194 protein-coding genes, 7 tRNA genes, 1 rRNA gene, 3 pseudogenes and 1 riboswitch (2 of these 206 only partly in view) are annotated in these 228544 nt (G+C 72.7%); of the genes and pseudogenes, 55 read left to right on the forward strand and 150 right to left on the reverse strand.

Features of this window, described 5'->3' with window-relative positions; genetic code table 11:
- Window positions 1-196, reverse strand: a 16S ribosomal RNA gene (locus HB370_RS08140) (it extends 1331 nt beyond the left edge of the window).
- Window positions 197-751: 555 nt separating this feature from the next.
- Between HB370_RS08140 and HB370_RS08145 the strand changes: the two genes are divergently transcribed.
- Window positions 752-1201: a PTS glucose transporter subunit IIA gene (locus HB370_RS08145; RefSeq protein ID WP_030793408.1), complete on the forward strand. Its 450-nt coding sequence runs from the start codon at window positions 752-754 to the stop codon at window positions 1199-1201.
- A 78-nt stretch (window positions 1202-1279) separates the two neighbouring features.
- Complete coding sequence (gene ptsP / locus HB370_RS08150) at window positions 1280-2950, forward strand: phosphoenolpyruvate--protein phosphotransferase (protein ID WP_030793406.1); 1671 nt, start codon at window positions 1280-1282, stop codon at window positions 2948-2950.
- A gap of 90 nt (window positions 2951-3040) precedes the next feature.
- Here ptsP and HB370_RS08155 read toward each other — a convergent pair whose 3' ends face one another.
- The gene (locus HB370_RS08155; protein WP_030793393.1) at window positions 3041-3934 is read right to left on the reverse strand and encodes a hypothetical protein; all 894 of its coding nucleotides are present in this window, start codon (window positions 3932-3934) and stop codon (window positions 3041-3043) included.
- A 190-nt stretch (window positions 3935-4124) separates the two neighbouring features.
- Window positions 4125-6092, reverse strand: coding sequence for an acetoacetate--CoA ligase (locus tag HB370_RS08160; protein WP_030793387.1), 1968 nt, complete (start codon window positions 6090-6092; stop codon window positions 4125-4127).
- 213 nt (window positions 6093-6305) lie between these two features.
- Between HB370_RS08160 and HB370_RS08165 the strand changes: the two genes are divergently transcribed.
- Window positions 6306-8666: a glycoside hydrolase family 31 protein gene (locus HB370_RS08165; RefSeq protein WP_030793384.1), complete on the forward strand. Its 2361-nt coding sequence runs from the start codon at window positions 6306-6308 to the stop codon at window positions 8664-8666.
- Between the two features lie 10 nt (window positions 8667-8676).
- Here HB370_RS08165 and HB370_RS08170 read toward each other — a convergent pair whose 3' ends face one another.
- Entirely contained in the window at window positions 8677-9213 is a 537-nt protein-coding gene (locus tag HB370_RS08170) for an NUDIX domain-containing protein (RefSeq protein WP_030793381.1), read from the reverse strand.
- Window positions 9214-9422: 209 nt separating this feature from the next.
- On the opposite strand from HB370_RS08170, the pseudogene HB370_RS41820 reads away from it, so the two are divergent.
- Window positions 9423-9567: pseudogene (locus HB370_RS41820) on the forward strand (benzoylsuccinyl-CoA thiolase); the annotation flags it as partial.
- Between the two features lie 220 nt (window positions 9568-9787).
- The gene (locus tag HB370_RS08185; protein WP_030793378.1) at window positions 9788-11437 is read left to right on the forward strand and encodes a GGDEF domain-containing protein; all 1650 of its coding nucleotides are present in this window, start codon (window positions 9788-9790) and stop codon (window positions 11435-11437) included.
- Between the two features lie 235 nt (window positions 11438-11672).
- Here the strand turns inward: HB370_RS08185 and HB370_RS08190 are convergent, their stop codons facing one another.
- The 5 genes from HB370_RS08190 to HB370_RS08210 are packed head-to-tail and all read right to left on the reverse strand — an operon-like array spanning window position 11673 to window position 19541.
- Window positions 11673-12278: an ATP/GTP-binding protein gene (locus HB370_RS08190; RefSeq protein WP_030793375.1), complete on the reverse strand. Its 606-nt coding sequence runs from the start codon at window positions 12276-12278 to the stop codon at window positions 11673-11675.
- Window positions 12259-15897 (reverse strand): hydantoinase B/oxoprolinase family protein, encoded by a 3639-nt coding sequence (locus HB370_RS08195; RefSeq protein WP_030793371.1) that lies wholly within the window; start codon window positions 15895-15897, stop codon window positions 12259-12261. The genes HB370_RS08190 and HB370_RS08195 overlap by 20 nt, the downstream gene beginning before the upstream one ends.
- Window positions 15898-15921: 24 nt before the next feature.
- Window positions 15922-16317 carry a DUF742 domain-containing protein gene (locus HB370_RS08200; protein WP_030793369.1) on the reverse strand — a complete coding sequence of 132 codons (396 nt, stop codon included), beginning with the start codon at window positions 16315-16317 and terminating at the stop codon, window positions 15922-15924.
- A gap of 9 nt (window positions 16318-16326) precedes the next feature.
- Window positions 16327-16761, reverse strand: a complete 435-nt coding sequence (locus HB370_RS08205) for a roadblock/LC7 domain-containing protein (RefSeq protein WP_030793366.1) — start codon at window positions 16759-16761, stop codon at window positions 16327-16329.
- Window positions 16758-19541, reverse strand: coding sequence for a nitrate- and nitrite sensing domain-containing protein (locus HB370_RS08210; protein WP_030793363.1), 2784 nt, complete (start codon window positions 19539-19541; stop codon window positions 16758-16760). Before HB370_RS08210 ends, HB370_RS08205 begins: the two co-directional genes overlap by 4 nt.
- Window positions 19542-19959: 418 nt before the next feature.
- On the opposite strand from HB370_RS08210, the gene HB370_RS08215 reads away from it, so the two are divergent.
- Window positions 19960-20475, forward strand: coding sequence for a hypothetical protein (locus HB370_RS08215; RefSeq protein ID WP_030793356.1), 516 nt, complete (start codon window positions 19960-19962; stop codon window positions 20473-20475).
- Between the two features lie 249 nt (window positions 20476-20724).
- Window positions 20725-21468, forward strand: coding sequence for an IclR family transcriptional regulator (locus HB370_RS08220; RefSeq protein WP_030793353.1), 744 nt, complete (start codon window positions 20725-20727; stop codon window positions 21466-21468).
- A gap of 114 nt (window positions 21469-21582) precedes the next feature.
- Here the strand turns inward: HB370_RS08220 and HB370_RS08225 are convergent.
- The 4 genes and pseudogenes from HB370_RS08225 to HB370_RS08240 form a co-directional block, all read right to left on the reverse strand.
- Window positions 21583-26221, reverse strand: a pseudogene (locus HB370_RS08225) (hypothetical protein).
- Between the two features lie 86 nt (window positions 26222-26307).
- Window positions 26308-27186 (reverse strand): hypothetical protein, encoded by an 879-nt coding sequence (locus HB370_RS08230; protein ID WP_030793345.1) that lies wholly within the window; start codon window positions 27184-27186, stop codon window positions 26308-26310.
- Window positions 27187-27217: 31 nt separating this feature from the next.
- Window positions 27218-28747 carry a hypothetical protein gene (locus tag HB370_RS08235; protein WP_030793342.1) on the reverse strand — a complete coding sequence of 510 codons (1530 nt, stop codon included), beginning with the start codon at window positions 28745-28747 and terminating at the stop codon, window positions 27218-27220.
- 115 nt (window positions 28748-28862) lie between these two features.
- Complete coding sequence (locus HB370_RS08240; protein WP_030793334.1) at window positions 28863-29570, reverse strand: GntR family transcriptional regulator; 708 nt, start codon at window positions 29568-29570, stop codon at window positions 28863-28865.
- A 126-nt stretch (window positions 29571-29696) separates the two neighbouring features.
- Between HB370_RS08240 and HB370_RS08245 the strand changes: the two genes are divergently transcribed.
- The 4 genes from HB370_RS08245 (at window position 29697) to HB370_RS08260 (ending at window position 33579) form a co-directional block, all read left to right on the forward strand.
- The gene (locus HB370_RS08245; RefSeq protein ID WP_030793332.1) at window positions 29697-31019 is read left to right on the forward strand and encodes an MFS transporter; all 1323 of its coding nucleotides are present in this window, start codon (window positions 29697-29699) and stop codon (window positions 31017-31019) included.
- A 115-nt stretch (window positions 31020-31134) separates the two neighbouring features.
- Complete coding sequence (locus HB370_RS08250; protein WP_030793330.1) at window positions 31135-31893, forward strand: 5-oxoprolinase subunit PxpA; 759 nt, start codon at window positions 31135-31137, stop codon at window positions 31891-31893.
- Window positions 31890-32507 (forward strand): allophanate hydrolase subunit 1, encoded by a 618-nt coding sequence (locus HB370_RS08255; protein ID WP_030793329.1) that lies wholly within the window; start codon window positions 31890-31892, stop codon window positions 32505-32507. The genes HB370_RS08250 and HB370_RS08255 overlap by 4 nt, the downstream gene beginning before the upstream one ends.
- Window positions 32508-32709: 202 nt before the next feature.
- Entirely contained in the window at window positions 32710-33579 is an 870-nt protein-coding gene (locus tag HB370_RS08260; protein ID WP_030793326.1) for a biotin-dependent carboxyltransferase family protein, read from the forward strand.
- Between the two features lie 189 nt (window positions 33580-33768).
- On the opposite strand, the gene HB370_RS08265 is transcribed toward HB370_RS08260, so the two are convergent.
- The 4 genes from HB370_RS08265 to HB370_RS08280 form a co-directional block, all read right to left on the reverse strand.
- Window positions 33769-34947, reverse strand: a complete 1179-nt coding sequence (locus HB370_RS08265) for a glycosyltransferase (RefSeq protein WP_030793323.1) — start codon at window positions 34945-34947, stop codon at window positions 33769-33771.
- Window positions 34944-36071, reverse strand: a complete 1128-nt coding sequence (locus HB370_RS08270; protein WP_030793320.1) for a glycosyltransferase family 1 protein — start codon at window positions 36069-36071, stop codon at window positions 34944-34946. Before HB370_RS08270 ends, HB370_RS08265 begins: the two co-directional genes overlap by 4 nt.
- A 242-nt stretch (window positions 36072-36313) precedes the next feature.
- A complete protein-coding gene (locus tag HB370_RS08275; protein WP_030793317.1) occupies window positions 36314-37732 on the reverse strand; it encodes a hypothetical protein in 1419 nt (472 codons plus the stop codon).
- 299 nt (window positions 37733-38031) lie between these two features.
- The gene (locus tag HB370_RS08280; RefSeq protein WP_030793314.1) at window positions 38032-38424 is read right to left on the reverse strand and encodes an ankyrin repeat domain-containing protein; all 393 of its coding nucleotides are present in this window, start codon (window positions 38422-38424) and stop codon (window positions 38032-38034) included.
- Between the two features lie 302 nt (window positions 38425-38726).
- Here HB370_RS08280 and HB370_RS08285 point away from each other — a divergent pair, with 302 nt between their 5' ends.
- Both HB370_RS08285 and HB370_RS08290 read left to right on the forward strand, forming a co-directional pair.
- On the forward strand, window positions 38727-38921 hold the full coding sequence (locus HB370_RS08285) for a hypothetical protein (protein ID WP_030620070.1): 195 nt from the start codon (window positions 38727-38729) through the stop codon (window positions 38919-38921).
- A gap of 40 nt (window positions 38922-38961) precedes the next feature.
- Window positions 38962-40572: a membrane protein gene (locus HB370_RS08290; protein WP_030793311.1), complete on the forward strand. Its 1611-nt coding sequence runs from the start codon at window positions 38962-38964 to the stop codon at window positions 40570-40572.
- A 96-nt stretch (window positions 40573-40668) separates the two neighbouring features.
- On the opposite strand, the gene HB370_RS08295 is transcribed toward HB370_RS08290, so the two are convergent.
- Window positions 40669-42174: a PLP-dependent aminotransferase family protein gene (locus HB370_RS08295; protein WP_030793308.1), complete on the reverse strand. Its 1506-nt coding sequence runs from the start codon at window positions 42172-42174 to the stop codon at window positions 40669-40671.
- Window positions 42175-42238: 64 nt separating this feature from the next.
- Between HB370_RS08295 and HB370_RS08300 the strand changes: the two genes are divergently transcribed.
- The 3 genes from HB370_RS08300 to HB370_RS08310 all read left to right on the forward strand — a co-directional run bounded on the left by HB370_RS08300 (window position 42239) and on the right by HB370_RS08310 (window position 44512).
- A complete protein-coding gene (locus HB370_RS08300; RefSeq protein ID WP_244405474.1) occupies window positions 42239-43039 on the forward strand; it encodes a hypothetical protein in 801 nt (266 codons plus the stop codon).
- 2 nt (window positions 43040-43041) lie between these two features.
- Window positions 43042-43812: a glycerophosphodiester phosphodiesterase gene (locus HB370_RS08305; protein WP_030793303.1), complete on the forward strand. Its 771-nt coding sequence runs from the start codon at window positions 43042-43044 to the stop codon at window positions 43810-43812.
- Between the two features lie 325 nt (window positions 43813-44137).
- Window positions 44138-44512 carry an RNA polymerase-binding protein RbpA gene (locus HB370_RS08310; protein WP_003977404.1) on the forward strand — a complete coding sequence of 125 codons (375 nt, stop codon included), beginning with the start codon at window positions 44138-44140 and terminating at the stop codon, window positions 44510-44512.
- A gap of 108 nt (window positions 44513-44620) precedes the next feature.
- Here the strand turns inward: HB370_RS08310 and fxsA are convergent, their stop codons facing one another.
- The 4 genes from fxsA to HB370_RS08330 all read right to left on the reverse strand — a co-directional run bounded on the left by fxsA (window position 44621) and on the right by HB370_RS08330 (window position 48738).
- Window positions 44621-45178 (reverse strand): FxsA family membrane protein, encoded by a 558-nt coding sequence (gene fxsA, locus HB370_RS08315; protein WP_030793300.1) that lies wholly within the window; start codon window positions 45176-45178, stop codon window positions 44621-44623.
- Between the two features lie 70 nt (window positions 45179-45248).
- The gene (locus HB370_RS08320; protein ID WP_030793296.1) at window positions 45249-46043 is read right to left on the reverse strand and encodes a polyprenol monophosphomannose synthase; all 795 of its coding nucleotides are present in this window, start codon (window positions 46041-46043) and stop codon (window positions 45249-45251) included.
- Between the two features lie 557 nt (window positions 46044-46600).
- Window positions 46601-48208: an amidohydrolase gene (locus tag HB370_RS08325; RefSeq protein ID WP_030793294.1), complete on the reverse strand. Its 1608-nt coding sequence runs from the start codon at window positions 48206-48208 to the stop codon at window positions 46601-46603.
- Between the two features lie 89 nt (window positions 48209-48297).
- Window positions 48298-48738, reverse strand: coding sequence for an Lrp/AsnC family transcriptional regulator (locus HB370_RS08330; RefSeq protein ID WP_030793291.1), 441 nt, complete (start codon window positions 48736-48738; stop codon window positions 48298-48300).
- A 235-nt stretch (window positions 48739-48973) separates the two neighbouring features.
- On the opposite strand from HB370_RS08330, the gene HB370_RS08335 reads away from it, so the two are divergent.
- Window positions 48974-49408, forward strand: coding sequence for a hypothetical protein (locus HB370_RS08335; RefSeq protein WP_030793288.1), 435 nt, complete (start codon window positions 48974-48976; stop codon window positions 49406-49408).
- A 499-nt stretch (window positions 49409-49907) separates the two neighbouring features.
- Here the strand turns inward: HB370_RS08335 and HB370_RS08345 are convergent, their stop codons facing one another.
- Window positions 49908-51080 (reverse strand): acyl-CoA dehydrogenase family protein, encoded by a 1173-nt coding sequence (locus HB370_RS08345; RefSeq protein WP_030793285.1) that lies wholly within the window; start codon window positions 51078-51080, stop codon window positions 49908-49910.
- A gap of 324 nt (window positions 51081-51404) precedes the next feature.
- Between HB370_RS08345 and HB370_RS08350 the strand changes: the two genes are divergently transcribed.
- Window positions 51405-52637 carry a glycoside hydrolase family 18 protein gene (locus tag HB370_RS08350; protein ID WP_030793282.1) on the forward strand — a complete coding sequence of 411 codons (1233 nt, stop codon included), beginning with the start codon at window positions 51405-51407 and terminating at the stop codon, window positions 52635-52637.
- A 102-nt stretch (window positions 52638-52739) separates the two neighbouring features.
- On the opposite strand, the gene HB370_RS08355 is transcribed toward HB370_RS08350, so the two are convergent.
- The 4 genes from HB370_RS08355 to HB370_RS08370 all read right to left on the reverse strand — a co-directional run bounded on the left by HB370_RS08355 (window position 52740) and on the right by HB370_RS08370 (window position 57112).
- The gene (locus HB370_RS08355; protein ID WP_106980805.1) at window positions 52740-52880 is read right to left on the reverse strand and encodes an SCO1431 family membrane protein; all 141 of its coding nucleotides are present in this window, start codon (window positions 52878-52880) and stop codon (window positions 52740-52742) included.
- A 111-nt stretch (window positions 52881-52991) separates the two neighbouring features.
- Window positions 52992-54362 carry a peptidase C39 family protein gene (locus HB370_RS08360; RefSeq protein WP_030793280.1) on the reverse strand — a complete coding sequence of 457 codons (1371 nt, stop codon included), beginning with the start codon at window positions 54360-54362 and terminating at the stop codon, window positions 52992-52994.
- 191 nt (window positions 54363-54553) lie between these two features.
- Window positions 54554-56092 (reverse strand): amino acid permease, encoded by a 1539-nt coding sequence (locus HB370_RS08365; protein WP_030793276.1) that lies wholly within the window; start codon window positions 56090-56092, stop codon window positions 54554-54556.
- Window positions 56093-56155: 63 nt separating this feature from the next.
- Entirely contained in the window at window positions 56156-57112 is a 957-nt protein-coding gene (locus HB370_RS08370; RefSeq protein ID WP_208974380.1) for a hypothetical protein, read from the reverse strand.
- Window positions 57113-57451: 339 nt separating this feature from the next.
- Between HB370_RS08370 and HB370_RS08375 the strand changes: the two genes are divergently transcribed.
- Both HB370_RS08375 and HB370_RS08380 read left to right on the forward strand, forming a co-directional pair.
- Window positions 57452-58042, forward strand: coding sequence for a hypothetical protein (locus HB370_RS08375; RefSeq protein ID WP_037703196.1), 591 nt, complete (start codon window positions 57452-57454; stop codon window positions 58040-58042).
- A gap of 467 nt (window positions 58043-58509) precedes the next feature.
- Window positions 58510-60378, forward strand: a complete 1869-nt coding sequence (locus HB370_RS08380; protein ID WP_030793267.1) for an AAA family ATPase — start codon at window positions 58510-58512, stop codon at window positions 60376-60378.
- 7 nt (window positions 60379-60385) lie between these two features.
- On the opposite strand, the gene HB370_RS08385 is transcribed toward HB370_RS08380, so the two are convergent.
- The 10 genes from HB370_RS08385 to HB370_RS08430 form a co-directional block, all read right to left on the reverse strand.
- Window positions 60386-61459: a hemolysin family protein gene (locus tag HB370_RS08385; RefSeq protein WP_030793264.1), complete on the reverse strand. Its 1074-nt coding sequence runs from the start codon at window positions 61457-61459 to the stop codon at window positions 60386-60388.
- Window positions 61456-62790: a hemolysin family protein gene (locus HB370_RS08390; protein ID WP_030793261.1), complete on the reverse strand. Its 1335-nt coding sequence runs from the start codon at window positions 62788-62790 to the stop codon at window positions 61456-61458. The genes HB370_RS08385 and HB370_RS08390 overlap by 4 nt, the downstream gene beginning before the upstream one ends.
- A gap of 163 nt (window positions 62791-62953) precedes the next feature.
- On the reverse strand, window positions 62954-63415 hold the full coding sequence (locus HB370_RS08395; RefSeq protein ID WP_030793258.1) for a PH domain-containing protein: 462 nt from the start codon (window positions 63413-63415) through the stop codon (window positions 62954-62956).
- 14 nt (window positions 63416-63429) lie between these two features.
- Window positions 63430-64278, reverse strand: a complete 849-nt coding sequence (gene hisG, locus HB370_RS08400; RefSeq protein ID WP_030793255.1) for an ATP phosphoribosyltransferase — start codon at window positions 64276-64278, stop codon at window positions 63430-63432.
- Window positions 64279-64330: 52 nt separating this feature from the next.
- Entirely contained in the window at window positions 64331-64603 is a 273-nt protein-coding gene (locus HB370_RS08405; RefSeq protein ID WP_023552153.1) for a phosphoribosyl-ATP diphosphatase, read from the reverse strand.
- Window positions 64604-64637: 34 nt separating this feature from the next.
- Window positions 64638-65123 carry a 6,7-dimethyl-8-ribityllumazine synthase gene (ribH, locus tag HB370_RS08410; RefSeq protein WP_030793251.1) on the reverse strand — a complete coding sequence of 162 codons (486 nt, stop codon included), beginning with the start codon at window positions 65121-65123 and terminating at the stop codon, window positions 64638-64640.
- A 23-nt stretch (window positions 65124-65146) separates the two neighbouring features.
- On the reverse strand, window positions 65147-66436 hold the full coding sequence (locus HB370_RS08415; protein WP_030793248.1) for a bifunctional 3,4-dihydroxy-2-butanone-4-phosphate synthase/GTP cyclohydrolase II: 1290 nt from the start codon (window positions 66434-66436) through the stop codon (window positions 65147-65149).
- Window positions 66433-67074, reverse strand: a complete 642-nt coding sequence (locus tag HB370_RS08420; protein ID WP_030793245.1) for a nicotinamide mononucleotide transporter family protein — start codon at window positions 67072-67074, stop codon at window positions 66433-66435. Before HB370_RS08420 ends, HB370_RS08415 begins: the two co-directional genes overlap by 4 nt.
- Window positions 67071-67676: a riboflavin synthase gene (locus HB370_RS08425; protein ID WP_030793241.1), complete on the reverse strand. Its 606-nt coding sequence runs from the start codon at window positions 67674-67676 to the stop codon at window positions 67071-67073. The genes HB370_RS08420 and HB370_RS08425 overlap by 4 nt, the downstream gene beginning before the upstream one ends.
- 160 nt (window positions 67677-67836) lie before the next feature.
- Window positions 67837-67967: riboswitch (FMN riboswitch) on the reverse strand.
- Window positions 67968-68241: 274 nt separating this feature from the next.
- Window positions 68242-69564: an ROK family transcriptional regulator gene (locus tag HB370_RS08430; protein ID WP_030793233.1), complete on the reverse strand. Its 1323-nt coding sequence runs from the start codon at window positions 69562-69564 to the stop codon at window positions 68242-68244.
- Between the two features lie 135 nt (window positions 69565-69699).
- On the opposite strand from HB370_RS08430, the gene HB370_RS08435 reads away from it, so the two are divergent.
- The 3 genes from HB370_RS08435 (at window position 69700) to HB370_RS08445 (ending at window position 73247) form a co-directional block, all read left to right on the forward strand.
- Entirely contained in the window at window positions 69700-70914 is a 1215-nt protein-coding gene (locus tag HB370_RS08435) for an MFS transporter (RefSeq protein WP_030793231.1), read from the forward strand.
- A 115-nt stretch (window positions 70915-71029) separates the two neighbouring features.
- Window positions 71030-72457, forward strand: coding sequence for a solute carrier family 23 protein (locus tag HB370_RS08440; RefSeq protein ID WP_030793229.1), 1428 nt, complete (start codon window positions 71030-71032; stop codon window positions 72455-72457).
- Between the two features lie 91 nt (window positions 72458-72548).
- Window positions 72549-73247 (forward strand): DUF5995 family protein, encoded by a 699-nt coding sequence (locus HB370_RS08445; protein ID WP_051816164.1) that lies wholly within the window; start codon window positions 72549-72551, stop codon window positions 73245-73247.
- 85 nt (window positions 73248-73332) lie between these two features.
- On the opposite strand, the gene HB370_RS08450 is transcribed toward HB370_RS08445, so the two are convergent.
- The 11 genes from HB370_RS08450 to fmt form a co-directional block, all read right to left on the reverse strand.
- On the reverse strand, window positions 73333-75030 hold the full coding sequence (locus tag HB370_RS08450; RefSeq protein WP_030793226.1) for an NAD(P)/FAD-dependent oxidoreductase: 1698 nt from the start codon (window positions 75028-75030) through the stop codon (window positions 73333-73335).
- A gap of 86 nt (window positions 75031-75116) precedes the next feature.
- Window positions 75117-75905 (reverse strand): carbon-nitrogen hydrolase family protein, encoded by a 789-nt coding sequence (locus HB370_RS08455; RefSeq protein WP_030793224.1) that lies wholly within the window; start codon window positions 75903-75905, stop codon window positions 75117-75119.
- 292 nt (window positions 75906-76197) lie between these two features.
- On the reverse strand, window positions 76198-76650 hold the full coding sequence (locus HB370_RS08460) for an Lrp/AsnC family transcriptional regulator (RefSeq protein ID WP_030620185.1): 453 nt from the start codon (window positions 76648-76650) through the stop codon (window positions 76198-76200).
- 27 nt (window positions 76651-76677) lie between these two features.
- Complete coding sequence (locus HB370_RS08465; protein ID WP_030793222.1) at window positions 76678-78165, reverse strand: amino acid permease; 1488 nt, start codon at window positions 78163-78165, stop codon at window positions 76678-76680.
- 361 nt (window positions 78166-78526) lie between these two features.
- Window positions 78527-79969 carry a GuaB1 family IMP dehydrogenase-related protein gene (locus HB370_RS08475; protein WP_030793219.1) on the reverse strand — a complete coding sequence of 481 codons (1443 nt, stop codon included), beginning with the start codon at window positions 79967-79969 and terminating at the stop codon, window positions 78527-78529.
- A 132-nt stretch (window positions 79970-80101) separates the two neighbouring features.
- Window positions 80102-80431, reverse strand: a complete 330-nt coding sequence (locus tag HB370_RS08480; protein ID WP_030793216.1) for a barstar family protein — start codon at window positions 80429-80431, stop codon at window positions 80102-80104.
- Window positions 80428-80832 (reverse strand): ribonuclease domain-containing protein, encoded by a 405-nt coding sequence (locus HB370_RS08485; protein WP_030793213.1) that lies wholly within the window; start codon window positions 80830-80832, stop codon window positions 80428-80430. The genes HB370_RS08480 and HB370_RS08485 overlap by 4 nt, the downstream gene beginning before the upstream one ends.
- 274 nt (window positions 80833-81106) lie before the next feature.
- On the reverse strand, window positions 81107-82150 hold the full coding sequence (locus tag HB370_RS08490) for a sugar-binding domain-containing protein (protein ID WP_030793210.1): 1044 nt from the start codon (window positions 82148-82150) through the stop codon (window positions 81107-81109).
- Window positions 82151-82240: 90 nt separating this feature from the next.
- Entirely contained in the window at window positions 82241-82927 is a 687-nt protein-coding gene (gene rpe, locus HB370_RS08495; protein ID WP_030793207.1) for a ribulose-phosphate 3-epimerase, read from the reverse strand.
- Window positions 82928-82982: 55 nt separating this feature from the next.
- A complete protein-coding gene (locus HB370_RS08500; RefSeq protein ID WP_030793204.1) occupies window positions 82983-84401 on the reverse strand; it encodes a transcription antitermination factor NusB in 1419 nt (472 codons plus the stop codon).
- A gap of 78 nt (window positions 84402-84479) precedes the next feature.
- Window positions 84480-85412, reverse strand: coding sequence for a methionyl-tRNA formyltransferase (fmt, locus tag HB370_RS08505; RefSeq protein ID WP_030793201.1), 933 nt, complete (start codon window positions 85410-85412; stop codon window positions 84480-84482).
- A gap of 214 nt (window positions 85413-85626) precedes the next feature.
- Between fmt and HB370_RS08510 the strand changes: the two genes are divergently transcribed.
- On the forward strand, window positions 85627-86169 hold the full coding sequence (locus HB370_RS08510) for a hypothetical protein (protein ID WP_030793198.1): 543 nt from the start codon (window positions 85627-85629) through the stop codon (window positions 86167-86169).
- A 209-nt stretch (window positions 86170-86378) separates the two neighbouring features.
- On the opposite strand, the gene HB370_RS08515 is transcribed toward HB370_RS08510, so the two are convergent.
- The 14 genes from HB370_RS08515 to pyrR form a co-directional block, all read right to left on the reverse strand.
- Complete coding sequence (locus HB370_RS08515) at window positions 86379-88538, reverse strand: primosomal protein N' (protein ID WP_030793195.1); 2160 nt, start codon at window positions 88536-88538, stop codon at window positions 86379-86381.
- A gap of 129 nt (window positions 88539-88667) precedes the next feature.
- Complete coding sequence (gene metK, locus HB370_RS08520; protein ID WP_167512953.1) at window positions 88668-89876, reverse strand: methionine adenosyltransferase; 1209 nt, start codon at window positions 89874-89876, stop codon at window positions 88668-88670.
- A 249-nt stretch (window positions 89877-90125) separates the two neighbouring features.
- A complete protein-coding gene (gene coaBC / locus HB370_RS08525) occupies window positions 90126-91343 on the reverse strand; it encodes a bifunctional phosphopantothenoylcysteine decarboxylase/phosphopantothenate--cysteine ligase CoaBC (RefSeq protein ID WP_078637864.1) in 1218 nt (405 codons plus the stop codon).
- Window positions 91344-91430: 87 nt separating this feature from the next.
- Entirely contained in the window at window positions 91431-91703 is a 273-nt protein-coding gene (gene rpoZ / locus HB370_RS08530; RefSeq protein WP_030620214.1) for a DNA-directed RNA polymerase subunit omega, read from the reverse strand.
- A 53-nt stretch (window positions 91704-91756) separates the two neighbouring features.
- Window positions 91757-92314 (reverse strand): guanylate kinase, encoded by a 558-nt coding sequence (gene gmk, locus HB370_RS08535; RefSeq protein ID WP_030794990.1) that lies wholly within the window; start codon window positions 92312-92314, stop codon window positions 91757-91759.
- A gap of 61 nt (window positions 92315-92375) precedes the next feature.
- The gene (locus HB370_RS08540; protein ID WP_003977346.1) at window positions 92376-92699 is read right to left on the reverse strand and encodes an integration host factor; all 324 of its coding nucleotides are present in this window, start codon (window positions 92697-92699) and stop codon (window positions 92376-92378) included.
- 297 nt (window positions 92700-92996) lie between these two features.
- Window positions 92997-93899, reverse strand: a complete 903-nt coding sequence (gene pyrF / locus HB370_RS08545; RefSeq protein WP_078637865.1) for an orotidine-5'-phosphate decarboxylase — start codon at window positions 93897-93899, stop codon at window positions 92997-92999.
- Window positions 93896-95002: a quinone-dependent dihydroorotate dehydrogenase gene (locus HB370_RS08550; protein WP_030794997.1), complete on the reverse strand. Its 1107-nt coding sequence runs from the start codon at window positions 95000-95002 to the stop codon at window positions 93896-93898. Before HB370_RS08550 ends, pyrF begins: the two co-directional genes overlap by 4 nt.
- Window positions 95003-95053: 51 nt before the next feature.
- Window positions 95054-98362 carry a carbamoyl-phosphate synthase large subunit gene (carB, locus tag HB370_RS08555; RefSeq protein WP_030794999.1) on the reverse strand — a complete coding sequence of 1103 codons (3309 nt, stop codon included), beginning with the start codon at window positions 98360-98362 and terminating at the stop codon, window positions 95054-95056.
- Complete coding sequence (gene carA, locus HB370_RS08560; protein ID WP_030795002.1) at window positions 98355-99497, reverse strand: glutamine-hydrolyzing carbamoyl-phosphate synthase small subunit; 1143 nt, start codon at window positions 99495-99497, stop codon at window positions 98355-98357. The genes carB and carA overlap by 8 nt, the downstream gene beginning before the upstream one ends.
- Window positions 99494-100054, reverse strand: coding sequence for a hypothetical protein (locus HB370_RS08565; protein ID WP_030795005.1), 561 nt, complete (start codon window positions 100052-100054; stop codon window positions 99494-99496). The genes carA and HB370_RS08565 overlap by 4 nt, the downstream gene beginning before the upstream one ends.
- Window positions 100051-101337 (reverse strand): dihydroorotase, encoded by a 1287-nt coding sequence (locus HB370_RS08570; RefSeq protein ID WP_030795008.1) that lies wholly within the window; start codon window positions 101335-101337, stop codon window positions 100051-100053. Before HB370_RS08570 ends, HB370_RS08565 begins: the two co-directional genes overlap by 4 nt.
- Before the next feature lie 4 nt (window positions 101338-101341).
- Window positions 101342-102319 (reverse strand): aspartate carbamoyltransferase catalytic subunit, encoded by a 978-nt coding sequence (locus tag HB370_RS08575; protein ID WP_030795011.1) that lies wholly within the window; start codon window positions 102317-102319, stop codon window positions 101342-101344.
- 94 nt (window positions 102320-102413) lie between these two features.
- Entirely contained in the window at window positions 102414-102995 is a 582-nt protein-coding gene (gene pyrR, locus HB370_RS08580; protein ID WP_030795014.1) for a bifunctional pyr operon transcriptional regulator/uracil phosphoribosyltransferase PyrR, read from the reverse strand.
- 253 nt (window positions 102996-103248) lie between these two features.
- Here pyrR and bldD point away from each other — a divergent pair, with 253 nt between their 5' ends.
- Complete coding sequence (gene bldD / locus HB370_RS08585) at window positions 103249-103752, forward strand: transcriptional regulator BldD (RefSeq protein ID WP_014671524.1); 504 nt, start codon at window positions 103249-103251, stop codon at window positions 103750-103752.
- A gap of 180 nt (window positions 103753-103932) precedes the next feature.
- Here bldD and nusB read toward each other — a convergent pair whose 3' ends face one another.
- From nusB to HB370_RS08650, 13 genes are all read right to left on the reverse strand, one after another.
- On the reverse strand, window positions 103933-104367 hold the full coding sequence (gene nusB, locus HB370_RS08590; RefSeq protein ID WP_030795017.1) for a transcription antitermination factor NusB: 435 nt from the start codon (window positions 104365-104367) through the stop codon (window positions 103933-103935).
- A 2-nt stretch (window positions 104368-104369) separates the two neighbouring features.
- A complete protein-coding gene (efp, locus tag HB370_RS08595) occupies window positions 104370-104936 on the reverse strand; it encodes an elongation factor P (protein WP_030795020.1) in 567 nt (188 codons plus the stop codon).
- 44 nt (window positions 104937-104980) lie between these two features.
- Window positions 104981-106087, reverse strand: coding sequence for an aminopeptidase P family protein (locus tag HB370_RS08600; protein ID WP_030795023.1), 1107 nt, complete (start codon window positions 106085-106087; stop codon window positions 104981-104983).
- Between the two features lie 70 nt (window positions 106088-106157).
- Entirely contained in the window at window positions 106158-107162 is a 1005-nt protein-coding gene (locus HB370_RS08605; RefSeq protein WP_167512954.1) for an AAA family ATPase, read from the reverse strand.
- 166 nt (window positions 107163-107328) lie between these two features.
- A complete protein-coding gene (aroB, locus tag HB370_RS08610) occupies window positions 107329-108420 on the reverse strand; it encodes a 3-dehydroquinate synthase (RefSeq protein WP_030795029.1) in 1092 nt (363 codons plus the stop codon).
- Window positions 108417-108899 (reverse strand): shikimate kinase, encoded by a 483-nt coding sequence (locus tag HB370_RS08615; RefSeq protein WP_244406017.1) that lies wholly within the window; start codon window positions 108897-108899, stop codon window positions 108417-108419. The genes aroB and HB370_RS08615 overlap by 4 nt, the downstream gene beginning before the upstream one ends.
- Before the next feature lie 32 nt (window positions 108900-108931).
- The gene (gene aroC, locus HB370_RS08620; RefSeq protein WP_167512955.1) at window positions 108932-110116 is read right to left on the reverse strand and encodes a chorismate synthase; all 1185 of its coding nucleotides are present in this window, start codon (window positions 110114-110116) and stop codon (window positions 108932-108934) included.
- Between the two features lie 162 nt (window positions 110117-110278).
- On the reverse strand, window positions 110279-111118 hold the full coding sequence (locus HB370_RS08625; RefSeq protein WP_030780938.1) for a shikimate dehydrogenase: 840 nt from the start codon (window positions 111116-111118) through the stop codon (window positions 110279-110281).
- Window positions 111099-112766 (reverse strand): endolytic transglycosylase MltG, encoded by a 1668-nt coding sequence (gene mltG / locus HB370_RS08630; protein WP_078637486.1) that lies wholly within the window; start codon window positions 112764-112766, stop codon window positions 111099-111101. Before mltG ends, HB370_RS08625 begins: the two co-directional genes overlap by 20 nt.
- Window positions 112767-112888: 122 nt before the next feature.
- A complete protein-coding gene (gene ruvX, locus HB370_RS08635; protein WP_030780943.1) occupies window positions 112889-113353 on the reverse strand; it encodes a Holliday junction resolvase RuvX in 465 nt (154 codons plus the stop codon).
- A gap of 15 nt (window positions 113354-113368) precedes the next feature.
- Entirely contained in the window at window positions 113369-116041 is a 2673-nt protein-coding gene (gene alaS, locus HB370_RS08640; RefSeq protein ID WP_030780946.1) for an alanine--tRNA ligase, read from the reverse strand.
- Complete coding sequence (locus HB370_RS08645) at window positions 116041-116400, reverse strand: hypothetical protein (RefSeq protein ID WP_030780949.1); 360 nt, start codon at window positions 116398-116400, stop codon at window positions 116041-116043. Before HB370_RS08645 ends, alaS begins: the two co-directional genes overlap by 1 nt.
- 16 nt (window positions 116401-116416) lie before the next feature.
- Complete coding sequence (locus HB370_RS08650) at window positions 116417-116854, reverse strand: DUF948 domain-containing protein (RefSeq protein WP_106980632.1); 438 nt, start codon at window positions 116852-116854, stop codon at window positions 116417-116419.
- A gap of 153 nt (window positions 116855-117007) precedes the next feature.
- Here HB370_RS08650 and HB370_RS08655 point away from each other — a divergent pair, with 153 nt between their 5' ends.
- Window positions 117008-119179 carry a hypothetical protein gene (locus HB370_RS08655; RefSeq protein ID WP_030780956.1) on the forward strand — a complete coding sequence of 724 codons (2172 nt, stop codon included), beginning with the start codon at window positions 117008-117010 and terminating at the stop codon, window positions 119177-119179.
- A gap of 20 nt (window positions 119180-119199) precedes the next feature.
- Here the strand turns inward: HB370_RS08655 and rpsD are convergent, their stop codons facing one another.
- The 5 genes from rpsD to HB370_RS08680 form a co-directional block, all read right to left on the reverse strand.
- Entirely contained in the window at window positions 119200-119814 is a 615-nt protein-coding gene (rpsD, locus tag HB370_RS08660) for a 30S ribosomal protein S4 (protein WP_030780959.1), read from the reverse strand.
- A 304-nt stretch (window positions 119815-120118) separates the two neighbouring features.
- A complete protein-coding gene (locus HB370_RS08665; protein ID WP_030613857.1) occupies window positions 120119-121474 on the reverse strand; it encodes a replication-associated recombination protein A in 1356 nt (451 codons plus the stop codon).
- Between the two features lie 43 nt (window positions 121475-121517).
- On the reverse strand, window positions 121518-122174 hold the full coding sequence (locus HB370_RS08670) for a vitamin K epoxide reductase family protein (protein ID WP_030780962.1): 657 nt from the start codon (window positions 122172-122174) through the stop codon (window positions 121518-121520).
- 206 nt (window positions 122175-122380) lie between these two features.
- Window positions 122381-123643 (reverse strand): histidine--tRNA ligase, encoded by a 1263-nt coding sequence (gene hisS / locus HB370_RS08675; RefSeq protein WP_030780965.1) that lies wholly within the window; start codon window positions 123641-123643, stop codon window positions 122381-122383.
- A gap of 13 nt (window positions 123644-123656) precedes the next feature.
- On the reverse strand, window positions 123657-124364 hold the full coding sequence (locus tag HB370_RS08680) for an MBL fold metallo-hydrolase (protein ID WP_030780968.1): 708 nt from the start codon (window positions 124362-124364) through the stop codon (window positions 123657-123659).
- A gap of 170 nt (window positions 124365-124534) precedes the next feature.
- On the opposite strand from HB370_RS08680, the gene HB370_RS08685 reads away from it, so the two are divergent.
- Both HB370_RS08685 and HB370_RS08690 read left to right on the forward strand, forming a co-directional pair.
- Window positions 124535-125359 (forward strand): peptidylprolyl isomerase, encoded by an 825-nt coding sequence (locus HB370_RS08685; RefSeq protein ID WP_030780972.1) that lies wholly within the window; start codon window positions 124535-124537, stop codon window positions 125357-125359.
- Window positions 125360-125549: 190 nt separating this feature from the next.
- Window positions 125550-126779 (forward strand): DUF349 domain-containing protein, encoded by a 1230-nt coding sequence (locus tag HB370_RS08690; protein WP_030780975.1) that lies wholly within the window; start codon window positions 125550-125552, stop codon window positions 126777-126779.
- An 89-nt stretch (window positions 126780-126868) separates the two neighbouring features.
- Here the strand turns inward: HB370_RS08690 and relA are convergent, their stop codons facing one another.
- From relA to pgsA, 15 genes are all read right to left on the reverse strand, one after another.
- The gene (gene relA / locus HB370_RS08695) at window positions 126869-129406 is read right to left on the reverse strand and encodes a GTP pyrophosphokinase (protein WP_030780978.1); all 2538 of its coding nucleotides are present in this window, start codon (window positions 129404-129406) and stop codon (window positions 126869-126871) included.
- 309 nt (window positions 129407-129715) lie between these two features.
- Complete coding sequence (locus HB370_RS08705) at window positions 129716-130255, reverse strand: adenine phosphoribosyltransferase (protein WP_030780981.1); 540 nt, start codon at window positions 130253-130255, stop codon at window positions 129716-129718.
- Window positions 130252-131361, reverse strand: coding sequence for a protein translocase subunit SecF (secF, locus tag HB370_RS08710; protein WP_030780984.1), 1110 nt, complete (start codon window positions 131359-131361; stop codon window positions 130252-130254). The genes HB370_RS08705 and secF overlap by 4 nt, the downstream gene beginning before the upstream one ends.
- 3 nt (window positions 131362-131364) lie before the next feature.
- Complete coding sequence (secD, locus tag HB370_RS08715; RefSeq protein WP_030780987.1) at window positions 131365-133185, reverse strand: protein translocase subunit SecD; 1821 nt, start codon at window positions 133183-133185, stop codon at window positions 131365-131367.
- Between the two features lie 144 nt (window positions 133186-133329).
- Complete coding sequence (gene yajC, locus HB370_RS08720) at window positions 133330-133806, reverse strand: preprotein translocase subunit YajC (protein WP_030780990.1); 477 nt, start codon at window positions 133804-133806, stop codon at window positions 133330-133332.
- Between the two features lie 177 nt (window positions 133807-133983).
- The gene (gene ruvB / locus HB370_RS08725; RefSeq protein ID WP_030780993.1) at window positions 133984-135054 is read right to left on the reverse strand and encodes a Holliday junction branch migration DNA helicase RuvB; all 1071 of its coding nucleotides are present in this window, start codon (window positions 135052-135054) and stop codon (window positions 133984-133986) included.
- A gap of 27 nt (window positions 135055-135081) precedes the next feature.
- On the reverse strand, window positions 135082-135687 hold the full coding sequence (gene ruvA, locus HB370_RS08730; protein ID WP_030780995.1) for a Holliday junction branch migration protein RuvA: 606 nt from the start codon (window positions 135685-135687) through the stop codon (window positions 135082-135084).
- Window positions 135684-136223 (reverse strand): crossover junction endodeoxyribonuclease RuvC, encoded by a 540-nt coding sequence (ruvC, locus tag HB370_RS08735; protein ID WP_030780997.1) that lies wholly within the window; start codon window positions 136221-136223, stop codon window positions 135684-135686. The genes ruvA and ruvC overlap by 4 nt, the downstream gene beginning before the upstream one ends.
- 124 nt (window positions 136224-136347) lie before the next feature.
- Window positions 136348-137100, reverse strand: a complete 753-nt coding sequence (locus tag HB370_RS08740; protein WP_030780999.1) for a YebC/PmpR family DNA-binding transcriptional regulator — start codon at window positions 137098-137100, stop codon at window positions 136348-136350.
- 75 nt (window positions 137101-137175) lie between these two features.
- The gene (gene pdxT / locus HB370_RS08745; protein ID WP_030781002.1) at window positions 137176-137781 is read right to left on the reverse strand and encodes a pyridoxal 5'-phosphate synthase glutaminase subunit PdxT; all 606 of its coding nucleotides are present in this window, start codon (window positions 137779-137781) and stop codon (window positions 137176-137178) included.
- 22 nt (window positions 137782-137803) lie between these two features.
- Window positions 137804-138709, reverse strand: coding sequence for a pyridoxal 5'-phosphate synthase lyase subunit PdxS (gene pdxS / locus HB370_RS08750; RefSeq protein WP_030781005.1), 906 nt, complete (start codon window positions 138707-138709; stop codon window positions 137804-137806).
- A gap of 113 nt (window positions 138710-138822) precedes the next feature.
- Complete coding sequence (locus HB370_RS08755) at window positions 138823-139365, reverse strand: hypothetical protein (RefSeq protein ID WP_030781008.1); 543 nt, start codon at window positions 139363-139365, stop codon at window positions 138823-138825.
- Between the two features lie 1192 nt (window positions 139366-140557).
- Window positions 140558-141721: a glycosyltransferase family 4 protein gene (locus HB370_RS08760; RefSeq protein WP_030781011.1), complete on the reverse strand. Its 1164-nt coding sequence runs from the start codon at window positions 141719-141721 to the stop codon at window positions 140558-140560.
- Window positions 141718-142626 (reverse strand): phosphatidylinositol mannoside acyltransferase, encoded by a 909-nt coding sequence (locus tag HB370_RS08765; protein WP_030781014.1) that lies wholly within the window; start codon window positions 142624-142626, stop codon window positions 141718-141720. Before HB370_RS08765 ends, HB370_RS08760 begins: the two co-directional genes overlap by 4 nt.
- Complete coding sequence (pgsA, locus tag HB370_RS08770) at window positions 142623-143288, reverse strand: phosphatidylinositol phosphate synthase (RefSeq protein WP_030781016.1); 666 nt, start codon at window positions 143286-143288, stop codon at window positions 142623-142625. The genes HB370_RS08765 and pgsA overlap by 4 nt, the downstream gene beginning before the upstream one ends.
- A gap of 308 nt (window positions 143289-143596) precedes the next feature.
- Between pgsA and HB370_RS08775 the strand changes: the two genes are divergently transcribed.
- Window positions 143597-145798, forward strand: a complete 2202-nt coding sequence (locus tag HB370_RS08775) for an elongation factor G-like protein EF-G2 (protein WP_030781019.1) — start codon at window positions 143597-143599, stop codon at window positions 145796-145798.
- Window positions 145799-145998: 200 nt separating this feature from the next.
- Window positions 145999-147645 carry a hypothetical protein gene (locus tag HB370_RS08780; RefSeq protein WP_030781021.1) on the forward strand — a complete coding sequence of 549 codons (1647 nt, stop codon included), beginning with the start codon at window positions 145999-146001 and terminating at the stop codon, window positions 147643-147645.
- A gap of 36 nt (window positions 147646-147681) precedes the next feature.
- On the opposite strand, the gene HB370_RS08785 is transcribed toward HB370_RS08780, so the two are convergent.
- Both HB370_RS08785 and thrS read right to left on the reverse strand, forming a co-directional pair.
- Entirely contained in the window at window positions 147682-148242 is a 561-nt protein-coding gene (locus HB370_RS08785; RefSeq protein WP_078637488.1) for an HIT domain-containing protein, read from the reverse strand.
- A 105-nt stretch (window positions 148243-148347) separates the two neighbouring features.
- Window positions 148348-150324 (reverse strand): threonine--tRNA ligase, encoded by a 1977-nt coding sequence (gene thrS, locus HB370_RS08790; RefSeq protein ID WP_030781027.1) that lies wholly within the window; start codon window positions 150322-150324, stop codon window positions 148348-148350.
- Window positions 150325-150727: 403 nt separating this feature from the next.
- Between thrS and HB370_RS08795 the strand changes: the two genes are divergently transcribed.
- Complete coding sequence (locus HB370_RS08795; RefSeq protein WP_030781030.1) at window positions 150728-151453, forward strand: 3'-5' exonuclease; 726 nt, start codon at window positions 150728-150730, stop codon at window positions 151451-151453.
- 78 nt (window positions 151454-151531) lie between these two features.
- On the opposite strand, the gene HB370_RS08800 is transcribed toward HB370_RS08795, so the two are convergent.
- The 10 genes from HB370_RS08800 to HB370_RS08845 all read right to left on the reverse strand — a co-directional run bounded on the left by HB370_RS08800 (window position 151532) and on the right by HB370_RS08845 (window position 161786).
- Window positions 151532-151603, reverse strand: a tRNA-Val gene (locus tag HB370_RS08800).
- Window positions 151604-151642: 39 nt separating this feature from the next.
- Window positions 151643-152089, reverse strand: coding sequence for an SRPBCC family protein (locus HB370_RS08805; RefSeq protein WP_030781033.1), 447 nt, complete (start codon window positions 152087-152089; stop codon window positions 151643-151645).
- Between the two features lie 129 nt (window positions 152090-152218).
- The gene (locus tag HB370_RS08810) at window positions 152219-154957 is read right to left on the reverse strand and encodes a hypothetical protein (protein WP_030781036.1); all 2739 of its coding nucleotides are present in this window, start codon (window positions 154955-154957) and stop codon (window positions 152219-152221) included.
- Between the two features lie 368 nt (window positions 154958-155325).
- The gene (locus HB370_RS08815; RefSeq protein WP_030781039.1) at window positions 155326-155916 is read right to left on the reverse strand and encodes a hypothetical protein; all 591 of its coding nucleotides are present in this window, start codon (window positions 155914-155916) and stop codon (window positions 155326-155328) included.
- A gap of 3 nt (window positions 155917-155919) precedes the next feature.
- The gene (locus tag HB370_RS08820; RefSeq protein WP_030781042.1) at window positions 155920-156819 is read right to left on the reverse strand and encodes a carbohydrate ABC transporter permease; all 900 of its coding nucleotides are present in this window, start codon (window positions 156817-156819) and stop codon (window positions 155920-155922) included.
- On the reverse strand, window positions 156816-157775 hold the full coding sequence (locus HB370_RS08825; protein WP_037655462.1) for a sugar ABC transporter permease: 960 nt from the start codon (window positions 157773-157775) through the stop codon (window positions 156816-156818). The genes HB370_RS08820 and HB370_RS08825 overlap by 4 nt, the downstream gene beginning before the upstream one ends.
- Before the next feature lie 11 nt (window positions 157776-157786).
- Window positions 157787-159070 (reverse strand): extracellular solute-binding protein, encoded by a 1284-nt coding sequence (locus HB370_RS08830; protein WP_030781045.1) that lies wholly within the window; start codon window positions 159068-159070, stop codon window positions 157787-157789.
- Window positions 159071-159311: 241 nt separating this feature from the next.
- Window positions 159312-160379 carry an alpha/beta hydrolase gene (locus tag HB370_RS08835; protein WP_030781048.1) on the reverse strand — a complete coding sequence of 356 codons (1068 nt, stop codon included), beginning with the start codon at window positions 160377-160379 and terminating at the stop codon, window positions 159312-159314.
- A gap of 782 nt (window positions 160380-161161) precedes the next feature.
- A tRNA-Val gene (locus HB370_RS08840) sits at window positions 161162-161233 on the reverse strand.
- An 88-nt stretch (window positions 161234-161321) separates the two neighbouring features.
- Complete coding sequence (locus HB370_RS08845) at window positions 161322-161786, reverse strand: TIGR02611 family protein (protein ID WP_030781050.1); 465 nt, start codon at window positions 161784-161786, stop codon at window positions 161322-161324.
- 191 nt (window positions 161787-161977) lie between these two features.
- Here HB370_RS08845 and HB370_RS08850 point away from each other — a divergent pair, with 191 nt between their 5' ends.
- Both HB370_RS08850 and HB370_RS08855 read left to right on the forward strand, forming a co-directional pair.
- Window positions 161978-162391, forward strand: coding sequence for an SsgA family sporulation/cell division regulator (locus HB370_RS08850; RefSeq protein WP_010351314.1), 414 nt, complete (start codon window positions 161978-161980; stop codon window positions 162389-162391).
- 392 nt (window positions 162392-162783) lie between these two features.
- Window positions 162784-163344, forward strand: coding sequence for a CGNR zinc finger domain-containing protein (locus HB370_RS08855; RefSeq protein ID WP_030781054.1), 561 nt, complete (start codon window positions 162784-162786; stop codon window positions 163342-163344).
- A 100-nt stretch (window positions 163345-163444) separates the two neighbouring features.
- Here the strand turns inward: HB370_RS08855 and HB370_RS08860 are convergent, their stop codons facing one another.
- Together HB370_RS08860 and HB370_RS08865 are read right to left on the reverse strand one after the other, a co-directional pair.
- Window positions 163445-163597 carry a hypothetical protein gene (locus tag HB370_RS08860; protein WP_167345734.1) on the reverse strand — a complete coding sequence of 51 codons (153 nt, stop codon included), beginning with the start codon at window positions 163595-163597 and terminating at the stop codon, window positions 163445-163447.
- A 154-nt stretch (window positions 163598-163751) separates the two neighbouring features.
- Window positions 163752-164207: a hypothetical protein gene (locus tag HB370_RS08865; protein WP_030781056.1), complete on the reverse strand. Its 456-nt coding sequence runs from the start codon at window positions 164205-164207 to the stop codon at window positions 163752-163754.
- Window positions 164208-164392: 185 nt separating this feature from the next.
- Between HB370_RS08865 and HB370_RS08870 the strand changes: the two genes are divergently transcribed.
- A complete protein-coding gene (locus HB370_RS08870) occupies window positions 164393-164926 on the forward strand; it encodes a DsbA family protein (protein ID WP_030781059.1) in 534 nt (177 codons plus the stop codon).
- A 41-nt stretch (window positions 164927-164967) separates the two neighbouring features.
- Here HB370_RS08870 and HB370_RS08875 read toward each other — a convergent pair whose 3' ends face one another.
- The 3 genes from HB370_RS08875 to HB370_RS08885 form a co-directional block, all read right to left on the reverse strand.
- Window positions 164968-165792 (reverse strand): GNAT family N-acetyltransferase, encoded by an 825-nt coding sequence (locus HB370_RS08875; protein WP_030781062.1) that lies wholly within the window; start codon window positions 165790-165792, stop codon window positions 164968-164970.
- A gap of 109 nt (window positions 165793-165901) precedes the next feature.
- Window positions 165902-166723, reverse strand: a complete 822-nt coding sequence (locus HB370_RS08880; protein WP_030781065.1) for an aminodeoxychorismate lyase — start codon at window positions 166721-166723, stop codon at window positions 165902-165904.
- On the reverse strand, window positions 166720-167775 hold the full coding sequence (locus HB370_RS08885; RefSeq protein ID WP_030781068.1) for a chorismate-binding protein: 1056 nt from the start codon (window positions 167773-167775) through the stop codon (window positions 166720-166722). The genes HB370_RS08880 and HB370_RS08885 overlap by 4 nt, the downstream gene beginning before the upstream one ends.
- A gap of 178 nt (window positions 167776-167953) precedes the next feature.
- Between HB370_RS08885 and HB370_RS08890 the strand changes: the two genes are divergently transcribed.
- The 5 genes from HB370_RS08890 to HB370_RS08910 all read left to right on the forward strand — a co-directional run bounded on the left by HB370_RS08890 (window position 167954) and on the right by HB370_RS08910 (window position 168422).
- A tRNA-Gly gene (locus HB370_RS08890) sits at window positions 167954-168026 on the forward strand.
- A 38-nt stretch (window positions 168027-168064) separates the two neighbouring features.
- Window positions 168065-168138: transfer RNA gene (locus HB370_RS08895), tRNA-Cys, on the forward strand.
- 1 nt (window position 168139) lies between these two features.
- Window positions 168140-168211: transfer RNA gene (locus HB370_RS08900), tRNA-Val, on the forward strand.
- Window positions 168212-168249: 38 nt separating this feature from the next.
- Window positions 168250-168321: transfer RNA gene (locus tag HB370_RS08905), tRNA-Val, on the forward strand.
- A 29-nt stretch (window positions 168322-168350) separates the two neighbouring features.
- Window positions 168351-168422, forward strand: a tRNA-Val gene (locus HB370_RS08910).
- A 52-nt stretch (window positions 168423-168474) separates the two neighbouring features.
- Here HB370_RS08910 and HB370_RS08915 read toward each other — a convergent pair.
- The 3 genes from HB370_RS08915 to HB370_RS08925 form a co-directional block, all read right to left on the reverse strand.
- Complete coding sequence (locus HB370_RS08915; RefSeq protein WP_078637490.1) at window positions 168475-168774, reverse strand: zf-TFIIB domain-containing protein; 300 nt, start codon at window positions 168772-168774, stop codon at window positions 168475-168477.
- 80 nt (window positions 168775-168854) lie between these two features.
- The gene (locus tag HB370_RS08920) at window positions 168855-169877 is read right to left on the reverse strand and encodes an aminoglycoside phosphotransferase family protein (RefSeq protein WP_030781073.1); all 1023 of its coding nucleotides are present in this window, start codon (window positions 169875-169877) and stop codon (window positions 168855-168857) included.
- A gap of 253 nt (window positions 169878-170130) precedes the next feature.
- Complete coding sequence (locus tag HB370_RS08925; RefSeq protein WP_030613749.1) at window positions 170131-170307, reverse strand: hypothetical protein; 177 nt, start codon at window positions 170305-170307, stop codon at window positions 170131-170133.
- 602 nt (window positions 170308-170909) lie between these two features.
- Between HB370_RS08925 and HB370_RS08930 the strand changes: the two genes are divergently transcribed.
- Window positions 170910-172343 (forward strand): serine/threonine-protein kinase, encoded by a 1434-nt coding sequence (locus HB370_RS08930; protein ID WP_244405476.1) that lies wholly within the window; start codon window positions 170910-170912, stop codon window positions 172341-172343.
- Window positions 172344-172496: 153 nt separating this feature from the next.
- On the opposite strand, the gene HB370_RS08935 is transcribed toward HB370_RS08930, so the two are convergent.
- The 10 genes from HB370_RS08935 to HB370_RS08980 all read right to left on the reverse strand — a co-directional run bounded on the left by HB370_RS08935 (window position 172497) and on the right by HB370_RS08980 (window position 186411).
- Window positions 172497-173315: an RNA methyltransferase gene (locus HB370_RS08935; RefSeq protein WP_030781079.1), complete on the reverse strand. Its 819-nt coding sequence runs from the start codon at window positions 173313-173315 to the stop codon at window positions 172497-172499.
- A gap of 112 nt (window positions 173316-173427) precedes the next feature.
- Window positions 173428-174660, reverse strand: a complete 1233-nt coding sequence (gene cobA / locus HB370_RS08940; protein ID WP_030781082.1) for a uroporphyrinogen-III C-methyltransferase — start codon at window positions 174658-174660, stop codon at window positions 173428-173430.
- A gap of 439 nt (window positions 174661-175099) precedes the next feature.
- The gene (cobT, locus tag HB370_RS08945; protein WP_030781085.1) at window positions 175100-179428 is read right to left on the reverse strand and encodes a nicotinate-nucleotide--dimethylbenzimidazole phosphoribosyltransferase; all 4329 of its coding nucleotides are present in this window, start codon (window positions 179426-179428) and stop codon (window positions 175100-175102) included.
- Between the two features lie 343 nt (window positions 179429-179771).
- Complete coding sequence (gene cbiE / locus HB370_RS08950) at window positions 179772-180983, reverse strand: precorrin-6y C5,15-methyltransferase (decarboxylating) subunit CbiE (protein ID WP_030781088.1); 1212 nt, start codon at window positions 180981-180983, stop codon at window positions 179772-179774.
- A 92-nt stretch (window positions 180984-181075) separates the two neighbouring features.
- Window positions 181076-181714 (reverse strand): GNAT family N-acetyltransferase, encoded by a 639-nt coding sequence (locus HB370_RS08955; protein WP_030781091.1) that lies wholly within the window; start codon window positions 181712-181714, stop codon window positions 181076-181078.
- A 162-nt stretch (window positions 181715-181876) separates the two neighbouring features.
- A complete protein-coding gene (locus HB370_RS08960) occupies window positions 181877-182704 on the reverse strand; it encodes a MetQ/NlpA family ABC transporter substrate-binding protein (RefSeq protein WP_030781093.1) in 828 nt (275 codons plus the stop codon).
- Between the two features lie 22 nt (window positions 182705-182726).
- Window positions 182727-183557, reverse strand: a complete 831-nt coding sequence (locus HB370_RS08965) for a MetQ/NlpA family ABC transporter substrate-binding protein (protein ID WP_030781096.1) — start codon at window positions 183555-183557, stop codon at window positions 182727-182729.
- Window positions 183558-183647: 90 nt separating this feature from the next.
- Window positions 183648-184385 carry a methionine ABC transporter permease gene (locus HB370_RS08970; RefSeq protein ID WP_030781099.1) on the reverse strand — a complete coding sequence of 246 codons (738 nt, stop codon included), beginning with the start codon at window positions 184383-184385 and terminating at the stop codon, window positions 183648-183650.
- Entirely contained in the window at window positions 184382-185473 is a 1092-nt protein-coding gene (locus HB370_RS08975; RefSeq protein ID WP_078637491.1) for an ATP-binding cassette domain-containing protein, read from the reverse strand. The genes HB370_RS08970 and HB370_RS08975 overlap by 4 nt, the downstream gene beginning before the upstream one ends.
- Before the next feature lie 287 nt (window positions 185474-185760).
- Window positions 185761-186411 carry an HAD family hydrolase gene (locus tag HB370_RS08980; protein ID WP_030781105.1) on the reverse strand — a complete coding sequence of 217 codons (651 nt, stop codon included), beginning with the start codon at window positions 186409-186411 and terminating at the stop codon, window positions 185761-185763.
- A gap of 69 nt (window positions 186412-186480) precedes the next feature.
- Between HB370_RS08980 and HB370_RS08985 the strand changes: the two genes are divergently transcribed.
- On the forward strand, window positions 186481-186840 hold the full coding sequence (locus HB370_RS08985) for a hypothetical protein (protein ID WP_030781108.1): 360 nt from the start codon (window positions 186481-186483) through the stop codon (window positions 186838-186840).
- Between the two features lies 1 nt (window position 186841).
- The gene (locus tag HB370_RS08990) at window positions 186842-187261 is read left to right on the forward strand and encodes a hypothetical protein (protein WP_030781111.1); all 420 of its coding nucleotides are present in this window, start codon (window positions 186842-186844) and stop codon (window positions 187259-187261) included.
- A gap of 72 nt (window positions 187262-187333) precedes the next feature.
- Here the strand turns inward: HB370_RS08990 and HB370_RS08995 are convergent, their stop codons facing one another.
- The 3 genes from HB370_RS08995 to HB370_RS09005 all read right to left on the reverse strand — a co-directional run bounded on the left by HB370_RS08995 (window position 187334) and on the right by HB370_RS09005 (window position 189651).
- Window positions 187334-187831: a GNAT family N-acetyltransferase gene (locus HB370_RS08995; protein WP_030781116.1), complete on the reverse strand. Its 498-nt coding sequence runs from the start codon at window positions 187829-187831 to the stop codon at window positions 187334-187336.
- Between the two features lie 45 nt (window positions 187832-187876).
- Window positions 187877-188383 carry a sigma-70 family RNA polymerase sigma factor gene (locus HB370_RS09000; protein ID WP_030781119.1) on the reverse strand — a complete coding sequence of 169 codons (507 nt, stop codon included), beginning with the start codon at window positions 188381-188383 and terminating at the stop codon, window positions 187877-187879.
- Between the two features lie 92 nt (window positions 188384-188475).
- Entirely contained in the window at window positions 188476-189651 is a 1176-nt protein-coding gene (locus HB370_RS09005; RefSeq protein ID WP_030781122.1) for a glycerophosphodiester phosphodiesterase, read from the reverse strand.
- A gap of 329 nt (window positions 189652-189980) precedes the next feature.
- Here HB370_RS09005 and HB370_RS09010 point away from each other — a divergent pair, with 329 nt between their 5' ends.
- Both HB370_RS09010 and HB370_RS09015 read left to right on the forward strand, forming a co-directional pair.
- Window positions 189981-190670, forward strand: coding sequence for a lysophospholipid acyltransferase family protein (locus HB370_RS09010; RefSeq protein WP_078637492.1), 690 nt, complete (start codon window positions 189981-189983; stop codon window positions 190668-190670).
- Between the two features lie 122 nt (window positions 190671-190792).
- Window positions 190793-192403, forward strand: coding sequence for a multicopper oxidase family protein (locus HB370_RS09015; protein ID WP_030781128.1), 1611 nt, complete (start codon window positions 190793-190795; stop codon window positions 192401-192403).
- A gap of 16 nt (window positions 192404-192419) precedes the next feature.
- Here HB370_RS09015 and HB370_RS09020 read toward each other — a convergent pair whose 3' ends face one another.
- The 5 genes from HB370_RS09020 to HB370_RS09040 form a co-directional block, all read right to left on the reverse strand.
- Window positions 192420-193943: an MFS transporter gene (locus tag HB370_RS09020; RefSeq protein WP_030781131.1), complete on the reverse strand. Its 1524-nt coding sequence runs from the start codon at window positions 193941-193943 to the stop codon at window positions 192420-192422.
- Complete coding sequence (locus HB370_RS09025) at window positions 193940-194491, reverse strand: TetR/AcrR family transcriptional regulator (RefSeq protein WP_030781134.1); 552 nt, start codon at window positions 194489-194491, stop codon at window positions 193940-193942. The genes HB370_RS09020 and HB370_RS09025 overlap by 4 nt, the downstream gene beginning before the upstream one ends.
- Window positions 194492-194574: 83 nt before the next feature.
- Window positions 194575-195546, reverse strand: coding sequence for an aldo/keto reductase (locus HB370_RS09030; protein WP_030781137.1), 972 nt, complete (start codon window positions 195544-195546; stop codon window positions 194575-194577).
- Window positions 195547-195627: 81 nt separating this feature from the next.
- Window positions 195628-197061 (reverse strand): argininosuccinate lyase, encoded by a 1434-nt coding sequence (argH, locus tag HB370_RS09035; RefSeq protein WP_030781139.1) that lies wholly within the window; start codon window positions 197059-197061, stop codon window positions 195628-195630.
- A 97-nt stretch (window positions 197062-197158) separates the two neighbouring features.
- On the reverse strand, window positions 197159-198352 hold the full coding sequence (locus HB370_RS09040) for an argininosuccinate synthase (RefSeq protein WP_030781141.1): 1194 nt from the start codon (window positions 198350-198352) through the stop codon (window positions 197159-197161).
- Window positions 198353-198478: 126 nt separating this feature from the next.
- On the opposite strand from HB370_RS09040, the gene HB370_RS09045 reads away from it, so the two are divergent.
- The 5 genes and pseudogenes from HB370_RS09045 to HB370_RS09065 all read left to right on the forward strand — a co-directional run bounded on the left by HB370_RS09045 (window position 198479) and on the right by HB370_RS09065 (window position 202470).
- Window positions 198479-199066: a pyridoxamine 5'-phosphate oxidase family protein gene (locus tag HB370_RS09045; protein WP_030781143.1), complete on the forward strand. Its 588-nt coding sequence runs from the start codon at window positions 198479-198481 to the stop codon at window positions 199064-199066.
- A gap of 3 nt (window positions 199067-199069) precedes the next feature.
- On the forward strand, window positions 199070-199774 hold the full coding sequence (locus HB370_RS09050) for a L,D-transpeptidase family protein (protein WP_030781146.1): 705 nt from the start codon (window positions 199070-199072) through the stop codon (window positions 199772-199774).
- An 80-nt stretch (window positions 199775-199854) separates the two neighbouring features.
- Window positions 199855-201237 carry a ferredoxin reductase family protein gene (locus HB370_RS09055; protein WP_030781148.1) on the forward strand — a complete coding sequence of 461 codons (1383 nt, stop codon included), beginning with the start codon at window positions 199855-199857 and terminating at the stop codon, window positions 201235-201237.
- A 17-nt stretch (window positions 201238-201254) separates the two neighbouring features.
- Window positions 201255-201683: pseudogene (locus HB370_RS09060) on the forward strand (FMN-binding protein); the annotation flags it as partial.
- Window positions 201684-201729: 46 nt separating this feature from the next.
- Window positions 201730-202470 (forward strand): FAD:protein FMN transferase, encoded by a 741-nt coding sequence (locus tag HB370_RS09065; protein ID WP_208974508.1) that lies wholly within the window; start codon window positions 201730-201732, stop codon window positions 202468-202470.
- Between the two features lie 333 nt (window positions 202471-202803).
- On the opposite strand, the gene HB370_RS09070 is transcribed toward HB370_RS09065, so the two are convergent.
- From HB370_RS09070 to HB370_RS09110, 9 genes are all read right to left on the reverse strand, one after another.
- Window positions 202804-203349: an arginine repressor gene (locus tag HB370_RS09070; RefSeq protein WP_030781162.1), complete on the reverse strand. Its 546-nt coding sequence runs from the start codon at window positions 203347-203349 to the stop codon at window positions 202804-202806.
- Window positions 203350-203356: 7 nt separating this feature from the next.
- Entirely contained in the window at window positions 203357-204562 is a 1206-nt protein-coding gene (locus tag HB370_RS09075) for an acetylornithine transaminase (RefSeq protein ID WP_030781166.1), read from the reverse strand.
- Window positions 204559-205458 (reverse strand): acetylglutamate kinase, encoded by a 900-nt coding sequence (argB, locus tag HB370_RS09080; protein WP_030781169.1) that lies wholly within the window; start codon window positions 205456-205458, stop codon window positions 204559-204561. Before argB ends, HB370_RS09075 begins: the two co-directional genes overlap by 4 nt.
- Complete coding sequence (gene argJ, locus HB370_RS09085) at window positions 205455-206606, reverse strand: bifunctional glutamate N-acetyltransferase/amino-acid acetyltransferase ArgJ (protein ID WP_030781173.1); 1152 nt, start codon at window positions 206604-206606, stop codon at window positions 205455-205457. Before argJ ends, argB begins: the two co-directional genes overlap by 4 nt.
- A gap of 115 nt (window positions 206607-206721) precedes the next feature.
- Window positions 206722-207750 (reverse strand): N-acetyl-gamma-glutamyl-phosphate reductase, encoded by a 1029-nt coding sequence (argC, locus tag HB370_RS09090; RefSeq protein WP_030781176.1) that lies wholly within the window; start codon window positions 207748-207750, stop codon window positions 206722-206724.
- 45 nt (window positions 207751-207795) lie between these two features.
- A complete protein-coding gene (locus HB370_RS09095) occupies window positions 207796-208164 on the reverse strand; it encodes a GtrA family protein (RefSeq protein ID WP_030781184.1) in 369 nt (122 codons plus the stop codon).
- A complete protein-coding gene (locus HB370_RS09100) occupies window positions 208164-209114 on the reverse strand; it encodes a glycosyltransferase family 2 protein (protein ID WP_030781185.1) in 951 nt (316 codons plus the stop codon). Before HB370_RS09100 ends, HB370_RS09095 begins: the two co-directional genes overlap by 1 nt.
- Window positions 209115-209136: 22 nt before the next feature.
- Window positions 209137-211677 carry a YfhO family protein gene (locus HB370_RS09105; RefSeq protein WP_208974509.1) on the reverse strand — a complete coding sequence of 847 codons (2541 nt, stop codon included), beginning with the start codon at window positions 211675-211677 and terminating at the stop codon, window positions 209137-209139.
- A gap of 255 nt (window positions 211678-211932) precedes the next feature.
- Window positions 211933-212526: an ABATE domain-containing protein gene (locus HB370_RS09110; RefSeq protein WP_030781187.1), complete on the reverse strand. Its 594-nt coding sequence runs from the start codon at window positions 212524-212526 to the stop codon at window positions 211933-211935.
- Between the two features lie 105 nt (window positions 212527-212631).
- Between HB370_RS09110 and HB370_RS09115 the strand changes: the two genes are divergently transcribed.
- A complete protein-coding gene (locus HB370_RS09115) occupies window positions 212632-213864 on the forward strand; it encodes a cysteine desulfurase (protein WP_030781192.1) in 1233 nt (410 codons plus the stop codon).
- Between the two features lie 15 nt (window positions 213865-213879).
- Here HB370_RS09115 and HB370_RS09120 read toward each other — a convergent pair whose 3' ends face one another.
- Window positions 213880-216366: an alpha-L-arabinofuranosidase C-terminal domain-containing protein gene (locus HB370_RS09120; RefSeq protein WP_030781195.1), complete on the reverse strand. Its 2487-nt coding sequence runs from the start codon at window positions 216364-216366 to the stop codon at window positions 213880-213882.
- A gap of 158 nt (window positions 216367-216524) precedes the next feature.
- On the opposite strand from HB370_RS09120, the gene HB370_RS09125 reads away from it, so the two are divergent.
- Window positions 216525-217007, forward strand: coding sequence for a DUF6314 family protein (locus HB370_RS09125; RefSeq protein ID WP_030781197.1), 483 nt, complete (start codon window positions 216525-216527; stop codon window positions 217005-217007).
- Between the two features lie 9 nt (window positions 217008-217016).
- Here the strand turns inward: HB370_RS09125 and HB370_RS09130 are convergent, their stop codons facing one another.
- On the reverse strand, window positions 217017-217472 hold the full coding sequence (locus HB370_RS09130) for a GNAT family N-acetyltransferase (RefSeq protein WP_030781199.1): 456 nt from the start codon (window positions 217470-217472) through the stop codon (window positions 217017-217019).
- A 43-nt stretch (window positions 217473-217515) separates the two neighbouring features.
- Window positions 217516-218949: a PLP-dependent aminotransferase family protein gene (locus HB370_RS09135; protein ID WP_030781202.1), complete on the reverse strand. Its 1434-nt coding sequence runs from the start codon at window positions 218947-218949 to the stop codon at window positions 217516-217518.
- On the opposite strand from HB370_RS09135, the gene HB370_RS09140 reads away from it, so the two are divergent.
- Together HB370_RS09140 and HB370_RS09145 are read left to right on the forward strand one after the other, a co-directional pair.
- The gene (locus tag HB370_RS09140) at window positions 218948-219859 is read left to right on the forward strand and encodes a DMT family transporter (RefSeq protein WP_030781204.1); all 912 of its coding nucleotides are present in this window, start codon (window positions 218948-218950) and stop codon (window positions 219857-219859) included. The two genes, HB370_RS09135 and HB370_RS09140, sit on opposite strands and share 2 nt — an antisense overlap.
- A 17-nt stretch (window positions 219860-219876) precedes the next feature.
- Window positions 219877-220077 carry a DUF1918 domain-containing protein gene (locus HB370_RS09145; RefSeq protein ID WP_030781205.1) on the forward strand — a complete coding sequence of 67 codons (201 nt, stop codon included), beginning with the start codon at window positions 219877-219879 and terminating at the stop codon, window positions 220075-220077.
- On the opposite strand, the gene HB370_RS09150 is transcribed toward HB370_RS09145, so the two are convergent.
- A complete protein-coding gene (locus HB370_RS09150) occupies window positions 220078-221373 on the reverse strand; it encodes a family 10 glycosylhydrolase (protein ID WP_030781206.1) in 1296 nt (431 codons plus the stop codon). It abuts the gene before it with no gap.
- 179 nt (window positions 221374-221552) lie between these two features.
- On the opposite strand from HB370_RS09150, the gene HB370_RS09155 reads away from it, so the two are divergent.
- On the forward strand, window positions 221553-222413 hold the full coding sequence (locus HB370_RS09155) for a 3-hydroxybutyryl-CoA dehydrogenase (RefSeq protein WP_030781209.1): 861 nt from the start codon (window positions 221553-221555) through the stop codon (window positions 222411-222413).
- 207 nt (window positions 222414-222620) lie between these two features.
- Complete coding sequence (locus HB370_RS09160; protein ID WP_030781212.1) at window positions 222621-222881, forward strand: hypothetical protein; 261 nt, start codon at window positions 222621-222623, stop codon at window positions 222879-222881.
- Here the strand turns inward: HB370_RS09160 and HB370_RS09165 are convergent.
- The 4 genes from HB370_RS09165 to pheT all read right to left on the reverse strand — a co-directional run.
- Window positions 222878-223414 (reverse strand): NUDIX hydrolase, encoded by a 537-nt coding sequence (locus HB370_RS09165; RefSeq protein ID WP_189754935.1) that lies wholly within the window; start codon window positions 223412-223414, stop codon window positions 222878-222880. The two genes, HB370_RS09160 and HB370_RS09165, sit on opposite strands and share 4 nt — an antisense overlap.
- Window positions 223415-223479: 65 nt before the next feature.
- Window positions 223480-224820 (reverse strand): hypothetical protein, encoded by a 1341-nt coding sequence (locus HB370_RS09170; protein WP_030781216.1) that lies wholly within the window; start codon window positions 224818-224820, stop codon window positions 223480-223482.
- A gap of 28 nt (window positions 224821-224848) precedes the next feature.
- Complete coding sequence (locus HB370_RS09175; RefSeq protein WP_030781221.1) at window positions 224849-225916, reverse strand: PP2C family protein-serine/threonine phosphatase; 1068 nt, start codon at window positions 225914-225916, stop codon at window positions 224849-224851.
- A gap of 177 nt (window positions 225917-226093) precedes the next feature.
- Window positions 226094-228544 carry the 3' portion of a phenylalanine--tRNA ligase subunit beta gene (gene pheT, locus HB370_RS09180; RefSeq protein ID WP_030781223.1) on the reverse strand. The gene runs 63 nt beyond the window's last position, so 2451 of the gene's 2514 nt are visible here — the last part of the coding sequence; the start codon falls outside the window, past its right edge; it ends in the stop codon at window positions 226094-226096.

Genomic DNA, 228544 nt, shown 5'->3' on the forward strand with positions numbered 1-228544 from the left:
TCCAAGATGCCTTGGAGGTTCGTATCCGGTATTAGACCCCGTTTCCAGGGCTTGTCCCAGAGTGAAGGGCAGATTGCCCACGTGTTACTCACCCGTTCGCCACTAATCCCCTCCCGAAGGAGGTTCATCGTTCGACTTGCATGTGTTAAGCACGCCGCCAGCGTTCGTCCTGAGCCAGGATCAAACTCTCCGTGAATGTTTACCGGTAATCCGGTGACACATCACGAGAGCGGTGCGAGAGGAGGAATAGTCCCCTCGCACACAGCGTCCTCGCTGTGTTTTTTCAAAGGAACCTCGTCCCAGCTGATGCTGGAGACGGGGTATCAACATATCTGGCGTTGACTTTTGGCACGCTGTTGAGTTCTCAAGGAACGGTCGCTTCCTTTGTACTCACCCTCTCGGGCTTTCCTCCGGGCGCTTCCCTTCGGTGTTTCAAACTCTACCAGGCTTTTTCCGTCTCTCTGACCACCCTCCTGCGAGCACGCAGAAGAAGATCCAGAGATCAGGATCTGATGAGTTTGGTTGCCGCCAGGAGCTGGGCACTGTTTCGTGCCTCTCTGCCCCGAGCAGGGTTATGACTGTACACGCGGCCTTGAAGGCCATGCAAATCGCCTTGGTTGGTGGTCTAGACCACTAGCTGGTAGCTTCTATCCGGAACCGCCAGTTCATTTGACATACGCTGCTGCTCAGTGCGCCGTCCGGGACAGGCGGTGACGGTCCGCGAGCAGCTCCACTCCCTGGGAGGCTTCCCATGACCACCGTGACGTCCCCTCTTGCTGGACGGGCCATCGGACTGGCCGCAGTGCCGGACCCGGTCTTCTCCGGGGCCATGGTCGGCCCGGGTACCGCGATCGATCCCGTGCGCGAGGCCTCCGAGGCGGTGGCGCCCGTGGACGGCGTCATCGTCTCCCTGCACCCGCACGCGTTCGTCGTGGTCGACGAGAGCGGCCACGGGGTGCTCACCCACCTCGGCATCGACACGGTGCAGCTCAACGGCGAGGGGTTCGAGCTGCTCGTCGCCAAGGGGGACAGGGTCACCCGCGGCCAGGCCGTCGTCCGCTGGAACCCGGCCGCCGTCGAGGCCGCCGGCAAGTCCCCGGTGTGCCCGGTCGTCGCCCTGGAAGCCACTGCCGAGTCCCTCTCCGAGCTGCGTGACAGTGGTGACGTGAAGACCGGCGACAGCCTCTTCTCCTGGAACTGACGGCCGGGCCGTTCCAGAACGGCGCACAGGACAACCACCACCGCGGCGGGACCCGCCGCACTATCGGAGACGGGTGAGATGGAGACAACGCTGCGAGGCGTCGGCGTGAGCCATGGTGTGGCGATCGGCGAGGTTCGGCACATGGGCACGGCGGTGCTGGAGCCGCCGGCCAAGCAGATCCCCGCCGAGGACGCCGAGCGGGAGCAGGGGCGCGCCCGGCAGGCCGTGGACGCCGTGGCCGCCGATCTGATGGCGCGCGGCAATCTGGCGGGCGGCGAGGCCCAGGCCGTGCTCGAAGCGCAGGCCATGATGGCCCAGGACCCCGAGCTGATGGCGGACGTGGACCGGCGGATCGCCGTCGGCAGCACCGCGGAGCGCGCGGTCTACGACGCGTTCGCGGCGTACCGGGAGCTGCTGGCCGGTGCCGGTGAGTACCTCGCGGGGCGCGTGGCCGACCTGGACGACGTGCGGAACCGTATCGTCGCGCGGCTGCTGGGCGTGCCGATGCCGGGTGTCCCGGACAGCGACCAGCCGTATGTACTCGTGGCCCGGGACCTGGCTCCGGCCGACACGGCGCTGCTGGACCCCTCCCTGGTGCTCGGTTTCGTGACCGAGGAGGGCGGTCCGACCAGCCACAGCGCGATTCTGGCGCGGGCGCTGGGGGTGCCGGCCGTGGTGGCGCTGCCGGGCGCCGGTGAGCTGGCCGAGGGCACGGTGGTCGCCGTGGACGGCAGCACGGGCGATGTCTTCGTCAGCCCCAGCGAGGAGAAGAAGGCGCAGCTTTCGGCCGCGGCCGCCGAGCGCAAGGCGGCGCTGGCCGCCTCGACGGGCCCCGGTGTGACCGCGGACGGGCACAAGGTGCCGCTGCTGGCCAACGTGGGCGGGCCGGCGGATGTGGCGGCCGCGGTCGAGGCGGGTGCCGAGGGCGTCGGTCTGTTCCGTACCGAGTTCCTGTTCCTGGACGACAGCAAGAAGGCTCCTTCCGAGGAGAAGCAGGTGGAGGCCTACCGGCAGGTGCTGGAGGCGTTCCCCGAGGGTCGTGTGGTCGTACGGGTGCTGGACGCGGGCGCGGACAAGCCGCTGGACTTCCTGACGCCGGCGGACGAGCCGAACCCGGCGCTGGGTGTGCGGGGCCTGCGGACGCTGCTGGACCACCCGGAGGTGCTGCGCACCCAGCTGACGGCGCTGGCGAAGGCCGCCGAGGGGCTGCCCGTCCACCTCGAGGTGATGGCGCCCATGGTGGCGGACCGCCAGGACGCCAAGGCGTTCGCGGACGCCTGCCGGGAGGCGGGTCTCCAGGCCAAGTTCGGTGCGATGGTCGAGATCCCGTCGGCCGCGCTGCGGGCGCGGTCGATCCTGCGGGAGGTCGAGTTCCTGTCGCTGGGCACCAACGACCTCGCGCAGTACACGTTCGCGGCGGACCGGCAGGTGGGCGCGGTGTCGCGGCTGCAGGACCCGTGGCAGCCGGCGCTGCTCGACCTGGTGGCGCTGTCGGCCGAGGCGGCGAGGGCCGAGGGCAAGAGCTGCGGGGTGTGCGGTGAGGCCGCGTCCGATCCGCTGCTGGCCTGTGTGCTGACCGGTCTGGGTGTCACCTCCCTGTCCATGGGGTCGGCGTCGATTCCGTATGTCCGCGCCACGCTGGCGAAGCACACGCTGGCGCAGTGCGAGCGGGCCGCGGCGGCGGCGCGTGCGGCGGACAGCGCCGAGGAGGCGCGCGCCGCGGCCCAGGCGGTGCTGTCCGGCGAGTAGCCGGCCGGTGCCTTCGGGTGCCGTTCGGTCAGGGGCGTCCCGCCTTCGGGCGGGGCGCCCCTGTCGTGTTTGCCGGCGGTGGCCGGTGTGTCAGTGGCGGTGGGCCGCTGCCGTGCCGTCGTCTCCGAGGTCGGGGGGTGCGTCGTAGTCGACGCCGGACTCGGGTGGGATGAGGTCGCCGGTTTCGACGTCGGTGCAGTAGGCGTCGAAGACTTCCGAGGCGGTCAGGGGCTCGAGGGTGCCGCCGCGCAGTCGCCAGCCGTAGACGCGGTCGGGGGTGCCGGCGGCGCTGGTGCGGATGACGAGTCCACCAGGGCTGCGGGTGGCCAGTCCGAGGGCGAGGACGCTGGTGAACTCCAGGGCCTCCGCCTCGTCCAGGCGGGTGGCGCCGTTGCCGTCCTGGTCGCCGTGCAGGACGGAGACGAGGGTGTCCGGTGGTCCGGAGACGGTGCAGACGAGGTGCCTCTCGCCGGGTGGGGCGGTGTCGAGGATGCGGACCAGGAGTTCGGAGGCACGGGTGAAGGCGGCCCTGCCGATGTCCTCGCCGCAGGTCGGGCAGGGTCCGAGGCGGGTGAGGAGGGTGGTGGCGTACTCCCAGGTGGCCTGGCGTACGGCTTCGTCCACGAGCTGGGGCAGGAGGTCGGTGAGCGGGCGGCCGTCGTAGGGGACGGTGGGGCCGGTGGTCGCGAGGTGTGCGGTGAACCGGCTGCGGCTGGCCGGGGCGTCCGGGTCGAGTCCGGTGTCCGCGCAGTACGCGGCGTAGTCCTCCGGGTCGAACAGGGCGAGTGTGGTGTGGCTGCCCTGTGCGGCGCGGGTCCTCAGGACCGTTTCCAGGTGCCGGAGGTAGGTCGTGTGGTCGTCGAAGGTGAAGCTGCGGTAGCGCCGCATGGCGCGGAAGTCGTGGTCGTCGGTGAGGACGCCGATGGTGCCGGCGATCTCGCGGCGCAGGACGCGTCGCAGGGTGTGGTGGTCGGTGTGCGCCATGATTCCCCCAATGCGCGGTCGATCAATGCTCACTCACCGTAACGGTCGGCACTGACAACGGCTGTCCGACGAGGCTCGCGGACCGGGGCATGGGGGGCGTTTTTCCAGGTCATGACTGGTGTTTGGTGCGACGGGTCCCGGACGCCGCAGCGGGGTCCGGGACCTGTGCGGAGGGTGATGTTCCGGTGGGTCAGCCGCGCTTGCGGGCCAGTTCCTCGTAGAAGGCGAGGAGGGCGAGGTTGTCGATGGAGCCGGGGTTGACCGCCTTTTCCAGGGGGGTGCCCTGCAGGAGGCGCTTGACCGGTACCTCGATGCGCTTGCCGGTGAGGGTGTGCGGGATGCCGGGGACCTCGATGATCTCGTCGGGGACGTGCCGGGGTGAGAGCTGTTCGCGGATGGTCTGCTTGACGCGGTTCAGGAGCGTCTCGTCCAGGACGGCGCCCGGTGCGAGGTGCACGAACAGCGGCATCCAGTAGCCGCCGTCGGGTTGTTCGACGCCGATGACGAGCGATTCCCTGATCTCCGGCAGGCGTTCGACGACCTCGTAGATGTCGGCCGAGCCCATGCGTACGCCCTGCCGGTTGAGGGTGGAGTCGGAGCGGCCGTGGATGATCACGGAGCCCCGGGAGGTGACGGTGATCCAGTCGCCGTGGCGCCAGACGCCGGGGTAGGTGTCGAAGTAGCTGTGGTGGTAGCGGCTGCCGTCGGGGTCGTTCCAGAAGTGGATCGGCATGGACGGCATGGGCTGGGTGACGACCAGTTCGCCGACCTCGTCCACGAGGGGTCGGCCGCTCGGGTCCCAGGAGCGCAGGTCGGTGCCGAGGCCGGGGGCCTGGAGTTCGCCGGTGTACACGGGCAGGGTGGGTACGGCGCCGGCGAAGCAGGAGCAGACGTCCGTGCCGCCGCTGACGGAGGCGATCCACAGGTCGTCGCGCACCTCGTCGTGCAGCCAGCGGAAGCCGTCGGGCGGCAGCGGGGAGCCGGTGGTGGCGACGCACTCGACCCTGGACAGGTCGTAGTCGCGGGCGGGGTGGACGCCGGCCTTGCGGCAGGCCATGACGTAGGCGGCGGAGGTGCCGTAGAGGGTGGCCCCGGTGCGTTCGGCGATCCGCCACTGGGCGCCGGTGTCCGGGTGGCCGGGGCTGCCGTCGTACAGGACGATCGTGGTGCCCGTCAGGAGGCCGGAGACGAGGAAGTTCCACATCATCCAGCCGGTCGAGGTGTACCAGAAGAAGCGGTCCTCGGGACCGAGGTCGCAGTGCAGGCCGAGCTGTTTGAGGTGTTCGACCAGGATGCCGCCCTGCGACTGGACGATGGCCTTGGGCAGGCCGGTCGTGCCGGAGGAGTACAGCACCCACAGCGGGTGGTCGAAGGGGACCTGTTCGTAGACCGGCTCGGTGTCCCCGGCGGTCAGCGCCGACCATTCGAGGGCGCCCTCGGGGGTGTCGGTGCCGAGCAGCGGGATGTGGACGACGGCGCGCAGGGTGGGCAGTTCGCGGCGCAGTTCGGCGACGATCTCGCGGCGGTCGTGCTCCTTGCCGCCGTAGCGGTAGCCGTCGACGGTGAACAGGACGACGGGTTCGACCTGCTGGAAGCGGTCGAGGACGCTGCGGGCGCCGAAGTCGGGGGCGCAGGAGGTCCATACGGCGCCGACGGCGGCGGTGGCGAGGAGGGCGACGACGGCCTGCGGGATGTTGGGGAGGTAGCCGCTGACGCGGTCGCCGGGGCGTACGCCGAGGGCGCGGAGTCCGGCGGCGAGCGAGCCGACCTGGCGGCGCAGCTCGGACCAGGTCACCGGGCGGGGTTCGTGGGTCTCGTCCACGCACAGGAGGGCGGGTTCGCCGGCGCGGTCGGCCGCGGCGCGCAGGGCGTGTTCGGCGTAGTTGAGGGTGGCGCCGGGGAACCATCGGGCGCCGGGCATGGCGCGGTCGTCGAGCACGCGCGCGTAGGGGGTGGAGAAGCGTACGTCGAACCACTCCGTGACGGCTTTCCAGAAGGTGTCGAGCTGGTCGACGGACCACCGGTGCAGGGCCGGGTAGCCGCCTTCGGCCGGGGCGCCGTGGTGTTCGGCGGCCCATGCCTGGAACCGGGTGATGCGGGCCTTGGCGATCCGCTCGGGGTCGGGCTGCCAGAGCGGCTGGGGGTTCGCGGTCGACATGGGAGGCTCCCGGGCTGTGCGCGTCGTGTGCGTCGGTCCGCGCACGGGCTGGGGTGTGCGCGTGACGCGGCTGACACGGACGATGCCATGTGATCGACTTCTGCACCAGGGTTCGCCCCACATAGTCGATGTCGTGAAGATGTGGCCCGGCCACGGGTGAACGGCAGTTGAACGGCACGCGCGCGTGGGGCGCTCAGTGGCAGGGTGAGCAGCATGGACGGTCGTGACCTGGTGCGTTCGGTGAGTGTGGTCGGTTCGGGGAGGGCGGCTCGGGGGTTGCGCACCGTGCGGGCCGCGTGGCGCAGGAGGCGTATCGACGCGGCGGGGCTGCCGCGGCGGGGGCCCGAGCGGGCCCGGGTGCCGGGGCTGGTGCGGGACGTGGAGCCGGGTCCGGGCGGCGGTCTGATCCGGTTCAGCCGTTCCGAGCTGCGGATCGTGGTGGCGGCGAACGGAGCGGTGTTCTGGGGGTGGGACGGGGCGGGCGCGCTGCCGTCGTACGCGCTCGCCGGGAGCGGTCCGGAGCCGGATCCGCGGGCGGTGCTGGAGCCGGACAAGGACGGCGGCTGGCGGGTGGTGGCCGAGCGGGTGACGGTGGTCGTGTCGCGGCACGGCGCGGTGCAGGTGTGCACGCCGGGCGGGGTGGTGCTGCGGCGGGAGCTTCCGCCGCGCTGGTGGGAGCCGGTGGGCGGGGGCGCGGCGCGGTGGATGCAGCGGTCGGAGGTGGCGGCGGACGCCCGGTTCTTCGGGCTGGGCGGGCGGGCGTCCGGTCCGCGGCTGCGGGACGGCAGGTACCGGCTGTGGAACACCGATCCGGGCCGGGCGTTCGGGCCCGGTGACGATCCGCTGCACCTGACCATGCCGGTGCAGCTGGTGGTGGCGGACGCGGGCACGCACCTGGTGTTCCACGACACCACCTGGGACGGGTCGGTGGTGCTGCGGGAGGGCGAGGAGGGTGCCGGGTCCGGGCACGACCGGGCGGGGCGCTGCGAGGTGCACATGGACGGCGGCCCGCTGCGCTGCTGGGTGATGGTGGGCACCCCCGCGCGCGTGCTGTACACGTGGGCGTCGCTGACCGGGGCGCCCGCGCTGCCGCCCGCGTGGGCCCTGGGGTACCAGCACGCGCGGTGGGGATCCGGCAGCGAGCAGGAGGTGCGCCGGGTCGTCGCCGGCCACCACGAGCGGGGGCTGCCGCTGGACGCCGTGCACCTCGGTGCCGGCCACTACGACGGCCACCGGGTGTTCACCGTCGACCAGGAACGTTTCCCCAAGCTGCCGGTGCTGGCGGAGGAGCTGCGCCGGGACGGGATCCGGCTCGTGTCGGCCGTGGATCCGTCGGTGCGGGCGGAACCGGGCGATGCCGTGTACGACGGCGGCGAGGCCGTGGACGCGTTCGTGCGGGACGCGCGGGGCCGCACGGTGGAGGGTCTGGCGTGGGCCGGCGAGTCGGTCTTCCCGGACTTCACGCACGCGCGCGTGCGCGCGTGGTGGGGCGGGCTCTACCGGGAGCGGCTGGAGCAGGGCTTCGCGGGTTTCTGGCACGACATGAACGAGCCGACGTCGTTCGGCGCCTTCGGTGAGCCGACGCTGCCGCGCTCGGCCCGGCACGCCCTGGAGGGGCGCGGCGGTGACCATCAGGAGGCGCACAACGTGTACGCGCTGTGCATGGCCCGGGCGGCCTACGAGGGGCTGCGCGAGCTGGCGCCCGAGGAGCGGCCCTTCGTGCTCTCCCGTTCGGGCTGGGCGGGGCTGCAGCGGTACGGCGGCACGTGGTCGGGGGATGTGGCGACGGGCTGGCCGGGGCTGCGGGCGTCGCTGTCACTGGTGCTGGGGCTGGGACTGTGCGGAGTGCCGTATTCGGGCCCGGACGTGGGCGGTGCCCACGGCAGTGCGTCGCCGGAGCTGTATCTGCGCTGGTTCCAGCTGGGCGCGTATCTGCCGTTGTTCCGGACCTACGCGGGTCCGCGGGCGGGGCGCCGGGAGCCGTGGGAGTTCGGTGCCGAGGTGCTGGAGCACGCGCGCTTGGCGCTGCTCGAACGCCGGCGGCTGCTGCCGTACTTCGTGACGCTGGCGCATCTGGCCCGGCGGACCGGGGCGCCCTATGCGCGGCCGCTGTGGTGGGGGTCGCCGGAGGACCGGGCGCTGCGCGACTGCGAGGACGCGTTCCTGCTGGGCGACGGCCTTCTGGTGGCACCGGTGCTGGAGCCCGGTGCCGGCCGGCGTGCGGTGCGGCTGCCGCGGGGCCGCTGGTACGACACGGCGACGGAGGAGGTCTACGAGGGGCCGGGGCGGGTCGTGGTCGACGCGCCGCTGTCCCGGGTGCCGGTCTTCGCGCGCGCGGGGGCGGTGCTGCCGGTGCGGGGCGCCGACGGGGGGCTGGAGCTGGAGGTGTGGGCGCCCGCGCGCGGGCGGACCGGGGGCGGTCTGGTGGTGCCGGACGCGGGCGACGGGTGGGACGAGCCGGAGATCGAGCGGTATGCCGCCCGCGAGCGGGACGGACGGGTGGTGGTGACCCGGGAGCGCGAGGACGGCGCGGCCGAGCCGGCGCGTCCGGTGCGCGTGCGCGGGCGGGGCTGAACCGCCCGGCTCAGACGTAGCGGCCCTCGAACCAGGCTTTGACGGCCACGGTGTGCAGGGGGAAGGCGAGTTCCTCGGGCCTGCGCAGGAGGTGCCAGCCCTCGGTCTCGTCGGTGGGGCCGGAGGCGGGCAGTCCCTCGGCCGGGCGTTCCGGGAGCAGCCCGAACAGCAGCAGGTGCCCGTCGGGCGCGCTCATGGCGTCCACGAGCCGTACGTCGCGGGCGGCCGCGTCGATGCCGGTCTCTTCCCCGAGTTCGCGGACGACGGCCTGCTTCCAGTCCTCGCGGTCGTCGATGTAGCCGCCGGGCAGGGCCGTGCCTCCGCGCGCGGGGGCGACGGTGCGGGTGATGACGACCAGGGCCGTGCCCTTGGTGTCGTACACGGGCTGGAGCGCGATCGCGACCGGCAGGGGGTTGCGGTAGGCGACGGTGCCGCAGGACGGGCAGGTGCGCGGCCAGCCGGAGATGCCCTCTCCAAAGGGCGCTCCGCAGCTCGAACAGTGGGAGTCCGGCACGGAGTTGGCAGTGGGTTGTTGAGTTTCGGACACGCGCGGACTGTATCCGATCACAGGAGGGACGCGTTCCGGCAGCGAGCCGTCAGGAACGGGCGGATCGGAATGAGGCGGCCGGAATCACCCCCGTCGGTCCCGGCCGCCCCCGCTGTAACACGACGCCGTCGGTGACCTTTCGGTTCACCGCTGCGGCCTGCCCATTTCCGGCGACCCGTGGCATAGTTCCGACGAGTCGTCAGGTGCCCGCCTGTGCCTCGGTCTTCTTCCCGCGCGAGGACGTCCACTGCCGCAATCCGCACTGCGCGGGCGGCTCCCCTGGAGGAGGTTGTGCTGTCGCGAAAGGGGCGTATCCGGTCGTACACCGACAGCCGTTACCGGCCTCCGTCACCCCAGAGGTACGACGGACGTCCGCCAGGTCGCCGGGCCACGGATGGGCATCACCGCCAGCCAGGGGCTGTTCGGGCACGGGTCCTCGGTGATCGCCGTGCGGTGAGCGAGGCCGGACCGGCGCGGGTCGGAATTGGCCACCCTCTGTGACCGCCGCGGAATCCTGCGTGAACGTCTCATGAACTGAGCGCGGGCGTGCGCGGGCGGCGCCCATCATGCTCCCGTGCACTCCTGGACGGATACTCTCCGCTTCGCCTTCCAGCCGGTGGTCAACCTGAGGACGGGCGCGGTCGCCGCACTGGAGACACTCGCCCGCCCGGAAACCGGCGACATCCTGGCCGAGGCCCGCCGGGACCCGGAACTGGACGGCAGGCTGGCCGTGCTGGCGTTCCGCGCGGCGGCGCGCAAGGAGACACTGCTGCCGCTGCACCTGAACGTGTTCGCGGCCACGCTCGCCGACCTCGGCGGCCTCACCCCGCTGCACGACGCCGTGCGCGGCGCGGGGCGCATGCCCTGGGAGGTGACGCTCGACATCGTCCCGCCCTATACGCACGTACCGCACCGGGCCCTGCTGGAGGCGGTGGCCGCGCTGCGCGAGCAGGGGTTCCGGATCAGCGCGGACGGCATCGGGGACGGCGACGTACCGCTCAGACTGCTCACCGACCTCTCCCCCGGCCTGGTCAAGCTCGACGCCTCGCTGCTGGCGCGGCCGGCCGCGGTGCGGGCGATGCGGACGCTGTGCGAGGAACTGGGCGCCCTGGTGGCGGTGGAGGGCGTGGAGACCGAGCACCAGTGCGCGGCGGCCCTGGCGGCCGGTGCGCAGCTGGCGCAGGGCGAGCTGTTCGCGCCGCCGGCCCGGATCCCCGCCGTGGACGTATACGTTCCGTCCCTCGCGCCCGGTGCCCCGGCCACGCCCCGTCACGGGCCGTCGGTGCGCGAGTTCGTGCGGCCCGCCGCCGTACTGCCGCTGTCCGCCTCGGCGGAGCGGGTGCGGGCCCTGCTGACCGGTTCCCCGGAGGTCTCCGGGGTGCTGCTGGTGGACCCGTCCGGGCGGCCCGTCCGGTCGGTGCACCGCTCGCGGTTCCTGCTGTCGATGTCCACCCGCTACGGACACGCCCTGTACGCCGGCCGGCCGGCGTACAAGCTGGGCGACACGCCCCGCACGGTCGGGGTGGACGCGACGGCCTGGGAGGTGCTGGACGTGGTGGCGGTCGGCGGCCGGGACCGGACCTCGGACGATGTGGCGGTGGTGGACGAACAGGGCCGGTGCGTGGGGGTCGTACGGCTGGCGGACCTGGTGCGGGCGCTGGCCGAGAGCCGGGTGGAGGAGGCGGCCGGGCTCAACCCGCTGACCAGGCTGCCCGGTTCGGACGCGATCGTGAGCGAGGTGGACCGGCGGATCGCCGAGGGGCGGGCGTTCGCGCTCAGCTGGCTGGACATCGACCACTTCAAGCAGGTCAACGACGGCGCCGGGTTCGCCGCGGGCGACGAGCTGATCCGGGCGGTCGGCGGCGCGCTCCAGCGGGCGGCGGGGCAGGCGCGGGTGGGGCACATCGGCGGGGACGACTTCCTGGTGCTGGCCGACGAGGAGGCGCTCGGTCCGCTGGCGGCGGCCGTGCTGGACGCGTCCTGGACGGCGGGCGGGCGGCCGGTCACGCTGTCCCTGGCCACCGTCGTGTGCGCTCCGGGCAGCGTGGGCGACCACCACCAGGCCGCCGCCCGGCTCGCTCCGCTGAAGAAGGCGGCGAAGGCGCTGCACGGCGGAAGCTGGGTGCTCGGCCGGGCCGGGCTGCCCGGGCACGAGGTCCGGCGCGGCTTCTCCGGGCCGGCCCCCGCGCAGGCCGGGTTCGCGGCCGCCGAGCCACAGCGGTGAACGGCCGTCGCGGCGCGCCTGTGACCGGAAGGTGGCCGGCGGGCCGGTGTGACCGACACCGTTCACAGCCTTGACGCCCCTGCGACGCCGGTGAAAACTTCCCGGTGCCAGACGACATCGCCGTACATTTTCGGTGTTATCCGGCACCAGGGCACGGGTCTGTCCTGTCGCACGGCCCGTACCCCGGTCGGCGGGGGTACGGGCCGTGTCCGCGGGCGGGTGGCGAAGGAGGCGGTCAGCCGATGGCGGCCCGGCGGCGTTCGGCCGTGTACGCCATCGCGTGCCGGACTAGGCCGATGAGCACCTCCTTGACCGACTCCCGGTTCCGGGCGTCGCACAGCAGCAGGGGCACGCCGTCGTCCAGGTCCAGCGCCTGGCGGACGGCCTCGGCGGGGTACCGCGCGGCGCCCTCGAAGCAGTTGACGCCGACCACGAAGGGTATGGAACGCCGCTCGAAGTAGTCGACGGCGGCGAAGCAGTCCTCCAGGCGGCGGGTGTCGGCGAGGACGACGGCCCCGAGGGCGCCCTCGGACAGCTCGTCCCACATGAACCAGAACCGTTCCTGCCCGGGTGTGCCGAAGAGGTAGAGCACCAGGTTCTCGCGCAGGGTGATGCGGCCGAAGTCCATGGCCACCGTGGTGGTGTGCTTGCCCTCCACACCGCTGATGTCGTCGACCGGGCGTCCGGCCTCGGTGAGCAGCTCCTCGGTGCGCAACGGTCTGATCTCGCTGACCGCGCCGACGAGGGTCGTCTTGCCCACGCCGAAGCCGCCGGCCACCAGGATCTTGAGCGTGACGGGCTCGACCGGGGGCTTGCCGCGCTCAGAACGCCCGAAGATCATCGATCTCTTCTCCTGCTTGATGGGGTTCGGGCGACGGTCGGCCGTAGCCGCCGCCACCGGGGGTTTCGATGACGAGTACGTCTCCGGGGCCGACGTCGGCCGAGCCGCTCCCGCCGAGGTCGGTGACCGTGCCGTCGGCCCGCTCCACCCGGTTGGCGCCGAGCGCTCCGGGTGCGCCGCCCGCCATGCCGTACGGGGGCACCCGGCGGTGCTGGGAGAGCGTCGAGACGGTCATCGGCTCCAGGAAGCGGATGCGGCGCACGGCACCGTCACCGCCGCGCCAGCGCCCGGCGCCGCCGCTCCCCCGCCGGACGGCGAACTCCTCCAGCCGCACCGGCAGCCGCCACTCCAGGACCTCCGGGTCGGTGAGCCGGGAGTTGGTCATATGGGTCTGGACCACGTCGGCGCCCGGGAAACCGTCGCCGGCGCCGGAACCGGAGGCGACGGTTTCGTAGTACTGGTGGCGCTCGTTGCCGAAGGTGACGTTGTTCATGGTGCCGGAGCCCTCCGCCTGCACCCCGAGCGCGGCGTACAGGGCGCCGGTGATGGCCTGGGAGGTCTCGACGTTGCCGGCGACGACGGCGGCCGGCGGCTCGGGAGCGAGCAGGGAGCCGGGCGGCACGATGATGTCCAAGGGGCGCAGACAGCCGTCGTTGAGCGGGATGTCGTCGGCGACCAGAGTGCGGAAGACGTACAGGACGGCCGCGTTGACGACCGCGCGGGGCGCGTTGAAGTTGGTGGCCAGCTGCGCGGAGGTGCCGGTGAAGTCGATGGTCGCCCGGCGTTCGGCGCGGTCGACGCGGACCGTGACCCGGATGACGGCACCGGAGTCGGTCTCGTAGGCGTACGCGCCGTCGTCCAGGGCGTCGATGACGCGGCGGACGGCCTCCTCGGCGTTGTCCTGGACGTGCCGCATGTAGGCCTGGACGACGTCGAGGCCGAACTCGTCGATCATGCGGCGGACCTCGTCGACGCCCTTGCGGTTGGCGGCGATCTGCGCCCGCAGGTCGGCGAGGTTGGTCCGCGGGTCGCGCGAGGGGTACGGCGCCCCGGTGAGCAGGCGCAGCGTCTCCTCCTCGCGGAAGCGCCCGTCCTCGGCGAGCAGCCAGTTGTCGAAGAGGACGCCCTCCTCCTCGATGGTGCGGCTGTGGGCCGGCATGGAGCCGGGGGCGATGCCGCCGATCTCGGCGTGGTGGCCGCGTGAGGCGACGTGGAACAGGAGCCGCGGCTCGCTGCCCGTGTCCGTCGCCCGGTCGGTGTCGAAGACGGGCGTGATCACGGTGACGTCGGGCAGGTGCGTGCCGCCGTGGTAGGGGTCGTTGACGGCGTAGGTGTCGCCCGGCCGCATGGCGGAGCCGCGGCGGCGGATGACCTCTTTGACACTGGTGCCCATGGAGCCCAGGTGGACGGGGATGTGGGGGGCGTTGGCCACCAGGTTGCCGTCCGGGTCGAACAGGGCACAGGAGAAGTCCAGCCGTTCCTTGATGTTGACGGACTGGGCGGTGGACTCCAGCCGGGCGCCCATCTGCTCGGCGATCGACATGAAGAGGTTGTTGAAGACCTCGAGCAGCACCGGGTCGATTTCCGTGCTCGCGTCGGAACTCTGCGTGATCGCCGCGCGTTCCATGACCAGATGCCCGTCATCGGTCGCGGCGGCCCGCCAGCCGTCGTCCACGACGGTCGTCGCGCCGGCCTCGGTGATGAGCGCGGGGCCGGTGACGGTCTCGCCGGGCGGAAGGGCCTCCCGGCGGTGCAGGGGTACGTCGCGCCAGTGGCCGCCGGTGCACAGACGGGCGGTGCCGGGCGCCTGGGCGCGGCCCTCGTACGGGGCGAGGGCGGAGAGATCGGGGGGTGCGGTGAGGCCGGTGGCTTCGACGGAGAGGGCTTCGATCACCACGGGGCGGTCGAGGGTGAAGGAGTACACGGCGCGATGACGTTCCTCGAAGTCGCGCCGCATGGCCTCGGGGGCGGTCAGGGCGACGGTGAGGGTGGTGTCGGTGCCGTCGTAGCGCAGCTGGGCGCGGCGGGTGACCCGGATCCGGTCCTCCGGGACGTCCTCGGCGACCAGTTCGGCGCGCGCCGCCGTCTCCAGGTCGTCGGCCGTCTCGCGGACGCGGGGCATGGCGGCGGCCTCCAGCGGCGCCTCCACGGACCGCTCCCGCATGGCCGTGGTGTCGGCGAGGCCGATGCCGAGCGCGGAGAGCACACCCGCCATGGGGGGTACGAGGACGGTGCGGATGCCGAGCGAGTCGGCGACCCGGCAGGCGTGCTGGCCGCCCGCTCCGCCGAAGGTGGTCAGGGCGTAGCGGGTGACGTCGTGGCCCTTCTGGACGGAGATCCGCTTCACGGCGCCCGCGATGTTCGCGACGGCGATCCGCAGGTACCCCTCGGCCACCTGTTCGGGGGTGCGGTCGTCGCCGGTGCGGTCGTGGATCTCGCGCGCGAGGGCGGTGAACCGGTCACGGACGAGGGCGGCGTCCAGGGGCTGGTCACCCCCGGGCCCGAAGACCGCGGGGAAGTGGCCGGCCTGGATGCGGCCGAGCATCAGGTTGGCGTCGGTGACGGTGAGCGGGCCGCCGGCGCGGTAGCAGGCGGGGCCCGGGGCGGCGCCGGCCGAGTCGGGGCCGACCCGGTAGCGGGAGCCGTCGAAGTGCAGGACGGAGCCGCCGCCCGCGGCGACCGTGTGGATGGCCAGCATGGGGGCGCGCAGCCGGACTCCCGCGATCCGGGTGGTGAACACCCGCTCGTAGGCGCCGGCGAAGTGCGAGACGTCGGTGGAGGTGCCGCCCATGTCGAAACCGATGACGCGCTCGTAGCCGGCGCGCTGCGACATACGGGCCATGCCGACGATGCCGCCGGCCGGTCCGGACAGGACGGCGTCCTTGCCGCGGAACTGCCCGGCCTCCGTCAGCCCGCCGTTGGACTGCATGAACATCAGCCGCACGCCGTGCAGTTCCTCGGCGATGTGCCGCACGTAGCGGCGCAGCACGGGCGAGAGGTAGGCGTCCACGACGGCGGTGTCCCCGCGTGGGACGAGCTTCATCAGCGGGCTGACCTCGCTGGACAGCGAGATCTGCGGGAAGCCGATGCGGGCGGCGAGTTCGCCGATGGCGCGTTCGTGGGCGGGGTCGAGGTGGCTGTGCAGGCAGACGACGGCGAGCGCGCGGATCCCGTCGTCGTACGCCTGCCGGAGCGGGCCGGCCAGGGCGTCCAGGTCGGGGGCGCGCAGGACGGTGCCGTCGGCGGCGAGGCGTTCGTCCACCTCCACGACCCGTTCGTGGAGCAGTGCGGGCAGCTCGATGCGGCGGGCGAAGATGCGGGGCCGGTTCTGGTAGGCGATGCGCAGGGCGTCCCCGAAGCCCCGGGTGACGACCAGGAGGGTGCGCTCGCCCTTGCGTTCCAGCAGGGCGTTGGTGGCGACCGTGGTGCCCATGCGGACGGCCTCGACGGGCTCCCGGGAGTCGCCGAGCAGCTCGCGCACCCCGGCCACGGCGGCGTCGGCGTACCGGACCGGGTTGTCGGACAGCAGCTTGTGCGTGAGCAGCCGGCCGTCCGGGCGCCGCGCGACGATGTCCGTGAAGGTGCCGCCTCGGTCGACCCAGAACTGCCAGCCAGTCACGTCACTACCCCGCTCTCGCGCCGGTCACAGCGCCCGGAGGCCGTTGATCACGTCGCGCAGAATACTCTCGTCCGGCAGCTCGGCCGGCGGCACCGGGCGCGTCACATGGACGTACCCGGTGTGCACCAGATCGCCGATGAGCACGCGGACCACGCCGATGGGCAGGTCGAGTTCCGCGGCCAGTTCGGCGACCGACTGGGGCTCGTCCCGGCAGAGCCCGACGATGTCCACGTGCTCGGGGGACAGCGTCGGGTCCGTTTCCGGGTCGTCGGCGTCGAGCTCGGTGACGACCACCGCGATCAGGTCGAGGCGGTGCTGGCCCTCACTCGTGGTGCGGCCACGTGTCATCGCGTACGGCCGGACGACCGGCCCGGCCTCGTCGTCGAACCAGTGGTTTCTTCCCTGACCGTCTCCGCTCATGCCATCCCACTACCCGCCTGCGGGCAGATCGGTGCGCGGAGCGGTGCCCAGATGCACACCGACCCGCTTGACCAGCAGCGTCATCTCGTAGGCGACCTGTCCGACGTCGGAGTCGGCGTCCGAGAGGACGGCGAGGCAGCTGCCGTCGCCGGCGGCAGTGACGAAGAGGAAGGCGCCGTCCAGCTCCACGATGGTCTGCCGGACGCCGCCCGCGTCGAAGTGGCGGCCCACGCCCTTGGCGAGGCTGTGGAAGCCGGACGCGACGGCGGCCAGGTGCTCGCTGTCCTCCCTGGTCAGGTCCTTGGATACCCCGGTCGGCAGTCCGTCGCCGGACAGGATGACGGCCTTGCGGATGCTGGCGACCCGGTCCACCAGGTCGTCCAGGAGCCAGTTCAGCTCCCCCTTGTTCGTCGTCGTGTGGCCGGTGGCCTTCGGTGCGGTCATCGACCGTCTCCCTTGGTCGTTCCTTGTGCTGTGCCGTTGTGGGCCCCGTCGCCCGCGGCGTTCTCCTCCCGGCCGCGCTGCCAGCCGCGCTGGAGCGAGGCCATCCGGCTGCGGACCTCGTCGGCGTCACGGTCGGCGGGCTGCGCCGGGCGTCCGGCGCGCCGTTCGGTGTCCTGCTTGAGCTGGGGGGCCAGGTTCGCCTGGCGTACGCGCCGGGGCAGCGGGCTGACGCCCGGCGCCGGGGCGGGGTCGCCGGCGGGCGCGGTGGGGGTGCCGGGGGGCGGGGCCGGGTCCGCCGGAGTGCCGGGGCCGGAGGTCCGGGGCCGGGTGCGCCTCGGCAGCGCCGGGGCGTCGGGCGTCTCGCCGCCGCTCTCGCCCCGGGTCCCGGCCCGCTCGCCCGCGGGATCGGCCGGGGGACGCCGGGCGGCCGTGCCGCGGCGGCGGGAGGGCAGCGGGGCCAGTCCGCCTAGGTCGGAGGCGCCCGGGCCGCTGGTGGGTTCCGGGGCCGGTTCACCGCGGCGGGGCCGCTGGTCGGTGACGGGCTTGCCGTGCGAGCTGACCAGCTTGGGCGTCTGCCGCCGGGGCAGCGGTACGGCTCCGTGGTCGCCGGTGTCGTGGTGCGCCGGCTGCTCGTCGCCGCCCGGGCGGGACCGGCGGGGGCGGAACAGGCCGCCGCGCTCGCTGTCCTCGTCCGGGAGGGCGCCGGGGAAGTCCTCCAGCGCGTCGAGATCGACGGGCGCCTCCAGCTCGACCGGGCCGTCCAGCACGGAGGTCTGCGGACCGGGCAGCCGCAGCGGTTCCGGAGACCGCCCGCGGCCGAGCGCCTGCTCGCCGCCGTTGCCGGCGCGGTCCCGGTCGAGCCGGAAACCGACGCCGTTGGTGTCCGGGACGTCCTCGGTGAGCAGCGCGTCGGGGATGAACACCACGGCGGTGGTTCCGCCGTACGGCGACGGCTGGAGGGAGACCCGGACGTTCTGGCGCTGGGCGAGCCGGCTGACGACGAACAGGCCCAGCCGGTCGGTGTCGGACAGTTCGAACTCGGGCGTCTCGGCGAGGCGGAGATTGGCGTCGAGGAGTGCCTCGGCCGTCATACCGAGCCCCCGGTCGTGGATCTCCAGGGTGAAGCCGTTGGCGACCCGCTCGCCGACGACCTGGACGGCGGTGTGCGGGGGCGAGAAGACCGTGGCGTTCTCCAGGAGCTCGGCCACGAGGTGGGTGAGGTCGGCGACGGCGGGCCCGGTGACGGCGACCCGCGGCAGGCGCCGGACCTCGATGCGCTCGTAGTCCTCGACCTCGGCGACGGCGGCGCGGACCACGTCCATCAGCTGCACCGGGCGGCGCCACTGCCGGGAGGGCGCGGCACCGGAGAGGATCACCAGGCCCTCGGCGTGCCGGCGCATGCGGGTGGTGAGGTGGTCCAGCCGGAACAGGTCGGCGAGTTCGTCGGTGTCCTCGGTACGGCGCTCCATGCTGTCGAGCAGGGTGAGCTGCTTGTGCAGCAGCACCTGGCTGCGGCGGGCGAGGTTGACGAAGACCTCGGAGACGCCGGCGCGCAGTTCGGCCTGCTTGACGGCGGCCTCCACGGCGGCCCGCTGGAGGGTGTTGAGGGCCTGTCCGACCTCGCCGATCTCGTTCTTGTCGTACTCCAGGCGCGGCACCTCGGTCTCGACGTCGACCTGCTCACCGGCGGACAGCCGGCGCATCACGCTGGGCAGCCGGACGCCGGACGCCTCGTGGGCCTCCAGCCGCAGCTGGCGCAGGTCGCGGATGAGGGCGCGGCCGATCCGGATGGACAGGACGATGGAGACGAGGAGGGCGATCAGGCCGAGGAGGCCGACGACGGCCGCCTGCGCGATGACACCGAAGGCCACCGGGCGCATGCGGTCCTGGTAGCGGTCGCTCGCCTGGTCGTCCAGGGTGCCCAGTTCGTCCAGGACGGTGGCCGCGGCGGAGTCCCAGCTCTTGGCGGTGACCCCGCGGGGCGTGCCCGAGTCCATGGCGGCGACGGTCCGTTCGGCTCCGCGCAGGGGTGCCGTGGTGGGGTTCTTCCAGAAGCGTTCGTAGCGTGCGCGTTCGGCGGCGGGCAGCAGCGGCAGGCTGATGTCGTACAGGAGGGTGCGCTGGGCGACGAGGTCGGAGATCTGGCGGGTCTCGTCGCGGGTGACCCGGCCGACGACGAGGGAGGAGCCGAGCAGGGCGTCCTCGCGGGCGAGCAGTTCTCGGGCGCGGGTGAGGTTGACCAGGGCGCGGGCCTGCTTCTCGACCTCGACGTCGTCGATGCCGACGAGGGAGGCGAGCAGCGCGTAGCAGGGGTCGACGAGGCGGTTGTAGAGGCCGAGTGCCTGGGCCCGGGTGAGGGAACGCTCCTCGACGCTGCGACGCAGGGAGTCGAGGCCGTCCAGGGAGTCCAGGGCGGCGGCCAGGTGTTCCCGGCCGTCCACCTCCAGGCTGTCCCGGATGTCCTGGTCCGCGGCGTTCCGGCGGAGCGTGGTGATCGACCGGTCGGTGGCGGCGCGGGTGCGGTGCAGCGCGGACAGGGCCTCGGAGGCCCGCGGATCGGCGAGGTAGACGAGGGCCTGGCGGCGTTCCTGCTGGAGGACGCGGACGGTGTCCTCGGCCGGGTAGCCGATGTCCTCGACGGTGTCGGACACGCGGAACAGCTGGGCCACTTCCCGGCCGGCGAACACGGTGGCGAACGCCCAGACGCCGGTCAGGGACACCAGCGGCACGAGAAGCAGCGCCACGATCTTCCGGCGGATGGACTTCCCGCGAAAGCGCATGGCCTCCCCCAGCTCGACCCCCGCCGGCCGGGGGTGTTCATGTTCGTCAGCAAACGGCGCGAGCCTACTACCGCCCCACAGGTAACTCGAAGACATGTCCGGCGGGTGAAGTTCCGCACCGCAGGCGAGAGATGACGAGTTGTCCGGGCATTAGGGGAGATTGCCACCGCGATCCGGAGGGCCATGACCGGCCGTTTGTGGCAACTTTGACGGGCGGTTGGCCGGATTTTTTCGCCACGCGGGAATCTTCGCACGGTCTCGTTCGTCCTTCTCTATGGGAATTGGGGGCGGAATAGGCCACAGCGGCCGCATCCCGCGTCCCGGCGGCGTAAAGCGGCGCAAGCCGGGCAGCCACTGGGGAGACGGGGTCCTGGGACTCCGGGGGCGAGCGGTCTGCCGGCGGTGGGGAGTGGACACGGTGACGGGCACGGCGGAATGGCGCGAGGCGCCCGGGCAGAACGGGGCGGGGCACTCGCGGACACGGTGGGACAGCACGGCGCCGCGGGGCGGCGGTGAGCCCGGTGGCGACGAACCGCGGTACGGCTACCGGCCGTTGTGGGTCGAGGAGCCCGCGCGCCGGCATCCGGTGCCCGATCCGGTGCGTGCGGCGGCGGTGCGGGCCGTCCTCGTCATCGCGGTGACGCTGATCCAGGCGATGGTGGCGTTCCTGTGCACGCTGGCCGGTTCCTGGCTGGCTTTCCCGATGGTGATGGCCGGTGTGGCCGGCACGGTGGTGGCCACGTGGGCCGCGGTCGACGTGTGGGTGACCCGCCAGGTGTGGAACCAGCGGCACGGCGTGGTCTCGGAGCCGAGCAGCACGGCCCGGGCCCTCCGCCGGGAGCGGCGGGCCCGTCGCCGCGAGGAGCGCGCGGCCCTGCGGAAAGAGGATCGGATACGTCGCAGGGGTGGGGCGGGGCAGCTGTCGCACTCCTGACCGGGCGCTTCGACGGCTTCGATAGCATCGAGTTTCGCATGGCGCACGATGCGGCGCTGTGCGCAACGAACGCGTTCCCCAGGCAACGAGAGTCGAGCCATGCCCCGTACGCAGAAGCAGCCCGGCCGCGGCGAAGAGACCGGCCGGGAGCCGGGGGGCGAGGAGACCGGCCAGGGGCTGGGGCGTGAGGAGACCGGGCGGGAGCCGGGGCGCACGGAGCGGCGGGGCGGCCGTGGGGTGCCCGGTGCGGTGCAGTCGGTGGACCGTGCCGTGAGCGTGCTGGAGATCCTCGCCCGGCACGGCGAGGCGGGCGTCACCGAGATCGCCGCGGAGCTGGACGTCCACAAGTCCACGGCGTTCCGGCTGCTCGGCGTCCTGGAGAACCGGGGCCTGGTGGCCCAGGCCAAGGACCGCGGGAAGTACTACCTGGGGGCCGGTGTGCTGCGCCTCGCGGGAGCGGCGGCGGTGCGTCTCGACATCTCCCAGGAGGGTGTCCCGGTGTGCCGGGAGGTCGCCGACGAGCTGGGTGAGACGGTCAACATCGCCGTCCTCGACGACGACGCGGCGGTCAACATCATGCAGGCCCGCGGCACCGCGGCCGTGACCGCGCAGAACTGGCTGGGCAGACGCACCCCGCTGCACGCCACGTCCAGCGGCAAGGTGCTCCTCGCGCACCTGTCGCCGACCCTGCGCGAGGGTCTGCTGGCGCGGCCGCTGACGCGGTTCACGGATCGTACGGTCACGGGTGCGGCGATGCTGCGCGCCGAGCTGGAGACCGTGGTCCGGCAGGGGTACGGCGTCACGGTCGAGGAGCTGGAGCTGGGTCTCGCGGCCGTCGCGGCCCCGGTGCGCGCGCACGACGGCGAGGTGATCGCGGCGATCAGCGTCTCGGGTCCGGTGTACCGGCTCGACGCGGACCGGCTGCCCGAGGTGGCCCGGCGTACGGCCGCGGCGGGCGCCGAGCTGTCCCGGCGGATGGGGTACGGCTTCTGACGCACCGCTCCTGACGGCGGCGGCGCTCGGCGGCACCGCGCCGCTCCGCCGGGCCTGTTCCGCAGGGCGCGGTGTGCTGCGCGATACGGAACAGGCCGGGCGGACGCGAGCCTGCTACGAAGCGCTCGGCGCCGGCTTCTTGTACATGCGCGTCGCCGTGATCTCGCTGTGCACCGCCTCCCCCGCCTGGGGCGGCTGGGGCAGACCGGGCCGCAGGTGTTCCTCGACGCTGATGTACTTCAGGCCCGCCCGGAGGTCGGCGTCGTTGCGCAGGCGGATGACCAGCGGGAACTCGGCGAGAGCGGTCGTGTCGAACAGGCCGGTGGTGTACAGCAGCTGGACGCCCAGCGCGTCGGACACGGCCCGCTGGAGCTCCAGCAGATAGGTCGCGTTGGCGCGGCCGATCGGGTTGTCCAGGAACAGCGTGCCCGCGTGCCGGTGCTTGTCCCGGCCCCGGTCGTTCGAGCGGAGCGCGGCCATCGTGCAGTACAGGGCGATGGCCGCGGTGAGCAGCTGACCGCCGGAGAACACATCGCCCATCTGGCCGACGGGGACGCGCTCGGCGCGCAGGACGGCGTCGGGCTTGAGGATCTCGACGGCCACGCCCTTGGGCTGGAGGGCCGCGGCGACGCCCCGCAGCAGCAGGGACATGTCGTCGCGGCGCAGGTCGGAGTTCTTCTTCACGGCCGCGCGGGTGGCCTCGTCGATGACCTCGCCGAGCCGTTCGGTGAGCGTGGCCTGGTCGGGTTCCTCGAAGCGGATGCGCAGGAACTCCTGACCGGACCACTCGCCGAGCCCCTCCGGCAGCCGGGAGAGCCGCTGGGCGGAGCGCAGGGTGGCGAGGGCCGACTCCACGAGGCCGCGCAGCCGGTCCACGATGGAGTCGCGGTTGCGTTCCAGCTGGGCCAGCTCGTCGGTCAGCACACGCAGCCGGGGCGCGAACGCGTCCGCCCACTTCTGGGCGTGCTCGGGCAGCGCGGAGGCGGGCAGTTCCCGGATCTGCTGCCGGGCGGGGGTGCGGACCTGTTCGTAGCGCGTGGAGTTGGCGTGCCGGACGAGGACGTCGCTCGCCTCGCGGACGGCCCCCTCGGCGGCGGACAGATCGGCGGCGCAGCCGCGCAGGGAGCGGCGGGCCTCGGCGGCGGAGTACCGGGCCTCCTCCAGGGTGCCGGGGTACGGCTCCGGCTCCTCCGGCTCCTCCTCGGGCGCCTGTTCGCGCAGCAGGTCGCGGAGCATGGCGGCGATCTCGTCGAAGCCGCCGGCCGCGTCCTCGGCGGCGCGGTGGGCCTCCAGCAGCTCCGTGTGCGCCGCCCGGGCCTCGGCCAGCGCCTCGGTGCGGGCGGCGAGTTCGCCCGTGGCGGTGCGCAGCAGCGCCTGGGCGTGCTCGGCGTCGCGCGGGATGAGATCCTCGGGCAGCTCGGTGTGCGCCTCACCGTCCTCGGGGGCGAGCCGCTCGGCCTCGCCGCGCAGCCGGCCGAGCTGCTCGCTCGCGGTCGACATACGGGTCTCCAGGAGCTGCACCAGCTCCTCCGCGCGCGCGGCGGCGGCCTGCCGGGACGGCCCGTCGGAGCCGTCGGGCGACTGGAGCAGCTGCTCGGCGCGGGTGCGGACCTTGTTGCTGAGCCGGTCCAGTTCGGCGCGGGCGGCGCTCTCGTCGCTCTCCGCGCGGGCCTGCTCGGCGCGCAGGTCGGCGCCGACGCCGACCTTCTCGTACACCTGGGAGGCGGCGCGGTAGGCCTCGCGGAGGGCGGGCAGGGACACCTTCGGGGCTTCCGCGTCCGCCGCGGGTACGTCATCGGGGGCGCCGGCGATCTCGGACCGCTCGGCCCGCAGGGCGCGCGCGGTGCGGCGGGCGTCGTCGGCGGCGCGCTGCGCGGCCCGGCGGTCCTCGTCGGCGGCGCGGGCGCGTTCCAGGCAGGCCTGGGCGCGGGCCTCGGACTCGGCCGCCTCGTCGGCGAGTTCACGCAGTTTCGCCTGCCAGCCGGCGCGCTCGCGCAGCCGGTGGGCGAGACCGGCGAGGGCGTCGGCGGCGCGCCGGGCCTTCTGCGCGGCCTCCTGCCGCTGTCGCGGACCCGCGCGGCCTCGGCCGCGGTCTCTTCCGATCTGCGCGGACGGTCCGCGCCTCGGCGAGTTCGGCCTCGGCCTCCTCGGCGAACGCGCGGGCCTCCTCGGCGGTCCGGGCCAGCTCGGTCAGGCGCCCGGCGGGGCAGCCGGTGCGCCACGAGGCGAGCCGGGCGGCCAGTTCGCGGTCCTTGCCGAGGCGGGCGGCGAGGACGCGGATCTCCTCGTCGCGCTCGGTGGCCCGGGCGCGCAGGGCCTGCCGTTCCTCGTCGGCGGCGTGTTCGTCGTGCATGGCCGGGTTCGGCGGCACCAGGAACACGTCACCGGGGGTGGTGTCGGCGGCGGGCGGCGGGGCGAGCAGCGCGGCGGCGGTGCCGACGGCCACCGCGGAGCGGGGCAGCAGGGCGGCGTCGCCGAGGACCTCGCGGGCGCGCGCGTGCGTGTCCGGGTCGGTGATGATCACGCCGTCGACCAGCTCGGGGCGGGCGGCGAGCACGCGCGCGTGGTCGGCCGGGTCGACGGCCTGGGCGAGGTAGCGCCAGCCGGGGAGCGCCGGGATGCCGTGCTCGCCGAGGAACTCGACGGTGGCCAGGACGTCCGGGCCGGGCGGCAGCAGTCCGCCGTCGCCGAGGGCGCCGAGGATCCGGGCGTCGTCGGCGGCGGCCGTGCGCAGCTCGAACAGGTGCCGTTCGGCGGTGGACACGGCGTCGTCGAGGAGTTCGCGCAGTTCGTCGGCGAAACGGTCGAGCTCCTCGGGGGTGAGCGCGCCCTCCGCGACGGTACGGGGGGCGGGGGCGGCGTCGTCGGCCCCGGTGCGCGGGCCGGGCACGCGGACCGTGTTCGGGGCCCCGGGCAGGCTCAGCAGTTCCGCCAGCCGTTCCTCGGCGGCCAGCGACTCGGCGAGGCGCCGCTCGGCGTCGTACGCCCGCTCGGCGGCGGTGGCCCCGTCCGCCGCGCGGGCCGCGGTCAGCTCGGCGCGGGACTCGGCGGCGGCGGCCTCGCGGGCGTGCTCGGTGGCCTTGCGGGCGGCCTCGCGGGCCGCGTCCCAGGCGGCCACGGCGGTCTTCTCGGCGTCACTGGCGGCGAGCGCGGCCCGTGCCGGGTCGGCGTCCGGGGCGCTGTCGTCCAGCCAGCCGGCGCGGACCGCCTCGGCGGTCTCCTGCTCGACCTCGGCGAGCCGCTGGCGCAGGTGCCCGGCCTCGCTGCGGGCCCGCTGTGCCTCGGTGGCGGCGGTGGTGGCGTCGCGGTGGGCGAAGTCGCCGGCCTCCTGGAGGGCGGCGGACCGCTCCTCCTCCTCGTTGGCCAGTTCCTCGGCGCTCTCGGCGGCGGCGTGCAGGGCCCGTACGAGGTCCACGGCGGCCTTGGCGCGGGCGGCGAGCGCGGGGGCCGCGTCCCGTTCGGCCTCCTGGATGGCGGCGGAGACGCGCGCGACACGGTCGGCGGCGGCCCGGTGGCGCAGCACGGCCTCGGCGGCCTGCCAGGCGGAGTGCAGGGTGCGGGCGTCGGCCAGTTCGCGCTTCTGCGCGGCGGCGGACTTCTCGGCGGCGGCCAGCGCCAGTGAGGCGTGCCGGTAGGCGAGTTCGGCGGCGATGAGGGCGCTGCGCTCGCGGGCGCCCTCGGAGTGGGTGACGGCGTAGGCGGCGGCCGTGACCCGCTGGGCGAGGTCGGCGGCCCGGACCCGCTCCCGCACGGCGCGCGCGGACAGCCGCCGGGCCAGCGTGCGGGTACGGCGTTCGGCGCCCGCGTGCACGTCACGCGCGCGTGCCCGGGCGTCGGCCGCCTCCACGATCCTTCCGAGCAGATCGACCGAGCCGGCCGTGAAGTCCCGTTCGGCGATCAGCTCGGCGCGCCGGCCCAGCTTGTTGCCGAAGCCGCTGACGAGGTCGGCGAGGCCGTCGGTGTCACGGGTGTCGGTGACGGCGCGCAGCAGCAGGTCGGTGAAGTCGGAGTCCTTCTTGACCGCGAAGAGGCCGGCCGCCTCGCCCTCGTCGGCGTTCATCTCGCGCTGGTAGCGGAAGAGTTCGGGGTCCAGGCCGAGGTCGCCGAGGTGCTCGGTCCAGCGCTCGTGGATCTCCTCCCAGTGCACCTCCAGGTGCGGGTATGCCTTGCCGGCCTCCATGAGGGCGTCGCGGAAGCCCTTCATGGTGCGGCGGCGGCCGTGCGCACCGGAGGTGCCCTCGGCGGGCGGCCGTACGGCGGTGGCCTCGGCGACGGGCAGGCTGTCCAGGCTGAGGCCGGGGCCGGGGCGGAAGGAGTACCAGGCCTCGGCGAACTTGCGCGGGTCGTTGGAGACCTGCCGTCCGCGCCATTCGCTGACCTTGCCGACGACCACGCACTCGCCGGTCTGCACGTGCTGCCATTCCAGGGCCACGTGGCCGCAGTCGTCGGCGAGCAGGAACTTGCGCAGCACACCGGAGCTGGCGCCGCCGAGGGTGTTGCGGTGGCCGGGCAGCATCACCGAGAAGATCAGCTTGAGCAGGACGGACTTGCCGCCGCCGTTCTCCAGGAACAGCACGCCCGCGGGCGCGGGCCGGCGCGGCGGGCCGGACGGCTCCTCCTCGAAGAACTCCGCCTGCGTGGGCGCCGGGTCGGGCACGGGCTCGCCGACACCCCGCAGGTCAAGCACGGTGTCGGCGTAGCGCGCACCGGCGGGACCGATGGAGTAGAGGCGGACCCGGGACAGCTCGTACATGGCGGACTCTCGTCAGTGTTCTTGCGGTGGAGGGGGGCAGGGTTCTCGCGGTGCGGGGACGTTCGGGGTTCGTGCCGCGCGGGGGATCAGGAGTGGAACGGCAGTCCGGCGTCGGCCACCAGGTCCAGGTCGTCGGTGTCCTCGGCGGGCAGCAGGGTGGCCGTGCCGTCGGTGACCGGTACGACGCCCAGCTCGGACAGTTCGGCCAGGGCGGCGTTGCCGGCCATGTCGCGGACCTGGAGCTGGTAGCGGGCGGTGGTGCGGTAGGTGCCGCCGTTGTCGTCGCCGGTGCGCTGCAGGAAGCCGGAGTCGGTGAGGAAGGCCAGGGCCTTGGCGACGATGCCGGTGGTGGAGGCGGCGGGGCGGCGGGCGTCCTTGGTGGCGCCGGTGGCGCTGCGCCGGGCCCAGATCCGCCAGGCGGCCTCCAGGCCGGGGGCGTCGGTGGCCGGGTCGGTGTTCTCGCCGCGCTCCTCGGCGCGCTCCTCCAGGCGGCGGCAGGCCTGCCGGACGAAGGCGTCGACGCCGTTGACGGTGACCCGGCCGATGTAGGAGTCGTCGGCGAGGTCCTCGGGGCGCGGGAACGCCAGCGCGGCGACGGCGAGATGGGCGAGGCCGTGCAGGAAGCGGTCACCGGAGTCGGCGGCGGCGCGGCGCGCGTAGTCGCCCATGCGGACGGCGAAGACCGAGTCCTCGGCGGCGGTGACGGCCATGCCCGCGCGCGGGGACACCTCCAGCACGACGAGTCCGAGTCCGGCGGCGACGGCGTCGGCGAGCCGGGCGAAGGCCGGGTCCTCGCGGTAGCGGCGCAGCAGTTCGGTGTACTCCTGGTCGCGGGCGGGCGCCAGCTTGGGCTGGAGCCCGAAGGCGACGAGCCGCGCCGCGTCGGCGGCGTCGGCGGGGGTGACGGCGGTGGACGCCGGCGGGGCGGGTGTGTCCGCCTCGCTCCACTCGACGTGCTCGGTCACGGGTTGGGCTCCTTGTCGCGGTGGTGCTCGGTCATGCTGCTTCGGTCCGGTCGGCCGCCATCCCGGCGGCGTCCAGCAGGGCCGTGCCCACGATGAGGTCGGCCCCGCCGAATTCGGGATCGTCCAGCTCGGTCCCGTCGTCCACGGCGAACAGCAGCTTCTCCTCGCCCTGCCGGTAGGCGGTGCCGACGGCGGGGCTGGCCGCGTGGACCGCCAGCAGCGCCACCAGGTAGGCGAGGTCGGGGTCGCCGGTGCGGCGGGCCTCGGCGAGCAGCCCGGACAGTCTTCTGGGCGCGTCCGGCGGCAGGTCCAGCAGTTCCGTCGCCGCGGCGAGCTGTTCCTCGCTGAACCGGCTGTCGTCGGGCGTGGCGATCAGGTCGGGCTCGGGCATCTCCGCGCCCAGGTGCTCCCGTTCCACCGGCGGGGTCAGCAGGATGTCGACGAGGTCGCCGACCCGGACGGACACCGGTGTGCGCAGTCCGGTGCCGCGCGCGAAGAAGGCGTCGGTGACCCGGATGGCCTCCTGCAACGGCAACGGCAGCACAGGGGCGACCAGATGGCCGTAGAGGTCTATCCCGGACGTCGCCGCCGGGGTGGCGAAGGCCTGCCGGTCCTGTTCGGCGCGGAACAGCGGCCCGGCCTCCAGCAGGCGGGACTGGAGCTGGGTGTGGCGCCGGATGCAGTCCTTGACGATGTCGACCAGTTCGGCGGCGCGGCGCTTGTGCTCGGGTTCCTCGGTCTCGTCGCGGGCCTTGCGGATGTTGGTGAGGATGGCGTTCTCGTGGCGGTAGCGCTCGGCCACGTGGTCCAGGGCCTCGGCGATCATGTCGGGGACGGTGTTCAGCCAGTCGACCGCGCGGACGTTGCGCCGGGTGGCGTCCAGGGCGCGGCGCAGGGTCTCGGAGTACTGCACCGTGCGGTAGCGGGCCTGTTCGGCGGCGAGCTGGGCGTCGGCGAGCCGGCCGCGGCTGATCAGCACCTCGAGCTTGACCTCGGCGGCGATCTGGGCGCTGGTGACGTCCGTGTCGAGGGCGCCGACCAGGACGTTGACCGCCTCGTCCGTGGTGCGCAGGTACACCGTGCCGCCGGGGCCGGGGACCTCCTCGATCAGCTTGAAGTCGTAGTCGCGGCGGACATAGGTGCCGTCCGGCGCGAAGGTGCCGTAGACCGCGCGGAAGCCGCGGTCCACGCTGCCGACGTTGATCAGGTTCTCCAGGACCCAGCGGGCCACGCGCTCGTGTTCGGCGGCGGGCCGGTGCGGTGCCTGGGCGGCGATGCGCGGGACCAGCCGGGCGACGACCTGTTCGTGGTCGGCGCCCGTGTCGAAGTCCATGTTCAGCGTGACCAGGTCGATGGCGGCCAGGGCCACCTCGGCCATCCCGTACACCGAGTACTCACCGGCCAGGTTGGCCTTGCGCGCGTCCAGGTCGTGCAGCGGCGCGGTGCAGGCGAGCGCGCGCAGCCGACGCGCCAGCCCCTCGTCGGCGGCCGGGCCCTGCGCCGGGCGCGGCCCCGCGCTGAGCTGGGGCGGAACACTGTCCGTCGATGCAGGCGAAGTCACGGTGCACAGACTAGGTCCTGGGTCTGACATCGACCCAAACGGCTCAGAAGCGACGGCCGTCACAGAAGCGGAAGAGAGCCTACCGCGCGGTTCGAGCGGGGCCGGTCGCGTAGGTTCACGAGGGGCCGGCCGCCTCCTCGCCCACGCGGCGCCGGTAGACCTCGACGACCCGTTCCAGGGAGTCCGCGAGGTACGTCTCCAGGAGCCGTTCCGCGCCTCTCGTGTCCCCGGCCTGGAGCGCCCGCAGGATCCCGGCGTTGCGGGCGAGGTAGGGCTCGTGCAGCCGGCGCGGGTCGTCCACCACGTGGAAGGCCAGGCGCAGCTCGGCGAAGACGCTGCGCATCAGCTCGTCGGTGCGTTCGCTGCCGGCCAGGGCGACCAGTTCCCGGTGGAAGTGGATGTTGGCCGTACCCACGCCTTTCCAGTCGTTCTCCGTAGCGGCCGTGTGCCCTTCCTCGACCGCCGCGACCAATGCGCCGAGCCGGTACGGCGGCGCGCCGAGGCCGCGGACGACGGCGCACTCAACCAGCGCGCGCGTGCGGTAGATGTCCTCCACGTCCTCGACCGTCAGGACCCTGACGAAGACGCCCCGGTTGAGTTCGTGGATCAGCAGCCGTTCGTGGGTGAGCAGCCGGAACGCCTCGCGCAGGGTGTTGCGGGAGACGCCGAGGGCCCCGCCGATGCTGTCCTCCGACAGCCGGGTGCCGGGCGGGAAGTAGCCCTCGGCTATGCGGCTCCTGAGGATGTCGGAGACCCGCTCCGCGGTACTGGTACGGCCCAGGAGGACACGGTCGCCGGCCAGTCCCGTCAGCTGCTCTGCCATGCCCGGAATTCAAGCGCAGACATCGGAACGAAACAACATGGGTATTGAGGGATCGTTGAACAATCCTCTACGGTGCTCGGCACGGCTCACTTCCCAGCACCCTCCGTCCCCTTCTGCGAGGTGCCCATGAGCACGACCCCACCGCCCCGGCCCGGCCCCTCCGCCGACGTGCGGCCGGCGCGAGGTGAACGGACCGACGAGGACGGCGCGTTCGGCTGGCTGCGCGCCCTCGGCCCGCGCGGCCGGCGCGCGTTCGCCGGAGCTTTCGGCGGATACGCCCTGGATTCCTACGACTACTTCACCCTGCCGCTGAGCATGGTGGCGCTCGCGGCGTACTTCGGCCTCGACAGCGGCCAGACCGGCCTGTTCACCACGGTGACGCTGGTGGTCTCGGCGGTCGGCGGCGCCGTGGCCGGCGTGGTCGCGGACCGGGTCGGCCGGGTCCGGGCACTGATGATCACGGTGACCACGTACGCCGTGTTCACCGTCGCCTGCGGTTTCGCGCCCACCTACGAGACGCTGCTGGTCTTCCGTGCCCTGCAGGGCCTCGGCTTCGGCGGCGAGTGGGCGGTCGGGGCGATCCTGGTCGCCGAGTACGCGGGCGCGCGCCACCGGGGCCGTACGCTCGGCGCGGTCCAGAGTTCCTGGGCGGTCGGCTGGGGGCTGGCGGCGGTGGTCTACACGCTGGTCTTCTCCTTCGTCGACGAGGACCTGGCCTGGCGGGTGATGTTCTGGACCGGGGCGCTGCCGGCGCTGCTCGTGGTGTGGCTGCGCCGCCGGGTGCACGACGCTCCCACGGCGACGGCCGCCCGCGAACAGGAGCCGGGGCGCGGCTCCTTCGCGGCCGTCTTCCGCCCCGGCCGGGACGGAGTGCCGGGCCTGCTGCGCACCACCCTGCTGGCGAGCCTGCTGTCGACGGGCGTACAGGGCGGCTACTACACGCTGGCGACCTGGGTGCCGACGTACCTGAAGTCGGAACGCGGTCTGTCGGTGGTGGACACCGGCGGCTATCTGGCCTTCCTGATCTCCGGCGCGTTCCTCGGCTACCTGACCGGCGGGGTGCTGACCGACCGGCTGGGCCGGCGGAACAACATCTGGCTGTTCGCGCTGCTGTCGGCGCTGTGCATCCTGGCGTACGGGAACATCCCGCACGGCGCCGACACCCTGTTGCTGGTGCTCGGCTTCCCGCTCGGCTTCTGCATGTCGGCCATCTTCAGCGGTTTCGGCTCCTACCTGAGCGAGCTGTACCCGACGGCGGTGCGCGGCACCGGGCAGGGCTTCACGTACAACACGGGCCGTGCGGTGGGCGCGGTGTTCCCGACCGTGGTCGGGTTCCTCGCGGACAGCTGGGGCGTCGGGGGCGCGCTGGTCTTCGGCGCGATCGGCTACGGCATCGCCGCGCTGGCCCTGCTGGGGCTGCCGGAGACCCGCGGGAGGGAGCTGGCCTGAGGCGCGCGGGCCGGCCGGACCGCCGGCCTTACGACAACCACCGCGGGCGACCGCCGGACGGAACGGCCGGACGGGCGGCCCGCACGGGACGAGACATCGGAGACACGAGAACACCATGACCGCGATCGATCTGAACGCCGACCTCGGCGAGGGCTTCGGGCGCTGGCGGCTGACCGACGACGAAGCGCTGTTGTCCGTCGTCACCAGCGCCAACGTGGCCTGCGGCTTCCACGCGGGGGACGCGGCCACCATGCGCCGGGTGTGCGAGCTGGCGGCCGAGCGCGGCGTGACGATCGGCGCGCAGGTCTCCTACCGGGACCTGGCCGGCTTCGGGCGGCGCGCGATGGACGTGCCGCCCGCCGAGCTGGCGGCCGAGGTGGCCTACCAGATCGGCGCCCTGGAGGTGTTCGCCCGGGCGGCGGGGGCGCGCGTGGCGTACGTCAAGCCGCACGGCGCGCTCTACAACCGGGTGGTGCACGACGCCGAGCAGGCCGGCGCGGTGATCGACGGGGTGCGGCTCGCGGACCCCTCGCTGCCGGTGCTGGGCCTGCCCGGCTCGCGGTTGCTGGAGCTGGCCGCCGAGGCGGGGCTGCCGGCCGTTCCGGAGGCCTTCGCGGACCGCGCGTACACCGACGAGGGCACGCTGGTGCCGCGCGGCCTGGAGGGCGCCGTGGTGACCGACCCGGACACGGTCGTGGAGCGCTCGGTGAGCTTGGCACGCTCCGGCGCGGTCATCGCGCACTCCGGCGCGCGGATCCTGGTGCGCGCCCGGTCACTGTGCCTGCACGGCGACACGCCCGGCGCGGTGGGTCTGGCCCGCCGGGTGCGCGAGCGGCTGGTGGCGGCGGGCGTGCGGGTGGAGGCGTTCGCGTGAGGGCGCTTCCCGTGGGCGACGACGCGCTCCTCGTGGAGGTGTCGTCCGGAGAGGAGGCGCAGGCCCTGCACGCGGTGCTGCTGCGCCGCCGCGCGGAGGGCGCGCTCACCGTGCGGGAGATCGTTCCCGCGGCCCGTACGGTCCTGCTCGACGGGCTGGCCGACCCGGACCGCTGGGCGGCGGAACTGACCACCTCGCGGGTACCGCAGGCGCCCTCCCGCGCGCGCGAGCTGATCGAACTGCCCGTGCGCTACGACGGCCCGGACCTCGCGGTGGTCGCCGGGCACTGGGGGGTGACCGAGCGGGAGGCGGCCCGCATCCACGCCGGTACCGAGTTCACGGTGGCCTTCTGCGGCTTCGCCCCGGGCTTCGGCTATCTCACCGGCCTGCCGGACCGCTACGCCGTCCCGCGCCGCGCCACCCCGCGCACGGCGGTCCCCGCGGGCGCCGTCGCGCTCGCCGGGCCGTACACGGGGGTGTACCCGCGCTCCTCCCCCGGCGGCTGGCAGCTGATCGGCACGACGGACGCGGTGCTCTGGGACCACACGCGCACCCCGGCCGCGCTGCTGACCCCGGGGGCGCGGGTGCGGTTCGTACCGCTGGGGGACGCGTGACGGGCGCGCCGGGGGAGGCGGGGCAGGGGCGGCGGACGGCCGTCGCGCACGCGCGCGAGGACGCCGTCGGGGCACATATGGCCACCACGCGGGCAGGCACCGTGGGTGTACCGGCGTGTGCGGCCGTCACGCGGGCAGTCCGCACCGGTGTACCGGCGTCCGCCACGGCCGTCCCCGTGGCCCCGTCCGGGGAGGTCGGCGGGTGAGCGACCGGGTGATCGTCGTGGTGCGCGCCGGGGCGTTGACGACCGTGCAGGACCTGGGGCGGCCGGGGTACGCGCATCTCGGCGTGCCCCGCTCCGGGGCGCTCGATCCGCCGGCGGCGGCGCTGGTGAACCGGCTCGTCGGCAACCCGCCGGACGCCGCCGTCCTGGAGACCACGCTCAGCGGCTGCGCGCTGCGCCCGCGTGCCACGGTGACGGTCGCGGTCGGCGGCGCGCCGGGCCCGGTGTCGGTGGGCGGTCGCCCGGCCGCGTGGGGCGCCCCGGTGGTGGTGCCGGCGGGCGAGCTGCTGGAGGTGGGCGCGGCCACGGCCGGAGTACGCGGTTACGTGGCCGTGTCCGGCGGCATCGCCGTGGAGCCGGTCCTGGGCAGCCGCGCCACCGATCTGCTGTCCGGCCTGGGCCCGGCCCCGCTCACGGACGGCACGGTGCTGCCGCTGGGCACCCCGGCCGGCCCTCCCGCGCGCGTGGACGGCGCCCCGCAGCCGCGTCCGCCCGCCGAGCTGGTGCTCCGGGTGACCCTGGGGCCGCGCGACGACTGGTTCACGGCGGGCGCGGTCCGGGATCTCACCACGCGCGCGTACCGGGTTTCCCCGGCGAGCAACCGCATCGGTCTGCGCACCGAGGGGCCGGCGCTGGAGCGGGCCCGGCCCGGGGAGCTGCCCAGCGAGGGGATGGTGCTCGGTGCGGTCCAGGTGCCGCCGGACGGGCGTCCGGTGGTCTTCCTCGCGGACCACCCGACCACGGGGGGCTACCCGGTGATCGCGGTGGTGCGCGCCGCCGACCTGCCGGCCGCCGCGCAGGCACCGCCGGGCACGCCGGTCAGGTTCGTCCCGGTACGCCGCCGCTGACCTCCGCTGCCCCCTTCCGGCACAACGGCCGGAACGGCATCGCGGGAACCATGCGGTCCGGCTGCCCTCGTCGGGGGTCTCCCACCCGGGGTGGCGCACCGGAGCGCCACCGACCGGCCCCGGGACCTGCCGGACGAGCGGGCGCCCTGAAGCCTTGCCCCGGCCCGAGCGGCACCGAGGCGCCGGCTGTCATCCCACGCCCTCCGGCATCGCGGACCGGGCGTCGGCGCGGCGCGGCATCTGCGCCGCGTCGTGGGCCGCGAGGAACGCCTCCACGGCCGCTCCCCAGCCGAAGCACTCCGCACGCGCGCGTGCCGCTTCCCGCCGCCCGGGTTCGGCGCGTGCCAGGAGCAGTTCCACGGCGTCGGCGAACGTCTCCGGGCCGCCGGCCGCGGTGGCCCCGGCGGAGCCGATGACCTCGGGCAGCGCGGAGAGGGCGCTCGCCACCACGGGCGTGCCGCACGCCATGGCCTCCAGCGCGGCCAGGCCGAAGGTCTCGGCGGGCCCCGGCGCGAGGCACACGTCGGCGGACGCCTGGAGCGCGCCGAGGGCGGCCCGGTCGGACACGTGCCCGAGGAAGGTCACCGGGAGCCCACGGGCGCGGGCGTGCCGCTCCAGCCGGTCCCGCAGCGGCCCGTCCCCGGCGACCACGAGGACCGCCCGCCGGCCGCGTCGCAGCAGCACCTCCAGGGCGTCCAGGGCCGTGCCGGGCCGCTTCTCCACGGACAGCCGGGAGACCATGACGAGCAGTGTCTCGTCCACGCGCGCGTGGCGGGCCCGCAGCCCGGGGTCGCGCAGCGCGGGATGGCGTTCCATCAGGTCGACGCCCAGGGGGGCGCGTACGACGTTGCGCGCGCCGACGCGGACGAACTCGCGCTCGGCGAAGCCGGTGGTGCACACCACCCGTGAGTAGACGTGCGCGGTACGGGTGTTGAGGGAGTCGGCGGCGCGCCGGGCGAGCGGTTCGGGCAGGCCCCAGGTGCGCAGGACGCCGTCGGCGGTCTCGTGGGAGACCATCACGGCGGGCACGCGCGCGCGTCGGGCCCAGCGGCCGGTCCAGCGCAGGGTGGTCCGGTCGGAGACCTCCAGGCGGTCCGGGGCCAGCTCGGTCAGGAGGGCGGCCATCCGCCGCCGGCCGGTGAGGACCCGGTAGCCGCCGGTGCCGGGCAGGGGCGGGCCGGGCAGGGTGATGACCCGGCCCTGCTCGGTGTCGCGGTCGGTGTGCCGTTCGCCGGGCACGATCAGGACGGGTTCGTGGCCGGCGGCCAGGTAGCCCTTGCCGAGTTCGCGCAGGGCGGTGCGCAGGCCGCCGGAGGCCGGGGTGACGAAGTTGGCGAGGCGGACGATGCGCAGGGAGGGTCCGGTCATGCCGCCACCGCCGTCCGGCGGGCCGCGAGGACCTCGTCGTAGTGGTCGAGCAGCTGGTCGCCGACGGCGGCCCAGGTGCGGCCCTCGACGCTCGCGCGGGCGGCGGCGCCGTAGGCGGCCCGCCGCGCGGGGCCGGCGGCCAGGGCGCGGACGGCCTCCCGGACCGCGTCGGCGTCGTGCGGCGGGACGAGCAGGCCGGTGCGGCCGTGGGCGACCAGGTCGAGCGGGCCGCCGGCGGCGGGCGCGACGACCGGCACCCCGCTGGCCATGGCCTCCTGGACGGTCTGGCAGAAGGTCTCGAAGGGGCCGGTGTGCACGAACAGGTCCAGCGAGGCGAAGATCCGGGCCAGTTCGTCGCCGGTGCGCCGGCCCAGGAAGACGGCGCCGGGCAGGGCCTCGGCGAGCTGTCCCCGGCTGGGTCCGTCACCCACGACCACGACGCGCACGCCGGGCAGCCCGCAGACCCCGGCGAGGAGTTCGACGTGCTTCTCGGGCGCGAGCCGGCCGACGTAGCCGACGATCCGTTCCCCGTGCGGGGCGAGTGCGCGGCGCAGCGCCTCGTCACGGCGGTCCGGCCGGAACCGTACGGTGTCCACGCCGCGCGGCCACAGCGCCACCCGCGGTACGCCGTGCTCCTCCAGGTCGTTCCGCGCGGCGCTGGAGGGGGCGAGGGTGCGGTCGGCGGCGGCGTGCACGGAGCGGATCCGCCGCCAGGCCGCGGCCTCTCCGGCGCCCATGTAGATGCGGGCGTATCCGGCCAGGTCGGTCTGGTAGACGGCGACGGCGGGGATGCCGAGCCGGGCCGCCGCGGCCATGCCCCGCACGCCGAGGACGAAGGGACCGGCCAGATGGACCACGTCGGGGCGGTGCGCGACGAGGGCGGCGGCGAGGCGCCGGCTGGGCAGGGCGACGCGGACCTGGGGGTAGCCGGGGAGCGGCAGGGAGGGCACCCGGACGACCGGGCAGGGGGCGTCCGGGTCCGGGCCGGTGCCGGGCGCCGGGGCGGGGGCGACGACGAGCGGGTGGTGACCGCGGTCTACGAGGTGCCGGGCGGTCTGGAGCGCGCAGTGGGCCACGCCGTTCACATCGGGGGGAAAGGATTCGGTCACGATGACGACACGCATACGGGTGTTGTCGCCGCACCGGACGTGCCCACGTCAACTTCGATCTTTCCGCGCGGGGAACGTCCCATGAGCGTTGGGCGGCCCGCCCGCACCCCTCACGGCCGCCCGCCCCACGGCCCGGGCAGCCCGCCCGACGCTCCGCCCCCCGCAGGTCGAACGGCTGTCACGGCGGCCTGGCCCACGGGTCATCCGGAGTTCACCCGCCGGGCGGTCGTCCGCCCCTGCCGGGAGTGCGAGCGGGGTCAGCCGAGGGCGGTGTCGGGCCCGATGCGGCTGCGTACGGCGGTCTGTACCTCGGCCTCCTCGGCCGGGTCGGCGGCCAGTCGGCGCAGGCGCTCCACGACCCGGGTGTCACCGGTCTCGGCGTGCCGGGCGGCGAGTTCGCGGGTGGTCTCCTCGCAGTCCCACAGGCACTCGACGGCGAAGCCGGCGGCGAAGGAGGGGTCGGTCGCGGCCAGTGCGCGGGCGGCGCGGCCCCGCAGGTGGGAGGAGGCCGTCTCGCGGTAGACGTGCCGCAGGACGGGGGCCGCGCAGCCGATGCCGAGGCGTCCGGCGCCGTCGACGAGGGTCCACAGGGTGGGCGCGTCGGGCCCCTCGCCGCGTACGGCCTGGCGCAGTGCGGCGAGGACGAGGTCGCGGTCGCGGGCACCGCCGCGGCAGGCGAGGATGCGGCCGGCGGCGGCGCCGAGCGCGTCGTGGCGCCGGGCCCAGCCGCGCGCGCGGTCCACGGCCGCGACGCTGCGCATCCGTTCGAAGGCGTCGACGGCGGCTTCCACGACGACCGCCGTTCCGTCGGCGACCGCGGCCTCGATGAGGTCGAGGACGTCGGGGTCGTCGCTGTCGGCGAGGTAGCGCAGGGCGGTGCAGCGGGCTCCGTCGACGCCGTTCCTGGCGGCTCGGAGGATCTCCGGCCGGTCCTCGGGGCCGGCCACGGCGACCAGACAGCGGGCGGCGGGCACATGGAGGGCGGCACCGCGCTCCATGCCCTGCTGGGCCCACTCGAAGACGGCACGTACGCTCCAGCCGGGCCGGGGGCCGGTGGGGCGCAGCTGCCGCTGCCAGCGGTCGAAACAACCGGCTTCCTGAGCGGCACGCACGCGTGCGGCGATCGACGGGCGCGGGTCCTCGGCCCACAGCCGCCAGGGCCGCGGTTCGAAGGCGTCGCGCACGGCGGCGGCCAGTTCCGCCTCGCCCTCGGGGTCGGTGGCGAAGCGGGCCAGGACGGGGGCGGCGAGGGCACGCAGGCCCGCGTCGTCGTCCCGCAGGGCCAGCTCGTCCAGGGCCCAGGCCCAGTTGGAGCCGTGCGCGGCGTACCTGCGCAACAGGTCGAGGGCGTCCCGCCGGCCGTAGGAGGCGAGGTGGCCGAGGACGGCGAGGGCCAGGCCGGTGCGGGACTCGTCGGTGTCGAGCACGTCCTCGGCGTCGAAGAGGTGCGCCTCCACGGCGTCGAGTCCGCCGTTCAGGTCGAGGTAGAGCCGGGCGTAGTAGAGGGAGCGGTTCTCCACCTGCCAGTCGTGGCGGGGGTCGCGCAGCACACAGTGGTTCAGGGCCGCGAGCGCTTCGGCGCGCGGGGCCGTCAGCGCGTGCAGCGTGCCGTCGCCACGGCCGCGCTGGAGCAGCCCGAGCAGGGTGCCGCTGGGCGCTATGACCGGATCGAACATGGGAAACAGCCTCACATCAAGCGTCGACGCAACCGGTGAACACGCGTTACCTGGCCGCGCGACACAACGTCGGAGCGTCCGCCGTTTCCTGCTTGCTGTAGACCATCTCTCTCTGCCTCTCGTCGGTGGCCCATGCGGACCGCATCACGGCCCGCGCGGTGCGGCAACACCTGCCCAGCCATCGCGTCCGTGAATCACGTCGTCATGATGACCCGCGCTGTGTGCTGCCGCGACCGTATTTCCGGCGGCCCCGTACCGCCTCCCCCGTTTTCCGTGTCGTTGCTGGTCGGATACTCGGTTCAGCGCTCGCCGAACAGTTCCAGCAGTTCCGCCTTGCCGAACATCCGGGCCGTGTCGACGGCCGACGGCGTGCCCTTGGCGGGGTCGGCCCCGCCCTCCAGGAGGGCCTTGATCACATCGGTCTCGCCCTTGAAGACGGCGCCCGCGAGCGGGGTCTGGCCCCGGTCGTTGATCTGGTCGGCGGCGGCGCCGCGGGCCAGCAGCGCGCGTACCGCGTCGGCGTGTCCGTGGTAGGCGGCGAGCATCACCAGGGAGTCGCCGCGGTCGTTGGTGAGGTTGGCGGGGACGCCCGCGTCGACATACGCCACGAGCGCCTCGGTCTGCCCCTGCCGGGCCAGATCGAAGATCTTGGTCGCCAGCTCCACGACCTCGGGGTCGGGGGCTTCACTCATGGCCGGACCGCCTCTCCATGCTGATTGAGGGACTGCTTCGCTGATGCGGGGACTGCTTCGTACGAGTGAATCGCCAGCGTACTGGCTCTCGGGGCACATGACCCGATGTGCCCGAGGTAAAGATCACCGACGGGCCCCGTAGCAGGCAACAGCACTGGTCAACCGGGCCGCAACCGCTTCCTCCGGGCGAGCGAAAAACACCGTTTTTCACCCAGTTGCACCTTTAATCGTATGGATACATCCTGTGATCCTGGAAGAACTCATGGTGACTGTCCCCCACCTTCGACACCAGGAGGCCACAAATGATCCTCTCCCTCTCAGGCGTGCTGCTGCTCGGCATCGTCGTCTTCCTGTTCTTCCGCAAGGACGGCCTGAAGGGCTCGCACGCCACGGTGTCGGCCCTGTTCGGTTTCTACCTGTCGACCACAGGCATCGCCCCGAGCATCAAAGCCGGAGGAGAGAGCCTGGCCAGCCTCCTGGGCGGCATCAAGTTCTGACCCCGCCCGTACCGCCCGCACGCACGATCAGGAGTCAGCAGTGGCCCGGCGCCCTCTCCCCCGCATTCTGAGCAAGGACAGCGCCCAGCTCGCGCGGATGCAGCTCGCCCGGAGCAGGGAGCTGGCCCGGACGGCGGCCGACAGCGCCACCGACATCCTTCATCCGCTGATCACCGTCACGCGCGGGCTGCGTGTGCTGGCCTCGGCCGGCCGTCGCAGGTGGGCGGACACGCCCAAGGACAGACGCGGGCCGCTGCTGTTCCTCGCGGCCTCCGCGATCATGGTCGTGGCCCTGATGCCGTACGGGCCGCTGCTCGCCGTCGTCACGGTGATGGCGGCGGCGGCCTGGCAGGGCCGCGACCGCACCCCCTCCGCCCCCGCGGGCCCCGACGCCTCCCAGACCGAACGCCTCAAGGCGCTCTACGACGCCCTGGTGCCGTACTTCTCCGCTCCGGCGGACCCCGCGCCTCTGTACGCGCACGGCGGGGAGTGGGAGAGGGCCTTCACCGCCTACGAGTTCGACGACGCCGGGCGCGTCGGCCACCTGGCGATCCGCTACCCCGCCTACTTCCCGGACGGCGAGCCCGAGGCCCGCGCGCGGGTCGAGCAACTGCTCACCGCCAAGGCCGGACGGAGCCGCGAGTACCACTTCGACTGGGACGAGGAGGGCAACCGACTCACCGTGACCGTCCTCGCCCCGCTGCCCGCCGACATCCCCGCCCAGCCCTTCGTCACCGCGCCCGGCGAGACCGTCCTCGGCTACACCGACCCCAGCGAGGTCCAGCGCACGCTTCCCCTCTCCTATGGAGAGGAACGGATCGACGTACCGCCGGTCGTCTGGCGCACCGGCATCCGCTCCACCGAGCCGCACCTGCTGGCCGTCGGCCACCCCGGCAGCGGCACGTCCACCCTGCTGCGCTCCATCGCTCTTCAGGCCCTGCGCCACGGCGATGTGCTGATCGTCGACGGCGGCGGCACCGGCGAGTACGCCTGCCTGACCGGCCGGGACGGCGTACTGGCCGTGGAGTGCGCGCTCGCCGGGGCGCTGGCCAGCCTGGAGTGGGCCGCGCGGGAGACCGAGCGGCGGCTCATCGCGGTCAACCTGGCCCGGCAGGCCGGCGACCCGCCGCCCGCGGACACCCGGCGCCCGCTGTGGATCCTGCTGGACCGGCCCGCCGTCTTCACGCACCTCGCGGCGGCCGACGGGCGGGGGGACCCGCAGGCGCTGCTCCAGGTGCCGCTGCGGCACGGCCGCGCGGCGAACGTGACGGTGGTCGTCGCCGAGCAGTTCGACAGCGCGGAGACGCTCGGCGACGCGGTACGGCAGCACACGCGCGCGCGTGTCGTGCTGGGGGCCACCGCGCCGCAGCAGGTGGAGGCGGTGCTCGGCGCGGCGCCGCACACGACACCGCCGACGCGGGTGCCGCCCGGGCGCGGCTACGCCCGGCTGGGCTCCGGCCCGGTGCACCGGCTCCAAGTCCCGCGCACGCCCGACCCCTACGACGACGCCACGAGCGACGCCGACCGGCAGGCGGTGCTGGAGCTGCTGCCCACCCGGGCCGCCACCGTGGGGGCCGAGCCGGCGGACCTGGCGAAACCGGCACCGGAGAAGACACCGGTGACGGCAAAGGCCGTGGCGGCGGAGTCCTGAGCGGGCCGGCACCCGGGCGCTCGCAAGGGCGTGAGCAACTGGACGGTCACACTCGCTCGCGAACCCGCACCCGCGCCCGCGGCGCGCCCCGCCCGGCTAGGCCACGAACGTGCGCGGCGACTCCGTCGCCCCCGTCGCGCCCGACTCCACCAGGCGGGCCGCGGCGGCCAGTCGGGAGGCCGCCTCGTCCGCCACCGCTCCCCCGACGGTGAACGGAAGCCGCAGATAGCCCTCGAACGCGCCGTCGACGCCGAAGCGCGGCCCGGACGGGACCCGGACCCCCGTGCGCTCGCCCATCTCCGCGAGGCGGGAGCCGGACAGGCCGCCGGCCCGGACCCAGAGGGTCAGCCCGCCGCGCGGCACCTCGAACTCCCAGTCGGGCAGCTCCCGGCGCACCGCCGCCACCAGGGCGTCCCGGTTCTCCCGGGCCTGCGCCCGGCGCAGCTCGACCGCCTGCTCCCAGCCGCCCGTGCTGAAGAGCCAGTTCACGGCCAGCTGCTCCAGCACCGGCGTGCCCAGGTCGGCGTACGCCCGCGCGGCGACCAGGCTGCGGATCACGTCCGGCGCCGCGCGCACCCAGCCGATGCGCATGCCCGCCCAGAACGCCTTGCTGGCCGAGCCGACCGTGATCACCGTGGAGCCGGCCGGGTCGAAGCCGCACACCGGCCGGGGCATGCCGTCCCGGACGTCCTCGTCGAGCCACAGCTCGCTCATCGTCTCGTCGGCGACGAGCACGGTACCGGCCGAGCGCGCCGCGTCCACCAGCCGGCGCCGCTGGTCCTCGTCGGCGAGCGCCCCGGTGGGGTTGTGGAAGTCGGCGACCACGTAGGCGATGCGCGGCGCGGCCTCGCGCAGGACCTGGCGCCAGCGGTCCATGTCCCAGCCGGACAGTCCCTCGGCCATCGCGACCGGGACCAGCCGGGCGCCCGCCTCGCGCATCAGCTGGAGGATATTGGCGTAGGACGGCGACTCGACGGCGATGCGCTCGCCGCGCCCCCCGAAAAGATGGCAGATCGCGTCGATGGCGCCCATGGCGCCGGTCGTCACCATGATCTGCTCCGGCATGGTGGGGATGCCGCGCGCGGTGTAGCGCTCGGCGATCATCGAGCGCAGCGCGGGCAGCCCGGCCGGGTAGTCGCCGTGGGTGTGGGCGTACGGCGGCAGTTCCTCCAGGGCGCCCTGCACGGCCCGGGTGAGCCACGGCTCGGGCGCCGGGAGCGAGGCGCAGCCCAGGTCGATCATCGAACCGAGGGCCTCCGGGGGCAGCGGTTCCAGGCCGCGCGCGGGGATCGGGTTGCCGGCCGGTACGGCGGTCCAGCTGCCGGCCCCGCGCCGGGACTCCAGGAAGCCCTCCCCGCGCAGCGCCTCGTAGGCCGCCGCGACAGTGGTCCGGCTGACGGCGAGGGCGAGGGCGAGCTCGCGTTCCGCGGGCAGGCGCGCGGCCACCGGGACGCGGCCCTCCAGGACGAGCAGCCGGATGCCGTCGGCGAGGGCGCGGTAGGCGGGGGGACGGCGGGTGCCGGGGCCGGCCGGACGGTCCTGCTGGGAGGTGAGGAGCCGCGCCAGCTGCGCGGCCCCCACCGCCGAGGTCCACTGCGCCATGAAGATCAGTCCACCTTCCCCGGATTGGCCATGGATGGCGAGGATTACCAAGCCACAGAGTGACATGTGCCAGGCCACCGCCACCACCCAGGGGGGTACTTCCATGTCCACCACCGGCTCCGCGTCCGACGCGTCCACCACCGGAACGTCCGCGTCCGCCGTCGGAACACCGGCACCCGCCACCGGACCATCCGCGTCCACCACCGGCATACCCGGGTCCGGCCGGCGGCTCGGCCGGCGCCTGGTCCAGCTGTACGCGGGGCTCGCGCTCTACGGCGCGAGTTCCGCGCTGCTCGTGGCGGCCGGGCTGGGCCTGGAGCCGTGGAACGTGCTGCACCAGGGGCTCGCGGAACTGACCGGGCTCAGCATCGGGGTCCTGTCGATCATCGTGGGCGCGGCGGTGCTGCTGCTGTGGGTCCCGCTGCGGCAGCGGCCCGGGCTGGGCACGGTGTCCAACGTCTTCGTGGTCGGCCTGGCGATGGACGGCACCCTCGCGCTGCTCCCGGACGTCCGCTCCCTCGCCCTGCGCGTGCCCCTGCTCCTCGCCGGCATCGTCCTCAACGGCATGGCGACCGGCCTCTACATCGCGGCGCGCTTCGGCCCGGGCCCGCGCGACGGGCTGATGACCGGACTGCACCGGCGCACCGGCCGGTCGATCCGGCTGACGCGGACGGCGGTGGAGGTCGCGGTGGTGATCACCGGGTTCCTCCTCGGCGGCACCATCGGGGTGGGCACCGTGCTGTACGCCGTGTCCATCGGCCCGCTGGCGCAGGTGTTCCTGCGCGGGTTCGCCGTCCCGCCGGTACCGGCGGGCAGCACGGTCGTCGCCGGCGGGACACCCGAGCGGGCGATACTGCGTCCGTGACCTTGACGACGCCCGCCCCGCGCCATCCGTACCTCGCCCACCCCGGGCCGATCGCCTTCGCCCACCGGGGCGGCGCGGCCGACGGTCTGGAGAACACCGTGGCGCAGTTCGGGCGGGCGGTGGAGCTGGGCTACCGGTACATCGAGACCGATGTGCACGCCACGGCGGACGGCCGGCTGGTCGCCTTCCACGACGCCACGCTGGACCGGGTCACCGACGGCGCGGGCCGGATCGCCGACCTGCCGTGGGCGGAGATACGGCACGCGCGCGTGGCGGGCCGGGAACCGGTGCCGCTGTTCGAGGAGCTGCTGGAGACCTTTCCCGGGGTGCGCTGGAACGTCGACGTCAAGGCGGAGCCGGCGCTGCGCCCCCTGCTGGAGCTGGTCGAGCGGGCGAACGCGTGGGACCGGATCTGCGTGGGCTCCTTCTCCGAGGCGCGGGTGCTGCGCGCGCAGCGGCTGGCCGGGCCCCGGCTCGCCACCTCGTTCGGCACGCGCGGCGTACTGGGCCTGCGGCTGCGCTCCTGGGGCCTGCCGGCCGCGGTGCGCCGGTCGGCCGTGGCCGCACAGGTGCCCGAATCCCAGTGGGGCGTGCCGGTCGCCGACCACCGCTTCGTCCGTGCCGCCCATGCGCGCGGACTCCAGGTGCACGTGTGGACGGTCAACGAGCCGGAGCGGATGCACCGGCTGCTGGACCTCGGGGTGGATGGCATCATGACGGATCACATCGGCACCTTGCGCGAGGTCATGGAGGAGCGCGGCGTCTGGGTCTGACCGGCCGCGACGCCTTCTTCCCGGCCTCCGCGAGGAGGTGCCGGCGCCGGTGGCTCCGGAAGCGATTTCGCACTCGGCGTGAAAGAGCGGTAGTGTACGCGTTTGGCCTGCCAGGCGTACCGTTACTGCGCGTCAAAGATGCCGAAACGCTGGGTGACATCTGCTAGCAGATGTGACAAACCGGGCGCCTGTGGGTAGAACAAGGGGCGGCTACGACGGCGACGCATGACCCGGAACGGGAATCTTTACCGCCGACCGGACGTTGACCGGATGACGACGACAGCGACACCTGTCCTGTGGGCGACAAGCCCGGGAGGCACGATTCATGAGTGAGCGAGCTCTTCGCGGTACACGCCTCGTGGTGACCAGCTACGAGACGGACCGCGGCATCGACCTGGCTCCGCGCCAGGCCGTGGAGTACGCATGTGAGAAGGGGCACCGCTTCGAGATGCCCTTCTCTGTGGAGGCGGAGATCCCGCCGGAGTGGGAGTGCAAGGTCTGCGGTGCCCAGGCACTCCTGGTGGACGGCGACGGCCCTGAGGAGAAGAAGGCCAAGCCCGCGCGTACCCATTGGGACATGCTGATGGAGCGGCGCACCCGCGAGGAGCTCGAAGAGGTCCTCGAGGAGCGTCTGGCGGTGCTGCGTTCGGGCGCGATGAACATCGCGGTGCACCCCCGGGACAGCCGCAAGAGCGCCTAGTCCCGCGCGGCCTCGGCCGATACAGCGCGACGCATACGACGGCGGGCGCCGTACATGGTTTCCATGTACGGCGCCCGCCGTCGTATGCGTCCCCGCGTGGGGGACCGCTCAGCGCGTCAGCGGCGGACGGGGCCCCCGCGGGGCGTCGTCCGGCGCGTCGTCCCTGATGACCTCGCCCGGTACCACCTTCCCGTCGGGCCGGTGCATGCGGGCCTGCTGGAACACGTCCCCCAGGCTGCCCGGTGCGACCCGGCGCAGGCTCCGCTCCAGGGCGTTCTCGGCGAGGCGGCCGACCGCCCGCTGGACGGGCGGGAGCAGCAGGAGCAGGCCCGCCGCGTCCGAGACCAGGCCCGGGATCATCAGCAGCAGACCGCCGAGCATCGTCAGGCCGTTGCCGCCGCCACGGGCCGGCGAGCCGCCCTGGCGCACGGCCTCGTTCAGGCTCGCGAAGGCGCGGCGGCCCGCCCGCTTGATGACCACGGAGCCGGCCACCAGGCCCGCGACGAGGAGCAGGAACACGGTGAGCCCGCCCGCCGCGCCCGCGACCAGGGTCAGCAGCCAGATCTCCAGCACCAGCCAGGCGGCGAGGCCGAGCGGCAGATACCTGCGCAGCCGCGAGCGCCGGCGGCGGGCGGTGTACGGGGAGGTCGGAGCGCCAGTCGTCATGTTCCCAGTGTGCCTGGACGCGGCTCAGCACCGGATAAGGGAGTGACCGGCCGTGGCCGTGACCGGTGTGCTAAGCGCGCTTGTCCTTGCCGGTGAACCGGCCGATGCGGTCCCCGACGCCCCAGGAGGTGACCCGCCACAGCGCCTCGACCACGATGTCCCGGCTCATCTTGGAGTCGCCCAGCTCGCGCTCGACGAAGGTGATGGGGACCTCGACGACGTGATAGCCGGCCTTCACCGCGCGGCGGGCCAGGTCGACCTGGAAGCAGTAGCCCTGCGAGGCGACCTCGCCGAGACCCAGGCCCTCCAGGGTCTCGCGGCGGAAGGCCCGGAAGCCGCCCGTCACGTCCCGGATCGGCACGTCGAGCATGAGACGCGAGTAGGTGGAGCCGCCCCGTGAGAGGAACTCACGGGACTTCGGCCAGTTCACCACCCGGCCGCCGGGCACCCAGCGGGAGCCGAGGACCAGGTCGGCGCCCTTGAGGGCGGTGAGCAGCCGGGGCAGCTCCTCGGGCTGGTGGGAGCCGTCGGCGTCCATCTCGATCAGCACGCCGTAGTCCCGCTCCAGGCCCCAGCGGAAGCCCGCGAGGTAGGCGGCGCCGAGGCCCTCCTTGCCCTTGCGGTGCAGCACGTGGACGTGGTCGTCGGCGGCGGCGAGTTCGTCGGCGAGCTTGCCGGTGCCGTCGGGGCTGTTGTCGTCCGCGATGAGTACGTGCGCCTCGGGAACGGCGCCGCGTACCCGGCCCACGATGGTCTTGATGTTCTCCGCCTCGTTGTAGGTCGGAATGATCACCAAGGCCGTGCCGAGCGGACCGAACTGCCGTCCCTGGGCTGTGGCCGCGAGAGCCCCGTCGCCGTCGTTCACTGCTGCCCCTTCATGTCGTACGCAAGGGTCCACCATAGTGGCCGCCGCCTGGGATGACGCGATGGCGCAGGCATCTTCTGGTGTCGTTTCCCCGGGAACGGGGTAGGAGTGATGGTTTTCGGCGCCTTCCCGCCGCCCGCCGAACGGAACGCGCCACGGCGGATGGGGGCCCGGCGCCCTTCGGGCCGACCTGGGACCCGCTGGCTGCGGATCTACCGAAAGCCGTTGTCTAGGGAGCGCCCGGGCCCCACCCGGGTCACACCGGCCGGCCGTCCGGGGCGTTCCCTCGCCGGCGCGGGCGCTGAGCCTGGCTCCCAGTGACGGTGCCCCGGTGCGGCACACCGTCCCTGACCCAGCGGCGCTGCGACGAGCCGTGCGAACAGCCCCCGGTCGGCGTTGCGGTGGTGGACCCGGCCGAACCTACCGGCCCCCGGCCGCCGACTGTCAACAGCCCTCTGAGCTGGGACGACGGGGCCGCTTTCACGGATGGCGGGGAGGATGCGCAGGTGGGGCGGCGGGGCCGCGGCGGCCGGTGGCCGCCGCGCCACCCCGGGAGATCACTCGCCCGGCCGTACGAACACCGTCCGTCCGCCCACCACGGTGCGCAGGCAGACCGGCAGGTCACGGCCCGGGGTGAGGTCGGGCAGCCCGGGGGTGCCGGAGCGCGGGTCGGTGGACCAGCGGGCCACCCGGTCGTCGGGGGCCTGCACGACGAGCCGGTCGGTGCGCCAGACGGCGTAGTCGGCGGGGGCGCCGGGCACCAGGACGCCCGCGTCGTCCCGGCCCACGGCCCGCCAGCCGCCACGGGTGTGCGCGGTGAACGCGGCCCGGACCGAGATCCGGTGCTCGGGCGTGCGGTGGAAGGCGGCGGCGCGGACCGTGCCCCACGGGTCGAGCGGGGTGACCGGGCTGTCCGAGCCGAACGCCAGGGGTACGCCGGCCCGCAGCAGCGCGGCGAACGGGTTGAGGGTGCGGGCCCGCGCGGCGCCCAGCCGCCGGGCGTACATGCCGTCCTCGCCGCCCCACAGCGCGTCGAAGGCGGGCTGCACGGAGGCGATCAGGCCCAGTTCGGCGAAGCCGGCGACGGTCTCGGGGGTGAGCATCTCGGCGTGCTCGACACGGTGCCGGGCGGCGCGGACCCGGGCCAGGCCCACCTTCTCGGCGGCGGCGCGCACGCCCTCGACCACGGCGGTCACGGCGGCGTCGCCGATGGCGTGGAAGCCGGCCTGGAGGCCCGCCTCGGTGCAGGCCGCCACGTGGGCGGCGACGGCGTCGGCGTCCAGGTAGGCGGTGCCGGAGTGGCCGGCGTCGGCGTACGGCTCGTGCAGGCAGGCGGTGTGCGAGCCGAGGGCGCCGTCGGCGAACAGGTCGCCGGCGGCACCGGCCGCGCCCAGTTCACGGGCCTTGCCGGGGTCCTGTTCGGCCCAGTAGCCGACCACGCGGGGGCCGGGCAGCTCGGCGGCGAGCCGCAGCAGGGCGGTGAAGTCGTCCTCGGAGGAGATCCTCGGGCCGCCGCACTCGTGCACGGTGCCGATGCCGAGCGAGGCGGCGTGCGCCAGCGCGGCGCGCTGGGCCTCCTCCCGCTGGGCTGGGGTGATGGCGCCGAGCGCGGCCTCGCGTACGACGTGGTGGGCGTCCCGGGTGAGCGGGGCGTCGTCGCGGGGCACGGCGGCGGGGACCAGGTCCAGCAGGGCGGTGCTGACGACCGCCGAGTGCACGTCGATGCGGGACAGGTACAGCGGGCGTCCGCCGGTGGCCTCGTCCAGTTCCGCGCGGGTCGGCGGACGGCCGCCGGGCCAGCGGGCGGCGTCCCAGCCGTGGCCCAGCAGCACCCGGTCGCCGGGGCGGGCGGCGGCGAACTCGCGGATCCGGGCGAGGGCCGCCTCCAGGGAGGGGGCGTCGGACAGGTCGAGGCCGGTCAGGGCAAGGCCCGTGGCGGTGGTGTGCACATGGGCGTCGGTGAAGGCCGGGGTGACCAGGGCGCCGTCGAGGTCGACCACCTCGTCGACGCCGTCGGCGAAGGCGTCGGCGGCGCCCTCGGAGCCGACCCAGGCGACATGGCCGGCCTCCACGACCATCGCCGTCGCGAAGGGGTCGGCGGGGCTGTGCACCTCGCCGCGGCGGAGCAGGACGGTCTTGGGGGGCTCGGCGGTGCGATTGCTCATGGCCGACAGTTTCTCTCGGCGCAGCGGGCGGGCCGCGCCCGGGGCGCGTCCGGCCGGCGCCGGGAGCCGGTGCGCCGTGCCGGGCGGGGTCAGATCTTCGGCGGGCGGGCCTCGTACGGGGTCGACAGGACCACCGTCGTACGGGTCGACACCCCCGCCAGCGAGCGCACGCGGGCCAGGAGTTCCTCCAGTTCGTGGGGGGTGGCCACGCGGACCTTGAGGATGTAGTTCTCGTCCCCGGCGACGCTGTGGCAGGCCTCGATCTCGGGGACGTCGGCGAGGCGGTCCGCGATGTCGTCGGGGGCGCTGGGGTCGAACGGTTTGACCGAGATGAACGCGGTCATCGGCAGCCCGACGGCCTCCGGGTCGACCACCGCGGCATAGCCGCGGATGACGCCACGCTGTTCCAGCCGGCGCACCCGCTGGTGCACGGCCGACGTGGACAGGCCCGTGGCCTTGCCCAGGTCCGTGTAGCTCATCCGCCCGTCCGTGACGAGCAGCTGCACGATCTGACGGTCCAGCTCCTCCATGCCGCCAAAACCTACAGTGCGCTTGATCTCCACGGATACCTCGGAGAGGCAGGTCATGCCCCGTCCCCCGGAAAAAGCACCGGGACGGGCATCTGCGCGCGGCATGTGACGAACGCCACACATCCCGGACGGGCTCCGTGATGTTCTCGTGATTACCGCCGAGACCGGACGGGAAGTGCTTGCTGTGGTCGAGGCCGCAGTGCCTTTCACGGCCCAGCCTTAGGGGGAGAATCCCATGCAGAGTACCCATCGCCTTGGTCGATCTGTGTCCGCACGGCCGCAGCCGGTCGTCGAACCCGACCCGGAGGGCGTCGAACCCGACGCCTACGACGAGGAACTGGACGCCTACGACACCTTCGAGATGTACCGGGTGATCTGCCCGGACTGCGCTCAGCCGATCGCGCTGCTGGCCGACGAGGAGACCCTGCCGGAGCACGCGTTGTGCGCCTCGCCGTGGAACCCGTTCGGGCTCACGGTGTGCGCGGGTACGGGCCGTCCGGCGGCCGACGCCCGCCCCGCGGACGAGTCCGTCGAGCCGCAGGAGCAGGACACCGCCCTGCTGCTCACGCTTCCCCAGGGCCTGGACTGGCGGACGCAGCCCTTCTCGCACGTCGGCGGCCCGGGCTCGCGCCCGATGCGCGTACCGGTGATGCGCGACCAGGCCGCCTGAGCCGGCTCGCCCCTCCCCGTCCTCCGCCCCGCACCATGGCGCACCGGCTGTCGTGGTGCGGTATCGGCGCGCCCGGGCCCGGGGAGCCCGGCCCGGGGAACCGTGGCGGACGACGGCGCCCCGTGCGGTTCCGGCGTATCCGAGCCCTCAGGAGTGCGGAAACGACCGCGGGACATTCGCCGGTCACCGGGTCGCTGACGGTATGTCGGGCCGGGCGGGGCGCCGGACGTGTGTGGACTGACGCTCGATTCCGCCGGGGGGTGACCTGTCCGGCCGCCGGCGCGTTGCCCGGGTATGACCCCCACGTATCCGGCGACCGGGCGTCAGCGCCGTATCTTCGTCCCCCGCCCGGCGGAGACGCTTCCGCCGCCCCCGTCCCAGGACCCGCCGATCTACCGCGATCTGATGCGGGCCTGGGCGGACCGGGGCCGTACCCTGCCGGGCCGCCACGACCCGGAGTGGGCCAGGCTGGCGGCCCCGACGGTCCACCCGGGGCAGTTCAGCGACCTTCTGGGCCCGCCACATGACGGGCGATGACCATCCGCTGGATCTGGTTGGTGCCCTCGACGATCTGCAGGACCTTGGCCTCGCGCATATAGCGTTCGGCCGGGAAGTCGGCGGTGTAGCCGTAGCCGCCCAGGATCTGCACGGCGTCCGTGGTGACCTTCATGGCGGTGTCGGTGCAGTGCAGCTTGGCCATGGCGGCCTGCTTGGCGAACGGCCGGCCCGCGTCCCGCAGCCGGGCGGCGGCGAGGTAGAGCGCGCGGCCCGCCTCGATCTGGGTGGCCATGTCGGCGAGCATGAAGCGCAGGCCCTGGAAGTCGGCGATGGGGTGGCCGAACTGGCGCCGCTCGGTGGCGTACCGGACCGCCTCGTCCAGGGCGGCCTGGGCGAGGCCGACGGCGCAGGCCGCGATGCCGAGCCGGCCCGAGTCGAGCGCCGACAGGGCGATGGAGAACCCCTGGCCCTCCTCGCCGATGCGCCGGGCGTCCGGGACGCGGACGCCGTCGAGGTGCACCTGGGCGGTGGGTGAGCCCTTGAGACCCATCTTCCGTTCGGGCGCCGCGCCGCTGAGGCCGGGCGCATCGCCGGGGACGAGGAAGGCGGTGATCCCGCGCGGGCCGTCCTCGCCGGTACGGGCCATCACGGTGTAGAAGTCGGCGATGCCGCCGTGGGTGATCCAGGCCTTGGTCCCGTCGATCACCCAGGTGTCGCCCTCGCGGACGGCCTTGGTGCGCAGGGAGGCGGCGTCGGAGCCGGAGGACGGCTCGGACAGGCAGTAGGCGCCGAGCAGGCCGCCGCCCAGCATCGCGGGCAGGTGCTCGACCTGCTGCTGCTTGCTGCCGTAGGTGGCGAGCGCGTAGGAGGCGAGCGTGTGCACGCTGACGCCGAGGCCGACGGTGAGCCGGGCGGCGGCCAGCTCCTCCAGCACCTGGAGGTAGACCTCGTACGGCTGGTCGCCGCCGCCGTGCTCGGCGGGGTACGGCAGGCCCAGCAGGCCGGATTCGGAGAGCAGGGTGAAGACCTCGCGCGGGAAGCGTCCCGCGTCCTCCTCCTCCGCGGCCTTCGGCGCGATCTCGCGCTGGGCGATCTCCCGGACGAGGGCGAGCAGATCCCTCGCCTCTTCCGTCGGCAGTTGACGCTCCACCGGCTGCGGCGCGCGGTCGGACATGGCGTCGGCTCCTCCCTGTTCGGACACCGGCGGCACGGCCCGTGGTGGGGGCGGCTCCGCCTGATCGTTCCGCTGTGCCGAGGCGCCCGCTTCCGGGTCTCGGAAGCTGCTGACCAGCGGCATGCGCTGTGAGTATGCCCGATCGGCGACCTCCCGTCACCAGTTAACGACCGCTCACTTCAGGATTCCCGCGCGGGCTTCACTCGTCCGTGAAATTGGTCCGCACCATTGACCTACTGGTCTAGTCCTCCTACTGTGCAGCCCACGCCTTACCGCGTTCATGCCAATCGGCGCGCGTTCCCCTCCCCCACGAGGAGACACCCGATGCACACTCCCCACCGCTCGCTCGTCCGGGCCCTTGTCTCGGCCGCGTGTACCGCCGCCCTCGGCGCCGGGCTGCTGGCCGGGACGGGCACCGCCACCGCGGCGGCGCCGAGCGCCCCCGAGGTCACGGCCGGCTCCAAGGTCGTCGGCTACTTCACCGAATGGGGCACCTACGACCGCAAGTACTACGTCAAGAACATCGAGACCTCGGGCTCCGCGGCCAAGCTGACCCACATCAACTACGCCTTCGGCAACGTCACCGGCGGCAAGTGCGCCATGGGCGACTCCTACGCGGCCACCGACCGGGCCTACACCGCGGCCGAGTCCGTGGACGGCGTCGCCGACACCTGGGACCAGCCGCTGCGCGGCAACTTCAACCAGCTGCTGAAGCTGAAGAAGAAGCACCCGGGCCTGAAGGTCCTGTGGTCCTTCGGCGGCTGGACCTGGTCGAGCGGCTTCGGCGAGGCGGCGAAGAACCCGGCCGCCTTCGCCCAGTCCTGCTACGACCTGGTGAAGAACTCCAAGTGGGCCGGTGTCTTCGACGGCATCGACATCGACTGGGAGTACCCGAACGCCTGCGGCAACACCTGCGACACCAGCGGGCGGGACGCGTTCCGCACCCTGATGGCCGCGGTGCGCGCGAAGTTCGGCTCCGGGAACCTGGTCACCGCGGCGATCACCGCGGACGCCACCAGCGGCGGCAAGATCGACGCGGCGGACTACGCCGGTGCCGCCCAGTACGTCGACTGGTACAACCCGATGACGTACGACTACTTCGGCGCCTGGGACGCGAAGGGCCCGACCGCCCCGCACTCCCCGCTGAACTCCTACTCGGGCATCCCGAAGGCGAACTACTACACCTCCGCGACGATCGCCAAGCTCAGGGGCCTCGGCATCCCGGCCTCCAAGCTGCTGCTCGGCCTCGGCTTCTACGGGCGCGGCTGGACCGGCGTCACCCAGGCGGCGCCCGGCGGTACGGCCACGGGCCCGGCGGCGGGCACGTACGAGCAGGGCATCGACGACTACAAGGTGCTCAAGACCAAGTGCCCGGCGACCGGCACGGTGGCCGGCACGGCCTACGCCAAGTGCGGCAGCGACTGGTGGAGTTACGACACCCCGGCGACCATCACCACCAAGATGACGTACAAGAACCAGCAGGGCCTCGGCGGCACCTTCTTCTGGGAGCTGAGCGGCGACACCGCGAGCGGTGAGCTGATCAAGGCGATCAGCTAGGTCCTGTCGTCGAACTCCCGCCGTCCGCCCGCCCGTCAGTCGTCCCGGCGGGCGGGCGGCGGCGGGGTCCCGAGGCCGGGAGCGCCGCTTCGAAGCGTCGGTTCAGAGCAGTCCGAGCCGGGTCACGAGCATCGCGAACACCGCGACGAGGATCCAGCCCATGACGTGCTCGAGCAGCTCGGGGCCGTCTTCCTCGGGGCCGCCGGTGACGGCGCGGGTGGCGGTGGCCGGGTGTGCGGTCATGATGTCACTCACAGAGATCGGACGAATACGGCGTAAATCCCCCGCCCCTGCCGTCCACCATGCCACCCGTGCCGGCGTTCGCGGCGATGAGCTTGCTCACACGGCGGCCGCTCAGCGCACGCCCACCGCGGCGAGCGCCCTGCGCTGGTGCGGGGTCGGATGGGCCGGGAAGTACAGATAGCAGACCCCTCCGGTGCCGGAGACGACCTTGCCGGAGGCGTTGTACCGCTTCGTCCGCAGCCAGATGTTCTCCCATTCGCGCCGTTTGTAGACGCGCCGCACCGCCTCGTCGCTCGGTGAGGCCGGGTCGTTGGCGATCACGTCCCCGTCGGCCGTGAAGCCGATGACCGTCATCAGGTGGCCGGCGGTGCCGTAACCGGCCCCGGTCAGCTCGCTCTTGAGGAACGACTGGGAGGTTATGGCCGGGATGCCGGCCGCGATCAGCGTCTCCAGGTCGGTGAGCGAGGCGAGCCGGGTGACCACACCTTGCAGGCCCGGGAAGGTGGCCGCGTAGGCGGCGTTGAAGGGCCAGTTGCCGCAGCCCTCGTACTGGTGGTCGTAGGTGAAGCGGGCCGCGTGGCACACCTGCGGGTCGGCATAGGCCGGGTTCACCCAGGACAGCTGCTCGGGGGTGAGCCGGCCGCCCCAGTACTCGATGATCATCTGCGAGGAGGTCGGGCTGCACCATGCCTCGCCGCCGTTGTCGTACTCGGGGTACTGGCCCTTGTGGATCTCCTGCGAGTAGCGCGGCACGGCCAGTTCCTGGGCGAGGCCGGGGGTGGAGGCCGGGACGGTGAAGCGGTCGGGGATGTCGGAGCCCATCGCGCCCAGCCGCCAGACGGTCGGGGTGAGCCGGGTGCCGGGCCTGCGGTAGAGGGTCAGGCGCAGCCGGTACGCCGTCAGGCGCAGGCCGCCGCTCGGGTCGTCGATGGCGAAGGTGTCGGTCCACACGGTGCTCTTGCCGTCGCTCTGGCCGTCCACCGAGGTCCGCCGGATGTCCTGGTCGCCGGCCGCCCAGCGGCCCAGCACGTACCAGGGCGTGTCGGTGCCGTCGGAGTACGTGCCGCGCAGCTCGGCCTGGAGCCAGGTGCCCTCGGGGGTGTGCGCGTTCCAGGAGGCGACGACCTCGGTCGCGGGCACGGTGAGCCGGTGCGCGGGGCCGGTCCAGGTGGCGTACTCCCAGGCGGCGGTGGTGCCGGTGTGCGGGTCGGTGTAGTCGGTACGGCCGACGGGCGCGCCGATCACCAGGCCGGGACGGCGGCCGGCGACGGCCCGGGTGCCCTCGGCCGTCCCGGAGCGCCAGTCGCGGTACGTGGTCCAGGCGTGGTTGTCGATCGGGCGGCCCTGCGCCGGCGCGGGGCCGTCGGCGTCGAGGGCGGATCGCGGCGCGGCGGCGGCAGCGGGGGCCGCGGTGCCGGCCACCGTCGCGGCGACGGCCGCCGCCAGGACGGTTCTGCGGGAGGGCTGTTCGGCTCTGCTCATGGGCGCGACGACCCCCAGGGTGTCCGAGTCGGGCTGGTCCGGTGCGGTAACTATGGAGCAGGCCGTATCGCGCTGCCAGCACTTCGGCGCATGCCGCGCCAGGAATATTGGTCTCGGCCACTGGCGGCGGGTGCCGCGGGGTGCCCCTTTGCCCGCGGGCCCGGGCGGACGGCCGCCCGGGCCCGGCAGGGTCAGACCAGGTCCATCGCGGCGACCTCGTCGGGCCGTCCGTAGCTCACCGGCCCCTGGAAGCGGCGGCGGGCCGTGGCGAACCACCACACCGTGGCGATCAGCAGGACGATGGCGAGCGCGATCGGGGCGTAGTTGAAGGAGTCGACGGTGATCGGCGATGCCTGCGGAAGCATGAACAGCACGCTGCTGAGCAGGATCCACACCACCGCCAGCCAGCCGATCGGCCGGCCCCAGCGGCCCAGGTGCCAGGGGCCGGGCTGGAAGGAGTCGCCGAGCCGCAGCCGCAGGAAGATCGGCACGGCGTAGGCGAGGAAGAGACCGACCACGTTGACGCTGACGATCGCGGTGAACGCCGTGTGCGACCACCAGCCCGGCACCACCAGCGCCAGCGAGCAGCCGACCGCGAGCCACACCGCCTTCACCGGCGTACGGGTGCGCAGCGAGACCGAGTGCCACCAGCGGGAGCCCGGCATGGCGCCGTCCCGGGAGAAGGCGAAGATCTGCCGGGTGTTGCTGGTGAGGTTGGCCAGACCGCAGAAGAGCATCGCGCCGATGACGATGAGCAGCAGTACCTTGGCGGTGCGCAGCCCGAGGCCGTCGATGAGGATCTGGATGGGCGGGGCGGCCGCGCCGGCCACCTTGGCGTAATCGCCGATGCTGTAGACCAATGCCAGCATCAGCACCAGGCCGGCGATCGCCGAACAGCCGATGGCGCGGGTGATCCCCTTCGGGGCGCTGACCGTCGCCTGGACGGTTTCCTCGGACATGTGGAAGCTGCCGTCGAACCCGGTGAAGGTCCAGCTGGTGACCAGCAGGCCGAGCATGCCGCCGTAAAGCCCGCTGGTGAAGCCGGTGTTGTTCTCGAAATGCGTGACAAAGGACGCCGACTGATGATGGTCCGGCATCACGATGAGTGCGCCCACGATCACGACCAGTCCGATCAGCAGCCACCATACGGAAATGCGGTTCAGCAGGGCGACGAGCTGGACGGTGAAGGTGTTGGCGAGCCCCTGCAGGACGATGATCAGGGCCGTGATCAGCACCGTCTGGTGCGCGGTCGGGTGGTAGGACGGCCACTGGAGTTCCACGAACACCTGTATGAAGGTGGCCGCGGCGTATCCGGTGGCGGCCGTGCCGCCGATCTGGCCCACGAAGTTCAGCCAGCCCGTGAACCAGGACCAGGCGCCCTTGTGCCGCTTGGCGAGTTTACCGGCGGAGAAATAGAGGGCACCGCTCGTGGGATAGGCGGAGGCGACCTCCGCCATGGCCGCTCCGATGAGCAGGACCATCACCGAGACGCCGATCCAGCCGAACACGAGAATCCGCGGGCCGCCCGCGTTCATACCGAATCCGAAGGACGAGAAAATTCCCGAGAGGATATTGATGATGGTGAACGAGATCGCGAAATTGTCGAACGCTTTGAAGCGGCGGGTGAGTTTGCGCGGATAACCCATCGCGTGCAGCGTGGCGTCGTCGTCGAGCACGACGGCGTCCGCGGCCCGGGCGCGCGCCCGGGGAGTCGACATCCGTTCCGACACGGATCGGCCTTTCTCTGGATGGGGACAAGGGGTGGCAGGAAGGGGGGAGGAGAACGGGCGGGGTCAGCCCGGCCCCGGGACGGGCAGGCCGCAGGCGCGCCGGGCCCGGGAGAGCTGCTCGACGGGGTCTCCGAAGGCGCTCCAGGGCATGCGCGAGGCGTACGGGCCCATCGCCGTGAACACCGCCCGGGCCTCGAACTCGCGCTGGGCCATCACCAGCGCGTGCGCGAGGTAGGCGAGGTCGAGCACCGGGGTGAAGCGGTAACCGGCCACCGCGGGCAGCCAGTTCTGGTAGATCGCCAGCGCGGTGGAGCGCCACTGGGGCTGTTCCCAGACCCGGTCGGCGAGCAGCTGGGTGGGGTTGTAGCTCTCCACCAGGGCCACCAGGGGCAGCAGCCGCAGGGGGGAGTCGGCGGGTGCCCGCTGGCTGAGGAAGGCGGCGACGTCCCAGGCGGCGGTGACAGAGCCGCCGTGGCGGGTGAAGAAGCAGGACAGGAAGCGGTGGTGGGCCTCCCGGTGCCAGGGGTCCAGGGACAGGATGTGCGCGAACAGCCGCCAGGGTCCGGGCGGCGAGGTGAGCAGGCCCTTCGGGGCCGGGTCGCGCAGCCGGTGCAGCCGGGCCATGGAGAGCCGGGCGACCCAGGGCGTGGGGTCGGCGGGGGCCGCCTCGGCGGCCCGGTCGCAGGCGGCCAGCGCTATCCGCTCCAGCGCCTCGGCGCGCTCGTCGCGCGCGTCGGCGGCCCGCAGGGCGCGCTGCACGGCCACCCGCGCCCACATCAGCGCGGCCTCGGGGGTCGGCTCCTCGGCGAGCCAGCGTTCCACCAGATCGGTGCCGGCCGCCTCGGAGGCGAGCACCAGCGAGCGGTGGGCGCGCAGGCCGAAGTCGGTTCGGGTCTCGGCGAGGGCCTCGTCGGCGGACCGGTAGCGCCCGGCGCGCACGTCGACGCAGACACTCGCCAGCACCCGGTCGTCGGCCGCCGGATGCCACACATAGTGCCCTTCGAATAAGTCCGCGGCCATATCCCCCTGCCCGTCCCCGTGCGACGCATCACGTTGCGCAGGAGGCACCTTACTCAGCGTGGGCCCCACCCGGAACGCCGAATTCGACATATCGGTCAGCGGATTCGGATTGTTTATCGACGCCTTCGACTGGCCCGCGGCCGGTGATTCAAGGCGGGACTTTTCCCGGCCCGGCCACTCCCGCCGGCTCCGGGCGGCTCCGTCGGCCCCCACCGGCTTCCGGGCAGCTCCCTTCGGCTCGCACCGGCCCGCTCCCGACGGTTCCCGCCCCGCGGCCCCCTGAGGCCCGCCACTAGACTGTCGCGCGGAGAACGGCCCCCATCGCACCACACCTCGGGAATGACCATTCACGACCTCGCCGCCCGGCTGCGCGGGCTCCCCTCGTCCCTGGGGCCGGTCCGGCTGATCGGTGTCGACGGGCACGCCGGATCCGGCAAGTCGACCTTCGCCGGGCGGCTGGCACGGGCGCTGGACGGGGCGCCGGTGGTCCACCTCGACGACTTCGCCAGCCATGAGCACCTGTTCGCCTGGACCGGCCGGCTCATGACCCAGGTGATCGAACCGCTGGGCCGGGGCGAGGACGGGTACGTCACCCCCTACGACTGGCGGGCCCGCGCCTTCGGCGCCCCGCACCCGGTGCCGGCCGCGCCCGTGGTGCTGATCGAGGGCGTCGGCGCCGGCCGCCGGGCGCTGCGGCCCCATCTGGCCCGGCTGCTGTGGATGGAGCTGCCCCGGGAGGAGTCCTGGGCGCGCGGCCGGCGGCGGGACGGCGTGGAGCAACGGGAGTTCTGGGACGGGTGGGTCACGGCGGAGCACGCGCACTTCGTCACCGATCCCTCACGCCCCCACGCCGATCTCCTGGTGCTCCAGCGACCGGAGGGGTACGAGGTGCTCCCGGGACCGGCCGCGAGCCCCCGGACGCCCGCCTGATGTGACGCTCGGTGACAGGTCGTCCGCGATGTGGTGAAGCTGTGAAGACTCTTGCGGCAGAAGTTCTCCCAGTACCTCAACTTCGCTTGACCGAGGGCCCGTACAGGACTTACGTTCTGAATGTGCGGCTTTCGGAGCCGCCCGCCCACACGAAGCCCCCGGTTGTTCCCCCGTGACCGGGGGCTTCGTTCTGCCCGCGAGGCCCCCTTTCCGCGCGCCGGCGCAGCGGCCCTCTCACCCAGGGTCACGAAATCCCGTGCGCCCCGTCTGCTCCCACCTCGCCGAACGCCCTGTGCGGCACCCTTCGGCAGGTACCCGCACCGCGGGTACGATGCCCTCGGTGCGACCTTCGAGCGGCAGCCTCGCGCACCTGCAACTCCGGTCCGCGGTACGGAGGTTCGACCGCGGTGGCCATCGGGCGACTGCCCGGTGGTGAACCACGGGTGCATGGTCTGTGGGGGGACGTGATGGACTTCGGCACGCAGGGCCCCGAGGCGCCGGCCGACCTCGCCTGGCTGCGGGGGGTGGACGCCTACACGATGGGCGCCTACCCGCAGGCGGAGGAGGAGTTCCGCACCGCGGTGCGGATGGACCCGGGCATGGCGGACGCCTGGCTCGGGCTGCACGCGCTCCGGGTCGACACCACCACCGCGCTGCTGCGCATGTTCCGGCACCGCGACCGCTTCGGCGAACAGCGCGCCCGGCACCGCCGCAGCCTCAACTCCTGGTACTGGCTGGGCTGGTGGGTGCAGCCCGTGCTGGAGAGCCCGCGCGATCTGCTGCTCGCGCACGCCTCCCACTGGCTGGACGGCCGGCACGTGCCCGAGCTGGACCGCGCCCTCGCCGGACTGCCCCCGGTCGACACCGATGCCCAGGTCCGCTTCCTGCACGCCTGCCGCGCCTATCTGGTCAAGGACTGGGACCAGCTGGTCCGGCACACCGACCCGCTGCTGGACGATCCCCTGCTCGGCATCGAGGCCGGCCTCTTCGGCGGCATGGCCCGGGTCCGGCTGGAGATGTACGGCCAGGCCGAACCGCTGCTGTCGGCCGCGCTGATGCGGTGCCGCAGCGAGCAGCCGCAGCGCAAGGAGCTGCGCTACTGGCTGGCGCGGGCGCACGAGGGCACCGGACGGTCGGCCGCCGCGCTCCCCCTGTACCGGGCGGTGCACCGGGTCGATCCGGCCTTCATGGACACCTCGGCCCGGCTCGCGGCGATCGCCGAGGGCGACGGGTACGACGAGACGGGCGACCTCGCCGCGATCACCCTGACCGGCGCGGGCCAGGACACTGTGGACGGCCCCGACGGGTTCGATCCGCTGTTCGGCACCGAGGGCCGCGATCTGCGGCTGCCGGAGCCCGACCTGCCGGCCGGGCCGCTGCCGTCGGTGGCCGACCCGTCGGTGCGGACCAGGACCGGCCCCGGGGGTTCCGCCGCGCCGGTACCGGCCGGGCCGACCGACCCCGCGTTACTCGAGCAGGCGCTCGCCGAACTGGAGCGCATGGTGGGCCTGGAGCCGGTCAAGCGCCAGGTCAAGGCGTTGTCCGCGCAGCTGAACATGGCACGGCTGCGGGCCGGTCAGGGCCTGCCGGTGCAGCCGCCCAAGCGGCACTTCGTCTTCTCGGGCCCGTCCGGCACGGGCAAGACCACGGTCGCGCGCATCCTGGGCCGGGTGTTCTACGCCCTGGGCCTGCTCGGCGGCGACCATCTCGTGGAGGCCCAGCGGGCCGACCTGGTCGGCGAGTACCTGGGGCAGACGGCCGTGAAGGCCAACGAGCTGATCGACTCCGCGATCGGCGGGGTGCTGTTCGTGGACGAGGCGTACTCGCTGTCCAACTCCGGGTACGGCAAGGGGGACGCGTACGGCGACGAGGCGCTCCAGGTGCTGCTGAAGCGGGCCGAGGACAACCGCGACCACCTGGTGGTGATCCTGGCCGGCTACCCGGAGGGCATGGACCGCCTGCTGGCCGCCAACCCCGGGCTGTCCTCCCGCTTCACCACCCGGGTGGACTTCCCCTCGTACCGGCCGCAGGAGCTCACCGAGATCGGCAAGGTGCTCGCGGCGGAGAACGGCGACCAGTGGGACGAGGAGGCGCTCGAGGAACTGCGCTCGATCGCCGGGCACGTGGTCGGCCAGGGGTGGATCGACGAGCTGGGCAACGGGCGGTTCCTGCGCACCTTGTACGAGAAGAGCTGCGCGTACCGGGACCTGCGGCTGTCGGCGTACGCGGGCCCCCTGTCCCGGGAGGACCTGGCGACCCTGCGGCTGCCCGACCTGATGCAGGCCTACGGCGAGGTGCTGTCGGGGCGGGGACCGCAGGATCCGTCCGCGTACTAGACCGGGGCTATCCGGCGAGCGCCTCCTCCGGCTCCCCGCTGGCCCTGGGTTCCGGCATCTCCCGGTGCGCCGGGTCCCGGACCTCGCCCACCAGCATCTCCAGTACGTCCTCCAGGGCCACCAGGCCCAGCACCTTGCCGGTCGCGTCGGCGACCTGGGCCAGATGCGTGGCCGCCCGGCGCATGACGGTGAGGGCGTCGTCCAGCGGCAGCTCGGCGCGGAGCGTGGCCATGGGCCGCCAGACCTGCTGGGGGACGGCCCGGTCGGAGTCCTCCAGGTCGAGGACGTCCTTGACGTGCACGTACCCCATGAAGGGGCCCTTGCCGGCCGCGGCGACCGGGAAGCGGGAGTAGCCCGTGCGGGCGGTCAGCTCCACGATGTCCCCCGGGGTGACCGACGGGTCCACGATGACCAGGGACTCGCGGCGCAGCAGGACGTCCGTCACCGGGCGGGAGCCCAGTTCCAGGGCGTCCTCCAGCCGCTCGCGCTCCTCGGGGCCGAGCAGACCGGCCTCGCCGGAGTCCTCCAGCAGGCGGTTGAGCTGCTCGGTGGTGACGACCGCCGCCACCTCGTCCTTCGGCTCGACCCGGAACAGCCGCAGGATGCCCTGGGCGCAGGCGCCGAGGGCCACGGTGACCGGCTTGCACAGCCGGGCGAACCAGACCAGGCCGGGGCTGAGCCAGAGCGCCGCCTTCTCGGGCGCCGCCATGGCCAGGTTCTTCGGCACCATCTCGCCGATGACCAGGTGGAAGAAGACCACCGCGGCCAGCGCGATGACATAGCCGAGCGGATGGATCATGCCGTGCGGCAGATGGATCCCCTCGAACAGCGGCTCCAGCAGGTGCGCCACCGTCGGCTCGGCGACCGCGCCGAGAGTCAGGGAGCAGACGGTGATGCCGAACTGGGCGGCGGCCATCATCTGCGGCAGCCGTTCCAGGCCGTGGAGCACCTGGCGGGCGCGGGCGGTGCCGAGCGGTTCGATCTGGCTGCGGCGGACGGAGACGAGCGCGAACTCGGCGCCGACGAAGAAGCCGTTGGCGAGCACGAGCAGCGCCGCGAAGACCAGTTGCAGGAGGCTCATCGGGCGGCCTCCGGCACGCTGGCCACGGGGGCCGTCCTGACCAGGCGGACCCGTTCGGCGCGATAGTGGCCGACCTGGCGGACCGAGAGGCGCCAGCCGGGCAGTTCGGCCCGGTCGCCGGGGGCCGGGATCCGGCCGAGCAGATCGGCGACCAGTCCGGCCACGGTCTCGTACGGCCCCTCGGGCACCTCCAGTCCTATGCGCGTCAGGATGTCGACGCGGCAGCCGCCGTCCACGTCCCAGGCGGGCCTGCCGTCCTCGGGCGGGGCGGGGGCCAGCTCGGGCATGTCCTTGGCGTCGTGCTCGTCACGGACCTCGCCGACCAGTTCCTCGACGATGTCCTCCAGGGTGACCACGCCGGCCGTGCCGCCGTACTCGTCCACGACGACCGCGATGGGCTGCTCGCTGCGCAGCCGGGCGAGCAGGGGCTGCACGGGCAGGGTCTCGGGGACGAGGAGCGCCTTGCGGGCGATCCGGCCGACCGGGGTGCGCAGCCGGTCGTGGGCCGGGACGGCCAGCGCGTCCTTCAGGTGGGCCATGCCCACGATCTCGTCGATCTTCTCCCGGTAGACGGGGAAGCGGGACAGCCCGGTGGCCCGGGTGAGGTTGACCACGTCCTCGGCGGTGGCCGAGTCCTGCAACGCGCTCACCTTCACCCGCGGGGTCATCACGTGCTGTGCGGTCAGCTCGCCCAGGGACAGGGTGCGCACGAACAGGTCGGCCGTGTCCTGCTCCAGGGCGCCGGCCAGGGCGGAGTGCCGGGCCAGGGAGACGAGCTCGCCGGGGGTGCGGGCGGAGGCCAGCTCCTCGGCGGGTTCCACGCCGAGGGCGCGGACCAGCCGGTTGGCGACCGTGTTCAGCGCGGAGATCACCGGGCGGAACAGGAGGGCGAAGCGGTGCTGCGGGCCGGCCACGAAGCGGGCCACCTGCAGCGGCCGGGACACCGCCCAGTTCTTGGGCACGAGTTCGCCGATCACCATCTGGATCGCGGAGGCCAGCAGCATGCCGACGACCACCGCGACGCCGGCCGCGGCCCCCTCGGGGACGCCGAGCGCCGTGAACGGGCCGCGCAGCAGCTCGGCCAGCGCGGGCTCGGCGAGCATGCCGACGACCAGGGAGGTGATGGTGATGCCGAGCTGGGTGCCGGAGAGCTGGAAGGACAGCTCCTTCAGCGACTCCACGACCGTGCGGGCGCGCGGGTCACCGTCGGCGGCGGCCTTCTCGGCGTCCGGGCGTTCGACCGTCACGAGGCCGAACTCGGCCGCCACGAAGAATCCGTTGGCGAGGATCAGCAGGAAGGCCGCGGCGAGCAACAGCAGGGGGATGGTCACGCTGCCACCGCCTTGCCGCTATGTCGGGCAGGGGTGGCGCGGGTACTACAGGACGATCCGTCCATCGCCGGAGTAGGTCACTCCTCGGGTAGCAGGAACCCCTGTGCACCGGGTGGCACGCAGGGGCGGAGGCGCAGCGGGACGCCTCCGCCCACCAGATTAATCAAGATCTGGGCTGGTGCGGCAGGGCGGGCGAGCCGGAGCGGGCCTCGGCGAGTTCCCTCAGGGTCCGGGCGTCGGCGATGGCCTGCTGCTTTGCGATGCCGGGCTGGATGCCGAGCGCGGGCAGGCTGGTGCCGTCGCTGAGGTCGAGGAAGACCCAGGGGTCACCCGGCCGGAGGTTCACCCGGAGGATCTCCGCCCAGGCCAGGCGCCGCTTGCTCGCGATGTTGACGACGGTGACGCCGGACTCGTCGGCGACCACTCTCACCCGGGCCAGCTGGGCGAGCACCCAGAGGCAGAGCGCGCCGGTGACGATGAAGCTGAGCCGGGAGCCCGGGCCGAGATTGTCCAGCAGCAGCGCGATCCCGGAGATCACCACGAAGATCAGGACTCCGGCGGTGAGCAGGATCGCCCGGGTGCGGCCGGGCCGGAAGGTGACGGGCAGGGCGGGCAGGTCGGACATCTCGGGCGTACCCCTCAGAGGCGGCAGGCGTGGATGGCCGTGGTCAGGATGGCGCGGGCGCCGATGCCGTAGAGGTCGTCCATGATCCGCTGGGCCTCCTTGGCGGGGACCATGGCGCGGACGGCGACCCAGCCCTCGTTGTGCAGCGGGGAGACGGTCGGCGACTCCAGGCCGGGGGTGAGCGCCACGGCCTTCTCCAGCTGCTCCACCCGGCAGTCGTAGTCCATCATCACGTACGTCCGGGCCACCAGGACGCCCTGGAGGCGGCGCAGGAACTGCTGGACCTTGGGTTCCTCGGCGTCGGCGCCGGTGCGGCGCACGACGATGGCCTCGGACTTCATGATCGGCTCGCCGAAGACCTCCAGGCCCGCGTTGCGCAGGCTGGTGCCGGTCTCCACGACGTCGGCGATGACCTCGGCGACACCAAGTTCGATGGCGGTCTCCACGGCGCCGTCCAGGTGCACCACGGAGGCGTCGATGCCGCTGTCCGCGAGGTGCTTGGCGACGATCCCCTCGTAGGAGGTGGCGACCGTGCGGCCCTTGAGGTCCTCGATGCCGTGCGCGGTGCCGGGCTTGGCGGCGAAGCGGAAGGTGGAGCGGGCGAAGCCGAGCGGCAGGATCTCCTCGGCGTCGGCCCCGGAGTCGATCAGCAGGTCACGGCCGGTGATGCCGATGTCGAGGCGGCCGGAGGAGACGTAGATCGCGATGTCGCGGGGGCGGAGGTAGAAGAACTCGACCTCGTTCTCCGGGTCGACGATGCGCAGTTCCTTGGACTCGCGGCGCTGCTGGTAGCCGGCCTCATGCAGCATCTCCGCCGCAGGGCCGGACAGTGAACCCTTGTTGGGGACGGCGATGCGCAGCATGAGGTCGGCTTCCTTCGTTCGTTCTCTACGGGATGGGGGTGCGGGCTACGGCTTACAGGTGGGCGTAGACGTCGTCCAGGGAGATCCCGCGGGCGACCATCATCACCTGGACGTGGTACAGCAGCTGCGAGATCTCCTCGGCCGCCGCCTCCTTGCCCTCGTACTCGGCGGCCATCCAGACCTCGGCGGCCTCCTCGACGACCTTCTTGCCGATGGCATGGACGCCCTTCCCGACCAGTTCCGCGGTGCGGGAGGTGGCGGGATCGCCGTGGGCGGCCTTCTGCTGGAGCTCGGTGAACAGCTCCTCGAACGTCTTCTTGGACATGGTGAGCCCCACCCTAGCCGTTGTGCCGCCCGCTCTAGTGCCAGGGTTCGGATACTGAGCGGAGCGTGGCCGCCGTCGCCACGGCCGCCGTCACCGCCTCGTGGCCCTTGTCCTCGCTGGAGCCCTCCAGGCCGGCCCGGTCCAGGGCCTGCTCCTCGGTGTCGCAGGTGAGCACGCCGAAGCCGACGGGGACACCGGTGTCGACGGAGACCTGGGTGAGGCCCTGGGTGACGCCCTGGCACACGTAGTCGAAGTGCGGGGTGCCGCCGCGGATGACGACGCCGAGGGCGACGATCGCGTCGTAGCCCCGGCCCGCGAGGACCTTGGCGGCGACCGGCAGCTCGAAGCTGCCGGGGACCCGGATCAGGGTCGGCTCGTCGATGCCCAGGTCGCGCAGGGCGCGCAGGGCGCCGTCCACCAGGCCGTCCATCACCTTCTCGTGCCACTGCGCCGCGATCACGGCGACCCTGAGGTCGTCCACCTTGCGTACGGACACGTCCGGTGCGCCCTTGCCGCTCACTTCTTACCTCCGTGCTCTTTCGCTTACTGGTTGCCGCAGGCCGACACGGCGGGCGTGTCGAGCCAGGGCAGGTCGTGCCCCATCCGGTCCCGCTTGGTGCGCAGGTAGCGGAGGTTGTGCTCACCGGCCTGGACGGGCATCGGCTCCCGGCCGGTGACCTCGATGCCGTGGCGCCTGAGGGCGTCGGTCTTGTCGGGGTTGTTGGTCATCAGCCGGACCTCGCGCACGCCGAGGTCGGCGAGGATCCGGGCGCCGGCGCCGTAGTCGCGGGCGTCGGCGGGCAGGCCGAGCTCCAGGTTGGCGTCCAGGGTGTCGTGGCCCTGCTCCTGGAGTTCGTAGGCGCGCAGCTTGGACAGCAGGCCGATGCCGCGTCCCTCGTGTCCGCGCAGGTAGACGACGACTCCGCGGCCCTCCTCCTGGATGCGGCCGAGCGCGGTGTCCAGCTGGGGCCCGCAGTCGCAGCGCAGGGAGCCGAAGACGTCGCCGGTGAGGCATTCGGAATGGACCCGGACCAGGACGTCCCGGCCGTCGCCGAGGTCGCCGTGGACGAGGGCGACGTGCTCGACGCCGTCGACGGTGGACCGGTAGCCGTAGGCGGTGAAGGTGCCGTGCCGGGTGGGCAGGCGGGTGGCGGCCTCGCGGCGGACGGTGGGCTCACTGCTGCGGCGGTAGGCGACCAGGTCCTCGATGGAGATGATCGTCAGGCCGTGCTTGCGGGCGAACGGGATCAGTTCGGGCAGGCGGAGCATCCGGCCGTCCTCGCCGGCGATCTCCACGATGGCGCCGGCCGGGCGCAGGCCCGCGAGCCGGGCGAGGTCGACGGCGGCCTCGGTGTGGCCGTTGCGGGCGAGGACGCCGCCGGCCCTGGCGCGCAGCGGGAAGACATGGCCGGGGCGGACGAAGTCGGTGTGTTCGGCCGTGCCGCTCGCGAGCAGCCGGAGCGTGGTGGCGCGGTCGGCGGCCGAGATGCCGGTGCTCACGCCGTGGACGGCGGTGGCGTCCACGGAGACGGTGAACGCGGTTTTCATCGACTCGGTGTTGTCCTCGACCATCTGCGGCAGCCGCAGCCGGTCCAGTTCCTCGCTCTCCATGGGAGCGCAGATCAGTCCCCGGCACTCGCTCATCATGAAGGCGACGATCTCGGGGGTGATCTTCTCGGCGGCCACCACGAGGTCGCCCTCGTTCTCCCGGTTCTCGTCGTCGACGACGATGATCGGGCGCCCGGCGGCGATGTCGGCGATGGCCTGCTCGACCGGGTCGAGCGCGAGGTGGTCGAAATCGTGGGTGTCGTGGAGGACGGGTGCCGAGGTCATGCCGGCGCTCCTTCCAGTGTGGGCCGTGCCGCCTTGCGGGAGCGCAGCCACCAGTCGCGCATGCCCCACAGGACGAGTGCGCCGTAGATGACGTAGACGAAACCGGAGAAGGCGTAGCCGTTGGCGAAGTTCAGGGGGACGCCGACCAGGTCGACGAGCAGCCAGGCGATCCAGAACTCGACCATGCCCTTGGCCTGGGCGTACATCGCGACGATGGTGCCGACGAAGATGTAGGCGTCGGGCCAGGGGTCCCAGGACAGGGACGGGTAGGCCTGGAACAGCAGGGCGACGGCGACCGTGCCGGCGCCGGCGGCGGCGATCATGGCCGCCCGCTCGCGCCAGGAGGCGAACCGGGGGGTGATCTGGCCGTCGCCGGACCGGTTCCGGGTGCGCCGCCACTGCCACCAGCCGTACAGCGCGACGGCCATGACGACGACCTGCTTGCCGGCGCTGCCGGTCAGATGGCCGTAGAAGGCGGCGAACAGGACGAGGCCGGACAGGAACTGCACGGGCCAGGTCCACAGGGAGCGGCGCCAGCCGAGGGCGAGGGTGATCAGGCCCAGGATGTTGCCGGTCATGTCCGACCAGATGATGTGCTGGCCGAAGAGGGTGAACGCCTCGGAGTTCAGCCAGTTCACCGGCCGGCCCCCTGCCCGGCCGCGAGCAGCCGCTCCACGTACTTGGCGATGACGTCCACTTCGAGGTTGACCGGGTCGCCGGGCTGCTTCACGCCGAGCGTGGTCAGGGCGAGGGTGGTCGGGATGAGGCTGACCGTGAAGTGGTCCGCGGCCGCCTCCACGACGGTCAGGCTGATGCCGTCGACCGTGATGGAGCCCTTCTCCACGACGTAGCGGGAGAGGTCCGCGGGGAGGGAGATCTTCACGATCTCCCAGTGCTCGGAGGGCGTGCGGGCCAGGATCTCGCCGGTGCCGTCGACGTGTCCCTGCACGATGTGTCCGCCGAGGCGGGCGCCGACGGCGGTGGGGCGCTCCAGGTTCACGCGGGAGCCGACGGTGAGCGCGCCCAGGCTGGAGCGCTTCAGGGTCTCGGCCATGACGTCGGCGGTGAACTCGTCACCCTCGTGCTCGACGACGGTGAGACAGACCCCGTTCACGGCGATGGAGTCGCCGTGCCGGGCGCCCTCGGTCACGACGGGGCCGCGCAGCCGGAAGCGGGAGGCGTCGCCGAGGTTCTCGACGGCGGTGACCTCACCCAGCTCTTCGACGATTCCGGTGAACACTTCCCGGGTCCTCCTGCCTCTTCGGGCACGGACTCCGGGGCTGTCGATGACGACAGAATCCACGGGTGAGCACACACCGAGAGGCGTCGCCGAACGGACGCGTCCACGCGGACGAGCCTCGATACGGCGGCGCGCACACGGATACACGCGTGCCCGCCCGCCGCGCACTGCCTCCCATCCGGACTTTAACCGTCGGTCCAGGAATTTCACCTGGTCAACCGGCCGCTGGAAGCGACCGGGTCGCGGACTGTAACCGCCGGTTCGGACTTTCACCGACCCCGGAGTGCGCTGCTTCTGGTACAGGCCCAGTGTGCCACGCCCGCCACGCGTCCATACGGGTGGGCCGTGTGGCCTCGCTCACAGTACGTACCGGTGCTTTCGCGCCACGCGACCGCCGAGGGCAACTGATCGTCGGCCCAAGCGGATTGAGGTTGGTCCGGACCATTGACCCTACTGGTCTAGTCCTCTTAAGGTGCGGTCGGGCTCGGCGGCGGTGACGACGGCCCTTGCCCGCCGCCGGGCCGCCAAGCCGGGGTCGCCAAGGGGGCCGGCCAGGCGGGGCCGGCTAGCGCTCCGGCGGCCCGAACAGCTCGTCCTGCGCCCGTTCCCGCGCGGTGAGCAGCGCCCCGCGCAGCACGGCCGTCCCGCCGAGGCCGCTCGCCCGCACCTCCGTGGGCAGCGGCGACATCCGGCGCAGCCGCTCCCCCACCAGCCCGGCGAGCACCGCTCCCCCGGCCCGGCCGACCTCCCCGCCGAGCACCACGCAGCCGGGGTCCAGGACGGCCACCACCGAGGCCGCGCCGACGGCGATCCGGTCGGCCAGGGCGCGCAGGAAGCGCTCGTCGGCCGCGGACGCCCGCGCCACCGCCCCGCGCACCACGCGCGCCGCCTCCGGCTCGTCCGCCGCCCCGCGCACCGCCCGTACCGCGCCCGCCGCGTCCGCCGACCCGTCCACCGGCACATTCACCGGCCCGTCCACCGGCAGATCCACCGTCTCGGACGCCGGCAGACCCCCCATCTCGGACGTCGGCAGATCCACCGTCTCGGACGCCGGCAGTCCGTACTCGGCGGCCAGCGACACGACCGCCGCCGCCCCGGTCAGCGAGTGGAAGCCGCCGCCGCAGTCGGTCGCCGAGGGCAGCGTGCTCGTGCCCGGGACCGGCAGGAAGCCGATCTCGCCGGTGCCGCCGGAGGCACCGCGGCGCAGGCTGCCGTCCAGGACGACGGCGGCGCCGACACCGTGCCCCAGCCAGAGCAGGACGAAGGTGTCCCGGTCGCGGGCGGCGCCCTCGCGCTGCTCGGCCAGGGCGGCCAGGTTCGTCTCGTTCTCGACGGTCACCCGGGCGCCGGGCAGCCGGTCCTGGAGGGCGGCGACCAGGCTGCGGTGCCAGGCGGGCAGCCCGGCGGAGTCCCTGAGGTCGCCGGTGGCCGGGTCGATCAGGCCCGGCGCCCCGATGCCGACCGTGTGCAGCCGGTCCGCGCCGCCCTCCTTCACGGCCCGCTCCACCGCGGCCACCGCCTGCTCCACGGCGGGCCCGGTCCCGGTGTCCCCGCCGATCGGCGCGGACGCCTCGGCGAGCACCCGCCCGAGCAGGTCGGAGACCAGGACGAGGACGCCTTCGGTGCGCACGTCGAGCGCGGCGAGGTGGGCGCGGCCGGCGACGATGCCGTAGAGCCGGGCGTTGGGGCCCCGGCGCTGCTCGCCGGACTCGCCGACCACCGTGATCAGACCGGCGGCCGTGAGCCGGTCCACCAGGTCGGCGACGGTCGGCCGGGACAGGCCGGTCAGCTGCTTCAGCTGCCCCGCCGTCAGCGGGCCTTCCTGCTGCAACAGCCGCAGGGCCAGCCGGTCGTTGAGGGCCCGGGCGGTGCTGGGTGATGCGGGCATGTCGGGAATCCTCCCAGATCGCTGCGGACCGGACGGCCGTGCACCTCGCACGGCCGCCGCCCTATCTATCAGGCAGGGTTCCTGATAATTTACGCGCCGGGTTGCCGCGAGGGTCGGCCGGGGAGGGACAGGAACATGGGTGACATGAGCCCCGCACGCGAGGAGGTCCGGCGCGCACGGTACGCCGTGGCGGCCGTGTTCGCCGTGCACGGCTCCGTGACCGGGTCGTTCGCCACACGGGTGCCCTGGATCCGGGAGCACGCCGGGCTGAGCGCCGGCCAGCTGGGGTTCGCGCTGGCCTTCACCGCGTTCGGCGCGGCGTGCGCGATGCCGCTGGCGGGCCGGGTCACCCACCGGTTCGGCAGCCGTGCGGCCCTGCGCGGGCTGCTGGCGATGTGGACGCTGGCCCTGGTGCTGCCGTCCCTCGCGCCCAACCTGGTCACGCTGTGCCTGGCGCTGTTCGCCTACGGCGCCTCCTCGGGCATGGCCGACGTCGCGATGAACGCGCTCGGCGTGGAGGTCGAGCGGCTGCTCGGCAAGTCGGTGATGTCCGGGCTGCACGGCATGTGGAGCGCGGGCGCCCTGACCGGCTCGGCGGCCGGCACCCTGGCCGCGCACCTCGGGGCGGACGCACGGGTGCACTTCGCGCTGGCCTCGGCCGTCCTCACCGTGCTCGGCTGCACGGTCTGCGCCTGGGTGCTGGACGTCCAGCCCGCCGAGGACGAGGAGCCGCCGCCGCGGTTCGCGCTGCCGCCGCGCTCGGCCCTGCTGATCGGCGCGGTCGGGTTCTGCGCGGTGTTCGCCGAGGGCGCGACCCTGGACTGGTCGGCGGTGTTCCTGAAGGACCGGCTGGACAGCTCGGCCGGCCTGGCGGCGTCCGCCACGACCGGCTCCATGCTGACCATGGCCGTGGCCCGGATCGCCGGGGACGCGGTGGTGAACCGCTTCGGCGCGGTCCGTACCGTGCGGGCCGGCGGGGTGCTGGCCGTGCTCGGCGGGCTGCTGATCGTGCTCGCGCGGCACCCGGCGGCCGCGATGACCGGGTTCGCGCTGATGGGGCTCGGCATCGCGGTGGTCGTCCCGCTGTGCTTCGCGGCCGCCGGACACGCCGGCCCCAACCCGAGCCAGGCCATCGCGGGCGTGGCGACCGTCACCTACACCTCCGGGCTGATCGCGCCGAGCCTGATCGGCGGGGTGGCCCAGGCGACCAGCCTGATGGTGTCGTTCTGCGTGGTGACGGCGCTGGCCTGCGGGCTCGCCCTGTTCGCGGGCGTCCTGCGCGCCGCCGAACGCGGGGAGGGAGCGGAGGCGGACCCGCGCAGCTCGGCGGTGTCCGGCCCGCACCCCTGAGGCAATCGGGTATGTGAACTCGGTTCACATACCCGACCGCATGGGCGGAGAACCGCCGCTTACCCGCACAATGGTTCGGACCGTCCTCATGTACGTAAGAAAGCGAAACCCCACCATGGACCTCGGCGTGCGCTGGAAACTGCACGGTGACGGGCGCACGCCCGCTCCCGGAGCGGTGGTACGCCCCGACGAACGGCTGTCCTGGCCCCGCACCGTGGGCCTCGGCGCCCAGCACGTGGTCGCGATGTTCGGCGCCTCCTTCGTCGCCCCCGTGCTCATGGGCCTGGACCCGAACCTGGCGATCATGATGTCGGGCGTGGCGACCGTGATCTTCCTGCTCGCCACCCGCGGCCGGGTGCCGAGCTACCTCGGCTGCTCCCTGTCGTTCGTGGGCGTGGCCGCCGTCATCCGCGCCCAGGGCGGCACCAGCGCGACCGTGACCGGCGCGGTGCTCGTCGTCGGCGCGGTGCTGTTCCTGGTGGGCCTGGCCGTGCAGCGGTTCGGCGCGCGGATCATCCACGCCGCCATGCCGCCGATCGTGACCGGTGCCGTCGTCATGCTGATCGGCTTCAACCTGGCCCCGGTGACCGCGTCCACCTACTGGCCGCAGGACCAGTGGACCGCCCTGCTGGTGATGCTCTTCACCGGACTGGCCGTCGTCTGCCTGCGCGGTTTCTGGTCGCGCATCGCCATCTTCCTGGGCCTGGTCTTCGGCTACGGCATCTCCTGGGCCTTCGACCGGATCTTCGGCAAGATCCACTCCGTGAGCCCGAGTGGCAAGGTCACCGACCACTGGCGCCTGGACCTGTCCGCGGTCTCGCACGCCGACTGGATCGGGCTGCCCCACCTGCACGGGCCGTCCTTCCAGTGGTCGGCCGTCCTGGTCGCCCTGCCCGTGGTCATCGCCCTGGTCGCGGAGAACGCGGGCCACGTCAAGGCGGTCGGCGAGATGACCGGCGATCCGCTGGACGACAAGCTCGGCACGGCGATCTCCGCCGACGGTGTCGCCTCGGTGCTCTCCACCGCCGTCGGCGGCCCGCCGAACACCACCTACTCCGAGAACATCGGCGTGATGGCCGCGACCCGTGTCTACTCCACCGCCGCCTACTGGGCCGCCGCCGGCTTCGCGCTGCTCTTCGGCGTGTGCCCGAAGTTCGGCGCGGTCGTGGCGGCCATCCCGGGCGGTGTGCTCGGCGGCATCACCGTCATCCTCTACGGCATGATCGGCCTGCTCGGCGCCCAGATCTGGATCAACGCCAAGGTGGACCTGCGCAACCCGCTGAACCTGGTCCCGGCCGCCGCGGGCATCATCATCGGCGTCGGCAACGTCTCCATGAAGTTCACCGACACCTTCTCGCTCAGCGGCATCGCCCTCGGCACCCTGGTCGTCATCACCGGCTACCACGCCCTGCGCGCGTTCGCCCCGCCCCACCTGAAGACACAGGAGCCGCTGCTGGACGAGGGCACGTCGACGTACGACACGGAGGCGGAGGCGGAGAACGGCTCCCCGGCCGGCACTCGGGCACCGCACGCCAAGTCCTAGCCTGCGCTCCCGCGTTCCGCCGTTCCCCCGTTCCGGGGAAGCACCGGGCCGGTCGGCACGCCGGCCGGCACCGGGCTGGGACGCTTCCGCCATGGCTTCCCCCCTGGCGCGGCCCGCGGCACCCCCCACCCTCGTCGACGCCGTCGTGGCGCGGATGCGCGCGCTGGACGCGGTCCTGCCCGCGCGGGACGGCGTCGCCGTGTTCAACCGCGTCTACCTCACCGTGACCGAGGAGGTCGGCCGGCGGCTGACCGCGGGCGCGTTCCCGGATCCGCGGGCGGCGAGCACCCTGGACGTGCGGTTCGCGGAGCGCTATCTGGCGGCGGTCGACGCGGCCGACGGGGACCGCCGCCCGCCCGCCTGCTGGCGGCCCCTGTTCCAGCTCCGCCGCCACCCCGGGGTACGGCCGTTGCAGTTCGCCCTGTCCGGCGTCAACGCGCACATCGGGCACGACCTGGCCCTGGCCGTGGTCGACACCTGCCGGGCGCTCGGCTGTGAACCGGCCGATCTGGAGGACGAGTTCGACCGGGTGGGCGAGCTGCTCGTGGCGCTGGAGGAACGCGTCCGCGAGGAGCTGATGCCGGGCCCGGACCTGCTCCAGCTCGCCGACCCGCTCACCCACCTGCTGGGCTCGTGGAGCCTGGAGCGGGCCCGGGACGCGGCCTGGGCGGCGGCCCGCGCCCTGTGGGCACTGCGGCACTGCGCGCAGATCGCCGAGGAGTTCACCGAGCGGCTGGACGCGGCGGTGGGATTCGCGGGCCGGATGCTGCTGACCCCGCTGCCCCACTGAGCGGGCCCGCGGGGCCGAGGGTTGGCGAAGGCGCGGGCGGCCGGAATCCCGGTCCGGCCGCCCGCGCCTTAGTCCGTCTCCCGGGTCAGTCCTCGGGAAGCTCCACCGGGGCGATCTCGTCGTAGACGTCACCCGGGCCCGGGTTCGACGGGTCGGTCGTGCCGCCGAAGTGGTGCATCACGCCCCACACCGCGTTCAGCGCGGTCTGCACGGCGCCCTCGGCCCAGCCGGCCGTCCAGGAGATGTCGTCGCCGGCGAGGAAGATGCCCCGCTTGTCCTCGGGCAGCCGGTCCTGCATGAAGTGGGTGAACAGGCGCCGCTGGTAGCGGTAGTGGCCGGGCAGGTTGGCCTTGAACGCGCCCATGAAGTAGGGCTCGTTCTCCCAGGAGACCGTGACCGGGTTGCCGATGATGTGCTTGCGGATGTCGACCTTCGGGTAGATCTCGCCGAGCGACTTCAGCATGACCTCCATCCGCTCGTTCGCGGACAGCGGCAGCCACTTCAGGCTGTCGTCGCACCAGGTGTACGACAGGCAGATCACGGCGGGCCGGTCGGGGCCGTTGTCGAGCAGGTAGGTGCCGCGGGTCATGCGGTCGGTGAGCGTCATCGACATGACGTCCCGGCCGGTCTCCTCGTCCTTGTCCAGCCAGAACGGCCGGTCGACGGGCACGAAGAGCTTGCTGGACTCCATGTAGTGGGTGCGCTCGATCGCGGTCCAGTGGTCGATCGGGAAGAGCGAGTCGTCACAGGCGATCTTGGAGAGCAGCATCCAGGACTGGGCGGTGAAGATCGCCGCCCGGTAGGTGCGGATGTCGCCGTTCGCGTCCGTCACCGTGATCCGGTTGCCCGCGGTGCGGTGCAGCCGGGTCACCGCCGGCTTCGGCTCGCCGCCCGGGTGCAGGGACTTCAGCGAGGTGCCGTGCGGCCAGTGCACGATCTTCTCCGGCTCCCGCTCCCACAGGCGCAGCGGCAGCTGCTGGGAGCCGCCGACGATGCCGCGGTGGTGGTCGTCGGCCTCGGTGTAGACGACGCGCAGGATCTCCAGGATGGAGTTCGGGAAGTCGGTGTCCCAGCCGCCGGTGCCGAAGCCGACCTGGCCGAAGATCTCCCGGTGCCGGAAGGACTTGAACGCCTCGGAGTCGCACAGGAAGCCGTAGAAGGTCTGGTTGTCGAGCTTCTCGACCAGCTTCGCCCAGATCTCCCGGATGCGCGGCACGTCCCGCTCGCGCATCGCGCGGTTCATGTCGGAGAAGTCGGCGCCCTCTTCCAGGCACTTGTTCCATGCCTCGGCGACGTCCCGGTACACCTGGGGCAGGTCGTCGATGGTGACGGCGTAGTGCGACTCGCCCTTGAGGTCGACCACGGTCGACGGGGTGGCCTCGGCCAGCGGGTTCGGGAAGGGCCTGGTCTCCAGGCCGACCAGGTCGATGTAGTGCTGGAGGGCGGTGGAGGACGGCGGGAAGCGCATGGCGCCCATCTCGGCGGTCAGCGAGTCGTCGCAGCCGTCGAAGCCGACCGTGCGGAGCCGGCCGCCGATCTGGTCGGCCTCGTAGACGACGGGCTTGAGGCCCATCTTCATCAGCTCGTAGGCGGCGACGATGCCGGACAGGCCGCCGCCGATGACCGCGACCTCGGTGCCGTGCTCGGTCGCCGGGACCTGGCCGAGGCCCGCCGGGTGGGCGAGGAAGTCGTCGTAGGCGTAGGGGAAGTCCGGGCCGAACATGGTGATCGGCGGCTGCTGCTCGTCGGTGTGCTCGACGGCGTTGGGCACCGTGGACGTCATGGGGGTACGGACTCCTTGCGTGGTGGAACAGGGTGAGGCTGCTGCGGCCGCTTGCGCGCGGCCCTCCTTCGCGGCTGGTCCGCGGCTCAGACCAGGGACCCGTACAGACCGGGGCGGCGGTCCGCCAGGTACGGGTTGTTCTCCCGGGAGGCGGCCAGGAAGGCGGGGTCGGCGTCGGCGACGACCAGCTGCTCGGCGCGGCCGGCGCGGGTGCGGGCGACGCCGTCGGGACCGGCGAGGACGGAGAGGCCGATGAACTCGAACTCCCCTTCCTGACCGACCCGGTTGACGTACGCGACGTACATCTGGTTCTCGAAGGCGCGTACCGGGATCATCGACTCGGCGACGAACTGGAAGGGGTGCATCTGCGCGGTCGGTACGACGAGGAGGTCGGTGCCGGCCAGGGCGTGGGCCCGGACGTTCTCCGGGAACTCGACGTCGTAGCAGATCAGCAGGCCCACGGTGAGCCCGTTCAGCTCGGCCTGGACGACCTGCCGCTCGCCGGGCGTGAAGTGGTCGCGCTCGAAGCAGCCGAAGAGGTGGGTCTTGCGGTAGTTGGCGAGCCGGGTGCCGTCGGCGGAGATCAGCTGGGCGGAGTTGAAGACGGTGTCGCCGTCGCGCTCCGGGTAGCCGTAGACGAGGGCCAGGCCGTGCCGGGTGGCGATCTCGGCGACCGCGTCGGCCGAGTCGCCGTCGGCGGGCTCGGCGAGGCGGGCGATGTCGTCGCCGATCGCGTACCCGGTGAGGAACATCTCGGGCGCGGCCAGCAGCCCGGCGCCCGCGGCGGCGGCGCGGCCCGCGGCCTCGTCGAGGACCTTGAGGTTCTCGGCGATCGAGCCGGGACGGCCGGAGCTCTGGAGCAGGGCGGTGCGCATGCGTGATCCTCACCGGAACGACAGGGTTGGGGGGTCAGGAAGACGGTACGGGCGGCGCGCTCGGCCGGACAAGAAGGAGCCGTTGCGCGCGCGTGCGGAGTTTGTTGCGCGGGAAGTGGGCTCGGCGGCGATTTGTTGCGCGGGCCGGTGGGTGTCCCGGAAAAGCAGTCGGGGCGCCTTGTCGTACACCGGGTGCGGGCCGTGCGGGGTTGCTCGCGCAGTGCCCCGCGCCCCTTGAAGGGGCGCTGCCCGCAGCCGGCGACGACAAGGCGCCCCGGGCCGCCGTCCGCTCCTACCCCGGCGCCCCGGAGGAGAAGCGGCGCAGCAGGGGTGACAGGACCAGGACGGACTTGGTGCGTTCCACGAACGGCTCGCCCGCGATCCGCTCCAGGACCCGCTCGAAGTGCCGCATGTCGGAGGCGAAGACCTGGGCGATCGCGTCCGCGTCGCCGGTGACGGTCGACGCGGCCACGACCTCCTGGTACCGCTCCAGACCCCGCTGGATGGTCTCCGGAGAGGTGTTGCTCCGGCAGTAGATCTCGATGTACCCCTCGGTCTCCCAGCCGAGCGCCGCCGGGTCCACCCGGACGGTGAAGCCGGTGATGGCTCCGGTGGCCCGCAGCCGGTCCACGCGCCGCTTCACCGCGGGCGCGGACAGGCCGATCAGCTGCCCGATGTCCGCGTAGGAGCGGCGGGCGTCCTCGGCGAGGGCGTGCACGATGCGTTCGTCGAGATCGTTCAGCACAGGGGGTCGTTCACTTCTTCGGTTCGGTCACTTCACTGCCGTCACCGCGAGGTCGTCGTCGGCCGCGAGACGGGAACGGCGATAGCCGTACAGGAAGTAGAACACGAGCCCGGCGGCCATCCAGCATCCGAAGACGACCCAGGTCACGGTGTCGAGGCTGAACATGTTGTACGCACAGAACAGGAAGCCCAGCACCGGCAGCAGCGGCCCGAACGGCACCTTGAACGTCCGCTCCAGGTTCGGCCGCTTGCGGCGCAGCACGATGACCGCGACGTTGACCAGGGCGAAGGCGAACAGGGTGCCGATGCTGGTGGCGTCGACGAGCTTGCCGAGCGGGATGAGGGCGGCGAGCGCACCGCAGAACAGGGAGACGATCACCGTGTTGAGGCGGGGGGCGCCGGTCTTGCGGTGGACCTTGCCGAGCGCCTTGGGGACCAGGCCGTCGCGGGACATCGCGAAGAGGATGCGGGTCTGGCCGTAGAGCACGGTGAGCACCACGCTCGCGATGGAGATGACCGCGCCGAGCGCCAGCATCGTGCCCCAGAAGGTCTGGCCGCTGACGCCGTTCATGATCGCGGCGAGGGACGCCTCCGAGCCGTCGAACTTCTTCCAGTTCCAGGCGCCGACGGCGACACCGGCGACGAGCACGTACAGCGCGGTGACGATGATCAGCGACAGCATGATCGCCCGCGGCAGGTCCCGCTTGGGGTCCTTGGCCTCCTCACCGGCGGTGGAGGCGGCGTCGAAGCCGATGTACGAGAAGAACAGCGTGGCACCGGCGGCGCTGACGCCGCTCATGCCGAGCGGCATGAAGTCGGCGTAGTTGCCGGACTTGAAGCCCATGATGCCGACCGCGCAGAACAGCACGAGGGCGACGATCTTCACGCACACCATGATCGTGTTGGCGCGGGCGGACTCGCGGGCGCCGCCGAGCAGGAACACCATCGCCAGCAGGACGACGACCAGCGCGGGCAGGTTGATGACACCGCCCTCGCCGGGGGCCGAGGACAGCACGCTCGGGATGGTGACGCCGATGGTGCCGTCCAGCAGCTCGTTCAGGTACTCGCCCCAGCCGACGGCGACGGCGGCCACCGAGACGCCGTACTCGAGGATCAGGCACCAGCCGCAGACCCAGGCGACCAGCTCGCCCATCGTTGCGTATGCGTACGAGTAGGAGGAGCCGGCGACCGGGATGCTGCCCGCCAGCTCGGCGTAGGACAGGGCCGAGAACAGCGCGGTGAGTCCGGCGATCACGAAGGACAGGGTGACCGCGGGGCCGGCCTCGGGGACGGCGTCGCCGAGGACGACGAAGATACCGGTGCCGAGGGTGGCACCGATGCTGATCATGGTCAGCTGCCACAGTCCGAGGGAGCGCCGAAGCTGTCCTCCCTCGCCGTGGCCGCCCTCCGCGACCAGGCGTTCCACCGGCTTGCGACGCATCAGGCGCGCGGCGACGCCCGGGGACGCGGGGGCGGCCGGTATCTGGTTCTGCGGGGGTGCGCCTTGGTCGAGCACGCGCTGGCTCCTTCTCGCTGCCGGTGTGGTGCGGACGCGGACCGGCGGATGAGCCGGCCCTCGTGGACGGGGACCGGTGGGCCTGCGAGGGCAGGGACCCACCGAGCGGGGTCCCCGCCACGCACGTACTAGCGCAGCACCCTATGAGGCGGGCCTTCACGGGCGTAATGCAGCAACCTTGCGCATCCCCGCAGAATCATTGCGTTCATCCGCCCCGAATGACAAATCGTTGCGCGCACGGTTTCGACCGTTGCGCAACGCCCTGAAGAGCACCTTTTCCGAGGTCGGCGGATACGGCGACGGCCCCCGCCGTTCCCGGGTGGGGGAACGGCGGGGGCCGTCGTGCGCGGCAGGCCGCGGGTCAGCTCCAGCTGGCGTGCAGCGGCTTGCCCTCGGCGTAGCCGGCCGCGCTCTGGATGCCGACGATCGCCTTCTCGGCGAACTCCTCCAGCGAGCCGGCGCCCGCGTAGGTGCAGGACGAGCGGACGCCCGCGATGATCGAGTCGATCAGGTCCTCGACGCCCGGGCGGGCCGGGTCGAGGAACATCCGGGAGGTGGAGATGCCCTCCTCGAACAGCGCCTTGCGGGCGCGGTCGTAGGCCGACTCCTCGGACGTGCGGTTGGCCACCGCGCGCGCGGAGGCCATGCCGAACGACTCCTTGTAGGCGCGGCCGTTGGCGTCGTGCTGGAGGTCGCCCGGGGACTCGTAGGTGCCGGCGAACCAGGAGCCGACCATCACGTTGGACGCGCCGGCCGCGAGGGCCATGGCGACGTCGCGCGGGTGGCGGACACCGCCGTCGGCCCACACGTGCTTGCCGTACTTCTTCGCCTCGGCGGCGCATTCCAGGACGGCCGAGAACTGCGGGCGGCCCACGCCGGTCATCATGCGGGTGGTGCACATCGCGCCCGGGCCGACACCGACCTTGATGATGTCGGCGCCCGCGTCGACGAGATCCTTCACACCCTCGGCGGAGACGATGTTGCCCGCGACGATCGGGACCTTCGGGTCGAGGGCGCGCACCACCTGGATGGCGCTGATCATCGACTCCTGGTGGCCGTGCGCGGTGTCGATGACGAGCGTGTCCACGCCCGCGTCGAGCAGCTGCTTGGCCTTGCCCGCCACGTCGCCGTTGATGCCGACCGCGGCGGCGATCCGCAGCTTGCCGTCGGCGTCCACGGCCGGGGTGTACAGCGTGGCGCGCAGGGCGCCCTTGCGGGTGAGGATGCCGGCGAGCCTGCCGTCCTTGTCGACGGCCGGGGCGTAGCGGCGGTTGTGGTGGTCGAGGGTGTTGAATGCCTCGCGCGGGTCGATGTCGGCGTCCAGCAGGAGCAGGTCCTTGGACATGACGACTTCGAGCTGGGTGAAGCGGTCGACGCCGGACAGGTCGGCGTCGGTGACGACACCGACGGGCCGGCGGTTCTCGTCCACGACCACGCCGGCGTTGTGCGCGCGCTTGGGCAGCAGCGCCAGGGCGTCGGCGACGGTCTGGTGCGGGGCCAGCACGATCGGGGTGTCCAGCACCAGGTGCCGGCTCTTCACCCAGGAGATCACATCGGTGACGACGTCGATCGGGATGTCCTGCGGGATGACCACGAGCCCGCCGCGGCGGGCCACCGTCTCGGCCATGCGGCGGCCGGCGATGGCGGTCATGTTCGCGACGACGAGCGGGATGGTGGTGCCCGTCCCGTCCGGCGAGGCGAGGTCCACGCCCTGACGCGAGCCCACCGCGGAGCGGCGCGGCACCATGAACACGTCGTCGTACGTCAGGTCGTACGCGGGCCGGATGTCATTGAGGAAACGCACGTGCTGCACATCCCAGTCGATCAGAGGTGACCCCCTGACAGGTGTGCCAGGGGGAAAGAGCACGTACTTCATTCTCCCATGGCGGGCCGTCCGTCATGCCCTGACAGAACATCCAGGGTCGTCACCGGACGGCTAGGAGGTTCCTCCAAGGGCGAGGGCGACGGTGAGGGCGGTGGTGCGGTCCGCGGCCTCGGTGAGGACCTCCTCGGCGGTGCGCCACTCCTCGGGCCGGGCCTCGGCGTACGGCCGCCAGCCCCGTACGACGACCAGCAGCCCCCGTTCCACGGCGCCGTCGGGCCAGACCGTGTGATCGGACAGGGAGTCGGCCAGCGCGTCCCAGTTGCGGCCGAACCAGTCGGGCAGCGCCAGGGCCCGGACGGCACGGTCCATCAGGCCCGCCTTGTCCGTGACGCCGTCGAGGTCGAGCACGGCCACGAGCGGGCCGGCCGGGTCTTCGCTCATCTCAGTACCGCCCGGAACGAGTCGTAGTGGTCATCGGTGTAGTAGATCTCCCCGCCCTGCCCGGTGACCAGGCGCCGGGCGCCCCGGTCGCGGGAACCGGGGGTCTTCACGGTGTACTCGTGGTAGTAGCCGCGCGGGTGCCGGGGCAGGTGTCGCTCGAAGTTCCCGAAGACGGCTCCGTCCTGGGCGTAGGGGAAGGGCCCGCCCCGGTCGATCAGGGCCAGTGTCCGGCGCGCCTCGGCGGGCAGCCGGGACGCGGGGACCGTGGCCATGCCGTGCGCCCAGGCCGGGGTGGAGGCGCCCGGGGAGGCCGGCGGGGAGCCGCCGGAGCACCCCGTCAGGAGAACGGCGAGACAGACCAGGAGCCCGGCGAGGGCGCGGGGGACGAACCGTGGCGGCATGCGTCGATGCTGCCACGGCCGTCCCGCAGGGGCCCGTCGGGGAGCTCTGCCGGACGCCTTGGGGGCCGCCAGGGGCCGCAGCGGGACGCCTTGAGCCCGCCAGGCACGCGGCGGGAGGCTTTGGGACCCGCCAGGAAGCGCGGCGGGACGCCTTGGGCCCCCACCCGGCCCCGGCGCCGGACACCCTCCGGCCCGCCGGAGGCGCTGTCGGACGCCGCCGAAACCCGCACGACGCCCTGATGCCGGATGCCCTCCGGCCCGCCGGGAGGTGCCGTCAGACTCCGTCGGGGTCCTGGCGGCTGAGCGCCGGCTTGGGCGCCTGGCCCGCCGTCAGCAGGTAGTCGGCGGCCGAGGTGTCGGTCACCAGGCTGGTGACCAGTCCGGAGCGCAGCACCGCGTCGATCGCGGCGGCCTTGCGCTGCCCGCCCGCGATCGCCACCACCTCCGGGATACGGCGCAGCTGGTCGGTCTTGACCGTGATGCACCGCTCCCCCAGGTCCCGGCCGATCCGGCGCCCCTCGGCATCGAAGAGGTGCGCCGACATCTCGGCGGCGACACCGAGCGAGGCGTAGTGCGCGCGCTCCTCGTCGCTGAGCATGTCGTGCACGGTCGAGATGCCCGGCTCCCAGGAGCCGATGGAGACACAGGCGACCGTGACCTTGTCGAAGTACTCGAAGGCCCGGGCGATCCCGGTCTGGCTGCGCAGCGCCGCCGCGGTGGCCGCGTCCGGCAGCAGCATCGGCGCGTAGATGGGGTGCGCGTCGCCGCCCGAGACCTGGGCGGCCCGGCGGACGGCCTCCACCGAGCCGCGCTCGGCGGTCCCGGCGTCGTACACGCCCGTCAGCTGCACCACCGTGCACGGCGGCAGCCGGTCGAGCGCCGCCGCCATGTGGATGGTGGACCGGCCCCAGGCCAGCCCCAGCACGTCCCCCTCGTTGACGAGTTCGCCGAGCAGGTCGGCGGCGACCTCACCGAGGTTCTCGGGGTCCGGGGTCTCCTCCGCCTCGGCCGGGGACTCGACCACGACGGCGTGCCGCAGGCCGTAGCGGGCGCGGAGCGCGTCGGAACGCTCGGCGTCCAGCTCGGCCGGCACACGGATCTCGATGCGTACGAGGTCCCGTTCGAGGGCGGTCTCCAGGACCCGGGCCACCTTGAAGCGGCTGACGCCGAACTCCTCCGCGATCTGGATCTTGGACTTGCCCTCGAGGTAGAAGCGGCGGGCCATGGCCGCCGCCTGCACCAGCTCAGCGGGTCCCATCCGCATGGCTGACCGGCCCGCCGACATACCCGACACGGCGATCTCCTCACTGCTGTTCACACTCTGGATTCGCCGTTCATCCTCGCAGATTCGGGGCGACTGATCCGCCCTGATGGGCGGCCTTCATTCAACCGTTCACTTCGCCGTGGCTCAGTGGTCGCATGCCCAGGACGCCTTGGCGGTGGCCGACTCCGCCTGGGCGCGCAGCGCGCGCACGGCCTCGGCCGGGTCCTCGGCCCCGTACACGGCCGAGCCGGCGACGAACACGTCCGCTCCCGCGTCCGCGCACTGCTCGATGGTGGCGGCCGACACACCGCCGTCGACCTGGAGCCACAGCTGCAGACCGTGCTTCTTGATCAGCTCCCGGGTGCGGCGGATCTTCGGCAGCATGATGTCGAGGAACGCCTGGCCGCCGAAGCCCGGCTCGACCGTCATGATCAGCAGCATGTCGAGTTCCGGCAGCAGGTCCTCGAACGGCTCGATGGGCGTCGCGGGCTTCAGCGCCATGGACGCGCGGGCGCCCTTCGCGCGGATCTCCCGGGCGAGCCGCACCGGGGCGGCCGCGGCCTCCACGTGGAAGGTGACCGACGACGCCCCCGCCTCGACGTACTGAGGGGCCCAGCGGTCGGGGTCCTCGATCATCAGGTGGCAGTCCAGCGGGGTGTCCGTCGCCCGGGCCAGGGACTCCACCACCGGCACGCCGAGGGTGAGGTTCGGGACGAAGTGGTTGTCCATGACGTCGACATGGAGCCAGTCGGCGCCGCGGACCGCCTCGGCCTCGTCCGCGAGGCGGGCGAAGTCGGCGGACAGGATGCTGGGATTGATCTGCACGGACATGGGCCCAAGCCTATGCCCTGCCGGGCACGGCTGTTCGGGCCCGGGGCGGCCGGCGCTACGCGGTCCTGCGGATCAGGGCGAGGTACATCGCGTCCGTGCCGTGCAGATGGGGCCACAGCTGGATGTCCGGGCCCTCGCCCAGGCCGGGGAGGCCGGGGAGCAGCGGGCGGGCGTCGATCAGGTCGGTGCCGGGGTGCTGTTTGAGGACGTCGGCGACCACCGCCCGGGTCTCGGCGAGGTGCGGGGAGCAGGTGGCGTAGCCGACGACCCCGCCGACGCGTACGGAGTCCAGGGCGGTGCGCAGCAGGGCGCGCTGGAGCGGGGCGAAGGTGTCCAGGTCCTCGGGGCGGCGGCGCCAGCGGGCCTCGGGGCGGCGGCGCAGGGCGCCGAGGCCGCTGCACGGGACGTCCACGAGCACCCGGTCGAAGCTGCCGGGCCGCCACGGCGGACGGGTGCCGTCGGCGGCGATGACCTGGTACGGGCCCGGGTTGCCGTGCAGCGCCTTGGCGACCAGCCCGGCCCGGTGCGGCTGCTTCTCGGAGGCGAGCAGCACGGCACCGCGCTCGGCGGCCAGGGCGGCGAGCAGCGCGGCCTTGCCGCCGGGGCCGGCGCAGCCGTCGAGCCACTTCTCGTCGGGCCCGTCGAGCGGGGCGTTCGCGAGCGCGAGGGCGACCAGCTGGCTGCCCTCGTCCTGCACGCCGGCCCGGCCCTCGCGCACGGCCTCGACCGCGCCCGGCTCGCCGCCCTCCGCGAGCCGTACGGCGTACGGCGACCAGCGGCCCGGTACGGCGGCGTCCTCGCGCAGCAGCTCCTCGGTGGTGGCCCGTCCGGGCCGGGCGACCAGGGTCACCTCGGGCCGTTCGTTGTCGGCGGCCAGCAGCTCCTCGATGCCCGTCCGGCCGCCGCCGAGGGAGTCCCAGAGCGCGGAGACGACCCAGCGCGGGTGCGAGTGCACCACGGCCAGGTGGTCCTCGGGATCCTCGTCATAAGGCGGGGCGACCTTCTCTGTCCAGCCCGCCAGGTCGTCCTGCGCGACCTTGCGCAGCACGGCGTTGACGAACTTGGCCCGGCCGTCCCCGAGCACCACCCGGGCCAGCTCCACGGTGGCGGAGACGGCGGCGTGCGTCGGGATCCGGGTGCCGAGCAGCTGGTGCGCGCCGAGGCTGAGCACGTCCAGCACCGGCGGGTCGACCTCGCGCAGCGGCCGGTCGACACAGGCGGCGATGACGGCGTCGTAGGTGCCCTGCCGGCGCAGCGTGCCGTACACCAGCTCGGTGGCGAGCGCGGCGTCCCGGGCGTCGAAGTCGCCCTTGTCGCGGGCCTTGCGCAGCAGCGGGGGCAGCACGAGGTTGGCGTAGGCGTCCCGCTCGTCCACCGCGCGCAGCGCCTCGAAGGCCAGGATGCGGACGGGGTCCTTCTGGGGACGGCGGTAGGGCTTGGCGGGCCTGCGGGGCCGCCGGGAGGACTCGCTCACGAAAAAGGTGCTCCGGAGATAGACGGGGATGCCTCTCCAGCCTACGTCGGGGCATCCCCGCCACCGCCGTCCGGGGCGTCAGCCGCCGAGGGTCTCGCCCTCCGCGATGCGCACCCCGCGCGCCCAGTCGGCCGCGCGCATCGGCTTCTTGCCCTGGGCCTGCACCCAGAGCAGTTCGACGGCGTACGAGCCGGTGCCCACGTGCACGCTGTTCTTGCCCACCGCGAGCCGGCCCGGCGCGAGGCCGGTCCGCTCGGGCACGGGGGTGACCTGGACGAGCTTGAGCCGCTCGCCGCGGAAGGTGGTCCAGGCGCCGGGCGCCGGGGTGCAGCCGCGCACCACCCGGTCGACGCGCAGCGCGGGCGCCGCCCAGTCCACCTGGGCGTCCTCGACGGTGATCTTCGGCGCGAGGGAGACGCCCTCGGCGGGCTGCGGTACGGCCTTCAGGGTGCCGTCCTCGATGCCGTCCATGGTGGCGGCGAGCAGTCCGGCGCCCGCGAAGGCGAGCCGGGTGAGCAGGTCGCCGCTGGTGTCGGTGGGGCGGATCTCCTCGGTGACGGTGCCGTAGACGGGCCCGGAGTCCAGGCCCTCCTCGATGAGGAAGGTGGACGCCCCGGTGATCTCGTCGCCCGCCATGACGGCGTGCTGCACGGGCGCGGCGCCGCGCCAGGCGGGCAGCAGCGAGAAGTGCAGGTTGACCCAGCCGTGGGCCGGGATGTCCAGGGCGAGCCGGGGCAGCAGGGCGCCGTAGGCGACGACCGGGCAGCAGTCCGGGGCGATCTGCCTCAGCCGCTCCAGAAAGTCCGCGTCCCGGGGCTTGAGCGGCTTCAGCACCTCGATCCCGGCCTCCTCCGCCCGCTCGGCCACGGGGGACGCGACCAGCCTGCGCCCGCGCCCGGCCGGCGCGTCGGGCCGCGTGACGACGGCGGCCACCTCGTGCCGCCCGGAGGCGAGCAGGGCGTCCAGGGCGGGAACGGCGACCTCGGGGGTACCGGCGAAGACGAGCTTCATGGGCGGGATCGGGCCTCTCGGGCGGGGGCGGTCGGGCAGCGCACCAGTCTATGACCATGGACGGCGCACGGGTGGGCGACCGGCGTACGCATATGCCCGTACGCCCCCAGCCCGTGACCAGGGGAGGGTCGGCGCGTTGGTCAAGAAAGAGTTGACCACATCGGGCCGCTTTCGCGGCCGAATTCCTTTCAACGCCGGTTCGAGAGGCTTGTTCATGGCCGACCACGCAACCCACGACGCCCAGGCCCGGGCCAGCCTGCACTTGCTGGTGCGGGACATCGAGCGGGTCCGCCGGCAGGTGGACGCGCTGCGCACGCTCACCGCCCAGCTGGGCAACGTCTACCGCCCGCGCCGCTCCGGCCCGTCCACGGGCTTCGTCGTCTACGGACGCGCCCCAGCCCCGACGGTCCGCCTCGCCCAGGAACTCCGCGACAGTGTCGAGACGCTGGTCACGGCCGCGGTGGACTTCGACCGCTCACTCGGTTTCTCGTGGGACGCGGTGGGCTCGGCGCTCGGGGTCACCAAACAGGCGGTGCACCGCCGCTACGGCGCCCGCCGCGCGGCGGCCCAGGCGGCGGCCGAGGCGGAGCGGACGCCGGAGCCGTCCGGCACCCGCACGATCAGTGTGAACACCGGGCTGCCCGCCGTGCCGACGGTGCCCGCGGCCCGCTCCATGCCCACCCAGCCGACCGCGACGGCCCCCACCCGCCGCGACGACACCCGCCCCGCCACGTTCCCCAGCCCGCGCAACGGCTGACCCCGCCGGCTACCCGACCCTGCCCTCCCGGAGAGATCCGGGAGGGCAGATGTGTGGGGCGGGCACCCCCGCCGCACCCCGGAGCCCATCCGGTGCCCGGCAGCCCGTCCCCGTCCGGATCCCGACCCGACGGTCCGGTGACCGGTACCCCGCAGCCCGCCCCCCGACCGGCACCCGACCCGACGGTCCGGTGACCGGTACCCGGCGGCTCAGCCGATGTCCGGTGGGTCGACACGGACCCGTACCTGCTCGGCGCTGCCGCGGGCCATGCGGGCGGCCTGGGCCGTCTTCAGGGCCGTGGCCAGGGCGGCGCCGCTGCCCGGCGGGACGCGGACGAGGGCCCGTTCCCAGTGTTCGCCGGGCGGGGGCGCGCCGGGCCGGCGCGGCCGGCCGGGCTGCGCGGGCGGCAGCGGGACCGGGCCCAGCACCTCGGCGTCCGGCGGCAGTTCGACGGCCGCCAAGAACTCGGCGACGGCCGCCGGCGGTCCGGACACGGCCGCCATCCGGGACACCGGCGGGAAGCCCAGTTCGGCCCGCTCGGACAGTTCGCGCACGGCGTGCCCGACGGGGTCCCAGCGCACCAGCGCCTGGACGGGCCGCAGGGTCGGCTCGGCCACCACGACCACGGTGCCCCCCTCGCCCTGGGGCCGCACCAGCGCACCGGCCGCGATCCACCGGCGCAGCGCGTCCTCCCCGGCCCGCAGGTCGGGACGCCCGAGCATGGCCCAGCCGTCCAGGAGCAGGGCCGCCGCGTAGCCGCCCTCGGCCACCGGTTCGGCGCCCGGCGTGCTGACCACCAGGGCGGGCGTGTCCGGAACGGTGTCCAGTACATGCTCGCGCCCCGAGGTGCGCACCGGTACGGCGGGAAACGCGCGCCCCAGCTCCTCGGCGGTGCGGCGCGCGCCGACGATCTGCGCGCGGAGCCGGAAACCACCGCACTCCGGGCAGTGCCAGGCGCTCTCCCCCTGCCCGCACCAGCCGCACCGCAGCACGCCCCCGTCCTGTCCCTCCAGCGGCCCCGAGCAGTGCCGGCACCGGGCGGGCGCCCGGCACCGGGCGCAGGCCATGCGGGGGGTGTAGCCGCGCCGGGGCACCTGCACCAGCACCGGCCCGTGCCGCAGCCCCTCGCGGGCGGCCTGCCAGGCGAGGCTGGGCAGCCGGGCGGCCCGGGCCGCCTCGTCGCGCGCGAGGTCCTCGTCCCCGACGGTCCGCACCAGGGGCGCGGCCCGGCGCACCTGCTCGCGCCCGGCGACCAGCGGCCGGGCCCAGCCGGTCTCGACGAGCTGGGCGCCCTCCACGGTGCAGCCCCAGCCCCCCAGCAGGAAGGCGCACCGGTCCAGCGCGGCCCGCAGCAGCAGCACATCGCGGGCGTGCGGCTGCGGGGCGTGCGGCTCGCTGTGGCTGTCGTCGCCGTCGTCCCAGACGGCGACGAGCCCGAGGTCCCGCACGGGCGCGAACATCGCCGCCCGCGTCCCGACGACGGCGCGCACGGATCCGCGTCGCACCGCCAGCCACTCGGCGTACCGCTTCTCGGGACCGGCGTCGGCGGTGAGCAGGGCGTGCCGGCCCGGGCCGAGCAGCGCGGTCAGGGCGGCGTCGACGCGGGCGGCGGCCCGCCCGTCCGGTACGACGACCAGGGCGCCCCGCCCGGAGGCGAGGGTGGCGGCGACGGCCCGGGCCAGCTCCTCGCTCCACATCGGTCCGGGCAGCGCGTTCCACACGGCCCTGGGCGCCCCGCCGGAGGCCAGCGCGTCGAGGAAGGCGCCCCCGTGCTCGTACCGCGCCCAGGAACCGGCGTCGGGCGCCTCGGGCGGGGGCAGCGGCGCGGGGGACGGCCGCTGTTCGGCGCGGGCGTTGCGCGGCGGTACGGCCAGTTGCAGCACGTCGGCGAGGCTGCCCGCGTACCGGTCGGCGACGGCCCGCGCGAGGCCGAGCAGCTCCTCGCCCAGTACCGGCTCCGGCGACACGACCTGGGCGAGCGCGGCCAGCGGGCCGGAGTAGTCGGACTCGGCCCGGCGCTCGACGATGAAGCCGTCGATGAGCCCGCCGCCCTCCCGGCGGCCCTCGCGCACCCGGTGCCGCCCGGCCCCGAACCGCACCCGCACCCGCACCCCGGGCTGTGCCTGGGCGTCCAGCTCGGCGGGCACCGCGTAGTCGAAGTACCGGTCGAGGTGGAGCACGCCCTTGTCGACCAGCACCCGGGCGACGGGCAGCTCCGGCGCCAGCGCGGCCCCCCGCCAGGTCCGCGGCTTGGCCCGCGGCACCTTGGCCTTGCGCACACTCTCCCGGATCAGCGCGAGCTGCTCCGGCGGCGCCCCTTCGGCCCCACCGCCCCCATCTCCCCGGGACACCCCGTTCTCGCTGCTCACGCCAGCATTCTTACCAAACCCCACCGACAATGCCCGGTCGGCCGGCAGTGCCACCGGCCGCCTCGCGACGCGCCGAGGCCCGGCCCCCGTGGTCGGGAAACCGGGCCTCGGTGGGCGGGCGGGTGTGGGTTACAGGCCGGCGGCGGCGCGCAGGGCGTCGACGCGGTCCGTGCGCTCCCAGGTGAAGTCGGGCAGCTCGCGGCCGAAGTGGCCGTACGCGGCGGTCTGGCCGTAGATCGGGCGGAGCAGGTCGAGGTCGCGGATGATCGCGGCCGGGCGGAGGTCGAAGACCTCGTCGATCGCCTTCTCGATCTTCTCGGGGTCGATCTTGTGGGTGCCGAAGGTCTCCACGAACAGACCGACGGGCTCGGCCTTGCCGATGGCGTAGGCGACCTGGACCTCGCAGCGGGAGGCCAGGCCGGCCGCCACGACGTTCTTGGCGACCCAGCGCATCGCGTACGCCGCCGAGCGGTCCACCTTGGACGGGTCCTTGCCGGAGAAGGCGCCGCCGCCGTGCCGGGCCATGCCGCCGTAGGTGTCGATGATGATCTTCCGGCCGGTCAGACCGGCGTCGCCCATCGGGCCGCCGATCTCGAAGCGGCCGGTCGGGTTGACCAGCAGGCGGTAGCCCTCGGTGTCCAGCTTGATGCCCTCGTCCAGCAGGGCCTTCAGCTCCGGCTCCACGACGAACTCGCGGATGTCGGGCGCGAGCAGCGACTCCAGGTCGATGTCGGAGGCGTGCTGGGAGGAGACGACCACCGTGTCCAGACGGACGGCCTTGTCGCCGTCGTACTCGATGGTGACCTGCGTCTTGCCGTCGGGGCGCAGGTAGGGGATGGTGCCGTTCTTGCGGACCTCGGACAGGCGCTTGGACAGGCGGTGCGCCAGGAAGATCGGCAGCGGCATCAGGGTCGGCGTCTCGTCGGACGCGTAGCCGAACATCAGGCCCTGGTCGCCCGCGCCCTGCCGGTCCAGCTCGTCGTCGTCGCCCTCGACCCGGGCCTCGTACGCGGCGTCGACACCCTGCGCGATGTCCGGGGACTGCGCGCCGATGGACACCGAGACACCGCAGGAGGCGCCGTCGAAGCCCTTCTTGGAGGAGTCGTAACCGATGTCCAGGATCTTGTTGCGGACGAGGGTCGCGATGTCCGCGTAGGCCTTGGTCGTCACCTCGCCGGCCACGTGCACCAGGCCGGTGGTGATGAGCGTCTCCACGGCGACCCGGGAGGTCGGGTCCTCACGCAGAAGCGCGTCGAGAATGGTGTCGCTGATCTGGTCAGCGATCTTGTCGGGGTGACCCTCGGTCACGGACTCCGAGGTGAACAGGCGACGGGACACAACGCTCCCTGTGGTTGCAGCGGCTGCTGGCTGATCATTTGCGATCGACGCGGGGCTGCGCCCGGCGTCGACCGTGAACAGTTTATCGGTCGCACTCCGCCGACGGGCCACCCGTCTCGCCTCTCGGGAGCGCTGTGACCTGCGGCACGGGCATTCTGCCCAATGCCCGGCGGCCTTGGCCAGGGTCGCCACGCCCAATTCGGGCGTGGCGTGAACACGGCCCCTGGCCGCCCGACCGGGTGGCGCCGGTCAGCCCAGGCGCCGGACGACCAGGTCCCAGACGGTGTCGGCGAGGTCCTCCTTGGGGCCGTACGGCACCGGGGTCTCGCTGCCGTCGGCGCCCAGCACCACGGCCTCGCTCTCCTCGGCACCGAAGGTCTTGCGCTCCCCCACCTCGTTGACCACGAGCAGGTCACAGCCCTTGCGGGCGAGCTTGGCGCGGCCGTTGGCGAGGACGTCGTCGGTCTCGGCGGCGAAGCCGACGATCACCTGTCCGGGCCGGGGCCGCTCGGCCGAGATCTCCGCGAGGACGTCCGGGTTGCGCACCAGGACGACCGGGTCGGGCTCCTGGCCGTCCTTCTTCTTGATCTTCCCGGCGGCATAGGCGGCCGGCCGGAAATCGGCCACGGCGGCGGCCATGACGACCGCGTCGGCGTCCGCGGCGGCCTTCAGGACGGCCTCCCGCAGCTGCACGGCGGTGCCCACCCGGACGACGTCCACGCCCGCCGGGTCGGGCAGGCCGGTGTTGGCCGCGACCAGCGTGACCCGGGCGCCGCGGGCGGCGGCGGTGCGGGCGAGGGCGTAGCCCTGCTTGCCGGAGGAGCGGTTGCCGAGGAAGCGGACCGGGTCGAGGGGTTCGCGGGTGCCGCCGGCGGACACGACGACGTGCCGTCCTTCGAGGTCGGGCGTGGCGCTGCCGCGGGCCAGAACCCGGCGGCAGACCTCGAAGATCTCGCCCGGGTCGGGCAGCCGGCCCTTGCCGGTGTCGACGCCGGTGAGGCGGCCGACGGCGGGCTCGATGACGACGGCACCGCGACGGCGCAGGGTGGCGACGTTCTCCTGGGTGGCCGGGTGCTCCCACATCTCGGTGTGCATCGCGGGTGCGAAGACCACCGGGCAGCGGGCGGTGAGCAGGGTGTTGGTCAGCAGGTCGTCGGCGAGGCCGTGGGCGGCCTTGGCGAGCATGTCCGCGGTGGCCGGGGCCACCACCACCAGGTCGGCGTGCTGGCCGATGCGGACGTGCGGGACCTCGTGGACGTCGTCCCAGACCTCGGTGGCGACCGGGTTGCCGGACAGCGCGGACCAGGTGGCGGCGCCGACGAAGTGCAGCGCGGAGGCAGTGGGCACCACCCGGACGTCATGGCCCGACTCCGTGAACCTTCTCAGCAGCTCACAGGCCTTGTACGCGGCGATACCGCCGCTGACCCCCAGCACGACCTTCGGCTTGTCCACCATGGCTCCTCGCATTCGAGAATCTGCACCACCCATGACACACCACAGGCCCGGCAGGATGACTGCCGGGCCTGTGGATAAGTCACACGCGATCTGAAAGTACTACTGCGCCGGGCCGTCGACAGCCTCGGAGGTCAGCAGACCGGCGTTGATCTCGCGCAGGGCGATCGAGAGCGGCTTCTCGTGCACGTGGGTGTCGACGAGCGGACCGACGTACTCAAGGAGGCCCTCACCGAGCTGCGAGTAGTACGCGTTGATCTGGCGGGCACGCTTGGCCGCGTAGATCACGAGGCTGTACTTCGAGTCGGTCGCCTCGAGAAGCTCGTCGATCGGCGGGTTGATGATGCCCTCGGGCGCGGTGATGGAAGAGGACACGCTCTACCTTCCGATGGATGGAAAAGAATCAGACATCGTGATCACGGTCACGATCACACAACGTCCATCAAGGCTAGCAGCTCGCGGGCCACGTCCTCGACGGAGGTGTTGACCAAGGTCACATCGAACTCCGGCTCGGCCGCCAGTTCGGTCCGCGCCGCCTCGAGACGGCGCTCGATGACCTCCGGCGACTCGGTCCCCCGGCCGGTCAGCCTGCGCACCAGCTCCTCCCAGGAGGGCGGAGCCAGGAACACCAGCCGTGCGTCGGCCATGGACGCGCGGACCTGCCGGGCACCCTGGAGGTCGATCTCCAGCAGGACGGGCTCGCCCTTCTCCAGCCGCTCCAGCACGGCCGCGCGGGGCGTGCCGTAGCGGTTGCCGGCGAACTCGGCCCACTCCAGCAGCTCCCCGTTGGCGATCAGCTTGTCCATCTCCTCGTCGGTGACGAAGAAGTAGTGGACTCCGTGCTGCTCGCCGGGGCGCGGCTTGCGGGTGGTCGCCGACACCGAGAGCCAGACGTCGGGGTGTTCCTTGCGCATATGGGCGACGACCGTGCTCTTGCCGACCCCCGAGGGGCCGGAGAGCACGGTCAGCCGCGGACGTTCACTCATGCAGCGATTATTCCAGCAATCCCGGGGTGCCCGGGACTCCCGGTCCGCCGGGCGGGCGGACTCAGGAGCCGGTGCTGCCGAACTCACGCTCCAGGGAGGCGATCTGGTTCGAACCGAGACCGCGCACGCGGCGGCTCTCGGAGATGCCCAGACGCTCCATGATCTGCTTGGCGCGGACCTTGCCCACGCCCGGCAGGGACTCCAGCAGCGCGGAGACCTTCATCTTGCCGATGACGTCGTTTTCCTGGCCCTGCTTGATGACCTCGTGCAGGGAGGCGCCGGAGTGCTTGAGTCGATTCTTGACCTCGGCCCGCTCCCGGCGAGCCGCGGCGGCCTTTTCGAGCGCGGCTGCGCGCTGTTCAGGGGTAAGGGGCGGAAGAGCCACGCCTACGTCACCTCGGATGTCGAACTGTCGGATACGGACCGGTGAGGAACCTGACGCCCCACACCTGGGGGCTACGGACGACGCATCGCCCGACCTCCCCACACTGCCCTGAGGGGCACGGGAGGTTCCCCACTGCCTCGGAGACTAGCGGGCAAGTCCGCCAGAGTCAGCGAGAACAGCGGAAAAGTCCTGGTCAGCCTCCGTCAGGTCGGACATTTTGCACATATCGCCCCCGATTTGAGGGTGTATTCACACCGCGGACGGCGGGATCGCGCTCCGGCAGGCCGTCACCGCGGCTCAGCCCGCGGTGACGGCCTGCCGGATCTCCTCCGCGAACCGCTCGGCCGCGCCGCGCAGCGCGCCCGCGTCGGGGCCGTGCCGCAGGACACCCCGGCTGACGTTGGGCACGACGTTGCGGACGGCCGCCCCGAAGACCCCGGGGAGGTCGGCCGGGGTCGCGCCCTGGGCACCGATGCCGGGGGCGAGGAGCGGGCCGCCCATGTCCAGGTCGTACGACGACAGGTCGCCGAGCGTGGCGCCGACGACCGCGCCGAAGGAGCCCAGCGGCTCCTCCCCCGCGTTCTCGGCCGACAGGTGGGCCAGCATGGTCGCCCCGACCGTGCGGCCGTCGGCGCGCACCGCGTGCTGCACCTCGCCGCCCTCCGGGTTCGAGGTGAGCGCCAGCACGAACAGTCCGGCGCCGCTCTCCCGGGCCAGCGCGACGGCCGGGGACAGCGAGCCGTAGCCGAGGTACGGCGAGACGGTCAGGGCGTCGGAGAACAGCGGGGCGTCCGGACGCAGGAACGCCTCGGCGTAGGCGGCCATGGTGGAGCCGATGTCGCCGCGCTTGGCGTCCATCACGACCAGCGCGCCGGCCGCGCGCGCCTCCTGGACCGACTTCTCCAGCACGGCGAGGCCGCGCGAGCCGAACCGCTCGAAGAAGGCGCTCTGCGGCTTCAGGACGGCCACCCGGCCGGCCAGGGCCTCGATGACGGTGCGGCTGAACCGCTCCAGGCCGGCGATGTCGTCGTCCAGGCCCCACTCGGCGAGCAGGGAGGCGTGCGGGTCGATGCCGACGCACAGCGGGCCGCGCTCGTCCATGGCGCGGCGCAGCCGGGCGCCGAAGGGTTCTCCAGAAAATGTCTGCGGCCCGGAGGGCCTCGTTGCGGGGTGGTGGTCGGGCGACGGGTGGGCGGTCATGCGGGCTTCCTCACATCGGCGCCGACCGCGTCGGCGAGGGTGGCGTACGGGCTGGTGCGCAGGCGGGCGGCGAGGCCCTTGTGGATGGACCGGCACCAGAAGGGGCCCTCGTAGATGAAGGCGCTGTAGCCCTGGACCAGCGTCGCACCGGCCAGGATGCGCTGCCAGGCGTCCTCGGCGGTCTCGACGCCGCCGACCCCCACCAGGGTGATCCGGTCGCCCACGCGCGCGTACAGGCGCCGCAGGACCTCCAGGGAGCGTGCCTTGAGCGGCGCCCCGGACAGGCCGCCGGTCTCCGCCACCAGGGCGGGCGCGGAAGCGAGGCCCAGGCCCTCGCGGGCGATGGTGGTGTTGGTGGCGATGATGCCGTCCAGGCCCAGTTCCACGGCAAGGTCGGCGACCGCGTCGATGTCCTCGTCCGCGAGGTCGGGGGCGATCTTCACCAGCAGCGGGACACGCCGGGCGGGAACGGCCCGGTCGGCGGCCTCGCGCACGGCGGTGAGCAGCGGGCGCAGGTGGTCCACCGCCTGGAGGTCGCGCAGGCCGGGGGTGTTGGGCGAGGAGACGTTGACGACCAGGTAGTCGGCGTGCGGCGCGAGCCGCTCGGCCGACTTCACGTAGTCGGCGACGGCCTCCGCCTCGGGGACGACCTTGGTCTTGCCGATGTTGACGCCGACGACGGTCTTGAAGACCGCCTCGCGGGAGGCCAGGCGGGCCGCCACGGCCAGCGAGCCGTCGTTGTTGAAGCCCATGCGGTTGATCAGCGCGCGGTCGGCGACGAGCCGGAACAGCCGCTTCTTGGGGTTGCCAGGCTGCGGCTCCCCCGTCACCGTGCCGATCTCGACGTGGTCGAAGCCCAGCATCGACATCCCGTCGATCGCGACGGCGTTCTTGTCGAAGCCGGCGGCCAGTCCGAACGGGCCGTGCATCCGCAGCCCGAACGCCTCGGTGCGCAGCTCCTTGTAGCGGGGCGCGAGGACGGCGGCGACGAAGGTGCGCAGCACGGGAACGCGGGCGGCCAGCCGGATCCATCGGAAGGCCAGGTGGTGCGCCTGCTCCGGGTCCATGCGGCGGAAGACCAGCTGGAAAAAGATCTTGTACATGGTGTCCTCGTGAAGAGGGGGACACCGTTTCCGGTGTCCCCCTCGGGGCTGCTAGTCGCGGGCGGCGGTCAGGCGTTCCGCGTGTTCCTGGAGGGAGCGGACGCCCACGTCCCCGTGGTTGAGGGCGTCGATGCCCTGGACGGCCGCCGCGAGCGCCTGGACGGTCGTCAGGCACGGCACGGAGCGGGCCACCGCGGCCGTACGGATGTCGTAGCCGTCGAGGCGGCCGCCGGTGCCGTACGGGGTGTTGACGATGAGGTCGACCTCGCCGTCGTGGATGAGCTGGACGATGGTCCGCTCGCCGTTCGGGCCGGTGCCCTCGGACTGCTTGCGCACGACCGTGGCGTTGATGCCGTTGCGCTTGAGGACCTCGGCGGTGCCGGAGGTGGCGAGCAGCTCGAAGCCGTGGGCGACCAGCTCGCGCGCCGGGAAGATCATCGAGCGCTTGTCACGGTTGGCGACCGAGATGAACGCGCGGCCCTTGGTGGGCAGCGGGCCGTAGGCACCCGCCTGCGACTTGGCGTACGCCGTGCCGAAGACGGAGTCGATGCCCATGACCTCGCCCGTGGAGCGCATCTCCGGGCCGAGGACGGTGTCCACGCCCCGGCCGTGGATGTCGCGGAACCGCGACCACGGCAGGACGGCCTCCTTGACGGAGATCGGCGCGTCCAGCGGCAGCTCGCCGCCGTCGCCGGTCTTCGGCAGCAGGCCCTCGGCGCGCAGCTCGGCGATGGTCGCGCCCAGCGAGATCCGGGCGGCGGCCTTGGCGAGCGGCACCGCGGTCGCCTTGGAGGTGAAGGGCACCGTGCGGGAGGCGCGCGGGTTGGCCTCCAGGACGTAGAGGATGTCGCCGGCCATCGCGAACTGGATGTTGATCAGGCCGCGCACGCCGACGCCCTTGGCGATGGCCTCGGTGGAGGCGCGCAGCCGCTTGATGTCGAAGCCGCCGAGGGTGATCGGGGGCAGGGCGCACGCCGAGTCGCCGGAGTGGATGCCGGCCTCCTCGATGTGCTCCATCACACCGCCGAGGTACAGCTCCTCGCCGTCGTAGAGCGCGTCGACGTCGATCTCGATGGCGTCGTCCAGGAAGCGGTCGACGAGGACCGGCCGGGAGGGGCTGATCTCGGTCGACTCGGCGATGTAGGAGGCGAGGCGGGTCTCGTCGTAGACGATCTCCATGCCGCGTCCGCCGAGCACGTACGACGGACGGACCAGGACCGGGTAGCCGATCTCGTCGGCGATGGCCTTGGCCTCGGCGAAGGTGGTGGCCGTGCCGTGCTTGGGGGCGGGCAGGCCCGCCTCGGCGAGGACGCGGCCGAAGGCGCCGCGGTCCTCGGCCGCGTGGATGGCCTCCGGGGAGGTGCCCACGATCGGCACGCCGTTGTCCTTCAGGGCCTGCGACAGGCCGAGCGGGGTCTGGCCGCCGAGCTGGACGACGACGCCCGCGACCGGGCCGGCCTGCTGCTCCGCGTGGACGATCTCCAGCACGTCCTCCAGCGTCAGCGGCTCGAAGTACAGGCGGTCGGAGGTGTCGTAGTCCGTGGAGACGGTCTCCGGGTTGCAGTTGACCATCACGGTCTCGTACCCGGCGTCGGCCAGCGCGAAGGAGGCGTGGACGCAGGAGTAGTCGAACTCGATGCCCTGGCCGATGCGGTTCGGGCCGGAGCCGAGGATGATGACGGCCGGCTTCTCGCGCGGGGCGACCTCGCTCTCCTCGTCGTAGGAGGAGTAGAAGTACGGCGTCTTCGCGGCGAACTCGGCGGCGCAGGTGTCGACCGTCTTGTAGACCGGGCGGACGCCGAGGGCGTGCCGGACCTCGCGGACGACGTCCTCGCGCAGGCCGCGGATCTCGGCGATCTGCTGGTCGGAGAAGCCGTGCCGCTTGGCCTCGGCGAGCAGGTCGGCGGTCAGCTCGGGGGCCTCGGCCAGCTCGTCCGCGATCTCCTTGATGAGGAAGAGCTGGTCCACGAACCACGGGTCGATCTTCGTGTACTCGAAGACCTCCTCCGGCGTGGCGCCGGCGCGGATGGCCTGCATGACGGTGTTGATCCGGCCGTCGGTGGGCCGTACGGCCTCGCGCAGCAGGGTGTCCTTGTCGCCGGGCTCGCCGACGAAGGTGAACTGGCTGCCCTTCTTCTCCAGGGAGCGCAGCGCCTTCTGGAACGCCTCGGGGAAGTTGCGGCCGATGGCCATGGCCTCGCCGACCGACTTCATGGTGGTGGTCAGCGTGGAGTCGGCCTGCGGGAACTTCTCGAAGGCGAACCGGGGGGCCTTGACGACCACGTAGTCCAGGGTCGGCTCGAAGGAGGCCGGGGTCTCCTGGGTGATGTCGTTCGGGATCTCGTCCAGCGTGTAGCCGACGGCCAGCTTGGCGGCGATCTTGGCGATCGGGAAGCCGGTGGCCTTGGAGGCGAGCGCCGAGGAACGCGACACGCGCGGGTTCATCTCGATGACGATGACGCGGCCGTCCTCGGGGTTGACCGCGAACTGGATGTTGCAGCCGCCGGTGTCGACACCGACCTCGCGGATGATCGCGATGCCGACGTCGCGCAGCACCTGGTACTCGCGGTCGGTCAGCGTCATCGCGGGCGCGACGGTGATGGAGTCACCGGTGTGCACGCCCATCGGGTCGAAGTTCTCGATGGAGCAGACGACCACGACGTTGTCGTTCTTGTCGCGCATCAGCTCCAGCTCGTACTCCTTCCAGCCGAGGATGGACTCCTCCAGGAGCACCTCGGTGGTCGGGGAGAGCGTCAGGCCCTGGCCGGCGATGCGGCGCAGTTCCTCCTCGTCGTGCGCGAAGCCGGAGCCGGCGCCGCCCATGGTGAAGGACGGGCGGACGACGACCGGGTAGCCGCCGAGGGTCTCGACGCCCTTGAGGACGTCGTCCATGGAGTGGCAGATCACCGAGCGGGCGGACTCGCCGTGCCCGATCTTCTTGCGGACCTCCTCGACGACGTCCTTGAACAGGTCGCGGTCCTCGCCCTTGTGGATCGCCTCGGGCTTGGCGCCGATCAGCTCCACGCCGTACTTGGCGAGGACGCCGTTCTCGTGCAGGGAGATGGCGGTGTTCAGGGCCGTCTGGCCGCCCAGGGTGGGCAGCAGGGCGTCCGGGCGCTCCTTGGCGATGATCTTCTCGACGAACTCGGGGGTGATCGGCTCGACGTAGGTGGCGTCGGCGATCTCCGGGTCGGTCATGATCGTCGCCGGGTTGGAGTTGACCAGGATGACGCGCAGGCCCTCGGCCTTGAGCACGCGGCACGCCTGGGTGCCGGAGTAGTCGAACTCGGCGGCCTGGCCGATGACGATCGGGCCGGAGCCGATGACCAGGACGGACTGGATATCGGTGCGCTTAGGCACGCTGGCCCTCCATCAGGGAAACGAAGCGGTCGAACAGGTAGGCGGCGTCGTGCGGACCGGCTGCCGCTTCGGGGTGGTACTGGACGGAGAAGGCGGGCTGGTCGAGCAGCTGGAGCCCCTCCACGACGTTGTCGTTCAGGCAGACGTGCGAGACCTCGGCGCGGCCGAACTTCGTCTCGCTGACCTTGTCGAGCGGCGCGTCCACGGCGAAGCCGTGGTTGTGCGCGGTGACCTCGACCTTGCCGGTCGTACGGTCCTGGACCGGCTGGTTGATGCCGCGGTGGCCGTACTTCAGCTTGTAGGTGCCGAAGCCGAGGGCGCGGCCGAGGATCTGGTTGCCGAAGCAGATGCCGAACAGGGGCGTCCTGCGCTCCAGGACGGCGGTCATCAGCGCGACCGGGCCGTCGGCGGTCGCCGGGTCGCCGGGGCCGTTGGAGAAGAACACGCCGTCCGGGTCGACGGCGTAGACGTCGTCGGCGGTGGCGGTGGCGGGCAGGACGTGCACCTCGATGCCGCGCTCGGCCATGCGGTGCGGCGTCATGCCCTTGATGCCGAGGTCGATGGCGGCGACGGTGAAGCGCTTCTCGCCGACGGCCGGGACGACGTACGCCTCCTTGGTCGCGACCTCCTCGTACAGGCTCGCGCCCTTCATCTGCGGCTGGGCCTGCACGCGCGCCAGCAGGTCCGCCTCGGGGGCGAGGGCCTCGCCGGAGAAGATGCCGGCCCGCATCGAGCCGCGCTCGCGCAGGTGGCGGGTGAGGGCGCGGGTGTCGATGCCGGAGATGCCGACCACGCCCTGGCGCTCCAGCTCGTCGTCCAGGGAGCGCTTGGCCCGCCAGTTGGACGGCACGCGCGCGGGGTCGCGCACGACGTAGCCGGAGACCCAGATGCGGCTCGACTCGTCGTCCTCGTCGTTCCAGCCGGTGTTGCCGATCTGCGGGGCGGTCGCGACGACGATCTGGCGGTCGTACGACGGGTCGGTGAGGGTCTCCTGGTAGCCGGTCATGCCGGTGGAGAACACGGCCTCGCCGAAGGTCTCCCCCACGGCCCCGTAGGCGCGGCCGCGGAAGGTGCGGCCGTCCTCCAGGACGAGTACGGCGGGAACCCTTGCGGCTCCCCTGGTGGAGGTCGTCATCGTGCGCCTTCCGTGTCGTTGGTCATCTTGTTCAGGGTGTCGGCCCACTCGGCGTGCTCGGCCGAGCGGTCGGAGCGGAAGCCGGAGTCGATCAGCTTGTCGCCGTGCTGCCAGGTCACCACCAGCAGTCCGCCCTCGGTGAGGACCTTGCCGGCGATGCCCTTGTCCAGGCGGGCGCCGCGCAGGGCGGCCCGGGGGACGAAGAAGTCGGCGGCGCCGGGGCGCTCGACCTCCAGGCCCGCGTCGGTCAGGGTGAGCTCGGCCCGGCTGCGGGTGCCCAGGCCGTGGGCCACGATGCGGTCCAGCCACTGCCCGGCGGTGGTGGAGCCGTGGTAGCGGCCGCTCATGCTCAGTCTGGCCGGGCCGGCGTCCTCGGGCGCGGCGGGCAGCGGCGGCAGGCCCGCCTGGAGGGTGCCGCGCCACTTCCAGCCCTCGCGCATCAGCCAGTAGACCAGCGCGATGAACAGGGCCAGACCGACGAGCCAGCCGATCCGGGCCCCCCAGTCGGTGACCTCGGCCGACTTCTTCGCCTCGGCCAGCAGGATTACAGGTGTCACGTGAGCTTCCCGTCGACGAGCGTGGCCTTGCCCCGCAGCCACGTGTGCGTCACACGGCCCGGCAGCTCACGGCCCTCGTAGGGGGTGTTGCGGCTGCGCGAGGCGAAGCCCGCGGGGTCCACCGGGCCACGGTATGCCGTGTCGACGAGGGTGAGGTTGGCGGGCTCACCAGCCGAGACGGGGCGGCCGTGGCCGGTGGCCTGTCCGATCAGCGCGGGCTTGACGGACATCCGGTCGGCGACGCCGGCCCAGTCCAGCAGGCCCGTGTCGACCATGGTCTCCTGGACCACCGACAACGCGGTCTCCAGGCCGACCATGCCCATGGCGGCGGCGGCCCACTCGCAGTCCTTGTCCTCGTGCGGGTGCGGGGCGTGGTCGGTGGCGACGATGTCGATCGTGCCGTCGGCGAGCGCCTCGCGCAGGGCCATGACGTCGCGCTCGGTGCGCAGCGGCGGGTTGACCTTGTAGACGGGGTTGTAGGTGCGCACCAGCTCGTCGGTCAGCAGCAGGTGGTGCGGGGTGACCTCGGCGGTGACCCGGATGCCGCGGGACTTGGCCCAGCGGACGATCTCGACGCTGCCGGCGGTCGACAGGTGGCAGATGTGGACGCGGGAGCCGACGTGCTCGGCGAGCAGCACGTCCCGGGCGATGATCGACTCCTCGGCGACGGCGGGCCAGCCGCCCAGGCCCAGCTCGGCGGAGACGACGCCCTCGTTCATCTGGGCGCCCTCGGTGAGCCGCGGCTCCTGCGCGTGCTGGGCGACGACGCCGTCGAAGGCCTTCACGTACTCCAGCGCGCGGCGCATGATCACCGCGTCGTCCACGCACTTGCCGTCGTCGGAGAAGACGGTGACGCCGGCGGCGGACTCGTGCATGGCGCCCAGTTCGGCGAGCTTCTTGCCCTCCAGGCCGACGGTGACGGCGCCGATGGGCCGGACGTCGCAGTAGCCGTGCTCCCGGCCCAGCCGCCAGACCTGCTCGACCACGCCGGCGGTGTCGGCGACGGGGAAGGTGTTGGCCATGGCGAAGACGGCCGTGTAGCCGCCGCTCGCCGCGGCGCGGGTGCCGGTGAGGACGGTCTCGGAGTCCTCGCGGCCCGGCTCGCGCAGGTGGGTGTGCAGGTCGACCAGGCCCGGCAGCAGCACCTTGCCGTCGGCCTCGACCACCTCGGCGCCCTCGGCGCTCAGGCCCGTGCCGACCTCGGCGATGGTCTCGCCGTCGATCAGCACGTCCTGCGGCTCGCCGCCGAGCACCTTCGCACCACGGATCAGGACCTTGCTCATGTTCTTACTTCTCCTCGGTACGAGAGTGGGTGACGGCGGGCTCGTTGCCACCGAGCAGCAGGTACAGGACGGCCATCCGGATGGAGACGCCGTTGGCGACCTGTTCGACGGCGGTGCAGCGGCCGGAGTCGGCGACCTCGGCGGTGATCTCCATGCCGCGGACCATGGGGCCGGGGTGCATCACGATCGCGTGCTCGGGCAGCCGGGCCATGCGGTCGCCGTCGAGGCCGTAGCGCCGGGAGTACTCGCGCTCGGTCGGGAAGAAGGCCGCGTTCATGCGTTCGCGCTGGACGCGGAGCATCATCACCGCGTCGCACTTGGGCAGCGTGCTGTCCAGGTCGTAGGAGACCGCGCACGGCCAGGAATCGACGCCGACCGGCACCAGGGTGGGCGGGGCGACCAGGGTGACCTCGGCGCCGAGGGTGTGCAGCAGGTCGACGTTGGAGCGGGCGACCCGGCTGTGCAGGACGTCGCCGACGATGGTGATCCGCTTGCCGGACAGGTCCTGGCCGAGGCCGGCGTCGCGGCCGACCAGCCGACGGCGCAGGGTGAAGGCGTCCAGCAGGGCCTGGGTGGGGTGCTGGTGGGTGCCGTCGCCGGCGTTGATGACGGCCGCGTCGATCCAGCCGGAGTTGGCGAGCCGGTACGGGGCCCCGGAGGCGCCGTGCCGGATGACCACGGCGTCGACGCCCATGGCCTCCAGGGTCTGGGCGGTGTCCTTCAGGGACTCGCCCTTGGACACCGAGGAGCCCTTGGCGGAGAAGTTGATGACGTCCGCGGACAGCCGCTTCTCGGCGGCCTCGAAGGAGATACGCGTCCGCGTGGAGTCCTCGAAGAAGAGGTTGACGACCGTCCGGCCGCGCAGGGTCGGCAGCTTCTTGATCGGCCGGTCGGCGACCCGGGACATCTCCTCGGCGGTGTCGAGGATCAGGACGGCGTCGTCGCGGGTGAGGTCGGCGGCCGAGATGAGATGGCGCTGCATCTGACAGGCTCCGTAAGGCAGTTCATTCGGGAGATTTCGGGCAGACAGGCGCGTGCGGGGGCACGCCGGGGCGAGCGGCCGTGCGCCTGTCGTGCTACTGGGCGGCCGGCTTCGCACCGAGCAGCACGGTGTCGCGACCGTCCTCCTCGGCGAGCTGGACCTTGACCGTCTCCCGCAGCGACGTGGGGAGGTTCTTGCCGACGTAGTCGGCGCGGATCGGCAGTTCGCGGTGGCCGCGGTCGACCAGGACCGCGAGCTGCACCGCGCGGGGGCGCCCGATGTCGTTCAGGGCGTCCAGGGCGGCGCGGATGGTGCGGCCGGAGAAGAGCACGTCGTCGACGAGGACGACCAGCTTGCCGTCGATGCCGTCACCGGGGATCTCGGTGCGGGCCAGCGCACGCGGCGGGTGCATGCGCAGGTCGTCGCGGTACATGGTGATGTCGAGGGAGCCGACCGGGATCTCGCGGTCGGTGATCTGCGCCAGCTTGGCGGCGAGCCGCCGGGCGAGGAAGACGCCCCGGGTCGGAATGCCGAGGAGCACCACGTCGTCGGCGCCCTTGGCGCGCTCGACGATCTCGTGGGCGATACGGGTCAGCACCCGCGCGATGTCGGGGCCTTCGAGCACGGGCCGGGCATCGGACGCTTGCGGATGCACGGGCGTGTCGTGCTTGTCCATACGAAACGGACCTCCTTCTCCGCCTCACGGGACGGACCTTAAAGGACGTCGGAATTGCGCCATCCACCGTACCAGGTCCCCGGAGGGCCTTCTGTCACCCGCTTGGCCCAACGGGCGGCCGCTACCACGGAAGAGTCGGTGTGGACCATTCGGCTTGACGCAGGAGAGTCACGCTGCGTAACCTCACAGTGAGTTACCAGCCGCGCGGCGGGAAGACAGTCCGGCCGCGTCGACACAGTGTCCGGGGAGCTATATGTCCAGCGAATACGCCAAACAGCTCGGGGCCAAGCTCCGGGCCATCCGCACCCAGCAGGGCCTTTCCCTCCACGGTGTCGAGGAGAAGTCCCAGGGTCGCTGGAAGGCCGTGGTGGTGGGTTCGTACGAGCGCGGCGACCGTGCCGTGACCGTGCAGCGCCTCGCCGAGCTGGCCGATTTCTATGGCGTTCCGGTGCAGGAGCTCCTGCCGGGCACCACGCCGGGCGGCGCCGCCGAGCCGCCGCCGAAGCTGGTCCTGGACCTGGAGCGGCTGGCCACCGTGCCGGCCGAGAAGGCGGGCCCCCTGCAGCGCTACGCGGCGACGATCCAGTCCCAGCGCGGTGACTACAACGGCAAGGTGCTCTCCATCCGCCAGGACGATCTGCGCACACTCGCCGTCATCTACGACCAGTCGCCCTCGGTCCTCACCGAGCAGCTGATCAGCTGGGGCGTTCTGGACGCGGACGCGCGCCGCGCGGTGGCCACGCACGAAGAGGCGTGACAACCAGCCATAACTGAGCAGAAACGTGCCGCCGGGGTGGCCGGAATCTTACGGTTCCGGCCACCCCGGCGGCCTTTTCTCTCTGCTCGCCGGGCTTCTCTCCGCCCGTCGGCGCCTGTGCAGGAGGGCCCGTGGCACGGAAACCGTGCCACGGGCCCTCCTGTGGTGTCGTACCGGGCTCTACGCCTCGTCCCGGCGCAGGGACGGCTTGAGGTCCTTCAGGCGGCCCAGCAGGCCGTTGACGAACGACGGCGACTCGTCCGTGGAGAACTCCTTCGCCAGCTGCACCATCTCGTCCAGGACGACGGCGTCCGGGGTCTCGTCGACCCAGATCAGCTCGTACGCGCCCAGCCGCAGGATGTTGCGGTCCACGACCGGCATCCGGTCGAGCGTCCACCCCACCGCGTACTGGGAGATCAGCTCGTCGATCCGGCGCGCGTGCTCCGCGTAGCCCTCGACCAGCTGCATCGTGTACTCGCTGACCGGGGGCTGCCGGGTGTCGGCCCGGGAGAGCCGGATCCAGTCCGCGAGAACCGTCAGGACGTCGGCGCCGCGCTGGTCGCCCTCGAAGAGGATCTGGAAGGCGCGCTTGCGGGCCGTGTTGCGGGCAGCCACGGTTAGCTGTTCACCCGGCCGAGGTAGTCGCTGGTGCGGGTGTCGACCTTGATCTTCTCACCGGTGGTGATGAAGAGCGGGACCTGGATCTGGTGGCCGGTCTCCAGGGTGGCGGGCTTGGTGCCACCGGTGGAGCGGTCGCCCTGGACGCCCGGCTCGGTCTCGGCGACGGTCAGCTCGACGGCGGCCGGCAGCTCGACGAAGAGCACCTCGCCCTCGTGCTGGGCGACGGTGGCCTCGAAGCCCTCGATGAGGAAGTTGGCGGCGTCGCCGACGACCTTGCGGTCGATCATCAGCTGGTCGTAGGTCTCCATGTCCATGAAGACGAAGTAGTCCCCGTCCATGTACGAGAACTGCATGTCGCGCTTGTCGACAGTGGCCGTCTCGACCTTGACGCCGGCGTTGAAGGTCTTGTCGACCACCTTGCCGGACAGCACGTTCTTGAGCTTGGTGCGCACGAAGGCCGGGCCCTTGCCGGGCTTGACGTGCTGGAACTCGACGACGGACCAGAGCTGGCCGCCTTCGAGCTTGAGCACCAGGCCGTTCTTGAGGTCGTTCGTGGAAGCCACGGTTGCGGAATCTCCTGGACTGACGTACGACCCCGGGTCACGCGCTACAGCGCGAGCAGCTCCTTGGTCGTGATGGTGAGTAGCTCGGGTCCGCCGTCCGCCTCGGGGCGTACGACGAGCGTGTCATCGATCCGGACACCGCCCCGGCCCGGGAGGTGGACCCCCGGTTCGACGGTGACCGGCACGCAAGCGTCCAGTTTACCCATGGCCGAGGGCGCCAGCTGTGGGTCCTCCTCGATTTCGAGTCCGACCCCGTGCCCGGTCAGCGGTGGCAGGGCTTCCGCATAGCCCGCCGAGTCCAGCACCTGACGTGCCGCGCGGTCGACGTCGCGGCAGGCGGCTCCCGGCGCGAGGAACTCCCGTCCGGCGCGCTGGGCGGCGAAGACCAGGTCGTACAGCTCGATCTGCCAGTCGGCGGGCGAGGTGCCGATGACGAAGGTACGGCCGATCTCACAGCGGTAACCGCGGTAGGTGGCCCCCAGGCAGACGGAGAGGAAGTCGCCCTCCTCCACGCGCCGGTCGGTGGGGCGGTGACCGCGGCGGCCGGCGTGCGGCCCGGTGGCCACGGAGGTGGCGAAGGCCGGGCCGTCGGCGCCGTGGTCGACCAGGCGCCGCTCCAGCTCCAGCGCGAGGTGCCGTTCGGTGCGGCCGACCAGGATGGACTCCAGCAGCTCGCCGAGGGCCTGGTCGGCGATCTCGGCGCCGATGCGCAGGCAGGAGATCTCCTCCTCGTCCTTGACCACCCTGAGCTGTTCGACGGCCCCGCCGAGGTCGGTCAGGCGCAGCCCGGGGGCGACGGAGGCGAGGGCGCGGTGGCGGGAGACGGTGAGGTGGTGTTCCTCGATCGCCAGGGAGTCGGCGCCCTGGGCCAGGGCGAGACCGGCCGCGGCCACGGCGGTGTCACCGCCGTTCGCCGGCAGGACGTGCAGGCGCACGCTCTCGTCCGGCCGACCCTCGTAGGGGCGGTCGTCCGGCGGGCCGGCGCACACCAGGAGGTCCTCGCTCCTGCCGAGCAGCAGGACGGAGCCCTGCGGGGCCGCGCCTGCGAGATAGCGGACGTTGGCCGGGCGGGTGACGAGCGCTGCCGCGGTGCCCGCCGCGTTGACATGGTCCCTCAGCCGGGATCGGCGGTTCGCGTACACCTCTGACATGAGATGAGCGTAGGAGTTTTGTCCGGGTTGTGCCGATTGGGAGGGGCCGAGTGGGGTCGTGGGTGGCCGCCTACCAGCTCGGCGGGCTCGCGATCGCCCTCGCCAGGACCTCGTCCAAGACCCTTGCCGTGCCGGGGACGTCCAGCTGGGAGTTGTCGATGATCGGCAGGCCCGAGCCGTACCAGCCGGCCATGCGGCCGTGGATGCGGGCCACCTCCTCGTCGGTGAGGCGGCGGTTGCCGGTGCGTTCCGCGTTGCGCTCCAGGACGATGTCCAGGCCCGGCAGCAGGACCACCGGGAGCAGGCCGGGGCCGACGTGCCGCTTCCAGCCGCCGAGGCCCACGACCGGGCGGTCCGGGAAGACGGCGTCGTCCAGGATGCAGGAGATGCCGTTGGCCAGGAAGTTCCGGGCGGCGAAGCCGCAGGTGCGGCGGGCCAGGCGGTACTGGGCCTCCGAGTTCTCGTTCCAGCCGGACTGGGGGTCGGCGAAGCCGGAGCGGACCCATTCGCGCACGTCGTCCAGGCTGATGTGGGCGGTGGGGACGCGCCGGTGGTCCGCCCAGTACTTGGCGACGCTGGTCTTGCCCGCGCCGGCCGGGCCGATGAGGAGAACGGCGAGCGTGGCGGCCGTCGCGTCCGGGGCCGGGGCGGGCGGCGCCGCGGGCGTGCAGACCGGGCCGCCGGGCGGCAGCGGCACATGCCCGGTGCCGTCGTGGCCCGACGGCGCCGGAGCGTGCGGCACGGGCGCCGGACCGGAGGGCGCAGCAGGTTGCTGCGGGGCCGTGGACGGGGGCGGCACGGAGGGCTGGTGGGAAGCCGGGGGCTGCTGCGGGGCCGGCGGGACGGGGCCCGGCGGGGTGGCCGGGAAGCCCGGGGGCGGCGGGGGTACGGGCGCGGACCGCCGCGGGGCTTGCGGGTGCGGGCCCTGGGGGTGGGCGGCCGACTGATAGGACGCCGGCTCATAGGAGGCCGGCTGATGAGGGCCCGACCGATGGGGAGCCGGCGCCCAGCCGGCGTGCGGCCCCTGCCCCGGCTGGTGGGGCGGCGGCAGCGGAGAACCCACTGCGTGCTGCATCCGTTGCCACTTTCGTCTCGTACAGGCACTTGCTGCCGGCGGCGGGGGCACACCCCCACTGCCTACCGAACGGTACCGTCCCCGGCCGTCGTTCGGTGAAACGGCCGGGGGCGGTCCGAAGTGCCCGGTCGGGGAAGGGAATCGGACGGAGGGAACAGTCCGGGACCTACTGCCCGACCTCGCCGTACGCGGCGAGGAGGACGGCCGGGTCGGGGCCTTCCAGGACGGTGGGCTTGGCCAGTCCGTCCAGCACGATGAAGCGGAGCAGGTCGCCGCGGGACTTCTTGTCGACCTTCATCGCCTCCAGCAGCTTGGGCCACTGGTCGTAGCGGTAGTGCAGCGGCAGGCCGACGGCTTCCAGGACGGCGCGGTGCCGGTCGGCGGTCGCGTCGTCCAGACGGCCCGCCAGACGGCCCAGTTCGGCGGCGAAGTGCATGCCGACGGAGACCGCGGCGCCGTGCCGCCACTTGTACCGCTCGTTCTTCTCGATCGCGTGGCCCAGGGTGTGGCCGTAGTTGAGGATCTCCCGCAGCCCGGACTCCTTCAGGTCCGCGGAGACCACATCGGCCTTGACCCGGATCGACCGCTCGATCAGCTCGGCGGTGTGCGGGCCGGCCGGAGTGCGGGCGGCCTCGGGGTCGGCCTCGATCAGGTCCAGGATCACCGGGTCGGCGATGAATCCCGCCTTGATGACCTCGGCCAGGCCGGAGACGTAGTCGTGGACCGGCAGCGAGTCCAGCGCGGCCAGGTCGCACAGCACACCGGCGGGCGGGTGGAAGGCGCCGACGAGGTTCTTGCCCTCGGCGGTGTTGATCCCGGTCTTGCCGCCGACCGCCGCGTCCACCATGGCCAGCACGGTGGTCGGGATCGCCACCCAGCGCACCCCGCGCAGCCAGGTCGCCGCGACGAACCCGGCCAGGTCCGTGGTGGAGCCGCCGCCGACGCCGACGATGACGTCCGTGCGGGTGAAGCCGCACTGGCCCAGCGCCTTCCAGCAGTAGGCGGCGACCTCGGCGGTCTTGGCCTCCTCCGCGTTGGGCACCTGGATCGCGACGGCCTCGTAGCCCTGCCCGGCCAGGTCGGCCCGCAGTGCCTCGCCGGTCTCCGCGAGCGCCTCCGGGTGGATCACCGCGACCCGCTTGGCCCGGTCGCCGATCAGTCCGGCCAGCTCGCCCAGCAGTTGCCGGCCGACCAGCACCTCGTAGGCGTCCGTGCCCGCCGTGGCCCCGACCTGGATCCGGGTGACTGCGTCGCTCATCGCTGCTTCAACTCCAGTGCGTCCAGCACGCTCTGCGTGACCTCTTCGGGGGTACGGCCGTCCGTCGCGACCATCGCGACCGCGACCTGTTCGTACAGGTGCCGACGTGCTTCCATCAGCTCGCGCCACTGCTTGCGCGGGTTGACCGCGAGCAGCGGGCGGGCCACGTTCAGGCCGGTGCGCTTGACGGCCTCCTCGACCTCCATCGACAGGTAGACCACCCGGTGCCCGGCCAGCAGCGCCCGCGTCTCCTCGTCCAGGACGGCGCCGCCGCCCAGCGCCAGGACGCCGTCGTGCTCGGCGAGGGCCGTCCGCACGGCCGCCTTCTCCAGCGCGCGGAAGGCGGGCTCGCCCTCGTCCACGAAGATCTCGGCGATGGTGCGGCCCTGTGCGGCCACGATGTCGTCGTCGGTGTCCCGGTAGCCCACGCCGAGGTGTTCGGCGAGCAGCCGGCCGACCGTGGACTTGCCCACGCCCATCGGCCCGACCAGGACGATTGCCGGCACGGCGCTCACCTGATCGCCAGGCCGTCGAGGTAGGAGCGGACGTTGCGGCGGGTCTCGGTGACGCTGTCGCCGCCGAACTTCTCCGCGACCGCGTCCGCCAGGACCAGCGCGACCATGGCCTCGGCGACGATCCCGGCGGCCGGCACCGCGCACACGTCCGAACGCTGGTGATGAGCCTGCGCCGCCTCACCGGTGGCCACATCGACCGTCCGCAGCGCCCGCGGCACGGTCGCGATCGGCTTCATCGCCGCCCGCACCCGCAGCAGCTCACCCGTGCTCAGACCACCCTCCGTACCACCGGAACGACCCGTGACCCGCCTGATGCCCTCATCCGTGCTCACGATCTCGTCGTGCGCCTTCGAACCCGGCACCCTGGCCAGATCGAAACCGTCACCGACCTCCACACCCTTGATCGCCTGGATGCCCATCAGCGCAGCCGCCAGCCGCGCGTCCAGCCGCCGGTCCCAGTGCACATGCGAGCCCAGCCCGACCGGCACCCCGTACGCCAGCACCTCCACCACACCACCCAGGGTGTCGCCGTCCTTGTGCGCCTGGTCGATCTCCGCGACCATCGCCTTCGACGCGTCCGCGTCCAGGCACCGCACCGGATCCGCGTCCAGCCGCTCCACATCCGCCGGCGTCGGGTACACCCCGTACGGCGCCCGCGCCGACGCCAGCTCCACCACGTGCGAGACGATCTCGATCCCGGCCGTCTCCTTCAGGTACGACCGCGCCACCGCGCCCAGCGCCACCCGGGCCGCCGTCTCCCGCGCCGAGGCACGCTCCAGAATCGGACGCGCCTCGTCGAAGCCGTACTTCTGCATCCCCGCCAGATCGGCGTGCCCCGGACGCGGACGCGTCAACGGAGCATTACGCGCCAGCTCCCTCAACACCTCCGGGTCCACCGGGTCGGCCGCCATGACCTGCTCCCACTTCGGCCACTCGGTGTTCCCCACCATCACCGCCACCGGCGAACCCAGAGTCAGCCCGTGCCGGACACCACCCAGGAAGGTGACCTCGTCCCGCTCGAACTTCATCCGCGCACCACGGCCATAGCCGAGCCGCCGCCGCGCCAGGTGGTCCGCCACCATCTCCGTGGTGATCGGCACGCCGGCGGGAAGACCCTCCAGCGTCGCGACAAGTGCGGGACCGTGGGACTCCCCCGCGGTCAGCCAACGCAGCCTGCTCAACGGTGCTCCTCAGTGCTCGCGCCCGGTACTGCCCGGCGTGCGCGTCGTGGCGCACGGCGACGGCGTCACCGGGTGCGCGACCCCGGCACGCCACCTCCGATCCTCCCACGTCCCGGGGCGCCGGACAGCCTCCGGTCCAGCACGCGGACGCCCGCGGGGGCGTCAGCGGCCGGCGAGCGCCTTCTCCCCGGCCTGCCGCATGGCGTCCAGCGGGCCCGGGACCTGCCCGGTCATCTGCTCGAACTGGAGCACGGCCTGGTGGACCAGCAGGTCGAGGCCGCCGACCACGGCGCCGCCGAACATGGACCAGCGGGCCGCCAGTTCGGTGGGCCAGGGGTCGTAGAGCACGTCGAAGAGGGTGGCGGGGCGTTCGGGTACGGCGGCGGCGAGCGCGTCGGTCGTCCCGGCGGGCGTGGTGGCGATCACCAGCGGGGCGCTCAGCGCCTCGGCGGCGTCGGCCCAGTCCGCGGTGCGGACCTCCACGTCGAGCCGCTCCCCCCACTGCCGCATCTCGGCGGCGCGGGCCTCGCTGCGGACGTAGGCGACGACCTCCCCGGTGCAGATCCGGGCCAGCGCGGCGAGCGCGGAGGAGGCGGTGGCACCGGCGCCCAGGACGGCGGCGGAGCCGACCTCCTCGATGCCGTGCTCGCGCAGGGCGGCCACCATGCCCGGGATGTCGGTGTTGTCGCCGCGCCGGCGTCCGTCCTCGGTGAGGATCAGCGTGTTGACCGCGTCGACCGAGGCCGCGGTGTCGCTGACCTCGTCCAGCAGCGGGATGACGGCCCGCTTCAGCGGCATGGTCAGCGACAGCCCGGCCCACTCGGGCCCGAGCCGGTCCAGGAAGCCGGGCAGCGCGGCCTCGTCGACGTCGAAGCTGTCGTACGACCAACCGGTGAGCCCGGCCGCCTCGTACGCCGCCCGGTGCAGCACCGGGGAGAGGGAGTGGGCGATCGGAGAGCCGAGCACGGCGGCACGACGGCCGTCAGTTGCCCGTGTTGGCATTGAACTTGTCCTTGAGCTCTAGGAATTCCGCGTACGTCTTGGCGAACTCGGTGTTGCTCATGCCGTCGGTCGCCACGAAGTAGACCCAGCCGTCGTGCGTCGGGTTCAGCATCGCCTTCAGCGCGTCCTCGCCGGGGTTGCCGATCGGGCCGGGCGGAAGCCCCGGGTGCTTGTACGTGTTGTACGGGCTCGGGTTGCTGTTGATCTCCTCCTCGGAGATGTGGATGTTGCTCTTGCCGAGGAGGTAGTTGTAGGTCGAGTCGAACTGGAGCTTGCGGTTGGTCTCGGTGTTGTCGGGCTTGAGGCGGTTGTAGACCACCTCGGCCATCTTGCGGAAGTCGTCGTGGGTCTTGCCCTCGGCCTGGACCAGGCTCGCGACCGTGACGAGCTGGTAGGCGCTGTCGAGGTCGAATTCCTTGGCCTTCTCGTTCAGGCCGTAGGCGGCGTACTTCTGCTTGGCCTGGCTGACCATCTGCTGGAGGATGACCTCCGGCTTCATGCCCTTGGCGGCCGGATAGGTGCCCGGGAAGAGGAAGCCCTCCAGCGGGTCCTTGAGATCGGCGTGGTTCTGCGCCCACGCCGGCAGCCCGAAGTCCTTGTACTTCTTCTCGGCGACCTTCTTCGTCGTGCCCGAGGACAGTTCCAGCTTCTTGTCGATGGCCGCGTAGACGCCCGAGTTGCGCTCGCCGGGGGTGACGATGACGTTGTTCTGGCTGCGCGGGTCCAGCATCAGCTTGACGGCGCTGCCGGCGGACATCTCCTTCTTCAGGAGGTAGGCGCCGGCCTGGATGCCGTCGGCGCCCGGGGTGTTGGTCTGGGCGTGGACGAACGCCTCGGCGCTCTTGACCACCCCGGCCTCCTTCAGGCGGCGGCCGATCTCCCAGCCGCCCGCGCCCTTGGGGATCTCGACGGTGACCGTCTCGCCGGTGCCGTCGCCCGCGTAGTCCGGGGCCGTGCCGAAACGATTTTGATAGAACTGGTACCCGAAATACCCGACTCCGCCGAGGCCGCCGCCGAACACGAGGACGACGACCATGCAGGCGCAGCCGGTGCGCCGCTTCTTGCTCTTGACCGGCTTGCGGCCCTTGCCGCGCCGCTCCCGCCGGGTCGCGAGTTCATGCCCCCCGTCATCGCCCGCGCCGCCGCCGGCCACCGCCGGGGCCTGCTCCTCGTCCTCGGCCGGCTCCGCCTCCGGGCCGGGCTCGGGCCGCCTGCGGCCGGGCGGCTCCGGCGGCGGGTAGGCGTCCTCGGTGCCGTAGAGGTCGGGCTGCTCCCCGCCGTAGGCCACGGGCTGCTGGCCGTAGGGATCTCCGGGGTCGGCGGCGTAGGGCACCTGGCCGAGGGTGCCGGTCGCGTCCCAGCCGCCCTGGTGGAACTGGTGCTGGGTGTGCCCGGCGAGCTGCTGGTCGTACGGCCGGCCGTCGTGCTGCGGGTGCTGCTGCCCCTCGTATCCGGGCTGCTGCCCCTGGCTCTGCTGCCCCTGGCTCCAGTCGCCGTACCCCGATGCCTGCGGATAGTGCTGCGGCCGGCCGCCGTACGGGGACTGCGAGCCCTGCTGGGCCTGCTGTCCGCCCCATCCGCCGTCCCCGGACAACGGGTCCTCCGGATTCCACGGTTCGGAGCCTTGGCCCCGGCCATACTCAGTCATCGATCCCCTAGAGCCGCGAGGCCCACGGTCCCGCGGCCCGTCGGCCGGATCCCGTTCCGCCTCTTGCTGTGCCCCGGCTGTTCGAACACCGGCGCATCGCGCGGAACGTTACCGTATCGCGATCAGATGACCACTTCGACGCCCTCACCGGGTGGTTTGCCTGACACCCGTTCGGATTCCAGGGCCTGCTGCAGGATGATCACTGCCGCCGCCTGGTCGATGACCGAACGGCCCTTCTTGGACTTCACGCCGGAGGCGCGCAGTCCCTGACTGGCCGTCACGGTGGTCATCCGCTCGTCCACCAGGCGCACCGGCACCGGCCGGACCCCCTTGGCCAGTTCCTGCGCGAAGGCGCGGACCTTGACGGCGGCCGGGCCCTCGCCCCCCTTGAGGGAGCGAGGGAGGCCGACGACGACCTCGATCGGGTCGTACTCCTCCACCAGTTGACGAAGGCGGCGGTGGGCGGCGGGGATGTCCCGGCCGGGGACGGTCTCCACCGGGGTGGCGAGGATCCCGTCGGGGTCGCACGAGGCGACCCCGATCCGGGCGTCCCCGACGTCGATCGCGAGCCGACGTCCTCTGCGCATCTGTCTGAGCCGTTCCTACTTGGCGGTCTCGGCGACGAGCCGCTCGACGGCCTCGACGGCCTCGCCGACGGCGGCCGGGTTCTGGCCGCCGCCCTGGGCGACGTCCGGCTTGCCGCCACCGCCGCCGCCGAGGGTCTTGGCGGCGGTGCGGACCAGGTCACCGGCCTTGAGGCCGCGGTCGCGGGCGGCGTCGTTGGTGGCGATGACCGTCAGCGGCTTGCCGTTGTTGACGGTGAACAGGGCCACCACGGCGGCCCGGCCCCCCTGGATCCGGCCGCGCACGTCCAGGACCAGCTTGCGCAGGTCGTCGGGCGTCGTGCCGTCCGGCACCTGGCCGGTGACCAGGGCGACACCGCGGACGTCCTTGGCGGACTCGGCGAGACCGGCGGCGGCCTGGAGGACCTTCTCGGCGCGGAACCGCTCGATCTCCTTCTCGGCGTCCTTCAGCTTGCCGAGCATCGCGGAGACCTTCTCGGGCAGCTCCTCCGGGCGGCCCTTGAGCAGCTCGGTCAGCTGGTTGACGACCGTGTGCTCACGGGCGAGGAAGTTGTAGGCGTCCACGCCGACCAGGGCCTCGATACGGCGCACACCGGAGCCGATGGAGGACTCGCCGAGCAGCTTCACCAGGCCCAGCTGGGCGGTGTTGTGCACGTGCGTGCCGCCGCACAGCTCCTTGGAGAAGTCGCCGATCGTCACGACGCGCACCCGCTCGCCGTACTTCTCGCCGAACTCGGCGATGGCGCCCTGCTTCTTGGCCTCGTCGATGCCCATGACCTCGGCGTGCACGTCCAGGTCGCGGGCGAGCACCTCGTTGATCTTCTGCTCGACGTCGGTCATCACGGCCGTCGGAACGGCGGACGGGGAGCCGAAGTCGAAGCGGAAGCGGCCGGGCTGGTTCTCCGAACCGGCCTGGGCGGCCGTCGGGCCGAGGGCGTCGCGCAGGGCCTGGTGGGTGAGGTGGGTGGCCGAGTGGGCGCGGGCGATGGCCGTGCGGCGACGGGCGTCGATCGAGGCGTGGGCCTTGGCGCCGACGGTCACCTCGCCGACCTGGACGACGCCCTTGTGGACGTACACGCCCGGGACCGGCTTCTGGCAGTCGCGGACCTCGATGACGGCACCGGAGTCCACCTTGATGCGGCCGGTGTCGCCGATCTGGCCGCCGCCCTCGGCGTAGAACGGGGTGCGGTCCAGGACGATCTCGACCTCGTCGCCCTCGGTGGCGGCCGGGGAGGAGGCGCCGTCGACCAGGATGCCGACGATCGTGGACTCGCCCTCGGTGTCGGTGTAGCCGATGAAGTCGGTCTCGCCGGCGCTGTCGGCGATCTCGCGGTAGGCGCCCAGGTCGGCGTGGCCGGTCTTCTTGGCCTGGGCGTCGGCCTTGGCGCGCTCCCGCTGCTCCTTCATCAGGCGGCGGAAGCCCTCCTCGTCCACGGACAGGCCCTGCTCGGCGGCCATCTCCAGGGTGAGGTCGATCGGGAAGCCCCAGGTGTCGTGGAGCAGGAACGCCTTGTCGCCGGAGAGGACGGTGCCGCCGGAGGCCTTGGTCTCGGAGACGGCGGTGTCCAGGATGTTGGTGCCGGCCTTCAGCGTCTTGAGGAAGGCGTTCTCCTCGGCGAGGGCGACCTTCTCGATCCGCTCGCGGTCGGTGATCAGCTCGGGGTACTGCTGCCCCATCATGCCGATCACGGTGTCGATCAGTTCCTTGACGACCGGGCCGGTGGCGCCGAGCAGCCGCATGTTGCGGATGGCGCGGCGCATGATGCGGCGCAGGACGTAGCCGCGGCCCTCGTTGCCGGGGGTGACGCCGTCGCCGATGAGCATGGTGGCGGTGCGCATGTGGTCGGTGACCACGCGCAGGGACACGTCCGAGTCGTGGGCGTCGCCGTAGCGCACGCCGGTCAGCTCGGTGGCCTTGTCGATGACGGCCATGGAGGTGTCGATCTCGTACATGTTCCGCACGCCCTGCAGAATCATGGCGAGGCGCTCCAGGCCGAGGCCCGTGTCGATGTTCTTGCTCGGCAGGTCCCCGAGGATCTCGAAGTTGTCCTTGCCGATGCCCTCGCCCCGCTCGTACTGCATGAAGACGAGGTTCCAGATCTCGACGTACCGCTCGTCGTTGACGGCGGGGCCGCCCTCGGCGCCGAACTCGGGGCCGCGGTCGTAGTTGATCTCGGAGCAGGGGCCGCAGGGGCCGGGCACGCCCATGGACCAGTAGTTGTCCTTCATGCCCAGGCGCTGGATGCGCTCCTTCGGCACGCCGACGACCTCGTGCCAGATCCGCTCCGCCTCGTCGTCGTCCTTGTAGACGGTGATCCACAGGCGCTCGGGGTCGAGGCCGTAACCGCCCTTGTCCTGGGGCGTGGTGAGCAGCTCCCAGGCGAGCTTGATGGCGCCTTCCTTGAAGTAGTCGCCGAAGGAGAAGTTGCCGCACATCTGGAAGAACGTGCCGTGCCGCGTGGTCTTGCCGACCTCTTCGATGTCGGGCGTGCGCACGCACTTCTGCACGCTGGTGGCGCGCGGGAACGGCGGCTTGACCTCACCCAGGAAGTAGGGCTTGAAGGGCACCATGCCGGCGGGGACGAGGAGCAGAGTCGGGTCGTCCGCGATGAGCGACGCCGAAGGGACGACGGTGTGCCCGCGCTCCTCGAAGAAGCTCAGCCAGCGGCGGCGAATCTCGGCCGACTCCATCAGTGGTCCTCATTCCGGTTGTACGAGTACATCGGGGCTTCGATGTACTTCGGTGTGCTGCGGTTGTCGCTGTGGTGGTTCTCGATGGCGGTGTACCGCCGGGGCGCGGGGAGTTCGGGGTCCTCGTGGATGCCGAGGGCCTCCTCCAGCTCGGCCTCCCGCCGGGCCATGTTGTCGCGGACGTCGAACGCGAAGCCGACCGCGCGGTCCTTCAGGCGCTGACCGGTCTCCAGGGCCTTGTTCGCCGCGGTGGCGGCCAGGCTCTCCGGGGTCAGCTGCCTGATCTTGCGGTTGACCTTGGTGGTGGCCCACACACCGGCGGCGACACCGGTGGAGAACCAGAACGTACGGCGGAACATCGCTCGGTCTTCGTCCTTACTTCCGCTTGCGTCGTGCGGCGGGGACCGTCCGGCCCACGATCACGGTACGCCGGGCCGACTTGGCGGGCACGTCCTCCCCCTTGCGGCCGCCGAGCGCCCGGCGGACGCCGTAGCCGAAGGCCGCGACCTTGACCAGCGGGCCGCCGAAGGTGGAGGCGACGGTGGTCGACAGCGCGGAGGCGTTGGAGGTGACCTCCTGGACGTCGGAGGCGATCGCGTCGACCCGGTCGATCTGGGTCTGCGCGGAGCGCACCGCCTGGGAGGCGTCGGCGAGCAGCGGGACGGCCTGGTCGGTCACGTCCGCGACGAGCTTGGTGGTCGCCTTGAGCGTCTGGGCCAGCCTCGCCAGCGCGACCGCGAGGAAGGAGACCAGGATCGCCCAGAAGACGGCCACCAGGATCCCGGCCACCTCTGTACCGGACACTGTGCGCACCCGCTCCCTGAAACGTGCCTGAGCATCGGAAAAGTCGTGTCCCGAGCCTATCGCGCCGGGGCCCCGGCTCCGTACCGGATTCCCCGCCGCCGCGGGCGCACTCGCGCCGGGTGATTGTACGCAGTGAACACGGTTCAGTACGCTCCGTGTCCCATGCGAGATCCTCACGGTCCCGGCCCCTGGACGGGCGGCGTCCCGCCCCTGGAACTGACCGCTTTCGTCGGGCGCTCGGCGGAGCTGGCCGAGCTGACGGCGGCCCTCGGCCGGGCCCGGCTGGTGACCGTCACCGGGGTGGGCGGGGTGGGCAAGTCCCGGCTGGCGGTGCGGGCGGCGGCGCGGTGGGCGGCCGGTGAGCCGGGTGGTGCGGGCTGGGGCCGGGTGGAGCTGGCCGAGGTGCGCGATCCGCAGTTCGTGGAGTACGCGGTCGTGGAGGCGCTGGGGCTGACCGACCACACCACCCGGCTGCCCCGCGAGACGCTGCTGGCTCAGTTGGCGGACCGGCGGATGCTGCTGGTGCTGGACGGGTTCGAGCATCTGGCGGACGCGTGTGCCCACCTGGTGGCCCGGCTGCTGCGCGGGCTGCCCGGGCTGCGGGTGCTGGCCGTGGGCCGGCGCCCGCTGGGCCTGGCGGGCGAGCGGCTGTTCCCGCTGGCGCCGCTCGGCCCCGACGAGGCGGTGGAGCTGTTCGCCGACCGGGCCCGGGCACACGGGGTGCCGGTGGCCGACGGACCCGAGGTCCGGGAGCTGTGCCGACGGCTGGAGGGGATCCCGCTGGCGCTGGAGCTGGCGGCCGGGCGGCTGCGCGCGCTGTCCCCGGCGCAGCTGCTGCACCGCCTCGGCGACCGGTTCCGGCTGCTGACCGGCGGCGCCCGGGACGCCCTGCCCCGGCACCGGACGCTGCGCACCGCGATCGGCTGGAGCCACGAGCTGTGCACCCCGGCCGAGCGGCTGCTGTGGGCGCGGCTGTCGGTGTTCGCGGGCTCCTTCGACCTGGAGGCGGCCGAGTACGTGTGCGGCGGGACGGGGCTGCCCGCCGAGGACGTGCTGGACGTGCTGTCGGAGCTGCTGGCCCAGTCGGTCGTCGCCCGTGAGGAGACCCCGGCGGGCCCGCGCTACCGGATGCTGGACACCGTCCGGGAGTACGGCGCCGAGTGGCTGGCGGCGGCCGGGGACGCGGACCGGCTGCGCAGACGGCACCGGGACTGGTACCTGGGCCTGGCGGCCTGGTGCGAGCTGGAGTGGTTCACGCCCCGGCAGCGGGAGGTGGCCGCGCGCGTGGACGTGGAGCTGCCGAATCTGCGGGCCGCGCTGGAGTGCTGCCTGGCCGAGCCGGACGAGGCTCACCTCGGCCAGCATCTGGCGGGTTCGCTGTGGTTCTGCTGGGTGGGCTGCGGGCGGCTGTCGGAGGGGCGGCGCTGGCTGGAGCGCGCCCTGGAGCCGGAGTCGGGGTACGAGCGGGCCCGGCTGAAGGCGCTGTGGGTGCTGGGCTATGTGGCGGTCCTCCAGGGCGACACCGGGCCGGCGCTGCGCGCGCTGCGGGCCTGCCGGGAGCGGGCGGAGCGGGCGGGCGATCCGGTGGCGGTGGCGTACGCCGAGCACCGCACCGGCTGTCTGGCCCTGGTCACGGACGACATGGCCGGTGCGGAAACGCTGCTGCGCTCGGCGCAGGAGCGTTACCGGGCGATCGGCGAGCTGAACAGCAACGTCCTGATGGGCCGGGTGGAGCTGGCGATGGCCCGGGCGTTCCAGGGCGATCTGCCGGGCGCGGTGCGGCTGTGCGAGGAGGTGCGCCGGGTCTGCGAGGACCACGGGGAGCGCTGGGCACGTTCGTACGCGCTGTATGTGCTGGCGTACGCGGCCTGGTCCGACGGGGACCCGGCCGGCGCGCGGGAGCTGCTCGCGCACGCCCTGGCCGACGCGCACGCGTTCCGGGATCTGCTGGGCTCGGTGCTCGTCCTGGAGCTGCTGGCGCTGGTGACGGTGGCGCAGGGCGATCCGGTGGAGGCGGCGGTGCTCCAGGGCGCCGCCGGGCGGCTGTGGCCCTCGGTGGGGCTGCCGCTGTTCGGTTCGGCGTACTACAACGCGCCGCACGAGCGGTGCGAGGCCGCCGCGCGGCGGGCGCTCGGCGACGCGCGGTACGCCGAGTGCGTGCGGGCGGGGGCCGGGCTGGACCGGGAGGCGGCGGTGGCCCGGGCGCTGCGGCAGCGGAAGCCGGGGGCGCTGGGCGCCCTGCCGGCACCGCGCGGCCCGGTCACGGACACCGGCCCCGGACAGCGCGAACCCGCCGCCTCGCCCACCCGGAAGGGCGGGGAGACGGCGGGCTGAGGACTGTGCCGTGACCTGGGTCAGCGGGCGTAGTACTCGACGACGAGCTGCTCGTCGCAGATCACCGGGATCTCCTTGCGGTTCGGCTCGCGGTCCAGGCGGAACGCCAGGGCCTTGAGGTTCACCTGGAGGTAGCGCGGGGTCTCGCCGTCGGCGGCGAAGCCACCCTCACGGGCGATCTGGAACAGCGTCTTGTCCTTGGAGCGGTCGCGGACCTGCACGACGTCGTCCGGGCGGACACGGAAGGACGGCTTGTCGACCTTCTGGCCGTTGACCTGGATGTGGCCGTGGACGACCATCTGGCGGGCCTGGTAGATCGTGCGGGCGATGCCCGAACGCAGGACCAGCGCGTCGAGGCGGCGCTCCAGCTCCACGATCAGGGCCTCACCGGTCTTGCCCTGGACCTTGGAGGCACGCTCGTAGGCGCGCACCAGCTGGCGCTCGGAGATGTCGTACTGAGCGCGCAGGCGCTGCTTCTCCAGCAGACGGACCTTGTAGTCCGAGTTCTGCTTGCGGCCGCGGCCGTGCTCACCCGGCGGGTAGGGGCGGGCCTCGAAGTACTTGACGGCCTTCGGGGTCAGCGCGATGCCGAGGGCACGCGACTTCTTGACCTTGGGGCGGGACTGGTTCGCCACAGTTATCTCATTTCCTAGATTCCGGCTCGTCAGGGTTTAGGGAGGTCGCATCCGCAGCCGGGAAAACCCGTAGGGTCCGCGCGGGACCTGCCGGGCAGCCGCTTCCCTGGTCTGGGCACATACGTGCAGCACGCGAGTGGCCCACCGACCGTCCCGGGATCTCACGGGGGGTGGTGGGCTGCCCGCGACACCGTTCGACGGTGCGCGACGCTCCTGGAGCCGGTCCGCGAGGGACCGGGTCTCCGGCCGGTTGTCCCGCTCTGACAGCACGGAACTCGGCACTTCGCAGCAGTCTACAGGCTGCTCAGGACCGCTTGCGACCGAGGTGTCTGCGGGTCCACTCGACGGCGTCCGCGTACCTGGCCTCGGCGCCGTGCCGGCCCGGGGTGTAGTACTCGCGGTCCTTCAGGGCGTCCGGGGCGTACTGCTGCTCGGCGATGCCCTCCGGCAGGTCGTGCGGGTACACGTACCCCTGGGCGTGGCCGAGCTTGGCGGCGCCCTTGTAGTGCCCGTCGCGCAGATGCGGGGGGACCGGGCCGGCCAGGCCCTTGCGTACGTCGTCCAGGGCGGCGGCGATCGCGGTGGTCGCGGAGTTGGACTTGGGCGCGAGGGCCAGGGCGATGGTGGCGTGGCTGAGCGTGAGGGCGGCCTCCGGGAAGCCGATCATGGCGACGGCCTGGGCGGCGGCGACCGCGATCGGCAGCGCGGTGGGGTCGGCGAGGCCGATGTCCTCGCTGGCGGAGATCATCAGCCGGCGGGCGATGAACCGGGGGTCCTCGCCGGCCTCGATCATGCGGGCCAGGTAGTGCAGGGCCGCGTCGACGTCGGAGCCGCGGATGGACTTGATGAGGGCGCTGGCGACGTCGTAGTGCTGGTCGCCGTCGCGGTCGTACTTCACGGCGGCGCGGTCGACGGTCTGTTCCAGCGTCCGCAGGCCGATCTCGCTCTCGCCCTGGTCGAGGGCGGCGCCGGCGGCGGCCTCCAGGGCGGTCAGGGCGCGCCGGGCGTCGCCGCCGGCGATCCGCAGCAGGTGCTCCTCGGTCTCCTCGGGGAGCGTGACGGCGTTCTTCAGGCCGCGTTCGTCGGCGAGGGCGCGCCGCAGCAGGCCGCGGATGTCGTCGTCGGTGAGGGGTTCGAGGGTGAGCAGCAGGGAGCGGGAGAGCAGCGGGGAGATCACCGAGAAGTAGGGGTTCTCCGTGGTGGCCGCGATCAGGGTCACCCAGCGGTTCTCCACGGCCGGCAGCAGGGAGTCCTGCTGGGCCTTGCTGAAGCGGTGGATCTCGTCCAGGAAGAGGACGGTCTCCTTGCCGTAGCCGCCGGTGGCGCGGCGGGCGCCGTCGATGACCGCGCGGACCTCCTTGACGCCCGCGGTGATCGCGGACAGCTCCACGAACCGCTTGTCGGTCGCCTTGGACACCACGTACGCCAGGGTGGTCTTGCCGGTGCCGGGCGGGCCCCAGAGGATCACCGAGGACGGTCCGGCGGGCCCGCCGGAGCCCTCGCCGACCAGACGGCGCAGGGGGGAGCCGGGTGCCAGCAGGTGCTGCTGGCCCACGACCTCGTCGAGCGAGCGCGGGCGCATGCGCACCGCCAGGGGGCTGCCCGCCGGATCCTTCTCCTGGCGTTCTTCTGCTGCGGCGGTGAACAGGTCGGGTTCCACGCTGAAACCCTAGAACACCGCACTGACAATCCGGCCGGGACCGTCAGCTGGTCCAGAACTCCCACCAGCGGGTCAGCACCAGCATGCCGATGATGCCGATGTGCGCGACCGGCACGACCCAGGTGAACTCGCCGAAGAAGGACCGCAGCCAGCGCGGGGCCGGCAGGAAGGCGTTGCGGACGTTGAACGAGGTGACGTACCAGAACATGGTGATCGTGGCGACCCAGGCCAGCGAGCACCACAGGCACAGCGCGTTGATCCGGTACAGGGACTGGAACTGCAGCCAGGTGCAGAAGCCCACGCCGAACAGGGTGCCGAGGTTGAACGTGAGCCAGTACCAGCGCGGGAACCGGGCGCGGGCCAGCAGGCTCATGCCGACGCAGATGACGATGCCGTAGGCGACCAGCCCGAGCATCGGGTTGGGGAAGCCGAAGGCGGCGGCCTGCTTGCTCTCCATGACGCTGCCGCAGGAGACCACCGGGTTGAGGCTGCACCCGGGGGTGAAGGTCTTGCCCGCGACCTTGGCTTCGAGGAGCTTGAACTTGTCGATCGTGATGACCCACGAGGCCAGCAGTCCGGCCGCGCCGGTGATCACCAGCAGGATGGCGAGGGCACGGCTGCCGCCGGCCGCGCGCGGGGCGTCGGCGGCGCGCTCCGGACCGGGCTCCGCGGAGACGTCGTTCACTGTCGTCTTGCTCATCACGCCGATTCCGTCACTCGAGGGGTCGGACCATCTTCGGGCAGGGGTCATTGTGCCGCACGCACCTGTGTGCGCACCGTTCGTTGCGCATAAGGATCTACGTACGACCGGTGCCCCCGCCGGGTTCCGGACAGCGGCCGGCCCTCCCGCGACAAGGGCGCCGGACGCCCCCTCGGGGAGTGTCCGGCGCCCACGCGCGCGTGCGGCTAGCCGAGCCGCGACTCCAGCTCCGCCACGATCTCGTTGACGCCGATCGCGGTCTGCTCGCCGGACTCCATGTCCTTGAGCTGGACGACGCCCTCGGCCAGGTCGCGCTCGCCGGCGACGAGCGCGTAGCGGGCACCGGAGCGGTTGGCGTTCTTCATGGCGCCCTTCAGCCCCTTGCCGCCGTAGGCGAAGTCGGCCGCGATGCCCACCTTGCGCAACTCGGTGACCTTGGCGAACAGCACCCGGCGGGCCTCCTCGCCGAGCGGGACGGCGTACACGGACGTCGAGGCCGGCAGGTCCAGCCGCACGCCCTCGGCCTGGAGCGCGAGGACCGTGCGGTCGACGCCCAGGGCCCAGCCGACGGACGGCAGCGCGGGGCCGCCGATCATCTCGGACAGGCCGTCGTACCGGCCGCCGCCGCCCACCGCGGACTGCGAGCCCAGACCGTCGTGCACGAACTCGAAGGTGGTGCGGGTGTAGTAGTCCAGGCCGCGCACCAGCCTGGGGTCGTCCTCGAAGGAGACGCCCGCGGCGGTGATCAGCTCGCGGACCTCCTCGTGGTACGCCTTGCACGCGTCGCACAGGTAGTCGCGCAGCAGCGGGGCGCCGGCGAGCTGCTTCTGGACCGACTCGCGCTTGTCGTCCAGGACCCGCAGCGGGTTGATGTCGACGCGCCGGCGGGTGTCCTCGTCGAGGTCCAGGCCGCGCAGGAAGTCCTGGAGCGCGGCCCGGTACACCGGACGGCACTCCTTGTCGCCCAGGCTGTTCAGCAGGATGCGGAAGTTCCGCAGGCCCAGCGAGCGGTACGCCTGGTCGGCCAGGATGATCAGCTCGGCGTCCAGCGCCGGGTCCTCCGCGCCGATCGCCTCCGCGCCCACCTGGGAGAAGTGGCGGTAGCGGCCCTTCTGGGGGCGCTCGTAGCGGTAGTAGGAGCCGGAGTACCAGAGCTTGACCGGGAGGTTGCCCGTCTTGTGCAGGTTGGCCTCCAGGGCCGCCCGCAGCACGGACGCGGTGCCCTCGGGGCGCAGGGCGAGCTTGTCGCCGCCCTTGGTCTCGAAGGCGTACATCTCCTTGGTCACGATGTCGGTGGACTCGCCGACACCGCGCGCGAACAGTTCGACGTTCTCGAAGCCGGGGGTCTCGATGTAGCCGTAGCCGGAGTCGCGCAGCGGGGCGGCGATGGCCTCGCGGACCGCCAGGTAGGCGGCCGAGTCCGGCGGGATCAGGTCGTAGGTGCCCTTGGGGGCCTGAAAAGTGCTCAACGTAGGTCTCTCGTCACATTCCTCGTCGGGGAGCGTCCGCGCTTCCCGGGCCGGCGGCCACCTGCCGCAGATAGGGGTTGGTGGCGCGCTCCCGGCCGATGGTCGTCTGGGGGCCGTGGCCGGACAGCACCACGGTGGAGTCGTCGAGCGGCAGGCACACGCGGGCCAGCGACTCGAGCATGTCCTCCATGGATCCGCCCGGCAGATCGGTGCGTCCGATGGAGCCGGCGAACAGCAGATCCCCGGAGAAGAACACCGACGGGACGTCGGCGCTCTCGGGCATCCGGAAGGTCACCGACCCCTTGGTATGGCCCGGCGCGTGCGCGACGGAGAACGTGAGGCCGGCCAGCTCCAGGGCCGTGCCGTCCGTCAGCTCCCGGACGTCGTCCGGCTCCCCCACGGTCAGCTCGCCCATGAGCGGCATGCCGATGGAACGGCCCAGCGCCTTCTCCGGGTCGCTCATCATGTACCGGTCCTCGGGGTGGATCCAGGCCGGTACCTCGTGCGCGCCGCAGACGGGGACGACCGAGGCGACGTGGTCGATGTGGCCGTGGGTGAGGACGACGGCGACGGGCTTGAGCCGATGCTTCCTCAGCGTTTCCTCGACGCCTCCGGCGGCCTGGTGGCCGGGGTCGATGATCACGCACTCCTCACCGGCGGCGGGGGCGACGAGATAACAGTTCGTCCCCCAGGCCCCGGCGGGGAACCCGGCAATGAGCACGATCGTCCTTCGTTTGTGTCGGTTGCAGGCGGCTTCAGCTGCTCCCAGAGCCTACCGGCGCTGCCGTTTCCTCAGCGAACCCATATACGGTACGGGGCTACACGCAGCGGTCGGCGCACGAGGACGCACGCGTACCGCCCGACACACGACACGCATGAGGAGACAACCCGGTGGTCAGCCAGGAGCAGCGGCGGCGTCAGCTCGCCCGGGAGAAGTTCTTGCGGCAGCAGCAGCGGCGCACCGAGGCGCGGCGCAAGGCCCGCCTGCGCAACTCCGTGATCGCGTCGGTCCTGGGCGTGGTCGTGATCGGCAGTGTCGCCCTGTACACGACGGGAGTGCTCAAGGACGACGACAAGAAGACGACGAGCGCGAGCGGCGATGCCACGCCGAGCGCCGCGCCGACCAGCAAGGCACCGGACCCCTGCGAGAAGCCGGCGGCCGGCTCGGTGAAGAAGCTGAGCTGGAAGAAGGAGCCGGCGATGACGATCGACACGTCGGCGAAGTACACGCTGAAGCTCGCGACGACGTGCGGGGACATCGGCGTCGCGCTGAAGACGTCGGCGGCGCCGCACACGGTGAACTCGTTCGACTTCCTCGCCGGCAAGGGCTACTTCGACCACACCAAGTGCCACCGGCTCACCACCCAGGGCATCTACGTCCTGCAGTGCGGTGACCCGCAGGGCACCGGCGCGGGCGGCCCCGGCTACACGCTCCCGGACGAGAACCTCAAGGACAAGAGCCTCAAGAACAACACCTACCCGGCGGGCACGGTGGCGATGGCGAACACCGGGCAGGCGCACACCGGCGGCAGCCAGTTCTTCCTCGTCTACAAGGACAGCCAGCTGCCGCCCAGCTACACGCCGTTCGGCACGGTCGACGCGGCCGGCATGAAGGTGCTGGAGAAGATCGCGGCGGCCGGTGAGAACACGGGCGCCGGTGATGGCGCGCCGAACGCGACGGTCGTGATCGACAAGGCCACGGTCGTCAAGTCCTGACTCCCGTGCCCGGACCCCGCCGGCCCCGGCCGGCACCCGGAACCGAAGGTCAACGGGGCGGGCGGCGGAATTTCGGTCGCGCTGGATGCGGACAGGCCGCCCGCCGGTCGCCTATGTTGGCCGTGACGAAACTGTGGACGATGCCCGGGGGTGCTGCGGCCCCCCGCAGGCATCATGTGGAGGAGGCGCTGTGAGCAGCGACCCGTGGGGCCGCGTCGACGAGACGGGGACCGTGTACGTGCGTACGGCCGACGGCGAGAAGGTCGTCGGTTCCTGGCAGGCCGGCTCCCCCGAGGAGGCGCTGGCCTACTTCGAGCGCAAGTACGAGGGCCTGGTTGTCGAGATCGGCCTCCTCGAGAAGCGTGTGCGGACCACCGACCTGTCGGCGAAGGACGCCCAGGCCGCCATCGGCCACCTGCGCGAGCAGGTGGACGCGCACCACGCGGTCGGTGATCTGGACGCGCTGCGCAAGCGGCTGGACAAGCTGGTGGCGACCGTCGAGGCGCGCCGCGAGGAGCGCAAGGCGCAGCGGGCCAAACAGTCCGACGAGGCCCGCAAGGCCAAGGAGGACCTGGTCGCCGAGGCGGAGCGGCTGGCGCAGTCCGACCAGTGGCGGGCCGCCGGTGAGCGGCTGCGGGCGCTGGTGGACACCTGGAAGGGGCTGCCGCGGCTGGACCGCAAGTCCGACGACGAGCTGTGGCACCGCTTCTCGCACGCCCGGTCGGCGTTCTCCAAGCGCCGCAAGGCGCACTTCGCGCAGCTGGACGCGCAGCGCGAGGAGGCCCGGCGGGTCAAGGAGCGGCTGGTCGCCGAGGCGGAGGCGCTGTCCGGGTCGACGGACTGGGGTCCGACGGCCGCCCGGTACCGCGAGCTGATGGCGGAGTGGAAGGCCGCGGGCCGCGCCCAGCGCGAGCACGAGGACGACCTGTGGAACCGCTTCCGCGGCGCCCAGGACGTGTTCTTCGCCGCCCGCAGCTCGGTGTTCGCCGAGCGGGACGCCGAGCAGTCGGAGAACCTGAAGCTGAAGGAGGAGCTGGCCGAGGAGGCCGAGAAGCTCCTGCCGATCACCGACCTGAAGGCCGCGCGGGCCGCCTTCCGCTCGATCAACGAGCGCTGGGAGGCCATCGGTCACGTCCCGCGGGACGCCCGGCCGAAGGTCGAGGGCCGGATGCACGCCGTGGAGCGGGCGATCCAGGAGGCCGAGGAGGCCGAGTGGCGCCGGACCAACCCGGAGGCACGCGCGCGTGCCGAGGGTCTGACCGGTCAGCTCCAGGCCGCCGTGGACAAGCTGCGGGCGCAGATCGACCAGGCGCGGGCCCAGGGCAACAACGCCAAGGCCGACAAGCTGCAGAAGGAGCTGGAGGGCCGCCAGGCGCTTCTGGACCAGGCTCTCAAGGGCCTGCAGGAGTTCGGCGGCTGAATCCCTCACCGCACCGCTGAAAGGGCCCCGTACGCGCGCACGGGGCCCTTCTCGCGTCCCGGAGGGTCTGCCCGGGGCTTTCCGGGGCACTACGAGCGGCTGCGTCCCGACGTCACCCGGTACACGTCGTACACGCCCTCCACGCCACGGACCGCCTTCAGCACGTGGCCGAGGTGCTTGGGGTCGCCCATCTCGAAGGTGAACCGGGAGGTGGCCACCCGGTCCCGGGAGGTCTGCACGGCCGCCGACAGGATGTTGACGTGCTGGTCGGACAGCACCCGGGTGACGTCCGACAGCAGCCGGGACCGGTCCAGCGCCTCCACCTGGATGGCGACCAGGAAGACCGAGGACTGGGTCGGCGCCCACTCGACGTCGAGGATGCGCTCCGGCTCCCGGGACAGCGAGTCGACGTTGACGCAGTCGCTGCGGTGAACCGATACGCCGCTGCCGCGGGTGACGAAGCCGATGATCGGGTCTCCCGGGACCGGCGTACAGCAGCGGGCCAGCTTCACCCACACGTCCTCGACGCCCTTGACGACCACGCCCGGGTCGGCGGTGGAGCGCCGCTTGCGCCCGCGGCCGCGGGACGGCGGGACCGTCTCGTCGATCTCCTCGGTGGCCGCCTCCTCGCCGCCGAGCGCCTGGACGAGCTTCTGCACGATGTTCTGCGCGGAGACATGGCCCTCGCCGATCGCCGCGTACAGCGCGGAGATGTCCGAGTAGCGCATCTCGTGCGCGAGGGTGACCAGCGAGTCCCCGGTGAGGATCCGCTGGATCGGCAGGTTCTGCTTGCGCATGGCCCGCACGATGGCGTCCTTGCCCTGCTCGATCGCCTCGTCCCGGCGCTCCTTGGAGAACCAGGCGCGGATCTTGTTGCGCGCCCGCGGCGACTTGACGAAGCCGAGCCAGTCCCGGGACGGGCCGGCGCCGGGCGCCTTGGAGGTGAACACCTCGACCAGGTCGCCGTTGTCCAGGGTGGATTCCAGCGGGACCAGCCGCCCGTTGACCCGCGCCCCTATGGTGCGGTGGCCGACCTCGGTGTGCACGGCGTACGCGAAGTCCACCGGGGTGGCGCCGGCCGGCAGGGCGATGACATCGCCCTTGGGCGTGAAGACGAAGACCTCGTTGCGGGACAGGTCGAAGCGCAGGGACTCCAGGAACTCGCCCGGGTCCTCGGTCTCCTTCTGCCAGTCCAGCAGCTGCCGCAGCCACGCCATGTCGTTGATGGCGTCCTTGTCCTTCGCCGACGTCTTCGGCGCGTCGGTGCGGACCTTGGAGGCGCCGGCGACGGCCTCCTGCTTGTACTTCCAGTGCGCGGCGATGCCGTACTCGGCGCGGCGGTGCATGTCGAACGTGCGGATCTGGAGTTCGACCGGCTTGCCGTTGGGGCCGATGACCGTCGTGTGCAGCGACTGGTACATGTTGAACTTGGGCATCGCGATGTAGTCCTTGAACCGGCCGGGGACCGGGTTCCATCGCGCGTGCACCGTGCCGAGGGCGGCGTAGCAGTCGCGGACCGTGTCGACGAGGACGCGGATGCCCACCAGGTCGTAGATCTCGGCGAAGTCTCGGCCCCGCACGATCATCTTCTGGTAGACGCTGTAGTAGTGCTTGGGGCGGCCGGTCACGGTGGCCTTGATCCGGGCGGCGCGCAGGTCGGACTGGACCTCGTCGGTCACTATGGCCAGGTACTCGTCACGCTTGGGCGCCCGCTCGGCCACCAGCCGTACGATCTCGTCGTACATCTTGGGGTAGAGGATCGCGAACGCGAGGTCCTCCAGCTCCCACTTGATGGTGTTCATGCCGAGGCGGTGGGCGAGCGGAGCGTAGATCTCCAGCGTCTCGCGCGCCTTCTTCTCCTGCTTCTCGCGCTTGAGGTAGCGCATGGTGCGCATGTTGTGCAGCCGGTCGGCGAGCTTGATGACCAGGACCCGCGGGTCCTTCGCCATGGCCACGACCATCTTGCGCACGGTCTCGGCCTGAGCGGCCTCGCCGAACTTGACCTTGTCCAGCTTGGTGACGCCGTCGACCAGCAGGGCGACGACGTCGCCGAAGTCGCGGCGCAGGTCCTCCAGGCCGTACTCGGTGTCCTCGACGGTGTCGTGCAGCAGCCCCGCCATCAGGGTGGCCGGGTCCATGCCCAGCTCGGCGAGGATGGTGGTGACGGCGAGCGGGTGCGTGATGTACGGGTCGCCGCTCTTGCGCTTCTGGCCTCGGTGCCAGCGTTCGGCGACCTGGTAGGCGCGCTCGATCTGGCGCAGCGTGGAGTTCTCGATCTTGGGGTCGTTGCTGCGCACTATCCGCAGCAGCGGCTCCAGGACCGGGTTGTAGGGGTTCGCGCGCTGGACGCCGAGGCGGGCGAGGCGGGCCCGGACCCGGTTGGAGGAGGCGGTCCGGGTGGGCTGCGCGGCCGGCTGGCGGACCACCGGGGGCTGCGCCGGGCGCTCGGCCGGGGCCTGCTTGGGACGCGCGGACTCCGCGCTCTTCTCCACGGGCGCGGAGTGGGCGTGCTCGACCGCCCCGCGGGTGTCGTTCTTCACCTGGGAAGCGCTCGGCGCGGGCTTCGCCGCGGCGGCCGAGGCGGGCTCGGGCTTGGCGGCGGTCAGTGGCTGGGCCTCGTCTGGCAAGAGGACTCCTCGTGCGCGATCCGGGTCCCCCGGTCAGGCTCCGGAGACCCCATGGTAGCGATCCTGCGCCCGGTCATCGCCTTCAGGCGGCTGTGAGGACCGTCTACCCCTGCAACGCGAAAGGCTGTCACGGGATTCCGGACGGCCGGTCGCGAAGCCCCCGCATCAACGTCCGCGACCGGCGGACGAACCCGCGCGACCTGCGAAAACATCGAACCGGGCGCACAGAGCAGCGGCTGCGGACCCGGCGGGACGCAAACGGCCGCCCCGGCACACACATGCCGGGGCGGCCGTCGCACGGCTACGCGGTCAGACCTGGAGCAGCGCCTGGAGCGGGGCCCCGTCCAGCGCGGCCTCCAGCCGGGTGCGGCCGCCCAGGAAGCCCAGCTCCATCAGCACCGCGAGGCCGGACACCTCGGCGCCGGCGCGCTGGATCAGATGGATCGCCGCCTCGGCCGTACCGCCCGTGGCCAGGACGTCGTCCACGATCAGCACGCGGTCGCCGGCGGACAGGTCCTCGGCGTGCACCTCGATCTCCGCCGAGCCGTACTCCAGGTCGTAGGCCTGGCGCAGGGTGGCCCCGGGCAGCTTGCCCGCCTTGCGGACCGGGATGAAGCCCAGGCCGGCACGGACGGCGACCGGGGCGCCGAGGATGAAGCCCCGGGCCTCCAGGCCGACGACCTTGGTCGCGCCGGTGTCGGCGGCGATCTGCGCCAGCGCGTCGGTGAGCGCGGTGAAGGCCGCCGGGTCGGCCAGGAGCGGGGTGATGTCCTTGAACATCACTCCCGGCTCCGGGTAGTCGGCCACATCGCGGATGCGGCTCAGCAGCAGTTCCTGGATGTCGGTCATCGGCGCTTTCCGGAGGTACGGCCGCGGCCTCGGCCGCGTGCGGGCTGGTTGCGCGGGCCCACGACGGCGGGGGTGCCGTCGTCGCCGTCGTCACCGGCGGTGGCACGGACCTCGGCGAGGTCCTCCCCCGCGGCGGCGGCCTGGGCGCGCTTGGCCAGGACCCGCTTGGTGAGGCTCTTCATCGCCGGCTCGCGCTCCTTGAGGTCGGCGACGAGCGGGGTGGCGATGAAGATGGAGGAGTAGGCACCGGCCGCGAGGCCCACGAACAGCGACAGCGAGATGTCGTTGAGCGTGCCCGCGCCGAGGAAGCCGCCGCCGATGAAGAGCAGACCGGCGACCGGCAGCAGCGCGACGACCGTGGTGTTGATGGAGCGGACCAGGGTGCCGTTGATCGAGCGGTTGGCGATCTCGCTGTAGGTGAACCGGGTCTGCTTGGTCAGGTCCTTCGTCTGCTCCTTGAGGCTGTCGAAGACGACGACCGTGTCGTAGAGCGAGTAACCGAGGATGGTCAGCAGACCGATGACCGTGCCGGGTGTCACCTCGAAGCCGACCAGGGCGTAGATACCGGTCGTGATGGTGATGTCGTGGATCAGCGCGACCAGCGCGGCCACGGCCATGCGCCACTCGAAGGCGATCGCCAGGTAGATCACCACGAGGACCATGAAGATCGCCAGGCCCTGCCATGCCTTGTTGGCGATCTGCTCGCCCCAGCTCGGGCCGACCAGGTCGGCGGCCAGCTTCTCGGGGTCGAGCTTCAGGTCCTTGGCCAGCTCCTGCTTGATCCGGTCGGACTGGCCGGTGTCGATGCCGGCGATCTGGATGCGCAGGCTGCCGTTGCCCAGCTTCTGCACGATGGCCTGGTGGCCGGAGGCCTTGTTGGCGTACTCCTCCGCCTGGGCCACCGAGGCGCTCATCTTCGTGGGCGTGGTGAAGACGGCGCCGCCCTCGAACTCGATGCCCATGTTCAGGCCGCGCACCGCCAGGCCGACGATGGCCGTGATGGTGATCAGGATCGAGATGCCGTACCAGATCTTCCGCTTGCCGACGAAGTCGTACGCGATCTCGCCGCGGTGCAGCCGGGCGCCGATGGTGCCGAGTTTCGACATGGCTCACGCCTCCTTCGGGTCGACGGGGCCGGCTGCGGGACCGGCGGGACGGCGGGTGCGGCGCAGCGGGGGCTTGGCGCCCAGGCCCTTGGGGTCGAGACCGGACCACTTGTGGCCGTCCGCGAAGAACTTGCGGCGGGCGAGGAGCGTCATCAGCGGCTTGGTGAAGAAGAAGACCACGACCACGTCGAGCAGGGTGGTCAGGCCCAGCGTGAAGGCGAAGCCCTGCACCTTGCCGACGGTGACGACGAACAGCACGGCGGCGGCGAGGAACGACACGAAGTCGGAGACCAGGATGGTGCGCCGGGCACGCGGCCAGGCCCGCTCCACCGCGGGGCGCAGCGTGCGGCCCTCACGGATCTCGTCCCTTATGCGCTCGAAGTACACGATGAACGAGTCCGCGGTGATACCGATGGCGACGATGGCACCGCACACGGCCGGCAGGTTCAGCGCGAAGTTGATGGCCGGGCCGAGCAGCGACATGATCACGTAGGTGAGGATCGCGGAGACCAGCAGCGAGGCCATGGCCACGATCGACAGGCCGCGGTAGTAGACCACCAGGTAGATCACGACCAGCGCCAGGCCGATCGCGCCCGCGAGCAGACCGGCGTGCAGCTGCTCGCCGCCGAGCGCGGCGGTGACGGTGGTGACGGACTGCTCCTGGAAGGACAGCGGCAGGGCGCCGTACGACAGCATGTTGGCGAGACCCTGCGCCTCGTCCTGCTGGAAGCTGCCGGAGATCTCCGCCTGGCCGCCGGTGATGGACTGGCGCACATACGGGCTGGAGACGACCTCGCCGTCCAGGACGATGCCGAACTCGTTCTGCGGCTGCGGCTTGCTGGCCAGCTCGCCGGTGATGTCGGCGAACTTCTTGGCACCCTTGGAGGTGAAGTTCATCTGGACCTGCCAGCCGGCGGCGCCCTGGGTGTCGAAGACGGCCTGCGCCTTCTTCACCTCGGTGCCGTCCACGGCGGCCGGGCCGAGCAGGTACTTGTACCAGGCGTCGTCGATCTTGCCGCAGGCCACGGTGGGCCGGCCCGGCTTGGCGTTCTTGCCGGCGTTCGCCCGGTCGGTGGGCTTGGTGCAGTCCAGGGCCGCGTACTGCGCCTGGAGCTTGGCGTCCGCGCCGGAGCCGTCGCCGGCCGGGGCCGAGGGCGTGGCCGGCGGAGTGGCCGAGGGCTTGGCGCTGCCGGAGGCGGAGCCGCTCGGCGAGGGGGTGGCGTCGGCCTTCAGGGCGTCGGTGACCGCGCGGCCCTGGGACGTGGCCGAGGCGGAGGGAGACGCGGAACCGGACGCCGTCTCCTTGCCGGAACCGGTCGCCTTCTCCGTGGCCGAGGCGGACGCCGACGGGCTGCTGCCCGGCTTCGGCGACGAGCCGCCCTTGGAGGACGCGCTCGGCGACGGGCTCTTCGTGGCGGGGCCGCTGGGCTCGCTCGCCAGGACCGGCCGGAAGTACAGCTTGGCGGTGGTGCCTACCTGCTCCTGGGCCTCCTTGGAGTTGGTGCCCTTGGGGATGTTGACGATGATGTTGTCGTTCCCCTGGGTCTGCACCTCCGCCTCGGAGACACCCAGGCCGTTGACCCGGCGGTTCATGATGTCGACCGCGGTGTCCATGTTGGCCTTGTTGATCGCGGACCCCTGATCGGCCTTCGCCTTGAGCGTAATGCTCGTACCACCGGCGAGGTCGATGCCGAGACGCGGAGTGGTGTGCCCGGAGGCGAACATCCCTCCGGCGAGCGCCACGATGGCGATCAGGATGAGGGCCAGCGAGCGCCCTGGCTTGCTCGGGGCGCTCGCGCTTCGGCCCCTCTTAGGTGCTGCCACCTTCTCGTACTCCCTCTCGGGCCGCCCCGCGCCCGGTCGGCGCGGTCGGCCATGACATGGTGTCGGACTCCCGTGCGGGAAACAGACGCGCCCGGGTCACGCGGGGCGCCCGTCATGCGGCCGCCGCGTGATCCCGGGGAGTGACTACTTCGCGTCGGAGTCGCCGTCGGTCTTCTTCGGCTGGTCGTCCGCACCGGCCTCGGCGGCGTCCTTCTTACCGAGGTCGATCTTGTCGTCCGAGGCGGCGGCAGCGTCGGCGGATCCGTCGGTCTCGTCGGTCTCGGTGAGGGAGGAGGCGTCGTCCGGGACGATGCCGGTGTCGGACTTCAGGTCGTGCTCGATGCCGTGGACGATGCGGTTGTACTCGTCGTCGGAGAGGACGGCACCGATGGCGTTCTTGGCGAAGAGGAGGTCGACGCCCGGCCCGGCGTCGAGGAGGACCGTGTCCTCGTTGACCTCCTTGACCGTCGCGTACATCCCCCCGATCGTGCGGACTCCGGATCCGGGCTGCATCTGGTTCCGCATGTCGGCGGCCTGCTGCTGCTTCTTCTTGGCCGAACGCGTCATCAGGAACATGGCCGCGATGAGCACGATGAACGGGAGAAGGGTATAGGCATTCACGGGACGGAATTTCCTTCGCGCGACCGCGCGGGTGAGCGGCCTGTTGGATGGGGGTGTGGTCGGCGCCGCCCGCAAGGGCGGCATCGGCGGAGTCTAAGCGAGTCCGCTCTCATGGAACAACGCTCAGCATGGCACCTGGGTTCCGGCCGGGCCATCGCCCTCGCCGCTCGGCCGCCCTCACGCCCCGAACAAGTCCTGTTGTCCGTTTCCCGCCGCCGGCGCCTGCGGTGGGGTCAGGCCCAGGTGCGCCCAAGCGGCGGGGGTGGCGACCCGGCCGCGCGGGGTGCGGGCGAGCAGTCCCTCGCGGACCAGGAACGGCTCGGCCACCTCCTCCACGGTCTCCCGCTCCTCCCCCACCGCGACGGCGAGGGTGGACAGGCCCACCGGTCCGCCGCCGAACAGCTTCAGCAGGGCCTCCAGGACGGCGCGGTCCAGCCGGTCCAGGCCGCGCGCGTCGACCTCGTAGACGGCGAGCGCGGCGGCGGCGATCTCCCGGGTGATCACTCCGTCGGCCTTGACCTGCGCGTAGTCGCGGACGCGGCGCAGCAGGCGGTTGGCGATACGGGGCGTGCCCCGGGACCGGCCGGCGATCTCGGCGGCGCCGTCCGACTCGATCACGACGTCCAGCAGGCTCGCCGAGCGGTGCACCACGCGCTCCAGCTCGTGCGGGGAGTAGAACTCCATGTGCGCGGTGAAGCCGAAGCGGTCGCGCAGCGGCGGCGGCAGCAGGCCCGCCCGCGTGGTCGCGCCGACCAGGGTGAACGGCGGCAGCTCCAGCGGGATCGCGGTGGCGCCGGGGCCCTTGCCCACGATGACGTCGACGCGGAAGTCCTCCATCGCCATGTACAGCATCTCCTCGGCGGGCCGGGACATGCGGTGGATCTCGTCGAGGAAGAGCACCTCGCCCTCCTGGAGCGAGGACAGGATGGAGGCGAGGTCGCCGGCGTGCTGGATGGCGGGGCCGGAGGTGATGCGGATGGGGGCGCCCATCTCAGCCGCGATGATCATCGACAGGGTGGTCTTGCCGAGGCCGGGCGCACCGGAGAGCAGCACGTGGTCGGCGGTGGCGCCCCGCGCGCGTGCGGCGCGCAGCACCAGGTCGAGCTGTTCGCGGACCTTCTCCTGGCCGATGAACTCGCCGAGGTCCTTGGGGCGCAGGGCGGCCTCGACGGCCTGGTCCTCCCGGTCGGCGGACGCACCGACGAGCCGCTCCTCGGCGGGGGTGGGGGTGGTGTCGTCCCGGTTCACGAAGTTCTCCTAGCGGGGTGACGCAGGTCAGCGGGCGCGGTTCAGGGTCTGCAGGGCGGCCTTCAGCAGCGGGCCCACCTGCGGGGTGCCGGCCGCCGCCTCGGCCTGGGGCGTTACGGCGGCCACCGCCTCGTCGGCCTCGCGGGTGGCGTAGCCGAGACCGATCAGGGCCGCGTGCAGCTGGTCGCGCCAGCCCTGGGTGACGGGCGCGCCGACGGCCGGGGCGCCGACGGGCACGCCGAGCCGGTCCTTCAGCTCCAGCAGCAGCTTCTGGGCGCCCTTCTTGCCGATGCCGGGGACGGCGGTGAGGGCCTTCTCGTCACCGGTGGCGACCGCGCGGCGCAGCGCGTCCGGGGTGTGCACGGCCAGCATGGCCTGGGCCAGGCGGGGGCCGACGCCGCTCGCGGTCTGCAGCAGCTCGAAGACCTGGCGCTCGTCGTCGTCCGCGAAGCCGTACAGGGTGAGCGAGTCCTCGCGGACGACGAGGGAGGTGTGCAGCCGGGCGGGCTGGCCGACGCGCAGGGCCGACAGGGTGTTCGGCGTGCACTGGACGGCCATGCCGACGCCTCCGACCTCGACGACGGCGGCGTCCGGGGCGAGCGCGGCGACCGTGCCGCTGACGAAGGCGATCATGCCGTGGGGCCTTTCGTTGCGTGGACCGTGTGCCGGGCCACCGCCTGCTGGAGCCGGTTCTGGGCGGGGGCCCGCCAGATGTGGCAGATGGCGAGCGCGAGGGCGTCGGCGGCGTCGGCGGGCTTGGGGGGCGCCGCCAGCCGCAGCAGGCGGGTGACCATGGCGCCCACCTGGGCCTTCTCGGCTCGTCCGGAGCCGGTGACGGCGGCCTTGACCTCGCTGGGGGTGTGCAGGGCGACCGGGATGCCGCGCCGGGCGGCGCACAGCATGGCCACGGCGCTGGCCTGGGCGGTGCCCATGACCGTACGCACGTTGTGCTGGCTGAAGACGCGCTCCACGGCGACGAACTCGGGCCGGTGCTCGTCCAGCCACTCCTCGATGCCCCGCTCGACGGCGAGCAGCCGGTGGCTGAGGTCGGCGTCGGCCGGGGTGCGGACGACACCGACGCCGAGCATGGTCAGCGGGCGGCCCGCGACGCCCTCGACCACGCCGATCCCGCACCGGGTCAGGCCGGGGTCCACCCCCAGAACACGCACCCGCACCGCTCCCTTCGGTCACCCGATCGCATATTCGTGCAGGCTATCGGGTGCCACTGACAACGCCGTACAACGCGACGGGCCGACGGGGGTGTCCCGTCGGCCCGGTCGTCAGCCGTACGCGTTACGCGTCGACCTTCTCCATGACCTCGTCGCTCACGTCGAAGTTCGCGAAGACGTTCTGCACGTCGTCGCTGTCCTCCAGCGCGTCGATGAGCTTGAAGATCTTCTTGGCGCCTTCCTCGTCCAGCTCGACCTGCATGGTCGGGACGAAGTTGGCCTCGGCCGACTCGTAGTCGATGCCGGCCTCCTGCAGGGCGGTGCGGACCGCGACGAGGTCGGTCGGCTCGCTGAGGACCTCGAAGTTCTCGCCGAGGTCGTTGACCTCCTCGGCACCGGCGTCCAGCACCGCGCCGAGCACGTCGTCCTCGGTCAGCTCGCCCTTGGGGACGATGACGACGCCCTTGCGGTTGAACAGGTACGACACCGAGCCCGGGTCGGCCATGGAGCCGCCGTTGCGGGTCATGGCGACGCGGACCTCGGAGGCGGCGCGGTTGCGGTTGTCGGTGAGGCACTCGATGAGCACCGCGACGCCGTTCGGGCCGTAGCCCTCGTACATGATCGTCTCGTAGTCGGCGCCGCCGGCCTCGAGGCCCGCGCCGCGCTTGACCGCGGAGTCGATGTTCTTGTTCGGGACCGACGACTTCTTCGCCTTCTGGATGGCGTCGTACAGCGTCGGGTTGCCGTCCGGGTCGGCACCGCCCATCCGGGCCGCGACCTCGATGTTCTTGATCAGCTTCGCGAAGAGCTTGCCGCGCTTGGCGTCGATCACGGCCTTCTTGTGCTTCGTCGTGGCCCATTTAGAGTGGCCGGACATCTGCCTGTCTCCTTCGCGTAACCCATCCTGTACGAACGCCCCTCGGTCGAAAGGCCGGGGGGACCCCCGGAGATCCTACAAGGACTCCGCCGCCCGGTTGGCGCGCACCATGTCGACGAACAGCGCGTGCACGCGGTGGTCGCCGGTCAGCTCCGGGTGGAAGGAGGTGGCGAGCGCGTTGCCCTGGCGGACGGCGACGATGTGGCCGTCGTGCTCGGCGAGCACCTCGGCCCCGGCGCCGACGGACTCCACCCAGGGGGCGCGGATGAAGACGCCCTCCACGGGGTCGCCCGTGATGCCCTTGACGTCGACCGACGCTTCGAACGACTCGTTCTGCCGGCCGAAGGCGTTGCGGCGCACGATCATGTCGATGCCGCCGACGGTCTCCTGGCCCGAGCGCGGGTCGAGGATCTTGTCGGCGAGCATGATCAGGCCCGCGCAGGTGCCGTAGACGGGCATGCCCTCGCGCACGCGCGCGCGGAGGGGCTCCATCACGCCGAAGAGGACGGCCAGCTTGGAGATGGTGGTCGACTCGCCGCCGGGCAGGACGAGACCGTCCACCTCGGCGAGTTCCTCGGGGCGCCGCACCGGCCTGGCCACGGCGTCGGCCGCGGCCAGGGCGATGAGGTGCTCCCGTACGTCGCCCTGGAGGGCCAGGACGCCTATGACAGGAGTGTTCATGGGGTGCCGTTGCCTGTGTGGGTTACCAGCCGCGGTTGGCGTAGCGCTCGGTCTCGGGGAGGGTGTCGCAGTTGATGCCGACCATGGCCTCGCCGAGGTTGCGGGACGCGTCCGCGATGATCTTCGGGTCGTCGTAGAAGGTGGTGGCCTTCACGATGGCGGCGGCGCGCTTGGCCGGGTCGCCGGACTTGAAGATGCCGGAGCCGACGAACACGCCCTCGGCGCCGAGCTGGCGCATCAGGGCCGCGTCGGCCGGGGTGGCCACACCGCCGGCGGAGAACAGCACCACCGGGAGCTTGCCCAGCTCGGCGACCTCCTTGACCAGCTCGTACGGGGCGCGCAGCTCCTTGGCGGCGGCGTACAGCTCGTGGTTGTCCAGGCCGCGCAGGCGGGCGATGTCGCCCTTGATCTGGCGCAGGTGACGGACGGCCTCGACCACGTTGCCGGTGCCGGCCTCGCCCTTGGAGCGGATCATCGCGGCGCCCTCGGCGATGCGGCGCAGGGCCTCGCCCAGGTTGGTGGCACCGCACACGAACGGGGTGGTGAAGGACCACTTGTCGGAGTGGTTGACCTCGTCGGCCGGGGTGAGCACCTCGGACTCGTCGATGTAGTCCACGCCGAGGGACTGCAGCACCTGGGCCTCGACGAAGTGGCCGATGCGGGACTTGGCCATCACCGGGATGGAGACCGCGTCGATGATGCCCTCGATCATGTCCGGGTCGGACATCCGGGCCACGCCGCCGTCCTTGCGGATGTCGGCCGGGACTCGCTCCAGGGCCATGACGGCGACGGCGCCCGCGTCCTCGGCGATCTTCGCCTGCTCCGGCGTGACGACGTCCATGATCACGCCGCCCTTGAGCTGCTCGGCCATGCCGCGCTTCACACGGGCGGTGCCGGTCTCGGGAGCCTGGTTCTCGGTGGTGGACACGGGTGACCTCACTGATGGGAAAGAGGGTTTGTGCACCCATGAGGAAACGCGAACCGGCCAGGCCACAGCAAGGGCCAATGACAAGCCGGTGGATCCTTTTGTTCACCCGGGCTTCATGAGACCCGCTCGACCAGGGCCGCGGGCGGCTCGTCGTCCATCTCGAAGGCCAGCGGGAAGGGGGCGTGGCCGGCCAGCCGGAACCAGCGGACCTTGCGGTGTTCGCGGAGCCTGCGGGCGGCCCCCACGGCGTCGTTGTGGAACCGGCGGGCCATCGGCACCCGGCGGACGGCCTCGGCCAGCTCACGGGCCGCCGCGTCGCCGCCGGGGGCCTCACGCACCGCCTCCACCTGGGCCGCGTCCTCGAAGACCGCCCGCAGCGCCTGGCTCAGCTCGCTCTCGGCGACCTCCCGCTGCTCCTCCTCCGCCTGCCGGGCCGCGTGCGCGGCCTCGTAGAGCACGATCGAGGCGGCCGGGTCCAGCACGCCGGAGGTCGCCAGCTCCTGGGCCACCGAGGCGCGCCGCAGCAGCTGGGCGTCGAGCGCGGCCCGCGCGGCGTCCATCCGCACGTGCAGCCGGTCCAGCCGCCCGGCCGTCCAGCTGAGGTACACGCCGACGGCGACGAGCGCGACGAGGATCCAGATGAGGGTTGCGGTCACGCCCGAAGGCTATCGGCCGCCGGAGAGCCCCCTCCAAGCCACCGGGACCGGTGCCGCCACGCCGTCCGGTTCCGGCCCGGCCCGGTCGGCCCGGCACGGCCAGCACGGGCCCGGCTCGAGGCCAGTGGGGTCCCTACCGGTCCGGTTGTCGGGGGCCGGGCGTCCAGCTTCCGGCGCCGGAATACCGGCCACCCAGGACCGCCCGACCGACTCCCCCCGGGCGCCCGGCGGCACACGGACCGAGGCAGAACCTTCCCGCCCTCCCCGCACACTCAGCGAGCAGGCTCCACCGCGACTGAAAACGGCCGGAACCCGGTCCGCGACAGTGGGGGGTCGTACCGGTCCGGTAGTCCCCTGGTCCAGCTCCGGCGCCAGGAGTGCCGGCCATCCAAGACCGCCCGACCCGCTCACCCAGGCGCCCGGCGGCACACGGACCGAGGCAGAACCTTCCCGCCCTCCCCGCACACTCAGCGAGCAGGCTCCACCGCGCCTGAGAACGACCGGAACCCGGACCGCGACAGTGGGGGGTCGTACCGGTCCGGTAGTCACCTGATCCAGCCTCCGGCGCCAGGGGTACCGGCCACCCAAGACCGCCCGACCGACTCCCCCCGGGCGCCCGGCGGCACACGGACCGAGGCAGAACCTTCCCGCCCTCCCCGCACACTCAGCGAGCAGGCTCCACCGCGACTGAAAACGGCCGGAACCCGGTCCGCGACAGGGGGGGTCGTACCGGTCCGGTAGTCACCTGATCCAGCCTCCGGCGCCAGGAGTGCCGGCCATCCAAGACCGCCCGACCCGCTCCCCCGGGCGCCCGGCGGCACACGGACCGAGGCAGAACCTTCCCGCCCTCCCCGCACACTCAGTGGGCGGGCTCCGCCGCGAATACGGACGACCGGAACTCGGTGCGCGTCACCGGGCGCGCTTGTCCTGGCCCGTCCGGGGGCCGCGCGCCGGCGTACGGCACACCTCCGGGGCCGACGCGCCGGTGGCATCGGGCGGCCGCGGCGTCCGCGGGGCCGCTGCGGAATCGGCACGGCGGCGGACTCGGCGGCCGCCGGCCGTCCCGGTCCCGTACGGCCACAGGGCGGACCCGCCCGCACGGCTCCGGTCAGGGGCCCAGGCGCACGCGCCGCCGGGGCCGGAGCCGCGCCCGCCGCCGCACGCCCCGCGACCGGCGCGGCATCCGCCCGGGTCAGTCCCGGGCCAGTCCGAGGCGGGCCCGTAGGCCCGTCGCGCGTTCGTCCGTGGCGACCGCCGCCGCGCCCGCCGTCACCGTCTCGTAGACGGACAGGATGTCCGCGCCGACCGTCGACCAGTCGAAGCGCCGTACGTGGGCGCTGCCCCGCGCGCGCAGCTCGGCCAGGCGGGCCGGGTCGCCGAGCAGGCGTACCGCGGCCTCGGCCAGCGCGTCGGCGTCCTCGTTGGCGAACACCTCGCCGGCCTCGCCCTGGTCGAGGACCTGCACGAACGCGTCCAGGTCGGAGGCGAGCACGGGCGCGCCCGCCGACATCGCCTCGACCAGGATGATGCCGAAGCTCTCCCCGCCGGTGTTGGGCGCCACGTACAGGTCGACGCTGCGCAGCAGACGGGCCTTGTCCTGGTCGCTGATCATGCCGAGGAACTCCACGCGCGGACGCAGCTCCTCGGGCAGGTCGGCGACGGCCGCCTCCTCGTCGCCCCGGCCGGCCACCAGCAGCCGGGTCTCCGGGCGGGCCGCCAGGATCCTCGGCAGCGCCCGCATCAGGACGGGCAGCCCCTTGCGCGGCTCGTCGATCCGGCCGATGAACCCGATGGTGCCGCCCTGCCACTCGGGCCGTGGCTCGGCCTCGGCGAAGAAGTCCACGTCGACGCCGTTGGGGATGACCACGGCGTCCCCGCCGAGGTGCTCGACCAGCGTGCGCCGGGCGTACTCGCTCACCGCGATCCGCGCGCTGATCTTCTCCAGCGCGGCCTGGAGGATCGCGTAGGCGGCGATCATCGCGCGCGAGCGCGGGTTGGACGTGTGGAAGGTCGCCACGATCGGACCGGACGCCGCCCAGCAGGTCAGCAGGCCCAGCGAGGGCGAGGTCGGCTCGTGGATGTGCACCACGTCGAAGGCGCCCTCGTGCAGCCAGCGCCGTACCCGCGCGGCCGACAGGAAGCCGAAGTTCAGCCGGGCCACCGAGCCGTTGTACGGCACCGGGACCGCGCGGCCGGCGGAGACCACGTACGGCGGCAGCGGGGTGTCGTCGTCGGCCGGGGCGAGCACGGAGACATGGTGGCCGAGGCGGAGGAAGTACTCGGCGAGGTCACGGATGTGGAACTGGACGCCACCGGGCACGTCCCAGGAGTACGGGCAGACGATCCCGATTCTCACGCGGGTCCCTTCGCGGGGTCGAGGTCGGCGAGCCACAGGCGCTGGAGCATGTGCCAGTCCTCCGGGTGCTCGGCGATGCCGGTGGCGAAGGCGTCGGCCAGTGCCTGTGTCATGACAGACGTCTTCTCCGCGCGCGTACCTGACGCCGGTACCTCGATCGGGGGGTGAACCTGGCCCCGCATGACGGGCGAGTCGTCGTACCAGAGGGTCACGGGCAGCAGCAGCGCGCCCGTGTGCTGGGCGAGCAGGGCCGGACCGGCCGGCATGCGGGCCCGTTCGCCGAAGAAGTCGACCTCGACGCCGGAGGCGGACAGGTCACGGTCGGCGACCAGGCAGACCAGGCCGCCGTCGCGCAGCCGCCGGGCCAGGGTGCCGAAGGCCGCCCCGCCGCTGTGCGGCAGCACCTCCATGCCCAGACCCTCGCGGTAGGCCACGAAACGGTCGTAGAGCGACTCCGGCTTCAGCCGCTCGGCGACCGTCGTGAACGGCGTCTCCAGCGCGGTGGTGACCCACGCCCCGGCCAGGTCCCAGTTGGCCAGGTGCGGCAGGGCGAGGACCACACCCCGGCCGGAGGCCAGCCCCTCGGTCAAATGGTGCAGGTCCTTGGGGACGAAGCCCGCCCTCACCCGCTCGGCGCTCCAGGCCGGCAGCCGGAAGGACTCCATCCAGTACCGCAGGTACGAGCGCATGCCCGCGCGCGACAGCTCCGCGAGCCGCTCCGGGGACGCCCCGGGCACCACGCGCGCGTAGTTCGCCTCCAGGCGCCGTACGCCCTTGCCGCGCCGCTTCCAGGCGGCGTCGGCGATGGTCCGGCCGAGGCGCACCGCGACCGGCTCGGGGAGCTTCTTGACGGTGCTCCAGCCGAGGCCGTACAGCGCGTCGGCGAACCGGTCGGCGGCGCTCACCGCGCGGCCCCGCCGGCCTGTTGGGCGGCCGCCGCCTCGGCCTCCGCGGACTCGCGGCGAACGGTGACCACCCGCTGCACCAGCGTGACCAGGCTGCCCGCCGCGACGATCCACAGCGCGATCGGCAGCAGCCACTGGATGCCCGGCACACCGAACTTGTGCAGCCCCGCGAAACCGGCCGCGACCAGCGAGATCACCAGCCGCTCGGCGCGTTCGACGAGGCCGTTGACGGCGACCGGCAGCCCGATCGACTCGCCGCGCGCCTTGGTGTACGACACCACCTGGCCGCTGGCCAGGCAGAAGATCGACACCGCGCACAGCACGTTGTCGTCGCCGCGGCCCGCGTACCACAGCGCGAACCCGCCGAAGATCGCCCCGTCGGCGACCCGGTCCAGGGTGGAGTCCAGGAACGCGCCCCAGCGGCTGGAGCGGCCCAGCTGGCGGGCCATGTTGCCGTCGACCAGGTCCGAGAAGACGAACAGGGTGATCACGACCGTGCCCCAGAAGAACTCCCCCCTGGGGTAGAAGACCAGCGCCCCCGCGACCACTCCGGCCGTGCCGATGAGCGTCACCGTGTCAGGGCTCACCCCCCGCCGGATGAGAAACGCGGCGAACGGTGTGAGGACACGCGTGAAGAATGCACGCGCGTACTTGTTCAGCATGGCCTTCCCGACGGTCGGTGACGCCGCGGCCCCTGCTGGCCGCCGGCTGGCCCATCGTAGCCACGCGCGCGCGTGGCCGACGGGCGGGCACCCGCGGCCGGTGCCCGCGAGCGCGCGCACGGGCGCCCCCACGAGGCGGGCGTGACGGAAACGGACATCTGCGCGCACTCTTCGTAGTCCTTCGTATGGACGCGACGTGACGGGAGTGGAAAGCTCGAATAACCGCGGGCGTCGCCGGAGCCGCCGCAGCACGCGGATCCCGCGTGTCCGCGCCCACAGTGACCTCACCGTGCACGGGAGGCAGGATCATGGGCGACAAGGCACAGACACACCACCCCGGAGCCGCCGGCAGGGCTCTCACGGCCGACCGGCCCACCTCCGTACGGAACGTGGTGCTGGTCGGCCACACCGGCTCGGGAAAGACAACCCTGGTGGAGGCCCTCGCGCTGACCGCGGGGGCGGTGAACCGGGCGGGCCGCGTGGAGGACGGCGGCACCGTCTCCGACTACGACGACATCGAGCACCGCCAGCAGCGCTCGGTCCAGCTCTCCCTGGTGCCGGTCGAATGGGACGGCATCAAGGTCAACCTGCTCGACACCCCCGGGTACGCCGACTTCGTCGGGGAACTGCGGGCCGGGCTGCGCGCCGCGGACGCGGCCCTCTTCGTCGTCTCGGCCTCGGACGGGGTCGACGGCTCCACCCGGATGGTGTGGGAGGAGTGCGCGGCCGTCGGCATGCCCCGCGCGATCGTGATCACCCACCTGGAGGCCGCCCGCGCGGACTTCGAGGAGATGACCCGGATCTGCGCGGAGGCCTTCGGCGGAGACGACCCCGACGCCGTGCTGCCGCTGTATCTGCCGCTGCGCGGCCCCGAGGGACCCGACGGACACGCGCCGGTCACCGGCCTGGTCGGCCTGCTGTCGCGAAAACTCTTCGACTACTCGACCGGGGAGCGCAAGGAGTCCGAGCCCGGCGCGGACGAGCTGCCCGGCATCGAGGAGGCCCGCAACCGGCTCATCGAGGGGATCATCGCCGAGAGCGAGGACGAGACCCTCATGGACCGCTACCTGGGCGGCGAACAGGTCGACGTCAAGACCCTGGTCCAGGACCTGGAGCGGGCCGTGGCCCGCGGGTCCTTCCACCCCGTGCTGGCCGCCGCGCCCGCCGCCGAGGGCGCCCGGCAGGGACTCGGCACCGTGGAACTGCTGGAACTGGTCACGGGCGGCTTCCCCACCCCCTTCGAACACCCCATGCCCCAGGTCACCACGATCGACGGCGGGCCACGCGAGCTGAAACCCTGCGACACCGACGGCCCGCTGGTCGCCGAGGTCGTCAAGACCTCCTCCGACCCCTACGTGGGCCGCCTCTCCCTCGTCCGCGTCTTCTCCGGCACCCTCCGCCCGGACCAGCCGGTGCACGTCTCCGGGCACGGCCTCGCCGACCGCGGCCACGAGGACCACGACGTGGACGAGAAGGTCGGCGCCCTGTCCATGCCCTTCGGCAAGCAGCAGCGCCCGGTCACCCACGCCGTCGCCGGCGACCTGGTGTGCGTGGCCAAGCTGGGCCGCGCCGAGACCGGCGACACCCTCTCCGCCAAGGACGACCCGCTCCTGATGGAGCCCTGGCAGATGCCCGACCCGCTGCTGCCGGTCGCCATCCGCGCGCACAGCAAGGCCGACGAGGACAAACTCTCCCAGGGCCTGGCCCGGCTGGTCGCCGAGGACCCGACGATGCGCCTGGAACAGAACCAGGACACCCACCAGGTCGTCCTGTGGTGCCTGGGCGAGGCGCACGCCGATGTCGCCCTGGAACGGCTGCGCGGCCGCTACGGCGTCCAGGTCGACGTCGTCCCGCACAAGGTCTCCCTGCGGGAGACGTTCGCCGGCAAGGCCACCGGGCGGGGCCGGCACGTCAAGCAGTCCGGCGGGCACGGCCAGTACGCCATCTGCGAGATCGAGGTGGAGCCGCTGCCGGGCGGCTCGGGCATCGAGTTCGTGGACAAGGTGGTCGGCGGCGCGGTGCCCCGGCAGTTCATCCCGTCCGTCGAGAAGGGCGTCCGCGCCCAGGCCGCCAAGGGCGTCGCCGCCGGCTACCCCCTGGTCGACGTCCGGGTCACGCTGCTGGACGGCAAGGCCCACTCGGTGGACTCCTCCGACGCCGCCTTCCAGACGGCGGGCGCGCTCGCCCTGCGCGAGGCCGCCGCGGACGCAAGGATCCATCTGCTGGAGCCGGTCGCCGAGGTGACCGTGCTCGTCGGCGACGCCTACGTGGGCGCCGTGATGAGCGACCTCTCCAGCCGCCGAGGCCGGCTGCTCGGCACCGAGCAGACCGGCTCCGGACGCACGCTGATCCGCGCCGAGGTGCCCGAGTTCGAGATCGGCCGCTACGCCGTCGACCTGCGCTCGCTCTCGCACGGCACCGCCCGCTTCGACCGCGCCTACGCCCGGCACGAACCGATGCCGCCGCAGATCGCCGAACGCATCCGCGAACAGGCCGGGGACGAGGGGTAGCACGGAAGCACCGGACCGGCGCACGGGCGGGCGGCTTCGGCCGTCCGCCCACGGCTGTCGGTGCCGGCCGATACGCTGATCACCTGAAGACGTCGTGCCGCCGCCATGCTGGCATCGGCCCGGCGACCGGTCCAACAGGTGTGCGGAGCAAGGAAGTCGGGAAGGCCGCAGGCACGGCACCGGCGGCGATAGGGGCGGGAATGTCGATAGGAACGGAGTGGGACGGGCCCCAGGTACCCGTCTCGGTCGGCGAGGGACAGGCGGCGACCGCCGCGCTGGCCTCCGCGGCATACCGGGACAGCCCGATCGAGGAGATCAAGAAGGCCGACAACGAGTGGCACCAGTCGACCGTCAAGGCCGGCCGGATCAAGATGTTCCGGCCCAATCTGGGCGAGGCGTTCTCCCGGGCCCTCGTGGACCGGATGCTGGCCCCCGGCCGCAAACCGCTCATCCAGTCCTTCGGCACCGAACCGCAGTTCGTGGTCGAACACGCCCTGGCCGCCAACAACATCCGCCGGGAGCGGGACAACCGCCTGACGGTCATCACCGTCGTCTGCGGCCTGCTCTTCCTGCCCGGCATGATCGGCTGGCTGCTCGTCTTCCTGCTGCGCTCCTTCGTCGCCCGCCGCGAGGACAAGCGGGCCGGGACGCTGGCCACCACGCTCCTGCTGGGCTTCGGCCTGCTCGCCGCGCTGTTCCTGGTCAAGATGCCGTTCTCCGGCTTCTGGGCGTGGTACGCCCGCGCGGCCGTGGTCGCCCCCGTGATCGGCTGGTACCTGGCCAAGCAGCTGTGCGAACGCACCGCCAAGGACCTGCGCGCGCGCTGGGACGGCCTGCTCTCCGGGACCAGCGTCGGCGCCAAGATTCCCGAGGCCGTGCCTCGCGGTCCCGACCAGACCGCCGCCGAGGAGCTGCGCCAGTCCCTGGCCCGGCTGGCCGCCGAGCAGCAGTCCAACTCGGTCTTCTACGCAGGCCCCAAGGGCATACTCGGCATGGGCACCCGCTGGGGTGCCTGGCAGCTCGCCGAGGACCTGGTGCCCGCCGACCCCGGCCGGGAGATCCACCCCTTCCGCAGCTGGGACGTGATACGCGCGATCCACGACAAGCTGTCCCTGATGGAACGCGGTCCGCTGCACACCGGCGGCTTCCCCAAGCCCTCCGTACGGCACTGGATCGTCACGCCGATCGGCGAGAAGGCCACGGCGGTGTCCCGGCCCGAGGGCGCCGACGTCGAGGCGTTCCAGATCAAGCCGCACGCCATACAGGAGATCTGCAACAAGCAGCAGTTCGGCAGCGGCGACCGGCACTACCTGGGCGTGCAGTGGACCCTGTGGGACGGACAGCTGGTGATCACCATGCTGATCACCGTCACCGTGCTGCACCAGACCCTGCGCATCGAGGTCACCGGGCACGCGCTGGGGCCGGTGAACTCGCTGTTCACCAGCAAGCCGGAGGCACCCACCAAGGAAGTCGCCAAATCCCTCAAGCCCTGGGAGAACCGCACGATCAAGCTGCCGCTGGTCACCACCGACGAGGTCGTACGGCTCGCCGTCCGCGCCCCGCTCACCTGGTACCCGCCGCTGCTGAACTGGCTCGGCGGCTCCCTCGGCCTGCCCGAGCCGTTCGGTCTGCGGCACGCCTGGGCCGACCAGCCGTGGCGCCATCGTTTCATGGCCGACGACGCGCTGCGCGCGGCCACGCCGGTGCTGCGCGTGGTGCACTCGGCGGCGATCAAGGTGCTGGAGGAGAACGGCGTGGACACCGAGAAGTTCGGCGCCCGCTCGTCGTTCCTCAGCGGCAACGTCCAGGACCCGACGCCGAGGAAGGCCGATCTCTACGACGCGTGACCGGGTGCCCTCCATGGAGGGCACCCCGCCATGCGTTTAGGTGGCCGGCCAGGCCTCCGCGAGCATCTTCCGGGTGTCGGCCAGCAGCTGCGGCAGGATCTTCGTGTGGCCCACCACCGGCATGAAGTTCGTGTCGCCGCCCCAGCGCGGCACGATGTGCTGGTGCAGATGCGCGGCGATGCCGGCGCCCGCGACCGAGCCCTGGTTCATGCCGATGTTGAACCCGTGCGCGCCGGACGCGGTGCGCAGGGCCGTCATCGCCTGCTTGGTCAGCTCCGCCAGCTCGGCGGTCTCCGGCCCGGTCAGCTCGGTGTAGTCGGCCACGTGCCGGTAGGGCACGGTCATCAGGTGGCCGCCGTTGTACGGGTACAGGTTGAGCACGGCGTACACGTGTTCACCGCGCCGCACGATCAGCCCGTCCTCGTCCGACTTGGCCGGGATCGAGCAGAAGGGGCAGCCGTCGTCGGCCCCCGGACCGGTCGGCTTGTTCTCGCCCTGGATGTAGGCCATCCGGTGGGGCGTCCACAGGCGCTGGAACGCGTCCTGCGTCCCCACTCCGATCTGCTGCTCCGGCTCACTCGTCATGTTAGGCAGCATATGGCGTCACCCCGGCCCGCCGTGCGGCCGGGGCGGACTCGGGGCGCTGCCACGCGGGAGCGGCCCCCGGGACGGTGGTCCCGGGGGCCGCGGAGCCGGTACGGATCAGACCTGGGTCCGCTCCGCCACGATCTGCTCGATCTTCGCGATGGCCTCGTCGAACGGGATGCCGTTCTCCTGCGAGCCGTCGCGGTAGCGGAAGGACACCGAGCCGTTGGACATGTCCTCGTCGCCGGCGATGACCATGAACGGCACCTTCTGCTTCTGCGCGTTCCTGATCTTCTTCTGCATGCGGTCCGAGGAGGAGTCCACCTCGACGCGCAGGCCCTTCTTCTTCGCCGCGGCCGCGAACTTCTGGAGGTACTCCACGTGCGCGTCGCCGATCGGGATGCCGATCGCCTGGACCGGGGCCAGCCACGCCGGGAAGGCGCCCGCGTAGTGCTCCAGCAGGACGGCGAAGAACCGCTCGATGGAGCCGAACAGCGCGCGGTGGATCATGACCGGACGCTGCTTGGAGCCGTCCGGGCCGGTGTACTCCAGGTTGAACCGCTCGGGCAGGTTGAAGTCGAGCTGGATGGTCGACATCTGCCAGGTCCGGCCGATGGCGTCCTTCGCCTGGACGGAGATCTTCGGACCGTAGAAGGCGGCGCCGCCCGGGTCGGGAACCAGGGGCAGGCCCTGCTTCTCGGCGACCGCGCGCAGGGTCTCGGTCGCCTCCTCCCAGACCTCGTCGGAGCCGACGAACTTCTCGGGGTCCTTGGTCGACAGCTCCAGGTAGAAGTCGGTCAGGCCGTAGTCCCGCAGCAGGCCGAGGACGAAGGTGAGCGTCTTGTCCAGCTCCTCGGACATCTGCTCACGGGTGCAGTAGATGTGCGCGTCGTCCTGCGTGAAGCCCCGCGCACGGGTCAGGCCGTGCACGACGCCCGACTTCTCGTACCGGTACACGGTCCCGAACTCGAACAGGCGCAGCGGCAGCTCGCGGTACGACCGGCCGCGCGCGTCGAAGATCAGGTTGTGCATCGGGCAGTTCATGGGCTTGAGGTAGTAGTCCACGCCCTCGTCGAGCTGCATGGGCGGGTACATGCCCTCGGCGTACCAGTCCAGGTGCCCGGACGTCTCGAAGAGCTTCCCCTTCGTGGCGTGCGGGGTGTAGACGAACTCGTAGCCCTCTTCCTCGTGGCGGCGGCGCGAGTAGTCCTCCATCACGCGGCGGACGATGCCGCCCTTGGGGTGGAAGACGGCCAGGCCGGAGCCGATCTGCTCGGGGATCGAGAAGAGGTCCAGCTCGGTGCCGAGCTTGCGGTGGTCGCGCTTCTCGGCCTCGGCGAGGAAGTCGAGGTACGCCTTCAGCTCGTCCTTGGACGGCCAGGCGGTGCCGTAGATGCGCTGGAGCATCGGGTTCTTCTCGCTGCCGCGCCAGTAGGCGGCGGCGTTGCGCATCAGCTTGAACGCCGGGATGAGCCGGGTCGAGGGCAGGTGCGGACCGCGGCACAGGTCCTTCCAGCACAGCTCGCCGGTCTTGGCGTCCAGGTTGTCGTAGATCGTCAGCTCGTCGGCACCGACCTCGACGTCCGCGCCGTCGTCGTGCGAGGCCGAGCCCTTGAGGCCGATCAGCTCCAGCTTGTACGGCTCGTCCGCCAGCTCCTCGCGGGCCGCCTCGTCGGTGACGACACGACGGGCGAACTTCTGCCCGCGCTTCTGGATCTCCTGCATCTTCTTCTCGATGGCCTTGAGATCCTCGGGCGTGAACGGCTTGTCCACGTCGAAGTCGTAGTAGAAGCCGTCCTTGACCGGCGGGCCGATGCCCAGCTTGGCCTCGGGGAACAGCTCCTGCACGGCCTGCGCCATGACGTGCGCGGTGGAGTGGCGCAGGATGTTCAGGCCGTCCTCGGACGAGATCTCGACACCCTCGACCTCGTCGCCGTCGGACAGTACATACGTGAGGTCCTTCAGCTCGCCGCCCACGCGTGCGGCGATGATCGAGCGCTCGCCCGCGAAGAGGTCGGCGGCCGTAGTGCCCGTCGTCACCACGCGTTCTTCCCGCTCGGAATCGCGTTGGATGATCACACGGACGTCTGACACCGGTCTCTCCTGACTGAAGGTGGGGTGCGGCGCCATACCAGGAGCGCGCGCACAGGCGATCGTACCGACCCGACGGCACCGACCGCGAAACGGTCACTCTCGGTCCGCGCCCGGCTACGCGCCCCCGCCGGTCTCCTCGGGGAGGTCAGGGCGCCTCCTGGAGGGACCTCGGCAGCCGGTCGACGGCCCTCGCGGGTGGCGTGCGGGGCGTGGCGGAGGCGGATGGCGGGCGGGTGCGGGGCGGCGGTGCCGGGCGGGGTGGTGGCCGGCCCGGGCGTGGGCCGCTGAACTGCGCGGACCCGCACTCCTGTTCCCTCTTGGCGGCGTACGGCGCAAACGGTCCGGGTATCACCAAACGGCAGAAGACGGGACGTCAGCTGCCGTGGGTGAGCGAGGAGTTGGGATGACGACCTGGTACGAGGGGCCGCTGGCCGCCTTCGACACGGAGACGACGGGCGTGGACGTCGAGACCGACCGGATCGTGTCGGCCGCCGTCGTCGTCCAGGACGCGCCGGGGACCCGGCCCCGGGTGTCGCGCTGGCTGGTGAATCCGGGGGTGCCGGTGCCGGCGGAGGCGACGGCGGTGCACGGGCTGACGGAGGAGCACCTCCAGCACAACGGGCGCTGGCCGGCGCCGGTGATGTACGAGATAGCCGAGCAGCTGGCGGAGCACGCGACGCTGGGCCGCCCGCTGGTGGTGATGAACGCGCCGTTCGATCTGACGCTGCTGGACCGGGAGTTGCGCCGGCACCGGGCGTCGTCGCTGGCGCGCTGGTTCGACTCGGTGCCGTTGAAGGTGCTGGATCCGCGGGTGCTCGACCGGCAGCTGGACCGGTACCGCAAGGGCCGCCGCACGCTGAGCGATCTGTGCGCGCACTACGGCGTGACGTCGCAGGGCGCGCATGACGCGGCGGCGGACGCGCTGGCCGCGCTGGATGTCGTACGGGCGCTGGGGCGGCGTTTCGCGACCCGGCTGGAGCGGCTGTCCCCGGCCGAGTTGCACGCGCTCCAGGTGGAGTGGCACGCGGCGCAGGCGCGCGGGTTGCAGGCGTGGTTCGCGCGCAGTGGTTCGGAGGAGACGGTGTGCACCGAGTGGCCGGTGCGGCCGGAGCTGCCGGCGGCGGCGTGACCCGGGTGTCGGCATAGAAGCGGACATGAAGACGGCATGAAGAAGGCCGGTCCGCTGTGGCAGACCGGCCTTTTCCGGTGGGCGATACTGGGATCGAACCAGTGACCTCTTCGGTGTGAACGAAGCGCTCTCCCGCTGAGCTAATCGCCCGGGAACGCACTGAACAATACAGGTCCGGGCGCCCTTCGTTCAAACCGCCTCCAGACGGCGCAGCAGTCCGCGCCGTCCGGCCCGCATCATCAGGCGGTGATTGAGGCGGAACAGGGGCCGTCCGGGCAGGGCGAGCCGCCGGAGCAGGGGCCGGCCCACGAAGACGTCCTGTTCGTAGCGCGCGAGGGTGCCGGGGCCGCCGGCCGTGATCGTCCAGCGGGCCCAGCCGTGGAGGTCTCCGGAGAGGGCGGCCTCCAGGACCCCGGCGGCCGGGTCGCGGCGGGTCTGCCGCAGGGTGGCGGTGAGGGCGAGGGGCAGCGCGGAGCGGATGACGATCAGGCCGGTGTGTTCGGCCAGGCGGGTCGCCGACCGCACCTGGGGCCACCACCGGGGGTAGTCGTCGGGCCGCTCCAGTACCGCGTAGACGGCGGCGGGCGGGGCGGGCAGGGGCCATGTGCTGTGGAAGCGGTAGTGGTGGGGGTCCATGGGGCGAGTGTGACGGGGTGGGCGGATGAATCTGAGTACGCGTACTCAGGTGCCCAGCCGTGGGCCTGGTCACACTGGGAGGGCGAGCGCCGCCGCCCGTGCTGCGGCGCTCCCCCAGCCGTCTCCCGGCTAGGCCGGCATCCTGTCGCCGAGCAGGGCGAGGTTCTCGATGGCGGCGAGGCCGTAGAGGGCGGTGTCGTTGGTGGACACCCAGGCCGCCTCTGCGCCCTCCACCAGGCCGGCCGGTCCGGTCAGCCTCTCGGTCTTCCAGGGCGAGGACTCGGTGTAGCCGTCGGAGTTGTAGAACTTGGCCCAGGCGCGCTTGGCGAGGGCCGGGTCGCCGGTCTGTACGGCGGCGTAGGCGTCGAGGCGCGAGTGGCCCTGGAAGAGCAGCAGGGTGCCGAAGCTGGTGCCGTAGCGGGCGGTCTGTTCGGCCTTGGTGGCGTTGAAGTAGCGGCAGTAGTCCAGGTATGCCTCCTTGAACTTCGGCATGTCGACGAGGTGGATCAGTTCGGCGCACAGTTCGTTGAGTCCGAAGACGGCCGAGAGGTGGGAGACGGAGACGGCCGGCTTGTCGGCGACGGCGAACTCGCCGGTGTCGAGGTCGTAGAGCCCGCTGCCCTGGACGAAGCCGTTGGGCTGGGCGGCGATGCCCGCCATCGTGGACAGCACGCGTGCCCTGGCCTTCTCCCACTTGGGGCCCTTGCGTTCCCACTCGGTGAGCCAGGCCGACACCAGTCCGCTCCAGTCGGTGCCGAAGCCGATGGACAGGGCGTGCCGGTCGGGGGTGTAGGGGTCGGTGCGGACCTTGCGCTGGGGGTCGAGGGCGAGGAAGGTCTCGTCGGAGTCGACGTTGGCGTGCATGAGGTCGCCGACGCGTTCGTCGGCGGTGAGGAAGTAGTAGAAGCGCCGGTAGGTGGTGTTGGCGATGCGCTGCTGTTTGGCGCTGTCGGCGAAGTGCTGGACGCCGTGCCGGGTGCCGAGGCCGGCCCATGTGCCGAGGTGGTAGACGTCGACCTCGCCGGTGTGCCGGGTCATGGCCTCGGCGAAGCGGAAGATGTCGGAGCGGCCGCTTCTGAGGTAGGCGTACCAGAGCCACAGGTCGGGTGAGAGCTCGGAGTTGTCCCAGGCGTAGCCGCCGATGTCGTAGCGCCATACGTGCCGGGCGGAGTCGTAGGTGTGCATGATGTCGCCGTAGTCCCAGAAGCCGTACCAGCGGCGCATCTCCACCTGGTCCTTGTAGTAGGTGAAGAGGAAGTCGAGGTGGTCCTCGATCCTGGCCTTGGCGGGGGTGGAGCGGTCGGGCTCGGAGTACAGGCCGGGACCGAAGACCTCGGCCTTGATGAGCTGCTTGGGCGGGGCGGCGAGCTGCGGCAGGACGCGTACGGCTTCGGCCTGCCGGGCGAGGGTGTCGGCGGTGGGGGTGGAGTCGTTGGCCCAGAAGAGGAGTTCGGAGGTACGGGCGATGCCGTAGGGGGTGCCGAAGCCGGGCTCGTAGTCCTCGTAGGTGATGTTGAGGCCCTCGAGCTGTTCGGCGTAGGTGTCCTGGCCCATGCCGTCGTGGTAGAAGCGCAGGTCCATGGGCTGGGCCTCGGGCGACCAGAGCCAGAGGGTGACGGTGGCCCGGTCGGTGTGGGCGTCGCGGATGTCGAGCTGGGCGGGGAACTTCTCCCAGAAGTCGCGCAGGCCGAAGGAGAGGCCGCCGCTCGCCCCGCCGACGTAGCCGAAGCCGGAGGCGCGCCGGCCGCCGCCGGCGGCGATCCAGCCGTGGCCCTTCTTGGTGCGCTTGCGGACGGTGAAACCGTCGGCGGAAAGCTGGGCGAGGGTGTAGTCGCCCCAGTGCGGGATGTACCCCAGCCGGGTGGTGACCCGCTGGTCCCAGGTGGCGGGGTCGGGCAGCTTCTTCCCCTCGTACTGGGCGGCCTGGACGGCGGCGCCGGGGTCGCGGCGCAGTCCGGTGATGCCCTGGACGGCCTCGCGCAGCAGTCCGGTGCCCTCGCCGCCGATGCGGATGTGCCGGTCGTAGGCGGCGTCGCGCATCGGCACGGTGAAGCGGACGCCGAGGCCGCGGATGAAGTCGCCGCTCGCCTTGCCGGGCTCCTGCTTCCCGTCGTAGGTGATGGTGTGCACCATGCGGAAGGAGTCGGAGCCGGCGTAGAAGTACAGGCGGAGGGAGAACGGCAGCCACTCCCGGTCGCCCTTGCGGTGCTTGCCGTCGACGCGGACGACGGCCCGGACCGGGCCGTCCTGTTCGACGGTGACGGCGGAGACGGCGCCGTCGAAGCGTTCGGTCCGGACCGTGCCCTGGTCCTCGTCCTCGATCTCGGGCTGGCGGAGGAGGACGAGCCGGCCGTTGCGGGCGATCTCGGTGGAGCCGCGGGTGACGGACTTGACGATCGTGGTGCCGTTCTTGCCGATCTTCGCGGTGATGACGCCGGTGGAGACGTCGATGGTGCCGCCGCCGCTGTCGACGGTGACCTTCCGCGCGGGCTCGGCGGGGGTGCCCGTGGTGAGCGTGAGCTTGCCGGTGCCGGTGGCGACGGCGTGGGCGGTCCATTTGAGGGAGCCGTCGGGCCAGTAGGCGAGCGGCCAGGTCTGCACGGGGACGTGCCCGCCGTCGGCGTCGGTGACCGCGAAGGACTGGTCCGCCTGGTGGGCGCCCATCGGCCAGGGCACACCCACGGTGGCGCCGGGCGCGGCGCCGAGGCCGCCGTCCTCCAGCCAGTCCAGGGTCACCGGGTCGGCGCCGTCGGCGGCGGCAGCGGGCGCGGCCTCGGCGTCCCGGGCGCCCAGGGCCCAGCTGAACTGGGCGGCCGCTCCGGCGACGGCGGCGGCCTTGAGGAGGGACCTGCGGGGGATGGGGGACATGACCTTTCCTTCCATGGGCGGGGTAGGCGGAGCGTGGTCAGGGGCATGACAGAGGGGGCTACGGTGCTCGGGGCGCGGGGGGCCGAGAAGGTGGTGTGGATCCGTCGGTTGCCCGGCTCCCCGGGGCCGGGTCGTGCAGTGCCGCCCGGGTCCGGGAACGGCCCGCTCAGCCACGCCCGGCTCCGGCGGACCTCCCGTTCGGCGGAATCGGGGACCGGGGCCGCGGGCTCCGGGGCGTCGGTCTTCGGCAGCCGCAGGCGTCGGTGTCCGGTGGCCGCTGGTTCCGGCGGCTCCGGAATGTGGGGCGGTGCCGGTCTTCCGGTGCGGCCACGCTCCGCGGGCCACCGCCGAGACCGACGGGGCCGGGGTCAGCGGCGGCGGTAACGCTCCTCGACGGCGACGGCCGCCCCTGCCACGACTCCCAGCACGGGGACCGCCAGCGGGGCGATGAGCAGGGCCGAACAACAGGTCAGGACGGCTCCGCCGACCAGCAGGAAGGAGCCCGCGGGATCCCGTACGGTACGCCGCCCGGCTTCGGCGAGCAGGACCCGCCAGCGCTCCCCGGGCGCCCACACCGCCGCCGCCCGCAGCCCGGCCACCGCCAGCCCGAGCAGCGCGAGCAGTCCCACGGCCCCGACCAGGGGCCCGCCGGGCAGTCCGGCGCGTACGGCCCGGACGTCCAGCCAGGCGACCACCACGGCGACCCAGCCGGCGGCGCCGACGGCCCATCCCCCGCGCAGCGCGGAGCGGAAGTCGGCGGTGAACTCCCGCCAGCCGCCGCCCTGGTGGCCGGTGCGCCGGCGCAGGTGCCGGGCGCCGGCGGCGAACGCGGCCGGGTAGGTGACCACGCCGAGGCAGGCCACCGCGATCCACACCCCGGTCAGCAGGGACTCGGCGAAGACGCCGTACCGCTCCGCGAACCCGGACTCCCGGCGCGGCCGCACCCGAGCTTGGGACATGGTTCAGCCCTTCAGTCCGGAGGTCGCCATGCCGTCGATGAGATAGCGCTGGAAGGCGAGGAAGAACAGCAGCACCGGCAGCAGCGCGACCAGCGACATGGCGATCATGCCGCCGTAGTTGGCGGCCACGCCGTCGGAGTCGCGGAACATCATCAGGCCCAGGGAGACGGTGTACTTGCCGGGCTCGTTGAGGTAGATCAGCGGACCCATGAAGTCGTTCCAGGCGTTGATGAAGGTGAAGATCGCGCTGGTGATGAGCGCGGGCCGGCACAGCGGCAGCACGATCGACCAGTAGGTGCGCAGGTGCCCGCAGCCGTCCAGGCGGGCGGCCTCGTCCAGTTCCCGGGGCAGGTTCCGCATGAACTGCACCATGAGGAAGACGAAGAAGGCCTCGGTGGCGAGGTACTTGCCGATCAGCAGCGGGACGTAGGTGTTGACCAGCTCCAGCTTCTGGAACATCACGTACTGCGGGATCAGCAGCACGTGGTACGGCAGCAGGAGCGTGCCGATCATGAGGGAGAACAGCAGGTTGCGGCCGGCGAACTTGATGCGCGCGAAGGCGTAGGCGGTCAGCGAGCAGGAGACCAGGACGCCGGCGACCGCGCCGCCCGCGTAGAGCAGGGAGTTCTGGAAGAACGTCCAGATCCTGATGTCCGCTATGCCGTCGGCGAGGCCCTTGAAGTTGGACAGGATGGGGTGGGACGGGAACAGCGTGAGGCTGTTGATGATGTCCTTGCTGGGCTTGAACGAGGCGCCGATCACCCAGACGACCGGGTAGAGGATGACGGCCAGGATCAGCAGGGCGCCGAGGTGCCAGGCGAGGGAGCCGGCCCGCCGGCGGCCGGGGCCCGGGGTCCGGGTGCCGGCCGTGCGCACCGGGGCCTTGGTGGTGGTGGCGCTCATCGGGCGTCCTCCTCGTAGTGCACCCACTTCTTCTGGGACCAGAAGAGGACGGCCGTCACCAGGGCCACGGCGAGCAGCAGCATCCAGGCCATGGCGGAGGCGAAGCCCATCTGGGCGTTCTTGAAGCCCTGCTGGTACAGGTAGCAGGTGTAGACGAGCGTGGCGTCGGCCGGTCCGCAGGCGGTGTTGGAGACGACGTAGGCCGAGCCGAAGATCTGGAACGAGTGGATGGTCTCCAGCAGCACGTTGAAGAAGAGCACCGGGGAGATCATCGGCAGGGTGATGTTCCAGAACCTGCGGAAGGGTCCGGCGCCGTCCATCTCGGCCGCTTCGTAGAGTTCCCTGGGCACCTGCTTGAGTCCGGCCAGGAAGATGACCATGGGCGCCCCGAACTGCCAGACGGTCAGCGCGACCAGGGAGTACATCACCCAGTCGGCGTTGCCGACCCAGCCGCCGACGTGGAAGCCGAGGAAGGTCTGCGTACGGTCCACGACGGCGCCGTCGGAGAACAGCGAGCGCCAGACGAAGCCGACCGAGACGCTCGCGCCGATGAGCGAGGGGGCGTAGAAGGCGGCCCGGTAGAAGGCCTGGCCGCGGCGGCTCTGCGCGAGGAGCAGGGCGACGCCGAGGGCGAGCAGCAGCTTGAGCGGGGTGCCGATGACGACGTACTTGGCCGTCACCTCCACCGACTTCTGCCAGCGCGGGTCGTCGAACATCTTGGTGAAGTTGTCGAGACCGACCCACTTGGGGCTGGTGAAGAGGTTGTAGTCGGTGAACGCGAAGTAGAGGGAGGCGATCATCGGGCCCGCGGTCAGCAGCAGGAACCCGGCGATCCAGGGGGACATGAACAGATAGCCGGCGAGGTTCTCCCGCCGCCGGCCCGGCCGCCCCGTCCTCGCGGTGGCGGCCCGGCGCGCGCCGCGGGTCGCGGGCACGGAGTCCTTGACGAGCGTCACGGCGTTTCCCATCAGGCCTGGAAGGCGGCTTCGGCCTCGGTGAAGAACTGCTTCACCGCGTCGGAGACCTTGGACTTGCCCTGTCCGAGGTCTCCGCCGAGGCGCAGGAAGGCGGCCTCGATGGTGTCGGCACCGGAAGGGTGCGGGGTGATCGCGCCGAGGATGCCTGCCTTGGCGGTGTCCTCCTCGTACCGCGCGATCTCCTTGTTGACCGCGTCGGCCGGCTTGTAGGCCGCGAACTGCTCGGTGGTGGTGAGGATGCCGCGGTCGTAGCCCATGATCTTGCCGACCCGGGGGTCGTGGACCATGAAGTCGATGAACTGCGCGACCTCCTTGGGGTGCGAGGTGCGGGCGGAGGCGCTGAGCATCAGGGAGGCGAGGTACTGGCCGGTGTGCTTGCCGTCCGTGGTGGGGATGGGCGCGAGGCCGTACTCGCTGTCGCCCTCGGCCGAGTAGCGGACGGTGAAGTTGTCCCAGGTGAACTCCGAGGCGCCGTGGCCGGCGGAGAGGGAGGACTTGGGCTTGTCCTGCTGGACGACCTTGGGGTCGGTGACGACTCCGGCCCTGACCCGGCCCAGGCCGTCCGTCCACCACTCCGTCAGGTCGGCCTTGTCGAAGCCGAGTCCGTCGTCGGTGAAGAACGCCTTGCCGTTCTGGCGCAGGTAGAGGTCGTACAGGTACATGATGGTGAAGTAGCCGGTGTCCCCGGGGACCCGCGTCTTGTCGTGGATGGTCTTCAGGGCCTTGAAGTACTCGTCCCAGGTCCAGCCCGGCCGGGGTTCGACGCCCGCCTTCCGGAAGAGCTTCTTGTCGATGACGAGTGACATGGTGTTGGAGCCGACCGGAATCCCGAGCTGTTTGCCGTCGACCTCGCCGACCTTCGTGACGCCCGCGCGGAAGTGATCCAGACTCAGATTCCCGGCCTCCACCTGAGGCTTGAGATCGAGGAGAATTCCGCGCTTGTCGTACTTCCTGAGGAAAGTGACGGCGTTTTGGAAAACGTCCGGGGGGTTTCCGCCGGCTGCCTGGGTCTGGAACTTCTCCCAGAACGAGTCATACGTCTGGAAATCGGTCTTGACCTTGATCTTGGGGTATTTCTGCTCGAAGAGGGCGATGGACTGATTGATCTTCTTGGCCCGCTCCTCGGCACCCCACCAGGAGTAACGGATCGTCACCGTGCCGTTTCCGGAGCCGCTTCCGCCGCCGCAGCCGGTGGTCGCGGCGAGCCCGAGCGTGGCCGCCGACGCCCCGGCCGCCTTCAGGATCGTACGCCTGTCAAGATTCCTGGTTCCCACAGTCGGGCCCTCCCCGCAGCATCTCCGCCACGCGCATGAATCGTTTCAAGTAAGCGCTTGCTGGCACAAGGTACGAAGGGGCCAGGGGTGCGTCAATGACCCGGACAGGATTTTCTTGCGGGCGCCCGGACCGGCCGACCGGCCCGCTGCCCGCTCCCACCACCGGAAACGGGCCGGCCCGCCGGCCGTTCCCACTGGTGGGGGAAGCGTGGCCGACGGGCCGAACGAACCGGACGGGGAATCAGGCGGGCAGGGAGGCCAGCCAGTCGAGCAGGATCCGGTTCGTCTCCTCCGGGCGCTCCTGCTGGACGAAGTGCCCGCAACCGTCCAGGATGTGCGAACCGAGCAGGCCGGGCAGCGTCTCGGGGAAAGCCTTGACGGCATCGGCCAGCCAGGCGAGGGAGGCGTCCCGCTCACCCCCGATGAACAGCGAGGGCCGCGTGATCGGCCGCCCCGCCCAATCGGCCAGGTCGGCCCAGTCCCGGTCCATGTTCCGGTACCGGTTCAGGGCCCCGGTCATCCCCGTCCGCTCGAACTCGCCGGCCAAGACGTCGAGGTCCCGCTCCCCCAGCCAGGACGGCAGCACGCCGACGGGGAAACACTCGCGCAGCGTCCCGCCGGCCCCGGTGAAGTGCGGGTCGGGAGCGCCGGGGGCGGGCATGGTGTCGGCGGACAGCGCCGCGTAGAAGCCCGCGAGCCAGCCGCGCACATCGGGCTCCATCTCGGCTTCGGCCCGGCCGGGCTGCTGGAAGTAGGAGATGTAGAACTCCTGGGGGCGCGGGTGGGAGTGGGGGTGCGGGTGGACGCCGGGCTGGTCGGCGCCGGGCCGCTCGACACCGGGCTCGTCGTCCGCGCCGGCTCCGCCCATGCGGGCGAAGACCTCGCTGGGGCGGGGGCCGCCGGGCGGGGTGTACGGCACACCGAGCAGCCCTACGGCCCGGAACACGTCCGGCCTGGTCAGCGTGGACATGGCGGCGATCGTCGCGCCCCAGTCGTGCCCGACGACCACGGCGGAACGCTCACCCAGCCCCTCCACCACGGCGACGTTGTCCGCGACCAGGTCGAGCATCCGGTACGCCTCCACGGCCTCCGGCTTGGACGAACGGCCGTACCCCCGCACATCGATCGCCACCGCGCGGTAGCCGGCCGAGGCGAGCGCCGCCAGCTGGTGCCGCCAGGCGTACCAGGACTCCGGGAAGCCGTGCAGCAACAGCACCAAGGGCCCGCTGCCCTGCTCGACCAGGTGGATACGGCCGGCCGGGGAGGGGACGAGACGGTGGGTGAGGGTGGAGGAGGCGGTGGGCGGCACGGGAACTCCTGAAGTTGTGAGAGCTGGGGTGGGCGGGTGGTTGGGTCGGGGTGCGGTCCTGAGGGGTGGGGGTTCCGGGGGGTGTGGGGTGGATGTCTTACGAGGTGTGGGCCTGCCGCGCGCGGGAAGGTCCTGGGGGTCGCAGGTGCCCTCGGTCGGCCCTGGGGCGGGCAGCGGGGCAGGGCTGGTGCCGGGCGGGGCGGGACGGTTGGGCGCGCCGGGAGCGGGCCGAGCGGGCCGGCGCACTGAAGGCCGGCCGGTGTCGGGCGCGGCTCGCGAAAGGCCGGTCGGAACGGATCCGGGGGCTGGAGGCGTGGGTACGGGCGGGCGGGTGTCGGAGGACGGTGGGTGGCTCTTGCTCGGGGCCCTGAACACGATGATCAGGTGGGTGACGGGGCCGGGACGAGGGTTGTTGCCGGTTCGGCAAAACGCGCCCTCTTGGTGGTGAGGGGGAGGCCCATCACGGCCGACGGCCCTTGGCTACGCCTGTGCGTCGCACCAGTCACCCTTCGTGAGCCCGACGCCCCACGCCCGAGGCCCCCGCAGGCCCGATACCCAACCCCGCAAGCGCCGACGTACGCACACCAGGGCGAAGGACCAGGAGGCCCGGCCGAGCGGCGTCAGAGGGGCCCTGAGGCTCCGGGGGCGGAGGAGCGCCCGGCGAACCGCTTGCCCGGCGCCCGACCGCCGACCGCGCCTCCCCGCCGCCGTACGCCCGCCCGTACCGGCGCGGATACGACGACGGCCCATCTGCCTGTCGCAGATGGGCCGTCGGTCCGGGGTGGGCGATACTGGGTTCGAACCAGTGACCTCTTCGGTGTGAACGAAGCGCTCTCCCACTGAGCTAATCGCCCGGGCGCAGGAAGAACATTACCCCATGTCAGGGGGTGCTTCCGACCAGGGGGCCGGGCCGCGGACGCCGCCGGCCCCCCGGAGCCCGCGTCACTGGTCCTTGATCTTCCAGGGCATGACGAGGCCGAACTTCCACAGGTAGATCCCGGCGAGCACGCCGATGATCACCAGTCCGATCACGGTGAGGGTGATGTTGCGTCGGCGCACCTTGGGGTCGAGGGCCCGCTGGGCCGCCTCGGTGACCTTGCGTTTGGTCCAGCGGAGCACGAGCTGGGCCCAGACGAACTCGGTCGCCCAGATCGCCATGCCGCCGAAGATCACGACCCAGCCGGGCCCGGGCAGCGGCAGCATGATGATGCCCGCGACGACCACCGCGAGGCCGACCACGAAGACCCCGACCTGCCAGCTCAGGTGGAGGAGCCGGCGGGACTTGATGAATTCCGGCGCCCGTGAGCCCAGCCCGCTCCCGGCTCCGTCGGCGGTCTCCTGCCGGTCTGTCTTGGTCCTGTCCGATGCCACGGCGACCTCGCCCGGTTCGTCACTCCCCGTATTCATATAGACAAACCCTACCCGAGTGAAACCAGTCACCGGAATGGTGGTAGATCCGGTACGAGTTCTCGGCCGGAAGAGTTACGTAAACACACCCAAAACCCTCAGAGGGGTTTACAACGGCACCGTAGGTGGCATGTCGATTTCGCCGACGTGCGAATCCCCGAGCGCACACTGAGCGAAAGGCCCTGGCGCTTATGAACACCACGGTCAGCTGCGAGCTGCACCTGCGCCTCGTTGTGTCGAGCGAGTCCTCCCTGCCTGTCCCCGCAGGCCTGCGGTACGACACGGCCGACCCCTACGCCGTGCACGCCACCTTCCACACCGGAGCCGAGGAGACCGTCGAGTGGGTGTTCGCCCGCGACCTCCTCGCCGAGGGCCTGCACCGGCCCACCGGCACCGGCGACGTCCGCGTCTGGCCATCCCGCAGCCATGGTCAGGGCGTCGTGTGCATCGCCCTCAGCTCCCCGGAGGGAGAGGCGCTGCTCGAGGCCCCCGCGCGGGCCCTGGAGTCCTTCCTGAAGCGAACCGACGCCGCCGTGCCGCCCGGCACGGAGCACCGGCACTTCGACCTGGATCAGGAGCTCTCGCACATCCTGGCGGAGAACTAGGCCGCGGCCCTTCCGAGCAGCCCGGCGCCGTCCACTCGGGGAGACGGCTCGGGCCAAGACAACCGCATACGGCAACGGACCGACGCCGCCCTCGTGAGCGTTCACGGGCGGCGTCGGCCTGCCGTCGCCGGCCGCGATACGCGAGCGGACGATCGCTGTGCGTATGCGATGCCGGGGTCGGGGGCGATGGGCGCGCGGTCGGCCGTCGTCCTCGTCCGTTCGGCCGGGCCGGGGCCGTGCGGCCGGACGGGTGCGGCGGGAACCCCGTGCGGCGCGGGGGCGTTCTCACGGCAATCGGGGTCGGGGAAGGACGGGTGCGGTCGGCGCGCTAGTCGCTACCATCGGCCAGCATCGGCGGGCGCCCGCCCGACCCCCAGGCCAGGGAGCGAAACGTGCTGATCACCCACGACACCCGGTGCGCCCTCGACACCGTGGTGGATCTGGTGAACTCCGCGCCCGAGGACGATGCGGCGGCGGACGGTCTGCCCGACGTCCAGGCACTCACGGATTTCGTACGAAGTCACAAAATCAGCGATGTCGGAGTGCTGTCGGAGCTGGATCTCTCCGCGGTGCGCAGGCTCCGGGGGCGCTTCGCGGCGGTCTTCGCGGCCCCGGACGCCCGGTCCGCGGCCCTGATGATCAACGAGCTGGTCGCCGCCGCCGGCACCACGCCCCGGCTGACCGACCACGACGGCTACGACTGGCACATGCACTACTTCGCGCCGGGCGCCTCCGTGGCCGACCATCTCGCCGCCGACTGCGGGATGGCACTGGCCTTCTTCGTGGTGGCCGGAGAGCAGGAGCGGCTGCGGCGCTGCGAGGCACCGGACTGCCGGCGTGCCTTCGTGGATCTCTCCCGCAACCGCTCGCGCCGCTACTGCGACAGCCGTACCTGCGGGAACCGGCTGCATGTCGCCGCCTACCGGGCCCGGCGCAAGGAAGCGGCGGGCTGAGCGGGGGCGGACGGGGGGGCAGGCCGGCACGGGCGGCCCGGACGGTGCCCCCGATGCGACGTCGGTCCCGGCGGGTGGCGCCGGGACGGACGTGTACGGCTCACAGCAACAGCAGATCGTGCAGCGCAGCCATGAGCAGCAGACACCCGATCACCGCCAGGAAGATCATCAGCGGTGGCTGGGAAAGGGCGAAGAGGCACCCGCGAGGCTCGTCCTTGGGCGGCGCGGCCTCGCTCTGTGTAGTGTCCAGCATCTCGCCGCAGATCATGGCGTACCCGGTGCCCGGTCGCGATCAGCGCTGGAGATCTTGCGGGAGTTCGCCGAATACCGTGAGGTCTCGTCCGGCTGGTGAACGATTCCGGCCGCTCCGGGGACTCAGTGTGTCCCTTCGGCCAGTCATGTGACTGTCATATGCCGTGCTTCTTGAGGATGGCCTCGATGTCGCTGAAGTCCTCCGACGCGCCGGCGGACCGGGGGGTGGTCCGAGGAGTGGCCGGGCGTGCCGAGGGACCGGCCGTCGTCCCGCCGAGGGGCGGGGCCGTGGCCGCGGGGGCCACCGTGTCCCGCTCCTCCCGTCTCGCCGCCCTGCGCTCGGCGCCGGTCGTCCCGCGCCGGCGCTCCACGGCCCGGGTGCCGGTGAACAGGAGCCAGGCCGCGCCGAGCACTCCGAAGCCCGCCCAGGCGGTGGGGCTCAGCGCGGTGTCGGCGAGCCAGCCGACGACCCCGGTCATCACCAGGCCGACCGGGACGAGCGAGTAGGCCGCGAGGCGGGCCGCCGCCAAGAAGCGTCTGCGGTAGGCGGTGAACACCGCGATCCCCAGGCCCGCCGCGGAAACGGCGGAGCAGACTGTCTCGGCGATCATCCGGTCCTCCTGGCGGGTTCGGTCCGTCGCTTCCATCGTGCACCTCCGGATCCCCGCGAGGCCATGCTCCAGCCGGACATCAGGGACATCTCCGGGTTCTCTCCTACTGGAGTGGCGGTACGCGGCCCGCTCGCGCACCGAGGTCCGGTTGGGCCGCCCGCGCCCGGCCTGGAAGACTGGTGGCCATGAGCGACTCCTCCCCCGCCCGCACCGATGCCCTCGTCCTCGACGTCTGGTGCGAGCTGCAGTGCCCCGACTGCCGTACGGCCCTGGACGACGTACGCGCCCTGCGTGCCCGCTACGGCGACCGGCTCGAGCTGCGGCTGCGGCACTTCCCGCTGGAGAAGCACAAGCACTCCTTCGCCGCCGCGCAGGCCGCCGAGGAGGCGCTGGAGCAGGGCAAGGGCTGGCCGTACGTGGAGGCCGTGCTGGAGCGGGTGGCGGAGCTGGACCGTCAGGGGGAACCCTTCCTGGTCGAGGTGGCCCGGGAACTCGGGCTGGACGCGGAGGAATTCGACACCGCGTTGATCGACGGCCGGCACATCCTGGTCGTGGACGCCGACCAGGCCGAGGGCAAGGCCATCGGCGTGACCGGTACGCCGACGTACGTCATCGGGGGCGAGCGTCTCGACGGCGGCAAGAGCCAGGAGGGCCTGCGCGAACGCATCGAGCAGATCGTGGACCGCCTGCTGGCCGACCGCGCCGCCGGGCGGGCCTGAGGACCGCGCCGGGAGCGGAGGTGCCGGCCCGGTGGCGCCGTCTACAGCAGGGGCTTGCTCAGGAAATACCTGACCGTTTCGTAGCCGAGTGACGTGTACAGGGCCTCGGCGGGGGTGTTGCCCGCGAAGACGTTGAGGCCCAGGACCGGGCGGCCGGCGCCGGTCGCCTGCTGTTCCGCCAGGAGCATGAGCGTACGGCCGTGTCCCCGGCCCCGGTGGGCCGGATACGTCCGCACGTCGAAGACGAACGCCTTGCCCTCCTGGAGTGCCACCCACAGGGTGCCCACCGGACTGCCCTCGTGCTCCAGCACGCTGAAGAGCACGCCGTCCGTCGCCAAGCCGTGCGGCAGCAGCCGTGCGTGGTCGTCCCGGGACTTGGCGCGGGCGGCGGCCTCCGGGATGCCGCGCTCGACCCACATACGCGCGAACTGCTCGCGCTCCGCCTCCAGCCAGGCGTCGAACTCCTCCCCCGTCATCGGCCGCGCACGGCTGCCCGCGGGCAGGGCGGGCGGGGTGCCGTCCAGGCGCTTCTCCATGCCGCGGTTGCGCACGGTGTAACCGAGGGTGCGGAACAGGCTCAGGGCGGTGTCCGCCGCGACGGGCACCATGGCCTCCAGCTGCACGCAGCCCCAGCCGCGGGCCACCTCCTCCGCGGCCAGCGCCGCCACGGTGCCCCGCCCGCGCCGCCGGTCGGGCTCGTCGATCCGCAGGTCGATGATGCGGGCCACGGAGTCGCCGAGGGACGGCGAGGTACCGAGGTGGATCTCGCCGACGGGACGGCTGTTCACGCACACCGCGTAGCGCCGTGAGCGGGTCCCGTCGGGGTTCTGCCGGAGCGGCTCGGCCGGCCGCAGGGTCGTCGTCATCACAGAGGTTCTACCCGTGCCGGCCGGCCGAGTCAGCCGGTTTTCGGCCCCGGCCCCCGACCCCTGGTCCGGTGGGCCCCGGCTCGCCGTCGCCGGTCCGGTCGTCGGCTCAGGGGTCCAGGTCCCTGCCGGACCGCTCGTCGAAGACGCGCATCGCCTCGGCGGTCACCGGGCCCTGGGCGCCGGGCAGTTCACGGCCGTCGACGCGGTGCAGGGCCTGTACGTCCCGCAGGGACGAGGTGAGGAAGACCTCGTCGGCGCGCTGGAGGACGTCCAGCGGCAGGTCGGTCTCCCGGGCGCCCGTCCACTCGATGACCAGGGCGCGGGTGATGCCGGGCAGACAGCCGGAGGTGACCGGCGGGGTGTGGATCTCGCCGTCCAGGACGACGAAGACGTTCGTCGCGGCGCCTTCGCAGAGCCGTCCGGCCGTGTTGCCGAACAGCGCCTCGGAGGCGCCGAGTTGGCGGGCCCGGTCGAGGGCGACGAGATTCTCGGCGTACGACGTGCTCTTCACGCCGGCGAGGGCGCCGCGCTCGTTGCGGGTCCACGGGACGGTGACCGCCGCGGTGGAGTCGGGGCGGCGGGCGGTCCCGGCGACGGCGACCACCAGGGTCGGGCCGTGCCCGCCGCGGCCGGTGCCGAGCGGGCCGTGGCCGCCGGTGCAGGTGATCCGCAGCCGGCCCAGCGGCATGGGGTTGGCCTCCAGTACGGCCGCGCAGGCGCGGCGGATCTCGTCGTGGTCGGGGTCCGGCAGGCCGAGGACGCGGGCGGAGCGGGTCAGCCGGTCGAGGTGCCGGGTGAGCGCGAAGGGCCGGCCGTGGACCGTCTTCACGGTCTCGAAGACGCCGTCGCCGACGGTCAGGCCGCGGTCGAGGACGGAGACCCGGGCGGTGTCCGCCTCGCGCAGCCCGCCGTCCAGCCAGACCCTCATCCGAGGGCCTCCTCGGTCCCCTCGTACGCGCCCGACGCCACCGCGAGCAGCCGGGCCGCCTTCAGCTCGGTCTCCCGCCACTCCCCTTCCGGGTCGGACCCCCAGGTGATGCCGGCGCCCGCGCCGAAGCGCAGGGTGGCGTCGGAGCGGTCGATCCAGAAGGTGCGTATGCCCACGGCCAGCTCGCCGGTGCCCCGGTCGGCGTCCACCCAGCCGATGCCGCCGCAGTAGGGGCCGCGCGGTGCCGGCTCCAGTTCCTCGATGATCCTCATGGCGCTCGACTTGGGGGCGCCGGTGACCGAGCCGGGCGGGAAGGCCGCGGCCAGCAGCTCGGGCCAGCCGGCGCCGGGGCGCAGCTCGCCGCGCACGGTGGAGACGAGGTGGACGAGCCCGGGGTGCTTCTCGACCGCGCACAGGTCGGGGACGGTCACGCTGCCGGTCTCGCATACCCGCCCGATGTCGTTGCGGACCAGGTCCACGATCATCACGTTCTCGGCGTAGTCCTTGTCCAGGAGGTCCGCCTCGGTCCGCCCGGTGCCCTTGATCGGGCCCGACTCGACGGTCCGGCCGTGCCGGCGCAGGAACAGCTCGGGAGAGGCGGTGGCGATCTCCACGCCGTGCTCCGGCAGGCGGATCGTTCCGGCGTACGGCGCCGGGTTGCCGCGGGCCAGTACGGCGGTCAGGGCGTCCACGTCGGCGCCGGGGGCGGCGGGCGCGCTGAGCACGCGGCAGAGGTTGGCCTGGTAGACCTCGCCGGCCGCGATGTGCTCGCGGATGCGCTGGACGGCCGCCGTGTACGCGGCGCGGTCCAGGGAGGACGTCCACTGCCCCGGCTCCGGGCCCTGCCACCGGCCGGGCCGCGGCGCGGGCACCGGCTCCTCGCGTACGTCCGCGAAGCGGGCGCAGGTCAGCCGGCCTTCGTAGTCGGCGCAGACGGCCCAGAAGCCGGTGGAGTCCAGGGCGGCCGGGTCGCTGGTGACGTCGAGCAGGCCCGTGGCGACACGGTCGCCGAAACGGGCCAGAGGAGGGAGTCGGCAGGGGTCGTGGAGCACGTGGTCGAGTCTAGGTCGGGTGTCCGCCGGGTGGCCCCGGGATGTCCTGTGGGGGGCGCTGACCACGGGGTACGCGGGGCGCACCGCAGCACGCTGCGCAAACGCGTTTTTGTACTGGCCGGGGAATCCGCTAGAGTTCAACACGTCGCCGGGACGCGGAAGCGGACCGAAACGACAAGCGGACGTAGCTCAGTTGGTAGAGCGCAACCTTGCCAAGGTTGAGGTCGCGAGTTCGAGCCTCGTCGTCCGCTCGAAGGAAGAAGGGGTCATCCCGATCCCCTACACTCCTGGTGGAGTGGCCGAGAGGCGAGGCAACGGCCTGCAAAGCCGTCTACACGGGTTCAAATCCCGTCTCCACCTCCAAGGACGATTAGCTCAGCGGGAGAGCGCTTCCCTGACACGGAAGAGGTCACTGGTTCAATCCCAGTATCGTCCACTGGATCTTCGGATCCCGGATCTTCTCGAAGGTCCCCCGCGCGATTAGCTCAGCGGGAGAGCGCTTCCCTGACACGGAAGAGGTCACTGGTTCAATCCCAGTATCGCGCACTGTCTGTGACTCGCGGGTCACAGTTCCCGGACGATTAGCTCAGCGGGAGAGCGCTTCCCTGACACGGAAGAGGTCACTGGTTCAATCCCAGTATCGTCCACACAGCAAGGAGCCCCCGGCCGTCTCGTACGGCCGGGGGCTTCTTCGTGTGCTCAGCTGGAGAACAGCATGTGGCCGAAGCTCTTGTGGCGGTGGTGGCCGTAGTGACCGTGGTCGCCGTGGTGACCGCCGTGCGGGGCGCCCCAGGCGGGCGCGGGCGGGGCCGCCGGGGGGTAGGCCTGCGGGGCGGGCGGCGGGGGCGGGGCCGGCTGGGACCACTGGGCCTCCAGGCGGGTCAGCGCCTCCAGCTCGCCGTAGTCGAGGAAGATGCCGCGACAGCCGCTGCACTGCTCGATCTGGACGCCGTTGCGGTTGTAGGTGTGCATCGGCGCATGGCACTTCGGACACTGCATGCTCGGCTCAACTCCTCGCCGGTCGGTACTGCTTCGTGCTTCCCCAGGACAGACTCCGTCCGGCCCCGGGCGGTTGCAGCCTAGTCCGGGGTTCCGGGCGCCCGGCGGTCAGGGGGCGCGGGGGCGGACGGCATGCGCGCGCAGGCGTCGGCCAGGGCCTGCTCCACCTCGTCCAGCGGGCGGCCGGCGGCGAGCGCCTTCGTGATCGCCAGGGCGGCCGTCTGCACGGTGAGCGCGCGGGCCGGTACGTCCAGGGCGGGCCAGGGATCGCCGTCCGCGGGCACAGCCGGGCCGCCGGCGCTCCGGTAGGCGGTCAGGAAGCGGGTCCACTCGTCGGGCGGGAGGAGTCCGCAGGCGTACCAGGCGGCGGGGCGGGCGAGGTCCCAGGCGGGGACGCCCGCGCCGAGGTCGTCCACGTCGATGAGCCGCCACGGGCCGTCCGGCGCGGGGTGCCGGACGAGCTGGCCGAGGTGCAGGTCGCCGTGGCAGAGGGCGGCCGGGCCGGGCATCGGGGCCCTGGCGGTGGCCCAGGCGGGCAGGGCTGCCCAGGCGGCCAGCACCGGGCGGGCGGCGGGGCGGGCGGGCCCCTGGGGCGTGGCGCGCAGGGCCGCGTGGAGCCGGTCGAGGGCGCGGGCGGCCTTGGCGGGGCCGCGCATCGGGGGGAGGCCGGCGGGGACGGGAGTGCGGTGCAGCCGGGCCAGGAGGGCGGCCACGGCTTCCCAGGGGGCCGCGTCGGGGTCGTCCCGGTCCACGGGGACGCCGTACGGCCAGAGGGTGACCAGACGGCCGTGGGGGTCGTGGGGGGCGTGCGGGTCGCGCAGGGGGGCCGGGGCGGGGGTGAGGGGTGGCAGCAGCACGTCGGGGAGACGGGTGGCGGTGGCGACGCGGAGGGTCAGGGCGGCGGGGTCGGTGTCCGGGGCGTGGGCCTTGGCCACGGCGCCGGCGTGGCGGACGACGGCGGCGTCGGGGCGGACGGCGAGGGGAGTACTGGCGCACGGGCAGGTGGCCGGGGTGCCGTGGACCGCCGCCCTGGCCCGGGCGGTCAGGGCCGATATGAGGGGGTCGGCGGGGGCGTCTGCGCTGGTGGCTGTGTCTGCGGTCACCGTTGCCTCGGGGGAAGGGGTGGCTGTCCGGCCGAGGGTACTGGGGCCGGTCGCGGGAGGGACGCCCGCCCGCGGCCGGGAAGGGCCCGCGGGGAGAGCGCGCCCCCTACAGGGAACGTGGGGGAAACGGCCGATGCCGGCGCAGCTCCCCAGCTGCGCCGGCATTCTTGCCGTCCGCCGTACCCCCGTCCCCACGGGGTTTCATGGATCGATGTCCCCGCCCGGACCGCTCTTCCGGGCCTGGGGTCGCCGCTCAGCGCCCCAGCATCGCACCCACGGACGACGCTTGTGTGGCCACCGTCTCCCAGCCGTCGAAGACGAGCAGGAGCAGGGCCGCGAGGGGAAGGGCCATGAGTGTCGCCACCAGCGGGTGGCGACGGCCCGTGCGGCGGGAGGCGAACGCCGGGCGTCGCGGTGCCGTATGGGCCATGGTCCCTCTCCTGACTGTTCGGTTGTCGACTGCAGCGGCGGGTGTCCGACCTCGGGGGACGAGTACCGCACCCGCCGCTTGCCCTCAAATCTAGGCGGGCCGCCCGGGGCCGACGTCATGCCCTCGTACCGATTGCCGGGCCTCCGGGAGGATGAGCCCCCGGTCGCGAACTACTCCCCTGGGTGGAGACGCGGGCCCGGGCATCGGGGACTTCCCGGAGGGGTCGTCCGCTCTGTCCGGTCATTTCGGAAGCGTCCCGCTCACCGGGTGGAGTGACTTCGATCACTCGGACCGGTGCCGGAAGGGGTACCGGAGGTGGATCCCGGTCCGGGGCCCGGCCCCGCCCGCGAGCGGTCGGCGGGCGGCGGCCGGCGGGGGGGCCGCCCGGGATGCCTCGGCTCCGCGCGAGCTCAACCTCCCGGAGCGACAGGCGGGTTGGCGGCCCCGCCGACGCGAAGTCGCGCTAACGCCTGGCCTGCTGACCGGGTTTCACCTCCCCCGGACGGCCCGCACAATCCGTCCCGCCGAGAGGGCGCGGCCTCTGCGCGCGGGCGGCCGTGGAAACGTAAGCTGTGCCACGTCACAGGGACCGGGCAGCGGGGATGAACATGGCGATGATGCGCCTGAGGCGCGAGGACCCGCGCGTCGTCGGCTCGTTCAGGCTTCACCGACGGCTCGGCGCGGGCGGAATGGGCGTGGTGTATCTCGGCTCCGACAAGAAGGGGCAGCGGGTCGCGCTGAAGGTGATCCGGCCGGACCTGGCGGAGGACCAGGAGTTCCGGTCGCGGTTCGCGCGCGAGGTGTCCGCGGCCCGGCGGATCCGCGGCGGCTGCACGGCCCGGCTGGTCGCCGCCGATCTGGAGGCCGAGCGGCCCTGGTTCGCCACGCAGTACGTGCCCGGGCCGTCCCTGCACGACAAGGTCGCCGAGGAAGGGGCGCTCTGCGCGGCGGACACGGCGGCGATCGGCGCGGCCCTGTCCGAGGGGCTGGTCGCCGTGCACGAGGCCGGTGTCGTCCACCGGGACCTGAAGCCCTCCAACATCCTGCTGTCCCCCAAGGGGCCGCGGATCATCGACTTCGGCATCGCCTGGGCCACCGGCGCCTCCACGCTCACCCATGTGGGCACCGCGGTCGGCTCCCCCGGCTTCCTCGCCCCCGAGCAGGTGCGCGGCGCGGCGGTCACCCCGGCCACCGACGTCTTCTCGCTCGGCGCCACGCTGGCGTACGCCTCGACCGGTGACTCGCCCTTCGGGCACGGCAGTTCCGAGGTGATGCTGTACCGGGTGGTGCACGAGGAGCCGCAGCTGGCCGGCGTACCGGACGCGCTGGCTCCGCTGATCCGGGCCTGTCTGGCGAAGGACCCCGAGGAGCGGCCCAGCACGCTCCAGCTGTCGCTGCGGCTGAAGGAGATCGCCGCCCGGGAGGCGCAGGGGCTGAACGACGTACGCCCGCCGCACCCGCGGGCCGCCGAGGCCGACCGGCCCACCGGGCGGCTCGCCGACACCTACCCCGAGCCGCAGCGCACCCAGCGGCGGGGCTCCCCCGGCACACCGCCGCGCCCGGGCGTCCCGGCCCGGGGCGGGATGCCGTCCCGGGGAGGCGTCTCCGCGCGCGGCGACGCGCCGTCCCGTGAGGGCGCGCCCTCGCGTGGCGCCCGCGGCGGGGCCGCGTCCGCGCGGCCGGGTACGGTACGCCCCACCCCGGCGCCACGCGGCGGCGGCCCGCGCTCCGGCGGCGGCCGTCCGGCTCCGCGCGGCACCTCCGGACGGCGCCCGACGGGGACCGGTCTGCGGCCCGCCAATCCGCGGCTGCTGCGGCAGCGGCTGTTCGTGTTCGTGGTGGTGACGCTGCTGGTGGCGCTCGGCATCGCGGTCGCCCAGGGCTGCCAGGGCCCGGCCCGCGGGCTGGGCGGCGACGGCGGGGTCCGGCTCGAGCGGCACGCCCGGCCGGGCGCTCCGGCGGACCAGAGCCTCGCGGTGCGGCTCGGCGAGCCGCTGTCGGGTGACGGCAGGTTTACGTGGGACCGGTCGGCTTAGTCGCCGGTTCACGGCACCGGAAGCCGACGGCTCCGGGGAAGCGCGGGCGCCGAGCCACCGGGACAACACCGGCGGACGCCCCGGGCGTGGGTACCGGCGGCCGTGCTCCACGCGTCGGGAGTCGAGGGCGGGGGTGACGTGCCGCCCTCACGGTCAGGACTGCGGCCGGCCCGTCGCCACCGCGTAGAACGCCACTGCCGCCGCCGCGCCCACGTTGAGGGAGTCGACGCCGTGGGACATCGGGATGCGGACCCATTCGTCGGCGGCGACCAGGGCCTGCCGGGACAGGCCGTCGCCCTCCGCGCCGAGCATGAGCGCCACCCGGTCCATGCGGTGCGGCGCGGCCTCGTCGAGGCTGCTCGCCTTCTCGTCCGGGGTGAGCGCGAGCAGCGTGAAACCGGCCTCGCGGACCGACTCCAGGTCCTTCGGCCAGGTCTCCAGCCGGGCGTACGGCACGGAGAACACCGCGCCCATGGACACCTTGACGCTCCGCCGGTACAGCGGGTCGGCGCAGTCGGGCGACAGCAGCACCGCGTCCATGCCGAGGGCCGCCGCCGAGCGGAAGATGGCGCCGATGTTGGTGTGGTCGTTCACCGACTCCATGATCACCACACGGCGGGCGGTGCGGAGCAGTTCGCCGGCTGTCGGCAACGGCTTGCGCTGCATGGACGCGAGGGCGCCGCGGTGCACGTGGTAGCCGGTGACCCGTTCGGCGAGTTCCGGGCTCACGGCGTACACCGGGGCCGGGAGCTCGTCGATGACGTCGCGCATGACGTCGATCCACTTGGCCGAGAGCAGCATGGACCGCATCTCGTAGCCCGCTTCCTTGGCCCTGCGGATGACCTTCTCGCCCTCGGCGATGAACAGGCCCTCCGCGGGCTCGCGCCGGCGGCGCAGCTCCACGTCGGTCAGACCCGTGTAGTCGGTCAGGCGCGGGTCGTCGGGGTCCTCGACGGTGATGAGATCGGCCACAGGGTGATACTGCCTTGTCCTGGGTGTGCTGCCAACGGCTGGGTAAGGGTTGTGCCACCCCGGGTTACCGGGGTTGCTCGGGGGCGCCTCGGTGGGTGCCCCGTGGGTGTGTTCAGGCGGCGGGCTCGGGGCCGACCCGTACGACCTCGCCCACGACGATGACCGCCGGGGGCTTCACCTCCTGAGACCGTACCGTCTCGGCGACCGTGGCCAGGGTGGCGTCCACCCGGCGCTGGGCGGCCGTCGTGCCCTCCTGGACCAGGGCCACCGGCGTCGTCGGCGGCTTGCCGTGGGCGACGAGCGTCTCGGCGATCTTCCCGATCTTGTCGACGCCCATCAGGATGACCAGGGTGCCGGTGAGCTTGGCCAGCGAGGGCCAGTCGACCAGGGAACGCTCGTCGTCGGGCGCCACATGGCCGCTGACCACGGTGAACTCATGGGCGACCCCCCGGTGCGTGACCGGGATGCCGGCCGCGCCCGGGACCGAGATGGAGCTGGAGATGCCGGGAACCACCGTGCACGGGATGCCGGCCTCGGCGAGCGCCTGGACCTCCTCCATGCCCCGGCCGAAGACGAACGGGTCGCCGCCCTTGAGCCGGACCACCGCCTTGCCCTGCTTGGCGTGCTCGATCAGCGCGTTGTTGATGGCCTCCTGGGCCATGTAGCGGCCGTAGGGGATCTTGGCCGCGTCGATCACCTCGACGTGCGGCGGCAGCTCGGCGAGCAGATCGCGCGGGCCCAGCCGGTCGGCGATGACGACGTCCGCCTCGGCGAGCAGGCGCCGGCCGCGGACGGTGATCAGATCGGGGTCGCCGGGGCCGCCGCCGACCAGGGCCACGCCCGCGGTGCGCGTGCGGTGGTGCGGGGCGACGAGGGTGCCGTCGCGCAGGCCCGCCACGACCGCGTCCCGGATGGCGGCGGTGTGGCGGGGGTCGCGGCCCCGCGCGTGGGTGGTGAGCACGGCCACGGTGACGCCCTCGCTGTGGCCGGTCGCCGGGGTCCAGGCCGTGGCCTGGTCGGCGTCGTCGGAGCGGACGCACCAGACGCGGTGCCGCTCCGCCTCGGCGGAGGCGCGGGTGTTGGCGCCTGGGTCGCTGGTGGCGATGAGGGCGTACCAGGCCTCGGCGAGGTCGCCTTCGGCGTAGGCGCGCCGCTCCCAGGTGATCTCCCCCGCCTCGGCCATGGCCTCGACCGAGGGGGTGGCCTCCGGGGACACGACGGTGATGTCCGCGCCGGCCGCGATCAGGGCGGGCAGGCGGCGCTGGGCCACGGTGCCGCCGCCGAGGACGACCACGCGGCGGCCGGAGAGGCGGAGGCCTACGGGGTAGGCGGGGTGTTCGGCCATGAGGGCGTCCTCCGGTGGCTTTGCGGTGGCGCTGACGTGCGGATTTTACGGTGGTGGCGGTGCGGGTGGGACAGGTGTCCGGTGACTGGTCAACGACGCCGGGCACCGGCCGTGGTGGAGGCCGGAGGGGGCGGGCCCGTGGACGGCGCGGGAGGGCGTCTACGGTGCTCGGCACCGGCCCCGTAGACGCCGGAAGGCATCGACAGGCGCGCGGCGACCGGCCCGTGGCCGCGGGAGGGCCTGGGCGGGCGGTCGGCGACCCGCCCGTAGACGCCGGAAGGAATCGACCAGGCGCCCGGCGACCGGCCCGTGGACGGCGCAGGGCATCAGTAGACACCCGGCACCGGCCCGTGGACGGTGGAAGGCATCGGTAGACGCCCGACACCGGCCCATGGACGGTGGAAGGCGCCCGGCGTCGCGCGTGCCGGGCGCCCGTCCCTTACTTCTCGGTGACGCCCGCCGCGTCGAACGTGGCCACCTCGTGCATGGCCCTCGCCGTGCTCTGGACCAGCGGGAGCGCCAGCAGGGCGCCCGTGCCCTCGCCGAGGCGGAGGTCGAGGTCGACCAGCGGGCGCAGGCCCAGCTTGTTCAGCGCCGCGACGTGGCCCGGCTCGGCGCTGCGGTGGCCGGCGATGCAGGCCGCGAGGACCTCGGGGGCGATCGCGCGGGCGACGAGGGCCGCCGCTCCGGCGCTGACGCCGTCCAGGATCACCGGCGTCCGCAGGGACGCGCCGCCGAGCAGCAGGCCGACCATGGCCGCGTGCTCGAAGCCGCCGACGGCCGCGAGGACGCCGATCGGGTCGGCCGGGTCCGGCTGGTGGAGTTCCAGCGCGCGGCGGACGACCTCGGTCTTGCGGACCAGCGTCTCGTCGTTGATGCCCGTGCCGCGCCCGGTCACCTCGGCCGGGTCGGCGCCGGTGAAGACGGAGATCAGCGCGGCGGACGCGGTGGTGTTGGCGATGCCCATCTCACCGGTGAGCAGCGCCTTGTTGCCGGCCGCCACCAGGTCGCGGGCGGTCTCGATGCCCACCTCGATGGCCGCCTCGGCCTCCTCGCGGGTCATCGCCGGGCCGGCGGTCATGTCGGACGTACCACCGCGGATCTTGCGCGGCAGCAGGCCCGGCGTGGCGGGCAGGTCGGCGGCGACGCCCACGTCCACGACGCACACCTCGGCGCCGACCTGGGCGGCGAAGGCGTTGCAGACGGCTCCCCCGCCGAGGAAGTTGGCCACCATCTGGGCGGTCACCTCCTGCGGCCAGGGGGTGACGCCCTGGGCGTGCACGCCGTGGTCGCCGGCGAAGATCGCGACGGCGGCGGGTTCCGGGATCGGCGGCGGGCACTGCCGGGACAGCCCGCACAGCTGTGCGGAGATGATCTCCAGCATGCCGAGCGCGCCGGCCGGCTTGGTCATGCGCTTCTGGCGCTCCCATGCCTCGCCGAGCGCCTTGGCGTCGAGCGGGCGGATCTGTGCGACGGTCTCGGCGAGCAGGTCGTGGGGTTCCTCTCCGGGCAGGGCGCGGCGGCCGTATGTCTCCTCGTGCACCACCCAGGACAGGGGGCGTCGCTTGGACCAGCCGGCCTGCATCAGCTCGGGCTCGTCCGGGAACTCGTCGACGTACCCGACACACAGGTAGGCGACGACCTCCAGGTGCTCGGGCAGGCCGAGCGCGCGGACCATCTCCCGCTCGTCGAAGAAGCTGACCCAGCCGACGCCGAGGCCTTCGGCGCGGGCGGCGAGCCAGAGGTTCTCCACCGCGAGCGCCGAGGAGTAGGGCGCCATCTGCGGCTGGGTGTGACGGCCGAGGGTGTGCCGGCCGCCGCGGGTGGGGTCGGCGGTGACGACGATGTTGACCGGGGTGTCGAGGATGGCCTCGATCTTCAGTTCCTTGAACTGCTTGGCCCGGCCCTTCGGCAGCGACTTGGCGTACGCCTCGCGCTGTCGCATCGCCAGTTCGTGCATCGTCTGCCGGGTCTCGGCGGATCTGATGACGACGAAGTCCCAGGGCTGCGAGTGGCCCACGGAGGGCGCGGTGTGCGCGGCCTCCAGGACCCGGAGCAGCACCTCGTGCGGGATGGGGTCGCTGCGGAAGCCGTTGCGGATGTCGCGGCGCTCGCGCATCACCTTCAGGACGGCCTCGCGCTCGGCGTCGGCGTAGGCGGGCGCGGCCGGGCCGGTGGACTGTCGTGCTTCCGCCACCGCGGCCGTGCTCTCTTCCTGGTCGGCGGCCCTGGTGTCCAGGTCCTCCGGCTGCTCCGTGTGCTGTACGGCATCGGGGGCGGGCTGCGCGTCCGCCCCGGCCGGTACCTGGGCCGGCTCGCCCTCGCGGGGCGCGGGCACCGTGGCCACCGGCTCCGGCTGCGGCTGCGGCTGCGGCTGCTCCTGCGGAACCTGGGGGACCTGCGGTTCGGCCGCGGGCGGCGCCACGGGCTGCGGCGGGGTGGGCGCCAGGTGCGGGGTGGTGGGCACCTGCCCCTGCACCGGCACGAACTGCCCGAGCGGCTGCCCGGGGTCCGGCACGGCGGCGTCCGGTACGGCGGCGTCCGGCGCGGGCGCCGGTGCCTGGGGCTGCGGGGCCTCCGGGGCCTCGGCTACGGCGGGCTGGGCGGCCGGTACGGCGTCCGGGGAGCCCGAGCCCGGCTGGGCCGGAGCGGCGGTGGGAGTGGGCTCGGCGGGGGCCTGCGGGGTGGCCGACTCGACTACCGGGGTGGCCGACTCGACTACCGGGGCGGCAGGCTCGGCCACCGGGGCAGCGGGGTCGGCGCCCGCAGCGGCGGACTCGGCCGTGGGGGCGGCGGGGTCTGCTACCGGGGCGACGCCTTCGGCCGGGGCCTCGACAGCGGCCGGGTCGGGGGCCTGGGCCATCTCCTGGGCGACGGCCGGGACTTCGGCGGGTGCCTGGCCGGTGGCCTGGGCCGGGTCCTGAATGACGGCCGGCGCCACCTCCTGGACAGTGGCCGGGACCTCGGCGGGAACCTGACCGGTGGCCTGGGCCGGGTCCTGAATGACGGCCGGCGCCACCTCCTGGACAGTGGCCGGGACCTCGGCGGGAACCTGGCCGGTGGCCTGGGCCGGGTCCTGGGTCACGTCCTGAGTCACGTCTTGACCGGCGACCGGGGCTGCGGGCGCGACCGGCTCCGGGGCGTCGACGGCGGGCTGGGGCTGCGCGAGGTCGGCGACCTGCGGTGCGGCGGGGGCCTGCGATGCGTCGGCAACCTGCGCGGCCACGTCGGGCTGCATGGCCTCGGCGGGCTGCTCGGCCTGGGTGGACTGCGGGTCCTCGGTGGGATGCGCGGCCTCGGTGGACTGCGCGGCCTCGCCCGGCTCCGCGTCCGTGCCCGGCTGGACCGCCTCGGTCACGGCGGGGTCGGCTACGGCAGGTTCGGCCACGGCGGCCTCGGTCACGACGGATGCGGGGGCGCCGGGATCCGTCACGGTCTGCTCGGCGGCCGTGGTCTCACCGGCCTCGGTCTCGGAAGCACCGCCGGTCGCGTCGGTCGCGGCGGCTTCAGGGGTCACGGCAGCGGTCTCGGCGGCGGGTGCGGCCTCGGCGTCCGTGGCGGCGGCCTCGGCAGCTTGCGCGAGCTGCACGGCCTCCTCCTGGGCCGCCGGGTCCGCGACGGTCTGCTGTGGTGCCGCCTGGGCCGGCACGTCCGGCTCCGCCGTGTCCACGGCAGCCGCGACGCCCTCGGCCAACGTCTCGGTCTCGGCGGCCGGCGCCTCCGCCGGTGCGGTGTACACCCCGTCGTGCCCGTGCGCCGGCTGGACCCCGTCATGACCGTGCACGACGGGGAAGTGACCGGTGTCGCCGGACGTGCCCTGGGCCGCCGCCTGGGTCGCGAGGCGGGCCATCGTGGCCTGGGCCGCGTCGGCCGGCTCGGCGGGGGCAGGAGCGGCGGGGGCGGCGGGCTCGGCGGCCTCGGCCGGAACAACCGTTTCCGCAGCCGGTGCCTGCGCGCCGACCGGAGCCTGGGCCTGAACCACGGCCTGCCCCTCGACCGGCGCCTGAGCCGGGACCTGGGCCTCAACCGGAGCCTGCGCCTGTACAGGAGCCTGCGTCTCGGCCGGAGCCGGAGCCTGCCCCTCGGCCGGAAGCTGAGTCTGCCCCTCGACCGGGACCTGAACCTCAGCTTCGGGCTGAACCCCAGGCTGGGCCTGAACTGGCGCCTCGACCTGTCCCTCGGCCGGTACCTGGACCTGCGCCCCGCCCTGCGCCGGAATCCGGGTCTCGGGCGCCGCCCCCCACGGTGTCGCGTTCTGCGGGGCCGGCTGGGGCTGGGCGTCGAGGTACTCGGGGCCGGCGGCCGGCGGGCCGGGCTGTCGTGCCGGTGCTCCGGCGGGGCCGCGGTCGGCGAGGGAGCGGACCGGGCTCGCGGAGGTGTCGGGGATCGGCGGGCCGAGGTGCAGCGGACGGCGCGGCGGCTGCGGCGCGGCCGCCGGGTCGTGCGGCGCCGAGAGGATGGGCGACGGCGGCACCGACGCGGGACCGGGATGGGGCAGGCGGACGCCGCCGAGGTCGACCGAGCCGGTGTCACGGCCGGCCGTCTCGTGCGGGCCCGGCTCGTGGACGGCCTCCACCACCGGTTCCGGAGCGGGTGGCGGCACCTCGTTGCCCCACGCGCCCTGGGCACCCGGCAGCAGCAGGTCTTCGTCCTCGGCGGGTGCCTCGGAGAGGTAGGTGTACGCGCCGTGCGCGGGGACGCCCGGCTGTTCCACCATGCCTGCGCTCTCCGGCTGCCCCTCGCCCGGGACCTGGCCGGTGTCGGTCATGCGTACCCCTCGCCCATCGGTTAGTGCTCCCTACGACCAGCTCACCCGGAACGGCGCACCGACCGCCCCGCAGTGAAGAACGAGCGTCCGTGCCCAGCGGCACGAACGACCCGCCGGAAAAGGCGACAAAGCCATTCAGTGGCATTGTCCCGGCCGTTCCGCCGTCGCGACAGCATGATCCGCGACAGCCCGCTGTGGACTGCGCCACGTTGCGCGTCCTCCGGTTCCGCAGTACCGCACCCGCCCAAGACGGGCGTGCGATCCGGACATTGGCGAACGAAGTCCGGGTCACCGGTGCGGTACAACGATCGGCCAGCCTACCGCGCGCGGTACGACAACCGGATCACGGGGCGCGGTCGGGCAGGACCCCGCTGAGCAGGAACGCGACGTTCCGCTCGGTCTCGGTCCAGGCCCTGGTGTCGAGTTCGACGGACTGGATCAGGGCGCACTCGACGCGGTAGCCGTGCTCGGTCAGGTCGCGGCCGACGCGTTCGGCGGCGTCCCGGGTGGCGGCGTGGGTGACGATGCGCCGCGGGCGCCGGTCGGCGACCGCGGAGACGACGGCCGGTCCCCCGCCGCCGACCCGTACGACGTCCGGTTCGGGCAGGTTCTCCAGGGCGTGCGGGGCGCTGCCGTAGACCACTTGGAGCTGGACCCCGAAGCGGCGGGCGGCCCCCTCGGTGCGGGTGCAGGCGGCCGGGTCGTGGTCGACGGCGATGACGGCCGCGCCGGCCCGGGCGGCCTCGGTGGCGAACGCGCCGCTGCCGCAGCCGATGTCCCACACGAGGTCGCCGGTCCGGGGTCCGAGGCGGGCGAGTTGGGCGGCGCGCAGCAGCTCCGTCTCCCCCTCGCCGAGCCCGTGGCCGTACGTCTCGTCGGGCTGCACCCAGCCCCGCGGGCCCGTGCCCGGGTCGCGGCCGGCGATCCAGCCGCCGCTCTCCCCGGCGCCGGCGGGGCCGCCGATGACGATGACGACGTTGGGGTCGCGCCAGGTGTGGTCGGCGGCCTTGTCGGAGGTGACGACGCTGACCTGTTCGCGTTCGGTGCCCAGTTCCTCGCAGATGACGAAGGTGCGGTGCACGCCTTCCAGCAGGAGCCCGAGTTCGGCGGGGCCGGCGCCCGGCGCGGTGAGGACGGCGACCTTGGCGTGGGCGCGGCAGACGTTCACGGCGCGGCGCAGGGTGCGCGGGTGGGCGACGACCACCTGGGCGTCGTCCCAGGGCATGCCGGCCCGGGCGAAGGCGGTGGCGACGGAGGAGACGGCGGGGACGACCTCGACCTCCAGGCCGTACTCGGGGGCGCGCAGGGTGCGTACGACGCCGAAGAAGCCGGGGTCGCCGTCGGCGAGGACGACGGCGGTGCCGCGGTGGGCGGCGATGCGGCGGGCGGCCAGCGGGAGGCTGCCGAGGCGGATGCGTTCGGCGGTGGGCGGCACCTCGGGCAGCGCCAGGTGGTGGGCGGCTCCGGCCACGAGGGTGGCGGCGCCGAGGGCGCCCCGTGCCGCGGCGGTCAGCGGCGAGCCGTCCCAGCCGATCACCGTGACCCGGTCGGCCATCGTCGTCAGTCTCCAGTGGTTCTGCTCGGGTCTTCGGGGGGGGTAGCCCGGTACGCGGGCTCCGTGAGCGTACCTGGTGAAACCCGGAGGACTCAGTTCCAGTCCGAGTACGAGGTGAAACCACTCGCGTCGGCCAGCTGCTCGCCGACCCCGGCGAGGTCCTCGGGCAGCAGGCTCCAGACGATGACGTCGGTGCGTACCCGGGCCCAGGTGCCGTCCTCGGTCCGGGCGCGGGCTATCCAGGCGTTGCGCAGCACGCCCTCGCTGATACAGCCGATCTTCTGGGCCACCTGCTGGGAGGCGGTGTTGCCGGCGGCGGTGCGCAGTTCCAGCCGCTCGAAGTCCCGGTCGTGGAAGAGCCATTGGGCGAGGGCGAGGGCGGATTCGGAGGCGTAGCCCTCGCCGCGGGCCCAGGGCGCGATGACGTAGGCCAGTTCGCTGGAGCGCACGCGCCAGTCCGTGTTCTTCAGGTGGACGAGGCCGACGAGCCGCTGGGTGAGGAACTCGGTGACGGCGAGGACGATGCCGCGGCCCTCGGTGCGCTCGGCGGGGGCGAGCCGGGTGATCCAGTGGCGGGCGTCGGCCTCGGTGTAGGGGTGGGGGACGCTGGTCCAGGCGACGACCTGCTCGTCGTTCATCATCTCGGCCAGGGCGGGCACGTCGTCCTCGTCGAGGGGACGCAGCACCAACCGCTCCGTGCTGATGGAGATGTTGGGGAAGGTGCTCGTCATGCGCCGCTCCGTAACCTTCGGAAGTTCCTCGGAAGACCGTCAGGGCCGTCAGGTCCGCTGAACTGCCCAGCATGCAGCATGAAACCACCGAAGCGCACGACGGGGTCCGCTCCTCGTGAGGGAGGGGACCCCGTGCGTCGCCGTGGCCGGTGTGCGCGTCCGTCAGCCGCCGGTCGCGGGCAGGACGGACCCGTGGTACTTGTCCTTGATGAACGCGCGGACCTCGGGTGAGACGAGCAGGCCGGCGAGCTTCTTCACCCGCGGGTCGTCCTCGTGGCCGCGTTTGACGGCGAGGAGGTTGGCGTAGGGGTTGTTCTTCGCCGACTCCAGCAGGATCGCGTCCTTGGTGGGGCTCAGGCCCGCGTCCTGGGCGTAGTTGTTGTTGACCACCGCGGCGTCCACGTCGTCGAGCGAGCGGGGCAGCTGGGCGGCCTCCAGCTCCCTGAACTTCAGGTGCCGCGGGTTGTCGGTGACGTCCCGTGGGGAGGCGTCGGTGCCGGCGCCCGCCTTGAGCTTGATGACACCGCCGGCGGCGAGCAGCTTCAGCGCGCGGCCCTCGTTGGTGATGTCGTTGGGTACGGCGACGGTGGCGCCGTCGGCGAGCTTGGTGATGTCCTCGACCCGGTGCGAGTAGACGCCCATGGGCGGCAGGTAGGGCTTGACGACCGGGACCAGGTCGGTGCCCTTGGACTTGTTGAAGTCGTCCAGGTAGGGCTGGTTCTGGTAGAGGTTGGCGTCCAGCTCGCCCTCCTGGAGGGCGGTGTTGGGCAGGACGTAGTCGGTGAACTCCTTGATCTCCAGCTTCAGGCCGGCCTTGGCGGCGAGGTGGTCCCTGATGTAGGTGAGCACCTCGCCGGCCGGGACGGCGGTGGCGCCGACGACGAGGGTGTCGTCCTTGCCACCGCCCTTGCCGGAGTCCGTGCCGGAGCCGCAGGCGGTGAGGCCGAGGCCGAGGGCCAGGGTCACCACGGCGGCGACGGACGTGCGCATGGCGTCAGTCCCCCTCGGCGGCTCAGAACGACGGGATGACGGAGCCCTGGTACTTGTCCTCGATGAACTTCTTGACCTCGGGCGAGGTGAGGAGCTTGGCGAGCTTGGTCACCCGCGGGTCCTTCTCGTTGCCCTTCTTCACGGCGAGGAAGTTGCCGTAGGGGTTGTCCTTGGGGGACTCCAGGACGAGGGCGTCCTTGGCGGGCTTCAGGCCGGCGGAGATGGCGTAGTTGCCGTTGACCACGGCCGCGTCGACGTCGTCCAGGGAGCGCGGGGTCTGGGCCGCCTCGACCTCCTTGAACTTGAGGTCCTTGGGGTTCTTGGTGATGTCCCGCGGGGTGGCCTCGTTGCCGACGCCGTCCTTGAGGGTGATCAGCCCGTTGGCGGCGAGCAGCTTCAGGGCGCGGGCCTCGTTGACGGCGTCGTTCGGGACGGCGACGGTCGCACCGCTCTTGAGGGCGTCGGCCTTCTTGACCTTGTGGGAGTACAGGCCGAGCGGTTCCAGGTGCACCGTGACGACGGGCACGATGTGGGTGCCGCGCTTGTTGTTGAAGTCGTCGAGGTACGGCTGGTTCTGGAAGTAGTTGGCGCCCACCGAGCCGTCCTCGGTCGCCGTGTTCGGCGTGATGTAGTCGGTGAACTCCTTGACCTCGAGGTCGAGGCCCGCCTTCTTCGCCAGCTTGTCCTTGACGAAGTCGAGGATCTCGGCGTGCGGGGTCGGGCTCGCGGCGACGACCAGCGGGCCGCTGGCGTCGAGGGAGCCGGAGTCCTTGTCGGAGCCGCAGGCGGTCAGCCCGAGGGTGAGGGCTGAGGCGGCGAGGACGGCGGTGGTGAGCTTGGCGGTGTTACGCACGAAAAGTGCCTTTCCTTAAGGGTGGTGCGACCCCGGGTACGGGTGACCGGGGAGCCTGGGGTGCCTTGCGCGACCTTGCTGGTCCGTGCGTCAGGCGACCTTGCCGACCTCGGCCGCCGCGGGCTCCTCGGCCTTCAGCAGGCGGAGCTTGGGGGCCGGACCGGAGCGGGCGCCGCGGCGGTGCAGGGAGCGGGCGGCGAAGTCGCCGGCGAACTGGATGAGGGAGATGACGACGGCGAGGATCGCCACCGTGATCCACATCAGTTCGGTCTCGAAGCGCTGGTAGCCGTAGCGGACGGCGAGGTCGCCGAGGCCGCCGCCGCCGACCGTGCCGGCCATGGCGGAGTAGCCGATGAGGGCGATGATCGTGGTGGTGGTGGAGGCGATCAGCGACGGCAGGGCCTCGGGGACGAGGACCTTGCGGACGATCGTCCAGGTGTTGCCGCCCATGGACTGCACGGCCTCGACGAGTCCCTGGTCGACTTCGCGCACGGCCGTCTCGACCAGGCGGGCGAAGAAGGGGATGCCGCCGATGGCGAGCGGCACGATGGCCGCGGTGGTGCCGATGGTGGTGCCGGTGACCCAGCGGGTGAAGGTCATCAGCGCGACCATCAGGATGATGAACGGCATGGACCGGCCGATGTTCACGACCTGGCCGATCACCTTGTTGGCGAGGACGTTCTGCAGCAGGCCGCCCCGGTCGGTGAGGACCAGGAGGATGCCGAGCGGCAGGCCGGCGACGACGGCGATCACGGTGGACCAGAGCACCATGGTGAAGGTCTGGCTACACGCGTCCGACAGCAGCGGCTGCATCTCCGACCAGGTCACTTGGCACCTTCCTTCACCAGCGGGGCGTCCTGGCCCACGACGTCGATCTGCAGGCCCTGTTCGCGCAGGAACCCGATCGGGACCACGTTGTCCTCGTAGCGGCCGGGCAGTTCGATGCGCATCCGGCCGACCTGGAGGCCGGCGACCGTGTCGATGGCGGCGCCGAGGATCGAGATGTCGATGTTGTAGGTGCGGGCGAGCTGGGAGACGACCGGCTGGGTGGCGCTCTCGCCGTGGAAGGTGACGTCGAGGACGGTCCGGTCGGCGCCGGTGGCCTCGCCGCCCACCGGGAACAGCGCGGCGGCCAGCGTGGAGCCCGGGGTGGCGAGCAGCTCGCTGACGGTGCCGGACTCCACGATCCGGCCGCGCTCCATGAGGGCGGCGGAGTCGCAGATCGACTTCACGACGTCCATCTCGTGGGTGATGAGCAGGACGGTCAGGCCCAGCTGCCGGTTCAGGTCGCGCAGCAGCTGGAGGATGGAGCGGGTGGTCTCCGGGTCCAGGGCGCTGGTGGCCTCGTCGGAGAGCAGCACCTTGGGGTCGCCGGCCAGGGCGCGGGCGATGCCGACGCGCTGCTTCTGGCCGCCGGAGAGCTGGGCGGGGTAGGCCTTGGCCTTGTCGGCGAGGCCGACGAGGTCCAGCAGCTCCAGGGCCTTGCGGGAGCGCTCCTTGCCGGACTTGCCGAGGATCTCCAGCGGCAGCTCGACGTTGTCCTGGACGGTCCGCGAGGACAGCAGGTTGAAGTGCTGGAAGACCATGCCTATCCGGCTGCGGGCGCGGCGCAGTTCCCGGCCGGCCCGCGGGCCGCGTCCGGCGAGGGCGGTCAGGTCCTGCCCGGCGACGGTCACGGTGCCGGAGGTGGGGCGCTCCAGCAGGTTGACGCAGCGGATGAGGGAGGACTTGCCGGCGCCGGACTGGCCGATGACGCCGTAGACCTCGCCTTCGCGGACGTGCAGATCGACGCCGTCGAGGGCGGTGACCTCACGGCCGCGGGAGCGGTAGACCTTGGTCAGGCCCGAGGTGGTGATCACGTGGGTTTCCGTCACTGTCGAGTGCGCGGGCGTGGGTGTGCCCGGGCACGGGTGCATGCGGTTGCGGCATGGAGCGGGGGGTGCGTCTCGTACGGCCTACGGCGCACGGACATGCCACGGGTCTCGCTTCGGGGCGCGAGGCTCAGCTGATGCGGGGGCCCTCTAGAAGGCGCACATTCGACACATCAGGCGACACATACAACGAGCACCGGGCGTCATGGTCGCCTCGGTCGCAAGGGTGCGGCAGCTCGTCGTGGTCATGCGCTCAGTAAACCAGACGGGCGGTCCCGGACGGTCGTCGCTGTCCGGATGGTGGACAGCGGCGGACAGGGCGCGACGGGGCCTCAGGCGTGGCGGGATATCGCCACACCCCGCTCGGTGACCAGTGCGGACAAGGCCGACAGGTCGTCGACCACCAGGTCGGCGTCCAGTTCGGCGGCCCGGTGGGTTGTGGCCAACGCCACGGTGGTCATACCGGCCGCGCGACCGGCCCGCAGTCCGGCGGGGGCGTCCTCGAAGACGACGCAGTGGGCGGGGTCCACGCCGAGCTGCCGGGCGGCCAGCAGATAGGGCTCGGGGTCGGGCTTGCCGCGGGTGACGTCGTCGGCCGAGACCAGGGCCTTCGGGGTGATGCCGACGGCGCCCAGGCGGGCCTCGGCGAGGCGGCGGGTGGCGGAGGTGACCACGGCCCAGCGGTCGGACGGCAGGGCGGCCAGGAAGTCCCGGGTGCCGGGGAGCAGGCGCACGCCCCCGTTGGGCACGTCCTCGACCTCCAGCTGCTCGACCCGGGCGACCGCCTCCGGGACCAGGTGCGCGGGCAGCAGGTCGGCGACGATCTCGGCGGCCGGGCGTCCGTGCAGTTCCACGCGGCCGAACTCCTCGGCGGTGATCCCGTACTCCCGGGCCCAGAGGGACCAGCAGCGCTCGACGGAGTCGAGGGAGGAGACGAGGGTGCCGTCGTTGTCGAACAGGAGGGCGTGCGCGTGGATCGTCATGGTCCCGACCCTACGGCGTTCGGCGGGGGCGGCGGCCCGGGCACGTTTCGGCCGTAATAAGGTCACGGCATGCTCAACGCCCTGATGCTGGTGACCGGGGTCGCCGCGCTCCTGCTCGCCGCCTGGTGCGGCTGGGCCGCCTATCGCGACCAGCCGACGAAGGACTGGCACTTCATCGGCATGGCCGTGGTGTCGGTGCTGGCCCTCGTCCAGCTGGTGGCCGGGATCACGCAGCTGGCGCGGGGCGAGAAGCCGGATCAGGGCACGACGATCTTCGTGGCGTATCTGCTGGGCTCGTTCGCGTGCGTGCCGGCCGCGGGGTTCATGTCGCTGGCCGAGCGGACCCGCTGGGGCTCGGTGACGGTCGCCGCGGCCGGGGTGGTGCTGGCCGTCCTGGAAGTACGGCTCTACGACATCTGGGGAGGCTGAGGTGACGGCGGTTCAGGACAAGCCGGCCCGGCTGATCAGCGGGCCGGGCATGCTGCTGGTCTGGTTCTACGGCGTGATGGTGGTCGGCGCGCTGTCGCGTTCCGCGTACCAGATCGCCACGGAGTTCGACCGGGCGCCGCTGGCGTACACGCTGTCGGCCGTGGCGGGTGTGGTGTACGCGTTCATCACGTACACGCTGGTGCGGGGCGGGGAGAGGGCGCGCAGGGCGGCACTGGTGTGCTGCGCCGCCGAGCTGGCGGGGGTGCTGATCGTCGGCACCTGGACGCTGGTGGAGCCGTCGGCGTTCCCGGACGCGACCGTGTGGTCCGAGTACGGGATGGGGTACGTGTTCATCCCTGTGCTGCTGCCCTTGTCCGCGATGTACTGGCTGCGGAGGGCGCGGGAGCGGCGGGGCGCCTGACGGACGCCGGCGGGCGCGGGTCGTCCGTGGCTCGTCGCACGGTTCCCCGCGCCCCTTCGGGGGCGCTTTTCGTCACGCCGTGGCGACGAAGGCGCCCGCTTCCTTTTCGAGGATGATCATTTCCACGCCGTCGTCGCCCTTGGCCCGGCCCACGGTCTGGTAGCCCACCTTGCGGTACAGGCGGAGGTTGCCCTCGCTGCGGTGGCCGGTGTGGAGGCGGAAGCGGGTGGCGCCGTGCCGCTCGGCCAGCGCGTCCTCGGCCGCGCGCAGCAGCCGGGCGCCGATGCCGTGGCCCTGGAGGCGGGGGTGGACGCAGAGCTTGGCGATCGCCGCCGCGCCGTCCTCGGTCACCTTGCCGCGTACCGAGCCGACGACCTCCTCGCCGAGCCGGGCGACGAAGACGCAGTCGGCGGCGACCTCCTGGCGGACGGAGTCCAGGGTCTGCACGAGCGGGTCGATGCGGTAGTTGCCGTACAGCGCGGCCTCGCTCTGGAAGCAGAGGTACTGGAGCCTGAAGATCTGCTCCGCGTCCTGCTCGGTCGCCGCCGAGATGGTCACGCTCATGCCCATGTGCGCACGCCTCCCGCTCACCTGATCACCTGTCGTCCCCCACTCCTATCCCCGCGCTTCGCACGCCGCAACCTCCGGTGTGAGCAATCTCCGCAGACAACCAAGACATCTGGAACGTTCCGGTCCCAGACTGCCCTGTGAGATACCCAACTCGCCCGCGATTTCCCGGTAGGTGAGGTCATTCGGCGAGAGCAGCGCCTCCATCAGGCGCGGGCAGCGTCCGGGCAGCCGGCGGACCGCCTGGCGCAGGGCGCGGTGGCGGGCGGCGGTCAGGGCGTGCTGTTCGGGCCCGGGGCGGAGGTGGTCGGGGGGTTCGCCGTCGTACGGCCGTTCCCGCCAGGTGGCGTGCCGGGAGCGGCGGGCCTCGGCTCGGACGGCCTCGCGCAGCCAGCCGGGCGGGTCCGGCGGCGGCCCGTCGGTGCGCAGCCGCTCCAGCAGCCGGAGCCAGACGGCCTGCTCCAGATCGCCCGGCTCGCTTCCGGAGGCATATGCCTCGGCGGAGGCCTCGGCACTCAGCAGCGGGCGCAGGGCGGCTACCAGGTCGTGGGTCATATGCGGAACGACGAGCCGCCCCGGCGGCGGGTTGCCGGGGCGGCGCACACTCACCCCGAACGGGGGGACGGCCGGTGCGGTGGTTGACGGCGTCAGCCGGCCAGGAAGTCGGCGCGGGCGAGCAGTCCGGTGTCGGGGTTGTCGGTGAAGACGCCGTCGATGCCGGTCGCGAAGTACTTCTCGAAGGCGCCGAGGACGTCGCCGTAGCCGTCGGGGGCGCTGCCCTTGCGGTACTCGGCGGGCAGGAAGGGGTTCTCGTTGCGCAGGGTGTAGGGGTGCACGAGCAGGCCCACCCGGTGCGCGTCGGAGACCAGCGTGCTGGGCTCGGCCAGGGTGCCGTCCGCCTTCTTCGGGATGACCAGGTCCACGGTGGGTCCGATGCCCTGCGCGTAGCCGGCTATCTCCCGCAGGCCCTTGGGGGTGATGAGGTCGGCGACCGTGCGCGGGTCGTTCGCCGCCACGAAGTCGTAGGGCCGGCTGTTCGCCGAGGAGAGCAGGACGACCAGGGGGTTGTCGACCAGCCGGTTCAGCCGCTGGATGCTGGTCGGTTCGAAGGACTGGAGGATGACCGGGGAGTGCCGGCCGTCCTTGCCGTACTTGCGCAGCAGCTTGGCCACCCGCTCCTCCAGGCCGAGGCCGAGTTCGCGGAAGTAGGTGGGGTGCTTGGTCTCCGGGTAGATCCACACCTGCCGGCCGCGCTTGCGGGTCTGCTCGTCCTGCCACTTCAGGACCTCTTCGAAGGTGGGGATCTCCCAGCGGCCGTCGTAGAGGGTGTTGTGCGGCCGGTTGGCCGGGACGCGCTCGACGGCGCGCAGCGTCTTCAGTTCGGCGAGGGTGAAGTCCTCGGTGAACCAGCCGGTCGTGGGGACGCCGTCGAGCACCTTGGTGGTCCTGCGGCCGGCGAACTCCGGGTGGGCGGCGACGTCCGTGGTGCCGCCGATCTCCGGCTCGTGCCGGCAGACCAGGTGGCCGTCCCTGGTCGGCACCAGGTCGCCGGCCTCGACCACGTCGGCGCCCAGGTCCAGCGCCAGGCCGTAGGAGCCGAAGGTGTGCTCGGGCCGGTAGCCGCTGGCTCCCCGGTGGCCGATGATCGTGGGCACCGGCAGGCTCTTCAGCCCGCGGTCCGCGCGCCCGGCCGGGCGGGTGCCGTCGGCCCGGGCGGCGCCGGGCAGTCCGAGGACCGCTCCGCCCGCGCCGAGCACCGCGGCGCCGAGCAGTGCCCGCCGTCCCGTCGCCTGCGTGTGCCCGTTGTCCTGGTCGCCGCCCATGAGCGCCCTCCTGCCGTTCGGTTCTGCCGGTGCGCGCCGATCGTAGGGGCGCACACATGACCGAAGGGAGGCCCTCGTTCGAACACCGGGGTGCCGTCGGGTGTCCGGCGGGCGGCGGAGGGTGACGGGGCGTCGGCGGGGGCGGGACCCCGGCCGGCGCGATGTCCGTCACATGCGCACAAGGCTGTTACCCGTCGTCCTGGGCGCGCCACCCCAGGTAAACGCATGTCAATAGTTCGTAAGACCTCGGCGAAGCGGACGCCTCCGATGTGCGCGCGGGCGTGCCCCGCGAGTAATGTCCTCACCTGCACAGACTCATATCGCCCCCCTTGACATCGGAGGACCCGTTGTCCCGCTTCGCGCTCATCAAGGCAGTGCTCGGACCGATCATGCGCCTGATGTTCCGCCCCCAGGTGGAGGGCGCGGAGCACATTCCGGGGGACGGCCCGGTGATTCTGGCCGGTAATCACCTCACCTTCATCGACTCGATCGTGCTGCCGCTGGTCACCAAGCGGCAGGTGCACTTCATCGGCAAGGACGAGTACGTCACCGGAAAGGGCGTCAAGGGGCGGCTGATGGCCTGGTTCTTCACCGGCGTCGGCATGATCCCGGTGGACCGGGACGGGGCGAACGGCGGTGTGGCGGCGCTGATGACCGGGCGCCGCGTCCTGGAGGAGGGCCGGATCTTCGGGATCTACCCGGAGGGCACCCGCTCGCCCGACGGCCGGCTGTACCGGGGCCGCACCGGTATCGCCCGGCTGACCCTGATGACCGGCGCGCCCGTGGTGCCGTTCGCCATGATCGGCACCGACAAGCTCCAGCCGGGCGGCAAGGGCTTCCCGCGGCCGGGCCGGGTCACCGTGCGGTTCGGCGAGGCCATGGAGTTCTCGCGCTACGACGGCATGGACCGGGACCGCTACGTCCTGCGGGCGGTGACGGACTCGGTGATGACCGAGGTGATGCGGCTGTCCGGGCAGGAGTACGTGGACATGTACGCCACGAAGGCGAAGGCCGCCTGAGACCCCGGGGCGGGGCGCGCTGCCCCTCGCCCCTCCGCCTGCCGGTGGAATCTGCCCCCGACACATAGGGCATTCGGCCGCATTACCGGGCCACCTGACCACCCAACATGTCTTATTTAGACATGTTCACACCTTCTCGGCGTATCCTGCTCCGCACCCCCCTCGCCGCCGCCGGCGCGGGATTCCTGGCAGCCTGCACCAGCTCCGGCCCGGAGTCCGGCTCCGGGCCCGAACATCCCGGCGGCGGGGAGAGGTTCGTCCCGGCCGGACCCCGAGGCTACGTCAACCCCTCGGATCCGGAGGTGCTGGCCGCCGAACGCAGACGCGGGGCCGGCCGCGAGCGCGTCTTCCGGTTCACCGCGGCGGAGGCCGAGCTGGACCTGGGCGGGCACTCCGTGCGGACGTGGGCGTACAACGAGGAGGTGCCGGGCCCCCTGGTGCGGGTCACCGCCGGTGACGTGCTCGACCTGACCCTGGCCAACCGGCTGCCCGAGACCACCACCCTGCACTCCCACGGCGTACGGCTGCGCTGCGACATGGACGGCGTCCCGGACCTCACCCAGCGCGCCATCCACCCGGACACCGACTTCCGCTACCGCTTCACCGTCGCGCACCCCGGAACGTATCTGCTGCACTCCCACGTCGGGATGCAGCCCGACCGGGCCCTGTACGCGCCGCTCGTCGTGGAGGATCCCAAGGAACCCCTCTCCTACGACAAGGAGTGGGTGGTGGTCCTGGACGACTGGCTCGACGGCGTGGAGGGCTCCACCCCCGAGAACGTCCTGGAGCAGCTCAAGCCCGGCGGCGCCATGGACATGGGGGGCATGGCCATGGGCCCCGGCCACCCGACGAAGGAGCACCACCCGGCGCCGTCCAAGAAGGCCACCGGCCCCAACCGGGTGCTGCACAAGTCCCACAGCCGCATGCTCGACGGGGAGGGCGGCAGCGTCGCCTACCCGCACTACCTCGTCAACGGCCGGCTGCCCGACGCGCCGTCGGTGTTCCGCTGCCGCCCCGGGGAACGGGTGCGGCTGCGCATCATCAACGCCGGTTCCGAGACCGCCTTCCGGGTGGCGCTGGGCGACCACAGGATGACCGTCACCCACACCGACGGCTACCCGGTGCGGCACAAGGAGACCGACGCGCTGCTCGTCGGCATGGCGGAGCGGTACGACGTGCTGATCACCGCCCGGGACGGCATGTTCCCCCTGGTCGCGCTGCCCGAGGGCAAGAAGGGCAGGGCCCTCGCCGTCCTGCACACCGGCAAGACGCGCAAGTCCCCGCCCTCCGGCGACGTCCGCCCGCGCGAACTGGAGGGCAACACCGTCCCCGCGCGCCGTCTGCTGCCCCACGAGTCCGTCGCCCTGGACGACCGGAAGCCCGACCGCGAGGTGCGCATCCGGATCACCGGGACGATGGCGAAGTTCGACTGGGGGTTCGACCACAAGACCTACACCCCGCAGCAGCGCCACGCGGTCCGCGCCGGTGAGCGGGTGCGGCTCACCCTCATCAACGCCACCGACATGTGGCACCCGATGCACCTGCACGGGCACACCTTCGCGGTGACCGGGCTGGACTCCGCCGGCGCGCGCAAGGACACCGCGCTGGTGCTGCCGCACCGCAAGCTGGTGCTCGACTTCGACGCCGACAACCCGGGGCTGTGGATGCTGCACTGCCACAACCAGTACCACTCGGAGAGCGGGATGATGACGGTCCTCGGCTACAAGAAGTGAGCGGGACGCGGACGCCTCACTCGGCGCCGTCCAGCTCCTGGCCCCGCAGCAGGAACCACGCCACCGCCGACGCCGTCAGCAGGACCGCCGCGCCCGCCGCCGAGGCCAGGTGGAGACCGTGCACGAAGGACTCACGGGCCGCGTCGAGCAGTGCCTCGGCCTGGTGCGGGGGCAGGTGCGCGGCGTCCTGCACCGCCGCGCCCAGCGACTCGTGGGCTCCGGCCGGGGTGCCGGCCGGTCCCGTGAAGTCGCGGTAGACACCGGTCACGATGGAGCCCAGCAGGGCGATGCCGAGGGCGGCGCCCAGTTCGTACGCCGTCTCGGAGACCGCCGAGGCCGCGCCCGCCTGGTCCTTCGGGACGCTGGAGAGGATGACGTCGGCGGTCACCGTGAAGGAGAGGCCCGCGCCGACGCCGACCACCAGCAGGGCGGCGCCGAGGACGGGATAGCCGGCGGTCTGGCCGAGCGTGGTCAGCGCCGCCAGGGCGACCCCGACCGCGGCCAGGCCGCCCGCGACCACCGCGCGGACCGAGAAGTGCCGGGCCGCGCGGCCCGCGACCAGACCGGCCGCCACCGCGCCCACCGCGGCGGGCAGTTCGGCCAGGCCCGCCTCGAACGGGGGACGGTCCTGGACGAGTTGCAGGAACTGGGAGAGGAAGAACACCAGGCCGGACATGCCGAGGACGGTCAGCAGGTCGGCGAGGACCGCGCCGCTGAAGCCGCGCCGCCGGAACAGCCGCATGTCCAGCAGCGGCACCGGCATGGTCAGCTGGCGGCGGACGAAGCCGTACAGCGCCGCCGCGCCCAGCAGGCCGGCGCCGAGGGCCGGCACGGAGAAGCCGTGCGCCGCCGCCTCCTTGACCGCATAAACAAGGCCGATCATGCCGGCCAGCGACAGCAGGACGCTGGTCAGGTCCCACGGGCCCGGGTGCGGGTTGCGGGACTCCGGCAGGGTGCGGACGCCGACCAGCACCAGGACGGCCATCACCGGCAGGTTGATCAGGAAGACCGAGCCCCACCAGAAGTGTTCGAGGAGGAATCCGCCGGCGATCGGGCCGACGGCCATACCGGCGGAGGCGGTGGCGCCCCAGATGCCGACGGCCAGGCTGCGTTCGCGCGGGTCGTGGAAGATGTTGCGGATCAGGGCCAGGGTGGCGGGCATCAGGGTCGCGCCCGCGACGCCGAGCAGCGCCCGGGCCAGGATCAGCAGCTCGGGCGTGGTGGCGTAGGCGTTGAGCACGGACAGCGCGCCGAACGCGGTGGCGCCGACGAGCAGGATCCGCTTGCGGCCGACGCGGTCGCCGAGGCTGCCCATGGAGACGAGCAGACCGGCGATGACGAAGGAGTAGACGTCGCCGATCCACAGCAGCTGGGTGCCGGTGGGGTGGAGGTCTTCGCTGATGTAGGGGGTCGCCAGGCCGAGGACGGTGGCGTCGACGGCCACCAGCAGCACGGCCAGGACGAGGACGGACAGCGCCAGCCAGCGGCCCGGGCGCTTCACCGCCTCGGTCGTCCGGTCCGGCCGCAGGGTGCTGGTCATGGTTCCTCTCTTCGCAGAGCGCCGCCGAGCAACAGCTCGGCGATCATGGTCGGGAAGTCCCGGGAGGCCACCCGGCCGTCCAGGGTGGCCCAGGCGCACGAGGCGATGAGCCCGTACAGCGCCTCGGTGAGCCAGACCGGGCTGAGATCGATGCGGAATTCGCCGGCGCGCTGACCGCGCTGGAACAGGGCGCCGATCCGGGCGTCCAGGCGCTGCCAGCCCTCGTTGAGCCCGTCGCCCTCCCACAACTGGTTCTCGCCGTAGAGGAACGACAGCAGTCCGGCGGCCGGCTGGATCTCGCGGACCAGCCGGCGGACGGCCTCGGCCGCGGGACCTTCTTCCGGCCGGGCGCGGTCCAGCGCGCCCTCGCATTCGGCGATGCCGAGCTGTTCCAGCGCCCTGACGAGCGCGTCGCGGCCGGCGAAGTGGCGGTGCAGCGTGGCCCGGCTGATCCCGGCGGCCTTGGCGACCTCGTCCATGGTCGCGGTGGATTTGCGGGTCAGCAGGGCGGCTGCGCTGCGCAGCACGTGGTCACGGTCGATGGCCATGAGACAAGGGTAGCCCAGATGAGACATTGACGTCTCATCCTGGGCGTGCGTGGCTCATTTCCCCAGCTCGCGGGTGCTGTGCGTCAGTGCCAGGGCAGCTGCCGGCGCCGCTCCCAGTAGGCGCCCGGGTCCTCCCGCAGCGCGGCGAGTCTGGCCAGCCGGTCCGCGTCCAGGTCGACGGCGGGGGCCTGCAGATTGGACAGCAGCTGGGGGACGGTCGCGGCGCCGGAGAGGACCACGCCCGCCCAGGGCCGGCGCAGGATCCAGCCGAGGGCGACCGCGCCACAGCCGAGCCCGGTGGCGGCGGCCACGGCCTTGAGGGCGTCCGGGGCGTGCGGTCCGGCCAGCCGGCCGTTCGCCATGCCCTCCTTGACGATCACGGTGAGCCCGGCCTCGTGCGCCTCGGCGAGGGCGGGACCGGCCGAGGTCTCCAGGAGGTTGTACGTCGACTGGACGGTACGGAAGAGGGGCTTCCCGCCGACCGTGACGGCGAGGGCCGCGCGGATGGTGTCGGCCTGGGCGGGGCCGCTGGTGGAGAAGCCGACGGTGAGGCCCCGGTCGGCGGCGTCCGCCAGCCTGGCGTGCAGGTTCCTGTCGGTCAGGGCCGGGCTGTCCGGGGTCACCGAGTGGATCTGGTAGAGGTCGAGCCGGTCGCCGAGCAGGGCGTCGGTCTCGGCGCGCTGCCGGTCGTATGCGGCGGTGCTGTGGTCCTTGACCTCGTGCGTCTCGGCGTCCGCCGACCAGCCGGCGGTGTAGGTGTAGCCCCATTTGCTGCCGATGACGACGTCGTCGATGCCGGGGTGGGCGTCCAGCCAGTCCGCGAGGAACTCCTCGGAGCGGCCGTAGGAGCGGGCGGCGTCGAAGTAGCGGACGCCCTGGGCGTAGGCGGCGTCGAGGAGGGCGTGGGTGCGGGTGCGCAGCGTCTGTGCGCTGCGGTCCTCGCCGAGGTCCCTGTCCCGGCCCAGGTTGATGTAGCCGGGGCGGCCCACCGCGGCGAGGCCGAGGCCGATGTGGCAGGTGGGGGTGGTCGCTGTCGCCAGGCGGGCGAAGGGCATCGCGGGTCCGTTCGGTCGGGTCCGGTACGGCTTCGACCAACGTAACCCTGAATGACCTTCGCCCCTGCAGCGGCGCCGCCCTCAGCCCTTCTTCTTCGCGTCCGCCCACTCGTGCTGACGTGCCAAGTCCGCCTTGACCTCCGCCAGCTGGACCGCCACCGCGCTCGGGGCCGTGCCGCCGCGGGCGCTGCGGGAGGCGAGGGCGCCGGGGACGTTGAGGACCGTGCGGACCTCGGGGGTGAGGTGGGGGGAGATCTTCGCGAACTGCTCGTCCGTGAGGTCGTCCAGCTCCTTGCCCTCGGCCTCGGCGACCTTGACGCACTCCCCCGCGACCTCGTGCGCCACCCGGAACGGCACGCCCTGCCGGACCAGCCACTCGGCGATGTCGGTGGCCAGCGAGAAGCCGGCCGGGGCCAGTTCCTCCATGCGCTCGCGGTGGACGGTGAGCGTGGCGATCATGCCGGTGAAGGCGGGGAGCAGCACCTCCAGCTGATCGCAGGAGTCGAAGACCGGCTCCTTGTCCTCCTGGAGGTCGCGGTTGTAGGCGAGGGGCAGGGCCTTGAGGGTCGCCAGCAGGCCGGTCAGGTTGCCGATCAGCCGGCCGGACTTGCCGCGGGCCAGCTCGGCGATGTCCGGGTTCTTCTTCTGCGGCATGATCGACGAGCCCGTGGAGAAGGCGTCGTGCAGGGTCACGAAGGAGAACTCCTTCGTGTTCCAGATGATGATCTCCTCGGCGATCCGGGAGAGGTTCACGCCGATCATCGCGGTGATGAAGGCGAACTCCGCGACGAAGTCCCGGGAGGCGGTGCCGTCGATGGAGTTGCCGGCGCTGCCGTGCTCGAAGCCGAGGTCCCGGGCGACCGCCTCCGGGTCCAGGCCCAGGGAGGAGCCGGCGAGGGCACCGGAGCCGTAGGGCGAGACGGCCGTCCGCTCGTCCCACTGGCGCAGCCGCTCGGCGTCCCGGGACAGGGACTGGACGTGGGCGAGGACGTGGTGGGCGAAGAGCACCGGCTGGGCGTGCTGGAGGTGGGTGCGGCCGGGCATCGCCACGTCCGGGTGGGCCTCGGCGAGGGAGATCAGGGCGTCCTGGAGATCGGCGATCAGGCCGCCGATGATCCGGGCGTGGTCGCGCAGGTACATCCGGAACAGGGTGGCGACCTGGTCGTTGCGGGACCGGCCGGCGCGCAGCTTGCCGCCGAGGTCCGGGCCGAGGCGCTCCAGCAGGCCGCGCTCGAGGGCGGTGTGCACGTCCTCGTCGGCGATGGTGCCGACGAAGGTGCCCGACGCGACGTCCGCTTCGAGCCGGTCTAGGCCGGCCAGCATCCGGGTCAGCTCGTCCTCGGTGAGCAGCCCCGCCTGGTGCAGCACGCGCGCGTGGGCACGCGAGCCGGCGATGTCGTAGGGCGCGAGCCGCCAGTCGAAGTGGACGGACGCGGACAGCTTCGCCAGGGCCTCGGCGGGTCCGTCGGCGAAACGGCCGCCCCAGAGCCGTACGTCACCGCTGTTGCTGCTCACTTGCGTTGCTCCTCGAAGCTCGTGATGTGCCACCGCCTCCCCACGCTTCCAGGCGGGGAGGCGGCTGTCAGGCTGATGCGGGGGCGACCCTGGCGGGTTACGCCAGGTCGCGCTTGGCGGCGATCTTCGACGACAGGCTGTAGATGTCGATGAAGCCCTTGGCCGCCGACTGGTCGAAGGTGTCGCCCGTGTCGTAGGTGGCGAGGTCGAAGTCGTACAGCGACTCCTGGGAGCGCCGGCCGGTGACGACCGCGCGACCGCCGTGCAGGGTCATCCGGATGTCACCGGAGACGTGCTGGTTGGCCTCGTTGATGAAGCCGTCCAGGGCGCGCTTGAGCGGGGAGAACCACTGGCCGTCGTAGACCAGTTCGCCCCAGCGCTGCTCGACCTGGCGCTTGAAGCGGGCGAGTTCGCGCTCGACGGTGACGTTCTCCAGCTCCTGGTGGGCGGTGATCAGGGCGATCGCGCCGGGAGCCTCGTACACCTCGCGGGACTTGATGCCGACCAGGCGGTCCTCGACCATGTCGATCCGGCCGATGCCCTGGGCGCCGGCGCGCTCGTTGAGCTGCTGGATGGCCTGCAGGACGGTGACGGGCCTGCCGTCGATGGCGACCGGGACGCCCTCCTTGAAGGTGATGACCACCTCGTCGGCCTCGCGGGGGGTGGCCGGGTTGGAGGTGTACTCGTAGATGTCCTCGATCGGGGCGTTCCAGATGTCCTCCAGGAAGCCCGTCTCGACGGCGCGTCCGAAGACGTTCTGGTCGATGGAGTACGGGGACTTCTTGGTGGTGGCGATCGGGAGCTGCTTGGCCTCGCAGAAGGCGATCGCCTTGTCCCGGGTCATGGCGTAGTCACGGACCGGGGCGATGCACTTCAGGTCGGGGGCGAGGGCGACGATGCCGGCCTCGAAGCGGACCTGGTCGTTGCCCTTGCCGGTGCAGCCGTGGGCGACCGTGGTGGCGCCGTGCTTCTTGGCGGCGGCGACCAGGTGCTTGACGATGGTCGGCCGGGACAGGGCGGAGACCAGCGGGTAGCGGTCCATGTACAGTGCGTTGGCCTTGATCGCCGGAAGGCAGTACTCGTCGGCGAACTCGTCCTTGGCGTCCGCGACCTCGGCCTCGACGGCACCGCACGCGAGGGCGCGCTTGCGGATGACGTCCAGGTCCTCGCCGCCCTGGCCGACGTCGACCGCAACGGCGATGACCTCGGCGCCCGTCTCCTCGGCGATCCAGCCGATGGCGACGGAGGTGTCCAGACCGCCTGAGTAGGCGAGTACGACGCGCTCGGTCACGGGAATCTCCTCACAGTGCATTCGCTGATATGCATGAGTATGCAGGGCTCTGCATGATTCGTCAATCAGCCTTGAGGGTGAGGAATACTTAGACAGTCGAAGGAATCTCGGCGATACTCGGCGGACATGGGAAAGACCTACGAGCGCATAGACGGCAGACTGCGCGCCTTCATCGAGGAACAGCCGCTCTTCTTCACCGCGACCGCCCCGCTCTCCGGCGACGGCACGGTCAACCTCTCCCCCAAGGGACTCAAGGGCTCCTTCGTGGTGCTGGACGAACTCACCGTGGCCTACCTGGACTTCGCCGGGTCCACCGCCGAGACCATCGCCCACCTGCGGGAGAACGGGCGGATCACGCTGATGTGGTGCGCCTTCCAGGGCCCGCCCAACATCGTGCGCGTGCACGGCCGGGGCGAACCCGTCTTCCGTGACGACCCGCGCTTCCCGGACCTCCTCGCCCGCTTCCCGGACATCGACCACACCGCGCACGGACTGCGCGCCGTCATCGTGGTGCACGCCGACGTGGTCCGCGACTCCTGCGGCTACGCCGTCCCCTTCATGGCGTACGAGGAGGACCGCGATCTGCACGGGCGGCGCTTCGCCCGCGAGGACGACGCCTCGCTGAGCGCGTACTTCACCAAGAAGGAGCACATCGCGACCAGCCTGGACGGACTGCCCGGGCTGCCGTTGCCGCTGCCGCCCTCTAGCGTCTGAGGCATGCGCCCCGGTGTGGTCCTCGCCCTCGTGTCCGTCTCCTGCCTCGCCCTGCTCGGCGCCGCCCCCGGCCGGGACCCGGCACCGCTGCCGGCCCGGATGGCGGACACCGGCGGCGGCTCCCAGCTGATCGTCGCGCAGGCCCCGGACACCGGCGCCACCGAGGGCACCGTCGACTGGTGGGACCTGCGGGACGGCCAGTGGGTCCGGGCCGGATCCGCGCCGGCCCGCTTCGGGGCGCGCGGGCTGGTCGAGGGCACCACCCGCGAGCAGGGCACCGAAACCACCCCGACCGGCCTGTACGACCTCCCGTTCGGCTTCGGGACCGAGCCGGCGCCGGCCGGGACGAGCGTCGAGTACCGGGCGGTGAAGGACAGTTCCTGGTGGTGCCAGGACAACGACTCGCGCTCCTACAACCGCTGGGCCGACCCGCTGCCCGCCGACTGCCGCGCCGCCGAGTCCGAGCACCTGGCCGACTTCGGGGAGCAGTACGCCCGCGCCCTGGTCATCGGCTTCAACTACGACCGGCCCGTGCGCGGACGCGGCGCCGGGATCTTCCTGCACGTCAACGGGCGCGGGGCGACGTCCGGTTGTGTGTCGGTGCCCAAGGACGCGATGGAGCGGATCCTGCGCTGGGCGGCGCCGGACCGCAGGCCGCACATCGCGGTGGGGACCGAGGGCGGGGCCACCGCCGTCACCCGCTACTGACGCGCCCCGAACGCGCCGCTGAACACCCGGCGCGCCCGGCACGTATCCGTGGGCCCAGGGCCGAGTCCCACGGAGGAACCGTGACCACCACGCTCGCGGGCGGACGTGCCGCCCGCCGCCGGACCACGCGCCGGGTCCGCCCGCGCCGCTCCCCGGCCGCCCTGCTGCTGCTCGCCGCCTGGGCGGGCGCGGCGGCCGTGCTGTGGCTGTGGTGGCACACCACGCCCGCCGTCGCCGAGGACACCGGGCGGATCCTGGGCGCGGGCCGGATCACCGGCCTGCTGGCCGGCTATCTGATGGCGCTCGTCGTCCTCCAGACGGCGCGTGTACCGGCGCTGGAGCGGCGGGTCGGCTCCGACCGGGTGGCCCGCTGGCACGCGATGACCGGCCGGTACACGCTGAGCCTGGTCGTGGCGCACGTCCTCCTCACCATGTGGGGGTACGCGCGTCAGGCCGGCCGGTCGCCCGTCGGTGTCCTGGCGCAGACCGCCGAGTCCGTCGACCGGCTCCCGGACCTCGGGAAGGCGGCCGTCGGCACGGGCCTGTTCGTGGTCGTCGGGCTGACGTCGATCGGCCCGGTCCGCCGCCGGCTGCCGTACGACGTCTGGTACCACCTGCACCTGCTGACGTACGCGGCGGTGTTCCTGACGTTCTGGCACCAGATCAGCGTCGGCAACGAGTTCGCGGTGGAGCCCGCCGCCAGGGCCTTCTGGTACGGCCTGTACGGCACGGTCACCGCGCTGGTGGTGTGGTACCGCGTCCTCACCCCGGTCCGGCTGAACCTGCGGCACCGGCTACGGGTGACGGCGGTCGTCGAGGAGGCTCCCGGCATCGTGTCGGTGCTGATCGGCGGGCGCCGGCTGCACCGGATGGGCGCGGAGGCGGGCCAGTTCTTCCGCTGGCGCTTCCTCGCCCCGGGGCTGCGCTTCAGCTCGCACCCGTACTCGCTGTCGGCCCCGCCGCGCCCGGACACGCTGCGGATCACGGTGAAGGCGAACGGCGACCACAGTGCCCGGCTACGGGAGCTGGCGCCCGGGACCCGGGTGTGGGCGGAGGGCCCGTACGGCGCCCTGACCGCGCGGCGCCGCAGCCGGGGCAAGGTGCTCCTGGTCGCGGGCGGGGTGGGCATCACGCCGATGCGCGCCCTGTTCGAGACGCTGCCGGGGGCCGCCGGTGACCTCACCCTGCTGTACCGGGCCGGCACCACCCGGGACCTGGCGCTGTGGGACGAACTGGCGGCGATCGCGAAGCAGCGGGGCGCCCGGCTGATGTACGCCGTGAACGGCCCCGACGGCGAGCGCCCCGACATCTCCGCGCAGACCCTGCGGCGGAGGATCCCGGACCTGGACCGGCACGACGTCTTCCTGTGCGGTCCGCCCGGGTTCGCCCGGTCGGTGTACGAGGCACTGCGCGGGGCGGGGGTTCCCGCCCGCCGTATCCACCACGAGTCGTTCGAGATGTGAGCGGAGCCGCGAGAGCGATGAGGAAGAGCCACCCCGTACGGCGGACCGTGCTGGCCGCCGCCGCGACCGTGTCCGGTGTGGTCCTGCTGCTGTCACTGAAACCGGCGTCGGACCCGGCCACCGCCCCGGCGGCGGGCGCGGCCCCGGGACGGCCGGCGGCGGGGGCGTCCGCCCCGGCCGGGGCGCGCACGGTCACCGGCGAGGCGGTGCGCACGCCGTACGGGCCGGTGCGGGTGCGGATCACGGTCGCCGCCGGGAGGATCGTCCGGGCGGAGGCGGTCCAGGCGCCCTCGGGCGGGCTGAGCGGCCGCAAGACGGAGCTGGCCGTGCCCCGGCTCGGCCGGGAGGCGGTGGCGGCGGGGACCGCGGACATCGACACCGTCTCCGGGGCCACCTACACCAGCACCGGCTACCGGCGGTCCTTGCAGTCGGCCCTGGACCGGGCCGGTGGCTGATCCGGTGACCGGCCCGGTGCGGCACACGGAGGAGGTCATGGGGACGGTCTTCTCCTTCGACGTGCGCGGCGGGGATCCGCCGGCGGTCCGCGCGGCGCTGGCGGAGGCGGTGGGCGCACTGCACGGGGCCGACGCCGTGTTCAGCACCTACCGCGAGGACAGCGAGGTGTCGCGGCTGGGCCGGGGCGAGCTGGAGCTGGCCGGGTGTGCCCCCGAGGTGGCGGAGGTGCTGCGGCTGGCGGCTCGGGCGGAGCGGGTGAGCGGGGGCTGGTTCAGCGCCCGGTACCGGGGCACGCCGGACCCCACCGGCATCGTCAAGGGCTGGGCGGCCGAGCGGGCGGCGCGGCGACTGGCGGCGGTGGACGGGGTGCGCGGGGTCGGCGTCAACGGGGGCGGGGACGTCCAGTTGCTGGGCGCGCCGGAACCGGGGCGGGCCTGGCGGGTGGGGGTGGCCGATCCGCTGCGGGCCGGAGGGCTGGCGGCGGTGGTCTCGGCGGCCGGGGCCCGGGAGTGGGCGGTGGCCACGTCCGGTACGGCGGAACGGGGCGCGCACATCGTGGATCCGCGGAGCGGCCGTCCGGCGGTGACGGGTCTCGTCTCGGTGACCGTGGTCGGGCCCGGCCTCGCGTTCGCCGACTGCTGGGCCACGGCCGCGTTCGCGATGGGCGCGCGGAAGGGCCTGGCCTGGCTGGAGACCCTGCCGGACACGGAGGGCCTCCTGATCACGACGGACGGGGACGTACGGTGCACGGCGGGCCTGGGGGCGTGGCTGGAGTGAACGCCGGCTGGACAGCGCCCCGCCAGGGGCGCGGGGAACGGCGCGACCAGCCACAACCGGCCCTCACCGGCACTCCCCCGCCGCGGCGAACGGTGCCATCCCGGCAGGCGACGCCGCGACTCCCCAAGGGGCGCGGGGAACTGCGCGATCAGCCACAACCGGCCCGCACCCGGCGGCGGAGGCGCCCCGCCACCCCCCTCAGTGGCCGCTCCGGGCCGGCCCCAGCCAACGACGCCGTCTCGGCAGACGGCGCTGCAACTCCCCAGGGGCGCGAGGAACGGAGCAACCGGCCACAACCGGCCCGCACCCGGCAACCCCCCGCCGCCACCCCCCTCAGTGGCCGTTCTGGGCCAGCCGCAGCAAGTGGTCCGCCAGGGCCTGCCCCCCGGTGGGATTCCGGCTGATCAGCAGCAACGTGTCGTCGCCGGCGATGGTGCCCAGGATGTCGTGGAGTTCGGCCTGGTCGATGGCGGAGGCGAGGAACTGCGCGGCGCCGGGAGGCGTGCGCAGGACCACGAGGTTCGCCGAGGCCTCCGCGGAGATCAGCAGCTCCTGGGAGAGCCGCCGCATCCGCTCCTCCTTCGCCGACTCCCCCAGCGGCGCGCGCGGGGTACGGAACCCGCCCTCGCTCGGCACCGCGTAGATCAGGTCGCCGTCGGTGTTGCGGATCTTCACCGCGTTCAGCTCGTCGAGATCCCGGCTGAGCGTCGCCTGCGTCACGCTCAGCCCGTCGTCGGCGAGCAGCTTCGCGAGCTGGCTCTGCGACCGCACCGGCTGCCGGTTGAGAATGTCCACGATCCGGCGGTGCCGTGCGGTGCGGGTCTGCGGCACGGCGGGCCCGGCCCCCGCGCCCTGCTCGTGGTCCTGCGCCTCGCTCATCGTCGTCTCATTCTCCGGATCGTCCGTCCCCATCCACAGGGTCCACTGCGTCGAGGATGCCGGGCAGCGCCCCGAGCAGCGCGTCCACCTCGTCGTCGCGCAGATTCAGCGGCGGCATGAGCCGTACGACGTCCGGGGCGGGCGCGTTCACCAGGAACCCGGCCTCCTGGGCCGCCGCCTGCGCCTGCGGCGCGCGCGGCCCGGTGAGCACGATACCCAGGAGCAGGCCCGCACCCCGGACACCCTGGACCAGCGGGTGGTCCAGCGCCTCGATTCCCTCCCGCAGCCGCTCGCTCTGCCGCTTGACGTTGTCCAGCAGGCCCTCGGCCTCGATGGTGTCGAGCACGGCGAGTCCGGCGGCGCAGGCGACCGGGTTGCCGCCGAAGGTGGTCCCGTGGTGACCCGGCCGGAGCAGTTCGGCGGCCCGGCCGAAGGCCACGGTCGCGCCGAGCGGCAGCCCGCCGCCGAGCTGCTTGGCGAGGGTGACGACATCGGGCAGCACGCCCTCGTGGGCCTGGTACTCGAACCAGGTGCCGGTCCGGCCGATGCCGGTCTGCACCTCGTCCAGGACCAGCAGCGCGCCGGTGGCCGCGGTGATCGCCCGGGCGGCCTTGAGATATCCGGCCGGGGGCACGACCACACCGTTCTCGCCCTGGATCGGCTCGATGACCACCAGGGCGGTGTCCTCGGTGACCGCGGCGGCCAGCGCCTGGGCGTCGCCGTAGGGGACGTGGGTGACCTCGCCGGGCAGCGGCCGGAACGGGTCCTGCTTGGCGGGCTGGCCGGTGAGCGCGAGGGCGCCCATGGTCCGGCCGTGGAAGCCGCCGTCGGTGGCGACCACATGGGTGCGCCCGGTCAGCCGGCCGATCTTGAAGGCGGCCTCGTTGGCCTCGGCGCCGGAGTTGCAGAAGAAGACCCGGCCGTCCCGGCCGAAGAGGCGCAGGAGCCGTTCGGCGAGGGCGACGGTGGGCTCGGCCATGAAGAAGTTGGAGATGTGACCGAGGGAGGCGATCTGCCCGCTGACGGCGGCCACGACGGCGGGGTGGGCGTGGCCGAGCGCGTTGGTGGCGATGCCGCCGACGAAGTCCAGGTACTCCCGGCCCTCGGCGTCCCACACCCGGGTGCCCGCACCGCGGACGAGGGGCAGGCGCGGGGTGCCGTAGTTGTCCATGAGCGCGCCCTGCCACCGCGCGGTCAGTTCCTGGTTGCTCATGACTCCCCCTGTTCGTCGGGCACGACCATGGTGCCGATGCCTTCGTCGGTGAAGATCTCCAGCAGGATCGAGTGCTGTACCCGGCCGTCGATGACGCGGGCGGTGTGCACGCCGTTGCGCACGGCGTGCAGGCAGCCCTCCATCTTGGGCACCATGCCGGCGCTCAGGTCCGGCAGCAGCTTCTCCAGCTGGGAGGCGGTGAGGCGGCTGATCACCTCGTCGGAGTGGGGCCAGTCCACGTAGAGCCCCTCGACGTCGGTGAGGACCATGAGGGTCTCGGCGCCGAGGGCGGCGGCGAGTGCCGCGGCGGCCGTGTCGGCGTTGACGTTGTAGACGTGTCCGTCGTCCTCGGAGCGGGCGATGGAGGAGACGACCGGGATGCGGCCGTCGGCCAGCAGGGCCGCTATGGCGCCGGTGTCGATGGCGGTGATCTCGCCGACCCGCCCGATGTCGACCGGCTCCCCGTCGATCTCGGGGGTGTGCCGGGTGGCGCTGATGGTGTGCGCGTCCTCGCCGGTGAGGCCGACGGCGAGCGGGCCGTGCCGGTTGAGCAGGCCGACCAGCTCGCGCTGCACCTGCCCGGCGAGCACCATCCGTACGACGTCCATGGCGTCCTCGGTGGTCACGCGCAGGCCCGCCTTGAACTCGCTGGCGATGCCGTGCTTGTCGAGGGCGGCGCTGATCTGCGGGCCGCCGCCGTGCACGACGACCGGCTTGAGACCGGCGTGGTGCAGGAAGACGACGTCCTGGGCGAAGGCGGCCTTCAGTTCCTCGTCCACCATGGCGTTGCCGCCGAACTTGATGACGACGACCTTGCCGTGGTGCCGGGTGAGCCAGGGCAGCGCCTCGATGAGGATGCGGGCCTTGGGCAGCGCGGTGTGTTTGCGGGTTGTCATGAGGAGTAGGCGCTGTTCTCGTGGACGTAGTCGGCGGTCAGGTCGTTGGTCCAGATGGTCGCGGTCTCGGTGCCCGCGGCCAGGTCGGCGACGATGTGCACCTCGCGGTAGCGCATGTCGACCAGGTCGCGGTCCTCGCCGACGGAGCCGCTCTTGCACACCCAGACGCCGTTGATGGCGACGTTGAGCCGGTCGGGCTCGAAGGCGGCCCGGGTGGTGCCGATCGCGGAGAGCACCCGGCCCCAGTTGGGATCCTCCCCGTGGATCGCGCACTTGAGGAGGTTGTTGCGGGCGATGGAACGGCCCACCTCGACGGCGTCCTCCTCGGTCGCCGCGTTGATCACCTCAACCTTGATCTCCTTGCTGGCGCCCTCGGCGTCACCGATGAGCTGTCGGCCGAGGTCGTCGCAGACCTGGCGTACGGCCTCGGCGAACTCGTCGTGGTCGGGGGTGATCCCGGAGGAGCCGGAGGCGAGCAGCAGCACGGTGTCGTTGGTGGACATGCAGCCGTCGGAGTCGACGCGGTCGAAGGTGACCCGGGTGGCCGCGCGCAGCGCCTTGTCCAGCACCTCGCTCTCCAGGTCGGCGTCGGTGGTGAGGACGACCAGCATGGTGGCGAGGCCGGGGGCGAGCATGCCGGCGCCCTTGGCCATGCCGCCGACGGTCCAGCCGGACCGTGTCACCACGGACGTCTTGTGGACGGTGTCGGTGGTCTTGATGGCGATGGCGGCCTTCTCGCCGCCGTGCTCGCTCAAGGAGGCGGCGGCCGTCTCCACGCCCGCCAGGACCTTGTCCATGGGCAGCGGCACGCCGATCAGGCCGGTGGAGCAGACGGCGACCTCGATGGCGCCCCGGCCGAGCACCTCGGCGGTCTTCTCGGCGGTGGCGTGGGTGTCCTGGAAGCCCTTCGGCCCGGTGCAGGCGTTGGCACCGCCGGAGTTGAGGACGACGGCCGAGACCTGGCCGCTCTTGAGGACCTGCTCGGACCACAGCACCGGGGCCGCCTTGACGCGGTTGGAGGTGAAGACGCCCGCGGCGGCACGGCGGGGCCCGTTGTTGACCACCAGGGCCAGGTCGGGGTTGCCGTTGTCCTTGATCCCGGCGGCGATCCCCGCCGCCGTGAATCCCTTGGCTGCCGTGACGCTCACTGCATCTCCTTGTTCGCTTCTCCGCCCGTGCAGCGCAGCGGTGCGGCCATCGTCGTCGTCTGCGGCCCGGTGGCCGCACGTGCTCCCCCAGCTACCGCTGGGAGGTGCCCCCAGCTCACGGTGCGACTCCGATCGTGGAAAGCCCGGTGGTCTCGGGGAGACCGAGGGCGAGGTTCATGCTCTGGACGGCACCTCCGGCGGTGCCCTTGGTCAGGTTGTCGATGGCGCTGATCGCGATGACACGGTCCACGGCGGCGTCGTAGGCGACCTGCACCTGGACGGCGTTGGAGCCGTGGACGGACGCCGTGGCGGGCCACTGGCCCTCGGGGAGCAGCCGGACGAACGGCTCGTCGGCGTACGCCTTCTCGTAGGCGGCGCGGACGCTGTCGGCCGTCACGCCGGCGACGGCGGACGCGCTGCACGTGGCGAGGATGCCGCGGGGCATCGGGGCCAGGGTCGGGGTGAAGGAGACCCGCACGGGTTCCCCGGCGACGGCGCTGAGGTTCTGGATCATCTCGGGGGTGTGCCGGTGGCCGCCGCCGACGCCGTACGGCGACATGGAGCCCATGACCTCGCTGCCCAGCAGGTGCGGCTTGGGGGCCTTGCCCGCGCCGGAGGTGCCGGACGCGGCGACGATCACCGCCTCGGGCTCGACCAGGCCGGCCGCGTAGGCCGGGAACAGGGCGAGGGAGACGGCGGTGGGGTAGCAACCGGGCACCGCGACGCGCTTGGACCCCTCCAGCGCGGCGCGGGCGCCCGGGAGTTCGGGGAGGCCGTAGGGCCAGGTGCCGGCGTGCGGGGAGCCGTAGAACCGCTCCCAGTCGGCCGGGTCCTTCAGCCGGAAGTCGGCGCCCATGTCGATCACCAGGACATCGGGGCCGAGCTGTTCGGCGACGGCCGCGGACTGGCCGTGCGGCAGCGCGAGGAAGACCACGTCGTGCCCGGCGAGGGCCTCGGGCGTGGTCTCGGCGAGCACCCGATCGGCCAGCGGCAGCAGGTGCGGCTGGAGCGCACCGAGCCGCTGCCCGGCGTTGGAGTTCCCGGTCAGGGCACCGATCTCGACCTCGGGGTGTGCGAGGAGCAGCCGCAGGACCTCTCCGCCCGCGTATCCGCTCGCTCCGGCCACCGCCGCACGTACTGCCATGTCCATCCTCCTCCTGATGGCATGACTATACGTATCGCTGCACGTTTATGCAATGGACTTGGGGAGCATCACCCAGCGGGAGACGACGAAGGTGACCGGGATCGCCGCGGCGGACGCGACCAGCGGGGCGAAGCGGTTCCCGGCGTGCAGGACGTCCACGATCAGGTACACCCCGGCCGTCGTGATCAGGAAGTTGGTGACGTTCGTCAGCGGGAACAGCAGGAATTTCCGCCAGGTGGGCGGGGTCCGGTAAGTGAAGCGGGCGTTCAGGAAAAAGGAACCGACCATGGCGAGCGTGAAGGCCAGGATGTGTGCCGCGAGATACGGCAGGCCGGTCAGGAACAACAGGTAAAGACAGTAGTAGGTCGCCGTATTGACGACACCGACCGCCGCGAAGGTCAGTATCTGCCGCATCAGGGAATGAGATCCTTCGTCCGTTCCACATTGGTAGCCTTCACCAGGAAGTGCGGACGCCGCTTCACCTCGTAGTAGATGCGGCCGGTGTACTCCCCGATGACTCCCAGCATGACCATCTGGACGCCCGCGAGGGCGGTCACGGCGGTGATGATGGTCACATAGCCGGGCGTCTGGACCCCGTGGACGAGCGCGGCGCCCACGATCCACGCCGTGTACGCCCCCGCGCACAGCAGCAGGGCCACCCCGAGCCAGAGGGCGGCGCGCAGCGGGCGGTTGTTGAAGGACAGCAGGCCGTCGAGGCCGTAGTTGAGCAGTCCGCGCAGGTTCCAGGAGCTGCGGCCGGCCTCGCGGACGGCGTTCTGGTACTCGAAGGTGGTGCTCGGGAAACCGACCCAGGCGAACAGGCCCTTGGAGAAGCGGTTGTACTCGGTCAGGTCCAGCACCGCGTCCACCACCCGGCGCGACAGCAGCCGGAAGTCCCCGACGCCGTCCACGAGTTCGACGTCGACCAGGCGGTTGACGAGCCGGTAGTACAGGCGCGCGGTGAGGGTCCGGGTCAGCCGGTCGCCGGTGCGGGTGCGCCGGGCGATGACCTGGTCGTGGCCCTGTTCGCGCAGTTCCACCATGCGCTTGATCAGCGCCGGCGGGTGCTGGAGGTCGGCGTCCATGACGATCACCGAGTCGCCCGAGGCGTGCCGCAGTCCGGCGAGCAGGGCCGCCTCCTTGCCGAAGTTGCGGCTGAAGGAGACGTAACGCACCCGGGCGTCACCCGCGGCCAGCTCCTTCAGGACGGCGAGCGTACGGTCCCGGCTGCCGTCGTCGACGTAGACGAACTCCATGTCGTGGCCGAGGGGCAGCAGCTCCTCGGCGACCTTCTGGACCTCCTCGTGGAAGCGGGCGAGGACGTCCTGCTCGTTGTAGCAGGGCGCGACGATGGATATCAGCATGGTGGTCTCCCCCTGGGCGCGATCAGTGAGCGGTGGTCACCCGCTCGCGCGGTGATGTGGTCGTGGGCGGCAGCGGCGCGCGGCGGCGGCGCAGCGCGGCAGCGGCGGTCAGCACGGCGAGGACGAGCAGCGAGGCGCCCCCGACCGCCGTGCCGAGCCGCAGGCCGGGCGGGTGGAAGGTGCAGGTCAGGCTGGTGGAGGCGGGATCGAGGGCAACGGCGACCAGGCCGTGGTACTCCCCCGCCGGCCGCTGCGGGCCGTCCCCGGCGGCGCACCGCCAGCCGGCGATGCGGGGCACGGCGAGGACCGCGAGGCCCCGGCTCCCGGCGGGCAGCCGGGCGTGCACGGTGCCGTCGGAGACGGTGACGTCCCTCGCCCCGCCGGCCGTCAGGCGCGCGGCGGCGGTGCGCAGCCGGCCGGTGTCCAGGCAGCCGATCGCGCCGGGCGGGATGCTGCCGGGCCGGCTCGGGGTGAGCCGGACGGTCAGCAGCCCGGAGGCGGGGGCGGTGCCGAGCGGGGCCATGGCGGCGCGGCTGCGGTTGTCCCTGGCGTTGAAGAGCGTGGCGGTGCCGTCGGCGAGCCGGGCGGTGCCGGAGTAGTGCGGGGCCCACAGGTGGACCTGGGTGCCCGCCGGGCAGCGGGCGGTGATCACCGGCCGCAGCCGGGCGGTGCCGGCGCCGGTGCGGCGGTCCGGCAGCGGCCGGCCGGAGTCGTCGCGCACGGTGAGCGGCGGGACGGTGTAGACGCGGCTGCCGAGCAGGATCTCCTGGTTGCGGTAGGGGGAGTCGCCGAAGGGCCGGTGGTCCGGGCGGGGCCGCACGGTCACCAGGGGCGGCACGTCCCGCCGGGTCAGACGGGCCGGGTACGCGGCGGGCGGGGAGTGGCGCTGGTGCGGGTCGGGCGGGGAGTGCACCCGGGCGCCGACGGAGAAGAGCACGTCCGTGACGGCGTTGTCCAGGCTCTGCACGCTGCGTCCCCGGGAGGTCCAGCCGCCACCGAGCGCGGTCAGGGTACGGCTGAGGACGTCGGAGGTCAGGCTGCTGTAGTACTGGGCGCCCTCGCCGCCCACCAGCAGCGGGTCGTTGCCGACCGTCTGTTCCCGGCCCGGTTCGGTGCGGTGGCGGGGCCAGTCCTCGGCTTCGGCGATCAGCGCCGACTGCCTCTCCTGCCGCTCGCCCCAGGGCGCGTAGTCGTCCAGGCGCGCGAGGTGCAGCCGGGTGGTGACGGCCGTGGTGGCGGCGCTCTCCCCCGCCTGCGCGCCGAGCAGCAGGGCGACGGCCAGTCCGGCGAGCGGCCCGCGCCGCCCGGCGCGGGCCAGCAGCGCGAGGCCGCCCAGCGCGCCGGCGACGGCGAGCAGCAGCACCGGCCAGGTGAGCGGCCGCAGCACGGTGCTGCGGCCGGCGAGGGCGGTGATCAGGGCGAACAGCGCGGCGGCCGGGACGAGGGCGCGCGGGCCGGGCGGGCCGTGGGACAGGGTGTGCCAGGCGGCGATGACGAGGAGTCCGCAGACGACGAAGGTCTGCCGGTAGGGGCTGCCCTGCGGGGTGGCGAAGGCGTGCCAGACGAGATGGGTGGGCGCCCATTGCAGGGAGAGCACGGCCAGCAGCACCAGGGCGGTCCAGCCGGCCCGGACCCGCCCGGGGACGGCCCGGTGGAAGGGCAGGGCGAGGGCGAGCAGCAGCGCGGTGGTGCCGACGTACAGGGCCGGGGAGCCCCAGCCGTACGACGTCGGCAGCAGCCGGGCGAGCACGTCCTCGGCCGGCACCGGGGAGAAGGCGCGCGCCCGGCCCGGGTAGGCGTGCCGGGTGCCGAAGTAGACGGTCAGCACCAGCGGGGCGGCGAGGCCCGTCCCGAGGGCGGTGGTGAGGGCGGCGCGGCCGGCCGTGGCGAGGGCCTGCCGGCGCGGCGGCCGGGTGAGCAGGAGCCGGAGCAGCAGCACCAGGGCGGCGCCGAGGGTGGCCATGTAGGCGGTGTAGAAGTTGGCGGTCCAGGCGAGTGCGACGACGAGCACGCCGGGCAGGAACCGGCGTCCGGTGCGCGCCCATTCGCCGACCAGGCACAGCAGGGGCAGGGCGATCAGCCCGTCCAGCCACATCGGGTTGTAGTCGGCGTCGGCGAGGGTCCAGCCGCACAGCGCGTACGAGGCGCCGAGCAGGCCCGCCGCCCACCAGCGGCCGGGGCGGAGGGCGAGCAGCAGCCCCGTCATGACCGCGGCGGCGCAGGCGATCTTCAGGACGGTGATCACATACACCGCGAGGTCGATCTCGTCGCGCGGGAAGAGGGCGACCAGCAGGGCGAACGGGCTGCCGAGGTAGGTGCCGAGGTCGGGCAGGAAGGAGGCGCCGTAGCCGGACTGCCAGTTGACGAGGAGGCCGCCCTCGGCCCTGCCGTGCAGCAGGTCCCACAGGTGGGCGTGGAAGGGCACGAACTGGTTGCCCAGGTCGTTGACGCTCCGGGTGCGCGGACCGAAGGGGTAGCTGCGCGCGAGCGCGTCACCGGCGCAGAACGCGGTGACCGCGAGCGCGGCGGCGAGCAGGCAGGCGGCCCGCCCCGGCCGGGACATCGCTTTCACACGCGGTTCCCGTCCGGGTGCGGCCACGGCTTCCGCCCGGCATTGCCGGGCGCGTCCGGTGGAGTGCTGCGCTGCATTTTCGGTGTCCTCACAGAATGCGTACCCCGTCTATTCGCGGTCTTAGACGGAGCGCGTTTCCGATTGGTTGTGCGCTCACCGAAAAATGGAGCGACTTTCTCCGGGCCGGGGAAACACCGAGTGAATTTGATGACCGGCCGGATAACTTTGGATTTCCGACAGGTGTTTTTAAGGTGAACCGGACTTGCGGGCCGCGTAGGCGCGGGCCGCGCGGACCCGGTTGCCGCACTTGGTGGTGCACCAGCGGCGGGCACCGTGGGAGCGCAGGAACCAGCGGGCGCAGCCCCGGGCGGCGCACTCGGTGAGCTGATCGGCGTCGGCGCCGGTGAGCAGGTCGGTGGCGTCCTCGGCGAGCAGGGAGAGGGCGGCGGCGGCCGGGTTGCCGGCGTCGGGGAGGTCGGCGCGGCGGGGTCCGTCGGCGCCCCAGGCCAGGCGGGGGGTGGCGGGGGCGGCGGCGAGGGCGGCGTTCAGGGTGTCGAGGGCGTCGCCGGGCGGCCGGGTCCCGGCGGCCCGGGCGGTGAAGAGGGCCCGCAGCGCCTCGCGCAGGGCCCGCAGCCGGCCGGACTGGCGGCCGTTCAGTTCCACCGGGTCGGGCAGCAGGGCGTGCCGGACCAGCCACAGGTGCGCGGCCTCGGTGCCGTCGAGCAGGTCGACCCGGCCGTGGCTGACGGTGAACCGGGTGTTGACCAGCGCCAGCGAGGCATACCGGTCCTCGCCCGGGACCGGGAGCTGGTGCAGATAGACGGGGGTCTCGTGCTCCACGGTCACATCCTAGCCATCTCTCACGGCAATTCTTGCGGTTCTCCGTGAGAAGGGCTTAGCGTGCCTCACGGAGAACCATTCGAGAAACCGTGAGAGGTGACCGTCGTGGCCTTCGATGTGGACGCGCTGCGCAAGGACTTCCCGATCCTGGGACGCACGGTGGCGAGCGGCGCGCCGCTGGTCTACCTGGACTCCGGGGCCACCACCCAGAAGCCGCTCCAAGTGCTGGACGCGGAGCGGGACTTCTACCTCACCCGCAACGCCGCCGTGCACCGCGGGGCGCACCAGCTGGCCGGCGAGGCCACGGAGGCCTACGAGCAGGCGCGGCACACGGTCGCCCGGTTCATCGGCGCCGCCGACGACGAGGTGGTCTTCACCAAGAACACCACCGAGGCCGTCAACCTCGTCGCGTACGCGCTCGGCAACGCCGGCCGGATCGGGCCCGGCGACCGGATCGTGGTGACGGAGATGGAGCACCACGCGAACCTGGTGCCCTGGCAGCAGCTGGCCGGACGGACCGGCGCCACGCTGGACTGGTTCGGCCTGACCGACGACGGCCGGCTGGACCTGACCCGGGCGGACGAGTTGCTGGACGAGCGGACCAAGGTGCTCGCCCTCACCCACCAGTCCAATGTCCTCGGCACCCTGAACCCGGTGCGGGAGCTGGCCGACCGGGCGCACGCGGCCGGGGCGCTGGTGGTGGTGGACGGCGCCCAGTCGGTGCCGCACCGCCCGGTGGACGTGGGCGAGCTGGGCGCGGACTTCCTGGCCTTCTCCGGGCACAAGATGCTCGGTCCGAACGGCATCGGCGTGCTGTGGGGCCGCGCGGAGCTGCTGGCCGGGCTGCCGCCGTTCCTGACCGGCGGCTCGATGATCGAGATCGTGGAGATGGACCGCACCACGTTCCTGCCGCCGCCGCAGCGCTTCGAGGCGGGCGTGCCGATGACCGCGCAGGCGGTGGGGCTCGCGGCGGCGGTGGAGTACCTGGAGCGGCTGGGCATGGCGGAGGTCGCGGCCTACGAGGACACGCTCACCGCCCGCGCCCTGGACCTGCTCGCCGAGGTGCCGGGAGTGCGGATCGTCGGCCCGGGCGACCTCACCGACCGCGGCTCGGCCGTCTCCTTCACCGTGGACGGCGTCCACCCGCACGACGTCGGGCAGGTGCTGGACGAGCGGGGCGTCGCCGTCCGCGTCGGCCACCACTGCGCCCGGCCGCTCGCCCGGCGGTTCGGCGTCCCGGCGACCACCCGGGCGAGCTTCTACGTCTACAACACCCCTCAGGAGGTCGACGCGCTGGTGGCGGGGGTGCGGGCGGCCCAGCGGTACTTCGGGGTCTGAGCCGCCCACCCGCTCCTACTGCTTCTCCTTGATCCTGAGGAAGGTGATGGAGTTCGCCGGGAAGGTGTACGTGAACTTCCCCGCGATCCCGGTGACGGTGGACGTGCGCGGGGCGACCGCGGTGGACGTCTCGGAGTTCACCGCGTCCGGCGCGGCGGCGAGCGTGGTCGCCCTGGCCCGGGACGCGACCTCGGCACCGCCGAGGTCGATGGCGGTACGGGCGGCGGCGGACTGGGCGTTGACGACCTTGACGATCAGCTCGCCGGTCTTCGCGTCGCGCGTGACGACCTGGCGGAACGGCTCGGCGGGCTTGTCGTCGGTGAAGCTGCCCCACTCCTCGCCGTCGAGGTAGAGGGTGACCTGGCGGCCGCGCACCTTGACGTCGATGTCGTAGGCGCGGCCGGTCTCGACCGAGCCCGCCTTGGTCATCAGCGTGGACTTGCCGCCGTCCACGGCCTGCTCGACGGCCGACTGGGTGTTGTTCCAGCCGCCGAGGTTCCACCAGAAATAGTTCCCGGTGTCCTTGACGCCGAAGGCGACGAGGAAGCCCTCCTTGCCGGACTTCTTGGTGGCCTTCACGTGCAGGTCGTAGTCGTGCCAGGACGGGTCGCCGGCCTGGACCATGGTGTTCTCGGCGGTGTCGTCGGTCTGGACGTACCGGCCGTCCTGGACGGCCCAGCTGCCGGCCCCGGTGTGGGTCCACTTCGAGGCGTCACCGGAGAAGTCGTCGCCGAGCAGCGGGGAGCCGTCGGCGCCGGTGACCCGTACGTCGTCGAAGGCGGCGCTGGTGTTCCAGGTGGACAGCCCGACCGCGCCGGTGATGGGCCCGCTGACGCTCGGGGTGCCGGTCGCCGTGCTCGGCACCACCCGGTCGCCCACGTTGGTCATGAACAGCTTCTGCACCTCGTAGTTGGCCGAGCCCCAGGAGGCGTGGTTGTTGAACCACACCAGGTCCGGGCGCCACTGGACGTAGTCCTCGTTGACGAACAGCGGGGCGTAGGAGGCGAGCCGGACCACGTCCGCGTTGCGTTCCAGGCCGGTCATGAAGGCCGCCTCGGCGAGGCCGTTCTTGAAGGCGTTGCCCTGGGAGGCGTACTCGCCGAGGAAGACCTTGGGGCCCTGGCGGTCGTAGGAGTCGTAGCGGTCGTTGTTCTGCAGGAACCACTGGGGGCTGTTGTAGTAGTGCTCGTCGACCATGTCGACCTTGGCGTCCCGGTTGAGCTTCCAGGCGGTGTCGAAGGTCGTCCCGGAGTCGTCCGGGCCGGAGTTGGAGACGACCTTCATGTAGGGGTACTTCGCCTGGACGGCCGCGCGGAACCGCTGGAAGCGGGCGAAGAACTCGGCGGGCAGGTTCTCCTCGTTGCCGACCTCGATGTGGGTGAGGTGGAAGGGCTTGGGGTGGCCCATCCGCGCCCGCACCTTGCCCCAGGTGGAGGTGGCCGGGCCGTTGGCGAACTCGATGAGGTCGAGGGTGTCCTGGATGTGCCGCTCGAGCAGGGCGTCGTCGGCCACTGCCTGGTTCTGGCCGCAGCCGGTCACCAGGGCGGGTACGACGGGCAGCGGCATGGCGCCGATGTCCTCGGCGAACCGGAAGTACTCGTAGTAACCGAGGCCGTAACTCTGGTTGTAACCCCAGAAGTTGGCGTTGGTGGCACGCTGTTCGACCGGGCCGACGGTGTCCTTCCACTGGTAGGAGCGCTTGCGCTGCCAGCCGGACGCCTCGCTGTAGTCCCGCATGGAGCCGGTGTTGACCAGGCAGCCGCCGGGGAAGCGGACGAAGCCCGGGCGCAGGGCGGCGACCTTCTCGGCGAGGTCCTTGCGCAGGCCGTTGGGCTCGTGCTTGTAGGTGTCGCGCGGGAAGAGGGACACCATGTCCAGGGCGGCGGCGCCGTCGGCGGCCACGGTGAGCCGGCCCGTGGTGCTGGTCCGGGTGGCGGTGAAGGTGGCCTTGTACTTGGCCCAGCCGTTCTTCTTCACGGCGATCCGCCGGGCGGTGGCGAGCGGGCCGCCGGAGTCCTGGAGGGAGACGGTGAGCGTGGCACCGGCCTCCGCGCGGGCCCACACCGAGAAGTCGTACCTCTCGCCGTCCCGTACGGCGATGCCGGTGTTGTAGCCGGCGTTGGTGACGGACGAACCGGCGGCGAGCGCCAGGTAGGTGCGGTTGCGCTCGTTGAGCCGGCCGGAGTCGTCCACCGCCCGGGCGGTGCCGGAGACCGTCCAGGAGGTCAGCGGGGTGTAGGAGGCGTTGTCGGCGGTCGAGTACTCGAAGGACCGGTTCTGGACGAGTTCGGCGTACAGGCCGCCGTCGGCGGCGCGGTTGATGTCCTCGAAGAAGACCCCGTACATGGTGCGGGGGATCGCCGGACCGGTGGCGGAGGGGTCGACGGCGATCGCGTAGTCGGTGACCTCCTCGGCGTGGGCCGGGGCGGGGAGGGCGGCCGTGGCGAGCAGGACGGCGCCCGCGCCCAGGCCGACGAGTCTGTAGCGGGTGGTGCGTGACATGGATACTCCGCGGCTCGATGTTCGAAATATCAGACATTGGTCAGCACTTCGAACGGCAAGATAGAGAAGGGGTATGAGCGCGTCAATGGGGCGGACCGAGACCGCACGGAAAGAGGGGCGGGCCGTAAGGGATGCGAGGGAAAGAGGGGCAGGCCCTCATGGATGCGCGTGAGAACGAGTTCTGGCCGGTGGCCGATCCGCTGGCCTACCTGTCCGGTCGCTGGCGCGTCGAGCGCGCGGTGCGGGATCTGGCGAGCGGGGACGAGGGCCGCTTCACCGGGACCACCGTCTTCGGCCCGCTGGACGGCGGCGGCCTGCTGCACGAGGAGTCCGGCGTCTTCACCTGGCGCGGGGTGGCCCGGCCGGCCACCCGGACCCTGCGGTTCCTGCCGGGGCCCGTGCCGGGCCGGGCGGAGGTGCGCTTCGCGGACGGGCGGCCCTTCCACGACCTGGATCTGACCCGGGGCCGGTACATCGCCGACCACCCCTGCGCGGCCGACCTCTACCGGGGCGAGTTCACCGTCCTGGACGCCGGCCGCTGGCGCACGGTGTGGCGGGTCGGCGGCCCGGCGAAGGACCTGGAACTCACCACGGACTACACCCGCGAGGAGCCCGCCGGGGACCGCCCCCGCGAGGACTGAGCCGGACGCTCACTCGAAGGAGTGCGCCATGTACTGCTCCGGGCGCTCCAGCGGCCGGAAGCCCAGCCTGGCGTACACCTCGTGCGCGTCCTCGGTGGCGAGCAGCAGCCGGCGCAGCCCGAAGGGCGCCAGGTGGTCGCGGATCCGGCCGACGAACGCCGTGCCCACGCCCTTGCCGCGCACCGAGGGGTCCACGTACACATCGGCGAGCCAGGCGAACAGCGCCCGGTCGGTGACCACGCGCGCGTACGCCACCTGCTCCCCCGACGCCGTGGCGTAGACCCCGAAGTTCAGCGAGGACGCCATCGCCCGCTCGTGCGTGTCACGGGGCCGGCCGAGCGCCCAGTACGTGTCGGACGACAGCCAGCCGTACACACGGTCGACGTCGACGCGGGCGGGGTCGGCGGAGAACTCGTAGCCCTCGGGGAGGTCGGGACCCTCGGGGAGATCCGGTGCATCGCTCATACGACGATCCTCACAGCCCGCGCTCCGTGCGGACCAGCGGTTTTCACCGCACCTCCTCGTACGCCGCCCGCAGTCGCCGCATCCCCTCCGTGATCTCCCCGGTGCCGGCCACCGCCGCGAAGCTCAGCCGGAGGTGGCCGGCGGGGGGTTCGGCGCTGAAGTAGGGGCGGCCGGGGGTGAGGGCGACGCCCGCGCGGAGCGCCGCCGCGGTCAGCGCGGCCTCGTCCAGCCCGTCCGGCAGCCGCAGCCACAGGTGGTAGCCGCCGGTCGGGAGGTGTGGCAGGACCAGCTCGGGCAGTTCCCGGGCGAGCGCGCCCGTCATGACGTCGCGGCGGGTCTTCAGCTCGGCCGACAGCGCCCGCAGATGGCGCGGCCAGGCCGGCGAGCCGACGAGTTCGAGGGCGGCCTCCTGGAGCGGGCGCGGCACGAAGAAGCTGTCCACCACCTGGATCGCGCGCAGGCGTTCCAGCACCGGCCCGCGCGCGGCCAGCGCGCTCACCCGGAAGCTGGGCGAGGTCGCCTTGGTGAGCGAGCCGACGTGCACGACCACGCCGTCCGGGTCGTCGGCGGCCAGCGGGCGGGGCAGCGGCCCGGCGTCGGCGTGCACGAGGCGGCGCACGAAGTCGTCCTCGACGACGAACGCCCCGGCCTCGCGGGCGATGCGCAGCACCTCGGCGCGCCGGGCGGGGGCCAGCACGGCACCGGTCGGGTTCTGGAACAGCGGCTGGCAGACGAAGACCCGGGCGCCGGTGGCCTGGAAGGCGTCCGCGAGCAGGTCGGGGCGGACCCCGTCGGGGTCCACGGGCACCGGGACCGGCCGCAGCCCGGCCGCGCGGGCGAGGGCCAGCATGCCGGGGTAGGTGGGCGACTCCACCAGCACCGGGGCGCCGGGCGGGGCGAGCGCGCGCAGGGCGGTGGCCAGGGCCGCCTGGCCGCCCGCGGCGATCAGCACCTCGGCGGCGGTGACGGCGCCGCCGATCCCGCGCGCGAACCACTCCCGCAGCTCCGGCAGCCCCTCCAGCGGCGGCCGCTCCCAGGCGCCGGGCCGCCGGCCGGCCCGGGCCAGGGCCGCCGCCATGGCCCGCTCCGGTTGCAGGGAGGGGTGCGGGTAGCCGCCGCTGAACTCCAGCACCCCGGGCGGCGGGACGGACAGCGAGACGGTGACGCCCGAGGCGTCCACCGTGCGCGGGACGAGGTCGGCCGCGCCGTCGGCGCTGAGGGCGACCTCCTGCCAGGAGGTGTCCCCGGCGGGGCCCTCCGGCCGGTGCGGCCGGGCCCGGAAGGCACCGGCGCCGGGGCGGGTGACCACCAGGCCCTCGGCGGCGAGCTGGGCGAGGGCCCGGGAGACGGTCACCGGGCTGACCCGGAACCGCTCGACCAGGGCCCTGCTCGACGGGAGCTTTCCACCAGGAGAGTAGCGGTCCAGCTCTCGCCGGAGCTGTTCTGCCAGTTCTCCCACGCTGCTACGCTGTTGCATGAGAACACAGAGTAGCGCTACTACCGCGAGCCCGATAGCAGTCACCGCCCCCGGGGACCTGCGGGGCCTGGGCACCCTCCAGGCCGGTCTCGGCGTGATCGCCTTCTCGCTGACCTTTCCCTCCACCGCCTGGGGCCTGGAGAGCTTCGGCCCGTGGTCGCTGGTGGCGGTGCGCGGGGTCCTCGCCGCGATCGTCGCCGGGGGCTGCCTGCTGGCGCTGCGGGTACGGCTCCCCGCGCGCCGCCATCTGGCCGGGCTGGCCGTGGTCGCCGCCGGGGTGGTGCTGGGCTTCCCGATGCTGACCACGCTCGCGCTGGAGACGTCCACCACCTCCCACGCGGCCGTCGTGGTGGGACTGCTGCCGCTGACCACCGCCGTGTTCTCGGCCCTGCGCACCGGAGCCCGCCCCTCCCGCCGGTTCTGGCTCGCCGCCGTGGCGGGCGCGGCGGCCGTCATCGCCTTCACCCTCACCCAGAGCGGCGGCGCGCTCACCACGGCCGACGGCTACCTCTTCGCGGCACTGCTGGTGTGCGCGGCCGGCTACACCGAGGGCGGCCGGCTGGCCCGGGTCATGCCGGGCTGGCAGGTCATCGGCTGGGCGCTGGTGCTGTGTCTGCCGCTGAGCGTGCCGGCCGCCGCGGTGGCGCTGGCGTACGAACCCGTGCACCTGACCGGGCACGGCGTCGCCGGGCTGCTGTGGGTGGCCCTGGGCTCGCAGTTCCTCGGTCTGGTCGTCTGGTACCGGGGCATGGCGGCCATCGGCATCCCGAAGGCCAGTCAGTTGCAGTTGGCCCAGCCCCTGCTCACACTGGTGTGGTCGGCGCTGCTGCTGGGCGAACACTTCACGGTGGCCGCACCGCTGACCGCCGTGGCCGTGCTCGTGTGCATCGCCGTCACGCAGCGGTCGTGAGCGCAAGGAGGGCCCAGATGCGCGCATCCAAGGGCGACAAGCTGGTCCAGCACGGCAGGGTGGTGGGTCAGCACGACCATGTCGTGGAAGTGGTCGAGGTACTCGGTCCCGAGGGCAGCCCGCCCTATCGTGTCCGCGCCGAGAACGGACACGAGACGGTCATGTCCCCCGGCCCCGACTGCCAGGTCAAGCACCAGGAAGAACACCGACAGCGGTAGTCAGCGCGGTGGTCTCGCCGGCCCCCGGTAGTGGTCGGCGACCACGCGCGCCATCGCCCCGGCCGGGTCGGCCGCCAGGTCCCGGGCGGCGAAGAACACGTGCCCGCGCACCCGCGGGTACCGGGCGGCGAGGGTGAGATGCCGGGACAGCTCGACCGGGTCCTGCCAGGCCGACGGCTGCCCGGCGTCACCCGCCTTGTACAGGGCCTCCCCGAGGTACAGCAGCGTCGACGTGCCCTCGGCAACCTCGGACCACCAGGCGACGAGGGCCGCGTAGTCGGCGTCGGCGTGGCCGATGTGCCAGTACAGCTGCGGGACGACGTAGTCGATCCAGTGCTCGCGGACCCAGGTGCGGGTGTCCGCGTACAGGTCGTCGTACGTCTGGACGCCCGCCCGGGTCTCCGAGCCGCGCGGGTCGGTCGCGGCGTTGCGCCAGACGCCGAAGGGGCTGATCCCGAACCGGGTGCCGGGCCGGACGCGCCGGATGTCGGCGGCCGTCTCCCGCACCAGCGTGTCGATGTTGTGCCGGCGCCAGGCGGCCCGGCCGGGAAAGGCCCCGCCGTGGCGGTCGTAGGACTCGTCGTCGTCGAAGGTCTGCCCGGCGACCGGATAGGGGTAGAAGTAGTCGTCGAAGTGGACGGCGTCGACCGGGTAGCGGGCGACCGCGTCCAGCATCGCCCGCCGCACGAAGGCGCGGACCTCGGGCCGCCCCGGGTCGTAGTACAGCCGCCCGCCGTACGGCACCACCCAGCCGGGGTGCGTGCGGGCCGGGTGGGAGGCGGCCAGCCGGCTGGGGTCGTCGTGGTTCGCGACCCGGTACGGATTGAACCAGGCGTGCAGTTCCAGGCCCCGGGCGTGCGCCTCCTCGACGGCCGTGCCCAGCGGGTCCCAGCCCGGGTGGCGGCCCTGGGTGCCGGTGAGCCACTCCGACCAGGGCTCGTACGGCGACGGCCACAGCGCGTCGGCGGCCGGCCGCACCTGGAGGATCACCGTGTTGAGCCGGTGGCGGACCGCGCGGTCGAGGTGGGCGATCAGCTCGGCCCGCTGCCGGTCCGCCGGCAGGCCGGGCCGCGAGGGCCAGTCCCGGTTGGCGACGGACGCGATCCAGACGCCCCGCATCTCCGCGGCCGCCCGCGACGGACCGTGCGGCCCCGGTGCCGCGGCGGCGCTCCGGACGGCGGGACCGGTGCCCGCGCCCGCCGCCGGGGCGGGGCCGGTGGGCCCTGGCCCGCCCGGGACGGGGGCCGGTGTGGCCAGTGCGGACAGCGCGGCCCGGGCGAGGGTCCGTCGCGAGATGAGCGCCACCGGCCGCCTCCGTACGCTCCGGATCCGCTGGGTCACGGATCGTTCCGCGCTCCAGGATGCCCCCACCCGGGCGATCGATCATCGATACTTGGCGGTAACGTGCACGATCGGAGCAGGCGCCGGAACCCGGAGTCCTGCCAGCCAGCCGGAAGACCAGCGAAGGGGACGATGTGACCGACATCGAGCGCGTCGGAGTCGTGGGCTGCGGCCAGATGGGCGCGGGCATCGCCGAGGTGTGCGCCCGTGCGGGACTGGACGTGAAGGTCGCCGAGACCACCGGCGAGGCCCTGGAGATCGGCCGCACCCGGCTGTACAACTCCCTGGCCAAGGCCGCCGAGCGCGGCAAGATCACCGAGGCGGAGCGGGACGCCACCCAGGCGCGGCTGAGCTTCACCACCGACCTCGGCGAGTTCTCCGACCGCGATCTGGTGATCGAGGCCGTCGTCGAGAACGAGCAGGTCAAGACCGAGATCTTCCAGGTGCTCGACCAGGTGGTGACCCGGCCGGACGCGATCCTGGCCTCCAACACCTCCTCGATCCCGCTGGTGAAGCTGGCCGTCGCCACCTCCCGCCCGGACCACGTCGTCGGCATCCACTTCTTCAACCCGGCCCCGGTGCAGCAGCTGGTCGAGCTGATCCCGGCGCTCACCACCTCCGAGGGCACGCTCAGCCGCGCCCAGGTCTTCGCCGAGAAGGCGCTCGGCAAGCACGCCATCCGCGCCCAGGACCGCTCCGGGTTCGTGGTGAACGCGCTGCTGGTGCCCTACCTGCTGTCGGCGATCCGGATGTTCGAGTCCGGCATCGCGAGCCGCGAGGACATCGACAACGGCATGGAGATGGGCTGCGCCCACCCGATGGGCCCGCTGAAGCTGTCCGACCTGATCGGCCTGGACACCATCGTCTCCATCGCCAACTCGATGTACGCCGAGTACAAGGAGCCGCTGTACGCCGCTCCCCCGCTGCTCCAGCGCATGGTGGAGGCGGGCCGGCTCGGCCGGAAGACCGGGTCGGGCTTCTACACCTACGGCTGAACCCACGCCTGATTACGAAGCGCGACGCCCGTCGGGCCCGGCACCGCAGTACGGTGCCGGGCCCGACTGTTTCACACACCGTGTGCGCGCCGGGCACGCATATGCCCGCCACACACGCTCCCCACACGCCCACCAGGCGAGTTGACTCGTCATGCGCATGCAGGGGATGCGGAACCCTTCATTTCGACTACCGAGAGGAACGAACACGTGACCACCGAACCGGAGCATCCCGTGGTCCATGGAGAACTCGCAGAGTTACGGCGCCGCCTCGACGTGGCCTACGCCAGAGTCGAGGGAGGACTGGCGCTGCTGCGCCACCGCACCGAGGAGACCGCCAAGGAACTGGACGATCTGAACTCCCGGATGGCCTCGCTGGAACACGCACGCTGGCCACTGCCCTCGCTCGCCGCGCTGACCGCGCTGGGCGCGCTCGTGGTGACGCTCTGGCAGGCGCTGTCGGCCCACTAGCCCTCGGCGAGCCTGAGGTGGTGCAACAGGAGTAACGCGGCCGCCATGTTGGCGGCCGGGACCTCCCCACGGGCGATCAGGTCGGGGACGAGTTTGAGGGGGACCCATTCCCGCCGGTCCGATTCGAAGTCGTCCACGGGATGTCCGGCGTACTCGCCCCGGTCGGACCAGTAGATGTGGTGCCGGGCGTCGGTGAGGCCGTTGGACGGCTCCACGCTCATCAAGTGGTGCAGGGGCCCCGGCCGCCAGCCGGTCTCCTCCTCCAGTTCCCTGGCCGCCGCGCTCGCGATGTCCTCGCCGTCCTCGACGACGCCCGCCGCCAGTTCCCAGCCCCAGCTGTCGGTGATGAACCGGTGCCGCCACAGCAGCAGCACCTCGTTCGCCCCGTTGACGATCGTCGCCACGGCCACGGGCCGCAGCCGGATCACGAAGTGGTCGAGGTGCCGGCCGTCCGGCAGCTCGACATCCGCGAGGTTGACACGGAACCAGCGGGTCTCATACACGGATTTTTCACAGTGATTCGTCCACTGCACGGTATGCCACCTTCCGTCGGGTGAGTGGCAATATCGCAGCAGGGACCGTGTACCCCACAGTGGGCCTACAACGGCACGCGCAGCGCTCCGTCGATCAGTTCGGCGGCCTCGGCGGTACCGGCCGAGCCGCAGCGCACCAGATGCTCGCGCACCTCGCGCAGCCGGTCGCGCAGCCGCTGCGACTCCATGCCGCGGGCCTGCTCCGCCATCTGCACGGCGGTGGCCACGGCCTGGTCGGCGTTGCCCCGGCGCAGCTCGATGGTGCTGAGCATGGCCAGCCGGTGCACCCGGCCCCGGTCGTGGGCGGGGGTGCCGACGGCCGCCGCCGCGTGCTCCCGGGCCCCGGTCAGGTCCCCGAGGCTGAGCAGCGCCTCGGCCACCTGCACATTGACCAGCCCCGGCTGCACATACCCGGTCTCGGCGGGCTCGTGACCGCGCCGGATCCGCTCGGCCGCCGTCTCCGCGCGCCGGATGCGGGACAGCGCGCCGCCGCTGTCGCCGAGGTGGGCGTACGCCTTGGCCTGCATGGCGTACAGATCGGAGGCGAGCGCCGGGGTGATGTGCCGGCCGGCGGTGCGCAGCGCGGCCTCGGCGAAGGCGACGGCCTGCCGGTACTCCCGCATGAACAGCGACTGGTTGACCAGCAGCGCGATCACATAGGCGCCGAGTCCCCGGTCCCCGCTGGCCTTGGCGAGCCGGAGCGCCTGGTGGAAGTAGCGCTGGGCGAGGCCGTGGGCGTCGGAGTCGTACGCGCAGATGCCCGCGATCGCCACCAAGGCGCCGGTCGCCCGGTGCAGTTGGCGGCCGGTGGCGTCGGGGTAGCTGCCCCGCAGCAGCGGCGCGGCCTCGGCGTTGAGGAAGCCGACCACCCGGGTGCGGGTCGCTATCCCGCCGGCCTTGCGGTACATCTGCTCGTAGTGCGCCCGGGCGGCGCGCAGCACCTCGATGTCGGCCGCGGTGACCTGCTGCCGGCCGCCCCGGGAGACGTCCACGTCCTCCGGCGGGTTCTCCCACTCCCACACCGGCATCACGGCCGGGGTGCCGGTGACCGCAGGGGCGTCCAGCACATGGGGCCGCTGCTGTTCGTCCGACCGCCACAGGGCGGTGGCCCGCTCCACGAACCCGCCCAGCGAACCGGCGTGCGGGCTGCCCGGCCCGCCGGGCACGCCGAGCCCGATGTCGTCCAGCGTGACCGGTCTGTGCAGCCGGGCCGCCAGTACCTCGCAGATCAGGTCGGGCACCTGGCCGCGGGGCCGCTGGCCCTTCAGCCAGCGGGCCACGGCGGTGTGTTCGTACCGCAGCGCGAGACCGCGGGCGCGGCCCGCCTGGTTGACGTGGGCGGCGAGTCCGGCGTGCGAGATCCCCGCCTCGTCCAGGATCGCGTCGAGCAGAGTGTTGGGCTGCATGGGATGCCCCCCGGGTGGCCTGGTGCCGTCAGCGTAGTGGCTCCGCCTTCACACGGGGTGTGAACCGGGCGCCGGGCTCCGTGGCCGCCGCCCGGGGTCCGGGCCCGCGCGCGTTGCGCAGCACCAGGAGCGCCACGTCGTCGCCGGGGGTGCCGCCCGTGTGGTCGAGGAGGGCGCGGAGGACCGTACGCAGGACCGTCTGCGGGGTGACCGGCTGCCCCCGCACCGCGTCCGCCAGCACCTTCGGCAGCGGGAAGAACCGCCCTCGCGTATCCCGCGCCTCCTCCGCCCCGTCGGTGAACAGCACCAGGGACTCCCCCGGCAGCAGCCGGCCGCAGGACCGGGCCGTCAGCTCGGCCGGCAGCGGGAACGGCCCGAGCGGCGGGAGCGGATCGACGTGCGAGAGCGGGCCCACCGTCGTACCGCTGAGCAGATAGGGCCAGGGGTGGCCGCAGTTGAGGGCGCGTACCTCGCCGTCCGGGCCGATCTCCAGGAGCAGCACGGTGACGAACTCCTCCGCGACCGGGGTGTCCGGCTCGGGGCCGCCGTGCGCCGGGTGCTCGGCGCGGGCGCGTTCGCGCAGGTGACGGGCGAGGGCGCGGTCCAGCCGGCGCAGCACCCGGTCCAGCCCGGCCTCGTCGTGAGCGGCCTCGCGGAAGCTGCCGAGCAGGGCGGCGACGGTGCCGAGCGCGGCCAGACCGTGCCCCCGTACGTCCCCTATCACCACGCGGACGCCGTGCTCGGTGGCCAGGGCCTCGTACAGATCGCCGCCCACACTCGCGCCCCGGTCGGCGGAGAGCTGGGCAGCGGCGACGTCGATCCCGTCCACACGCGGGGGCGGCGGACGCAGGACCACGTTCTGCGCGGTGCGCGCCACCTTCCGGGCGATCCTGAGTTCCCGGAGCAGGGTGCGGCGGACGTGCAGGACGAGGCCGGTGCCGACGGCGAAGAACACGGCGCTGGTGACGATGCGCGCCCCCAGGCCGTTCTGCTGGGCGAGCGGGCAGCCGAACTTGTAGCCGACCGCGACGGCCCCCCAGACCGTGGGCAGTACCGTCGCCCGTCCGGTGGGCGCCCGTGCCTTGATGCGGATCATGCCTGTGGTCCCCCATGTGGCCTGACAGAGCAGACGGACCGACCCCGAAAGGCCGGTCCGATTCTGTCGAGCCCAGGCTCCGAGCAGACCGGATCACCCCGAGTTCCCACTCGAATGAGTGATCCGATCGTCGGTCAACCCGCATTTATGCGGCTGACGGGCGCAGCCGCGCGGCGCTCAGCCGCGCAGCACCGCACCCGTCCGCTCGCCCGCGAGGGCGACCGCCGCGTCCCGCGCGGCCGACGCCTCGTCCACGGTCAGCGTCCGGTCGCCCGCCCGGAACCGCAGCGCGTACGCGAGCGACTTGCGGCCCTCGCCCAGCTGCTCCGCGTTCTCGTAGACGTCGAACAGCCGGATGGACTCCAGCAGTTCACCCGCGCCCTCGCGCAGCGCCGCCTCGACTTCCGCGGCCGGTACCGGCTTGTCGACGACGAGGGCGACGTCCTGCGTGGCGACCGGGAACGTGGAGATGCCCGGAGCCTGCGGAACGCCGTCGCCCGCCGCCTCCAGGGCGTCCAGGTCCAGCTCCATCGCGCAGGTGCGCTCGGGCAGGCCCAGGGCCTTCAGCACCCGCGGGTGCAGTTCGCCCGCGTGGCCGACGACCTTCTCGCCGCCGTCGGCGACGACCGCCAGCTCGGCGCACCGGCCCGGGTGCCAGGGACCGTACTGGCCCTTGCGCACGATCAGTTCCGCACCGGCCTCGCGGGCGAGGGTGCGCGCCGCCTCGACGGCGTCGGCCCAGTCCGCCGGGCGGCCCTTGCCCCACCAGCCGGCCTGCTCGCGCGCGCCGGCCAGGACGACGGCCGCGTGCCGCGGCTGCTCGGGCAGCGCGGCGTCCAGCGCGGCGATCTCCTCGTCGGTGGGACGCCGGTCGACGGGCAGGTGCCCGGCGGCCCGGTTCTCCTCGCGCGGGTGGAAGACCAGCCCGGTCTCGAACAGCGCCAGGTCGTGCGAGCCCCGGCCCGCGTTGCGCCGCAGGGCGCCGAGCAGGCCCGGCAGCAGCGTGGTGCGCAGCGCGGGCTCCTCGTCGCTGAGCGGGTTGACCAGCTTGACGACGCGGCGGGCCGGGTCGTCGGCCGCCAGCTGGAGCTGGTCGAAGACCTGCTCGCTGACGAAGGGGTAGTTCGGCGCCTCGACGTACCCGGCGCCGGCCAGCGCGCGGCCGGCCCGGCGGTGCAGCCGCTGACGGTGGGTCAGCCCGCGGCCGGAGGGCGGCTTGGGCAGCGTGGAGGGCAGGTTCTCGTACCCCTCCAGGCGGATGACCTCCTCGGCGAGGTCGTTCGGGTCGGCCAGGTCGGGCCGCCAGGACGGGACGGTGACGATCAGCTCGTCCTGTCCGTAGACGTCGCAGCCGACCTCCTGCAGGCGGCGGACGACCGTCTCACGGCCGTAGGTGACGCCCGCGACCTTGTCCGGGTGGTCGGCCGGGATGGTGATGGTGTGCGGCGCCGAGGGCGCGATGACCTCGGTGACACCGGCCTCCGCCGTGCCGCCCGCGAGCAGGACCAGCAGGTCCACGGTGCGCTGCGCGGCGGCAGCGGCGGCCTGCGGGTCGACGCCGCGCTCGAAGCGGCGGGACGCCTCGGACAGCAGCTTGTGCCGGCGGGCCGTACGGGCGACGGAGACGGCGTCGAAGTGGGCGGCCTCGATGACCACCTCGGTCGTCGCGTTCTGCGCGTCCTCGTGATCGGCGATCTCGGTGTTGGCGCCGCCCATCACACCGGCGAGCCCGATCGGGCCGCGCTCGTCGGTGATGACCAGGTCCTCGGCGTGCAGGGTGCGCTCGACGCCGTCGAGGGTGACGAGCTTCTCGCCCTCCTCGGCCCGGCGCACGCCGATGGTGCCCTGGACCAGCTTGCGGTCGTAGGCGTGCAGCGGCTGGCCCAGCTCCATCATCACGTAGTTCGTGATGTCCACGGCGAGCGAGATCGGGCGCATGCCGACCTTCTGCAGCCGGCGCTGGAGCCAGATCGGGGAGCGCGCCTCGGGGCGCAGTCCGGTGACCGTGCGGGCGGTGAACCGGTCGCAGCCGTACGGCTCGGAGACCTGCACCGGGTAGCCGAAGGCGTTCGGGGCCGGTACGTCGATCAGGGCCGGGTCGCGCAGCGGCAGGCCGTAGGCGATGGCGGTCTCCCGGGCCACGCCACGGATGGACAGGCAGTCGCCGCGGTTGGCGGTGACGGCGATGTCCAGGACCTCGTCGACCAGCTCCAGCAGCTCGATGGCGTCCTTGCCGACCTCGGTCTCCGGCGGCAGCACGATGATGCCGTGGGCACCGTCGTCGCCCATGCCCAGCTCGTCGCTGGAGCAGATCATGCCGTGCGAGACCTTGCCGTAGGTCTTGCGGGCGGAGATGGAGAAGCCGCCGGGCAGGGTGGCGCCGGGCAGGACCACGACGACCTTGTCCCCGACCGCGAAGTTACGGGCGCCGCAGACGATCTCCTGGGGCTCACCGGTGCCGTTGGCCTGGCCGACGTCGACCGTGCAGAAGCGGATCGGCTTCTTGAAGCCCTCCAGCTCCTCGATGGTCAGCACCTGGCCGACGACCAGCGGGCCCTTGAGGTCGGCGCCGAGCTGCTCGACGGTCTCGACCTCCAGGCCTGCCGAAATGAGCTTGGCCTGGACGTC

The sequence above is a fragment of the Streptomyces sp. DSM 40868 genome (genome assembly GCF_011820545.1).
Lineage (GTDB): Bacteria > Actinomycetota > Actinomycetes > Streptomycetales > Streptomycetaceae > Streptomyces > Streptomyces eurythermus.

Bases quoted from the DNA above. Each gene is read 5' to 3' on its own strand.
- HB370_RS08360 (WP_030793280.1), bottom strand. From the start codon at position 54,362: ATGAGCAGAGCCGAACAGCCCTCCCGCAGAACCGTCCTGGCGGCGGCC.
- HB370_RS08300 (WP_244405474.1), top strand. From the start codon at position 42,239: ATGTGCCAGGCCACCGCCACCACCCAGGGGGGTACTTCCATGTCCACC.
- HB370_RS08815 (WP_030781039.1), bottom strand. From the start codon at position 155,916: ATGTCCCAAGCTCGGGTGCGGCCGCGCCGGGAGTCCGGGTTCGCGGAG.
- bldD (WP_014671524.1), top strand. From the start codon at position 103,249: ATGTCCAGCGAATACGCCAAACAGCTCGGGGCCAAGCTCCGGGCCATC.
- HB370_RS08875 (WP_030781062.1), bottom strand. From the start codon at position 165,792: ATGACGACGACCCTGCGGCCGGCCGAGCCGCTCCGGCAGAACCCCGAC.
- fmt (WP_030793201.1), bottom strand. From the start codon at position 85,412: ATGAAGCTCGTCTTCGCCGGTACCCCCGAGGTCGCCGTTCCCGCCCTG.
- HB370_RS08985 (WP_030781108.1), top strand. From the start codon at position 186,481: ATGCTCAACGCCCTGATGCTGGTGACCGGGGTCGCCGCGCTCCTGCTC.
- HB370_RS08705 (WP_030780981.1), bottom strand. From the start codon at position 130,255: ATGACCGACATCCAGGAACTGCTGCTGAGCCGCATCCGCGATGTGGCC.
- HB370_RS08435 (WP_030793231.1), top strand. From the start codon at position 69,700: ATGGGTGACATGAGCCCCGCACGCGAGGAGGTCCGGCGCGCACGGTAC.
- HB370_RS09130 (WP_030781199.1), bottom strand. From the start codon at position 217,472: ATGAGCGATGCACCGGATCTCCCCGAGGGTCCCGACCTCCCCGAGGGC.
- pgsA (WP_030781016.1), bottom strand. From the start codon at position 143,288: ATGCTGAACAAGTACGCGCGTGCATTCTTCACGCGTGTCCTCACACCG.
- pyrR (WP_030795014.1), bottom strand. From the start codon at position 102,995: ATGGACAAGCACGACACGCCCGTGCATCCGCAAGCGTCCGATGCCCGG.
- alaS (WP_030780946.1), bottom strand. From the start codon at position 116,041: ATGGAGTCGGCCGAGATTCGCCGCCGCTGGCTGAGCTTCTTCGAGGAG.
- HB370_RS08455 (WP_030793224.1), bottom strand. From the start codon at position 75,905: ATGCGCACCGCCCTGCTCCAGAGCTCCGGCCGTCCCGGCTCGATCGCC.
- HB370_RS08960 (WP_030781093.1), bottom strand. From the start codon at position 182,704: ATGCGCACGTCCGTCGCCGCCGTGGTGACCCTGGCCCTCGGCCTCGGC.
- HB370_RS08445 (WP_051816164.1), top strand. From the start codon at position 72,549: ATGGCTTCCCCCCTGGCGCGGCCCGCGGCACCCCCCACCCTCGTCGAC.
- argC (WP_030781176.1), bottom strand. From the start codon at position 207,750: ATGGCAGTACGTGCGGCGGTGGCCGGAGCGAGCGGATACGCGGGCGGA.
- HB370_RS08325 (WP_030793294.1), bottom strand. From the start codon at position 48,208: ATGAGCAATCGCACCGCCGAGCCCCCCAAGACCGTCCTGCTCCGCCGC.
- HB370_RS09070 (WP_030781162.1), bottom strand. From the start codon at position 203,349: ATGAGCGAGGCGCAGGACCACGAGCAGGGCGCGGGGGCCGGGCCCGCC.
- HB370_RS09105 (WP_208974509.1), bottom strand. From the start codon at position 211,677: ATGTCCCGGCCGGGGCGGGCCGCCTGCCTGCTCGCCGCCGCGCTCGCG.
- HB370_RS09005 (WP_030781122.1), bottom strand. From the start codon at position 189,651: ATGGGCGGCGACCAGGACAACGGGCACACGCAGGCGACGGGACGGCGG.
- HB370_RS08810 (WP_030781036.1), bottom strand. From the start codon at position 154,957: ATGTCCCCCATCCCCCGCAGGTCCCTCCTCAAGGCCGCCGCCGTCGCC.
- HB370_RS09065 (WP_208974508.1), top strand. From the start codon at position 201,730: ATGGGGACGGTCTTCTCCTTCGACGTGCGCGGCGGGGATCCGCCGGCG.
- HB370_RS09170 (WP_030781216.1), bottom strand. From the start codon at position 224,820: ATGCAGCCCAACACTCTGCTCGACGCGATCCTGGACGAGGCGGGGATC.
- pdxT (WP_030781002.1), bottom strand. From the start codon at position 137,781: ATGAACACTCCTGTCATAGGCGTCCTGGCCCTCCAGGGCGACGTACGG.
- HB370_RS08205 (WP_030793366.1), bottom strand. From the start codon at position 16,761: ATGACCGCACCGAAGGCCACCGGCCACACGACGACGAACAAGGGGGAG.
- HB370_RS09125 (WP_030781197.1), top strand. From the start codon at position 216,525: ATGGATGCGCGTGAGAACGAGTTCTGGCCGGTGGCCGATCCGCTGGCC.
- HB370_RS08355 (WP_106980805.1), bottom strand. From the start codon at position 52,880: ATGACCGCACACCCGGCCACCGCCACCCGCGCCGTCACCGGCGGCCCC.
- HB370_RS09030 (WP_030781137.1), bottom strand. From the start codon at position 195,546: ATGCCCTTCGCCCGCCTGGCGACAGCGACCACCCCCACCTGCCACATC.
- HB370_RS09120 (WP_030781195.1), bottom strand. From the start codon at position 216,366: ATGTCACGCACCACCCGCTACAGACTCGTCGGCCTGGGCGCGGGCGCC.
- HB370_RS08380 (WP_030793267.1), top strand. From the start codon at position 58,510: ATGGACTTCGGCACGCAGGGCCCCGAGGCGCCGGCCGACCTCGCCTGG.
- HB370_RS08615 (WP_244406017.1), bottom strand. From the start codon at position 108,899: ATGGGCGTGGGCAAGTCCACGGTCGGCCGGCTGCTCGCCGAACACCTC.
- coaBC (WP_078637864.1), bottom strand. From the start codon at position 91,343: ATGCGAGGAGCCATGGTGGACAAGCCGAAGGTCGTGCTGGGGGTCAGC.
- HB370_RS09175 (WP_030781221.1), bottom strand. From the start codon at position 225,916: ATGATCCGCATCAAGGCACGGGCGCCCACCGGACGGGCGACGGTACTG.
- HB370_RS08600 (WP_030795023.1), bottom strand. From the start codon at position 106,087: ATGTCAGAGGTGTACGCGAACCGCCGATCCCGGCTGAGGGACCATGTC.
- HB370_RS08740 (WP_030780999.1), bottom strand. From the start codon at position 137,100: ATGTCCGGCCACTCTAAATGGGCCACGACGAAGCACAAGAAGGCCGTG.
- HB370_RS08330 (WP_030793291.1), bottom strand. From the start codon at position 48,738: ATGGAGGAGCTGGACCGTCAGATCGTGCAGCTGCTCGTCACGGACGGG.
- cobT (WP_030781085.1), bottom strand. From the start codon at position 179,428: ATGACCGACACCGGCCAGGTCCCGGGCGAGGGGCAGCCGGAGAGCGCA.
- HB370_RS08370 (WP_208974380.1), bottom strand. From the start codon at position 57,112: ATGGCCGCGGACTTATTCGAAGGGCACTATGTGTGGCATCCGGCGGCC.
- HB370_RS08850 (WP_010351314.1), top strand. From the start codon at position 161,978: ATGAACACCACGGTCAGCTGCGAGCTGCACCTGCGCCTCGTTGTGTCG.
- HB370_RS08450 (WP_030793226.1), bottom strand. From the start codon at position 75,030: ATGACGTCCACGGTGCCCAACGCCGTCGAGCACACCGACGAGCAGCAG.
- secF (WP_030780984.1), bottom strand. From the start codon at position 131,361: ATGTCGAAACTCGGCACCATCGGCGCCCGGCTGCACCGCGGCGAGATC.
- ruvA (WP_030780995.1), bottom strand. From the start codon at position 135,687: ATGATCGCCTTCGTCAGCGGCACGGTCGCCGCGCTCGCCCCGGACGCC.
- HB370_RS08915 (WP_078637490.1), bottom strand. From the start codon at position 168,774: ATGCAGTGTCCGAAGTGCCATGCGCCGATGCACACCTACAACCGCAAC.
- mltG (WP_078637486.1), bottom strand. From the start codon at position 112,766: ATGACTGAGTATGGCCGGGGCCAAGGCTCCGAACCGTGGAATCCGGAG.
- HB370_RS08280 (WP_030793314.1), bottom strand. From the start codon at position 38,424: ATGAGTGAAGCCCCCGACCCCGAGGTCGTGGAGCTGGCGACCAAGATC.
- HB370_RS08795 (WP_030781030.1), top strand. From the start codon at position 150,728: ATGACGACCTGGTACGAGGGGCCGCTGGCCGCCTTCGACACGGAGACG.
- HB370_RS09050 (WP_030781146.1), top strand. From the start codon at position 199,070: ATGCGCCCCGGTGTGGTCCTCGCCCTCGTGTCCGTCTCCTGCCTCGCC.
- HB370_RS08865 (WP_030781056.1), bottom strand. From the start codon at position 164,207: ATGATCGCCGAGACAGTCTGCTCCGCCGTTTCCGCGGCGGGCCTGGGG.
- HB370_RS08345 (WP_030793285.1), bottom strand. From the start codon at position 51,080: ATGTCCGACCGCGCGCCGCAGCCGGTGGAGCGTCAACTGCCGACGGAA.
- pyrF (WP_078637865.1), bottom strand. From the start codon at position 93,899: ATGACCGCCCACCCGTCGCCCGACCACCACCCCGCAACGAGGCCCTCC.
- HB370_RS08250 (WP_030793330.1), top strand. From the start codon at position 31,135: ATGACCGCGATCGATCTGAACGCCGACCTCGGCGAGGGCTTCGGGCGC.
- fxsA (WP_030793300.1), bottom strand. From the start codon at position 45,178: ATGACGACTGGCGCTCCGACCTCCCCGTACACCGCCCGCCGCCGGCGC.
- HB370_RS08605 (WP_167512954.1), bottom strand. From the start codon at position 107,162: ATGCAGCACGCAGTGGGTTCTCCGCTGCCGCCGCCCCACCAGCCGGGG.
- HB370_RS08270 (WP_030793320.1), bottom strand. From the start codon at position 36,071: ATGCGTGTCGTCATCGTGACCGAATCCTTTCCCCCCGATGTGAACGGC.
- HB370_RS08955 (WP_030781091.1), bottom strand. From the start codon at position 181,714: ATGACGAGCACCTTCCCCAACATCTCCATCAGCACGGAGCGGTTGGTG.
- HB370_RS09140 (WP_030781204.1), top strand. From the start codon at position 218,948: ATGAGAACACAGAGTAGCGCTACTACCGCGAGCCCGATAGCAGTCACC.
- HB370_RS08655 (WP_030780956.1), top strand. From the start codon at position 117,008: ATGCGAGATCCTCACGGTCCCGGCCCCTGGACGGGCGGCGTCCCGCCC.
- HB370_RS09020 (WP_030781131.1), bottom strand. From the start codon at position 193,943: ATGACCAGCACCCTGCGGCCGGACCGGACGACCGAGGCGGTGAAGCGC.
- ruvX (WP_030780943.1), bottom strand. From the start codon at position 113,353: ATGCGCAGAGGACGTCGGCTCGCGATCGACGTCGGGGACGCCCGGATC.
- HB370_RS08265 (WP_030793323.1), bottom strand. From the start codon at position 34,947: ATGACCGGACCCTCCCTGCGCATCGTCCGCCTCGCCAACTTCGTCACC.
- HB370_RS08275 (WP_030793317.1), bottom strand. From the start codon at position 37,732: ATGTTCGATCCGGTCATAGCGCCCAGCGGCACCCTGCTCGGGCTGCTC.
- HB370_RS09145 (WP_030781205.1), top strand. From the start codon at position 219,877: ATGCGCGCATCCAAGGGCGACAAGCTGGTCCAGCACGGCAGGGTGGTG.
- HB370_RS08405 (WP_023552153.1), bottom strand. From the start codon at position 64,603: ATGTCCAAGAAGACGTTCGAGGAGCTGTTCACCGAGCTCCAGCAGAAG.
- HB370_RS08995 (WP_030781116.1), bottom strand. From the start codon at position 187,831: ATGGGCATGAGCGTGACCATCTCGGCGGCGACCGAGCAGGACGCGGAG.
- argB (WP_030781169.1), bottom strand. From the start codon at position 205,458: ATGACAACCCGCAAACACACCGCGCTGCCCAAGGCCCGCATCCTCATC.
- HB370_RS08780 (WP_030781021.1), top strand. From the start codon at position 145,999: ATGTCGATAGGAACGGAGTGGGACGGGCCCCAGGTACCCGTCTCGGTC.
- HB370_RS08210 (WP_030793363.1), bottom strand. From the start codon at position 19,541: ATGCGCTTTCGCGGGAAGTCCATCCGCCGGAAGATCGTGGCGCTGCTT.
- gmk (WP_030794990.1), bottom strand. From the start codon at position 92,314: ATGAGTGAACGTCCGCGGCTGACCGTGCTCTCCGGCCCCTCGGGGGTC.
- ptsP (WP_030793406.1), top strand. From the start codon at position 1,280: ATGGAGACAACGCTGCGAGGCGTCGGCGTGAGCCATGGTGTGGCGATC.
- HB370_RS08575 (WP_030795011.1), bottom strand. From the start codon at position 102,319: ATGCAGCGCCATCTCATCTCGGCCGCCGACCTCACCCGCGACGACGCC.
- HB370_RS08415 (WP_030793248.1), bottom strand. From the start codon at position 66,436: ATGACCTCGGCACCCGTCCTCCACGACACCCACGATTTCGACCACCTC.
- HB370_RS09000 (WP_030781119.1), bottom strand. From the start codon at position 188,383: ATGACCCACGACCTGGTAGCCGCCCTGCGCCCGCTGCTGAGTGCCGAG.
- HB370_RS08930 (WP_244405476.1), top strand. From the start codon at position 170,910: ATGAACATGGCGATGATGCGCCTGAGGCGCGAGGACCCGCGCGTCGTC.
- HB370_RS08430 (WP_030793233.1), bottom strand. From the start codon at position 69,564: ATGCCCGCATCACCCAGCACCGCCCGGGCCCTCAACGACCGGCTGGCC.
- HB370_RS08240 (WP_030793334.1), bottom strand. From the start codon at position 29,570: ATGGCAGAGCAGCTGACGGGACTGGCCGGCGACCGTGTCCTCCTGGGC.
- HB370_RS08395 (WP_030793258.1), bottom strand. From the start codon at position 63,415: ATGTCCGACCTGCCCGCCCTGCCCGTCACCTTCCGGCCCGGCCGCACC.
- HB370_RS09075 (WP_030781166.1), bottom strand. From the start codon at position 204,562: ATGAGCAACCAGGAACTGACCGCGCGGTGGCAGGGCGCGCTCATGGAC.
- HB370_RS08570 (WP_030795008.1), bottom strand. From the start codon at position 101,337: ATGAGCAAGGTCCTGATCCGTGGTGCGAAGGTGCTCGGCGGCGAGCCG.
- HB370_RS08165 (WP_030793384.1), top strand. From the start codon at position 6,306: ATGGACGGTCGTGACCTGGTGCGTTCGGTGAGTGTGGTCGGTTCGGGG.
- HB370_RS08385 (WP_030793264.1), bottom strand. From the start codon at position 61,459: ATGAGCCTCCTGCAACTGGTCTTCGCGGCGCTGCTCGTGCTCGCCAAC.
- HB370_RS08200 (WP_030793369.1), bottom strand. From the start codon at position 16,317: ATGAGCGGAGACGGTCAGGGAAGAAACCACTGGTTCGACGACGAGGCC.
- HB370_RS09015 (WP_030781128.1), top strand. From the start codon at position 190,793: ATGTTCACACCTTCTCGGCGTATCCTGCTCCGCACCCCCCTCGCCGCC.
- HB370_RS08805 (WP_030781033.1), bottom strand. From the start codon at position 152,089: ATGGACCCCCACCACTACCGCTTCCACAGCACATGGCCCCTGCCCGCC.
- HB370_RS09045 (WP_030781143.1), top strand. From the start codon at position 198,479: ATGGGAAAGACCTACGAGCGCATAGACGGCAGACTGCGCGCCTTCATC.
- HB370_RS08160 (WP_030793387.1), bottom strand. From the start codon at position 6,092: ATGTCGACCGCGAACCCCCAGCCGCTCTGGCAGCCCGACCCCGAGCGG.
- hisG (WP_030793255.1), bottom strand. From the start codon at position 64,278: ATGCTGCGCATCGCCGTCCCCAACAAGGGTTCACTGTCCGGCCCTGCG.
- HB370_RS08880 (WP_030781065.1), bottom strand. From the start codon at position 166,723: ATGAGGGTCTGGCTGGACGGCGGGCTGCGCGAGGCGGACACCGCCCGG.
- rpe (WP_030793207.1), bottom strand. From the start codon at position 82,927: ATGTCCGTGCAGATCAATCCCAGCATCCTGTCCGCCGACTTCGCCCGC.
- HB370_RS08820 (WP_030781042.1), bottom strand. From the start codon at position 156,819: ATGAGCGCCACCACCACCAAGGCCCCGGTGCGCACGGCCGGCACCCGG.
- HB370_RS08845 (WP_030781050.1), bottom strand. From the start codon at position 161,786: ATGAATACGGGGAGTGACGAACCGGGCGAGGTCGCCGTGGCATCGGAC.
- HB370_RS08925 (WP_030613749.1), bottom strand. From the start codon at position 170,307: ATGGCCCATACGGCACCGCGACGCCCGGCGTTCGCCTCCCGCCGCACG.
- HB370_RS09100 (WP_030781185.1), bottom strand. From the start codon at position 209,114: ATGCTGATATCCATCGTCGCGCCCTGCTACAACGAGCAGGACGTCCTC.
- HB370_RS08190 (WP_030793375.1), bottom strand. From the start codon at position 12,278: ATGATCTTCGGGCGTTCTGAGCGCGGCAAGCCCCCGGTCGAGCCCGTC.
- cbiE (WP_030781088.1), bottom strand. From the start codon at position 180,983: ATGGCCGACCGGGTCACGGTGATCGGCTGGGACGGCTCGCCGCTGACC.
- cobA (WP_030781082.1), bottom strand. From the start codon at position 174,660: ATGGCCGAACACCCCGCCTACCCCGTAGGCCTCCGCCTCTCCGGCCGC.
- HB370_RS08440 (WP_030793229.1), top strand. From the start codon at position 71,030: ATGGACCTCGGCGTGCGCTGGAAACTGCACGGTGACGGGCGCACGCCC.
- HB370_RS08335 (WP_030793288.1), top strand. From the start codon at position 48,974: ATGCAGAGTACCCATCGCCTTGGTCGATCTGTGTCCGCACGGCCGCAG.
- HB370_RS09135 (WP_030781202.1), bottom strand. From the start codon at position 218,949: ATGCAACAGCGTAGCAGCGTGGGAGAACTGGCAGAACAGCTCCGGCGA.
- HB370_RS09095 (WP_030781184.1), bottom strand. From the start codon at position 208,164: ATGCGGCAGATACTGACCTTCGCGGCGGTCGGTGTCGTCAATACGGCG.
- HB370_RS08350 (WP_030793282.1), top strand. From the start codon at position 51,405: ATGCACACTCCCCACCGCTCGCTCGTCCGGGCCCTTGTCTCGGCCGCG.
- HB370_RS08155 (WP_030793393.1), bottom strand. From the start codon at position 3,934: ATGGCGCACACCGACCACCACACCCTGCGACGCGTCCTGCGCCGCGAG.
- HB370_RS08295 (WP_030793308.1), bottom strand. From the start codon at position 42,174: ATGGCGCAGTGGACCTCGGCGGTGGGGGCCGCGCAGCTGGCGCGGCTC.
- HB370_RS09025 (WP_030781134.1), bottom strand. From the start codon at position 194,491: ATGGCCATCGACCGTGACCACGTGCTGCGCAGCGCAGCCGCCCTGCTG.
- HB370_RS08645 (WP_030780949.1), bottom strand. From the start codon at position 116,400: ATGTTCCGCCGTACGTTCTGGTTCTCCACCGGTGTCGCCGCCGGTGTG.
- aroB (WP_030795029.1), bottom strand. From the start codon at position 108,420: ATGAGCGACGCAGTCACCCGGATCCAGGTCGGGGCCACGGCGGGCACG.
- HB370_RS08625 (WP_030780938.1), bottom strand. From the start codon at position 111,118: ATGCCAACACGGGCAACTGACGGCCGTCGTGCCGCCGTGCTCGGCTCT.
- HB370_RS08670 (WP_030780962.1), bottom strand. From the start codon at position 122,174: ATGAGCAAGACGACAGTGAACGACGTCTCCGCGGAGCCCGGTCCGGAG.
- HB370_RS08285 (WP_030620070.1), top strand. From the start codon at position 38,727: ATGATCCTCTCCCTCTCAGGCGTGCTGCTGCTCGGCATCGTCGTCTTC.
- HB370_RS08775 (WP_030781019.1), top strand. From the start codon at position 143,597: ATGGGCGACAAGGCACAGACACACCACCCCGGAGCCGCCGGCAGGGCT.
- HB370_RS08980 (WP_030781105.1), bottom strand. From the start codon at position 186,411: ATGACGATCCACGCGCACGCCCTCCTGTTCGACAACGACGGCACCCTC.
- HB370_RS08550 (WP_030794997.1), bottom strand. From the start codon at position 95,002: ATGTACAAGATCTTTTTCCAGCTGGTCTTCCGCCGCATGGACCCGGAG.
- HB370_RS08870 (WP_030781059.1), top strand. From the start codon at position 164,393: ATGAGCGACTCCTCCCCCGCCCGCACCGATGCCCTCGTCCTCGACGTC.
- HB370_RS08375 (WP_037703196.1), top strand. From the start codon at position 57,452: ATGACCATTCACGACCTCGCCGCCCGGCTGCGCGGGCTCCCCTCGTCC.
- HB370_RS08145 (WP_030793408.1), top strand. From the start codon at position 752: ATGACCACCGTGACGTCCCCTCTTGCTGGACGGGCCATCGGACTGGCC.
- carA (WP_030795002.1), bottom strand. From the start codon at position 99,497: ATGACGACCTCCACCAGGGGAGCCGCAAGGGTTCCCGCCGTACTCGTC.
- HB370_RS08245 (WP_030793332.1), top strand. From the start codon at position 29,697: ATGAGCACGACCCCACCGCCCCGGCCCGGCCCCTCCGCCGACGTGCGG.
- HB370_RS08310 (WP_003977404.1), top strand. From the start codon at position 44,138: ATGAGTGAGCGAGCTCTTCGCGGTACACGCCTCGTGGTGACCAGCTAC.
- HB370_RS08860 (WP_167345734.1), bottom strand. From the start codon at position 163,597: ATGCTGGACACTACACAGAGCGAGGCCGCGCCGCCCAAGGACGAGCCT.
- HB370_RS08510 (WP_030793198.1), top strand. From the start codon at position 85,627: ATGGCCGACCACGCAACCCACGACGCCCAGGCCCGGGCCAGCCTGCAC.
- HB370_RS08975 (WP_078637491.1), bottom strand. From the start codon at position 185,473: ATGCACCCGTGCCCGGGCACACCCACGCCCGCGCACTCGACAGTGACG.
- HB370_RS08480 (WP_030793216.1), bottom strand. From the start codon at position 80,431: ATGAGCGAAGACCCGGCCGGCCCGCTCGTGGCCGTGCTCGACCTCGAC.
- HB370_RS08785 (WP_078637488.1), bottom strand. From the start codon at position 148,242: ATGCTGCCTAACATGACGAGTGAGCCGGAGCAGCAGATCGGAGTGGGG.
- HB370_RS08485 (WP_030793213.1), bottom strand. From the start codon at position 80,832: ATGCCGCCACGGTTCGTCCCCCGCGCCCTCGCCGGGCTCCTGGTCTGT.